The sequence below is a fragment of the Nocardia yamanashiensis genome, assembly GCF_021183565.1.
Classification (GTDB): domain Bacteria; phylum Actinomycetota; class Actinomycetes; order Mycobacteriales; family Mycobacteriaceae; genus Nocardia; species Nocardia yamanashiensis.
The window spans coordinates 4,278,952-4,509,637 of sequence record NZ_CP089226.1; the positions used below are offsets into that span (position 1 = coordinate 4,278,952).

Consider the following 230,686-nt stretch of genomic DNA (forward strand, 5'->3'; position numbering starts at 1 on the left):
AGCGGCAGCAGGAGGCGCGGCTGCGGATCGAATTGCTGGTGGCGCAGCTGGAGCGGTTCTTCACGCGCTGGGCCATGCAGGGGACGATCGACGTGTCCGCGGACGAGGCGGCGGCGGTGCTGACCGACATCTGGTTCCCGGCCCTGCAAACCCCCGGCTCCACATAAAACTAAAACATCCCCTTTCACATTCTCCGGAATGCTGAAAGGGGATGCGGAGTGCGGGCTTTCGAATCTACGGTGCGCTCACGCGGGCGCGTTCCAGTTCCCAGAACGCGCGCAATGCGGTCACCTCGCCCTGCTCGTTCACCCGATAGGTGGCGACCAGATCGACCTCGACCACGCGGCCGGGCTGGGCGCTGACAATGGTGCCGACGAATGCGACTTCGCTGCCGCAGGCGAAGGAATCGGTCCAGCGGAATTCGATATCACTGGGCGCGATGGCCCGATCCCAGAATGCCGCGATGGCCTCCCGGCCCGAATGACCTTCGCCCACCGGATCGTACGGGGACTTGCCGATGGGATCCTCGACCCGGGCATCCGGGGCGAAAAGCGCCAGCCAGTCGGCTTTGCGTTTGGCGCGGACGGCGGCCTGCGAGGCGAATCCGGCTCGTCGCGCGGGATGTTCGGCGGACATGGGCAAATCCTGCCGCTTCGGCGCGCGGCGGCCGCGCGCCGGTTCCGGCCAGCGGGAACACGATTCGGCTCACCGATATCGGACCTTGATCGGGCCGTGAATGGCATATGATCCAGAGCCGGAACGTTGCATTGCGATAGCAAATCGCTAGTAATCGTGATGGAGATCACGGGCAACGAAACAGGCCGGCGCCCGACGGCACCGGCCCGCATCGAATTGTGAAATTCACACGTTTCAGCGAATGACCCCGGTGTAACCGGTCCACGCCTGCCCCTGGAAGGAGGCGCCGACGCCCGGGTGGGTCATGACCTCGGTGCACTGCTCGGGGGTCAGCCCGTAGAACGCGCAAGCGTTCGCCGGGTCGGCTCCGATGATGCCGTCCTCGGCCGAAGCCGTGCCGAAGGTACCGGCGGCGACGGCCGCGAACAGGCCCGCGGTGACAGCGAATTTCTTCAAGATGGGATCCTCCCGATCAATATGGAAATGTCTCTTCCGAGAGTCGCACGTATTCGCGCGACGGCCAAGTCATCGAAGTTTGCGGCGATTCGTTTCATCTTGGGCCCGGGGCTCGAATCCGGGTGCGCCGCAGAGGCATAGCGACCTGCCAGCAAACTTGCGTATCCCGGGGCGGACACGAGACAGGACGGTCTGCACCACCCACCCGAGACACCGGTGCACATGACAGTGGCCCGCCCTTGTCGGGCGGGCCACTGGGAGAGCGGAATTCGCGGGCGCGTCAGGCCACCCGCGCTGTGGCCAGGGTGCCGGCCGCGGCATGGTAGCGGTCGGCGAGGAGCCGGACCACGGCCGGGTGGACGCCGATCGGGTCGGCCACCCCGTCCGCGCCGGCGGTGTGCAGGCGTGCGTGGAAGAGGCCGTGCGCCAGCAGGTATGAAGCCACGAAGACGCGTTGCGCGCCGGCGGCGCGGAGATCGGCCACCACTTCGGGGACTCGGGGTTCACCGGTGGCGATGTAGGCGACCCGGACCGGGGCGCCGATCTGTTCGGCGAGCAGGCCCGCGGCGCGGCGGACGTCGTGGCGGGCGCGGGCGTCCGAGGAACCGGCCGCCGCGAAGACGACGGCATCGCCCGGACGCCAGCCCGCGGCGCGCAGGCGCATCCGCATGACGGCGGCCAGGGCCGGGTCCGGACCCATCGCCCGGGTGACCGCGACCGCCTCGTGGGCACTCGCGGCCACCTCACGGGGCACGTCCTGATACACGTGGTAGCCGGAGGCCAGGAAAGCCGGAACCAGTACGGCCGGAACGTCTCCCAGATCCCGCAGCACCTCGGCGGGCGAGGGCCCCAGTACGTCCACGAACGCGGTGCGCACGCGCGGGCCCTCGATCCCGTTGTCACGCAACGGTGTCGATGCGGCCCCGAACGCCGCACCGGCACCTGTCTCGGGGAATTCCGCGCCGGGACCGAACGCGGGAACCGGCGCACCCAGCTCCCGAGCCACGGCCTCCGCCAGCGCGGCGATCATCTGCACGCCCTTGGCGCTCCTGGTCCCGTGCGCGACCAGCACCAGGGCGGGGGCGCTCACCACGTCCCCGTTCGGGGCGCGGGGCGCGGGAAAGGCTGGGCCGGAATCGGTCCCGTGCGCGGGGCGAGTTCCGGGGTGGCGGGCAGGCCGGTGTTCGCCGACCGGCCCGGCAGGCCCTCCGAGGAGGGGCGGCGGACGGGCGCGGCGGTGGCGGGAGCCGGGCGGGCCATGCCGTTCAGCGGACGTTCGGGGCGCTGCACGGGTTGCGGCCGGGAGTAGTCGGGGCGATTGCCCGAACCGGCGCCGCGGGCCGGGAAGGGATTGCGGCCGTTGAGATTCGGGGCGGGAGTGTGCGACCCGGCCGGATGGGGTGCGGCCGGGTTCGGGAAGGCGGGGCGGATGTCATCGGCGCATTCGGCGGGATCCAGGGCCAGGCGGTAGCCGCGTTTGACGACGGTCTGGATGGCCTTGGGGGTGCCGAGGCCGGCGCGCAGGCGGGCGATGGCGGTTTCGACCGCGTGGGTGTCGTCACCGCCGCCGGGCAGGGCGGACAGCAGGTCCTCGCGGGAGACGACGCGGCCGGGCTGGCGCGCCAGGGAGCGCATCAGAGCCATGGGGGCGGGCGCGAGCTGGCGCACCTCCCCGTCCACGACGACGCAGCCGCCGCGCACGCTGAGGACGTGACCGGCGGCCTGGATTCGATTGGCGCGCCGGGGCAGTTCCTCGGCGACGTGGCGGGCCAGCGCGCCCAGGCGGGCGCGGCCGGGCATGGAGCAGGGGACGCCGAGTTCTTCCAGCGGGGCGGCGGTGATCGGGCCGACGCAGGCGGGCAGCACGCGGGTGCGCAGGGCGTGCAGCACGGCATCCAGCAGGCCGGTTTCCTTGGCGCGCATGAGAAGTGAGGCGACGGCGGGCGCGCTGGTGAAGGTCACGCAGTCCAGCCCGGCGGTGACGATGCCCTCGATCAGGCGGTCCATCGGGGTGCGGTCCGCGGGCGGCACCCAGCGGTAGACCGGAACCGGCACGACATCCGCACCGGCACAACGCAATACCTCACAGAAGTCCGGGACGGGCTCCCATTCGGTGGTGGCCCCGTGCAGCTGCACGGCGATCCGCACGCCCTCGACACCCTGCGCCAGCAGGTGATCCAGGACTTCGGCGGACGATTCGGAGGCGGGCGACCATTCCTCGCGCAGTTCGGCGGCGCGGATGGCGCCCTTGGCCTTCGGGCCGCGCGCCAGCATGCGGTTCTCGCCGAGCGTGGCCCGCAGGTCCTCGGCCAGCCCCCAGCCCTCGGCGGCCTCCATCCAGCCGCGGAAGCCGATTCCGGTGGTGGCCACGGTGATCTGCGCGGGCTCCGCCACCAGCTGGCGCGTCACCCGCTCCAGCTCGTCGTCGTCGGCCAGCGGAATGATCCGGATGGCCGGCGCGGTCACGATGTGCGCGCCGCGCCGGGTGAGCAGCGTGCCGAGTTCGTCGGCGCGGCGGGCGGCGGTGATGCCGACGGTGAAGCCGGCCAGTGGGTTGCCCGAGTCGAGTTCCGTCATGCTCCACCGTCCAGCGCCACGGGCTCGTTGGACACGCCGACCACACCGTCCACCACGCGCACCGCGAACACCGGCACGGCGACCGAATCGTCGTCCAGGCACCGCCCGTCGATCAGCGAGAAGGCCTGCTTGAGCAGCGGCGACGCCACCACCGGAAGGCCCGAGCGATCACCGACCAGACCGCGCGACATGACCGCCGCCCGGCCGAAGGGGTCGATATTGCCGATCGCGTACAGGGTGCCGTCGGGGGTCAGGAACAGGGCGGCCTGCCGGCCACCTTTGAGCAACACCGCCACGCCGCGGCCGGGAATCAGGTAATCCAGCTTGCAGGCCTGGGTCCAACCGGCAGCGGTTGCGGTGGCAGTGCTGGGTGTGTCGATCACGGTCATCGGTAACTCTCCTCCGAACGCCTTAACTATTGGTACCGACGTCCTGTTTCCAGGCGGTTAAGCGGTCATTTCCCCTGAGTGGCGGCGGCCGCCGATTCCGCCACACCGACCGGAATGTCCGGAATTCCGAGCAGTACCGGCACCTTGCGCTCGCCGCTGTCGTCGAACGAGATGGTCGGGTCCGCTGCCTCGGGGGCGTTCACGAAGGACACGAAGCGCGACAGCTTGCCCTCGTCCTCGAGCACGGCGGCCCATTCGTCCTTGTACCCGTCGACGTGCTTGGCCATGGCCGCCTCCAGCTCGTCGGCGATGCCCAGGCTGTCCTCGCAGACCACGGCCTTGAGGTAGTCCAAGCCGCCTTCGAGGGCCTCCTGCCACGGCGCGGTGCGCTGCAGCCGGTCGGCGGTGCGGATGTAGAACATCAGGTAGCGGTCGATGTACTTGATCAGCGTCTCGTCGTCCAGATCACCGGCCAGCAGCACCGCGTGCTTCGGGGTCAGACCGCCGTTGCCGCCCACGTACAGGTTCCAGCCGTGCTCGGTGGCGATGACGCCGACGTCCTTGCCGCGCGCCTCGGCGCATTCCCGGGCGCAACCCGAGACGGCCAGCTTCAGCTTGTGCGGGGAACGCAGACCGCGGTAACGCTTTTCGAGCAGCACGGCCATGCCGACCGAGTCCTGCTGCCCGTACCGGCACCAGGTGGAGCCGACGCAGGACTTCACGGTGCGCAGCGATTTGCCGTACGCGTGCCCGGATTCCATGCCCACGTCGACCAGGCGCTTCCAGATCAGCGGCAGCTGTTCCACGCGCGCGCCGAACAGGTCGATGCGCTGACCGCCAGTGACCTTCACGTACAGGCCGAATTCCTTGGCCACCTCGCCGATGGTGATGAGCTGCTCGGCGGTCACCTCGCCGCCCGGCATGCGCGGCACCACCGAGTAGGTGCCGTTCTTCTGCAGGTTGGCCAGGAAGTGGTCGTTGGTGTCCTGCAGCGACGCCTGCTCGCCCTCGAGAATGTGATCGCTGGAGGTGGAGGCCAGGATGGAGGCGACGGTCGGCTTGCAGATATCGCAGCCGGATCCCTTGCCGTACTTGGCGATCAGCTCCGAGAACTTGCGGATGCCGGTCGACTGCACGATGTGGAACAACTCGGCGCGCGACTGCGCGAAGTGCTCGCAGAGCGACTTGGAGACCGCCACGCCCGACTGCTCCAGCAGCTTCTTGAGCATGGGAACGCAACCGCCGCAAGAGGTTCCGGCATTGGTGCAGCTCTTGATGGCCGGCACGTCGCAGGCCCCGTCCGCGATGGCCCCGCAGATGGAGCCCTTGGAGACGTTGTTGCAGGAGCAGATCTGGGCGTCGTCGGGCAGCGCGTCCGCGCCGAGTTCGGCGCCGGCCGGGGAGATCAGCGCGGCCGGGTCGGCGGGCAGCGGGCGGCCGACCAGCGGGCGCAGCGCCGAGTACTGCGAGGCGTCGCCGACCAGGATGCCGCCGAGCAGCGTCTTGGCGTCGTCGGAGACCACGAGCTTGGCGTAGGTGCCCTTGGCGGCGTCGTGCAGCACCACCGACAGCGCGCCCTCGGTACGGCCGTGCGCGTCACCGAAGCTGGCCACGTCCACGCCGAGCAGCTTCAGCTTGGTGGACATGTCGGCGCCCGGGAACTCGCCCGCGCCGCCGAGCAGCCGGTCCGCCACCACTTCGGCGGTGCTGTAACCCGGGGCCACCAGGCCGTAGCAGACGCCTTCGACCGCGGCGACCTCGCCGATCGCGTAGATGTTCGGGTCCGAGGTGCGCAGGCCCAGGTCGGTGATGACGCCGCCGCGCGGGCCGACGTCCAGGCCGGCGGCCTTGGCGATCTCGTCGCGCGGCCGCACGCCGGCCGCGAAAACGACCAGGGCGGCCCGCAATTCGGTCTCGTCGGAGAAGGTCACTTTCAGCCGCTCGGCGATACCGGCCTCGGCATCGGCCTCGATGGCGGAGGTGCCCACCCCGGTGTGCACCTGCAGCCCGAGATCGCCGACCAGGCTCTGCAGGATCGCGCCGCCGCCCTCGTCGACCTGGGCGGGCATCAGCCAGTTGTTGAACTCGACCACGTGCGGGGTCATGCCCAGCAGGCGCAGCGCGTTGGCCGCTTCCAGGCCGAGCAGACCACCGCCGACCACCAGGCCGACCGCGCCCGGTCCGGCCGCCTCGGCCGCCGCGCGAATGCCGTCCAGGTCTTCCAGGGTGCGGTAGACGAAGCAGCCTTCGGCGTCGTGGCCCGGCACCGGCGGCACCCAGGCGTAGGAGCCGGTGGCCAGAACCAGTGCGTCGTAACCGATCACGTCGCCGGTGGAGGTGGTGACCTTGCGGGCCGCCTTGTCGATGCTGTCGGCCTTCACGCCGAGCCGCACCTCGACCAGGTCGTCGCCCTGGTAGTCGTTGCCGGGCAGCGCGAGCGCCGCGGCCTCCCAGGCGCCGACGTAGGACGAGAGCCCGACGCGGTCGTAGGCGGCCAGCTTCTCCTCGCTGAGCACGATGACCTGCCAGGCGTTCGCCTCGTCCCGGGAGCGCAGCGCCTCCACGAAGCGGTGCCCGACCATGCCGTGGCCGACGACGATCGCGGTCTTGCGTTCGATGCTGTGAGTCATGACAGTCCCTTTCGAGGCTGGGCGAGTCAGGCGCGAGCCGACGAGCTGGACGTGGATTCGGTGGATGCTTCGGCCGCGATCACCAGGGCCTCGGCCTCGACGACGACATCGGAGTCGGTGGCGCGCGGGCTCGGGCGGCGCAGGAAGACCGCCCAGCAGACCACCGCGCAGACCACGTAGAAGGCCAGGAAGACCCAGAAGGCGGTGGTGGCCGACTTGGTGGAGGCGTAGGAGGAGCGCAGCATCAGGTTGATGCCGACGCCGCCCAGCGCGCCGATGGCGCCGACGAAACCGATGAGCGCGCCGGAGGTGTTCTGAGCCCAGGCCGCGCGGGTGGCCGAATCACCGTCCAGGCCACGGGATTTCGCCGCGAACACGGACGGGATGATCTTGGTGACCGCGCCGTTGCCGATACCCGAGATGACGAACAGCGCGGTGAACCCGATGATCAGCGCGACCAGCACGGCGCCGGTCGGACGCCCGGTCCGGTCGCCCAGGGTGGAAGCGCCGACCACCACGATCGAGGCCGCGGTCATGGCCAGGAAGGTGTACAGCGTGACCTTGCTGCCGCCGATGCGATCGGCCCACTTGCCGCCGTAGGGGCGGACCAGCGAACCCAGCAGCGGACCCACCCAGGCGATCTGCGCGGCGTGCAGGGCGGCCGCGGCGGCGGTGGCGCCACCGGCCTTGAAGCTGATCTGCAGCACCTGGCCGAAGGCGAAGCTGTAGCCGATGAAGGAACCGAACGTGCCGATGTACAGGAAGGCGATGGCCCAGGACTGCGGCACCTTCAGCGCCTTGACCATGTAGGACAGGTCGGCCTTCTGGTTCTTGACGTTGTCCATGTACAGCGCCGCGCCGAGCGCCGCCACCACGATCAGCGCCAGGTAGATCAGGCACACCACCGAGGCATTGCCGTAGGCGGCGCCCAGGGTCGCGATCACGCCGAGGCCGATCAGCTGGATGACCGGGACGCCGATATTGCCGCCGCCCGCGTTCAGGCCCAGCGCCCAGCCCTTGAGCCGCTGCGGGTAGAAGACGTTGATGTTCGACATCGACGAGGAGAAGTTGCCGCCGCCCAGGCCGGCGAAGGCCGCGATCACCAGGAAAGTGGTGAACGAGGTGCCGGGCTGATTGATGAAGTACAGGGCGAGCAGCACCGGCGCCAGCAGGGCCAGCGCACTGAAGATGGTCCAGTTCCGCCCGCCGAATCTCGCGGTCGCGACGGTGTAGGGAATCCGCATGAAACCGCCGACCAGGGTCGGCACCGCGCCCAGGAAGAACTTGCCCGCCGGATCGATCCCGAACTGATCGGCGGGCATGAACAGCACCATGACCGACCAGATCGACCACACCGAGAACCCGATGTGCTCGGCGAAGACCGACCAGATCAGATTGCGGCGCGCGATGTCTTTACCACCGGCTTCCCAAGCCTCGACATCTTCGGCATCCCAGTGCTCGATGTCGTGCTTGCGCTTGAGCGTCGTGAACAAGGGCCCTCCTGAAATCTGGATAGGCCCCAAGGTAGGGAACGGGTATTGCGCGAATGCTGCGCGAAATGACCGTCAAATCAACGGTTGCTCACCCGTACCGGGCAAACCCCGTGAGAACTTTCGCTATGTTTCGAGCATGTGACACAACGGTTTCCGTCGATCAAAAAGAGCCGAAAACGCGAAATGCCGAGCGTGAGGTGAGAGCGTTGCCACACAGCATGGGCGATACCTCACCCGTCCGCAACCCGAGCGGTGAAGAAAAACCCGCACCCCGCCACTGATGCGGCGGGGTGCGGGTTTCAGCGTCAGGGGTCAGTTCCAGGTGTCCTCGAGCATGCGCGGCTTGCACGCCAGCCACGCGCCGCCGATCAACACGAAGACCGCGAGAGTCAGGAACGCGAAAGGCAGCACCCAGCCACCGGTCATCGAATGCAACGCCCCGAACAGCACCGGGCCGATGCACGCCACGGCGTAGCCGACGCCCTGCGTGAAGCCCGACAGCGCGGCCGAACCGGCGGCGGTGCGGGTGCGCAGGTTGATCAAGGTGAGCGCCATCGGGAAGGTCGACGGACCCAGGCCCAGCGCCAGCACCCACACCAGCGGCGCGGCCATCGGCGCGATGAGCAGGCCCGCGAACCCGATGAAGAAGAACACCGCGCACCCGATCACCACCGGGAACGGATTGGCCATGCGCCCCACCACGATCGGCGCGGACAGCGCCGCCACCAGGCCGATGAGGGCGAAGATGCCGACCATGCTGCCGCCGAAGGAGGCATCGGCCCCGGCATCGGTGAAGATGGCGGGCATCCAGGTGAACATGGAGTAGGTGGTCAGCGAGGTCATGCCGAACATGAACGCCATCCCCCAGGCCAGCGGCGACTTCCACACCTTGCCGGTGGATTCGCCTGCGCCGGCGGGCATTTCGGTGCTGTCCTCGCGAGCGGCCGCGCGCCGGACCCGCAGCACGCCGATCCACGGCAGCGCGGCCAGCACGGCGAGCGCGGCCCACATGCCCAGCGACAACCGCCAGCCGTGCGCGTCCGCGACCGGGACCGTGATCAGCGCCGGGATCACCGTGCCCAGCTGCACCATGACGATATAGACGGCCGACAGCAGCGCCAGCCGATCCGAGAAGTAGCGCTTGACCAGCGGCGGGATCACCACATTGCCGATGCCCATGCCGGTCAGCGCGAGCGCGGAGAAGGCCAGCAGCTCCCAGGTCTCGGGCACCAGCGCGCGGATGGCGGAACCGGCGGCGGTCATGCCCATGGCGATGAGCGCGGTCTTCTCCAGCCCGAAGCGGCGGGTCAGGATGGGGGTCAGCAGGCCGGCGACCGCGAACATGGCGGTGGGCAGCATGCCGAAGATGCCGATGACGGCGGTGGAGTAACCGATGTCGTCGCCGATCCGGGCGGCGAGCGGGGTGAACGCGGTGACGGCGATGCGCAGGGTGAGCGCGGACATCAGGATGGCGGCCAGCACCAGCAGGCGACCTTCGACCAGACCTCGCTTGGTGACCTTGCGATGCGCTTCGGCCGGGTGGCGTTGGTCGAAGGGCAGATTCCGCCCGGTGGCGGTGGTCTCGGGGAAGGTCGCAGTCACCGACAAATCATAGGATGACCCGATGATGTGATGCAACGAATGTGAGGCACGGTACGCTGTCAGACGTGCAACCAGTCCGGCGCACGAGCCTCATCGCCCAGGTGACAGAGCAGCTTCGTGCCGAAATCCGTTCCGGCCGTTGGCCCGTCGGTTCCCGCATCCCCACCGAGCCGGAACTCACCGAGCTCACCGGCACCGGCCGCAATACCGTCCGCGAGGCCGTGCAGGCGCTCGTGCACGCGGGCATGGTGGAGCGCAGACAGGGCTCCGGGACCTACGTCATCTCCACCTCCACCCTCGGCGGGACGCTCACCGAGTACTTCGCCGACGCCGAGCAGCGCGACATCCTCGAGCTGCGGCGCGCACTCGACACCACCGCCGCCTCGCTCGCCGCGCAACGCCGCGACGATGCCGATGTGGCGGAACTGGAACGGCTGCTCGAGGAACGCCGGCAGTGCTGGGACACCGACTTCGAGGCCGCCATCGACGCGGATGTGCAGTTGCACCGCGCTATCGTGGTGGCCAGTCACAATGCGGTGTACCTCGAGTTCTACGACTCGCTGCTGCCGGTCATCGAGGCCGGGATCCGTTCCCGCAGTGAGAAAGAGGGCGAGGCCTACCACGCCGAGCACACCGAACTGGTGCGGGCGGTCGTGGACGGCGACGCCGAACGCGCGGCGCGCGCCGCGAATTGTTTCCTTGGTTCACTAATTGCCGAATACCCGGACACTCGATAAGAAGTCCAGGTAACCGAGAGGTCACCGCGCGCAACCCCGAGACGTGAGCTGGAATTAGTTCGGCCGTCACTGAAAGCGACGCCGCCGTAACCGTGCCTTCGTACGGTAGATCGCGACCGCAGGGACACATCCGGACCACCATTCAGGTTCCGGTGCTCACGATGAGGGGCGGTCGCCATCTCGAGAGGAACGCGCTCATGGCAACAACGGCCGCGCCGGAAATAAGCAGCTTCACCTACCAGAAACGGGGCCGCTGGCTCCAGACCTGGGAACCCGACGATGCTGAATTCTGGGAAAACGGGGGTAAACAAACAGCCCGCAAGAATCTGATCTTCTCGGTATTCGCCGAGAATCTCGGATTCAGCGTCTGGGTTATCTGGGGCAGCATTGTCACCGCCATGGGCGCGGCCGGATTCGATTTTCTCGCGGGCCTCGGCAAAGGCAATCCGACCGCGGTCAGCAATGCCCTGATCCTCACCTCCACCCCGACCCTGGTCGGTGCGGCCCTGCGCATTCCCTATACCTTCGCCATTCCCAAGTTCGGCGGGCGCGCGTTCACCGTATTCAGCGCCGGCATGCTGCTGGCGCCCACGCTCGGCATCGTGTACTTCATCAACCAGCCCGGCACGCCCATGTGGGTATTCGTGCTGCTGGCCGGTCTCGCGGGCGTCGGCGGCGGTAACTTCTCCTCGTCGATGGCCAATATCAACTTCTTCTTCCCCGAGGGGAAGAAGGGTGCGGCCCTGGGCATCAACGCGGCCGGCGGCAATCTCGGCGTGGCGCAGACCCAGCTGGTGGTGCCGTTGATCATCACCCTCGGCACCCACATCATGGCCAAGGATGCGGCCGGCTACCGCTTCGGCATCACCCTCGCGGTGCTGGTCTGGATCCCGTTCATCCTCGTCGCCATGTTCGGCGCGCTGCGCTTCATGGACTCCATCGAGGGCGCCAAGGCCGACGGCAAGTCCTACAAGCTGGCGCTGACCAACCGCCACACCTGGGTGATGTCGGTGCTCTACATCGGCACCTTCGGTTCCTTCATCGGCTTCTCCTTCGCCTTCCCGACGCTGCTCAAGGCCAACTTCCCGGAGCTCGCCAAGATCGGCTGGATGAGCACCATCGGCAACCTGGCCTTCCTCGGCGCGCTGGTGGGCTCCATGAGCCGGCCCTTCGGCGGCTGGATCTCGGACAGGCTGACCGGCGCCAAGATCACCGTCTACGTCTTCGGCGGCATGTCGGTCGCGACCCTGCTGATCATGGCCGGGCTGGCGGCCAAGAGCTTCCCGCTCTACCTCGCGGCCTTCCTGCTGCTGTTCGTCCTCACCGGTATCGGCAACGGCTCCACCTACCGGATGATCCCGTCCATCTTCGGCGCGGAGGCCAAGCGCTACGCCGCCGAGCACGGACAGGACCTGAGCGAGGCGGCGGCGTCGGCCAAGCGGCAGGCCGGTGCGGCCATCGGCGTCATCGGCGCGGTCGGCGCCTCCGGCGGCTGGGTGGTGCAGCAGGCGCTGCGCCTGTCCAATGTGCACTACCACAGCATGAACCCGGCGTTCTGGGCTTATGCCGCAACGTATCTCGCCATGGCGGGCCTCACCTGGTGGTTCTACCTGCGTTCCTCGTTCGCGATCGGGCGTGCTCCCTCCCTCGCGCACGCGAACGTCTAGAGTCCCACCGCCCCGGGCCCGGGGGTTCCTCCGAAACCCCTGTGCCCCTTCGAAAGGCTGTCGCGCCGAGCAAAAGCTCGGCGCGACAGTCGTTTTCGGGGGTGGATGGCTGACCGCGCCGAAGACCCGGAGTTACCCGCGAGGGTGGCGGCCACGCCGGGGTTCAGGGGTTTACCCCTGAGAGTCACGAGAGTTGTCCTACAGCATCAAGCGGATCATGTCCGTGGTGCGCTGGAGCCCGGGGAAGGCTTCGGGGGTCGAGCGCGGATGCAGGGCATGGACCGCGAGCCGGAACATGACCGCGCGCACCAGCATTTGCGGCCATTCGGGCAGGGATCCCCAGCGTTCGAGGAGCCCGTCGTCGGCCCCGCCCCAGGACAGGGCATCGACCACGATGACGGCCGCGGCCCACGGCACCGGCCGCCAGTACGGGGTGATGTCGGTGAGGCCCGGCGCGAAATTGCCCGAGAACAGGACGGTTCCGAAGAGATCGCCGTGCACCAGCTGCGCGGGCGAGGTCACCGGCTTACGCAGGGTGGACAACTGGGTGATCAAGGTCAGGCTGCGATCGCCGTCCGGCGAGGTGGACGGCAGCATGCCGCCGACCTTCAGGCTGCGCAGCGGCACCGCCTCCCAGGCCGCGCGATCGGCCGCGACGAACACATCCACATCCACCCACGGCGCCACCGGCTGCTGCATCAGGAAGCGTGGACGCTCCAGCCCGGCCGTCACCTGATGCAACCGCAGCGACACCGACACCACCTCGTCGTGCCGGGGTTCCGGCACGCCCTCGAGGTAAGTGTCCGCGCGCCAACCGGATACGACGTATCTACCGTCGGTCGCTCGCACCGGCCGCGCGAGGCGAATACCGTCCACGCGCAGCGTCTCGCGCACCTTGGCCGACCACGCCGCCCGGGCGTGATCGGTCACGGGGCTCAATACGACATCCCCGCATTTCCAGCCGCCGTCCCAGTTCCCCAGCGGAACCGGCGCGACCTCGCGCAACCCGAAGGTCGCACGCACGTGCTCGGGAGGTTCCACAGCAGTAAGGGTCACGCACCGAAACCTACCGCTGGGACCTTTTCCGAAAAGGATGCCGCGCCGGGCGGTCCGGTCAGTAGACCGGCAGGCTCGGGTCGACCTGGTTGGCCCAGGCCACGATTCCGCCTTGCAGGTGGGTGGCGTCGGAGAAGCCCGCGTTCTTCAGTGCCGCGAGGGCTTCGGCGGAACGGATGCCGGTCTTGCAGTACAGCACGATCGGCTTGTTCTGCGGCAGTTCGGAAAGCACCTCGCCGGACAGGATGCGGTCCTTGGGGATCAGGGTCGCGCCCTCGATCTTGACGATCTCCCATTCGACCGGTTCGCGCACATCGATGATGGCGAGATCCTTACCGGCCTCGACCATCTCGTTGAGTTCGCGGGCGGTCAGGGTGGAGCCGATCGCGGCCGCCTGGCCCTCCTCGGACACCACACCGCAGAACGCGTCGTAGTCGATGAGCCCCGTGATGGGCTGACGCTCCGGATCGCGGCGCAGCTTGATGGTGCGGTAGTTCATGTCCAGTGCGTCGTAGACCATGAGCCGGCCCAGCAGCGTCTCGCCGATGCCGGTGATCAGCTTGATCGCCTCGGTCACCATGATCGAGCCGATGGAGGCGCACAGCACGCCCAGCACGCCGCCTTCGGCGCAGGAGGGGACCATGCCCGGCGGCGGGGCCTCGGGGTACAGGTCGCGGTAGTTGATGCCGCGCCCGTCGGGGGCGTCTTCCCAGAAGACCGAGACCTGGCCCTCGAAGCGGTAGATGGAGCCCCACACGTACGGCTTGCCCGCGAGCACGGCGGCGTCGTTGACCAGGTAGCGGGTGGCGAAGTTGTCGGTGCCGTCGACGATCAAGTCGTATTGACGGAAGAGTTCGACCGCATTGTCGGGTTCGAGGCGAATCTTGTGCAGCTCCACCTTGATTCCGGAATTGATCTCCAGAATCGAGTCGCGGGCGCTGTCGGCCTTGGACCGGCCGATATCGGATTCGCCGTGAATGATCTGGCGCTGCAGGTTCGAGGCGTCGACCTCGTCGAACTCGACGATGCCGAGCGTGCCGACACCGGCGGCGGCCAGGTACAGCAGCGCGGGGGAACCGAGACCACCGGCGCCGATCACCAGCACGCGGGCGTTCTTCAAACGCTTCTGACCCGTCACCCCGAGATCCGGGATGATCAGGTGGCGGCTGTAGCGGGCGACCTCGTCCCGGGTCAGCTCCGCGGCCGGTTCGACCAGCGGCGGCAGGGGGGCATGCGATGACACGTCTGGGAACTCCTCAATCGAATTCGCCGATAACTCGCGGCCATAGCTGCAACACCGCGATCCCTAGCGTTCTTCCCAAGGGTAGGGCAGCAGCGGAGACTCCCGGTCTCAGGGGCAAGCCCCGGAAACCCCGGACAGGGGGTCGACCGCGAACCTATCCGCGCGGATACGGCCAGGGGTTGAAGCGGCACTTCTTGCCGTCCATCGGCACCACGCCGGTCGGATCCAGCTTCGCGATGTCGTCGTTCCGGGTCCCGAAGGTCTGCTGCATCATGATCGGCGCCAGCCCGCCGTCGGTATCGCACGGCTGATGCTCGTGATAGCCGATGGCATGCCCGACCTCGTGATTGATCTGGTACTGCCGATACGAACCCACATCGCCCTCGTAGGCCAGCGCCCCGCGCACCCAGCGCGCCTCCGACACCACCACGCGCCCCAGATCCGCGTTGTAACAGGAGGAGTCGATGGGAATCTCGAACCCGCACGCGGTCCGGGTGGTCTGGCGCGAAGTCAGCGAGATCCGGAAATCCGGGTCGCCGGCATCGATGCGCTGGAATCCGAATCGCGAATCATGGGTCCAGCTCTTGGGATTCGACAGCGTGGCGTCGATCATCTTGGCCACCGATTCGTCCCCGCCGATGCCGGCCGTATCGACCCCGTCCTCGATCTCGACGGTGTAGCGGAAGACGTGATCCGAACCGGTCCCGGCCTGCGCGGTACTCCCCCGCACCACATGCCAGGTGCCCGGCCCCGGCCTCGGTGAAGGGCCCGCCGCCGGGCACCGTGCCGGTGGGCAGATCGGCCGCGAACTTGCCGTCCCCCTTGGGCGGCGCACCGTAGATGCCCGTCTTGTCGGTGTGCTGGCTCAGCACCCCGAACCCCGGCACCCCCGCTACGCTGTCGGCCCCGCCGCGCAGCGCGTCCACCGCCACCAGCACGGTCACCACCAGCAGCACCGGTAGCGCGTAGGCGCGCCAGCCGTAGGTGGAGACGAATCGCCCCAGCGCGCTCTGCTTCTTGGTCTCCCGCTCCGGCCGCTGCCGGGACCGGGCGTCCTCCGGCGGCGCGGTCGGATCCCAGCGCGCCCGCAGCGGCTCGTAGGGCTGCGGCAACCGGTCATCGGAAAGGGCGGGCGGGCCCGCCGGGCCGGTCTGCGACGGAGTGTTCTCGGTGTACAGACCGAGCGGGTCGTAGATCGGCCCGCTGGGTCTTCCCCGTCGCTTCGCGCCGGCTCCCCGGGGCGCGACCGCCCCCATCGGGCGGCTCGCGTCGCGCCCGCCGGAGTTACTGCCCCCATGGTCGGTCACGCCCATCAGGTTCTCACAGTGCGGCGGGCGGCACTCGGGGGCGGGGTCGGGGCCCCTATTGCTGCGAGATATCTCACGCAATCGGGATGTAACTCACATACCGGGACACCACTTCCACTCTTGTGACCGGCCTCGCATAATCAACTCGGCGATCCCGTTCGAAACATCGACTCCGAGTACGCCGATTACACACATCGAAATTCAGAACCTGGATCGGCATCAGGCCATCGAGCGAGTATCGTTCGGGGGATACCCCCGGTGACATCCTCCGACCGGGCTGTGTCGCCGAACTGATCGACTGGGAGATTCGGAAAATGACTGACCTCGTGGACCGGATGACCGCACACCGCACGTCATCCGAGGCCATGGCGCCGAGCAAGCGCGGCACCCGTATGCCCCGCGAGGCGCGCCGCGCTCAGCTACTCGCAGCGGCAGGTGAGGTTTTCGTGCTACGCGGCTACCACGCCTCCGGCATGGACGAGATCTCACAGTGCGCGGGCGTCAGCAAACCCGTGCTGTACCAGCACTTCACGAGCAAGCTCGAGCTGTATCTGGCCGTGCTGCAGAACTATGTCGACGCCCTGGTGTCGAGCGTGCGCCAGGCGCTGCGCTCCACCACCGACAACAAGCAGCGCGTACGGGCCGCCGTACAGGCCTATTTCGACTTCGTCGATCACGAAACCCAGGGTTTCCGGCTGGTTTTCGAATCCGATCTGACCAATGAGCCGCAGGTGCAGCGCCGCGTCGAGCAGGCCACCGAGGCGTGCGTGGACGCGGTCTTCGACCTGGTCTCCCACGACTCCGGTTTCGACCCCTACCGGGCGCGCGTCCTGGCCGTGGGCCTGGTGGGCGCGAGCCAGCTCAGCGCCCGCTACTGGCTGGAAGCCGACCGGCCGATCCCCAAGGAAGACGCCGTGGACACCACGGTCATGCTCTGCTGGGGCGGGCTGTCGCACGTGCCGCTGCACCCCATCGACTGAATTTCCCGGTACTTACGAGCACTGCCCCGCCGAATCATTCGGCGGGGCAGTGCTTTTCGGTTCGTCGATCAGACGGCGGCGAAACCGACGCGGCCCGAGGTCGGGGTGCCGATCTCGACGTAGGCGACCTTGGCGGCCTGGATGAGGTACTTGCGGCCCTTCTCGTCGGTCAGCGCGACCACGCCGGCGTCGCCCTGCAGCGCACCGGTAACCAGCGCCTCGACCTCGGCCGGGGTCTGCGAGCTGTTGATGACCAGCTCACGCGGGCTATCCGAAATACCGATCTTGACCTCCACGGCCAACCTCCGAACCTAGAGTCCTGTGCTGTCTCGAATCAGGCTAGTGCAGGGAGCGGCGTACCCGGCAGGGTGCGGGTGCGCTTTCAGCGAAACCCCGGACAGGGAGTCAGCCCAGTCCGAGCACGCGCATGCGCTCGGCGTGACTGTCCTGCATGCGCTCGAAGAGGGTGGCGATGCCGTTGAGATCCCCGGTCGCGATGAGCACCAGTTCGGTCAGCTCGTCCCGCTGCGCCATCACGTACTGCGCCTGGGTGATGGCCTCGCCGAGCAGACGCCGTCCCCACAGCGTGAGGCGGTCACGCTCGGAGCGATTCGCCTCGACCGCACTGCGCACCTCCTCGATCACGAACTCGGAGTGACTGGTCTCGGCCAGCACATCCCGCACCACGTCGGCGACCTCGGGAGCCAGGGCGCCGGCGATCTCGGTGTAGAAGTCCGCGGCGATCCCGTCGCCGACATAGAACTTCACCATCGACTCCAGCCAGGTGGAGGGGTCGGTGGAAGCGTGATAGGCGTCCAGGGCGCGCACGAAAGGAGCCATGGCGTCGAAGACGTCCACGCCGCGCGCGTCCAGGGCGCTTTCCAAGGTTTCGAAATGGCCCATCTCATTGGCGGCCATCTTGGCGACGGCCACCCGGCCGCGCAGGCTCGGCGAGAGTTTCGCCTCTTCGGTCAGCCGGTAGAAGGCGGAAATCTCACCGTAGGCGAGCACGGCGAACAGGTCGGTGACTCCGGGGTGTGCGGCGGCGATGCGGTCGTCGGCAGATTCCGACGCCGCACCCAGCGCGGTAGACGAGTTTGCTCCCATGCGCCCACCCTAGCCCGTGCCGGTGAACCGCATTCGGCCATCGGCGGGCTTATGGGTGGACCATCCGCTAGCGGTTCGTATTCTATTGCGGCACAACGTCTTACCGGCGACGCGGAGCTAGTCCAGGTCGCGCAGGAACTTGTCCAGGTAGGTCCAGGTGGTATCGCGGGCGATGAGGATCCCGAGGTGAGAGCCGGGGGCGGTCTCGTATCGCACATCCGGCGAACCGGTCAGGGTCTCCAGGCCGTGTTCGACCGCCGGGGCCGGGGTGATCACGTCGGCGGGACCGCCGACCAGCAGCACCGGCACGGTCACGGCGGCGAGTTCGACGGTGCGCTCGCCGAAATGCACGACGCCCTTGCCGATGTCGTTGTTGAGCATGAAACGGCCCCACAACTGGTTGTAGAAACGGCCCGGATAACCGGGCAGCGAATTCTGGAATCGGTCGATGGTCTCCATTCGGGCCAGGGTCGCGGTGTCCGCGAGATTGCTCGCAATGAAGAAGGGGCGCTTGAGTTCCCGATCCCAGGCGGTGGCGCGGTAGGCGACGCGGGTCAGGCGCGCGGAAACGCCGCCGACGGCGCGAATCGCGGCGGTTGCGGTGCGGCCGCCGTCGACCCGGGCCAGCGCGCGCAGTTCGCGGACGCCCACCATGTGGTTGTAGCTGAGCGGCGCGCCGACGGCGGTCACCGAACGGATCGGCAGGGTGGGATCGGCCGCGGCGGTCAGCAGCGCCAGCACGCCGCCGATGGACCAGCCGATCAGATCGACCGGCGCGCCGCCGCGATCGGCGGAGACCTGGCGGATCGCCTCGGGCAGGATGTCGTCGATCCAGTCCTCGAAGCCCATGCGGCGGTCCTCGAAGGTGATGTCGCCGTAGTCGACCAGGTACGGGGCGCGGCCGGATTCGAGCAGGAAGCGCGCCATGCTCTGATCGGGGCGCAGATCGAAGCAGAAGGCGGGGGCGGCCAGCGGCGGCACCAGCAGCACGGCGGGGGCGTCGGCATCGGCCCCGTCGTAGCGGCGCAGTTCGCGGTGGGGTGCGTCGGACAGCACGGTCGAAGGGGTGGGTTCGGGGGCTTCGATGCCATCGCCGAATGTCAGTGCCCACGCATTACGGGCTGCGGTCGTCACGGTGTCTGCCAAGCTCACGCGCACAACATCCCACATATGAGCTACAACCTGTAACAGGTATGTGAGCAACCCAACTGGCGCGGGTAGGAAACAGACCGCTCTGTGCGGTCGAATTGTGCTGCGGCGCAATCCTTAACGAAGCTGCGAAGACCCCTATGCGGGTTCATGAAGATCGTCGCCACGGCCCTCACCAGCGTAATAGCGCCGGGCAATTGCGGTGGCGGAAAACGGGGCGAAGACCGTATCACGCTACAATCTCCCCGGACAGCGAAAATTTGCGCCCGATCGAGTTTGCCGGATACACCGCGAACCAGGGCCGCAGCGCTCGTAGTCCACGGAAAATGTGCGCGCACTCCGATCCGGAATAGCTGCGCCGCGCCAGGTAGACGCTCCCGGTCAGACACCGGATACGGCATCCCGCAGCGGCGAATGAGAAACGGATCAGTGGTCGTCGCGGGCCGGCCGGTCCGCCCCACACCTCGTGCGCGCGAGACGCGATAACGAGGAAAGGCAAGAACCTGAGCAAGATCACCGTAGAGCAGGAACCCGGCGTGGCCGACACGCTGTTGACCGCCGAGCTCGACGACACCCACACCGCCCCCACCTTCGCCGAACTCGGCGTGCGCGAGGAGATCGTGCGCGCGCTCGGGGAGAAGGGCATCGAACGCACCTTCGCCATCCAGGAACTCACCCTGCCGCTCGCGCTGGCCGGTGAGGATCTGATCGGGCAGGCCCGCACGGGCATGGGCAAGACCTTCGGCTTCGGCGTGCCGCTGCTGCACCGGGTCGCCACCGCCGCCTCCGGCACCATGCCGCTGGACGGCACCCCGCGCGCGCTGATCATCGTGCCGACCCGCGAACTCTGCGTGCAGGTCACCGAGGATCTGGAGACCGCCGCCAAATACCTGAAGCTCGACTCCGGCAAGGCGCTGAACGTCACCGCCATCTACGGCGGGCGGCCCTACGAATCGCAGATCGAGGCGCTGCGCCGCGGCGTCGACGTCGTCGTCGGAACGCCGGGGCGACTACTGGACCTCGCCAACCAGGGGCATCTGATCCTGGGCAAGGTGCAGGTGCTGGTGCTCGACGAGGCCGACGAAATGCTCGACCTGGGCTTCCTGCCCGATATCGAGCGCATTCTGACGATGGTGCCCGAAGCGCGGCAGACCATGCTGTTCTCGGCCACCATGCCCGGGCCGATCATCACGCTGGCGCGCACGTTCCTGAACCGCCCCACCCATATTCGCGCCGAGGAGCCGCACGACTCCGCGGTGCACGACCGCATCGCGCAGTTCGTCTACCGCGCGCACGCGCTGGACAAGAGCGAACTCGTCGCGCGCATCCTGCAGGCCGAGACCCGCGGCGCCACCATGATCTTCGCGCGCACCAAGCGGACCGCGCAGAAGGTCGCCGACGATCTCGCCGAGCGCGGGTTCGCCGTCGGCGCGGTGCACGGTGATCTGGGCCAGATCGCCCGCGAGAAGGCGCTCAAGAAGTTCCGCGAGGGCAAGATCGACGTCCTGGTCGCCACCGATGTGGCCGCCCGCGGCATCGATATCGACGATGTCACCCACGTGGTCAACTACCAGTGCCCCGAGGACGAGAAGACCTACGTCCACCGCATCGGCCGCACCGGTCGCGCGGGCCGCGCCGGCGTCGCGGTGACCCTGGTCGACTGGGACGAGCTCACCCGCTGGGCCTCCATCAATTCCGCCCTCGACCTCGGCATCCCCGAACCGGTCGAAACCTACTCCCGCTCCCCCCACCTCTACGAGGAACTCGGCATCCCCGAGGGCATCACCGGCACCGTCCGCAAGCGCCCCGCCGCCCGCGACGAAGACGCCGTAGTCGTGGAACGCGAATCCCGCACCCCCCGCAACCGCAACCGCCGCCGTACCCGCGGCGGCCGGGCGGCCGAGGGCGTCGAAACCAATTCGACTGTCACCGAAGACAATTCGGCGATCGAGGGCACCGCGTCCGAGAGCCCGGCAACCGAAGGCGACGCCGAGAAGACCGGCCGTCGCCGTCGCCGCCGCCGCGGCAAGGGCGGAGCCGAAGGCGCGAACACCACCCCCGAATCCACCCCGGAGGCTCCCGAGGCGACCGGCAACCCGGTCGAAACCGCCGACGGCACAACCGATTCCGAATCCCGCTCCCGCCGCCGTCGCCGCAACCGCCGCGGCAAGGGCAACGGCGACCGCCAGGAATCCAACAGCTCGGCCATCACTACCCCGGACTCCGAGATCGACACCGCGGACTCCGAGATCGCGCCTGCGGCAGCCGAAATCGCCACCGCGGCAGCCGAACCCGTGCTCTTCAGCCACTCCGGCCCGGCCGCCGCACCCGCGGCAGCCGAGCCCGCGACCGAAGCGGCCGATCCCGCGAAGGCCAACGGCCGCAAGCGGACTCGCCGCAGGTCCGGCGCGGAATCCACCACCGGACCCGACATCGCATCCGAAGCGACCGCCAAGGCCGCGCCGGAATCGGCGCAGGCCACGGCAGCGCCGGAACCCGCGCAGACCACGGCGGAGCCGACCACGGCAGCCACCACCGCACCGGTCTCCCCCGAGGCGACGGTGGCCGACACGGCCACCGGCACCGCACCGGAACCGGCGAAGTCCACCGCCCGCAAGCGGACCCGCCGCAGCGCCGACCGGACCGCCGACACCGTCGCGGCGACCTCGAAGGTCGACGAAGCGGCATCGGCGGACGATGCGGCCACCAAGCCTGCCCACAAGCGCACCGTCGGCGCCACGGCTGCAGCCGCCACCGACCCGGCAACCGAGAACGCCACGTCGACCACTACGGCGGGCACCTCGGCGACAGCCACTGCCGCCACGGCTACCGACGGCACATCGCCGGTAGCCACAACCTCCACGGGTGCCGCCAACGGCAAGGCGGCCTCGACGGACACCGTGGCTCCGGGGGCGACCAACCCCGCATCGGGTTCGGCGACGTCCAGCGCTGAGTCGGCGGCCGCCCCGGCAGCAACCTCCACCCGCCGCCAGCCGCGCCGCGCCACCCGCGCGGCCGGTGACCCGGCAGCGGTTGCCCCTGTGGCCGATACGCAGGCCGCCCCGGCCCCGGTCGCCGAAGCCCCCGCAGCTCCGGCACGCAGGCAGCCCCGCCGCGCGACCCGCGTCGCCGGTGGCGCAGCCCCGGCAGCGGCCACCGCTCCGGCTGCGGTTCCGTCCGCCGCCGCTTCGGAATCCGCTGCCCCCGCGGTAGCGGCCGAAGCTGCCACCCCGGTTTCGGCCGCCGCCAGCCCGGCCGCAGCCGAGCCCGCGAAGGCTCCCGCCCGCAAGCGCGCCACCAAGGCGGCCCCCAAGGCCGCCGAGGAATCCGCCGACGGCACCGCCGTAGTGGAGGAGGCAAAGGCCCCGGCCCGCAAGCGGACCCGCAAGACCGCCGAAGTCGAAGCGACCACCGAAGCCGCTCCGACCCCCAGCGAGACCGCGGAACCCGTCGCCCCCAAGCGAACCCGCAAGGCCACCAAGGCCACCGCCTCCCCCGCCCCCGAAGCCGATGCCCCCGCATCCGCCGAAGCGGCACCGGAAACGCCCAAGAAGCGGGTCCGCAAGACCAAGACCGAATCGGAACCGGTCATGACCGCCGAGGCCCCGAAAGCACCCGCCCGCAAGCGGACCGCCAAGGCCGCCGAGGCAGCCCCGAAGGTCGAGGAAGCGGCAGCTGCGGACGAGGCGGCCAAGCCCGCCCGCAAGCGCACCACCAAGAAGGCCACCCCGGCCGCCGAGGTGACCGCCACCGCGACGCCCGCCGACGAACCGGCCGCGAAGCCGGCCCGCAAGCGCGCTACCAAAAAGGCCGCCCCGGCCGCCGAGGCAGCAGCACCCGCTGACGAACCGGCCACCAAACCGGCCCGTAAGCGCGCCGCGAAGAAGGCCACCAAGGCAGCAGAACCCGCCGCCGAGGCCGATTCGGATACCGCCGCCAAGCCGGCCAAGTCGCGCCGCAAGAAGGCCGACGCCGCCACCGACATGGTGGTCATCGCCGAAACCGCAGTAGCGGCAATGGCATAACCGAAGCACGAGGGCGCCCGCACCCCGGGCGAGCCGGACCGGTCGATTCGACCGTGACGACTCGCCGGAAGGTGCGGGCGCTCTTGTATCTGCGGCCGCCTGGAAGCAGCTGCCGCAAACCGACGGCCGGCACGGCCATACCGGACGAAGCCACGACAGCTGTTTCATGTCCACTTGTTCACGTGGACGGAGCCTGATCGGCAGGACGGCGGCCGCACGCCGCGCAATACGGGCGGTCGGCCAGGTGGACCGGACTTGCCCGCGATGCGGGGCCGGTGGCCGGGGTGGGGGCGGATGCGGCTGCTGCGGGTTCGGGGTTCGGTGTGGCTGCTTCGCAGGTGGGGGTTGGGATCGTTGTTGCGGGGGTCGGTGGTGGGGTGGGGATCGGATAGTCTCGCTGTCGTGCTCGCACCTGAGCGGCGGACGCGCGCCGATATTCGTGTTGCTGTCGCGATCGCTGTTTTGGTGGCGGTCGTGGCGGGGGTTGTGTGGTGGAAGAGTGAGGCTCGCAAGACCGAGTCGGTGACTGCTGGGCAGACGTTGTCGGCGTTGCCCACGCCGGAGCGGGTGCCGGAGGGGGTGCACGAGTTGTGGTCGCAGGCCGATGGGGCGGCTGCGCGGGCGATCGTGGTGGGGGGTGTGATGGTCACCGGGGATGGGGGGACGGTGACGGGGCGGAATCCGCTGACGGGGGAGCAGGTTTGGAAGTATCAGCGGGATTTGCCGTTGTGCGGGCTGGAGTCGCAGTTCGGGACTGTCGTTGCGACTTACAAGGTCGAGCGAGGGTGTAGTGAGACGACGCTGCTGAATGCGGAGACGGGGCAGCGGCTGACGGCTCGGTCCAGTTATATGGACGATCGGGTGCGGTTGTCGGTGGACGGGACCTACGTGCTCGCCTACGGGGATGATCGGCTGGAGATGTGGCGGTCGGACCTGGTGCGCACCTTGGAGTACGGGTATGTGGACGCGCCGGTGAATCCGCATACGCAGCAGCGGTCGGGGTGCACGCTGGTGTCGGCGGGGTCGGCGCCGAGCCGGCTGGCGGTGCTGGAGCGGTGTCCCGGGGAGAGCACGGATCGGCTGACCGTGCTGAATCCGGCGCCCAAGGACGCGACGGTGCCGGAGGAATACAGTTCGCATCGGATCGAGCTACCGGGCGCGGGGGTGGACGGGGCTCGCGTGCTCGCGGTGTCGGACAGCAGGATTGCCGTCTACTTCAACGGAAGCGGTTCCACCGCACCGGAATTCGTGGTTTTCGATACCTCCGGGAATATCGTCGGCACCCATCCGCTGTCCGCGCCCATGTCCGATCAGGCGATGGTTTCGCGGCTCAGCACTTCGTATTTCGTGTTCACCGGCAACAGCCTGATCGCCTTGAACTCCACCACCTTCGACCCGCTGTGGGGCATTCCGAACGCCCTCGGCACCCCGGCGCTCATGTCGGGCAAGCTGCTGGTGCCGGTCGCCGACGGCCTGAACGTGCTGGACCCGGTCACCGGCGCGCAGACGGGCCGAATCGCGGTGCAGCGCAGCGACTATCACGGCGAGCCGATTTCCCTGGCGGTACTCGGCCCGATCATCGCCGAGCAGCGCGGCGGCAAACTGTACGCACTCGGCACCGGCGCGGCACCCACCGGTTCCTGACGATCCCGCCCGCATCCGGCATGATCGACTCATGGCTGACGAATTCCGGCTGGTACTGCTGCGACACGGCGAGACGGAGTGGTCGCAGGCCCGCCGCCACACCGGCCGCACCGACATCCCGCTGACCCCCACCGGCGAGGCGCAGGCCCGCGCGGCCGGGAAACTCCTGGCCGGCCTGCACCTGCGGAATCCGCTGGTGCTCACCAGCCCCCGGCAGCGCGCCACCCGCACCGCGGCCCTGGCCGGCTTCCCGGACGCCATCCTCGACGACGACCTGGCCGAATGGGATTACGGCGAATACGAGGGCCTCACCACCCCCGAGATCAGGAAGATGGATCCGGGCTGGACCATCTGGACCGGCGCGGTCCCCGAGGGCGAATCCGCCGAACAGGTCCGCAAGCGCGCCGACCACGTATTGGCCACCGTCACACCGGAATTGGCCACCCGCGACGTGCTGCTGGTCGGCCACGGCCATTTCTCCCGCGCGCTGATCGCCCGCTGGGCCGAATTCGACGTCGTCGAGGGGCGGCGATTCTTCATGCTGACCGCCGCGGTTACGTTACTGGGGCACGATCACGACGCCCGAACGGTGCTCGCGCACAATCTCGTTCCACCGCTCGACCAGTAACGAAGGAGCCGCCCCATGATCCGCCGCGCCACCCCCGCCGACGTCCCGGCGCTGGTCGAACTGATCCACGGCTTGGCCGAGTACGAGAAGCTCGCCGAGGAATGCCATGTCACCGCCGAGCAATTGCAGGCCTCGCTGTTCGGCCCGAATCCCGCGGTCTTCGCGCACGTCGCGGAGTCCGATCAGGGCGTGGTCGGCTGCGCCATCTGGTACCTGAGCTTCTCCACCTGGGAGGGCACCCACGGGATCTACCTGGAGGACCTCTACGTCAAGCCGGAAGCCCGCGGCCTGCACCTGGGCCGCGATCTGATGGCGGCGCTGGCCAAGGAGGCCGTCGACAACGGCTATGCCCGGTTCGACTGGGAGGTGCTGGACTGGAACACCCCGTCGATCGACTTCTACAAGGCGCTGGGCGCCCAGCACCGGGCCGAGTGGTTCAGCTATCGCCTCAGCGGCAATGCGCTGACCCGCCTGGCCGCGCACGCCGACGACTGAGGCGCCGATCGGCCCGCTGCGGCATGTACCGCGCGGAGCGGTGAAAGGTCATGGACACCCGACCAGCAAACGCTCTGCGCGGCATTCAGCCGGGTTTACGACCTATTCGGCGTCGCCGTACCCGGCCGCCATCCACCGGCTGGAGGCCGGCGCGAACAACAGCACCAGGCTCGCGATGGCGACCAGCCCGAGCGGCACCCCGAACAGCGGCTGACTCGAGGTGAGCATGTACCAGGCCACCGGCACCAGCAGCAGATTCGCCAGCACCCCGATGGCCCGCGGCCACCGCTTGCCCAGCCACAGCCCGATTCCCGCCGCCAGCACCGCGCCGGACAGGATCGCCAGATAGGCCGCGGTCCCGTACCCGTTCACCACATGCTGGTCGGCCCCGCCGATCGCCCGCACCAGCAGCACGATCGCGACGATCAGCCCGACCGTGCCCTCCAGGGCGACGAGCGCACCGGCTCCGCGCACGGTCCCGGGCACACCACTGTTCTGCTCAGCCACGCGCACAGCCTACGACCGAGCGTCGTTACCCGAATGCCGGGAGCCCGGCGTGACGCGGACCTCAGTACCCTGTTTCGAGTGCGGACGCTGCTGATCGTGAATCCCAATGCCACTTCGACCACCCCCGCCACGCGCGACCTGCTCGCGCACGCATTGGAGAGCCGCACGCAGCTGACCGTGGCGCATACCGAGCACCGCGGGCATGCCGCCGAATTGGCGAAGTGGGCGGCCGACACCCGGATGGATCTGATCGTGGTGCACGGCGGCGACGGCACCGTGAACGAGACCATCAATGGCTTTCTGCCTTTGCCCGGCGAGCCGGAGCGGGAATGGCTACCGCGGCTGGGAATCATTCCGGGTGGTTCGGCGAATGTGTTCGCGCGGTCGCTGGGTATCGAGCCGGATCCGGTGACCGCCACCAATCAGCTCATCGATTTGCTGGCCGACCATGCCGACCGCCGGATCGGGCTGGGATTGACCGAGGATCGCTGGTTCTGCTTCAGCGCGGGCGTCGGCTTGGACGCCGATGTGTGCGAGGCCATCGACGACAAGCGCGCGAACGGCAAAGCCGCCACGCCCGCGCGGTATCTGCGCACCACGGTCAAACAGTTCTTCAAGGCCAAGCGCCGGGATCCCCAGGTGCGCCTGATGATTCCGGGTCACGAACCGGTCACGGAGGTGCATTACGCATTCGTGACCAATGCCAGTCCCTGGACCTACCTCGACAACACGCCGGTGATCACCAACCCGGGGACCGCGTTCGAATCCGGTCTCGGGGTGTTTGCCATGCGCACCATGGCCGTCCTGCCCACCCTGATGATCGCTCGCCAGTTGCTGTCGCCCGAGGCAAACCCCAAGGGACACAATTTGTTTCGCGAGGACGATGTACCCTCGGTACGAATCGAGACCGACGAACCGATCGGGTTGCAAATCGACGGCGACTTCATCGGACGGCGCAACATGGTGAATTTCACAGCCGTCCCGGATATCCTCGATGTGGTCGCGCCGAAGCCTTAGAAGGCCCGACACACCTGAGAAACATCGGTGTTGCGCTGCGAAAACCCGCTCGACAGAGTAGAAAAGACACGGCAGACCCCCCATGTAGGGGTCTTACAGCGTGAGCTTCCCCACGGTGCACCAGGTATCTATTGACATCTACGGTGTTCGTGAAAGCATTCACAAGCAACCGTGCGGAAACATTCGAGTCGCACAAGTGAACGGACCACAAACCCGAGGGGCAGCGCCATGCGCGCCCTAGCAAAGGAGCAGAGGAATGGACTGGCGCCACAAGGCCATCTGTCGCGACGAGGATCCCGAACTGTTTTTCCCGGTGGGTAACAGTGGTCCTGCGCTCGCGCAGATTGCCGATGCCAAGCTGGTCTGCGCTCGCTGCCCTGTCACTGCCGATTGCCTGTCCTGGGCCCTGAAGTCGGGCCAGGATGCCGGCGTGTGGGGTGGTATGAGCGAAGACGAGCGTCGTGCGCTGAAGCGTCGCAACGCGCGCACCCGTACCCGTACCGTCGTCTGACTTTCGCTAGACGACACGGCGTTACGACCGAACCCCAGCCTCGCGGTCGCAACGCAATTCAGCCCGGCACCAATACAGGTGCCGGGCTTCAGTGTTTTATGACCGGAAACATGTCCCGCTGAACGAGATTCGATCTTTCGAACGAATTTTCGGACAGCGACTTCAGCGGGCGGAGCGGCGTCCGAGCGGGACGCGCAAAACGGCGTCGGTGCCGACGTCGGCGCCCGGATGCAATCCGATCGAACCGCCTAGCTCGGCGGTAACCAGAGTCCGGACAATTTGCAGGCCGAGCCGGTCCGACGCTTCCAGGCTGAATCCGTCGGGCAGACCGCGGCCGTCGTCGCTGATGATCACGTCGAGCCAGCGGGCCGACCGCTCGGAACGGATTGTTACCGTACCGTTTTCACCCGAGTCGAAAGCGTGCTCGATCGCGTTCTGCACCAGCTCGGTCAGCACCATGACCAGCGGGGTCGCGCGTTCGGCGGAGAACACGCCGAGCGAACCGGCGCGGCGGACCTTGATCCGCGCGGTGTGCACCGTCGCCACATCCGCCATGATCGGCAGCAGCCGGTCCACCACCTCGTCCAGATCGACTTCCTCGTCAACCGACATGGACAACATTTCGTGCACCGAGGCGATGGAGGTGACGCGCCGGACCGATTCGGTCAAAGCCAGTCGCGCTTCCTCGTTCTCGGTGCGCCGGGCCTGCAATCGCAACAAAGCCGCGACCGTCTGGAGATTGTTCTTCACCCGATGGTGGATCTCGCGAATGGTCGCGTCCTTGGACAAAAGCGCGCGGTCACGGCGCTTCACCTCGGTCACGTCGCGGACCAGCACCGCCGCGCCCTTGAGTTCCCCGTGCGGGCGCAGCACCAGGGTGCGCAGCAGCACGGTCGCGCCGCGCGCCTCGACTTCCATTCGGCGCCCGGCCTTTCCGGCCAGCGCGGCTTGGATATCGCCGACGACTTCCTGCGCGTCGAACGGGTCGGTGATCAGGGAGCGGGTGGTCAGCGCCAGATCCTGGGCGACCAGATCGTTCTGCAACCCCATCCGGTGATAGGCCGAGAGCGCGTTCGGGCTGGCATAGACCACGATGCCCTCGGTATCGAGCCGGATGAAACCGTCACCGGCGCGCGGGCTGGAATGCGATCCGGTGCGGTCCTCGAGCGCGGGCCAGGTGCCGTCGGCGACCATCTGGCACAGGTCGTCGGCGCAGGACATGTACGCGATCTCCAGGCCGGAGCGCATCTTGTGGCGCTGGCCGTCGGTGTCGCGGCCCAGAATGGCGATCACATCGTCGCCGACCCGCACCGGAATGGCCTCGCGAATGGCGTGCCCGGTGTGCGGGTGATAGACGGCGGTCTTCTCCGCGTCCGCGTCCACCCGCACGATCTCGCCGGTGAGCAGGGCTTCGAAGATGTGCGAGTTGGTTTCCTTGCCCGCCAGCGTGCTGACCAGGTCTTCGGGGTGCACGGTGGGCGCGGTGGTGGGCCGGCACTGCGAGACGCAGACGATATCCGCGCCCTCGGCCACCGGGCCGGTACCGACCCAGAGCGTCAGGTCGGCGAACGACAGGTCCGCCAGCAATTGCCAATCCCCGACCACCCGCTGCAGATGATCGACGGCCGCACCCGGTAGATCCGTATGCTCGGCCAGTAGATCGCTCAGTGTCGACACTTAACCCACACTCCTCTGTTCCCACGTCGAGGGTATGTTCCCACGCGTAGCAACCCTCGAGTGGTTCGCGCTGCGGCCGTGGCGGCCGAACCGCTAGGAGATGACGGCGATCAGGTCACCCTGCTGCAGGACGTCACCGGGCTTGACATTGATGGAGGCGACGGTGCCTTCGGCCTCGACGATGACGGGGATCTCCATCTTCATCGACTCCAGCATGATCACCGGCGCGTCGACCGCGACATGGTCGCCGACGGACACCAGGATCTCCAAGACGGTGGAAACCATCTCGGCGCGCACTTCCTCAGCCATGAACACCTCTCACTTCGTGTGACCTGTAGCCCCTGACGGTACAGCCAACCACACATGAAAGAATGTGTCGGACCGAAGGGAGATTTACCAATGGGTAAGCGTGGACGTAAGAAGCGTAGCCGTCGTAAGAACGGCGCCAACCACGGCAAGCGGCCGAACGCCTGAGCCGGAGCTTCAGCTCGAAAACTGCTGAGCGGCACCACTTCCCACCCGGGAAATGGTGCCGCTCAGCTGTTGCGGGGGTGTCTTATTCGACCGGTTCGATGCGGGTCTCGACCGCGGTGAAGGTCGTCCGGATCTCCATGGTCAGCCGCGCCCGGAGCGACTCCGGGGCCTTCTCGCCGCCGCATTTGCGGTTCAGCAGCGACTTCAGCTTCTCCTCCAGGCCGTACGCCTCGATGCACGGCGAGCACCGGTCGATGTGCTCCTTGAGCCGCGCCTTGGCGGTCTCGTCGCACTCGTTGTCCAGGAGCAGCCACACATCGGCGAGCACCGCCGAGCAGTCCAGGTCCATCTCGTCGCTCACTGGGTTACCTCCTGACGCGCATCGCTACCCGAACGGTTGAAGCCGCGTTCCCGCGCCACGTCCGCGAGCAGGCCCTTGAGCTGCTTGCGGCCACGGTGCAGCCGCGACATGACGGTACCGATGGGGGTTCCCATGATCTCGGCGATTTCCTTGTAAGGGAAGCCCTCGACATCGGCGTAGTACACCGCCATCCGGAATTCCTCGGGCAGCTCCTGCAGCGCGTGCTTGATGTCGTCGTCCGGCAGCGCCTCCAGGGCCTCCATCTCGGCCGAGCGCAGACCCGTGGAGGTGTGCTCGGCGGTGGCGGCCAGCTGCCAGTCGGTGATCTCGTCGGTCGGATACTGCGCGGGCTGGCGCTGCTTCTTCCGGTACGAGTTGATGTAGGTGTTGGTGAGGATGCGGTACAGCCAGGCCCGCAGGTTGGTGCCCTCGCGGAAGGACTTGAAGCCCTGGTACGCCTTGGCGAAGGTCTCCTGGACCAGATCCTCGGCGTCGGCCGGATTGCGGGTCATGCGCAGGGCCGCGCCGTAGAGCTGATCGAGCAGCGGCAGCGCGTCGCGCTCGAATCGCTGCGCGAGTTCGGCGGCGGACTCGGCGCTGCGCGCACCGGTTTCGTCGCTTTCGCCCACTTCGTCGGTATCGACCGCTGAATCGTCGCCGGCGTCGATGTCGTCGCTGGTATCCGCGTCGTCATCGCGCAGGCGATCGACCATGTCGTCGTCGCTCGTCACGCTTGTCCCTTCGATCGCCGTAGCAATTGAATCTACCGCGAAGGGGGACCCCGCCTCGAAACCGGCAGGGGGCGCGAACAGCCAGGCCCGGGCTACTGCCGGGGGATCTAGGACCGGAGCGGTCACCGAATTCTCCTTCGATCTTGCTGGACCATTGCGCGCATCGTCTGCAACAGACCGAACGCACACCGTGTTCCCGGACGGCGGAAAACGGGTTGCGGACGCTGCCTAAGGTGAGGTCCATGGCTGCTGCTTCCACACCCGCGATCAAGGCTCTGGTGCAGGCGAAGGTGGATCATCGGGTACACGCGTACGAGCATGATCCGCGCAGCGATTCCTATGGGGCGGAAGCGGTCTCGGCGCTGGCCGCCGAACTGGGCATCGAGGCCGATCAGATCTTCAAGACGCTGGTGATCGAGCTGGGGTCGGGGGCGCTTGCCGTGGCGGTGCTGCCCGTGCCGACCAAGCTGTCGCTGAAAGCCGCGGCCGCCGCACTGGGCGAGGGCAAAGCGGCCATGGCGGACAAGACCAAGGCCGAACGCACCACCGGGTACGTGGTGGGCGGGGTGTCGCCGCTCGGACAGAAGAAGGCATTGCCGACGGTGATCGACGAGACCGCGCTGCTGTGGGATCGGGTGCTGTGCAGTGCGGGTAAGCGCGGGCTGGAGATCGAACTGCGGCCCGAGGACCTGATCGGGCTGACGGGCGCGGTCACCGCGGACGTCGCGGTGAGCTGAACCACTCCCCCGGAAATCACTTGCCAAAGAGCAACTATCTCCACATACTTGCACGGTACAACTAGTTGATTAGTGCAAGCAGTTGCTAGAGGCAAGGAGGTGTACCCGGCCATGACCGAGGACCCGGCGACACCCGTATGCGTGATTCCGGACGACGTCATCGATGCCGTCGCCCTCCAGGTCATCCGCCTGGGCCGGCTGCGCGATCGCACCAATGCGCAGATCGCCGCCGCCACCCAGGGCGAGATCGAACCGGCCGCGTTCGCCATCCTGTTCCAGCTCATCCACAACGGGCCCATGCGCTCGGGAGCCCTGGCCGAGGCGTTGTACTCCGACGCTTCGACCATCAGCCGGCAGGTGGCCGCACTGGTCAAGAAGGGGCTGCTGGAGCGGCGCGCCGATCCGAACGACGGGCGGGTGAGCGTGCTGGCCATCACCGCGATGGGCCGCGAGGTCGCCACCGAGATCCGCGCCCGGCGCAACGAATCGCTGCGCCAGATCTTCGGCGACTGGCACGAGAACGAGCTCGACACCTTCGCGCGGCTGTTCGCGCGCTTCGTCGACGGCTACGAGATCTCGCGTCAGACCATGCTGGCCGAATTGGCCGCCAAAACCCCACTGTTTCCGAAAACCGCAACCGCAGAGAGCAATTCGTGACGACAACAACTCAGACCGAACCGGTCTCCTCGGCCGGGTTCACCCACAAACAGATCATGGCGGTGCTGTCCGGCCTGCTGCTCGGCATGCTGCTGGGCGCGCTGGACCAGACCATCGTCTCCACGTCCATCCGCACCATCGCCGATGACCTGCAGGGTTATTCGATGCAGGCGTGGGTGACCACCGCGTACCTGATCACCGCCACGCTGGCGACGCCGCTGTACGGCAAGCTCTCGGACATGTACGGCCGCAAGCCGTTCTATCTGCTGGCCATCACGCTGTTCGTCACCGGTTCGCTGCTCTGTACGCTCGCGCAGTCGATGTACGAACTCGCCGCGTTCCGGGCCTTCCAGGGTCTGGGCGCGGGCGGTCTGATGTCGCTGGCGCTGACCATCCTCGGCGATATGGTCAGCCCGCGCGAGCGCGCCAAGTACCAGGGCTACTTCCTGGCCGTCTTCGGCACCTCCAGCGTCGTCGGCCCCGTGCTGGGCGGCATCCTGGCCGGTCAGGACCAGATCCTCGGCATCTCCGGCTGGCGCTGGGTGTTCCTGGTGAACGTGCCGCTGGGCCTGATCGCGCTGGTCGTGGTCTCGCGCGTGCTGCGGCTGCCCAAGGTGGAGCGGCCCAAGGTCGCGGTCGACTGGCTGGGCGTGATGACCATGGCGGTCGGCATCGTGCCGCTGCTGGTGGTGGCCGAACAGGGCCGCGAATGGGGTTGGACCAGCGGCAATTCCCTCACCTGCTACATCGTGGGCGCGCTCGGCCTGCTCGGGTTCGTGGCCGTGGAGGCGAAACAGGGTGACGCGGCGCTGATTCCACTGCGCATGTTCAAGAACACCACGTTCGCGCTCGGCGTGCTCATCTCGATCGTGGTGGGCGCGGCCATGTTCGGCGGCATCACGCTGATCCCGCAGTACCTGCAGGTGGTGAAGGGCTCCAGCCCGACCATGGCGGGTCTGCAGATGCTGCCCATGGTGGTGGGCATGATGGTCGCCTCGATCATCTCCGGCCAGACCATCTCGCGGACCGGGCGCTACAAGTGGTTCCCGCCGATCGGCGCGACGCTGATCGTGGTGGGGTTGTTCCTGCTGCACTTCGTCACCGCCGACACCCAGCTGTGGGTGGCCATGGTGTTCATGCTGATCCTCGGCCTAGGGCTGGGCAACCTCATGCAGCCGCTGACGCTGGCGCTGCAGAATGCCTTGCCACCCAAGGACATGGGCGTGTCGACGGCGGCGGCGACCTTCTTCCGGCAGATCGGCGGCACGCTCGGCGTGGCGGTGTTCCTGTCCATCCTGTTCGCGCAGGTCGGGCCGAATATCGGCAACGAACTGCAGGCTTCGGCCTCGCAGCCGGCGTTCCAGCAGGCGGTCGCACAGGGCGTGCACTCGGACAATGCCGCCGAGGCGGCGCTGTCCAAGGGCTTGGTCGCGCACGACACCGCCGCCGCGGGTGAGGTGCTGAAGGACAGCTCGATCATCCAGCAGCTGAATCCGACGCTGGCGCATCCGTTCAAGGTCGGCTTCGCCGATGCCATGGACACGGTGTTCCTGGCGGCGGGCGGCGTGGCGGTGATCGCGTTGCTGCTGGTGCTGTTCTGGAAGGAAGTGCCGCTGCGCACGGCGGGTGGCATTCAGGCCCGCACCGAGAAAGAGGTCGAGGCCGCGGTCGAGGCTATCTAGCCCGGTCCACAGGTCTCGGGTTTGAATAGAGTGATTTCCTGAAATGCGCTCCGGCCGCGATTCCATGGATCGCGGCCGGATCTGTGCGTTACTTGATCACGCCAGGTTCGCTCGACCCGAGGATGTGATCAGGCAATGTCTTCCCATAGGCGTATTCGCTCCATCGTGGTTATCGGTGCCGTCATCGCGGCGCTGGGTGCAGGACCCTTGACGCTCGCCACCGCGACCGCCGCTCCCGGCATCGAGATTCCGGTGAAAGCGCCGGAGTATCCGCTCGGTCCGGAATCGAGCGCGCCGGGAGAGCAGAAGCAGGACAAGAACGCGGAGAAGGCGGAGAAGGTCGGCAGCGGGGTGGCGACCAAGGCCATCGATACGACGGCCGGGCTCATCAAGTGCGGGCTGAATTTCGTACTGCCCTCGGTGAAGTGCAGTATCTGACCGCTTTTCGCAAGTCACCCCTACGGGCCGGGCTCAGATCAGGCTGATCTGCCCGGCCTGTTCGGTGACCTGGCCCAACAGGTCCGGGCCGTTGTTCTTGACGCTGTTCACCAGGGACGGCACCTCGCGGATCACGATGTCGGAAACCGATTGCGGGCTCGGGGTTTCCAACAGCTCCGCCGGGGCGGGGTGATCCGGGTCCAGCCAGGCGTCCCAGTGCGAGCGCGGCATCACCAGGGGCATGCGGTCGTGCACCTTGACCAGGTCGCCGACGGCATCGGTGGTCAGGATGGTGCAGGACAGGATCGGCTGGGCGTTCTCCAGTTCGCGATCGCGCCAGACCGACCAGAGGCCCGCCATGTACAGGCGCTCGCCATCCCCGCGCGACATGAAATACGGGCGCTTGAACGCCTTTCCATTGCCGTCGGTATCGGTGATCCACTCGTACCAGCCGTCCATGGGGACCAGGCAGCGGCGCTTCTTCACGGCATCGCGGAAGGACGCGGTGGTCGCGGCCTTGTCGGCGCGGGCATTGAACAGCGGTTTGCCCTTCACCGGCACGCCGGGCTCGGCGGCCTTGGTCCAGGGCGGGATCAGGCCCCAGCGCATGGCGCGAATGCGGAGCGCCGCCGGGTCCTGCGGATGGTCACGGTCGTGCCGTTCGACCACCGTGAGCACCCGGTTGGTGGGGGCCACGTTGTAGTTCGGGTCGAACCCCTTGTCATCCGTCTCGTCGATGGCGTCGAGTTCGACGGCCAGCTTCGCGGGATTCGTCGTCGTCGCATACCGTCCGCACATAATCCCCATGCTGCCACTGTGTTCAATTTGCCGCTCCTTCGTCGCGGCGTGTTCGCGGCCCCTTTGCCTCGTTCTTCCCTCCCTCCGCTCCTCCGCTGCGCTCCCCCGCTCCGCTCAGTCCAGAACGAGACGGGCCGCGAACGGGTGTGACCCATACATCTGATGGCGATTGACATCAGTTGCGGGGTGTGAGACGTTCGTCCCATCACACTCTCATCAAGGGACTGCCGCCAATCATGACTGCAACCGACGCCGCCGCGCTCGATCAGGCCGACACGCTGACTTCCGTCAACCCTGCCACCGGCGAGGCGATCGCCACCTACCGGATCGACGACGAGGACGCGGTGCGCGCCGCCGTCGCCAAGGCCCGCACCGCCGCCGCCACCTGGGGTGCGCTGACCTACGCCGAACGCAAGAAGCATCTGCTGCGCTGGGGCGCCAAGCTGGTCGAGAAGTCCGACGAGCTGAGCGCGCTCATCCACGCCGAGAACGGCAAGCCGCTCGACGACGCCTTCCTGGAGTTGATGCTGGCGCTCGAGCACATCAAGTGGGCGGCCTCCAATGCCGAGAAGGTGCTCAAGCCCAAGAAGGTCTCCCCCGGTGCGCTGATGGCGAACTTCGCCGCGCATCTGGAGCAGCGGCCGCTGGGCGTGGTCGGGGTGATCGGGCCGTGGAACTACCCGGTGTACACGCCCAACGGGTCCATCGCCTACGCGCTCGCGGCCGGCAATGCGGTGGTGTTCAAGCCCAGTGAATTCTCCACGGGCATCGGCAATTTCGTGGCCAAGGCGTTCGCCGAGGCGAATCCCGAACTCCCCGACGGGGTTTTCGTCACCGTCAACGGATTCGGCGCCACCGGTGCGGCTCTGGTGAAGGCGGGCGTGGACAAGCTGGCGTTCACCGGCTCCACCGCGACCGGTAAGAAGATCATGGCCAGCGCCGCCGACACGCTCACCCCGGTGCTGCTGGAATGCGGCGGCAAGGACGCGGTGATCGTGGCCGCCGACGCCGATATCAAGGCCGCCGCGGATGCCGTGGCGTGGGGCGCGACCGCCAATTCGGGGCAGACCTGCGCGGGCGTGGAGCGCGTGTACGTGGACAAGTCGGTCGCGGAACCGTTCATCGCCGAGGTGAAGCGGATTCTGAGCGAGGTGAAGCCGGGTTCGGATGCCAAGGCGTCCTACGGGCCGATGACCATGCCGAGCCAGATCGACATCGTGCGGCGGCATATCGAGGACGCGCTCAAGAACGGCGGCAAGGCCGTGCTGGGCGGGCCGGAGTCGATCAAGGGTCCGTACATCGAGCCGGTCGTCATCGTGGACGCCGACGAATCCTCGGATGCGGTGTGCGAGGAGACCTTCGGGCCGACCGTCACCATTCGCACGGTGAGCGGCGTGGACGAGGCCGTGGAGCTGGCCAACAAGAGCAAGTACGGGCTCGGATCCGCCGTGTACTCCAAGAAGCAGGGTCTCGAGATCGCTCGCCGCCTGGATGTCGGCTGCACCTCGGTGAACTCGGTGCTGGCCTACGCGGCCATCTCCGGCCTGCCGTTCGGCGGCACCGGCGACTCCGGCATCGGGCGCATCCACGGCGCACAGGGCCTGCTCGAATTCTCGCGCCCGCACTCGATCGCGGTGCAGCGCTTCACGATTCCCGGCATGGCGCTGCTGTCCTACACCCGCACCGAGCGCACCATGAAGCTGCTGCACAAGGTCGTCGGCCTGGTGCACGGGCGCGCGAAGTAGGAGACAACTCTCGTAGCTCTCAGGGGTTCCCCCTGAAACCCCTTGGGGTGGTGAGGTTCCCGGCCCGTGGTTACGGGGGAATCCCGCGCAGCCGCGCAGGCCCGCAGGGTTCCCCCGCCTCACACGGGCGCAGGATTCTCCCGCCTCACAGGGGCGCAGGGTTCTCCCGCCTCACAGGGGCGCAGAGTTCCCCCGCCTCACAAGGGCGCAGGGTTCTCCCGCCTCACAGGGGCGCAGGGTTCTCCCGACACTCACGGGGCCGCAGCGGGTTCTCACGAATCCCGGCGGACAGTTCCTGAAATGCCGGCCGAGTCGAATCGGACCGGCATTTCGCGTTTCAGTCGGTCGGCGGCAGCGGGGTGGGGGCGAAGAATTCTTCGAGGGGGGTCGGGCCGGTGTATCGGCGGCAGTTGCAGGGGACCCAGGCTTTGAGGCCGGCGCCGGTCTTGCGGAAGATCTCCGCGTGGCAGGCGCCGGCCTCGCGGTCGTGCAGGGAGAGGTCGTGGCCGCAGCCGCACAGTGCGGTGGGTTGCGGGGCGGATTTGCGGGACGGGGTGCGGCCGTATCTGCCGAGAATCCAGCCGCTACCCAGGAGCGCGGCACCGGTAACCAAGCTGAGGGGATCGAACACCCATAAAGTATACGTACGCCTATACGCATATTCGAGACGGAACGGACCGACTGATTTCGTAAGCGCGGGGGTAACTCGCCGGGGACGAGCGGCCGCGACCACCCGCAAACGCGAGTCCGCAACGCGGGTGCCTGCGGACTTGCCTATCGGCAATAGGCGCGGAGAGGCGGATTTGCGAGAATGGTGCGGTGACTTTCTGGCCCGCGCCCCATGTCCGAGTTCCCGTGCACGCGACCGTGACCCTTCCGGGGTCCAAATCCATCACCAATCGAGCGTTGATCCTTGCCGCGCTGGCGGATCGGCCGTCGACCCTGACAGGCGCGCTGCGCAGCCGCGACACCAATCTGATGATCGACGCGCTTCGGGCCATGGGCGCACGGATCGAAGGTGACGGCGAGACCCTCGAAGTCACTCCGCCGGGCGAATTCACCAGCGCCATGGTCGATTGCGGGCTCGCGGGCACCGTCATGCGCTTCCTGCCGCCGGTCGCGGCGCTCGCCAACGGCGATGTGGCGTTCGACGGGGACGAACAGGCGCGGGTGCGGCCGCTGGGCACCATCCTGAACGCGCTGCGGGCGCTCGGGCTCGATATCGACGGCGACACACTGCCTTTCGTGGTGCACGGCACCGGAGCGCTGCGGGGCGGGCCGGTCACCATCGACGCCTCGGCGTCCTCGCAGTTCGTCTCCGGGCTGCTGCTCTCGGCGGCGCGCTTCGAACAGGGCGTCACCGTGCACCACAGCGGTTCGGCGCTGCCGTCCATGCCGCACATCGAGATGACCGTGCAGATGCTGCGCGAGGCCGATGTGAAGGTGGACGCGCCCAAGGATCCGCGCCGGGCCCAGACCTGGACCGTCGCGCCGGGACCGATCCGCGCCGTGGACTGGGAGATCGAGCCCGATCTGTCCAATGCCACGCCGTTCCTGGCGGCCGCGGCCGTCACCGGCGGCGAGGTCAGCATTCCGCACTGGCCGCGGCTCACCACCCAGCCGGGTGACGTCATCCGCGAGATCCTGGTGCGGATGGGCGCCGAGGCGCGCATCTTCGACGGTGTGCTGACCGTGCGCGGGCCGGAACGCCTGGCGGGCATCGATATCGATCTGCACGATGTGGGCGAGCTTACGCCGACCGTGGCCGCCCTTGCGGCGCTGGCGGATTCGCCGTCGCGGCTGCGCGGCATCGCGCACCTGCGCGGGCACGAGACCGACCGGCTGGCCGCGCTCGCGACCGAGATCAACCGGCTCGGCGGCAAGGTCGCCGAGACCACCGACGGACTGGAGATCGTGCCGAATCCGCTCACCGGCGGGCGCTGGCACTCCTACGCCGACCATCGGATGGCCACCGCGGGCGCCATCATCGGCCTGGCCGTGCCGGGCGTCGAGATCGAGGACATCGGCACCACCGCCAAGACCCTCCCGAACTTCGTCGCGCTCTGGGACGGGATGCTCGCCGACTCCGGGGTGGAACGCTCCGGCGGGGCGGGAGCGGGACACTGAGGCGGCGCGAGTACGACGAGTCCGATGTCCGGGTCCGCCCGGGCAAGGGCACCCGGCCGCGCACCAAGACCCGCCCGCAGCATCTGGACGCCGAGACGGCCATGGTCGTCTCGGTGGACCGGGGGCGGTGGGGGTGCGTGCTGGACGACGACCCGGAGCGCCGCATCGTCGCCATGCGCGCCCGGGAGCTAGGGCGCACGCCCATCGTGGTCGGGGATCAGGTCGATGTGGTCGGGGATCTGTCCGGGAAGCCGGACAGCCTGGCCCGCATCGTGCGGGTCACCGACCGGCGCACCGTGCTGCGCCGCACCGCCGATGACACCGATCCGTTCGAGCGGATCGTGGTGGCGAACGCGGAGCAGTTGTTCATCGTGGTGGCGCTGGCCGATCCGCCGCCGCGCACCGGGTTCGTGGAGCGGGCCATGGTGGCGGCGTATGTCGGTGGGCTGCAACCGATTCTGTGCCTGACCAAACACGATCTGGCCGCCGAATCCGAATTCGCCGCCGCCTTCGAGGATTTGGATCTCACCATCGTCTACGGCGGGATCGAGGATCCGCTGCAGCCGGTGGTCGATCAGCTGCACGACAAGCTCACCGCGTTCATCGGGCATTCCGGGGTCGGCAAGTCCACGCTGGTGAATCGTCTTGTGCCGGACGCGGAACGGGCCGTCGGCGTGGTCTCCGGCGTCGGCAAGGGCCGCCACACCTCCACCCAATCGGTCGCACTGCCGCTACCCGGCGGGGGCTGGGTCATCGACACCCCCGGCGTGCGCTCGTTCGGCCTGGCGCACATCACCCCCGACGATGTGATCAGCGCCTTCAGCGATCTCGCCGAAGCCATCGAGGACTGCCCGCGCGGCTGCACCCATCTCGGCCCGCCCGCCGACCCGGAATGCGCGCTCGACAATCTGCCCGGCAAGGAACGCCGGGTCGCCGCCATCCGCCTGCTCCTCAATGCCCTCAATTCCAACGACCCGTGGTTCCGTAGCGCGTCGTCGGACTGAAACCCCCTCTCCCGCAACCGCTTCCGCTTCGGGCGGCGATTCATCCTGCGAATAATGAGACTCCGGTCTAGTCTGGCGTACATGGACGCCGAAGTGCCGGACGTTCCGGCTCGCGATTTCTCGCCTCCCGATTACCCACTGCCACGGAAACGAATTCCGCTCCGTGAGCGGCTGCGTAAACGCAGGTCCCGGCGGCCGTCGGCCGCCCGCCCCGGTGAGCACGCGCGCTGGAACCCCCTCCCCAGCATCGGACGGGCGCTGGCCCGCCGCCCGATAGTCATGCGCACCGCCCCCGCCGTGGTCGCACTGGAAAAAGTGACCCGCCGGCTCACCAAGGGCCGCAAGGGAGTTCTGGACCTGGCCGGCCTGCCCGCCCTCCAGCTGACGGTCAACGGCCGCCGCACCGGCCTTCCCCGCACGGTCACCCTCCTCTACGTCCCCGACCTGGAAGACAACAAGGTCTTCCTGCTCATCGGCTCCAACTGGGGCCAGCACCGCCACCCCTCCTGGTCGGCCAACCTCACCACCGCCGACCACGCCGAACTCCACGTGAACGGCGAACACTTCACGGTCAACGTCCGCCAGCTCACCGGCATAGACCGCGAACGCGCCTGGCAACGCGCCCTCACCTTCTGGCCCGGCTACGCCATGGAACAACGCCTCGCCGGCGACCGCCGCTTCCGCCTGTTCGAACTCACCCGAGCCTGATCCGGCTCGCCCAGGGGCGCCCGGCGCCGTGTCCCCCTGCGGCGATCGGCAAGCGGTTCAACCGATTTGTCCGATCGCAATTTTTCTGTGTAACGCTTCCTCGTAGCAGAGCCATACATCGTTCGTACACAGCCGCACCGGCCGGAAATCGCCGGACGCTTACTCGACGCATTGCCTGTCGAACGATGTCGAATATGCCGCACGAATTGATGAATCGGCGGTAATCACTCCGGCTACGCAAGGGAATTTCCACGTCATGAGCAATCCGCAGATGCCGCAATCCTGGCCCAACGGTCAACCTCCGGTCCCGAATTATCCACCGCCGCAGCAGAAACGGGCCGTGTGGCCGTGGGTGCTGGGTGGGTTTCTCGCCTGCGTGGTGCTGCTGTTCGGCGGGTGTGCCGCGCTGATCAGCGGGATCGCCGGTGAGGCCGGCAAACAGGAGGAGAAGCGGACCACCGCGGCGGCGGCCGGGACGGAGGTGCGGGACGGGAAGTTCGGGTTCCTGGTCACGCGCGTCGATCCGCCGGTGAATACGTTGGGGGACAACGAGTTTTTACGTAAGGACGCGCAAGGGGAGTTCGTGCTGGTTTACGTCGATGTCCGGAATACCGGGAATTCGGCGCAGACCTACTTCGGTGACAATCAGAAGCTGGTCGATGATCAGGGGCGGTTGTTCACCAACGACACGGCGGCGGAGATGAACGTCAACAAAGATCTGGTCGCCGCGATAAATCCGGGGAACAAGCTGTCGGTGGTACTGGTTTTCGATGTGCCCAAGGGGACTTCGCCGGCGGCGATCGAATTCCATGACTCGATGTTCTCCGGTGGAGCGCGGGTAGCGGTCAAATAGGCCGGCAGCCGGCGGATATACCCGGGGAAGCGGTGCGGCAGCGTGAATACGCCTGCCGCGCCGTGGGTTTCAGCGGGGGCGGATGATTCGGAGGCCGTTGTCGAAGTCGACTCGGGCCAGTTCGCCGCGGCCGCTGAGGCCTAGTTTTTCGAAGATGCGGGACAGGTGGTGGCCTACGGTGCGGGGGCTGAGGATGAGTTCGGCGCCGATTTCGCGGTTGGTCATGCCTTGGGCGGCCAGCTGGGCGACCTTGAGTTCTTGCATGGTGAGGGGGCTGTCGCCCAGGGCGGCAGGGGTTTTGGGGCGGGGGACGGTGAGTTCCAGTTCGCGGCGGGCGTTGTCGGACCAGGGGGCGGCGTCCATCAGGTCGAAGGCTTCGGCGGCGGTGCGGAGTTGTTCGGCGGCGTCGCGGCGGCGGCGGGCGCGGCGGAGCCATTTGCCGTAGAGGAGCTGGATGCGGGCGCGGGCGAAGGTGTGGTGGCCGGTGGCGTCGACGGCCAGGGCGCGGCGGTAGCAATGGTCGGCGCGGTCGTCCTCGCTGAGCAGGGCGCTGCAGGTGTAGGCGGCGGCGATGGCCCAGGGGGTGCGGGTGCGCAGGGCCCAGGCGCGGATCAGGTCGGTGTAGTCGGCGGCCTCGTCGAAACGGCCGGCGCGGGTGGCGGCTTCGACCAGGTCGACGGCGGCCAGCCGGGCCAGGGTGGGGTGGCGGGCCTCGTGGCCGGCGGTGACCAGGGCCCGCAGGCGCAGATGGGCGGTCTCGGGGTCGCCGACGGTGAGGGCGTGGAAGCCCTGGTGCCAGTAGGAGGCGGCGATCAGGAAGGTAGCATTGCGCGGGCGAGCCAGCAGCTGGGCGTTCTCCGCGCTCTCGGCGACATCGGCGGCATTGCCGCGCAGGGCGGCCAGGCGGGCGCGGATCGTCCAGCATTGAGCCAGGACATTGTCGGTGTCACCGGCGCGGGCCAGGTCGAAAGCCTCGGCGAGCGTGGACTTTCCGGCCTCCCAGCGGCCGGTGGCGAGTTGCAGGATGGCGAGTTGCGGGAGCAGTCCGATCGCACCGGTGTGCGCGCCCGTCACCTGCAATTGCGCCGCCACCCGGGTGTAGGACTCCACCGCCCGATCCGCCAGCCCCCAGGCCATGACCTGCGCGGCGGGCGGCAGCAGTCGAGCCGCCACGGCGGGATGCATTGCCGTATACGCGATTTCGAGCTGACCGGTGATCGGTTCCAGGTCGTCCGCACCGGTCGCCCAGCGCGATCGCGCTGCCAGCAAACGCAATTGGGCCGCCGTCTCCGCATCCACCACCGCGGTATCGCGCAGCAGCATGGTGCCCGCCCGCGCCATATCGCCCGTGATCAACTCCAGCATGCCGGCCAGCCCGCCCCCGGCCGCCGCCACCCGCGCCGCCGAGGTCCGCGTCGCCGCCAGCGCCAGCAACCGCCGCGCCGATTCGATATCCCCACTGTCCCAAGCGAACCGCGCCGCCAGCGACAACCGCACCCCGGCCGCATCGGAATCCGGGGTGATGGCCGCCGCCCGCCGCAGCACCGCCGCCGCGGCCGCCGGACCGTACCGCGCCCGCACCCGCTCGGCCCCGGCCGCGAGTGCGTCCGCCAGCTCTCCATCCGGCCCGTCCGTGGCCATGGAGCTGTGCCAATTCCGCAGATCCACAACGCTTTCGAGCCCGCCGTGCGAAGCGCTCTTCGGCACCTCACTCGAATCGCCCCGACCGGCGGGCGAAATGGTGAACCCCGCCGCGCCACCCGAATCACTTCGACCGCCGGGCACAGTGGTGAACCCCGGCGCGCCACCCGAATCGCCTCGACCGCCGGGCACAGCGGTCAACCCCGCCGCGCCACCCGAATCACCTCGACCGCCGGACACAGCGGTGAACCCCACTGCGCCACCCGGCCCACCGAGGCCGCCCGGAACGACAGCGGAAACGCCCGGCCGGTCGCCGGAATCGGCGCGACCTTCGGAAACTGTGGCGGTGTCCTCCGGGCTGCCGTTCGGGGAGCCACTGCCCGACGGTGCGGCGGGAATGGTCAGGGCGGCGGCGAGGGCCTGGTGGATGGCACGGCGCCGGGCACGCGGGAGGGCGTCATAGGCGGCATTGCAGAGCAGGCGGTGACGTTGTTCGACGCGGCCGTCCCCGAGCGCGAGCAGGCCGGTGGTGAGCGCCTGCTCCCAGTCGGCGGCGGTGACGCCGAGCGCGGTGGCGGCGGTGGTGACGGTGGCGATGATGCCGCGGTCCTCGGCGGCGGCCAGGGCCAGCAGGGTGCGCAGGGTGGCGGGGAGAGCCGCCAGGCGGGGCGCGAAGGCCGAGCGCAGGCGCGGGCCGAGCGGGACCGGACCCCAGGCGATGCCGGCGAATTCCTCGGCGTCCACTGGAAGTTCGCGGAGCGCCAGCGGGTTGCCGGCGGCAACAGCCAGGGCGCGGGCGGTACGAGCGGCTCCGCGAGCGCCGCCGCGACGAGCCAGCAACAAGCGAGCGTCCGGGGCGGACAGGGTGCGCAGCCGATGCGCGGGCAGGGCTTCCCAGGCGGTGCCCGCCGGGTCGTCGGGGAGGGTGACGAACAGGACGACCGGGCTGGCGGCGAGGCGGCGGACGGCGAAGACGAGGGCTTGTGCGGTGGCGCGGTCGATGAAATGCGCGTCGTCGACGATCAGCAGCAGCGGGCGCGCGGCGGCGGTCGCGGGCAGCAGGGTGACCAGTGCGGCGCCGACCAGGAAGCCGTCCGCCGCACCGGGATCTCGGCGCGGGGAAAGGTCCGGCGGCGCATCGGAATCGCGGTCCGGAGCGGCCGCCGACCCGTCGTGACCGTGCAGTCCCAGCGCGGCGCCGAGCGCGGCGGCCTGCGGTTCGGGGAGGGTGTGGAGGCGGTTTTCGAGGGGTAGCAGGAGTTCGTGCAGGGCCGCGTAGGGCAGCCCGGCTTCGGCCGCGGCGCCATTGCAGGTGAGGGTGCGGAAGCCGGTGGCACGGTGTGCGATATCGCGCAGCAACGCGGTGCGGCCGATACCGGGGTCGCCCCACAGCACCTGGGCGCCGCCGCGACCGGCGTGCGCCGCGGTCAGCAGCTGTTCCGTGTCGGTCTGCTCGGCTCCCCGTCCGAGCAGGCCGTGTTCATGCCCTGCCCCGATCACCTCGGCAATCGGCTGGCAATCAATTCCCTCGCCCCAGTTCATCCTGGTCAAATAGATATCACGTGAATATCACATGTCGGTCACATCAGACCGACCGATACAGTGACCGATATAGCCGTCGGCGAGGGTGATGTACGGGCTGATCAGGCTTTCCTCTACATCGTTACCCACCATGTCACGGCGCAAACCTATTGGTGGACAAACCTGTCTCCACCTGGGCAGATTCTCGGCCCACGGCAAGTCGGCGAGCCGTCGACCACAGTGGGATACGCCGCCGTATCCGAGCCTGGTCCGCGAACCCTTCACCACGAAGTCTTCTATTTCGATCCCAAATGCCGGACCGGAAAGTCCGCTGATCGCAATTAAGTCCGCGGCGACTCCGAAAGAAGCACACAAAGACCATTCCGGCCCGGGAATTCGAGCCGCCGAGTCACCCGGAACACCGGGGAGTTATCGGTGCGCATGACCCGCGCGGCCCCGGCGGCCCCGACCGCGACGGCACCCTCCGGCCGTCCCCGCCACCGCCGGCGCCGGTGAAGTTCGCCCGGGATGCGCTCGCCGCCGGAAATCGCTAGCCTTCCGGCGTGGAAGACCATGAGCGCAATGATTTTTCGCCGCTCCTAGACGACGATCTCGGCCCCGGCGCCCCGGTGACGCCCGAAGTGCGCGTCGGCCGCAACGACGACGGGCAGCCACTGCCCGAATGCGTGCGCTGCGGACGGGACGCGGTGCTTTATCTGCGCGCCGTCTGGCTTTCCACCCGCGCCATGCTCGACGGCGACACCGATGTGGACAGCCACATCCACGTGAATTCCTGCGGTCCGTGCGCGGGCAGTGTGGCGGGCATGATTCTGATCAATTGGGATCCGCGCTATTGGGGCGAATCCGTGCAACTCGACTGACGCCGGAAACCCTTGCCACTCAACGCGGGCGGACGATCCGCAGCCCGTTGTCGAAGTCGATGTCGGCGAGTTCGGCGCGCCCGGCCAGACCCAGCTTGCCGAAGATCCGGGACAGGTGATGGCCCACGGTGCGCGGGCTCAGCACCAGTTCCGCGCCGATGGCCCGGTTGGTCAGCCCCTGCGCGGCCAGCCGGGCCACCCGCAATTCCTGGGCGGTGAGCACCGAATCGGTGCTGTGGCCGGTGGTGGGGGCGGGGCGGCGGCCGGTCAGGTCGAGTTCCTGCTGGGCGCGTTCCACCCACGGCGTCGCGCCCATGTACCCGAACGCTTCCCGCGCGGCCACCAGCTGCTCGGCGGCGTCACCGCGCCGGCGGGCCCGGCGCAGCCACTTGCCGTAGAGCAGCCGGATGCGGGCGTGCGAGAGATCGTGGCGGGTGCGCCGCTGCGCCAGCGCCCGGCGGAAGTGATACTCCGCCTGCTGATCCGGGCTCAGCAGCGCGCGGCAGGCGTGCGCGGTGGCGACGGCCCAGTCGGCGCGGGAGCGGATCGCCCAGTCGCGGATGGTCTCGTAGTACTCGGTGGCGTCGGTGAGCCGGCCGACCCGGAAGGCGGCCTCCACCATGTCGAGGGCGGCCAGCCGCGCGTAGGTGGTGTGGCGGGCGTCGTGCCCGGGCTGCGCGAGCGTGCGCAGGCGCAGGTACGCGGTCTCGGGATCGCCGGCCGAGAGGGCGTGGAAGCCGAGATGCCAATGCGAGGACGCGATCAGCGCGTGCGAGCGCACCGGACGCGCCAGCGCCAGCGCCCGATCGAGATTGTCCAGCGCGGTCTCCGAATCTCCGCGCAGCGAAGCGATTTTCGCCTGCATGTTCAAGCATTGCGCCAGCACATTGCCGGCATCACTGGGCCGCGCCAGTTCCAGGCCCTCCGCCACGGTCGCCGTCGCGGAATCCCAGCGCCCGGTAGCGAATTGCACGATCGCCAACTGCGGCAACATGAGCAGCGCCGCGGACCGCGACACTCCGCGCAGATGCGCGGCCGCCGCGGTGTACGGTTCCAGCGCCGCATCCGCCAGCCCCCACAGCAAAACCAAAGGCGCGGGCGGCAATTGATGCACCGCGGTATTCAGGTGCGGCGCCGTCCGGAACACGTCGGCCCCCGCGGGCGCCGGATGCGCGTCCTCGAGCCCTGCCGCCCAGCGCGCCCGCTCCGCCATCTCCCGCAGACTCTCCCCCAAGCCCCCGCCGATCACCGCCGCATCCCGCAACAACAGCGCCCCCGCCCGTTCCGGTTCCCCCGCAACGAATTCCAGCAATCCCGCCATGCCCCCACTCGCGGCCGCCACCCGATCCGCCCCGATCCGCTCCCCCGCCCGCTCCAGCAACCGCCGCGCCGACTCGATATCCCCACCGCCCCAAGCGAACCGAGCCGCCGTAGCCAACCGCTCCCCCGCATCCCCCGCATCCGGCGTAATAGCCGCCGCCCGCCGCAACAACGCCGCCGCCCCCAACGACCCCACCGACAACCGCCCTTCAACCTCCCCGAACCCCCCACACAACATCGACGCAGCCGCACCCCCCGCCCCACCGGCATCCAGGTCCGCCCCGGTATCCAACCGAGCCGAACCGCCGTCCACCTGGGAGTATCCGCCCTCCGACTCAGTGCGGCCGTCATCCGGCTGCGAGTGACAGCCGCCCAACAGTGAATGGCCACCATCCGCCCGCGAGTGTCCGCCATCCAACAGCGAGTAGCTGCCATCCGGCTGCGACTGGCCACTATTCGACAGCAGGTAGCCGCCATCCGACCGCGAGTGACTGCCGTCCGGCAGCGGGTTGCTCCGCGAGCCGACAGCTGGGCCTGGCCGCGATCGAGTCTCCGAATGCGGCAATTCATCTGCCGTGTTCGGCTCGGGCCAGGAGGCCGCGTTGTGGCCGTCGCGCGCCGATTCCATCCGCGAGCCGGCGGCTGCGCCGGGTAGGGATCGAGTCTCCGGGTGCGGCGATTCATCTTCCGGCTCGGGCCTGGTGGACGCGTTGGGGGTGTCGCGGAATGGTCCCAGGAGGGCGGCCGGGGTGCCGCCGAGTTGGTGGGCGGTGTGGGTGAGGGCGGCGGCGGTGGGTTCGTGGGGGGCGTCGAGGGCGGCGGCCTCGTGCCAGTGGCGATGCTCGGGGTGGGTGGCGGCGGCGGCCAGGGCGCGGTGGATGGTGCGGCGCTGGTCGGGGGTGGCGGCGTCGTAGGCGGCGGCGCAGAGGAGGCGGTCGCGCATGTCTACGCGGCCGTCGCCGACGGTGAGCAGGGCGGCGGATTCGGCTTGTTCCCAGGCGGTTTCGGGGAGGCCGAGGGCGGTGGCGGCACGGCTGACCGTGCAGAGGGCGCCGGTGTCCTCGGCGGCCACGGCGACGAGGAGGGTGCGGACGGGATCGGGGAGCGCGGCCAGACGGTCGGCGAAGGCGCGGCGCAGGCGGGGGCCGACGGGCACCGGACCGCGGGCGGTGCCGGCGAATTCCTCCGCGCTGATCGGCAATTCGTGCAGGGCCAGCGGATTGCCCGCGGCGGCGGCCAGGATGCGAGCCGCGCGCAACGCGCCGACCGCGCCGCAGCGCTCGGCCAGCAGGCGGCGGGCTTCCGGTTCGGCGAGACCGGTCAGCTCGAGCGCGGGCAGCCGATGCCACGCCGTGCCGGCGGGGTCCTCGCGCAGGGCGCACAGCAGTGCGACCGGTGCGGCCGCGAGCCGGCGCAGGGCGAACAACAGCGCGTGCACGCTGGCGGCGTCCAGCAGGTGGGCATCGTCGACGATCAGCAGCACCGGAGCGGTGGCCGCCATTTCCGAGAGCAGGGTGACCAGCGCCGCGCCGACCAGAAAGCCGTCGGCGGGACCGGATTCCCGGCCGAACGCGCGCGCCAGGGCGTGCGCCTGCGGCTCGGGCAGACCGGCCGTCGCCCCGGTCAAGGGCAGCAGGAGTTCATGGAGGGCGGCGTAGGGGAAGGGCGATTCGGCGGCGCGACCATGGCATTCGAGAAGCTGGAACCCCGCGGCCCGGGTGACGGCGTCGCGCAGCAGGGCGGATTTTCCGATCCCGGATTCGCCGTACAGGGCGAGGGTGGCGCAGCGGCCGGTGCGGGCCGTTTCCAGCGCCCGCTCGATATGTCGTTGTTCAAGTTCCCGGCCGTACATCCCCAACCCCTCGTTTAGCACGCCCGAAGTATTGCCGGTTAATTACCGGCAATCAAATTCGTCAACACCAACCCCTATGCAGGAAATCACATGTAACGAACCGCGTTCCAGGACGAACACATTCCGCCGACCAGCCGATTCGATGACCGATTTCCGCAAGCCAGCCATCCCCTAGCATCCCTCGCGGCGCAAACCCGGTCCGCCCGAACGCCGGGAAATTCCCCGCGGATCGAGATGCCACAGCGGGGGTGGCATCTCGATATCCCGCCCTTCGCAGACCATTTCGCGAATTCGCGCCGAAAACGCAAGCGCCCCGGGTGTTCCCACCCGGGGCGCTGCGTTCACATCATGTGGTCACCGAATTCAGCGCCGCCGCTTGGACTTCGGCGCCCGGTCCTGCTTGCCCTGCGCGCGCGCCGCTTCCCGGCGCTCCCGCCGGGTGCCGCCGTCACCGTCGCCGTATTCCTCGGCGTCGCTGTGCACGGCCGCGCGCCCGCCTTCGTCCGGTCCGGCCGGACCGGAGTAGGACAGCCCGCGCGGACCCGAGTCGTCGATGCCCTTGGCCCGCAGCGCGGCCGGCGCGCCATTGCCCTGCGGCGCGGCCTGCTGGGTGGGCAGCGGGCGGTTCCCGACCGGCGACTGCAGCCCGGGCGCGACCTGCACCCCGGCGGGCTGCGGCGCCTGCACCTCGACCTGGAGGTTGAACAGGAACCCGACCGACTCTTCCTTCAGGCCCTCGAGCATGGCGGAGAACATGTCGAAGCCCTCGCGCTGGTATTCGACCAGCGGGTCGCGCTGCGCCATGGCCCGCAGGCCGATGCCTTCCTTGAGGTAGTCCATCTCGTAGAGGTGCTCGCGCCACTTGCGGTCCAGCACCGACAGCAGGATCTGGCGTTCCAGATTGCGCATGCTGCCCTCGCCGGCCAGCCCGTCGATCTCGGCTTCGCGGGCCTCGTAGGCGCCGTGCGCGTCGTCGAGAACGGCTTCCAGGAGTTCCTCGCGGGACAGGTCGCCCACCTCGCCGTCGACGTTCTCGCCGGTGAGGTCCTTGTAGTCGATGCCGATGGGGTACAGCGTCTTCAGCGCGCCCCACAGCTTGGCCAGATCCCAGTCCTCGACATAGCCCTCGGCGGTGGCGCCATTGACGTAGGCGGTGATCACGTCGGTGATCATCTCCTGCACCTGGCCCTCCATATCCTCGCCTTCGAGGATGCGGGCGCGCTCGGCGTAGATCACCTTGCGCTGCTGGTTCATGACCTCGTCGTACTTCAGAACGTTCTTGCGGATCTCGAAGTTCTGCTGCTCGACCTGGGTCTGCGCGGACTTGATGGCGCGCGAGACCATCTTGGCCTCGATCGGCACATCGTCGGGCAGGTTCAGCCGCGTCATGATCGATTCCAGCGCCGCGCCGTTGAAGCGCCGCATCAGCTCGTCACCCAGCGACAGGTAGAACCGGGATTCGCCCGGGTCGCCCTGCCGGCCGGAACGACCGCGCAGCTGGTTGTCGATGCGCCGCGATTCGTGGCGTTCGGTGCCCAGCACGTAGAGGCCGCCGGCCTCACGCACCGCCTCGGCGTCCGCCTCGGTCTGCTCCTTCACCCGTTCCAGCGCGGTGTGCCACTGGGCCTCGTACTCGACCGGCGTCTCCACCGGATCCAGGCCCTGCCGGCGCAGCAGCAGGTCGGCGATGATGTCCGGGTTGCCGCCCAGCACGATATCGGTACCGCGACCGGCCATATTGGTGGCGACGGTGACCGCGCCCGGCCGGCCGGCCTCGGCGACGATCTGCGCTTCCTGCTCGTGGAACTTGGCGTTCAGCACCGAGTGCGCGATGCCGCGCTTGGTCAGCAGCTTGGACAGGTACTCCGAGCGCTCGACCGAGGTGGTGCCGACCAGCACCGGCTGGCCCTTCTCGTGCCGTTCGGCGATATCGTCGGCGACGGCGGAGTACTTGGCCTCTTCGGTCTTGTAGATGAGGTCGGACTGGTCGACGCGGACCATCGGCTTGTTGGTCGGGATCGGGACCACGCCGAGGTCGTAGGTCTGATGCAGCTCGGCCGCCTCGGTCTCGGCGGTACCGGTCATACCGGACAGCTTGTCGTAGAGGCGGAAGTAGTTCTGCAGCGTGATGGTCGCCAGGGTCTGGTTCTCCGGCTGGATCTCCACGCCCTCTTTGGCCTCGATGGCCTGGTGCATGCCCTCGTTGTAGCGGCGGCCCACGAGAATACGACCGGTGAACTCGTCGACGATGATCACTTCGCCGTCGCGGACGATGTAATCCTTGTCGCGGGTGTAGAGCTCCTTGGCCTTCACCGCGTTGTTCAGGTAGCTGACCAGCGGCGAGTTCGCGGCCTCGTACAGGTTGTCGATGCCCAGCTGGTCCTCGACGAATTCCACGCCGGCCTCGTGCACGCCGATGGTGCGCTTCTTGATGTCGACCTCGTAGTGCAGGTCCTTCTTCAGCAGCGGCGCGATGCGCGCGAATTCGGCGTACCACTTCGAGGAGGCGTCGGCCGGACCCGAGATGATCAGCGGGGTACGAGCCTCGTCGATGAGGATGGAGTCGACCTCGTCCACGATGGCGAAGTTGTGCCCGCGCTGCACCAGATCGTCCAGCGAGTGCGTCATATTGTCGCGCAGGTAGTCGAAGCCGAACTCGTTGTTGGTGCCGTAGGTGATGTCGGCGGCGTAGGCCACGCGGCGCTCGGCCGGGGTCATGCCGCCCAGGATCACGCCGACCTCGAGCCCGAGGAAGCGGTGCACGCGGCCCATCCACTCGGCGTCGCGCTTGGCCAGGTAGTCGTTGACCGTGACGACGTGCACGCCTTCGCCGGAGATGGCGTTCAGGTAGGCCGGGAGCACACAGGTCAGGGTCTTGCCCTCACCGGTCTTCATCTCCGACACATTGCCGATGTGCAGCGCCGCGCCGCCCATGATCTGCACCTTGTAGTGCTTCTGGTTGAGCACGCGCCAGGACGCCTCGCGGGCGGTGGCGAAGGCCTCGAGCAGCAGTTCGTCGAGGGACTCCCCATCCGCGTAACGCTGCTTGAACTCGTCGGTCTTGGCCTGCAGTTCGGCGTCGGTGAGGGCGGTGAACTCCTCATCCAGGGCGATGACCTCGTCGGCCAGGTTCGCAAGCCGCTTGACGGTGCGACCCTCACCAATCCGTAGCAACCTCGAAAACGTCAGCGCAGGCACGGGTCTTGTAGTCCTCTGGTCGGTGTGTCATTGGCCCCCGCCATGGCGGGAAGGTTCAGCGCGCAGGCACGCAACCACTGCCATGGTAATGCGAGCCCCATCGTAGGCGTTGAAGTGCGAGTGCGGCGGCCGGGGCGCGGGCGGGGTCCCCGGCCGGGCGGGGCGCGGCGGCGAGCGTCGTTCCTTCCGGATGGTATCGATGAGCTGCGGTAATCCGTCAGTGAATCGTTTTGCTGCCGAGGCTGATTCGAGACCCCTGACGTAGGATGTAGACGGCCCGTCGTGTGGAAGCTTGCGCCCGCACACCTGGACGGGGGCGTCGATGCCTGGCAGGGGACGAATGCGGGCTCGATGCGGAGAATCAAGGGAGTAGCGGGCAGCGTGATCACCAGACTGACGCCGCAGGACGCGTCGTTCTATCGACTGGAATCGAGCAGTAATCCGATGCACATCGGTTCGCTCGCCATTCTGCGCAATCCCGCCCCGGGCGGGAATTCCGGACACGCGCCCCTGGACTACGAACGGTTGCTCGCGCTCGTCGAGGCGCGGCTGCCACTGGTGCCGCGGTATCGGAACAAGGTGCGCGAGATCCCGTTCGATCTGGGCCGCCCGGTCTGGGTGGACGACGCGAACTTCGACATCACCTATCACATCCGGCGTTCGGCGCTGCCCGCTCCGGGCACCGACGATCAATTGCTGGACCTGGTCGCGCGGCTGGCGTCGCGGCCGCTGGACAACACCCGCCCGCTCTGGGAGATGTACTTCGTCGAGGGGCTCTCCGGCGGGCGCTGCGCCATCTTCACCAAGACGCATTCGGCGCTGGTGGACGGCGATTCCGCGCTGGAGATCGGGCACGTGATCCTGGACACCTCGGCCGCGCCCCGCGAGGTGGCCGACGACGCCTGGATGCCGCATCGGGAACCGGCCGACGTGGAACTGCTGATCGGCGCGATCCTGCACCTGGCCACCCAGCCGCGTGAGGCCCTGGACGTGGCGCGGCATCACAGCGCGGAGGCGTTCGCGCTGATCGACGCCACCGGCAAGGCGGTCCGCAAGATGGTGTCGATGCTGCGGGCCGCCGCGCTCGGCGCACCGGACAGCCCGCTGAACATCCGCACCTCGCGCAATCGCCGCTTCGAGGTGGTGCGCACGGATCTGGAGGACTACCGCAAGATCCGCAAACGCTTCGACTGCTCCATCAACGACGTCATCCTGGCGGTGGTCACCGGCGCGCTGCGGAACTGGTTGCTCTCGCGTGGCCAGGTCCTCACCGAGGCCGACGCGCTGCGGGCCATCGTGCCCATGTCGGTGTACGCGGACGGGCCCAACGGGGAGCTGAAACCGGCCGGCGAGGTGACCTCGCTGGTGGTGGATCTGCCTGTGGGCGAGCCGAATCCGGTGATCCGCATGTCGCACATCAAGCACGCCACCGAGGCGCACGTGCGGCATCAGCGCGGGGTGCGGGCGCGCACCCTGGTGCACATGGCCGGATTCGCTCCGGCGAGCCTGCATGCCATGAGCGTGCGGTCTGCGAGTACTTTTGCAGAGCACACGTTCAATCTGGTGATCACCAACGCGCCGGGTCCGCAGCAGCCCATGTACATCGGCGGCGCGCGGATGCTGGAGATGTACCCGGTGTCGCCATTGCTGCGCTTTCAAGCTCTGAGCATCGGGCTCACGTCCTATGACGGGCGAGTCTTCTACGGGCTCAACGCCGATCGCGACGCCATGGCCGATATCGCGGTGCTGACCGCTTCGGTGCACGAGTCGATGGAGGAGATGCTCGGTGCCTGCGTCCAGTGAGTCGTCCGCCAAGCTGCGGGTCTATGTCCCGGCCACCGTCCCGATGCTGCGGGAGCTGGTCGCGGACCGGGAGATCCAGGCGATCGGGAACACCGCGTTCGCGGTGACGCCGGCGCTGCGCGAGGCGTACGCCTCCGGGGACGACGAGGAACTCGCCGAGGTCGCGATGGCCGAGGCCGCGCGGGCCTCGCTGCGGCTGCTGGCCGAGGAGCAGGCCTCGGCGGATCTGGGCGGCGAGGACGCCGGGGACGCGGCGGCACCCGCACAGGGGCCGATCTTCCGGCGCGCGGTCATCGCCGCCGATGTCACCGGCGCGACCCTGCGCCCGGATCTCGACGACGCGGTGGTGAAGCTGGCCGGGCCGATCGCCTACGACCGCATCGCCTCGGTGCACGTGGATCTGGCCGAGGCCGAATCCGAGGTGTCCAAGGCGGTCGAGATCATCGACGCCGCCGATCTGGGCGATCCGGACGCCGAGTTCGTGCTCGGCGACGCCGAGGACCACCAGCTGGCCTGGTACGCCACCCAGGAACTCCCGTTCCTGCTGGACCTGCTCTGAAGGTCTTTCCTGTCCGGTCGCAGCGCCGTAACCTACGGTAGCGTAACCTTGCTGTGACCACCGGCGGCGACGACGCCCACGGATGGTTCAGGTCGCGCTCACCAGCGCACACGACGACAGGAAAGCATTCCAGAACATGGCATCGAAAAGTGGGGGCTTCTCCGTGCGAGGGCTGCGGGAATGGCTCGAGGCCCCGGTGGCCGACGGCGGTTCGACCGCGGGCCGCACACCGCTGGACACGCTGCGCGGCGCCGCGGCGCGGATCACCACTCCGCTGTTGCCGGACGACTATCTGCATCTGGTGAACCCGCTGTGGTCGGCGCGCGAGTTGCGCGGCCGGATCGTGGAGGTGCGCAAGGAGACCACCGACTCGGCCACCCTGGTGATCAAGCCGGGCTGGGGCTTCGACTTCAAGTTCGCGCCCGGCCAGTACATCGGCATCGGCGTGCTGGTGGACGGCCGCTGGCACTGGCGCTCGTATTCGCTGACCTGCCCGCCGGATTGGACCGATCCCGGGCACAAGGGCAAGCGGCTCATCTCCATCGCGGTGAAGGCGATGCCGGAGGGTTTCCTGTCCAGCCACCTGGTCAGCGGGGTTCCGGTGGGCGCCATCGTGCGCCTGGCCGCGCCGGCCGGCGGGTTCGTACTGCCGGAGCCGCCCCCGGCCAAGGTGCTGTTCCTGACCGCGGGTTCGGGCATCACGCCGGTGATGGCCATGCTGCGCACCATGGATCGCCGCGACGGCGTCCCGGATGTCATGCACGTGCACTCCGCGCGCACCCCGGACGATGTCATGTTCGGCGACGAACTGCGCGAAATGCACGACAAGCACCCGAGTTTCACCGCCCACCTGCATCTCACCGGCGAGAACGGCAAGTTCGCGCTGGGCGATCTGGACGAGGTGGTACCGGATTGGCGCGAGCGCGAGACCTGGGCCTGCGGTCCGCTGGGCATGCTCGACGAGATCGAGAAGCATTGGGCGGCTGCGGGTATCGAGAACAAGCTGCATGTGGAGCGGTTCGAGATCGAACGCAACGCCAGCGGCGAGGGCGGCAAGGTCACCTTCGCCAAGACCGGCCGCACCGTCGAGGTGGACGGCGCGACCACGCTGCTACAGGCCGGTGAAGGCGCCGGCGTGCAGATGCCGTTCGGCTGCCGGATGGGCATCTGCCAGACCTGTGTGGTGACCATCACCGACGGTCATGTGCGCGATCTGCGCAACGGTAACGAGAAGCGGGCGGGCGAAAAAGTGCAGACCTGCATTTCGGCCGCGGCGGGCGACTGCACCCTCGAGGTGTGACGCGCGGACCGACTGCGGACGAAGGGCCCGGGAACAGCTACCCTCGATAGCAGTCGAGCCTGACGCGGCTCCGTTCGTGCCTCCACGGGAGGCGCCGGAGCCGCGGACCCGCGCAGCGGTGTGAGGCGGATAAACCCACGGAAGGATTTGCCGGTGGCCATCACCGACATCAAAGCGTTCAGCCATCTCTCGGCGTCGGACATCGAGGCCCTCGGCCATGAACTCGATGCCATCCGCCGCGACGTGGAACTGTCGCTCGGTGCGCGCGATGCCAAGTACATCCGCCGCACCATTGCCGCGCAACGGATTATCGAAGCGGCGGGCCGCGCGACCCTCTTCGCGTCCAGGAAGCGCTGGGCCTGGCTCACCGGCACCGCGCTGCTCTCGGTCGCCAAGATCATCGAGAACATGGAGCTCGGGCACAACATCAGCCACGGGCAATGGGATTGGATGAACGATCCCGAAATCCACTCCACCACCTGGGAATGGGATCAGACCGGCACTTCCGAGCAGTGGAAGGCCGCCCACAACTACTCGCATCACATGTACACCAACATCCTCGACATGGACGAGGATCTGGGTTTCGGCATTCTGCGCATGACCCGCGACGAGGAATGGCGGCCCATCAATCTGGCGCAGCCGTTCGCGAATCTGATCCTGGCGGCGCTGTTCGAGTGGGGCATCGCGCTGCATGACCTGTCGGCGCAGAAGCAGCAGCTGGGCATCGACCCCAAGCAGATCTTCTCCGAGCCGAACAAGGCGTTCTGGCGTAAAGCGGGCAAGCAGGTCGCCAAGGATTTCGTCATCTATCCGGCGCTCACCGGTCCGGCCTGGAAGTCCACGCTCAAGGCCAATGCCACCGCGAACCTGGTCCGCAATCTGTGGGCCTACGCGGTCATCTTCTGCGGGCATTTCCCGGACGGCGCGGAGAAGTTCACGGTCGATCAGTTCGAGAACGAGACGCAGGGCGAGTGGTACCTGCGCCAGATGCTGGGCAGCGCGAATTTCGATTCCGGACCGGCCATGGCGTTCATGAGCGGCAATCTCAGCTACCAGATCGAACACCACATGTTCCCGGACCTGCCGTCGAACCGGTATGCCGAGGTCTCGGTGAAGGTGCGTGAACTGTGCGAGAAGTACGACCTGCCGTACACCACCGGTTCGCTGCTCAAGCAATACCTGTTGGCGTTCCGCACCATTCACAAGCTCGCGCTGCCGGACAGCTGGCTCAAGGCGACTTCGGACAATGCGCCGGAAACATCCTCCGAACGCAAGTTCGCGGGCGTCACTTTGCCTTCGCTGCCCTCGCTGAACAGTGAATGGCTGGCCGAACATCAGCCGCAGTGGAGCGTGGATCCGGTGACCGGGCAGCGCCGCGGGCTGCGCTCGGCCATGCAGGAAGCCAAGATCGTGCTCAAGGAGAAGGCCCTGCACGAGCAGCAGGTATTGCGCGAAGCCAAGATCTCGTTGCAGGAAAAGGCAAGGGCGGAAAAGGAACTGCTGCGTTCGAAGGCGGAGCCGCTGCGCACCGAAGCCAAGCGGCGCTGGTCGCTCTCGGGTAAGCTGCGCCGCAAGCGCTAGCAGATACAGATTTCGAACGCAATGCGGCGTTCGACACGCTAGGGATTCAATCGTCCGTAACCTACGGAGCCGTAACCTACGGTACTGTAAGTTGCATGGCGATCTCGGATGTCAAGGAATACGCACACCTCACCCCGGAAGATGTCGAAGCTATCGGCGCGGAACTCGATTCGATTCGCCGTGAGGTGGAATCCATTCGGGGTGAAAAGGATGCGGCCTACATCCGCAAGGTGATCCGCATCCAGCGCGGCCTCGAAATCGGCGGCCGCGCGGTGCTTTTCGCGAGCCTGTTCCCGCCGGCCTGGCTGGCCGGCACCGCTATGCTCGGCGCGGCCAAGATCATCGAGAATATGGAGATCGGCCACAACGTCATGCACGGCCAGTGGGACTGGATGAACGATCCGGAAATCCACTCCACCAAATGGGAATGGGACAACGCCGGTCCCTCCGAGCACTGGAAGATCACCCACAACTTCCTGCACCACAAGTACACCAATGTGCTGGGCATGGACGACGATATCGGCTACGGCCTGCTGCGCGTCACCCGCGATCAGCGCTGGAGCCCGTTCTACCTGGGCCAGCCGGTGTACAACCTGCTGCTGCAGATGTTCTTCGAATACGGCGTCGCCATTCAGCATCTGGAGCTCGGCAAGGTCGCCAAGAAGAAGTGGGCGCCGGGCACCCCCGAACGCATCCAGTTCGAGGAGGACCGCAATCTGGTGCTCAAGAAGATCGGCAAGCAGGCCGCCAAGGACTACCTGATCTTCCCGCTGCTCACCGGCCCCGCCTTCTTCGGCACCCTGACCGCCAACCTGACCGCCAATGTCATCCGCAATGTGTGGACCAACGCGGTCATCTTCTGCGGCCATTTCCCCGACGGCGCCGAGAAATTCACCAAGGCCGATATCGACGGCGAGACCCAGGGCGAGTGGTATCTGCGCCAGATGCTGGGCTCGGCCAATATCTCCGGCGGCCCGCTGCTGCACTTCATGACCGGCAACCTCTCGCACCAGATCGAGCACCACCTGTTCCCCGATCTGCCGTCGAATCATCTGGCGTCCATCGCCGTTCGGGTGCGCGCGCTGTGCGACAAGTACGACCTGCCGTACACGACCGGTTCGCTGCCGGTGCAGTACGCCAAGTCGTGGCGCACCATCATGAAGCTGTCGCTGCCGAACAAGTACCTTTCGCGCAGCACCGACGATGCCCCGGAAACCAAGTCCGAGAAGGTGTTCGGCGGCGCCCCGACCATCGACGCCATGACCGGCCGCCGCCGCGGGCTGCGCACCGCGCTGAAGGAAGGCCGTCGTCGGCTGTCCCGCCGTCAGGACCACGCGCTGGCGGGCTGAATATCCGCCCGCGATCGTGCTGATCGCCGCTGGCACCGAGCGCGCCCCCGCCGATATGGCGGGGGCGCGCTCTGGTTCACTGGGGGCGTGCTTTCCGAAGGTCCTATTGCCGAATCCGAATGTCTGAGCGTCTACGACGCGATCCGATTGCGGCGCGATGTGCGCGCCGAATTCACCGGTGAAGTCGTGGACGATCACACGCTGATGCGGATTCTGGAAGCGGCGCACCGGGCCCCGAGCGTCGGCAATTCCATGCCGTGGGATTTCGTCATGGTGCGTAATCCGGACACGCTGGGCAAGTTCGCCCAACACGTCGCGGACAAGCGGCGCGAATTCCAGGAATCACTCCCGGACGATCGCGCCGAGACCTTCAACCCGATCAAGATCGAAGGAATTGTCGAGTCCGGCACCGGCATCGTGGTGACCCACAGCCAATCGCGCGGCGGCACCCACGTACTCGGCCGCGCCACCATCCCAGAAACCGGCATCTACTCGACCATTCTGGCGATCCAGAACCTGTGGCTGGCCGCCACCGCCGAGGGCGTCGGCGTCGGCTGGGTCAGCTTCTACGACACCCCGTTCCTCACCGAACTCCTCGACCTCCCCGCCGACGTGCGACCGGTGGCCTGGCTCTGCGTCGGCCCGGTCCGCGAATTCCAGACCGTTCCCGACCTGGAACGCTTCGGCTGGCGCAACCGCCGCCCCCTCGAGGCCGCGATCCACTGGGAACGATTCGGCTCCGCGGAACTCGCCCCCGAATAGCCGAAACCCCGACCCGCACCAGCGGATCGGGGTCGGATCACTAACGAATTCAGTGCTGTGGAGCAGTGGCGTAACCGACGCCCGCCCCGATGGCAGCGCCCGCACCGGCTCCGATCAGCGCCCCGCCAGCCGCGCCGACCGCGACCGGAATGGCCTCGCCCGCAGCGAATCCCAGTGCACCGCCGACGACGGTGCCGACGCCGAGGCCCGCTGCCTCACCGGCGGCCGCGCCACCGACCGCACCGGGCACCGCTCCGACCCCGGCTCCGGCCGCAGCGCCCGCGGCGGCTCCCGCCGCGCCGCCGGTCGCGGGACCGACCACGCTGCCGATCCCGTCGCCGATGGCCGCGCCGACCACCGCGCCGGTAATGCCCAGCGGCAGGCCGACGACGCCACCCGCGACACCGCCGGCCACGCCGCCCGCGACCGCGCCGACACCGGCGCCGACGGCAGCGCCCTGGCCCATGCGGTCGAGAGTGTCGACCGGGATTCCGGTGGCGGGATCGCGCGGCACGTCGGCAGCCGGGTCGGCGACCACGGCGGGGGCCGGGTCGGAAGTGACTGCGGCGGAGGCGGATCCGGCTCCGGTGAGCGCGACCGCAGCCGCGACGGGCAGAGCGATGATGGCCGAGTAGGCGACCTTACGAACAAACATGGCTTGACCAGCTTCTTTGTCGACTTCCAGGTTCGACTTCCACGCTATGCCCAACTGGTCAAGCGCCCAAGTGTGGCGGATTCGGTAAACGCCGTGATCCGCGAGACAAAATGAGCGCGCTCCACGACCGGATCGCCCGGTCGAGCCGATGCCGGCGACCCCGAAATGCTCCGTCGGTCACATGTGACGCAGGAGTCGTGACATCCCGATCATGGCGGGTAAGCCACCCACGGGTCGCCCCACGTCTAGGAAGTCGACCCTGACCTCTCCGGGCCGGCCCGACGCGTTCATCTCGGGTAGCGGCACCGCACCAAGCCGCGGGATCTCCTGTGTCGCACCGGCGTCCGGGGACCCGCACGTCCGGCGGCGCGCAGAAGCTGCGCGATGCGAAGTAATCCCGTGCGGGGTGAACGTCAGTAGCGGTGTCCGACTACCCGCACATCTTCGAGGGTGACCTCCGGGTCGCCCGATCCGGCGCGGCCGGTGATCATGATGGTGCCCGCGAATTCGTCGCCCGTGCTGACCTCGCGCATCTTCGGGCCGACCAGTTCGGCGCGTGCGCCGTTCAAGGTGTAGAACTCCGTGGGGCCGCCGGTGATGAACGCCAGAGTCCAGGTGGCGGCGTCGGAATAGACCAGGCCGTGTACCTGGTAGCGCTCACCGGCGTGTGCGCGGTAGTCCTGCAGTACCACCTTCATCTGGTCCTGCGGCGCCGAATCCGCTGCCGCCACACCGGCTCCGGCGAATCCGCATATGGTCGTGGCCACGGCGATCGCCGCGGCGACGGCGCTCCTGCCCGCCATCTCGCACCAACTCCCTCATCGGTTGATGCTCTTGGAATAACTCCGGCCCACCCGATCGAAACCGAATGGGCCGAAATTTTCCCGATCGAGACAGCGGCGTACCGGCCGCCGCGGCGCAATTCGGCCGACGGTCAGACCCGTTCCAGCACCGCCGACGCGCCGATGCCACCGGCCGCGCAGATGCCGAGCAGCGCGGTGGATTTGCCGGTGCGGGCGAGTTCGTTGGCCATGGTGGTGACCATGCGCGCACCGGTCGCGCCGAAAGGATGGCCGAGCGAGACCGAACCGCCGTGCACGTTCAGGATTTCCGGGTCGATCTCGCCGACGGCGGTATCGCGGTCGAGGCGGGTCTTGGCCCAGTCGGCGCTGGCCAGGGCCGACACGACCGAGAGCGTCTGCGCCGCGAAGGCCTCGTGGATATCGACGAAATCGATGTCGGCCAAGGACATTCCGGCCTTGTCGAGCGCGCGCGGCATGGAGATGGCGGGGCCGATGAGCACCTGATCGCGCGGGTCGACGCTGACGAAACTCCAGGAGCGGAAGGCCGCGAGGGGTTCGTAACCGAGCGCGCGCGCCTTCTCCTCGCTCATCAGCAGCACGGCCGACGCGCCGTCGGTGAGCGGGCTGGCATTGCCGGCGGTGACGGTGCCCGGTTCGGCGAAAACCGGTGGCAGCTTGGCCAATTTCGCCATGCTGGTGTCCTTGCGGACCAGGCCGTCGCGGGTGACGCGGGTGCCGTCGGGGGTGGTGACGGTCAGGACTTCGGAGTCGAAGCGCCCGGATTCGATGGCCGCCGCGGCGCGGTGATGCGAGATGACCGCGAACCGGTCCTGCGCGGCGCGGCCGATATTGTGAATGCGCGCCATCTTCTCGGCGGACTCCCCCATCACCTCGCCGGTGGTGCGCTCGGCGATCTTCGGCCGCTTGGGCAGCAGATCGAAGAACGGCGCGAGCTGGGTCGCGGCCGTGAGGTAATCCTTCGGCTTGGGCTTGCCCAGAGCCAGCGGCGCGGCGGCGTGAATGATCTTCTGCGGCAGCTTCACCTCCGCGTTGGAGACCGAATCACTGCCGCCGGCGATCATCACGTCGTATTCGCCGCGCTCGATGGCGGCCGCCGCCGACACCACCGCCTGCAATCCGGACGCGCAGGCGCGGGTCACGGTGTACCCCTCGCAGCCGGGATCCAGGCCGAGGTCGAGCGCGATCTCGCGGGCGATGTTCGGCGCGGCGGCCGGCAGGATCACCCCGCCCCACACGATGGATTGCACGGCCGCACCGGGCAGTCCGGTGCGTTCGAGCAGCCCCCGCACGGCCGCATCGGCCAGGTCGATGGAGTCCATCCGGGTGTAGTCGGTGAAGGCGCGCACGAAGGGGGTACGCGCTCCGGCGACGATGACGGCACGATTCTTACTCACCAGTCATGTGTAACTGATACAGGATGTAACAGCAAGTGTGACGGGCGACAGAGTCAGACGACCGGGGCTCTGAAAAAGCCCCGGTCGGAAATGGGTTCAGCGCGTTCTGACTACGCGAGCCGGATGAGGCCGTAGTCGAAGGCGTGGCGACGATAGACGACCGACGGTCGGTCGGTCTCCTTGTCCATGAACATGAAGAAATCGTGACCGACCAGCTCCATTTGGTAGAGAGCGTCGTCGATCGTCATGGGGATCGCCGGGTGCGTCTTGGTGCGCACCACATGGCCGGGACCGGCTTCGTCCTGTTCATCGGCCCCGTGATCGTGGGCCGAGGCCCCGTTCGAGGCGGCGAACAGGGAGTCGTCGATGAGTCCGGCCGTCGCTTCGGCGACCGAGATCGGCGTCTTGTCGCCGTGATGCACGCGGCGGCGGTCCTTGAGGCGACGCAACCGGCCTTCCAGGCGTTCCACCGCGAGTTCGAGCGCGGCGTAGAAACTGTCCGCACAGGCTTCGGCACGGACAACGGGGCCCTTGCCGCGTGCGGTGATCTCTATCCGCTGGCAGTTCTTGCGCTGACGACGGTTGCGTTCGTGGGTGAGTTCCACGTCGAAGAGATAGATGGTGGGGTCGAAGCGCTCCAAACGAGAGAGCTTGTCCGCCACATGGATTCGGAAATGATCGGGCACTCCACCCTCACCGAGGGTTCGTCCCTTGACCACGACATCGGCACTGGTTGCCCGACCGGATTGCTCGTCGGGAATGAATTCGTCATCCAGCAGCGCGGTGTCTGCGTTCTTCGCTGAAGGTCGTGAAGTAGTCGTCACGCGTACCTCCCGGATCTGGCCGCACAAGCCACTCGTGCGGCGGGATTGAAACGTGTGCCGATCGACTGACTCGCTCGGCACATATGGTCCGAGGCGCCACCTCCAAACTTGCGGTTCGGGTGTCTGATCGCGACGGTAGTACGTCAGCGACCTGTCCGCCAGTGTTCACGCAAATATCGAATAATCAAGCGGAACACGTAACCAGCACGGCACGCACCGGAACTCCGGCGGTAACCAGCGCGCGGGTGGATTCGGACACCGTCGTACCGGTGGTCAGCACGTCATCGACCAGGACTACCTCGGCATTTGCCGGAAAACCGGCGGAATCCGGCCGGGTGGGAGCTACGATGATCCGCCCGCGCAGATTGTGCTGGCGATCGCTCTCCCCGAGCCCCGCCGAGTCCCGCACACCGGCCCCGGAACCCAACATGCGTACCAATCGGCAATCCGGCAGCCAACTCGCGGCGACGGCCGCCGCGCGCACCACCGGGTCACCGCCGCGCCGGCGCGCGGCCGCCGCCCGGCTGGGCGCGGGGACCAGTATCAGCGGCCGCGTGGCGTCCCGCAAATAATCCAGCCCCCTGGCCAGCGCCGCCCCCAAAGGGGCCGCCAGGTCCGTGCGGCGATGCTCCTTGGCGGCCAGCACGGCGCGCCGCGGCGCACCCCGGTAGGGCGCCAGCGCCCAGCATGGCACCCCGGGATCGGCGCGCGGGCGGACGCGCACGGGCGGGCCGGACAGGGCGGCGGAACACCCTGCGCACCACGCGGTTCCGGACCGCCCGCAACCCCCGCAGGCGCGCGGCAGGATCAGCTCCAGCAGCTCCCCCATGCCCTCCAGTGTGCGCCTAGCCGGGCAGCACCGGAATGGCATTGGCGCCCAGACCCGGAACTTCGCGCCAGAAGTATTCGCCGCCTTCGGGATTGCGGGTCAGTTCCAGCACCGCGCGCGAGTCGGCCACGTATTCGTGATCGGGCGCGGCGCTGACCACCCGCACCGGCGGGGTCAGGTTCTGGGTGCTCTGCGGCTGGAATCCGGAGCCGTCGACCAGCACGGTGGCGACCGGATCCACATTGCCCTCGCGGCCGACGATCACCTTCTCGTCGTTCTGCCAGTCCAGCGTGACCGCCGACGTGCTCAACCCGACCGCCAGCGGCAGCGGCGAGGTGAGCGCGTACTTGCCGCCGCCCTGCGGGGTCACCACGGCCACGTACACCTTGCCGTTGGCGATGAGCGCGGCGCGCGCCCCGGACGGCGAGATGCGCAGTTCGGTGATCGGCCCGCGCGGGGCGCTGGCGGCGCTGGCGCCGGAAGCGGCCGGGGGCGTGGTCAATTCGCCGATGGTCACCTCCTGCACCGACACATTGCCGGTGGCCCGGTCGTGCACGGCCCGGATCACCTTGTCGCCGTCCTGCACGGTCCAGGCCGAGCCGCCGTCGGCGGGCCAGGACGGGCGGGTGAAGGTGCCGGCGGTGGCCACCGGGAAGCCCTGGCCGTCATAGGTGCCGATGACCAGGGTGCGCTCGGGTTCGGGTGCGGGACGGCCGGATCCGGCGACGGCGGCCACCAACTGCCCGTCCGGTGACAGTGCCACCGATTGCAGGCCGTGCGTGCTGCCGAAGAAGCCGGGCGCGGCGGTGATGCCGTTCTCGGTGACCGCGACCAGCGAGCCGTCGCGCACCGCGTGCAGTCCGACACGATTGCGCGCCACCGCGTCCGGGCTCATGGCCTCCACGTCGGCGGGATTCCAGCCGATGGTGGCGTAGCGCTCGTCCAGGGGTTTGCCGTCGGCAAGCAGGAAGTACGGTCCGATCACCTCGGCGCCGGCCAGGGTCAGCACGGTCTGGGTGGCCAAGAGCTCCTTGGCTTTCGGATCCAGATTGGACGCCCCGGCGAAATCGATCTGCACGCCGCCCGCGCCGACGCCGACATTGTCGGTCTCGCCATTGGGTTTGCTGACCGGGCCGCGCAGGGTGACGCCGCCGGAGAGCGGATTGCGCACCGCGGCGGTGAGCGCGTTCTGCGGGCCGTCGGCCAGCATGCCCATCAGTTTCTGGGCGAGCTGGTCCTTGCGCGCGGAGATCCAGCGCAGGTCCGGAACCATGGCCGCGCCCGCGACATTCGGGAAGAACAGCGAATAGCGTTTGTAGGACTTGGCGAACGCGGTCTGCTCGACGATGACGCCCGGCGGCAGTTCGTCGACCCGCCACTCGCCGTCCACTTTGACCAGTTCGACCTTTTGCTCGAGGGTGCCTTCCGAGGCCCTGTACGAGCTGTCAGCGGCCAATTCGCCTATCTTGCGGGCTCGGATCACATAGGTGGCGGTATCGGCCGTACGGGACTCACGGAGCGTGTCCGGGCGATCGACGATGGTGGTCCCGGCCGCGTCGTCCCAGCGGATATTGGCCGAGGGCGAGAGGAATTGCCGGGCCGCCTGATGCCGATTGGTGGGATCGGCGGTCGCCTGCAGGAAGTCCCGCAGCAGCTGATCGGGTTCCCGTCCGGAGATGGGCGGGGTGGGACCGGCGCTGGTGGGTTGCCGGTCCAGCGTGCCCAGCGCCTGCGGGGCGGACGAATCCGGCAGGCTGGCACAGGCGGTGAGCCCCACCAGGCAGGCGAGGGCCACGAGCGCCCGGGCCAGGCGCGGGGAGCGTGCGCTCATGGTTTGCCGTCCGTGGCGTCGGCGGCCGCGCCGTCCGGAGCGCCGGCGGTGTCGCCCGCAGCGGGATCGTCGGCGGCGCCGTCGGTGACGGCGCGAGCCGAATCGTGCTGCGGATCAGCGCCGGCCGCGTCGGCGACGGGTCGCGGGGCGGTTCCGGCACCGGCCGGGTCCGCGAGCACGGCGCCGGGCGCGGGGAATTCCGCGTCGATCACGACGGGTTCGGCGGCGGGGTTCTGCGGATCGGCCGGACCTGGTTCGGTGATCACGCCGCCCGCGGGGAGGGTGGCGAATCCCGTGGTGGCGGGGGCGGAATCGGCTTCGGCGGTGTCCGGCTGGGCCGGCACGGCCTCGAGGGCGAGGGTCTCCTCCAGGGGCCGCTTCTTCGGCGGTTCCAGCGAGAGCGGGCTGGGCCCGAGCTTCTTGCCGCGCACCAGCGGCAGGGTGAGCCGGAAGCAGGCGCCGACGCCGAGTTCACCCCAGGCCTCGAGTTTGCCCTCGTGCAGGTTGGCGTCCTCGACGCTGATGGACAGGCCGAGCCCGGTGCCGCCGGAGCGCCGCATGCGCGACGGGTCGGAGCGCCAGAACCGGTTGAACACCAGCTTCTCTTCGCCGGGCCGCAGGCCCACGCCTTGATCGCGCACCACGATCGCGACGGCATTGGCGTCGCCGTCACCGCGCATGCGCATCAGCACCGGTTTGCCCTCGCTGTGGTCGATGGCATTGGCGAGCAGGTTGCGCAGCACGCGTTCCACGCGGAGCGGATCCACTTCCGCCACCAGCGGTTCCTCGGGCATGTCGACCACCAGCTCGACGCCGGATTCCTTGGCCAGATGCCGGACGGTGGACACGGCGGCCCGCGCGCACATGCGCACATCCAGCGATTCCACCTGCAGCTCGGCCACACCCGCGTCGTGGCGGCTGATTTCGAGCAGGTCGTTGAGCAGGCCCTCGAACCGGTCGAGTTCGTTGACGAGCAGTTCGGCGGAGCGCGCCAGCGCCGGATCCAGGTCGTCGCTGGAGCCGTGGATGAGGTCGGCCGCCATACGCACCGTGGTCAACGGCGTGCGCAGCTCGTGGCTGACGTCGGAGGTGAAGCGGCGCTGCAGATTTCCGAACTCCTCGAGTTGGGTGATCTGGTTGGACAGACTCTCGGCCATCTCGTTGAACGACATGGCCAGCCTGGCCATGTCGTCCTCGCCGCGCACCAGCATGCGCTCTTTGAGGCGTCCGTCGGCGAAACGACTCGCGATGCGCGCGGCGGATCGGATGGGCAGCACGACCTGTCGCGTGACGAGCGCGGTGATGGCGGCCAGCAGCACCAGCAGCACGATGCCGCCGATGAGCATGGTGCCGCGCATGAGGCTGAGGCTGTTCTGCTCGTTGGTGAGCGGGAAGATCAGGTAGATCTCCAGCGTGGGGATGTCGGCGGCGGGCGATCCGATGATCAGCGCCGAACCGCGGTACCCATCCGGATCGGAGACCGTGGCGAATTGATAGCTGACCTGTCGTTCCTGCACGAAATGGCGCAGTTCCGCGGGGATTTCCTGGATCGGGCCGGCGTTCAGCTCGGACTGCGAATCGCCGATCATGGCCAGCGCCGAGTCGTAACTGCCTGCCGCGCCGCCGGATTGGGAGCCGCCGCCCCCGGCCAGGGCGCGGCGGGCATCCTCCAAGCGGGCGAGCTGGGTGCTCGAGTCGTGCACGCCGGTCAGCGTGGCCTGCACCGTGTTTCGCGCACGGCCCATCTCCTCGACGGCCGCGTTGATCTTCGCGTCCAACAACCGGTCGGTGATCTGACTCGTGAGCACGACTCCGAGAATCGTGATCACGATCAGCGACAGGGTGAGCGTGGACACGACGACGCGCAATTGCAGCGAACGCCGCCAGACGTGGCCCAGTTGTTCTCCGACATTGCGGAACCAGGCCACCACTACCGCCAGCCACCGCTGAACGCGGTTTCTGGAACCAGCGATCACGGCGGTCCGGCCTTGTAGCCCACACCTCGCACGGTCAGCACGATCTCAGGGTTCTCCGGATCCTTCTCCACCTTGGCGCGCAACCGCTGTACGTGCACATTGACCAGGCGGGTGTCGGCGGCATGCCGGTAACCCCAGACCTGTTCCAGGAGCACTTCGCGGGTGAACACCTGGCGCGGCTTGCGGGCAAGCGCGACCAGCAGATCGAATTCCAAAGGAGTCAGCGAGATCTGCTGACCGCCGCGAGTCACCTTGTGCGCGGGCACATCGATGACGATGTCGGCGATGGAGAGCAGTTCCTGCGGCTCCTCCTCGGTGCGGCGCAGGCGGGCCCGCACGCGAGCAACGAGTTCCTTCGGCTTGAACGGCTTGACGATGTAATCGTCTGCGCCCGACTCCAACCCCAGGACGACGTCGACCGTATCGGTCTTCGCCGTCAGCATCACGATCGGCACTCCCGAGTCGGCTCGCAGCACCCGGCACACGTCGATGCCGTTCATGCCGGGCAGCATGAGATCCAGCAACACGAGATCCGGACGCAGCTCCCGGACCGCGGTCAGCGCCTGCGTGCCGTCACCGACGACGTGAGGGTCGAAACCCTCACCGCGCAAGACGATCGTGAGCATCTCCGCGAGAGCCATATCGTCGTCGACGACCAGAATCTTCGGCTTCATAACTACTATGTTGTCACCTTCCGCGCTCCGATCGGGCCGCCACGCCAACACTCGTGACCTGTCGGCGCACATCCAACCCTATCCAGCAACATTTTCCGCGAGCCGCGCCGCCAGTGTTGCCGGATCGTCACCGCTCCGATGCACCCACCACGGTCCAAACCAGTTGATTTCGGCCAGCTCACGATAGACGTTTCCGGTCCGCCGTTGCAGCCCTCCGTCTTTCTCGTAGGCGTCGAGTGCGCGAGTCGCGTCGGCTTCACCCCGCAGCCGGGCGCGTTCCTCCGCCACATCGACCGGGACATCCAGGAGAATCTGGACATCCGGGACGGGCAGGGCGAACCTTTCGAACTCCAATTGGCCGATCCAGGCGACGGTTTCGCCGCGCGCGTCCTGCTCGGTGCGGGCGGCGGAGTAGGCGGCATTGGATGCCACGTACCGGTCCAGCAGCACAATGTCATTGTCCGCCAGCAGTTTCGCCAATTCGTCGCGGGCGCCGGCGCGGTCGAGCGCGAACAGCAGCGCCATGGCGTTGACCGACTGGGCGGTATCTCCATGGCCACCGCGCAGCGCCTCGGCCGCGAGGTCGGCGTGCACCGACGCGCCGTAGCGCGGGAAGGCGAGCGTCGCGACCCGCAGCCCGCGTGCGGTGAGCGTGGCCACCACGGCATCGGTCAGCGTGCGCTTGCCCGCGCCGTCCAGACCCTCGATGACCACCAACGCACCCATGTCCGCGAGGGTACCTAACGATCGTGGTCGAGCGGCGCTGGGAGGCGGTTTGCGCCGAACATCCGGATTTTAAGTGGCTGAATGATTGCTATAGTCCCGCCCATGACTTCCCTAGGCGTCAAGTCAGTGCAGCTCAAGCGCGCTTTTGCCATCTTCGGAGCAGCGATAGCGGCAGTCGGTTTGGCCGCCTGCGGCAGCTCGGACGACAAGGGTTCGGCCACCACCAGCGCCACCGCCGCCGCGGACGCGACCCGCAAGTTCGATCTGCAAGCCCATCGCGGCGGGCGCGGCATGACCATCGAGGAGTCGCTGCCCGGTTTCGCCAAGGCCATCGAACTGGGGGTCACCACCCTCGAACTCGATATCGTCCTCACCAAGGACAAGGTGCCGCTCATCTGGCACGACCCGGCCATCAAGGCCGAGAAGTGCACGGATACCGCCCCCGCCTTCCCCGACGATCCGCAGTACCCCTATGTCGGCAAACTGGTCCACGATCTGAACTTCGATCAGATCCACACCCTCGACTGCGGCAGGAAGCTGGCCGATTTCCCCGAAGCGCAGGAACTCCCGGGCAACAAGATCGCCAAGCTGCCGGAGCTCTTCGATCTGGTGAAGACCTACCCCGGCGCTTTCGAAGCTCTCCGCTACAACATCGAAACGAAGATCGAAGGCGAGAAGCCCGAACAATCCGCCACCCCCGAGGAATTCGTGGACGTCATCCTCGGCGCGGTCCACGACGCCGGCGCCACCGACAAGGTCGAAATCCAATCCTTCGACTGGCGCAGCCTGCCCTTGGTGAAGGCCCGCGATGCTTCCATCCCCACCGTCGCCCTCTACGACGACTCCACCTTCAAACCGAACAGCCCCTGGCTCCAGCCCATTCGCTACGAGAACCACGTGAACGACCCCCTGGGCGCGATCAAGGCCCTGGGCGCGGACATCTCCTCCCCCAGCTACGTGAACCCGTGGAACAGCGAAGCCAAGTCCGGCGACCCCGGCTTCAAACTCACCACCACCGCCGAATACGTCACCAAGGCACACGATCTCGGCATCAAGGTGATTCCATGGACCGTCAACGACAAGGCGACGATCGGCCTGGTCCTGGATCAGGGCGTGGACGGCATCATCACCGACTACCCGAACCGAGCCCGAGAAGTAATGCAGGAGAAGGGCTATCCCCTCCCACCCGCATTCCACAAGTGACGCACCGGAATTCCCGGTAGCACGACAACCTTCACAATCCTCGAAAACGGGCCGGTCGCAATGAGCGACCGGCCCGTCCCCTTACCCGGGGGCCTATTTTACGCAAATGTCGATGACAGGCAGCCAAGTCCCACCCGTCAAAGTGCAAATAGCGGCATTGATCAACTGACTGGCACTAGACCCCGTCCCCGCGGACCCGGACGGCCCATTCCCCGACAACGAGTCCAGCGACCCCGTACTACCACCCGCAACCGGCGCAGCGGGCTCGAGCGCAACCGGAGCCGCCGAAGCGGTACCCGCAGTGGCGATAGCAGCGGAAACAGCGAACGCGGCCAGGGTCGCCCGCGAGAACTTGCGGGTCACAGCACTTTTCGACATGCACGGCACCCTACAAGAGTTGAACACGTAGCGTTTCAGAATCGCCGATCACTTTTCTCGCCGGGAGCCGCGCCGCGTTCGCTGCGAAATGTGCGGCGATAAGCGTCCGGGGGTACGCCGAGCGTGCGATTGAAATGCCGGCGCAGAGTCGTGGCGGTGCCCATACCGGTCGCCAGTGCGATCGCATCGACGCTGCGATCGGTGGTCTCCAGCATTTCCTGAGCGCGCTGAATGCGCTGGGTCAGCAGCCATCGCAACGGTGTCGTACCGGTGGTGGCGTGGAAATGCCGGGCGAGCGTGCGGGTGCTCATATTGGCGTGCCGCGCCATGTCTTCAACGGTGATCGGTTGATCGAGCCGGCGCATCACCCACGGGAACACCTCGACGAGCGGATGCGCGGGGCGCGGGGCGGGCATCGGCGTTCTGATGAATTGCGCTTGCCCGCCCGCACGATGCGGCGGCACCACCAAGCCGCGCGCCACGGCATTGGCGACCGTGGTGCCGTGGTCGAGGCGCACCAGATGCAGGCACAGATCCATCGCGGCGGCCTTGCCCGCGGACGTCAGCACCCGGCCCTCGTCGATGTACAGGACGTTCGCGTCGATCTCCACCCGCGGAAACCGGGCGGCCAGCGCCGGGGCGTGCAGCCAATGCGTGGTGGCGCGCCGGCCGTCGAGCAGGCCCGCGCAGGCCAGCACGAACGCGCCCGTGCACAGTGACACGATCCGCGCGCCCGCGTCATAGGCCGCCCGCACGGCGTTCAGCAGTTCGGCGGGCGGATCCGATTCCACATCGGCCCAGCCCGGGAGGATCACGGTATCGGCGTGGACGAGGTGGTCGTAGCCGTGATCGGGTTCGATCCGGAACCGATTCTCGACGCGGGCGCCGGTCGGACCGCACACGCTGAACTCGTACCAGGGGTCCACCAGTTCGGACCGATCGACTCCGAAAACCTCGCAAGCCGCAGCGAGTTCGAAATGCAGAACGCCTTCGGTCACGACCAGAGCCACACTCTTCATGTCCGAAACTGTACGTACCGCGGCATTTACGACACTCACACTGGTCGGTCGCCTTTCGGCAGCATCGCTTCCATGGAACAGCCAACCACCAGCCCGGATCGCCGCGGCATCCTCATCTCGGGCGGCAGCATTGCCGGACTGACACTCGCCTACTGGCTGCGCCGCTACGGATTCGACGTGACCGTGGTCGAACGCGCCCCCGCCCCGCGTCCCGGCGGCCAGGCCGTGGATCTGCGTGGCGTCGCCAAGCAGGTAGCCGAGCGCATGGGCGTACTGCCCGCCATCGAACGCGCACGGGTGCGCGAACGCGGCCTGGCCTACGTCGACGCGTCCGGGAAACGCTCGGCGGCCATGCCCGCGGAGCTGTTCGACGGCGAGGGCGCGGTCGCCGAGATCGAGATCCTGCGCGGCGATCTGACCGACATCCTCTACGCGGCAGCACGCTCCGGCGTCGAGTACCTGTTCGGCGACACCGTCACCGCACTACGTGAAACCAGGGACGGCATCGCGGTCTCCTTCCAGCACAACCCATCCCGCGTCTTCGACCTGGTCATCGGAGCCGATGGCCTGCACTCGAACGTGCGCAGGCTGGCCTTCGGACCCGAATCCGAGTTCGTCCACCATCTCGGCGCCTACCTGGCCTACTTCACCGTCCCGGTGGACGGGCTGGAACTCGACGACTGGTTCCTGATGCACAACGCTCCGGGCGGCCTGCTCGCCGCCATCCGCCCGGAGAGCCCGTCGGCCGCCAAGGCGATGTTCGGTTTCAAAGCGGCGGAACTGGTCTACGACCGCCACGACATCGCCGGGCAGCAGCGGATTCTCTCCGAGCGGTTCGCCGAAACAGGCTGGCACACACCGCGACTGCTCGCAGCCATGCACCAGGCCCCGGACTTCTTCTTCGACACCATCAGCCAGACCAGGATGGATCGATGGTCACACGGGCGAGTGGCCCTGGTCGGTGACGCCGGCTACTGCGGTTCGCCGCTTTCCGGCAACGGCACCGCGATGGCCATGGTCGGCGCATACGTCTTGGCAGGCGAGCTCGCGCACGCCCGCAACGACCACGCCACGGCGTTCACCCGATACCAGGAAGTGCTGCGCCCCTACGTAACCGAATGCCAGCAGCTCCCACCCGGCGGCGTCAACGGCTTCCTCCCCGCCGGCCGGGCCGCCATCACCGTGCGCAACCTGTCGGTCCGCCTCATGACCTCCAAGCCCTTCCGCGGCCTGATGGCCAAATCCCTCCAGAAGGCCGACGCCATCACCCTCCCGAACTACCGCGAATCATCCGCCCACACCAACTCGAGGAACTGAAATGACCGTCCTGGTACTGGGTGCCACCGGCAAAACCGGCAGGCCCGTAGTCGACGCCCTGCGCGCCCGCGGCGTGAAAGTACGTGCCGCAAGCCGCAATCCAGCCCCCACGGCAGACGGCGTGGAAGCGATCCACTTCGACTGGGCCGACCGAACCACCTGGCCCTCCGTCCTCACCGGCGTCCACGCCATGTACGTGATCGGCCCCTACGCCGAGCCGAACCCCACCGCCCTCTTCGACGAATTCCTATCCGCCGCAACCCAGGTCAACCGAATAGTCCTCCTCTCGGTCCTGGGCGCCGACCGCCTCCCCGCCGTAGTCCCCATGGCCGACTGGGAATCAAGCCTCCGCGCTACCGGCAAACAGTGGACCATCCTGCGGCCCAACTGGTTTCAGCAAAACTTCGGCGAAGGCGCCTTCACCGAAACCCTCCGCGCCGGGTCCCCCCTTCAACTCCCCGCCGCCGACGCCGCCCTGGCATTCATCGACACCCGCGACATCGCCGAAGTAGCCGCCATCGCCCTCACCGAAGAACCCCACACCGACGAACTCCACACCCTCACCGGCCCAACAGCCCTCACCCACACCCAAGCCCTCGAAATCCTCGGCAAAGCCGCCAACCGCCCCCTGACCTACCTCCCCCTGACCCCCCACGACTTCGCCCAGCAACTACGCACAGCCGGCCTCCCCGAAACCCCCATCATCTGGCAACTAGGCCTGTTCACCCTCATCCGCAACGGCGAAAACGCCCTCGTTACCGACACCGTCGAACGCATCACCGGCCACCCACCCCGCCCCCTCGAAAGCTATGCCCGCGAGCATGCCGACGCGTGGCAGGCGCCACATCCCACTCCGCCGCGGTGACTCCGATAAGCGGTTGTACCGCAGGATGATTCGCGAGATCCCGTAGCCACCCGCGATCTTGGTGACCATAGACCAGACGGGCCGGTCGCATGAGCGACCGGCCCGTTCAGCTTGGGTTACAAGCGGATTCGCTCAGTAGCGGTAGTGCTCCGGCTTGTAGGGGCCCTCCACGTCCACGCCGATGTATTCGGCCTGGTCCTTGGTGAGCTTGGTGAGGGTGCCGCCGAGGGCTTCCACGTGGATGCGGGCGACCTTTTCGTCGAGGTGCTTGGGGAGGCGGTAGACCTCGTTGTCGTATTCCTGGGGCTTGGTCCAGAGTTCGATCTGGGCGATCACCTGGTTGGAGAAGGAGTTCGACATGACGAAGGAGGGGTGGCCGGTCGCGTTGCCGAGGTTGAGGAGGCGGCCCTCGGACAGGACGATGATGGAGCGGCCGGAGTCCGGGAACGTCCAGAGGTCGACCTGGGGCTTGATGTTCAGGCGCGTTGCGCCGGAGCGCTCCAGGGCCGCCATGTCGATCTCGTTGTCGAAGTGGCCGATATTGCCGAGGATGGCCTGGCCCTTCATCGCCTTCATGTGATCGAGGGTGATGATGTCCTTGTTGCCGGTCGAGGTGACGACGATGTCGGCGTCGGCGATGGCCTGCTCGACCGTCACGACGTCGAAGCCGTCCATCAGGGCCTGGAGGGCGTTGATGGGGTCGATCTCGGTGACCTGGACGCGGGCGCCCTGGCCCTTCAGGGATTCGGCGCAGCCCTTGCCGACGTCGCCGTAGCCGCAGATCAGCACCTTCTTGCCGCCGATCAGGACGTCGGTGCCGCGGTTGATGCCGTCGACCAGGGAGTGGCGGGTGCCGTACTTGTTGTCGAACTTGGACTTGGTGACCGAGTCGTTGACATTGATTGCGGGGAAGGACAATTCGCCGGCGGCGGCGAACTGGTACAGGCGCAGGACGCCGGTGGTGGTCTCCTCCGTGACGCCCTTGACGCTCTCGGCGATCTTGCCCCACTTGCCCTTGTCGGCTTCGAGGCTGGCGCGCAACAGGTTCAGGAAGACCTTGTACTCGGCGGAGTGGGTCTCGTCCTCGGGCGGAACGACGCCGGCCTTCTCGAACTGGGCGCCGCGCAGGACGAGCATGGTGGCGTCGCCGCCGTCGTCCAGGATCATGTTGGCGGGTTCGCCCGGCCAGGTGAGCATCTGCTCGGCGGCCCACCAGTACTCCTCCAGGGTCTCGCCCTTCCAGGCGAAGACGGGAGTGCCCTTGGGCTCGTCGACGGTGCCGTGCGGGCCGACGACGACCGCGGCGGCGGCGTGGTCCTGGGTGGAGAAGATATTGCAGGAGGCCCAGCGGACTTCCGCGCCGAGCGCGGTGAGGGTCTCGATGAGGACGGCGGTCTGCACGGTCATGTGCAGGGAGCCGGAAATGCGCGCGCCCTTGAGGGGCTGTACCTCGTGGTATTCGCGGCGGAGCGCCATCAAGCCGGGCATCTCGTGCTCGGCGAGGCGAATCTCCTTGCGGCCGAACTCGGCCTCGGACAGGTCCGCCACCTTGAAGTCGATCCCATTGCGGACGTCAGCGGTCATCATGCTGGACACTGCGGTCGTCATCTGCCTCTCCTGGTCGGCTTGCTTGCCCTAAAGGCTAGACGGTCCGGCCTGGAGGCGGACATGCGGGAAGGCAAGCGTGCGTACACTGTACGCACGCTTGCCCCGGTTTGTCGATTACGCCGCCGTGGCCAGTCCGTGCCGCACCAGGATGCGCTCCCGTTTGCGCGGCTGGATATTGGCCTGGCTGATGTCGCCGCCGTAGTGGGCGAGCACCCGCTGGTCCATGACGAAACGCCAGAGCGGCGGGACGGCGGCCAGCAGGAGCATCGTGGCATATCCCGCGGGGAGTTGCGGCGCCTCCTCGGAAGTCCGGAGAGTCTGGTACCGGCGTCCCGGATTGGCGTGATGGTCGCTGTGCCGCTGCAGGTGGAACAGGAAGATATTGGTGACCAGGCGATCGCTGTTCCAGCTGTCGCGGGGCGAGGTACGGGCCCAGCGGCCGTTGGGGCGGCGACGGCGCAGCAGGCCGTAATGCTCCACGTAGTTGACGGTTTCCAGCAGGCCGACGCCGATGACGGCCTGTAGCAGCAGCCAGGGCAGCAGCGCCCAGCCGAAGATCGCGATCAGGGTGCCGAAGAGCACCAGCGTCATCGACCAGGCTTGCAGGATGTGATTGTGGATGGAGAACCAGCGGTGCCCCTTGCGGCGCAGCCGGTCGCGTTCGATGCCGATGCCGGACCGGAAACCGCCGATCACGCTGCGCGGCAGGAACTCCCACAGCGATTCACCCAGGCGGGCGCTGGCCGGATCGGTCGGGGTGGCCACCCGGGCGTGGTGACCCCGGTTGTGCTCGACGAAGAAATGACCGTAACCCGACTGTGCCAGAGCGATTTTCGACAGCCAGCGCTCCAACTGCTCGGAGCGATGCCCGAGTTCGTGGGCCGCGTTGATGCCGATCCCGCTGACGAAGCCGAGGGTGGCGGCCAGGCCGAGCTTGTCGACCACGGACAGATCCGATCCGGCCCACATCGCGGACGCGATGACCAGGCCGACGAGTTGCACCGGCAGGAACATATAGGTGCACCACCGGTAGTACCGGTCGTTGCTGAGTAGCTCGTAGTCCTCGTCCTTGGGATTGCTGCCGTCTTCGCCGACGACCCAATCCAGGACGGGGATGACTATGAGGACGATGATGGGTCCGATCCACCAGAAGACCTCGAGGTCGGTTCGCAGTACCAACTGTGAAGGCAGCAACGCACTCGCAGGGGCGATGAGCCCCAGGAACCACAAGTGGCGTTTGGAATCCGGCGAACTCGACCGTTTGCCGACGTTTTGCACGTTTGCCCCGCTAATCAGATACCTCTATAACTTCGCAGCTAGATATGTACAGACACTAACGCTGTTACAGAACATTTTGAGTGGCGAAGGTGGCAACCGTTACAACCAGGACGGTCTGTTCCAGAGCACCCGCCCCTGTGGTGTCGGTCACCGCACATCACCTGCAAACCTGCGGTGAGCAACCGCTCAGTGCGACCAGACGTATCGAACCTGTGGCCGCCCGGTCCGACCGTAGTCGGTCCGGCGTTCCAGCACACCGTCTTCGGCCATACGTTCCAGGTATCGCCAAGCGGTAACCCGCGAAACGCCGACGGCACGCCCGACTTCCCCGGCGGACAACCCGCCGGAGTTTGCTCGCACCGCCCGCGCCACCTCGTCCATGGTCTGCGGCGCAATGCCTTTCGGCGAGGTCGCACGATGATCCGACGTTCGCAGCGCCCCGAAGGCGCGGTCGATGTCCTGCTGCGAGACCGCCGCTTCCCCCGCCGGCAGCGCGGCCCGGTAGCGCAGATAGCGATCGAGCTTCTCCCGGAAAGCCGCGAAGGTGAACGGCTTCAACAGATACAGCACCACGCCGTGCGCGACCGCGGCCCGCACCATGGCCAAATCGCGCGCGGAGGTCACCGCGATCACATCGGGCCGCGGTCGCAGCCCGGCCAACGCGGCGGCCACGGCGAGACCGCTCATATCCGGTAAACCGATATCCATCAAGACCAAATCCACCGGATCGCAATCGGTTTGTGACTTCCCGGCGGCTGCGATCGCGTCCTTTCCGGTGTGCACCACCCCCACGACCGTGAAGCCCGGCAACCGCTCCACGTAGGACCGGTGCGCCGCCGCGATTTTCGGATCGTCCTCCACGATCAGCACCCGGATCATCGCTTGCCGTCCCGCGAAAACGTCACCAGCACCGCCGATTCCGGCTCCGACTGCGCCCGCAGCTCCCCGCCCCGCCGCGCCACCAGCCGCCGCACCAGCGCCAGCCCCAATCCCTGATGGTCGGTCTTGGTGGAATAGCCGCGTTCGGTGGCGCGCGTGAACACCTCCTCGGACATGCCCGGACCGCTGTCGGCCACCCGCACATACAGTTCCGCGGCATCGCTGCGCACCGTCACCTCCACCCAGGCGTCCTCGTCGTGGTGCACCGCGTCCACCGCGTTGTCGATGAGATTGCCCAGCAGCGTGACCATCTCGTGCGCGGTGAGCGGTTCCACCGAATCCACCACGGTGTCCCCGGTGACCGTCAATTCCACGCCCTGCTCGGCGGCCTTCTCCACCTTGCCCAGCAGCAGCGCCACCACCGCCGGTTCGGCGACCGCGCTGGTGAGCCGGTCGATGAGGGCTTGGGAGAGTTCGAGTTCGGCGGTCGCGAAGTCCACCGCGTCCTCGGGCCGGCCCAGCTCCACCATGCTGATCACGGTGTGCAGCCGATTGGCCGCCTCGTGCGCCTGTGCGCGCAGCGATTCGGCGAAATCGCGCACCGAATCCAATTCGCCCAGCACGTCCCGCAATTCGGTGTGATCGCGCAGGGTGAGCACGGTGCCGATGCGGCGGCCGTCGTGCTCCACCTCGTCCTGATTCACCACCAGCACCCGGTCCGCGGTCACGTGCATCTCGTCGCGCACCTCCTCGGTTCCCATGCGCTGCAACGAGACCGGCAGATCGGCGCGGGTGATCGGGCCGTCGGGCAGGTCGAGCAGGCGGCGAGCCTCGTCGTTGACCACCTCGGCGTGTTCGCCGTCGCGGCCGAACACCAGCAGGCCCTCGTGCACCGAATGCAGCACCGCGTCGTGATGCTCGTACATGGCGCGCAACTCGGCCGTGCCGAGCCCGTGCGTCTGCCGCAACAGCCTGCGCCGCAACAACAGTGAGCCGAGCGTGACCACCGCCAGCCCGGCCAGCGCCACCGCCAGGATGGTGGGCAGCTGCGCCCGCACCTGATCGCCGATGTGCGCGCGGGTGACGCCCGCCGACACCAGCGCGACGATGCGGCCGTCGGCATCGCGCACCGGCGTCACCGCGCGGATCGAGGGACCCAGTGTGCCGGTGTAGGTTTCGGTGAAGGTCTCCCCCGCCAGCGCGCGATCGATATTGCCGCTGAAGGGCTGGCCGATGCGGGTGGTGTCGGTGTGGGTGTAGCGGGTGCGGTCGGGAGCCATCACCACGATGAAGTCGACTCCGGTCGCCTGGCGAATGCTCTCGGTGACCGGTTGCAGCAGCGTGGTGGGATTCGGGGCGCGCACCCCGGACACCGTGGACGGCGCATGGGCGACGCTGACGGCGATATCGGTGACCTGCACCCGGATGGCGTCGTCCTGGGCGCTGCGTAAGCGCAGCACCGCCAGCGCGGTACCGGTGGCGATCACCACCGCGAGCACCACCAGCTGCACCACGAACACCTGCCCGGCCAGGGTGCGCCCACGCCGGGGCCGCCTGCTCAGACCTGTCACCACGCCTCCGTGAAACCTTCCGCGCGCGGCGGTCCTGCCAATCGCCGCGTGAACATAACTTACGAAACAGTGACCCGCGTCACTGCCCAGGACATCATTCTCTATGCAAGTACGTGAGCGGGCTCACACCATCCGGTACCCGAAGGCTTTCCGAAATTGACTGAATCGACAACTGCGCTATCCCCCGCGGCGGCGCCGAAGAAGCGGGATCGCACGCACTGGCTGTATCTGGCCGTCATCCTGGCGGTGCTCGCGGGCATTCTCGTCGGCTGGCTGGCGCCCGGATTCGGCAAATCGGTGGGCGAACTGGGCACCCTGTTCGTGAACCTGATCAAGATGATGATCTCACCGGTCATCTTCTGCACCATCGTGCTCGGCATCGGCTCGGTGCGGGCCGCGGCCAAGGTCGGCAAGGTCGGCGGGCTGGCCATCGGCTACTTCCTGATCATGTCCACGGCGGCGCTGGCCATCGGCCTGGTGGTCGGCAACCTGCTGCATCCGGGCGACGGGCTGAATGTGGCCGCGCACGCCAAGGAGGTCGCCAAGTACGCCAAGGACGCGCAAAGCGCGGGCGGCACTTGGGATTTCATCAAGGAGATCGTGCCGACCACGCTGGTCTCCGCGCTGACCGCGGGCAAGGTGCTGCAGACGCTGTTCGTGGCGCTGCTGGTGGGCTTCGGCATCCAGGCCATGGGCGCCAAGGGCGAACCGCTGCTGCGCGGCATCGCCCTGGTGCAGCAGCTGGTGTTCCGGATCCTGACCATGATCCTGTGGCTGGCCCCGATCGGCGCGTTCGGCGCCATCGCGAATGTGGTGGCGCGCACCGGACTCGACGCGGTCAAACAGCTGGCGCTGCTGATGGTGGCCTTCTACCTGACCTGCGTGGTGTTCGTCTTCGGCGTGCTGGGCGCGCTGCTGCGGGCGGTGGCCGGGGTGTCGATCTTCAAGCTGTGCCGCTACCTGGCGCGGGAGTACCTGCTCATCGTGGCCACCTCGTCCTCGGAGTCGGCGCTGCCGCGGCTCATCGCCAAGATGGAGCATCTGGGCGTGGAGCGCACCACCGTGGGTGTCGTGGTGCCGACCGGATATTCGTTCAATCTGGACGGCACCGCCATCTACCTGACCATGGCGACCCTCTTCGTCGCCGATGCCATGGGCAAGCCGCTGTCCTGGACCGAGCAGCTGGGCCTGCTGGTGTTTATGATCGTGGCGTCCAAGGGCGCGGCCGGTGTGACAGGTGCCGGCCTGGCCACACTGGCCGGCGGCCTGCAGAGTCACCGCCCGGAACTGCTGGACGGGGTCGGGCTGATCGTGGGCATCGACCGGTTCATGTCCGAAGCCCGTGCGCTGACCAACTTCTCGGGCAATGCCGTCGCCACCGTGCTGGTCGGCACCTGGACCAAGAGCATCGACGCCGAGCGGGTCCGCGCGGTGCTGGACAAGAAGCTGCCCTTCGACGAGACCACCATGGTCGACGAACACCCGGCCGATGCTCCGGCCGACAAGAACCTGGTCCCGGCCTGAACCCAACAACCCACCCTGGGTCTGGACCAGTGAACCGCCCGGCGCGCATTTCCCCCCGTTACGCGCCGGGCGGTTTTCCACTGTCTTACACCTTCAGGTCGATGGCCAGCGTCGCGACGATCGCCTTGGCCAGCTCCGCGCCCTTCACCTCGAAGTGCCGGGCGAAGTACTCCAGATGTTCGGCGTGCTCATGGAAGTGGTGCGGGGTCAGGACGGCCGAGAACACCGGCACATCGGTTTCCAGCTGCACCCGCATGAGCGCGTCCACCACCGTCGAGGCCACGAAATCGTGCCGGTAGATGCCGCCGTCCACCACCAGCGCGCAGCCCGCGACGGCGGCGTACGCGCCGCTGGTCGCCAAACGCTTGGCCTGCAAGGGGATTTCGAAGGCCCCGGGAACCTCGATGACGTCGACCTCGGGAAAACCGCGCTCGGCCAATCCGGTCCGGCAGGCTTCGACCGCCTTGCCGACGATCTCGGAGTGCCAGCCCGCGGCGACGAGTGCGATTCGATTCGTAGTGGGTGACATGGAATTTCCTCCTGTTCGCGATGTCACCCAGGGCAGAAATACGCGAACAGGCCGACCGCGCGGAGCGGACGGGCCGGTGCCGCGTTCTCTTTCATCCGGACTGTGACCGTCGGCTCCGGGATCACACCGGAATCTGCTGACCCACCCTCGCGGGTGGCGCTCGCGGGCTCGTGCAGACGGATCGGTCCGTCTGTCATTACCGCCGGTGGGGAATTTCACCCCGCCCTGAGAACGTGTACGGCTTCGAGATTACGGGAACAACAGGACGTCCGCGTCGGCGGGGAGGGCGTCCACCGGCCACCAGCGGAGGTCGGTAGATTCCGAGCTGCGTACCGGGACGGCGCCGGCCGGGGCCTTGATCTTGAAGAGCAGATCGAGGTGCCGGGTCGGGACGCCCAGCGAGCAGGTGATGGGGTGTGCCTGCGCGCTGTAGAGGCCGGGCTCGAGGATCAGGTCCGGGATGCCCGATTCTTCGGTGGCTTCACGGAACGCCGCCGCACTGACCGAATCGTCGGATTCCTCGCAGTGGCCGCCCAATTGGATCCAGCGGCCGACCCGGGGATGCAGCGTCAGCAGGACTTCCCGCTCGTCGTGCGAGAACACCACCGCCGAGGCCGTGATGTGGCCGGCGGCGTGCTCGCGCAGGCAGCCGCGCGGGGCCGAGCCCAGGAAGGCGAGCATGGATTCGCGGATGGACTGCTCCGGACCCGTTGCCGGGTACCAGGTTTCGAGCAGCTCGACCGCCGACTTGTGCAGCGATTCGGCGCTCACGCCCGCACCTCCGCCGCCGCACCGCGCCGCATCTCCGGACCGCCGCGCATCACAGCTCCACCAGTCCGATGCCCGATTCGCGGGCCTCACGCGGGGCTGATGCCTCGAGGGGGTAGCCGATCGCGATCGCGCCCAAGGGGTTCCAGTCGGCTTCGAGGCCGAGGACGTCGCGGGTGACCTCCGGGGCGAAGATGGTCGAGCCGATCCAGCAGCTGCCTACGCCCTTGACGGCGAGGGAGACCAGCAGGCCCTGCACGGCGGCGCCGACCGCGACGGTGAACATGGTCTTCTCGGCGGCGCGGCGGGTTTCGTCGGGGTAGTCGTGCGCGCCGTCGGGAACGCAGAACGGGATGATCACCTCGGGGGCGTCGAAGAGGATGCGGCCGCGGGCTACTCGGCGTTCCACCGAGTCGGGGTCGCGGCCGTCGCCGGTGAGGTCGGCGCGCCACTTCTCGGCCATGGCCTCCAGGAGCTGATCGCGCAGGCCGCGTTTGCGCAGCCACACGAATCGCACGGGGCGGGTGTGGTGCGGGGCCGGGGCGGTCAGCGCCGCGTTCACGGCCGCCCGGATCACCTCCGGTTCGACGGGGGTGTCGGCGAACTGGCGGACCGAACGGCGCAGCGGCACAGCCTGATTGCGCCCCAGTTCGATGGCCTCCGCACTGCCCAGCCAGAAGAGGTCTTCCTCGCCGCGGCGCAGCAGGTCGGCGGCGGTGGAACCGTCGTCGGTGTATTCGAAGCCGCGCACCACCGCGACCGGGACGCCGCCCAGCTTGCCCTTCACCAGGTCGGCGGCGGCGGCCAGTTCGTCGGCGACGGCGACCAGGGTGACCTGGAGTTCGTGACCCTGGCGGTCGATCGCGCCCTCGTAGTCGTGCAGGACGCGCAGACCGGAGGAACCGATGGCGGCGTCGGTCTGGCCGTTGCGCCAGGCCCGGCCCATGGTGTCGGTGATGACGACGGCGACCTGGACGCCGAGGCGTTCGGCGAGCGCGGTGCGCAGGGCCTTGGCGCTGGCGTCGGGATCGACCGGGAGCAGCACCAGTTCGCCCTGCTCCACATTGGAGCCGTCGATGCCGGAGGCGGCCTGCACGATGCCGAGCTTGTTCTCGGTGATGAGGGTGCGGTTCTTGCGCGCGAGCACGCGCACCGCTTCCCGCGTCACGAGTTCGCGGCGGAAGGCGTCGCGCGCCTCCGGATCGGCGGGGGCCTCGACGATGCGGCCCTCGACCTTCGACACGATCTTGCTGGTCACCACCAGCACATCGCCGTCGCGCAGCCAGGGCGCCTGCGCCGCAAGGGCTTCCGCGAGGTCGTCGCCCGGCCGGAATTCGGGCAGACCGCGCACGGGCAGGATGGTCAGCTCGCCGCCCGCGGCGTGATCGCCCAGCGGGGCGGAGGCGGTGTCGTCCAGTGCGCTCACGGCTTCACTCCCGCGATGTCGAGGGCCTCGCGGACCATATCGGCGGTCGCGGCCGGGTCGCTCATGATCAGGGGGACGCTGCGGACCTCGACGCCGGGGACGTCGGCGGTGTCCGTGCTGTGGATCAGCCAGCCGTCCAATATGCCTGTGGCGGAACGGGATCCGTAGTGATTGCCGACGGCTTCGGCGGTGGTCTCCACGCCGATCACCGAGAGGCATTCGTCGGCCATACCGCGCAGCGGCTTGCCGCCGATCACCGGGGAGAGGCCGACGATCTTGGCCGCGGTGGTGCGCAGCGCGCCCCGAATGCCCGGTACGGCGAGGATCGCGCCGACGCTCACGACGGGGTTGGAAGGGGCCAGCAACACCACGTCAGCGGCCTCTATGATTTCCGTCACACCTGGGCCGGGTTTTGCTTGTTCTGCCCCAATAGTCACGAATCCATGGGTCTCGACGTTCGCTCGATAGCGCACCCACCACTCTTGGAAATGGATCGCGCGACGTTCGCCAGGGTTCTCCGGGTCCCCGATAACTACATGCGTTTCACAGCGGTCGTCGGTTGCCGGAAGCAGTTTCACACCGGGTTGCCACCGATTGCAGAGGGCCTCGGTGACCTGCGAGAGCGGGTAACCCTGACGCAGCATTTCGGAGCGAATGAGATGGGTCGCGATATCGCGGTCGCCCAGTCCGAACCAATCGGGCTGCGCGTTGTATTTCGCCAGCTCCTCCTTGGCGTGCCAGGTCTCGTCGGCATGCCCCCAACCGCGTTCCTGATCGATGCCGCCACCCAGGGTGTACATGCAGGTGTCCAGGTCAGGGCAGATACGCAGGCCGTGCATCCAGACGTCGTCGCCGACATTGACGATGGCCGTGATGTCCGCGCCGGGGAGCAGTTCGCGCACGCCCATCAGGAACCGCGCGCCGCCGACTCCGCCGACCAGTACCGCGATCCGGAGGCCGGTGCCGGGTGCGGTGTCCGCTTGTTCTCGAGTCACATCCGCACAGCCTATGCGTTCTACGCCCGAAGATGCCCCGCTACCCATTTGCTGCGAATTTGCTGTTTGAACTGCGGGAACAGTGGGAAAGGGGGTCGAGGATGGTAACGGAATCGCTTCGGCAGCTTGACCATCGACGCTCCCGGCGTGTCTAATCACAGGCATGTCATTCCGGGTCCGCGTGAGAGTGCAAGGCGCGGACGGGTTTTCGAACAGCTGTTCGCACCGGGGTGGCGAGCTCGGGGATGGCCGCGGGACTACGTCGCGGTGTTGGGCCGTCGGTGGGATCGGCTCCGACGGATTAATCATTCTGCGCTAACACACAGTGAGGAGGCGGAGCGATGGCCGATGAGCTGGCCCCGTCAGGCATTCCGGGCGGTGTATCGCAAACCGATTCCACAGCTGGCGCAGCATCTGACTTCTGCGCCGACGAACGAATCGGGTACGAGGGGGGTGAACCGTTGACGACTGCACGACCGGGGGGTGGGCAGTGGGCGCGAGCCCAGTACCAGCCCGAACCCCCGCGTTTGAGCTTGATCGTCACCGGTGCTGACGAAATGTTCGACAATTTCTCCAGAGGAAGCCGGCTCACCGAAGCCGAACAGTGGCAGGAACGGGCGCTCTGCGCTCAGACCGACCCGGAGGCGTTCTTCCCCGAGAAGGGCGGTTCCACCCGGGAGGCCAAGCGGATCTGCCTCGGTTGCGAGGTCCGCGACGAATGCCTCGAATACGCGCTGCAGAACGACGAACGCTTCGGCATCTGGGGCGGGCTGTCCGAGCGCGAACGCCGTCGCCTCAAGCGCGGCATCATCTAGGGAAAGATGCTGCGCGGGCAGGCGCAGCATCTTGAAAGCTCGGCTGTAGCAACAGCTTTCATGGACCCACTCCCGGGACCCTCAGGGGCTTCGCCCCCGAACCCCCGGATGGGAGGAAGCCCGGATCCCAGGGGCTTCACCCCCGAACGGCAGTGGGCCGAGTCGCCCGGGATTTCCCCCGAACGGGAGGGGTCCTATTCCGGTTCCGGATCGATGACGTCCGGGTCCACACCGAGGTAGGTGGCGATCTGCTGCACCAGGACTTCGCGCAGCAGGTCCACCAGGTCGTCGGGGTCTCCGGCGCGTAGCTCTAATGGCTTGCGGAACAACACGACCCGGGCTCGGGTAGCCATGCCGTAGCGATCCACGCCGGCCGGGATGAGGCGGGAGAGCGGCACCGGGCCGTCGGCTACCACCTCGTCCGGCCATTGCACCGAATCCGGATGCAACGGGCGGATTTTCGGCACATCGTCCACCGCGATATCGAGCTTGGTGAGCTGTTCGTGCCAGCGGCTCTCCAGCGGCGCGAACGCCTCCAGCACCAGGCGGTCGAACTGCTGGCCGCGGGTCCGCCGGGCCGGCACCGTCGGCGGCAGCATCGGCCCGCGCACACCGCGCCCGCGGCGGATCACGGACCGCGCGGTGGGCGGTCGCCGACGACGGGAACGAGTCATACCCCCGAATCTACTGGGTTGCTCACCACTGTGGGTTGCCCCACCTCCCGCGCCGACTCGGACGGTTCACCCAGCGGCTCGGAGGCGACGACTGATCTCGTGCGGCGCGGGTAACTCGCCGGGTACGACCGAAATCGGCGACGCTCCCCCGACCGCCGGCACGGGTTGCCGATGGTCCACGGCAACCGGCCGCCCGCTGAAGACGCGGAGAGGCGGAACAGCGTGTCTGTCCCCGGAGCGGCGCGTTGAGGGTTACCCTGCTTGGCGTGATCCCCATGCGTCGTTGCTGCCGGCCCGGCTGCAAGAACCCGGCCGTCGCGACGCTGACCTATGTGTACTCGGACTCCATGGCCGTGGTCGGTCCGCTCGTGACGGTCGCCGAACCGCACTCCTGGGACCTGTGCGAAACGCACGCTTCCCGGATTACCGCCCCGAAGGGCTGGGAGCTGGTCAAGCACGAGGGCGGGTTCTCCTCCTCGACGCCCGACGACGACGATCTCACCGCGCTGGCCGAAGCCGTCCGCGAAGCCGGATTGCGCCGCCGGACACCGGATCCCGACCCGCGCGGTTACACCGACTACGCACCGGCTCCGCAGCGCCCGACCCGCACGGGGCGCACCGGCCGGAGGGGCCATCTACGTGTCCTACCGGATCCGCCGAACTAGCTCGACGCCTTACGAGCGAATACGGGACATGCAGCGCACCGCCGAATACGACTCGTCGCCGAGAGCTACTAGGGTGTTCCCTATGACAGTCGCCCGGTCCGCCGAGTCCGTTCAAGCAGTCATCAAGGCCTATGACGTTCGAGGAGTAGTCGGCGAACAGATCGACGCGGACTTCGTCCGGGACGTGGCCGGGGCCTTCGCCCGGCTGATGCGCTCCGAGGGCGCGCAGCGCGTGGTCATCGGGCACGATATGCGCGATTCCTCCCCCGCCCTGGCCGAAGCCTTCGCCGACGGCGTGCAGTCGCAGGGCCTGGACGTGGTGCACATCGGGCTGGCCTCCACCGACGAGCTGTACTTCGCCTCCGGCCATTTGGATTGCCCCGGAGCCATGTTCACCGCCTCGCACAATCCGGCCAAGTACAACGGCATCAAGCTGTGCCGCGCCAAGGCGCTGCCGGTCGGTCAGGACACCGGCCTGGCCACCATCTCCGACGAGGTCGTCACGGGCGTCCCGGCCTACGACGGCCCGCGCGGCGCCGCCACCGAGCAGGACCTGCTCGCCGCCTACGCGGCCTTCCTGCACAAGCTGGTCGACCTGAGCGATTCCCGCCCGCTGCGCATCGCGGTGGACGCCGGCAACGGCATGGGCGGGTTCACCGTCCCGGCCGTGCTGGGCACGCTGCCGCAGTACACCATCGAGCCGATGTTCTTCGAACTCGACGGCACCTTCCCCAATCACGAAGCCAATCCACTGGATCCGAAGAACCTGGTGGATCTGCAGGCCTACGTCCGCAAGACCGGCGCCGATATCGGCCTGGCCTTCGACGGCGACGCCGACCGCTGCTTCGTGGTGGACGAGAAGGGCGATCCGGTCTCCCCGTCGGCCGTCACCGCGCTGGTTGCCGAGCGCGAGCTGACCAAGGAGCCGGGCGCGACCATCATCCACAATCTGATCACCTCCAAGGCGGTGCCGGAGCTGGTGACCGAACTCGGCGGCACCCCGGTGCGCACCCGCGTCGGCCACTCGTTCATCAAGCAGCAGATGGCCGCCACCGGCGCCATCTTCGGCGGCGAGCATTCCGCGCACTACTACTTCCGCGACTTCTGGGGCGCCGACTCCGGCATGCTCGCGGCCCTGCACGTGCTGGCGGCGCTCGGCGAGAAGGAGCGCCCGATGTCGGAACTGGCATCGGCCTATTCGACCTACGCCGCGTCCGGGGAGATCAACTCCACGGTCGCCGACGCGCAGGACCGGACCACCGCCGTGCTGGAGGCGTTCGGCAAGCGCGCCAAGTCGGTGGACCGCTTGGACGGAGTCACGGTGCAGTTGCCCGACGGCGCCTGGTTCAACCTGCGCGCCTCCAATACCGAACCGCTGCTTCGGCTCAATGTCGAAGCACGATCGCAGGAGGAAGTAGACGCACTCGTAACCGAGATCCTGAGCATCGTCCGCGCCTGACTGGAATAGTGGAATCACAGAGCTTGGATTCACCAGCGCCTGGTGACCCGATGAGGGGAGGTGGCAACGCCCGATGATCGCTGGGACACCGGTACTCGACCTCGATGACGTCGCCTCGCTGGAGGCGGCCGACACCGGCGGTGGCCTGCGCTCCGCCGCGTCGGGCGGAGCCCTGGTCAGGGCTACCGCCGCGGCCATTTCCGAAGATGCTTTGGCTCGGTTGCAGGACCTGCGGCCGCGCAGTCTGGTACTCGTCTCCGGCGCCGGGCGGGCCGCCCGCGCCGCCGGTCTGCTGATCGCCGCGCTCGGTGATCGCACGAGTATGCCGCTGGTGCCCGCGACCTCGATCCCGCCCTGGGTGGGACCGCTGGACGTGGTGCTGGTGGCCGGTGACGACGCGGGCGATCCGCGCCTCGCCGAAGCCGTGGACCGGGCGCTGCGCCGCGGTGCGGAGGTCATCGTGGCCGCACCCGACGAGGGACCGCTGCGCGCGGCCGCCGCCGGCCGGGCCACCATGTTGCCGCCGCGGCTGCCCGTGCTCGACCACAATCGGCTGCTGCGTTACTTCGCCGTCGGCATGGCGGTGCTGGCCGCCGTCGACCCCAATCGGGTCGGTCCGCTGGTGCCGGATCTGAACGAGCTCGCCGATCTGCTGGACGCCGAGGCGCTGCGCGACGGACCGCAGCACGAGGCCTTCCACAATCCCGCCAAGACCCTCGCCACCCGTATGCAGCAGCGGCCGCGCCTGGTGCTGACCGGCGACAGCGCCGCCACCACCGAGCTGGCCGTGCACGGCTGCGAGGTGCTGCTGGCCGGGGCCGGGAAGATCGCCACCGCCGCGACCCTGGCGGAAAGCATTGCGGCGCACGGCCGTCTGGTCGAGGCGGCCGGCGTATCCGCGCCGGACTTCGATCCGCTGTTCCACGACGAGCAGCTCGACGGGCCCGCGCCCGTTCAGCAGGTGCGGGTGTTCGTGCTGACCACCGGTCCCGACGAATTCGCGGTACGGCGGCGGCTCGGGGTGTTCTCCGCCGATGCCGGGCTGGTGGACGCCGATCTGGTGAACGTGGACGCGGAAGCGGCCGCCACCGCCGGTACGGCCACCACCGGCGCCGAAGGGCAGCCCCTGACGCCCCCGCCCGGCGGCGAACTGGCACAGTTGGCGGTGCTGGCCCTGCGGCTCGAAATGGCCGCCGCCTACCTACGACTACTCGGTTCCCGCCCGGCCGCCGGACCGGGACGCTATGACGGGGGACACTACTAGTGCACGAACTCGTTGGTGCGCTGCGCTCCTATGCCTGGGGATCACGCACCGCGCTCGCTCAGCTGTGCGGACGACCGGTTCCCTCCGCGCATCCGGAGGCCGAACTCTGGTTCGGCGCCCACCCCGCCGATCCGGCGCGGGTGCAGATCAACGGCCACAGCGAATCGCTGCTGGAGTTGGTCAGCGCCGACCCGCAACGCGAATTGGGTCCGGTCGCGGGCGAATTCGGCGGCCGGCTGCCGTTCCTGCTGAAGATCCTGGCCGCCGAGGAACCGCTCTCGCTGCAGGCGCATCCCAGCATCGAACAGGCGCGGGCCGGCTACGCCCGGGAGAACCACGCCGGGGTCGCCCTCGACGCGCCGATGCGGAACTACCGGGACGAGAACCACAAACCCGAACTGGTGGTGGCGCTGAACCGGTTCGAGGCCCTGGCCGGGTTCCGCGAACCGCGCCGGACCGTGCGGCTGCTGACCGCGCTGGACGTGCCGGAACTGACGCCGTACGCGGAACTGCTCGCGGCGCAGCCGGATTCGGCCGGGCTGCGCACGCTGTTCACCACCTGGATCGCGCTGCCGCAGCACGCCCTGGCGAATCTGCTGCCGAAGGTGCTGGACGGGTGCGTGCGGTACCTGTCGGAGCGGGACGCCGGATACGACGGCACGCCCAAGGAATTCACCGCCGAGGTGCGCACCGCGCTGGAACTGGCCGAGGCCTATCCGGGCGATGCCGGGGTGCTGGCGGCGCTGCTGCTCAATCGCATCACCCTGGAACCGGGCGAGGGACTGTTCCTCGCGGCCGGAAATCTGCACGCCTATCTCAGCGGCGTCGGCGTCGAGATCATGGCCAATTCCGACAATGTGCTGCGCGGCGGGCTCACGCCCAAGCACGTGGACGTGCCGGAACTGCTGCGCGTGCTGGACTTCGAACCGCTCGAGCTGCCGATCATCGAAGCCGAGCAGACGGGCGCGGGGACCTACCGGTACGACACGCCGGCGCCCGAATTCGCGCTCAGCCGAATCGAACTCGCGGCGGACGCCGATCCGGTGCCGCTGCACGCCGGACCCGGCATCGCGCTGTGCACGCACGGGAATGTGCGGCTGCTGCAGGGCAAGCACGAACTCATCGTCGAATGCGGCAGCGCGGCTTGGATTTCGGCCGCCGACGGACCGATCCGGGCCGCCGCCGCGGACGGACCGGCCCAATTGTTCTGCGCCACCGCCGGAGCGGACTAGTTCGCCGGCCGCGACCGGGCGACTGATCTCGTAAGATCCGGGTAACTCCTGGGGCACACCCAGAATCTGTTCAGCACCCGGCCGCACCACGCGTGCACGAATCGATACGGCCCCGGGCCGTGCGCTGAAGGCGCGGAGAGGCGGAAATGTCCGGCGGTAAGAAGGCGATCCTGGCGGCGTTGAGCGCCAATGCCGGTATCGCGGCGGCGAAGTTCATCGGCGCGGCGATCACCGGATCGGCGTCGATGCTGGCCGAGGCCGTGCACTCGGTGGCGGACACCTCGAATCAGGGCCTGCTGCTGCTCGGGCAGAAGCGTGCCGAACAGCAGGCCGATCAGCTGCATCCCTTCGGGTACGGGCGGAATCGGTACTTCTATTCGTTCGTGGTCGCCCTGGTGATCTTCGCGCTCGGCTCGCTGTACGCGATCTACGAGGGCATTCACAAGATCCAGCATCCGGAGGAGCTCTCGAACGCCATCGTGGCGATCGTCATCCTCGGTATCGCGATCGCGCTGGAGGGCTTCTCCTTCGTCACCGCCATGCGGGAATCCAAGCCGCTCAAGGGCAATGCCTCCTGGTGGCAGTTCATCCGCACCTCGCGCAATCCGGAACTGCCGGTGGTGCTGCTCGAGGACACCGGGGCGCTCATCGGCCTGCTCATCGCCTTCGTGGCGATCACCTTGACCGTGCTGACCGGGGAGCCGATCTGGGACGGTGTCGGCACGCTGGGCATCGGCGTGCTGCTGGGCATCATCGCGGTCATTCTGATCATCGAGATGCAGAGCCTGCTGATCGGTGAGGGCGCGCTGCCCGCGGACGAGGCGAAGATTCGCGATCGGCTGGTCGACGGGGAGCACATCGACCGGGTCATCCACCTGCGGACCCAGTATCTGGGGCCGGAGGAACTGCTGGTGGCCGCCAAGATCTCGATCGTGCCGGGGCTGGAGATCGACCAGATCGCCGACGCCATCGACGCGGCCGAAGCGCGTGTGCGCGAGGCGGTTCCGGCGGCGCGGGTCATCTACCTGGAGCCCGACCTGTACCGGACCAAGACCGTCGACGCGTAGGGCGTGTAGCGCCGGTTCGGCCGGAAATCGCCGTAGCGTGAACGATATGGCATCCGGTAGTCGCAAAGCGGTGCTGGCGGCATTCTCCGCCGACGCCGGCATCACCCTCGCCAAATTCATCGGTGCGGCGATCACCGGATCGGCGTCCATGCTCGCCGAATCGGTGCACTCGCTGGCCGACACCGCCAATCAGGGCCTGCTGCTGGTGGGCCGGCGGCGGGCCGAGCAGGAAGCCGATCAGCTGCACCAGTTCGGGTACGGGCGGAACCGGTACTTCTATTCGTTCGTGGTCGCACTCGTCATCTTCACCGTGGGGTCGCTGTACGCGATCGACGAGGGCATCCACAAGATCCGGCATCCGGAGCATCTGAGCGATACCTGGGTGGCCATCGCCATCCTGGTCATCGCGATGGCATTGGAGTCCTACAGTCTGCTCACCGCCAAGAAAGCCTCGGCGCCGCTGAAGGGGCGCAAGAGCTGGTGGGCGTTCATCCGGAGCACGCGCAGCGCGGAACTGCCGGTGGTGCTGCTGGAGGATTCCGGGGCGCTGATCGGGCTGGGGCTGGCCTTTCTCGGCGTCGGATTGACCGCGCTCACCGGCGATCCGGTGTGGGACGGGGTCGGGACGGTGGCCATCGGCGTCCTGCTCGGATTCATCGCGGTGGTGCTGATCGTGGAGATGAAGAGCCTGCTCATCGGGGAAGGCGCGCCGGCGGAGGAGGATCGGCGGATTCGGGAGCGGCTGGTCGGCGGGCCCGGGATCGATCGGGTGCTGGATCTCAAGACCCAATACCTCGCGCCCGACGATCTGCTGGTGGCGGCCAAGGTGGCGATGACGCCGGGACTGGACATCGAGGCGGCGGCCATCGCCATCGACGCGGCGGAAGTGCGGGTGCGGCAGGCGGTTCCGGCCGTCCGGCACCTCTATATCGAACCGGATCTCTACCGGTCCGAATCAGCGCGCCAGTAGTTCCAGCGGATCGGTGCGCACGCCGAACTCGCGGCGCAGCGCGTGCCGGGCGGCGTAGTAGCCGTTCATGCCGTGCACGCCCGGGCCCGGCGGGGTCGCCGAGGAGCACAGGTACACGCCCGGCAGCGGCGTCGAATACGGATTCCAGCGCGGGGCGGGGCGTAAGACGGTCTGCCGCAAGGTCATCGCGCCCGCCGAGATATCGCCGCCGATGTAGTTGGGATTGTGCGCGGGCATCTTGGCGGCGGTGCGCACGTGGGTGGCCAGGATCAGATCGCGGAAGCCGGGGGCGAAGCGTTCCACCTGCGCGGTAATGGTTTCGGTGAGATCGCGCGTCGAACCGTTGGGGACGTGGGCGTAGGTGTACAGCGTGTGCTTGCCCGCCGGGGCGCGGGAATCGTCGACCACGCCCGGCTGGATGGCCAGCACGAACGGACGCTCGGCGTGTTGCCCGGCGGCGACGGCCTTTTCGGCCGCGACGGCTTCCGCGCGGGTGCCGACCAGATGCAGGGTGCCCGCGCGGTCGCAGCCCAGCGCCCGCCACGGCACCGGGCCGGACAGTGCGAAGTCGACCTTGCAGGCCGCGCCGCCGTAGTGGAAGTGCCGGAGCGAGAAGTCGTAGCGGGCGGGCAGCGTGGCGATGCGCTGGAATTCGGCCGGGGCGATATCCAGCAGGACCGTCTTCACCTCGGCGAACTCGTCGATGGAATCCACCCGGTGTCCCGTGATGATCCGTCCCCCATGGGCTTTCAGGTCCTCGGCCAGCGCGGCCATGATGGCCTGCGAACCGCCGCGCGGCACCGGCCAGCCGCCCACATGGGCGAGGGCGCCGAGCAGGGCGGCCACGCCCGCCGACGGAATCGAGCGCGGCGGGCGAATGGCATGGGCGGCAATGCCGGTCAGCAGCGCGGGCGCGATCTCTTCGCGGAAACGCAGATTCCACAGCGGTGTGGACTGTTCCAGCAGGCGGCGCGCGAATCGCACCCCGGTGGTCACGTGCAGGGGCGGATGCCGCAGATCCGACATGCCGAGGTCCACCAGTTGTTCCCAGTCGCGCACCAGCGGCCCGAACAACCGCCGCCACGCGCCGCCGTCGCGGCCCAGTCCGTCCACCGTGTGGTCGAGATCGCGCCAGGCCAGCCCGGCGTGCCCGTCGTCCAGTGGATGCGCGTAGGAGACCTGCGGCGCAAGCATTTCCACGCCGTGCTTCGCCAGATCGAAGGCCCGGAAGAACGGGGACGCCACCGCCATGGGGTGCGCGCCCGCGCACAGATCGTGCTCGAACCCCGGCAGCGTCACCTGCGCGGTGCGGCAGCCGCCGCCGAAATCCTCGGCCGCTTCGAATACTTCGACCTCGAGTCCGGCGCGGGCCAGGATCACCGCCGCCGCCAGGCCGTTGGGTCCCGATCCGACCACCACCGCGTCCGCCATGATCTCAGCGTAGGCGCGCCCCGGGCGTTACGGCCGCGACCGTGACGAACCACGCGCTCCGGGCTGGTCAGCGCGGTCCAGGGCGGGGAGCGTCAGGCGGGGCCGATCCATTGGGACACCAGGATTTCCAGTCGTGCAGTGCGAAAGTCGGGCCGCAGCCGACCTCCCCGGTCGAGGGTGGCGAGCCCGTGCAATGCGCTCCAGGCCACCTCGGTGAAGGTCTCGGCGTCGTGCGGGGTGGCGAACGGCGCGAAGGTCTGCAGCAGTTCCACGAAGGCGTCCTGGAGCGGCTGCGGCGCGCCGGGGCCGAATTTCAGTTCGGTGCGCAGCGAGAACATGGCGTCGTAGAGGGCGGGCTTGTCACGAGAGAAATCGAGGTAGCCCTGGGCGACGGCGGTGACCGCGGCCGCCGGGTCGGACGCGGTCTCGCGGGCGCGGCGGGTGGCGGCGGCCAGTTCGGCGAAACCCTCCAGCGCGACCGCGGAGACGATGGCGTCCTTGCCGGCGAAGTGCGAATACAGCACCGGCTGGCTGTATTCGATGCGATCGGCGAGCTTGCGCACGGTCACGGCGTCCCAGCCATCGGTCTCGGCGATCTGCCGCGCGGTATCGATGATGAGCTGGTGCCGGCCGGCGCGCTCACGCTCTTTTCGAGTCTGGATTGCGCTCATGGGAAAACTCTAGCACCGCTAGACAAGCTACCCACGCACGGTATCGATCCCGGGTGTGACGCGCGACACCGTGCGGTGAATTTCCGGAGCACGCGTCGTCCACACTGACGACGACGCAACCACGAAGGAGCGACACCATGGCGACCACCAAGCCGCACGGCCCGGCCTCGTACTTCCCGGCCATCGAGACCAAATACGGTCGCTCGGTGGACGATTGGTTCGCCACGCTGGCCGGCACCGGCATCACCTCGCACAAGGAGCTGGTGAATTGGCTCAAGAGCGAGCACGAGATGGGGCACGGCCATGCCACCGCCCTGGTGCAGTTCCACCTCAACCCCGGCAAGTGGGAACGCTGAACCCCTTCCGGCGCAAACGAAATCGGCCGCTCACCTGGTGAACGGCCGATTCGCTGAATAATCGATCAGACGTCGGTGGAGAAGCGGATGCCGCCGTCCGGGATGTCCACGCCCGGCCAGACGCGCGCGCCCCGTAGTAGTTCGCAACGCGCGCCGACGATCGCGCCGTCGCCGATCACGGCATCGCGGACCAGGGCCCGGGGGCCGATCTTGGCGCCGAAGCCGATGATCGAACGTTCCACGGTGGCACCGGCTTCCACGCACGCGCCGTCGAACAGGACCGCGCCGTCGAGCCGAGCACCGGCGCCGACTTCCGCGCCGCGGCCGACGACCGTGCCGCCGATGAGCAGCGCGCCGGGCGCGACGCCCGCACCGGGATGCACGAGCGATTCGCCGCGCTGCCCCGGCAGGGCCGGGGAGGGCGCGATGCCGCGGACCAGATCGGCCGAGCCGCGCACGAAGTCCTCGGGGGTGCCCATGTCCCGCCAGTACGAGGTGTCCACGTGACCCTGGATGTGCGCGCCCTCGGCGAGCAGGGACGGGAAGGTCTCGCGCTCGACGGAGACCGGACGCCCGGCCGGAATCTTCTCGATGTACTCGCGGCGGAAGACGTAGCAGCCGGCATTGATCTGATCGGTCGGCGGATCCTGGGTCTTCTCCAGGAACGCGGTGACCCGCCCGTTCGCGTCGGTCGGGACGCAGCCGAAGGCGCGCGGATCGCTGACCCGGACCAGGTGCAGCGTCACATCGGCGTTCGAGGAGTGGTGGGTGTCCAGGATCGCGCCCAGATCGGTGCCGCCCAGCACGTCGCCGTTGAACACCATCACCGTGTCGTTGCGCAGCTTGGGCACCACGTTGCGGATGCCGCCGCCGGTCCCCAGCGGCTCGGTCTCGGTGACGTACTCGAGTTCCAGGCCGAGCTCAGAGCCGTCACCGAAGTGCTCCTCGAAAACCTCCGCCTTGTAGGAGGTGCCGAGGACCACGTGGGTGATGCCGGCGTCGGCGATGCGGGCCAGCAGGTGCTGCAGGAAGGGCAGACCCGCGGTGGGCAGCATCGGCTTGGGGGCGGAGAGGGTCAACGGGCGCAGACGGGTGCCCTGTCCCCCGACCAGGATCACCGCATCGGTGGTCCCGGCGCCATTGCCGCTGTTGGCCATCATCTCCCCTGGGTTCGAGTGGTCTGTTCAGGATTGCGCGGCGCGGTCGCGTTCACGCAGTGCGGATCGAACCGCAAGCTTGCAGCGGATCGCAAGTCCGGCCTTCAGAGCGACCCGCAGTGGAGCCTGCCACCAGTGTGGATGCCGGTCCGCCTGGAAGCGGTAGGCGCTGGCGTGGTGCGCCGGGAGCATGGTCTCCGGGTGCTTGCCCGCCGCGTGTCCCTTGGCATGGGTGACCTCGGCGGAGGGCACGAACACATTGTGCCAGCCCGCCTTGCCCATGCGGTCACCGAAGTCCACGTCCTCCATGTACATGAAGTAGCGCGAGTCGAAGCCGTCGATGGAGTCGAAGGCGGCGCGGCGCACCAGCAGGCAGGAGCCGGAGAGCCAGCCGACGGTGCGTTCGGAGATCTGTTCGTTGTCCTGGCGGTACTTCAGCGTCCAGGGATTGCCCGGCCAGATGCTGCCCAGGATGGCGTGGCCGGCGCCGTCGGCGATGCCGGGCACGGCGCGCGCGGACGGGTAGATGGAGCCGTCCGGTTCGAGCACCATCGGGCCCAGCGCGCCGGCGCGCGGCCAGCGGCGGGCGGCTTCCAGGAGCTTGTCGATGGCGTCGGTGCCCCACCGGATGTCCGGGTTGGAGATGACGATGAATTCGATGTCCGGGTCGATTTCGGCGACCGCGCGGTTGATGGCCCCGCCGTAGCCGATATTGCCGCCGGTGCGCAGTAGGCGGACGTGCTCGTTGGCTTCGGCCGCGAGTTCCGGGGAACCGTCGGTGGAACCGTTGTCGGCGAGGATGACCTGGGGCTTCTCACTCGTGGCGGTAGCCAGCGTGCTGATGAAGTGTTCCAGGTGCTCGCCGGGCGAGTAGGTCACCGTGACGACGGCCAGGGTCGGGCGGCCGGCAGAATCCGAGGGGCTCACGAACGCTCAGCCTAGTCGGAGATGGCGCGCAGTGCGTCGCCCAGCGCCGCGTTCCAGTCCCGCAGTGGGGCGAGTCCGGCCGCGGCCCACGATTTGCCCGAAAGGACCGAATACGCCGGGCGCGGAGCGGGTCTGGGGAAATCCGCGGTGCCGCAGGGCCGTACGCGTTCGGGATCGGCGCCGAGACCCGCGAAAACCGCCCGGGCAAGTTCATACCAACTGGCCTGTCCGGCGTTGGTGGCGTGCAGGATTCGCGGTGCGCCGGGCCGCGCGGCGAGCTCCAGCAAACCCGCAGCGAGGTCGGGTGCGTAGGTGGGCGAACCGATCTGGTCGGCCACCACGTTCACCGTGTCGCGCTCGGCTTCCAGGCGGCGCATGGTGGCCACGAAATCGGCGCCGCGGCCGGTGTAGACCCACGCGGTGCGGACGATGGTCGCGTCCGGCGCGAATTCCAGAACCGCTTGTTCCCCAGCCAATTTCGATCGCCCGTAGACGGTGGCCGGTCCGGTCGGATCATCGGTTTCGTAGGGGTGATCGGACTTGCCGGTGAACACGTAATCGGTGGAGAGGTGAATCAGCCGCGCACCCGCCGCGGCGCAGGCCCGGGCCAGCACTTCCGGCCCCGTGGCATTGATTTCGAAGGCCGCGTCCACCTCGGATTCGGCCTGATCCACCGCGGTATACGCGGCACAGTTGAGCACCACGTCACCCGCTTTCAGCACCGCCCGCACCGCCGCCGCGTCGGTGATGTCGAGCTCCGCGCGCCCGAATCCCCGCGCCCCCGGGGCCAGTTCGAGCAGCGCCCGCCCCAGCTGACCCCCGGCGCCGGTGACGACGAGCGGGGCGGCGGTGGTCTTGGTCACGGCGGCGGCAGTCACGGCGGCCAGTCTGACACGGCGGCCGGGTGTTTCGCACATATGCCATCACCTGCGCAAATGCCCGCGCATCCGGCGGCCGGGTGGGCGATCTCGCACGACTCACGGAGCGCCGGCTACGCGGTCCGGCACCCCCGCGCGTCTAGCCTGCATACCGGGGGCATTCCAGCGGTATCACCTCGATCGGCGGGGATGCAGGCCGACCATCGGAAAGGACATGAGGGTTGCCGGAGAGCACTAGGGCATCCGCACCGCTACCGTCGCGCCCGGTCCGGGCGACGGGGCCGCGGCGCTCGAATCCGATGCGGGCGCTGGCCATGGTCGCGGCGGCGCTGGTGCTGGTGGTGACCGGGCTCGGCTGGTATCAGGTGGACCGGTTGGTGTCGTCCATCGAGCGGATCGGCAATCTGGGATTGGGCGGGGGCCGCGACGGCGCGGTGGACATTCTCATGGTGGGCATCGACTCGCGCACCGACGCGCACGGCAATCCGCTGTCCGAGGACGAGCGCGCCATGCTGCACGCGGGCGACGAGGTCGGGCTCAATACCGACACCATCGTGCTGATCCGGGTGCCCAACGACGGCAGTTCGGCCACCGCCATCTCGATTCCGCGCGATGCCTACGTGGACATTCCGGGACTCGGCAAAGGCAAGATCAATTCCGCGTACGGCGTGACCAAGCTGAACGAGCAGCAGAAGCTCCTGGACAAGGGCGTCTCCGAATCCGAGGCCGACAAGCGCTCCACCACGGCAGGACGGCAGGCGCTGATCAAGACGGTCGGCAATCTGACCGGCATCACCGTCGACCACTACGCCGAAGTCGGATTGCTCGGATTCGTGCTGCTCACCGATGCCGTCGGCGGCGTCGAGGTGTGCCTGAACAATGCCGTCTACGAACCGCTCTCGGGCGCGGACTTCCCCGCCGGGCGGCAGAAGCTCAATGGCGCACAGGCTTTGAGTTTCGTGCGCCAGCGCCACGAACTGCCGCGCGGGGATCTGGACCGGATCGTGCGCCAGCAGGTGTACATGGCGCAGCTGGTGCACCAGGTGCTCAGCGCCAAGACGCTCACCAGTCCGGGCCGATTGCAGGAACTCAGCACTGCCGTCGGCCGCACCGTGGTCCTCGACGACGACTGGGACGTCCTGAAATTCCTCGGGCAGTTGCAGGATCTGTCCGGCGGCCAGGTCAAGTTCGAGACCATTCCGGTCAAGGATCTCAACGGCTGGACCGACGACGGCGAATCGGTGGTCAAGGTCGATCCCGAGGCGGTGCGCAAGTACGTCGCCAAGATGGTCGGCGAGGACGGGTCCACCCATGACGAGACGGGCGGCGTCGATCCGGCCACGGTGACCGCCGATGTCTTCAACGCCAGCGGCACCGGCGGCCTGGCCGCGCAGGCCGCGCAGGCGCTGACCGGCAAGGGTTTCCGCACCGGCACGGTGGACAACTGGATCGGCGGCCCGGTGCAGTCGAGCCGGGTGCTCGCGGCCAGTGCGGGCGACCCCAAGGCGCGCGCGGTGGCCAAGGCGCTCGGCGGCCTGCCGGTGCTGTCGGAGGCGGGTCTTCCCGAGGGTTCGGTGCGCGTGGTGCTGGCGAGTGACTACGCTGGTCCCGGTTCGGCGGCGAGCACCAGCACCTCCGTCATGGATTTCTCCGGCAGTTCGACCACGGCGACGCCGGTGCCGCCGGCGCCACCCATCGATGCCGGGCAGAACGGACCGAAATGCGTGAATTAACCGAAACCCTCACCGACGCCGTACTCGAACCCATCCTGGCCCGTGATGCCGCGGGCCCGCGCATCACCTTCTACGACGACGCCACCGGGGCGCGGATCGAATTGTCCGCGCTCACGCTGGCCAATTGGGCGGCCAAGACCGCCAATATGATTCGCGACGAGTTCGGGCTGTCCGCGGGGGCGCGGGTGGCGGTGCTGCTGCCCGCGCACTGGCAGACCGCGGCGGTGCTGCTGGGCTGCTGGTGGGCCGGGGCGGAAGTGGTGTTGCACGCCGATCCGGACGCCGAGCTGGCGCTGGTGACCGCGGACCGGATCGACGAGGCGGGCGATATTCCGGAGATCGCGGCGCTGTCGCTGGATCCGATGGGAATGCCGGTCAAGGATCTGCCGGTCGGGATCACCGATTACGCGACTTCGGTGCGGGTGCACGGGGATCAGTTCCGGCCGGGCGGCGTGGGTTGCGCGCTGGACGGGATGTCGGTGTCGGCGGTGCTTGCCGAGGCGCGGAAATCGGCTGCGCGGCAGGGTTTCACGGCCGAGGACCGGGTGCTGTCCACGACACCCTGGGAGACCCCGACCGAACTGATCGACGGCCTGCTGGCGGTGTTCGCGGCGGGCGCGTCGCTGGTGCAGGTGGCGCATCCGGATCCGGCCGCGCTGGCGCGGCGAGTGGCCGGCGAGCGGGTGACCGCCCAGCGGGGCTGACAGCTCCTACCCGGGTAGGAGCCGCCGTTCCCGCCGTGGGATGTTCCCCCGCCCAGTCGGTTTCCGTACCGTGGAATCATCCGACGACGAGGGAGTCCCGTGATGATGAACCCGCGGTATATGGCGCGCTGGCTGGTGGAACACGGTTCAGCCCGGATGCTCATGCGGGTGCAGGCGCGGCGCGGCAATCCCTTCGCGAAACTGATGGGCACGGCCGCCGGGCTGGCCGATCCGTACCCCTACATCGAGCAGCTGCGCGAGCAGGGGCGGCTGGCGCACAGTCCGATCAGCTGGTCCACCGTGGATTACGAACTCGCCCGGAACCTGCTGCGTGACAATCGGTTCGGGGTGTTCGGCATCGACGGCTTCGAGATCCCGGAGTGGCTGCACCGCACGGTCAAGTCGGCGCAGATCCCGCCCAATCCGGTGGAGCCGCCGTCCATGCTGATCACCGATCCGCCCGAGCACACCCGGCTGCGCAAGTCGGTGTCGGCGGCCTTCACGCCGCGGGCCATCGGGCGGCTGCGGGATCGGGTGGAATCGGTGACCACCGAACTTCTCGACGCGCTGCCCGCCGGCGGATCCGCGGATCTGGTCGGGGATTTCGCGGCGCAGGTGCCGATCGCCATCATCTCCGAGATGCTGGGCTTCCCGGATTCGCGCCGGGAACAATTCCTGGCCTGGGGCGATGTCATGAGCCCGCTGCTGGACTTCGGCATTCCGTGGCGGACCTGGCGCACCGCGATCAGCTCCATGCTGGAGATGGACGCCTACCTCGACGATCACATCGCGCGGCTGCGGGTGGAGCCGGGCGAGGACATTCTGAGCAGCCTGGTCGCCGCCGGGGACCTGGACGACCGGGAATTGAAGGCCACCGCCAGCCTGCTCATGGGCGCGGGGTTCGAGACCACCGTCAACCTGATCGGCAACGGCATCGTGCAATTGCTCTCGCACCGTGAGCAATTGGCGCTGCTGCGCGAGGACGAGGACCTGTGGCCGAACGCGGTGGAGGAGATCCTGCGCTTCGACGCCCCGGTGCAGACCACCGCCCGCGCCGCGCTGTGCGATGTGGAGATCGCGGGCACGGCACTGCGACAGGGCAGCGTGGTGGTGATGTCGCTGGCGGGCGCGAACCGGGATCCGGGCAAGTTCGAATTCCCGGATCGATTCGATATCACCCGCGCGAACGCCCGTGAGCACCTGACCTTCTCCAGCGGCATCCACACCTGCCTGGGCGCGAGCCTGGCGCGCATGGAGGGCGTGTACGCGCTGCGGTCGCTGTTCGAGCGGTTCCCCGATCTCAGCCTGGCCGGTGCGCCGCAACGCCGTCCGCTGCACAACCTGCACGGTTTCGCGCGCATCCCCGCCCAGCTGGGCGAGCGCGCCACGTCCAGGGTTCAGTAGAAGCCGACGACCTCGTCGCCCCAGACCGAATTGCGATCGCCGTCCGGGTCGTCCACGATCCGGTCGACGGCGTCGATGAGCAGTGTGGTGCGGGTGGTTTCGTTGTAGGGCGGCCAATGCTTGGAGCCGTCCAGGGCGGCGGGCACGCCGAATTCGGCGAAGGCCAGCCAGCGGCGCATCATGCGGCCCGAAACCTCCTGTGCCGCTTTGCGTCCGCCCAGCCAGAAGGTGGGGTCGCGGTCGAAGGAACCGAAATTGCCGAAGACATACGGCAATTCGGTGGCGTGGCCCGCGCCGACCCGGGCGGCCTTGAGCATCGGGGTGGCGTGGTCGAAGCGGTACATCCAGGTCGGGGAATGCCGGGAGTGCGCGTCGGCGACCCAGTGCGCGGGCATCCGGAAGGCGGCATCGCCGGACATGGTGAGCGCGCCGCGCGGGGTGCTCAGATCCTCGTAGGCGGAGGCGATTTCGGCGATGCGCTCGGCCGACAGACCCGGATGTTCGGCGGCCACCCCGCGCAGCATCTCGTTCACCGCGTCCGGGGTGACCGGCATGATGGGCGAACGGAAGAGCCGGAACAGCGACGCCTCGTCCTTGTTGGTGCCGATGAGCAGCGGCACCCGATGCGAACGGCCTTCCTGGAAGCGTTCGCTCGGATAGGCGGGCAGCAGATCGCCGTCCACCACCGGGGCGGCGGCCAGGCGGCCGGGTTCGCGCACCGGCACCTCGTCGAGCAGGACGACGGCCGCGGCCATGAAGCGGTCCAGCGGCATATCGAACAGTTCGGCCGCGCGATCCGGCGGCAGTTCCAGCAGGTGCAGGAAGCGTTTGGCCACCACGGCCGCCCGGTCCGCACCGAAAACCGTGGTGGCGGGCGGGGATTGGGCGATGGCGCGATGGAACAGGCCCGCGGCGCGCGGGGAGGTGAGCAGGGCGGTGACGCAGCCCGCGCCGGAGGATTCGCCGAAGAGGGTGACATTGCCGGGGTCGCCGCCGAAGCTCGCGATATTGTCGCGCACCCATTCCAGGGCGGCGATCTGGTCGTGCAGGCCGAGATTGGGGGTGAAGTCGCCGCCCAGCGAGGACAGGTCCAGGAAGCCGAGCGCGCCCAGCCGGTAGTTCACGGTCACCACGAGCACGCCGCCGGTCTCGGCCAGCCGCCGCCCGTCGTAGATGGCCTGCGCGGCGGTGCCCAGGCAGTACGCGCCGCCGTGCAGCCACACCATGACCGGGCGGGGTTCGTCGGTCGGGGCGGTGGGGGCCCACACATTGAGCCAGAGGCAGTCCTCGCCGACGCGCAGCGAACCGTCGACCGGGACGAAGCCGGGAGCCTGCGGGGACATCTCGCCCACCGTGTCGCAATCGCGCACTCCGGCCCAGGGCTGCGGCGGCTGCGGGAGGCGGAAGCGCCGGGGACCGGTCGGGGCGCCGTAGGGGATGCCGCGCCAGACCGCGGTCTGCCCCTCGCGTCGCCCGCGCACCTCGCCGTACGCGGTCCGGGCGACCGGGTCGGTGTCCTCGTTTGTCAGCGTGTCGAAGAGCTGCGTGCCCACACCAACCTCCTCTGTACTCCGTAAATTCGAGGGTACTGGGTGATCGGGAGCGCGGATGGCGATGGCGAGCGGCGCGGCGTGGTCTACCCTCGGGCGCGTGCCGAGTTATGCCTATCGCTGCCGCAGCTGCGGCGACACCTTCGAAATGAACCGCCCGATGGCCGAATCCTCGGATCCGGCGAGCTGCCCGCAGGGGCATGACGACACCGTCAAACTGCTGACCACCTTCGGGACCGTGACGCGCGGCAGTGCGCCGAGCGCGGCGCCGGTCCCGCCCATGGCGTCCGGCGGCGGATGCTGTGGCGGCGGGGGCTGCTGCTAGTCCGCGCGCTTGTCGGCGTGACCGAGCGAGCGATCGGGGGCGACCCGGTCGCGGACGCGCTGTTTGAGGACGGCGATATCGGGAAAACCGCCGTCCGCCTTGCGTTCCCAGATCTGCTCGCCGTCCACCGTGATGCGGAAGACGCCGCCCTCGCCGGGCACCAGCGCCACCTCGGACAGGTCGGTGGCGAAGGTGGTCAGCAATTCCTGGGCCATCCAGCCGGCCCGGAGCAGCCAGCGGCACTGGGTGCAGTATTCGATCGCGACACGCGGCATATCGGGCACCCTACCGGGCGGCGGTCAGCGGTTCGCGGGAGCGCGCGGCGGGCGCAGCGTCGAAGTCGCTGCGAGTTAGCCGAATCGGGCTTCCGCGCATGCCTTTTCACCATGTCCGCCCGCCGCCGATACTTGTCGGTGCCCTCCGATAGAACTTGAGTCGACACGGAAGGGGGAGGCCCGATGGCGATTGCCGGCACACCCGAATCGACCCCGCCACCGGCCGCCGCGGCGTCGCCGCGCGCCGCCACCAGCGCCGAGAAACGCCACGCCCGCGTCACCGCCGGGCTCGCCGACCTGGACATCTGGCTCACCGACCAGGTGCGCACCGGCCTCGCCCAGACCGACCGCTCCTATCTGGCTTTCGACGCCGTGGCCCGCCGCATGGTCGACGCCCAAGCCCCCGGCGTGGCCGGCGCCCTGCGCCGTCTCCCCCTCCTCACCGCAGGCCCCGACTGGCCGCAGCAACTCCTGCGCGAATACGCCCGCCTGCATTTGCTGGCCGTCGCCCACCGCCGCCTCGACGCCCTCTCCCCCGCCCTGCGCGCCAGCATCCGCAGCCACATCGGCTACTCCACGCCCGTCGACTCGGTCCGCGCCCAGCCGCCCGTCCGCGACCAATGGATGGTGCTCTCCACCCGCATCACCTCCGACGAGGCCCTCTACACCCGCCGCACCCTCCTGCTGGGCCGCACCACCACCCGCTGGGCCCTGCTCATCGACCACCACCACGGCTCCCCCACCTTCCCGCCGGACACCCCACCCCCCGGCCACCTGATCGAAGCCGACCTGCATTTCTACCCCGCCGCCGCACCCCTGCGCGCCCTCTGGGGCGCCCGCCACACCCTCCCCGACCCCTTCACCTCCCTCCCCCGCACCGCGCTTCCCGGTGAGCACGATGCGGGCACCATCGAGGCAGCCCTCGGCACCTACGCTCGGGCAGTGGGCGCGGACCCCTTCCTGCGCGCCTGGCCGGTCGTTCTCACCGACGTGGTGCCCGTCTGCCACGAAAACGACTGGCACGTGGTCGAATCCGACGGCACCGCGCTCCCGGTCGCGATCGGCGACGGCGAGCCGTGGCGGCTGCTCGGACTCTCCGGCGGCCACCCGGTCACGGTCATCGGCGAATGGACGGCAGCTGGCTTCGTGCCCCTGTCCGCCTTCACCGCCGGCGAAATCGTGGACGCCGGTGCCGGCGAAGGAAACCCGACCGGCCTGCCGATGAGCCCACCCGCCCCGGACACGACACTCGCGGAACTGGTCTCGACCGCACTGGTCGGAACCGCGCGGCGCGCTACGCACCACACCGAATTGCCCACCCCGGTAGCGACATTGGCGGCGAATCTCGCGTCCCGGCCCACCGCGAACAGCCCAGTCACAGCGGAGCAGCCGGATTCCAGGCCAGCGACCGAGTTGCCCCCTGGTGTGGAGGTAGGCGTCCCTACGAGCGGTCCGGCGACGAAATCACCCCTTCGACCGAGCGCTGACGAAGACTCCGCCGAGACGGCAGCACCCGATTTCACGCGTGCCAGGCCGCCACATTCCACAGTGGCACCGACCGACCGCACGGGAGCAGCGCAGCCGGATTCGGCCGGGGGCGTGTCGGCCGTCGTGCGGGGCATGAGCGAGCCGGTGGGTGACCCGGCCGTGGTCTTACTCGAAACCGTCGGGCTGCAGGACTGTTTCGCGCGCGGGGGCGTGCTGGGTGGCACGGCCGAGTTGGTCGCGGTGGCCGGGGAAGACGGGCGGCGGGTGCTGCCGCGGGCGGCGGCGGGGCGGCTGGCGAAGCTGCTGGCAGCCAATTCGCCGTTTCTGGCGGAGTGGTTCGCCGCGGCGGGGCCGTATGACTATCGGGTGCCGGACGGGCTGGTCAGTGTGGTGCTGGAGCGAGCGAAAGGGATTGCGGCGCATCGGGAACCGCTGTTGCGGATGGCGGGGGCGCGGGGGCGGTGGCTGGCCGGGCTGCATCCGGGGTGGCGGACGCTGGTGCGGGCCGATTTCGACGATCCGGCGGTGTGGTCGCACGGGCGGCCGGCCGAGCGGCGGCAGTGGCTGGCGCAGGTGCGGCGGGAGGATGCGGGGGCGGCACGGGAGGCGCTGGCGGCATCGTGGGATACGGAGTCGGGGGCCGGGAAGGCCGAGCTGCTGGCCATACTCGGGCCCGGGCTTTCGCTCGCGGACGAGGACTTGCTGGAACGCGCGCTCGATGATCGGCGGGCGGAGGTGCGGCGGCTGGCGGCGGATCTGCTTGCGCGGCTGCCGGAATCGGGGTTCGCCGGGCGGATGAAGCAGCGGGCGGCGGCCTGGCTGAATTTCGGGGCGGGGCCGGTGCGGCCGCGGCTCACCACGACCGGGCCCGGCGTGCTGGATGATTCGGCGCGGCGGGACGGTGTCGGGGATTCGTACGGATACACCGGTTATCGGGCGGATGGCGCGCCGGATCTGTCGGGGGAATGGTTGCAGCGGGTGGTGGCGGGGACGCCGTTGCGGCATTGGGAGCGGGTGCTCGGATCGGCGGAGCAGGCGGTGGAGGTCGCGATCGCCGAGGAGATGCGCGGAGCCCTGTTCGCCGGCTGGGCGGATGCGGCGCTGGCGCAACGGAATCCGGAATGGGCGCGGGTGCTGTTCGCGAGCTACGCCGCCACTCCGGCCGGGGCCGCCGACAGTGACAAACTGCGCGAGTTGTTCGCGTTGCAGCCCCTACCGGATCAGATCCGGCATCTGCGCCGGCTGGACAGCAGCTGGCTGGCCGAGATCGAATCGCTGTTGCGGGCGGTGCCGCATCCGTGGCCGGACGCCATGGCCGAACACGTATTACGGCTGCTGCTGGAGCGCGCCCAGCTGTCCGCCGACCGGCCGGGCGGGCCGAGCCTGGTGCCCGGGTCCTATCGCACCCTGTTCCGCGCCGCGTCCGCGCACTTCCCGGTGACCGCGGCGAACCTGGTCACCGCCATCGCCCGCAAATGCGGAGATCCCTACTGGGAGCAGGCTTTCGACCAGCTCGCCCACGACCTCATTCAACGCCAGACGATGCTCGAGGAGCTGCAGTGACCATCATCGAGGAGCCCGGCGCGCTGCTGCGCCCGCACGCCGAACAGGCCTTCGCCGCCGAACTCGCCGCCCTGGCCGCCAATGATGATCGCCCGCGCCCGCCGTCGTGGCGGCTCTCGCCGTGGGCGGTGGTCACCTACCTGCTGGGCGGCACGCTCGCCGACGGCACCGTGATCAGCCCCAAGTACGTGGGCCCGCGCCGGCTCATGGAGGTCGCGGTCGCCACCCTCGCCACCGATCGGGCGCTGCTGCTCATCGGCGTGCCGGGCACCGCCAAAACCTGGGTGTCGGAACATCTCGCGGCGGCCGTGTCGGGACGCTCCACGCTGCTGGTGCAGGGCACTTCGGGCACGGCCGAGGAGTCCATCCGCTACGGCTGGAACTATGCCCGGCTGCTGGCCGAAGGGCCGAGCGACGCGGCGCTGGTGCCCTCGCCGATCATGACCGCCATGCGCGCCGGCGGCATCGCGCGGCTGGAGGAGCTGACCCGCATCCCCTCGGACGTGCAGGACGCGCTCATCACCGTGCTGTCGGAGAAGACGCTGCCGGTGCCCGAACTCGGCACGGAAGTGCAGGCGGCCAAGGGCTTCAACCTGATCGCCACCGCCAACGACCGCGACCGCGGCGTCAACGAACTGTCCTCCGCGCTGCGCCGCCGCTTCAATACCGTGGTGCTGCCGCTGCCCGCCGACGAGGACGAAGAGGTCGCCATCGTCACCCGGCGGGTCGAACAGCTCGGCGCCGCACTGGAATTGCCCGCCGTACCGGCCGCCGCCGAGGAGGTGCGCCGGGTGGTGCGGGTGTTCCGCGAACTGCGTTCGGGCAGTACGGCGGACGGCCGCACCAAACTGAAATCGCCGTCGGGCACGCTGTCCACGGCCGAGGCCATTTCGGTCATCAACAATGGCCTGGCGCTGGCCGCGCATTTCGGGGACGGGGTACTGCGGTCCGCCGATATCGCGGGCGCGGTGCTGGGCGCGGTGGTCAAGGATCCGGTGGCGGACGCGGTGGTGTGGACCGAATACCTGGAGGCCGTGGTGCGCCAGCGCGCCGACTGGGCCGACTTCTACCGGGCCTGCCGCGAGGTGAGCTGATGACGGCCGCGACAAGCGCCGTGGCGGCGGAGACCCGGATCTTCGGCATCCGCCATCACGGGCCGGGTTCGGCGCGTTCGCTGCGGCTGGCGCTCGAGAAGTTCGGTCCGGACGCGATTCTCATCGAAGGCCCGGCCGACGCCGACCCGCTCATCGGCTATGTCACCGCCGAGGGCATGGCACCGCCGGTGGCGCTGCTCGGCTATCACCCGGACGAACCGGCGCGGGCCGCCCTGTGGCCGTTCGCGGTGTTCTCCCCCGAATGGCAGGCGCTCTCGTACGCGGCCGAGAACTCGGTCACCACAGGGTTTTTCGACCTGCCGGCGGCCATGACGCTGGCCATGGCGAGCGAACCCGGCGACCGCACCGACCCGCTCGCCGAACTCGCCGCGGCGGGCGGCTACGACGATGCCGAGCGCTGGTGGGACGCCTTCGTCGAATCCGCTTCGGACGCCGATATTTTCGATGCCGTCAACGAGGCCATGACCGCCTTGCGGGAGACCGCCGACATCGACGAGCACACGCTGCGCCGCGAGGCGTACATGCGGCAGGTGATGCGGAAGACGTTGAAGGACGGCGCGCGACGGCTCGCCATCGTGTGCGGGGCCTGGCACGGTCCGGCGCTGACGGGCAAGCTCGGACCGGCCGCGCCCGACGCCCGGCTGTTGAAGGGCCTGCCCAAAGGCAAAGCCACTTTGACCTGGGTGCCGTGGACGCACGCCCGGCTGTCCAGCTCCTCCGGGTACGGGGCCGGCATCACCTCGCCCGGCTGGTATCACCACCTGTTCACGCAGACCGAGCAGCCGATCGTCCGCTGGCTCACCAAGGTCGCGGGAATGCTGCGCGCACACGATCTTCCGGTGTCGAGCGCGCACGTCATCGAAGCGGTCCGGCTCGCCGACACCCTCGCCACCCTGCGCGAACGGCCGCTGGCCGGGTTGTCGGAGGTCACCGAGGCCACCCGCGCGGTGCTCTGCGACGGGGACGAGACCATGCTGCGGCTGGTCAGCACCGAACTGGTGGTGGGCGAGGCGCTGGGTTCCGTGCCCGCCGACACGCCCACCGTGCCGCTGGAAGCCGACCTGCGCGCCCAGGCCCGGTCGCTGCGCCTCAAGCAGCAGCCGCAGGCGCGCACCGTGGATCTGGATCTGCGCACCGACAGCGGGCTGGCGAAATCCCGCCTGCTGCACCGGCTCCGGCTGCTCGGCATCGAATGGGGGCAGCTCACCGACAGTCAGGTGCGGGCCACCGGGACCTTCCGGGAGACCTGGACCCTGCAATGGCGGCCGGAGCTGGCCATCGCCATCGTGGAGGCGGCGCGCTGGGGTACGACCTTGCGCACCGCCGCCGAGGCGAAGGTGCTCGACAAAGTCGCCTACCCCGATGCCACCGTGGGCGTGGTGGCCACCGCGCTGGAAGCGGCGCTGACGGCGGACCTCACCGGCGCGACCGCACCCCTGGTCACGCGTCTGGAATCCGTTGCGGCACTGGATCACGACGTCACCCACCTGCTGGCGGCACTACCCGGAGTCCTCCGCACCCTGCGCTACGGCGATGTCCGCAAAACCGACACCGTCGCCCTGACCCGCGTCGCCGACAGCCTGCTGCTGCGCTCCTGCACCGGCCTGGCGCGCGCCGCCACCGGCCTGGACACCGATGCCGCGAACGCCCTGCGCGCCCTGATCGACGCGGTCCACCAGGCGCTTTCGACCCGAGCCGACCAATGGGCCGACGCCACCTGGTACACCGCCCTGCGCGATCTCGCCGACCGCGACGATATCCACGGCGGCCTGGCCGGACGCGCCGTCCGCCTGCTCAGCGACGCCGAGCTGATCGACGCCGGCGAATCCGCGCGCCGACTATCCGCCGCGCTGTCGGTGGGCCGCACCCCGATCGACAAAGCCGCCTGGGTCGACGGTTTCCTGGGCGGGCGGGGCCTGCTGCTCGTGCACGACCGAAACCTGCTGTCGCTCATCGACAATTGGCTCAGCGGCCTGGACGAACAGCAGTTCCTGGCCACACTTCCCTTGCTGCGCCGCACTTTCGGCGCGTTCGACACCGGGGAACGGCAGGCGATCGGGCAGGCGGTCCGGCACGGCTCGGCCACCGCGAGCGCGACGAACACCGAATACGACTCCGCCCGTGGCGAACTGGCCCTCCGGGCGGCCGCCGAGATCTTGGGGATCGCCGAGATGAGCACCCCCTCGTCATCCCGGCATGCTTTCGGCCGGGATCTCACCGGCAGCCGTGAGATTCCGGCCAAGGGCACGCCGGAATGACGGGAAAGCCGACCGGCGCGGAATCAAGCCATGCAACCGGGAGGGCGAGATGCGGCGGGGGACATATGAGTCGGAGGAACTGACATGAGCGAGATGGATGAGGGGCGGGAGCGGCGCTGGCGGATGGTGCTGGGAGCCGCCGGTGAATCCGAGTCCGGGGTGGGCGGATTGGGGAATGCCGACGACGCCGCCATGGATCGCGCGTTGGGGGCGCTGTACGACTCGGAGGCGCGCGGCGGGAACGCGGGGAAGAAAGCGGGTGGGCTGGGTGGGTCCGCGCCGCAGGTTTCGCGGTGGCTCGGGGATATCCGGCGGTACTTTCCGTCGAGCGTGGTGGAGGTGATGCAGCGGGACGCGGTGGAGCGGTTGAACTTGACCGAGCTGCTGCTGGAGCCGGAACTATTGGAGGCCGTCGAACCGGATGTGCATCTGGTGGGCACGCTGCTGAGCTTGAACCGGGTGATGCCCGAGACCACCAAGGCGACGGCGCGCACCGTGGTGGAGCAGGTGGTGCGGGAGATCGAGCGGCGGATCGCGGCGCAGACGGTGGCGGCGGTCGGCGGGGCGTTGAACCGGGCGGCCCGGGTGACGCGGCCCAAGCTGCGGGATATCGACTGGGATCGGACTATTCGGAAGAACCTCGCGAATTACCTGCCGGAGCATCGCACCGTGGTGCCGGAGCGGCTGGTGGGGTACGGGCGCAAGGCGCAGGCCGTCAAACGGGACGTGGTGCTGGCCATCGACCAATCCGGGTCGATGGCCCCGAGCGTGGTGTTCGCGTCGGTGTTCGGCGCGGTGCTGGCGTCCATGCGCTCGCTGAAGACCTCCCTGGTCGTGTTCGACACCGCCGTCGTCGATCTCACCGACAAGCTCTCGGATCCGGTGGAGGTGCTGTTCGGCACCCAACTGGGCGGCGGCACGGATATCAATCGCGCCCTCGCGTATTCGCAATCGCTGATCACCCGGCCCGCCGACACCCTCTTCGTGCTCATCTCCGACCTGTACGAGGGCGGCGTGCGCGCGGAGATGCTGAAACGGATGCGCGCCATGAAGGAATCGGGCGTACAGGTGATCGTCCTGCTGGCCCTGTCCGACGAGGGCGCCCCCGCCTACGACCACGACAATGCCGCCGCGCTCGCGGCCCTCGGCATTCCCGCTTTCGCCTGCACCCCGGATCGATTTCCGGAGTTGCTGGCGGTCGCCCTGGATCGCGGAGATGTACCGGCATGGGCACACGCGAACGCAGGTCAGAGCGGCTGATCCGGATACCTGTCGGTTCAGGCGGCACAGGCGGCCGCCCCCGACGCGGTACGCTGCCAGCGGATCTGTCTCGTGGAAACGGGGGCTCGGCTTTGCAGCGTGGTGATGTGTTCGCCGGTTACGTCATCGAACGCGAGCTCGGTCGCGGCGGTATGGGGTCGGTGTATCTGGCCAAGCATCCGCGGTTGCCGCGCATGACGGCGCTCAAGCTCCTGAATCAGGAGATGTTCTCCGATAACGAGATTCGGGCGCGTTTCGTGCGCGAGGCCGATCTGGTCGCGCAGCTCGATCACCCGAATATCGTCACGGTGTACGACCGCGGCACCGAGGGCGAACAGCTGTGGATCTCCATGCAGTACATCGACGGGGTGAACGCCTCGGCCGTCAACCCGGGTTCACTGCCGCCCCTGCGCGCCGCGCAGATCATCACCGAGACCGCCAAGGCCCTGGATTACGCGCACGGCCGCGGCGTCCTGCACCGGGACGTGAAGCCCGCGAACATCCTGCTGGCCCGCTCCTCCAATCGCGCGGGCGCCGGCGGTGAACGGGTCTACCTCACCGATTTCGGCATCGCCCGCCTGCGCGACGACACCGGCCATCTCACCCAGACCGGCACCGTGACCGCGACCCTGGCCTACGCCTCCCCCGAACAGCTGACCGGCGCCACCATGGACGGCCGCTCCGACCAGTACGCACTGGCCTGCACGCTGTTCCAATTGCTCACCGGCGCGGTCCCGTTCGAAGGCACCAGTCCCGCCGCCGTGATTCGCGGCCACCTGCAGCAGCCGCCGCCCCCGGCCTCCCCGCTGCGCCCCGAACTACCCCGGCCCATCGACGGCGTGCTGGGCCGCGCCCTCGCCAAACGCCCGCAGGACCGCTTCCGCTCCTGCGTCGAATTCGCCGCCGCGGTGGAACGCGCTCTGGCCGCCCCGCGCCCGCCGACCCCCGCGCACCCGCAGCCGATCGTCCCCCGCCCGCCTACGCCGATCCGCCCGCAGCCGATCGTGCAGCAGCCCCGCCCGCCGGTCGGGCCGGTCGGGCAGTCGGGTCCGGCCCAGCAGCCTCGCCCGATCCCGCAGCCCGGCCCGAATGTCCCGGTGGGGCAGGGCCAGCCGCTCGGCCCGAGTTCCCCGGTCGGGCAAGGCCAGCCGCTCGGCCCGAATACCCCCATCGGCCCGGGACCGCAGCTGGGCCCCAATCCCCAAGTGAGCCAGGGCTTGCCGCTGAACCCTAATCCGGCCATGGGTGCCGCCCAGGGCGTTTCCTCGGGCCGCGCCCCGCAGGTCGGTCAGGGTCAGCGGGTGAATCCCGGCCCGGTGTATCAGCCGCCGCAGAACTTCCAGCAGCGTCCTCCGGTCGCGAACTATCGTGCCCCGCAACGTAGTTCGAGCCCGGTCGGCTGGATCATCTTCGGCATCGTCGCGGTGATCGTGACCGCCATCATCGTGATCGCGATCATCGTGAACAGCAACAAGTCGTCCTCGCTGGGTCCCGCGACGCCCACGATCACGACACTGTCCCTCCCGGCCGCGGGACCGTACCCGGCCTGAAACGAAAGCAGGGCCCCGCCGGAATGGCGGGGCCCCTGTGTTTCCGAGCGCCTATACCTCGGCGATGGCGGCGAGCGGCGGCGTACGGGCCGCCCGGATCCCCGGCCACAGCGCCGCGAGCACGCCGACCACCGCGGAAGCCAGCACCATGAACACGATCTGCACCCACGGCACCGCGATCTGCGTCAGCCCCAGATCCCGTAGCGTGCGCAGGAATCCGGTTCCCAGGAACAGGCCCAGCACCACGCCGATCAGCGCGCCGAACACCGCGATCAGCATGGATTCCAGATAGATGGTGCGCCGCACCTGCGGCCGCTGCATGCCGACCGCGCGCAGCATGCCGATCTCGCGGCGGCGTTCCACCACCGACAGCGCCAGGGTGTTCACGATGCCGAGGATGGCGATCACCACCGCCAGCGCCAGCAACGCGTACAGGATCACCAGCATGGTGTTGATCTGCTTGCCCTGCGCGCCCTTGAAGTCCTCGCGGTCCATCACCTGGACGATGGCGTAGGAGTCCACCGCCTGCTCCAGCCCCGCGCGCACGGCCGTCTGATCGGCGCCCTGCTCGGTGGTGAGCAGCACCAGCGTATTGGTCTCGAAGGCAACCGATTTCACCTGGTCGTAGAGCGCCATGGGCGCGACCAGCGGCCCGAACAGCTGGGTGTCCTTGTAGATGCCGTCCACCACGACCGGGATCTTCTTCGCCTTGTCGACGCTGGTCAGCTCGACGGTGTCGCCGACCTTCCAGTTCCGGTCGGCGGCTTCGGTTTCCGACACCATGATGCCGTTGTCACCGAGCTGATCGGTGCCCTGCGCCATGTCGTACTTGAGCACCTTGCGGACGTCGCCTTCGGGCACGGTGCCGATGAGCTGGTCGCTGCCGACCTTCACCACGACCGCGTGGAAGGGCACCACATCCTCGACGCCCGGCACCTTGGCCACCGCCGGGCCCGCGCCGAGCGGCACCCCGATGAAGCTGTTCTGCGGGCCGGCCAGGATGTAGTCGGCCTTCACGCCCTTGTCGACCAGCTCGGTGATGCTGGCCTTGGCGGAAGACCCGAGCATGCCGATGGCCGAGACCAGCATGACGCCCAGCGTCAGCGCGAACGCGGTCGCGGCGGTGCGGGTGGGGTTGCGCTTGGCATTGTTGAGCGCCATCCGGCCGACCGGCCCGAACGGTTTGGTCAGCACGCCGAGCGCGCCGACCATCGGCCCGGACAGCGCGGGCCCGACCAGCAGCACCGCGAAAATCAGTGCCAGCGCGCCGATTCCGACGGTGGCCGCGGCATCGCCGCCGGTGGAGCGGGCGCCGGTCACCACCAGCACCAGACCGGCCACGGCCAGCAGTGCGCCGAATCCGGGACGCAGGTACTTCGAGGTGAGCACCGCCCGCAACGCCCGCGCCACACCCGGCAGCCGCAGCTTCTCGAACAGCGTCACCAGCCCGCCGGTGACCGACCCCAGCCGCTTGACCTCGTTGGATGCGCCGAACACCTCGCGCATGGCCTCGATGGGCGGAATGGTGGCCGCCCGCAACGCCGGAACGTAGGCGCTCACCACCGTGACCGTGACGCCGAGCAGCAGCGCCACCAGGACGGTTCGCGGCTCCACCGACATCGATCCCATGGGCAGCCCCGCGCCCTGCGCGTTCATCACCGCCGAAATGCCGTACGCCAGGCCGACGCCGACGAACAATCCGAGCACACTGCCGGCCAGGCCGATGAGCAGCGCCTCCCCCACCACCGAGCGCCCGATCTGACCGCGGCTGGCGCCGACCGCGCGCAGCAGCGCCAGTTCCCGCAGGCGCTGGGCTATCAGCATCGAGAAGGTGTTGTAGATGATGGACGAGCCGACGATGACCGCGATGCCGCCGAAGGCGAGCAGGAAGTAATTGAGGAACTTCAGCTGATCGGCGAGCTGCTTCTTCAGGTCCTCGCGAACCTGGTCACCGTTCTGCACCTTGTAGTCCGGGTACGCCTTCGCGAGCGTGTCGCGCAGATCGTTCGCCGCCACACCGGGTTTGACGGCGATGTCCACGAACGCCACGTGCGTCTTGTCGGTGAACAGCTCGCGCGCCTGGGCGTCGGTGAACTGGATATTGATGAATCCGCCGGAGTTGGCGGCGAAGTCGTAGATGCCGGTGACGGTGACGTCCTTGTTGCCCACCCGCGGGATCAGCACCTTGGTCTTGTCGCCCACGTGCAGTCCGGCCCGGTTCGCGCCGCCCTCGTTGATGGAGATCTCGTCGGTCGCCGTCGGCGGCCCGCCCGCCAGATAGACATCCGGTTTTGCGACCGCCTTGTCCGGCGGCAGATACGAGGTGCCGATGGTCGGCGCGCCGCCGGTCTGCACGGCCTTGCCGTCCGGCTTGAGCAGCACCACGGCCCCGCTCACCGACGGCGCGACGGTGCGCACCTGATCCATGGCGGCGATCTTGTCGACGACCTCGTTCGGAATGCCCAGGGACTGGCGCTCTTTGGGCTCCACCCGCACATCCACGCCGACGGCCTGGTTGGCGAAGATATCGTCGAAGCTGCGCTGCAGGGTATCGGTGAACACGAAAGACCCTGCGATGAAAGCGGTTCCGAGCACCACCGAGAGCAGGGTGAGCGCCAATCGGACCTTGTGCGCGGCGAGATTGCGCAAAGCCACCTTGCGCATCGGGCTGGCCATCAGACGGTCTCCAGCGACTTCATCTTGTCGAGCACGGAATCAGCTGTCGGGGAACGCAATTCGTCCACGATCTGCCCGTCGGCCAGGAATACCACCCGGTCGGCGTAGGACGCGGCGCGCGGATCGTGCGTCACGATCACCACGGTCTGATGGAATTCGTCCACGGCCGCGCGCAGGATCGACAGCACCTCGCCCGAGGACCGGGAATCGAGATTGCCGGTCGGCTCGTCCCCGAAGATGATCTCCGGCTTACCGGCCAGCGCGCGAGCACACGCCACGCGCTGCTGCTGCCCACCCGACAGCTCGCTGGGCCGGTGGCTGAGCCGATCGGTCAGCCCGAGCCGCTTGAGCACGGTGGACAACCATTCCTCGTCGGCCTTGCGCCCCGCGATATCCAGCGGCAGCGTGATGTTCTCCAGCGCGGTCAGCGTGGGCACCAGATTGAAGGCCTGGAAGACGAAGCCGATGCGATCGCGCCGCAGCGCGGTCATCTGCTTGTCGGAGAGCTTGGTCAGATCGGTGTCGCCGATGTGCACCGCCCCCGCGGTGGCCGAGTCGAGACCGGCGAGGCAGTGCATGAGGGTCGATTTGCCGGACCCCGACGGGCCCATGATCGCGGTGAACTCCCCCCTCGCGAAGTCGGCCGACACCCCGGCCAACGCGCGGACCTGCGTATCGCCGGACCCGTAGAGCTTGACGAGGTCGGTGGCCCGGGCGGCTACCCCGGCTGCCCCCTTGTCGAGAGTGACGGATTCCGAGACGTTCGAAGTCATGCTGTCCAGTGTGTAGATGTTCCGGGAGCGACGCCATCCGGGATGACCCGGATACATGCACCCTCATAGACTTCACAAAGAACCACCTGGTCCCGGACGTATCTGCCCCCAGAAGATGGGGGTCAGCCCAGGGGAGCCGAATTCCACCAGGTGAGCAGGTCCTGTTCGTTCGCGATGAACCCGACGCTGTACATCAGCACCTGGCCGCGGCCGGACGCGCCGTCGCCGAAGGCCGTGACCATGCGCGGGCGGTAAGGGTCGCTGCCCTTCAGCACGTAGTTGGTGTAGCTGTGCCCGTTCATGGTGGTGCTGGACTTGGTGTTGGCGGGCAGCCCGGCCAGGACGGCCTGTGCGTCGGTGGAGGCCGGGTACAGGATGAACCGGTAGGTGGCCCGGCTATTGCCGCCGAAGCAGTTCCAGACCGGGAGGGTGTTGCCGAAGGCGGGCTCGTCGGCGGCCAGCGACGGCACCGCGGCATTGGAGGCGTAGGTCATACAGGCCGCGCCCTGGTAGCCGGTGCCGGCATTGAACGACAGCGACGGATTGGCCTCCGGCAGCATGCTCGGGAACAGCTTGCTCAGCAGCTGGGCGTTCGCGCCGATCTCCCCCGAGGGGACGAGATCCGCCGGAGTCTCGGTGGTGGTGGGCGCCTCGGTGGTCGGCTCCGGCTCTTCCTCGGTGGTGGTGATCGGAGCCGGGGCGGGCGTGGTCGGCGTGGTGGAACCGGAATTCGCGACCCGGTCGATCCACACCAGCAGGGCGCCGATGGCCACCAGCGGCACCACGATCAACGCCAGCAGGGTGAGCAGGCAGCCGCGCATCCGCTTCTTCGGCTTCGGCTTGCGCTTCTCCGGCCGCCAGCCCGGGGAATTGGCCGGCCGGTTGCCGGTGGACCGGTAGCCGGTCCGGGTCGGGCTCGGCTGCGAAGCGGTGAAGGCCGGCTGCGGTGCGGTGTAGGCCGGCTGCGGCCGGGGCGGCGTGTGCGCCGGTTGCGGGCGCGGCGGGGTGAAGGCCTGCGCCGGGCTGTAACTCGCCTGCGGCACGCTGTGCCGCGTACTCGGTCCGGTGGCGTACAGCGCCTGCTGGGCGGCGGTGGCGAAGGCGGTGCAGGAGTCGAATCGATCGCGCGGATGCTTGGCCAGCGCCCGCGCCATCACCGCGTCCAGGGCGGGCGGCAGACCCGCGCGCAACCCGCTCACCGGGGGCGGCGGCTGGTTCAGATGCCCCTGCATGACCGCCACCGGATGCTCCGCGGTGAACGGCACGGTGCCGGTGAGCAGCCGGAACAGCGAGCAGGCCAGCGAGTACTGATCGCAGCGACCGTCCAGCGGATGTCCCGAAAGTTGTTCGGGCGCAGCGTAAGCCAGTGTGGCGGTGAAGGATCCGGTCTGGGTGAGCTTGGTCGATTCGTCGCGTAGTCGCGCGATCCCGAAGTCCGCCAGGAAGATTCGCTCTTCCCCGTCGGCCTGCTCCAGCAGGATGTTGGCGGGCTTCACGTCCCGGTGCAGCACGCCCTTGCGGTGCGCGTAGTCGAGGGCCTTGGCCGTCTCGGCGATGATCCGGATCGCCTGCGCCGGAGACAGATCCCCCGCCTGCAGCGAGGCCGCGTCCACCCCGTCGATGAACCGCATGGCGATCCACGACCGCTCGTCGTCGAACCCCCGGTCGAACACCGGCACGATATTCGGATGATCCAAGCGCGCTACGAGATCACCCTCACGTTCGAAGCGCGCTCGAACCTCGCCGTCCCCGAACAATTCCCGATTCAGCAGCTTGAGCGCCACCAGCCGCGGCAAACGCGGATGCCGGGCCAGATACACCGACCCCATCCCGCCGCGGCCGAGTTCGCGTTCGATCTCGTAACCCGCGAACGTCTCACCGCTACGCAGCACTGTGTCTAATCTGCCCTTCGCTTCGCTCCGGGCGTGTTCGCGGCCCGCATGTCTCGTTCTTCCCTCCCTCCGCTCCTCCGCTTCGCTCCCCCGCTCCACTCAGTCCAGAACGAGACGGCCGCGAACCTTGGAGTCGGCGGGCTGCACGAGGCCGGAGTCTAGTTCAGCGGAGCCGAACGCCACCAGCGCAGTACGTCGTCCATGGAGTCGTAGACGCCGTCGGTGTACATGAGGTACTGGCTGCGGTTGGCGTCGCCGGTGAAGGCGGTCACCAGGCGCGGCTGGTTGTTGTCGGTGAACTGGTAGTTGGTGTAGGTCTTGCCGCCATTGGTGTCCTGCGACTTCTTGTCGGCGACCAAGCCGTCGACCACCGCCTGCGCCTTGGCCGAGGACGGGTAGGCGATGAGCCGGTAGAACGGGTCCTTGTAGTCGCCGCCGCCCGAGCAGATCCACTGCACCGACCAGTCGCCGAAATCGGGTTCGCCGTCGGACTTCTCCGGCGGGCTCGACGATTCGTAGAGATAGCAGTTGGCGCTGTTGTAGCCGAGTTCACCGGTCTTGGTGGTCGGCACCATGCGCGGGAATTCCTTGCTCAGCGAGGACCAGTCGACATTCTTGGCGGTGCCCGAGCCGCTGGGCGCGGACGAGCCGGAGCTGCCCGAACCGCTGTCGCTGCCGATGGCGGCCAGGCCGATGAGCGCGACCACGGCCAGCACCAGCACGCCCACCACGATCGCGATGATCAGCCCGGCATTGGACTTCTTGGGCGGCATGGGCGGACGGCCGCCGGCCATCGGGTTGATGCCGGGCGGGCGGGTGCCGGGCGGCACCGGACCGGACGGGCGGGTGTAGGCATTGCCGGGCGGCGTGAACTGCGGGTTGGTGGCGCGGCCGGTGTAGGTGCCGGCCACCGGCTGCGGGGGCGGCGTGGCCGTATTGACCTGCGGGCCGGACTGATACGGCATGGCATTGGCGGTCGGGTTCGGCGGCGCGGTGTGCATGGAACCGGCGGTCGGCATGGGCTGTCCGCCCGTGTGCAGGTGCCCGCCGGTCGGCATGGGCATACCGGTCGGCAGCTGGCCCGCCGTCATCGGACCGGCGGTCGGCCCCTGCCCCATGATCGGCATGGGCGGCGCGGTCCGGCCCACCAGCGGCATGGCGGGGGCGCTCGGAGAGGCCAGCGCGCGGCGGGCGGCGGCCGCGAATTCGCTACAGCTGGGGAAACGTTCGTCGGGCCGCTTGGCCATGGCCTTGGCCAGCACCAGATCCAGCGACGGCGGCAGGCCGGGCCGGGCCGAGCTGAGCGGCGGCGGCGGATTCTGCAGATGCCCCTGGATGACCGCGGCCGGATTGGTGGCCGAGAACGGGCCCGCGCCGGTGAGCAACCAGAACAGCGTGCAGGCCAGGGAGTACTGATCCGAACGCCCGTCCAGCGCCGAACCGGTCAGCTGCTCCGGCGAGGCGTAGGCCAGGGTCGCGGTGAAAGTGCCGGTCTGCGTGAGGTTCTGGCCCTGATCGTCGCGCAGGCGCGCGATGCCGAAGTCGGTGAGGTAGACGCGCTCGCCCTTACCGCCGGTGGACCGCGCGAGCAGGATATTGGCGGGCTTCACATCGCGGTGCAGCACCTCGTTGCGGTGCGCGTAGTCCAGCGCGTCGCCGACCTCGGCGATGATCTGCACGGCCCGCTCCGGCGGCAGCACCAGCGGATTCACGCTCGCGGCATCGACACCGTCGATGTACTGCATGGAGATCCACATCTGGCCGTCTTCGAGCCCGCGGTCGTAGACGGTGACGATATTGTGGTGGTCCAGGCCCGAGACCAGGTCCGCCTCGCGCTCGAAGCGCGCGCGAACCTCCTTGTCGAACACCATTTCCCGGTTCAGCAGCTTGAGCGCCGTCAGCCGGGGCAGCCGCGGATGCTTGGCCAGATACACCGAGCCCATGCCACCGCGCCCGAGCTGCCGCTCGATGACATACTCGGCGAAAACGTCACCGTTGGACAGCATGACTACTTCCCACTTCCCACGTCACGCGCCAGGACCCACCGGCACGCGCCATACCGCAAATGATCGGCGTGATCGAGCTCGGACCGACCCGAGAAAACACGCAAACCATAGCAGGCGTGCAGGTCGGCCGTAGTTTCGTCGATACTTCGGCCGGTGCCATTGGCTGACAAGCGCATTCACCCCCCTGGATCGGGTCGAAAGGACAGATTCCTACCGATCTATCTCCCCACATCGCGCTTACGCAACACTGAAGATTCGCTTGTACCGCCGCGTGATCCCGCGTCCCTGTCGGTGCTCGGCGATACGCTGGCATCCATGCGCCTTGGAGCTCACGTTCGTATGGACAGCGACCCCGTCGGCTTCGGTGAGAAGCTGGGGGCCGACGTCATCCAGATGTTCGTGGTGGACCCGCAGAGCTGGGAGAAGCCGAAGCCGCACCCGCTGACCGAGGAGATCAAGGCCAGCCCCATCGAGGTGGTGGTGCACTCCTCGTATCAGATCAATGTGGCCAGCCTGAACAACCGGCTGCGCATGCCCTCGCGCAATGCGGTGGCATTGCAGGCGCAGGCCGCCGCCGATCTCGGGGCGTTCGGGCTGGTGGTGCACGGCGGGCATGTGCGCAAGGACGACGAGATCGTGGAGGGGATCCTCAACTGGCGCAAGCTGTTCCAGCGCCAGGAGGACAAGGGCGGGTTCGCGGTGCCGATCCTGATCGAGAACACCGCGGGCGGCAATCACGCCATGGCGCGGCACTTCGACGATATCGCCCGGCTGTGGGAGGCCGTCGGCGACTTCGGGGCCGGGTTCTGCCTGGACACCTGTCACGCCTGGGCGGGCGGTGAGGAGCTGCTCGGGGTGGTGGACCGGATCAAGGCCATCACCGGGCGCATCGACCTGGTGCACCTGAACTCCTCGCGCGACGAGTTCGACTCCGGGGCGGACCGGCACGCCAACCTCGCCGACGGGACCATCGATCCGCAGCTGCTGGTCGAGGTGTGCAAGGCGGTGGGGGACGCGCCCATCGTGCTGGAGACGCCGGGCGACGGCGTGGCCGACGACCTGGCCTACCTACGCGAACACGTCGGGTAACGCCTTTCGATCCCGCTGATCCTGAACCTGTTTCAGCGGTGCGCCCGGTGGTGTTCTGGGTACGGCTCAACCGAGCCGGACTCCTCCGGGCGAAAGGCATTGCATGTCCGTCGATTACGCATCCGACACCTCCACCGTCACCGTCGTGAAGCTGGGCAGCAAGATCGGCGCGCGCATCGACGGCGTGAAGCTGGGCGGGGATCTGGACTCGGTGACCGTCCAGGCCATCCAGGACGCGCTGCACCGGCACAAGGTGATCTTCTTCCGCGGCCAGGAGCATCTGACCGAGGACGGGCAGCACGAATTCGCGCAGCTGCTCGGCGCCCCCACCACCCCGCATCCGACCGTCACCTCCAAGGGCGTCAAGTCGCTGCCCATCGATTCGGAGTACGGCCGCGCCAACAGCTGGCACACCGACGTCACCTTCGTGGACCGGATTCCGAAGGCGTCCATCCTGCGCGCGGTGCACCTGCCGCCCTACGGCGGTTCCACCACCTGGGCCTCCACCGTTGCCGCCTACGAAGCGCTGCCGGCTCCGCTCAAGGCGCTGGTGGAGAACCTGCGCGCGCGGCACACCAACGCCTACGACTACGCCGCCGACCGCACCGAGATCGAGCGCGGCGAGAACGATCAGGTGACCGCCAATATCAAGGCGTACCGCGAGGAATTCCAGTCCACCTACTACGAGACCGAGCACCCGGTGGTGCGCGTGCACCCCGTCACCGGCGAACGCGCCCTGCTGCTCGGCCATTTCGTGAAGAACTTCGTGGGCCTGTCCGCCGCCGAATCGCAGGCGCTGTTCCAGCTGCTGCAGCACCGGGTCACCCGCCTGGAGAACACCACCCGCTGGAACTGGCAGCTCGGCGACGTGGCGATCTGGGACAACCGCGCCACCCAGCACTACGCCATCGACGACTACGACGGCCAGCCGCGCCGCCTGACCCGCATCACCCTGGCCGGCGATGTGCCGGTCGGCGTGCACGGCGACGAATCCACCATCATCACCGGCAATGCCGAGCACTACTCGATCATCGAGGAAGTGACCCCGAAGGCGGCCTGACGCCGCGGCCGGACAACGGCATTCACCTCACACGGCCCGGTTCGCGGTTTCTTGCGTGCACCACGAACCGGGCTCCAGGCCGGTGCGACGGGCATCCTCATCGATCTCCCCCGTCGCACCGGCCTGTTAGTGTTCGCGCGCTTTCTCTAAGGTTTGTGACCATGGAGATTCGGCCGCTCGATGGCGTGCGTGTGCTGGAGTTGGGTAACTACGTCGCCGCACCCACGGCGGGCCGGATGCTCGGGGACTTCGGGGCCGAGGTGATCAAGGTCGAGCGGCCGAAAACCGGTGACGAGCTGCGGAATTGGCGGCTGTACGGTGGTGACACCTCTATGCTGTACCGGACCGTTAACCGGAACAAGAAGTCGATCACGCTGGATCTGCGCACCGAGGCGGGGCGGGCGATCGTGCTCGATCTGATCAAGCAGTGCGATGTGCTGCTGGAGAACTTCCGGCCGGGGATGCTGGAGAAGTGGGGGCTGGGGCCGGAGGTCTTGAACGCGGCCAATCCCGATCTGGTGATCACCCGGATTTCGGCGTACGGGCAGACCGGGCCACTGGCGCAGCGGCCGGGGTTCGCGGCGGTGGCCGAGGCCGTGGGCGGCTTGCGGGAGCTGGTCGGGGATCCGGATCGGCCGCCGGTGCGGGTGGGGGTGTCCATCGGGGATTCGATCGCGGGGATCTACGCGGCGTTCGGCACCGTGATGGCGTTGTTCCAGCGCGAGCGCACCGACGGGCGAGTTCCCTTGGACCGGCGCGTCATCGATGTGGCGCTCAATGAATCGATCCTGTCGGTGATGGAGTCGCTGGTGCCCGACTATCTCGCGTACGGGATCGTGCGCGAGCGGGTGGGCGGGCGCATGGAGGGCATCGCGCCCAGCAACGCCTATCCGACCAGCGACGGCTACTCGATCATCATCGGCGGCAACGGCGATGCCATCTTCCAGCGGTACATGCAGGTCATCGAGCGGCCGGACCTGGCAGCCGATCCGGAACTGCAGGACAATGCCGGGCGCTGGCGTAATCGCGACCGGCTCGACGCCGCCATTGCCGACTGGTCGCGGCTGCGCACCCGCGCGGAGGCGCTGAAGGTCCTGGAGGACGCCGCCATTCCGTGCGGGCCCATCTACACCGCCGCCGATATCGTGGCCGACGAGCAATACCGGGCGCGCAATATGATTCAGCCCTTCCGGGTGGACGTGGGCGAACCCGAACCCAAGGAGGTCGGGTTCCCGGGCATCGTGCCGGTGATCGGCGGGCAGTCGCTGCCCATCCGCAATGTCGGGCCCGACCTGGGCGAGCACACCAGCGAGGTACTGTCCGGGCTGCTCGGCCTGTCCGATGCAGAAATCGAAGCGCTGGAGGCGAAATGACCGCGATCCTGCGAGACGTGACGCTGCGCGACGGCTTGCAGCTCACCGGCAAGGTGCTGCCGACCGAGCGCAAGGTGGAGATGGTGCGCGCGCTGCTGGGCGCGGGCGTGCCGGAACTGGAGATCGGATCCATGGCACGGCCGGATCTGGTGCCGCCCATGGCCAATACCCTCGAACTGGTCGCCGCGCTGACCCCGCGGGAGCTGGAACGCTGCTGGCTGTGGGTGGCGACGCCGCGGCACGTGGAGAAGGCCGCGGCGGCCGGGGTGCGGAACTTCCAGTACTGCTTCTCGGTATCGGATTCGCACAACAAGGCCAATATCGGGCGCACCACCGAGGACAGCGTGGCGGCCATGCCGGATGCCGTCCGGATCGCCGAGGCGGCGGGCGGGCGGCTGCAGCTGTGCCTGGCAACGGCTTTCACCTGCCCGTTCGAAGGGCCGGTGGATCCGGCGCGGGTGCTGGGGATCGCGCGTGATCCGCGCACCGCGGGCGCGGCGGACATCGTGCTCGCCGATACGCTCGGGCAGGCGTATCCGGGTCAGGTGTCGGCGCTGGTGGCGGCCGTCGCCGGACAGGGACGATTCGGGCCGGAGGCCGGGCGGCGCATCGTCTTCCACGGGCACGACACCTGGGGCATGGGCGTGGCCAATTCGCTGGCCGCCATCGCCGCCGGCGCGGGCGTGGTGGACGGATCGCTGGGCGGGCTCGGCGGCTGCCCGTTCGCGCCGGGCGCATCCGGCAATACCTCCAGCGAGGATCTGCTCTTCGCCACCCGGCCGCAATGGTTCACGCCGCCGGTATTGGCGACTTTGGTCGATTTGTCGGAAAAGTTGCTGAGCGAACTCGGCGAACCGAATCGTTCCCGCACCGCGGAGGGAAGTCGTTCGAAAGCCGCTGCTTTCGAATGGGTCATTTCCCGATAGGAGATATTTGCGAAAAATTAGCCAGTGGCGTCGGCGCGGAGTTTCAAGAGCACCAATCCGGCGGTGCAGGCGAGAATCAAACCCGCCACGGTAATTTCCACGTGTAGTCCGGCAATGCCGAGAACGGCGCCCGTGATTCCCCCGAGGAAGATCAACCACGCGACGGTGCGGGCCAGGATTGCCGACAACCGCGCCGGCCCGGTGGCCGCGGGTTCCCCGGTCTGCGCGGCGGCGCGCATCGGAGATGTCGAGAATGCACCCATCATCTACTCCTCGATGACGCTCACCCGCGGGTCGCGATTCATCGGCGCGCCTCTCGGCAAATTTCGAGCGTCTCACGTGTAACTTTGGACACACATTACGGCTCCGCAACGAAAAGTCCATGCGACACGTGCGCACAACACGCGGACTTTACTGATTCGATATCTGAATCATCGCTGTTTGAGATGCTGCCGTATCCGGTTAATTCGGGCGCGCCCGTCGAATATTCGTACCGACCACCCGCCTGGCACCGTACTAGCACCTCCGTTAGGGTGAGCCCACTCGACACGAATCAGGAGTGCCCACAATGGACGGCAGCAACGCCGGCGCGGACGCGCGCGACGCCCTACCGTCGCGCCCCCTGCCCAAGCCCGTGGCCTATGCCGCCATCGGCGTGGGCGCGGTCTCCGCGGGCCTCGTTCTCATCGGCGCGTGCGGCCTCGGCGGCCAGGACGTCTATGTGGCGCCGCCGCCCATGAACGCTAATCTCCAAGTGGCGGAGACCGTCTCGTCCGGCACCACCACCCCCGCCGTGATCATCCCGCCGTCCCCCTCCTGGCGCGTCGCCGCCGACCAGCCCCCGCGCCGACCCCGCACCACCGTCTCCGAAACGGACTCCCCCGACGCCGACCCCAGCGGCGACACCACCACCCGCACCACCCCCTCGCGGCCCACCACTTCCCGCACCACCCGGCCGCGTCCCACCACCACCGAACCCGCCCCGCCCACAACGGATCCGGTGCGCCCGACCACCACCGAGGCACCGCCCACGGAACCGGCCGCGAGCACTTCCTCCGCCGCCCGCCCCGCCACCACCGCAGCAGACGACGAGTAAGCCGACACCTCGGTCTGCCCGGCGCTACCCGGGAGGACGGGCCGCCCCCGAATGCGATCGCCGGATTGTGGGAGCGGGGGTGGGCGTGTGAGCATCGGCCGGGTGAAGTACACGCAGGTTCCGCCGCTCGACGTCGTGGCGCTCGGTTCTGCCGTGACGGACGGCGAGGTGGAGTCGTTGCCGGATGCGCGGATCGCGATCCGGACGCCGGGACTGCTGCGGGTATTCGATCGGGAGGAATTCTTCGAAGGCGATGCCGCGGAGCCGATGTCGGAGTTGCGGCTGGGCGAAGGCGAGCGGGGAGCGCCGTTGCCGGATGGCGGATTCGTTGTCGCCGACGGGAATTCGGTGCGGGCGGTGACGCGGGGCGGGAGTACGCGGTGGCGGTTGGCGCATGATCCGTGGCATGGATCCGGTGAGGCGCTGGGGAATCCGGCGGTGAGTGCGGACGGGGCGCTGGTGAGCGTGTTCGTGCCCAATCTGGCCAAGGATTACACCGGAGGCCGGGCTTGGCTGGCCGATGACATCGCGGTGCTGGATGCCGCCACCTGTGCGGTGGTCGAACGGGCTGCGGCGCAGGGGACTTCGCAGCGGGAGGTGCAGCGGTGGCATCCGGAGCGGGCGCGGCTCGCCATATCGATGTGGGTGCCCTGGGGTGGGTGGATGACCTGGTGGGGGCTGGCGCGGGAGGGCGGGTTCCGGTTCGTCGGCGGGGCGCAGTCGCTGGTGCCGGTGGGGTTCTTACCTGGCACCGACCGATTGGTTACTCGGCGCTGGCCGGACTTCCCCGGTGACGAGGAAGACGATTTCGAAGAACTGGCGATCTACGACATCGCCACGGGTGCGCCGATCGCGCAGTTGGACACCACGGAATTGAACGAGAACGCCTGCGCGGACGACTTTCCCGAGGATGCGGTGCTGGACGCCGATCGGGTGCTCACCGTGCTGCGTCCCTCGGAGCCGCACGCCTCCGGCCCGGCTCGGCGCACCCATGTGCACTGGGTGCTGGACAGCGCCGAACTGCGGCCGCTCGGGCAGGTCCACTACCCGGTGCCGGCGGGCGAATCGGTGATCGCGCTCGGCGACGGCACCTGGCTCACCCGCCACGGTGACGAGCTGCACCGCTGGCGACTGACGGCGTGATCGGCCCGGACGTGCTACCGCGAGCGGAAACGACCGTGCCCGTTCCGAATCCGGAACGGGCACGGCAGCAGTCACGAGAGCCGATCAGAACTCGACCAGGCTGTAATCGCCGATCTTGTCGCTGAGCACGCGCAGGTGCTCGAGATCGCTGCCCAGGGTGCGGGCGATGGCGGTGAGGCGCGCGACGTAATGGCTCACCGGATACTCGGTGGTGATGCCGATGCCGCCGTGCATCTGAACCGCCTCCTGCCCGATGTGCCGGGCCGCGCGGCCGACCTGCAGCCGGGCTCGCGAACCCACCACCGGATCGGTGATCCCGTCCGCCAGCGCGGCGGTCGCGTAGTAGCTCATGCTGCGCGCCAGTTCCAGCGACACGTACATGTTCGCCGCCCGCTGGGTGAGGGTCTGGAACTTCGACAGCGTGACCCCGAACTGCTTGCGGGTCTTCAGGTATTCGGTGGTGAGCCGGAGCGACTCCTCCATCGCGCCCAGCGATTCGGCGCACAGGCTCGCCTGAGCCTGTGCGGTGACCGCGTCCAGCGCCGCCGTGGCATCGGCCAGTCCGCCGAGCAGTTCGCCTGCCGCGCCGTCGAATTCGAGTTGCGCGCCGCGGCGCTCGTCGAAGGTGCGGTACGGCGTGCGGGTCACGCCGGCGGCATCGGCGGCGACCAGGAACAGGCCCAGTCCGCCGTCGGGGAGGGTGGCGCTGACCACCAGTTCGTCGGCGCAGTCACCGTGCGGGACCGGGTTCTTGACGCCGGTGAGCGCGTAACCGTCGCCCTGCGCCACCGCCTTGGTGCCGAGTTCGGCCGCGGGCCAGCGGGTTCCGGGCTCGGAGTGGGCGAAGGCCAGCAGTTTCGTGCCCGCCACCAGTTCCGGCAGCACCCGCTGCTTCTGCGCGTCGGTGCCGGCCTGGGCGATCAAGCCGCCCGGCACCAGCACGGCGTCCAGCACCGGTTCGGGCGCATTGCGCCGCCCGATCTCCTCCAGCACGACCATGACCTCGACCGGTCCCGCGCCGACGCCGCCGTCCTCCTCGCTGAAAGCCAGTCCCAGCACGCCGAGTTCGGCGAGCTGGTTCCAGACCTCGCGGCTCCAGCCCAGTTCGGTGTCGGTGACCTTCAGCCGGGTCTCCGGGTCGTAGGCCCGCGCGAGCAGATCGCGGACGGTGTCGCGGAGCATGACCTGTTCATCGGTGAGTTCGAAATCCATGGCGGCGGCTCACAATCCGAGGATGGTGGAGGCGATGATGGTGCGCTGCACCTCGCTGGAGCCTCCGTAGATGGTGGTCTTGCGGTAGTTCAGGTACGCCGGGCCGGTGCGCTGCGCCCAATCGGGCGAGGCGGTGCCGGCGGCCTGGACGGGCAGGGCGTCCGGGCCCGCGATATCCAGCAGCAGTTCGGTGGCCGCCTGCTGCAGTTCCGAACCGCGCAGCTTCAGCACCGAGGACGCCGGATTCGGTTTGCCGTCACTGGAATTGGAGACCACGCGCATGAGGGTGAGCTCCAGCGCCAGCAGTTCGTTCTCCAGTTCCGCGACGCGCGCCGCGAACACCGGATCTTCCAGCAGCGTGCCGGAACCCGACTTGGTCTGTGCCGCGTACTCCTTCGCCACCCCCAGTTTGACCTTGGTGCGGCCGACGCCGGTGATGCCGGTGCGTTCGTTGCCGAGCAGGAACTTGGCGTAGGTCCAGCCCATGTTCTCCTCGCCGACCAGCTGATCGGCGGGGACCCGCACGTTCTCGAAGAAGACCTCGTTGACCTCGTGATGCCCGTCGATCAGCTTGATCGGCCGGATGGTCACGCCCGGGGTCTTCACATCGAAGAGCAGCATCGAGATGCCGGCCTGCTTCTTGGCGTTCGGATCGGTGCGCACCAGGCAGAAGATCCAGTCGGCGTACTGCGCCAGCGTGGTCCAGATCTTCTGGCCGTTCACGATGTAGGAGTCGCCGTCGCGCACCGCGGTGGTGCGCAGCGAGGCCAGGTCGGAGCCGGCGTCGGGCTCGGAAAAGCCCTGGCACCACCAGATGTCGAGATTGGCGGTCGGCGGGAGGAAGCGCTGCTTGAGCTCCTCGGAACCGAACTGCGCGATGACGGGACCGATCATCTGGGCATTGAAGGTGAGCGGTTCCGGGACCGAGGCGAGCTGCATCTCGTCCTCCCAGAGGTGCCGCTGCATGGGGGTCCAGTCCTTGCCGCCCCACGCCACCGGCCACTTCGGGACCGCCAGGCCGTGCTCGTTGAGGATTCGGTGGGTGGTGACGATGTCGTCCTTGGACAGTTCCAAGCCGTACTTCACGCGGTCGCGGATCTCCGCCGGAATCTCGGTCCGGTAGAACTCACGCAGCTCATCCCGGAATTTCACCTCTTCTGGTGAAAGCGAAAGCCTCATTGCCTCTCCCAGTGTCGCCGTGGTTACGCCAACAAACTTACCCCCCGGTAATGGCTGGAATGTCGCTCGGATCACACCGACCGGACGGCTCGACCGCTCGAGCGGCCAAGCCTCCTGGTAGGTTGCCCGAAAACCGGTATCCGAGTTCGCAGGAGCAGTACGAGTGAACCGTAGGACCTTGACCCAGCGCGCCGCGACCACCGTCGCCCTGGCCGCCAGCGCGATCGTCCTCGGCGCGCACACCGCCGCCGCCGAACCGCAGCCCACCCCCGTCGAGCGGGCCATCGCCGATCTCACCACCGCGGCGGGCGACAATGCCGACGCCAAGACGGCGCTCGAAGCCACCGCCAAGACCGCCAAGCTGCTGTCCGCGGTCAAGCTCACCAATGTCGCGGGGGCGGTTCCGGTTTCGTTCGCGCCGTTCAGTTACCAGGCGCCGACCATCGGCTGCGGCAGCAATCTCCCGTTCACCATGACCGCGGCGTCCGCCATCTCCGGCACCGACGGTCCCGACAACGGGTTGAACACCCCGCCCGGCACCCTCCGCTTCCAGGCGGCCCCGGTGCATTCGGGTATGCCCCTGGCCTCCGGCCTGAGCGTGATGTGGCTCAATGTGGCCAACGGGCGCAGTGGGATCAACGCGCTCGACGATATGACCGAATACAACCTGCCGGCGCTGACCAAGACGGTCGATTCCGGGGCGGGCACCATCGTGGCCTCGCTGTGGGGGTCCATCGACTACCCGGCCGCCCGCTGCCTGGTGCTGCCCACCGTCGGCCTGTTCACCGTCGCGGAACTCCCCAAGGATCCGGCGCAGGGCCAGACCTCTTCCGGCTCGGCCGATTCCGGCTCGGGCGGCGCGAGCACCGGTTCGGCCAACTGACCGATCCCGGGACACGAAAAAGGGGTGTGGGGACTCGGTCCCCACACCCCTTCTCGTTGCTAGAAGCGCGGCTTGCGGCGCGGCTCCGGGCGCTTGCCCTCGCGGCGCGGGGCACGGCTCATGGAGCGCATTCCCGGCGGGCCCTGGTCCAGCTGCAGCTGGATCAGCTGACCGCTGATCCGGGTGCGGCTCAATGCGTTGAGCGTCTCCGACGACAGATCGGCGGGCAGCTCGACCAGCGAGTGATCGGGCCGGATGCTGATGTGGCCGAAGTCGCTGCGGCGCAGGCCGCCCTCGTTGGCGATCGCGCCGACGATGGCGCCGGGCGCCACCTTGTGCCGCTTGCCCACCGAGATGCGGTAGGTGACCAGCTCCGCGCCGGACTGGCGGTGCCGCGCCGGACCCGGCTCGCGGCGCTCACGCGGGCCACGCTCGTCGAACGCACGCGGGGTGCGCTCGCGACGCTCGCGCGGGGCGGGCTCCGGATCGGGCTCCATGAAGAAGTTCGCGCCGTCGTAGGACCCGACCGCGAGCGCGGCCGCGATATCCACGAGCGGGATGTTGTGCTCCTGCTCGTAGTCCTCGATCAGCTTGCGGAACAGGGCCAGATTGTCATTGGCCAGGTTCTCGGTGATGGTGTCGCCGAACTTCTGCACGCGCTGCGCGTTCACGTCCTCGACCGACGGCAGCTGCATCTCGGTCAGCGGCTGACGGGTCGCGCGCTCGATGGCATCGAGCAGGCGGCGCTCGCGCGGGGCCACGAACAGCAGCGCGTCGCCATTGCGGCCCGCGCGGCCGGTGCGGCCGATGCGGTGCACGTAGGACTCGGTGTCGTGCGGGATGTCGTAGTTCACGACGTGCGAGATGCGCTCCACGTCCAGACCGCGCGCCGCGACATCGGTGGCGACCAGGATGTCGAGCACGCCCGACTTCAGCTGCCCGATGGTGCGCTCACGCTGCGCCTGCGCGATATCGCCGTTGATGGCGGCCGCGGAATACCCACGCGCGCGCAGCTTTTCGGCCAGCTCCTCGGTGGCCTGCTTGGTGCGCACGAAGATGATCATCGCCTCGAAGGGCTCGACCTCGAGGATGCGGGTCAGCGCGTCCAGCTTGCGCTGATACGACACCGGCACCCAGCGCTGCGTGATGTTGGTGTTGGTGGTGGTCTTGGTCTTGACCGTGATCTCGACCGGATCCTTCAGGTACTGCTTGGAGATCTTGCGGATCGCCGGCGGCATGGTGGCCGAGAACAGCGCCACCTGCTTCTCGTCCGGGGTGTCGCGCAGAATGCGTTCGACGTCGTCCTGGAAGCCCATCTTGAGCATCTCGTCGGCCTCGTCGAGCACCAGGAACTGGAGCTGGGTGAGGTCGAGGGTGCCGCGCTCGAGGTGATCGATGACGCGGCCCGGGGTGCCGACCACCACCTGGGCGCCACGCCGCAGACCGTTGAGCTGGACCGCGTAGTTCTGGCCGCCGTAGATGGGCAGCACGTGCAGGCCGGGCATGTGCACGGCGTACCGGCCGAACGCCTCCGCGACCTGGATGGCGAGCTCGCGGGTGGGGGCCAGCACCAGCGCCTTGGGCGCCTTCCCGGAGGTGTCCAGGTGCTGCAGGATCGGAATCGCGAACGCGGCGGTCTTACCGGTGCCGGTCTGCGCGAGGCCCACCACGTCCGCGCCCTCGAGCAGCGGCGGAATCGTCGCGGCCTGGATAGGCGACGGCGATTCGTAGCCGACATCGGCGATGGCCCGCAGAATGCGGTCATCGATCCCGAGATCGGCGAAGGACGGGCCGGTCGCGTCCCTCTCGTCGTGGCTGGGTTCGCTGTCGGCCGGTGAGGTACTCATTGACCAGGAGTTTACTGCCTGCTAGTAGTCGGCCCGACCATCGGGCCAATACGCTGGATGTCGTGCATCCGGACAACCCGCCCGCGCCCCCGTCCACACCGGCCGTTCGGTCTGCTTCTGGGGAGGTGCACAGCGAACCCGTTCCCGTCCGAAACTACGTGACAGGCGCCGTCGCGGCCACCGAAGCGGGCAGCTCGGGAGCGATGGCGACGCTGGTCCCCGAGCCCGCCGAGACCCCCGCCGGACCCACCGCCGAGACCCCCGCCGGCGCGGTCGACATCGCCGTCCTGCAATTCGCGCCCGGCGACGACACCGTGGCCAATCTCACCGCATTGCGCCAGGAGGTGAAGGCGGCGAGCGAACTCGGAGCGAAGGTGGTGGTGGCCCCCGAGTACGCCATGTTCGCCACCAAACGCCTGGACCCGCGGGTGGTGGAGATCGCCGAACCGCTCACCGGGCCGTTCGTCAGCGGATTGCGCGGCATCGCAGCCGAATTCGGGGTGCACGTGGTGGCGGGCGTCGCCGAAGCGCCCGGCGGCGACGCGCCGGTGGGGCGCATCTACAACACGCTGGTCGCCGCCTCGCCCGATGCCGAGTTCGCCGCGATCTATCGAAAAGTGCATCTCTACGACGCTTTCGGTGCCCGGGAGTCGGAGTTCCTGCTGCCCGGGCCGCTGGACGCGCCGCAGCTGTTCACCGTGGACGGCGTGGTGTTCGGCATGCAGACCTGTTTCGATCTGCGCTTCCCGGAAGGCATTCGCCGGGTCGCGGCGGCGGGCGCGCATGTGCTGCTGCTGCCCGCGCAGTGGATTCCCGGGCCCGGCAAGGTCGATCAGTGGACGACGCTGCTGCGGGCGCGGGCCATCGAGAACACGATTTATGTCGCGGCGGCCAACCAGGCGTCGCCGCTCGGGTCGGGCGCTTCCCTGATCATCTCCCCCACCGGGACCGTGCTGGCCGAACTGGGCGAAGCCCCGGGCATCGCCACCGCGCACCTGGATCTGGGCCACCTCGGCGAGGTCCGCACCACCAATCCCAGCCTGTCGCTGCGGCGTTTCAGCATTCGCGGGGAGTAGCGGCCGCCGCAGAGTTCCGCCCGGGAGTCCCGGGCGGAACTAAAATCGGGGGTGATGATCTATCCGGATCGGGGGGCTGCCGGGCGCGCGCTGGGTGCGGTACTCCTGGACCTGCGGGCGGCGGACCCGCTGGTGCTCGGACTGCCCCGGGGCGGGGTGCCGGTGGCGGTCGCGGTGCGGGAGGTCATCGGCGGGGAGGTCGACGTGCTGCTGGTGCGCAAGCTCGGGGTGCCATGGCAGCCGGAACTCGCGATGGGGGCGATCGGCGAGGACGGGGTGCGGGTGCTCAACGACGACGTGGTGCGGCACACCGGGGTCACCGAGCAGCAGATCGCGGCCGTCGAGCAGCAGGAGCGGGCCGAGCTCGAGCGGCGGCGGCGGATCCTGCGGGCCGAACCGCCGATTCCCTTGAAGGACCGGAATGTGCTGATCGTGGACGACGGGATGGCGACCGGGGCCACCGTGGCGGTCGCCTGCGAGATCGCGCGGCTGCACGAGCCGCGGCTGGTGATCGTTGGGGTGCCGGTGTCGTCCGCCGAAGCGCTGCAACGGATTCGGGCGCTCGCCGACACGGTGGTGTGCCCGCTGGTGCCGCGCTTCCTCGGCGGAGTGGGCGCGGCGTATCGGGATTTCCATCAGCTCGGCGATGCCGAAGTGGTGGCGCTGCTGCATCCGGCCTGACGCGCGGTCAGCGAATCTCGGTGATGCCCTTCAGATGTCGTTGCGCCAGCTCGGCGTAGAAATTCGGGTTGATTTTCACCCACATCTCCGCGGGCGTCCCCGCGAGCGGCTTCTTCACCTGCGCCGGCGACCCCGCGGCCAGCACCCCGTCCGGGATCTCCGCGCCCGGCGGCACCAGCGAATGCGCGGCGATCATGGTGCCGCTGCCGATCTTCGCCATGTCCAGCACGGTGGACCCGTTCCCGACGATCGACTCGGCGCCCAGGGTGGCGCCGTGGAACACCACCGAATGCGCGATCGTCGACCCCGCCCCGATCTCCACGGTCACATCCTGCGGCACATGAATAACCGCGTTGTCCTGCACATTCGCCCGCTCGCGAATGATGATCGGCGCGAGGTCGGCGCGTAGCACCGCCCCGTACCAGACCGAGGCCCCCGCCTCCACCCGCACATCACCGATCAGGGTCGCGGTGGGCGCGATGAACGCCGTCGGATCCACGGTCGGCCGCTTGCCTTCGAACTCGTAAAGTGGCACGCCCCACCGTAACCCCTTGCCACCCCTAACGGTTCGAGATCATCCGCCCGATCCACCCCGCGATATCCGCCGTGACCTCCGCCTGCACCGGCTCGTGCAACAGATCGTGCCCCGCATCCGCATACTCCCGGAACTCCGCCCCGGCCGTCCGCGCCCACTCCCGCACCGGATCGATCGGCGTCCGCCGATCATCCACCCCGTGGACCACCAGCACCGGCAACCCCTCCGGCAGCCGCGGCGCCGCCCCCGTCCACCCCGCGCCCGCTCCCGCCCCGCGCGCCGACTTCGGCGGCTCGCCCCGCAAGATCGTCTGCGGCGTCCCGCAAACCACCAGCCCCGCGGGTACCCCGACCAGCCCCGAATCCAATGCTCCCAACGCCGTAGCCGCCCCCAGCGAATGCCCCATCAAAACCACCGGCACCCTCGCGCCCTCCCGCACCTCGGCCACGAACCCCGCTGCATCACCACACAATTCACGCAACGTCCCCGGCCGTTCCCCCTCCCCCTCACTCAACCCCTGCCCAGCCGTATCCAAAGCCCACAACTCCACCCCCGCCTCCCCCAACCCCTTCGCGAACCGGTGGTAGTGCCCACTGTGCTGCCCGCTCCCCGGCAACAAAGCCACCACCGCCCCCGCCTCCGCGACCGGCCACCGGCGGTAATGCAGCCGCCCACGGCCACTCTCGAAATAAGGCATCCCGCGATTGTGACAAAACCACCCGACCTGGCGCCCCGCTGCCCCTCGCCGGAGACCGGGACCGCTTCGGTACCGGCGGCGGGCGCACGGAGGTGTTCCGGGTGACGAGGTCGGCGGGTGCGGGAACCTCGGGTTCGGCAAGGTTGACGCGGCGATGAGTGGGGCGACACGCCGAATTGGGTGGCGGGGTTTGGTGGTTCGCGGGGGCGGGGAGCGGGTGGGGGTGCGGGAGGTGGGGCGTGAGTCGCGTTGTCCCGCAACATCGCCCGGAAAAGTGGTGTTGACGTGCGGCTGTGCGGGGGGCGGCGGGGCATGGGGTTGGGGCTACCTGGGGGCGCGGGGTGGGGGTGGCAGTCATTACGCTGTTCGCGACTCGGTACGCAGTGACGCGGCGGGCCGGGGCGGGGTGTCGGCGCAGTAGACACAGGAGGGGCGCGATTGATTCTGTTCGGTGATCGTGTCGTGTGCAGCACCGGAGACCTGGTGTCGGCGGCGCGTTGTGAGTTCGCGCTGTTGCGCGCGCTCGACGCCGAACTGGGCCTGGTGCCACCGGTCGAGCGGAGCTCGAGCGGCGCTGACGCGCACCCGGAGTCGAACGCCATCGCACTGTCACCGCTCAGCGACCCGGCCGCCGGGACGCGGTCGTCACTCGCCGACCCGGCTCCCGTGACGCAGTCCGTGCTCGACGCCCCGGCGGTCGGGGTCGCGGCGCCGCTCGGCTTCCCGGCCGGCGGTGACGGGGTGGGGCGCTTCGGTAATGCGGACGCGGGGGTGGCGGTTCGGTGGTCCGGTGGTGGGGCCGGCACGTGGGAGCGGGTGGGCGGGGCGGAACTATCTGCGGCGGAACAGCTTTTGGCGGAGTTGCGGGATCGGCATGGGGACGGTGTGGTGCGGGTGGGGGTGCGCGCCGTCGGTGATGCTTCGAAAATGCTTGCGGCGCTGCGGGATGCGCATGCGGCGACGTTGGGCGCGCTGGCGGCGGGGGTGGAGGCGGTGGCGGGGGCCGTGGTGCTCGATGGGGCGTTCGCGGCGCACAGCGACTTTCTGCTGCGGGACAGTGCGCCGGAGGCGTACGACTATGTGGCGGGGGGCGTGACGCGGCGGCGGGGGGAGATCGCGGCGCTGCTGGCAGCGGCCGGATGTGTGGATGCGTTACAGCGGAACGGGTTACGGGCCGCTTCGCATGCGCGGATCTGGGTCGACGGGGTGGCGGGGGTGCACTCGCTGGCGGATATCTCGGTGGTGTACCGGGCGCGGCGGCAGCGGCTGGAATCGATCGTGGAGGCCAAGCTCGGGGAACTGCTGCCGGTGCAGTGGGGGGATCGGAGATTCCTGGCCTGCGGGCGATGCGACGCCTGTACCGCGGAGCTGGAGGCGCGGCGGGATCTGCTGCTGGTCGCGGGAATGCGGCCGGCGACGCGGGCGCAATTGCGGGACGCGGGGATCACCACGGTGGAGCGGCTGGCGGCGGCGGATGCCACGGTCACCGGTATCCCCGGGCCGGCGTTCACGCCATTGCGGCGGCAGGCCGAATTGCAGATCCTGCGCGAGGAGACCGGGCAACCGGCGCATACGTTGATCGACGCGGCGGCCCTGGCGGCGCTGCCCCGGCCGAACGCGGGGGATCTGTTCGCCAGCTCGGCCACACCCGACGTGATCACGCTGCTGACCAATGCGGCGGCGCCGGGCGCGGACACGGCGGAGGAGCACGACCCCGACGACGCCATGCACCTGCGCTTCACCTTCGCACTGCCGGGCGGACCGGGGCGGGAATCGACGGAATCCACAGGGGCGCAAGGGGTTTACCTGCGGGACGGGACTGGCATCCCGCTGCTGGATTTCCTGGCGGGCTGGCAGCGGGAATTCCCGCACATGCGGATCCACCACTACCGCGGCGGATTGCGCCCGGTACTGAGCACACAGGGCGAGCAGGATCCGGACGGCGAGGACACCGTCGCCGAACTGCTGCCCGCACTGGTGGATCTGTATCCGATCGTGCGCTCGGCCCTGATCGTGGGTGAACGCTCCTACGCCCTGATGGCGCTGCCGCCGAACCGGGAAGCCGGCGGCGACGAACCGGAAGCCGTACTGCGCCTGCGCGATTGGCTGCTGCAGCTGGCGCGCGAGCACGAGGTGACCCCGGCGCGGCGCTGGCTGTACGACTACGCCCAGACCGGCCCGGACGAACTCGAAGCCGCGCTGCGCGAATTCGCCGACTCGGCCCGCGATCACGATGCCGCGCAGGTGGCGGCCGCGTTCACGGCGGCGGCGCTGGGCTATCACCGGCGCGAGCGGCAGCCACTGCGCTGGGCGCACGAGGACCGGCTGGACCATCCCATCGAGGAATGGGCGGACACCCCGGGCGTGCTCATCGCCGACTGGGGCACCGTCGACACCAAATGGCACAGCACCGGAACCCGGCTCATGCGCAGATATCTGACGCTGACCGGCCGGCTCGGGACCGGAAACGCACCACCGCCCGGAACGCCGGTGCTCACCCTCTACGACCGTCCCGTACCGGGCATGACCGCCGAGCCGGGCCGGCGCGCCACCGCCTACGCCACCGTCCTCGGCTGCTCCCTCGACACCAACTTCGAAGACGTGGTGCGCGTGGTGGAGCTGCTGCCGGACGGCTGCGAACCGTACGACGAACTACCCACCGCCATCGCCCCCTGCCCGCCCGGCCGCGACGAACAGCTGGAGGCCGCGCTCGAGGACACCGCGCACCAGCTGCTGGTGACCCTGCCGAACGTCCCGGAGACCGCCGTCTTCGATCTGCTGAGCCGGCGTCCGCCCCGCCTGCGCACCGGCGCCGCGCTCCCGGAGGTGTTCGGCGATCACGCCGCCGCCGTCACCGCCGCCGTGCTCGATCTCGCGAATTCCTATGTGGCCGTGCAGGGTCCGCCCGGCACCGGCAAGACCGACACCACCGCGCGCGTGGTGGAACGCCTCGTCACCCGCTACAAATGGCGGGTCGGCGTGGTGGCCCGCTCACACCAGGTGGTCGAGCACGTCCTCGATGCCGTGGTGCAGGTGGGCGTGCTGCCCGAACTGGTCGCCAAGGCCGACGCGCAGGCGGTCGCGCCGGAATGGCTGCCCATCGAAGCCGATCGCTACGAACGATTCCTCGACAATGCCGTGAACGGCTGCGTGGTCGGCGGCCTGCCGGGCGATTTCACCGACGCCAGCCATATCCCGCGCGACAACCTGGATCTGCTGGTGATCGCGGACGCCGGCAAGTTCCCGCTGGCCGATGCGGTCGCGGTGGGGATCAGCGCCCGGAACCTGCTGCTGGTGGGCGATCCCGCACCGGCGGCGAGCCTGGGCGCGCACGCCGAGCCGATCGCCGAATCCGTGCTGGGCCGGATCGTCGGCGCGCATCGCACACTGCCCGCCGCGTACGGCTACTTCCTGGACCGCACCTGGCGCATGCATCCACGCATGAGCGGACCGGTGTCGCGGCTGCGCTACGACAATCGGTTGCGTTCGAACGAAACCGTCACCCTGGCAAGGGAACTCGAAGGCATCACCCCGGGCGTGCGGACGGTGCCGGTCGAGCATCACGGCAACAGCACCGAATCCGCCGAGGAGGCACGGGAAATCGTGCGGCAGGTGCGCACGCTGCTGGGGCTGTCCTGGCACACCGGCGCGGTGACGCGGCGGCTGCATCCGCACGACATTCTGGTGGTCGCGCCGTATCACGCGCAGGTGGCGCGGATCCGAACCCTGTTGTCGCGGGCCCGGATCGAGGATGTGCTGGTGGGCACGGCCGATCATTTCCAGGGGCGGGAGGCCGCGGTGGTGCTGGTCTCCATGACCACCTCCGCGCCCAAAGACGCCCCGCACGGGGTCGGGAAGCTACTGTCCCGGCACTGGCTGACCAGCGCCATCTCACGCGCCATGTGGGCGGCGATCATCGTGCGATCGCCGCTGCTCACCGAGTATCTGCCCGCGACCGCCACCGAGTTGTCGGATCTCGCGGCGGTATTGCAGCTCGACCGGGTCTAGCCGAAGCACTGCCCTTCGCCGCGGTAGGTGGGCACGGTGGTGCGGGAGCCGTCGCCGTCGACCAGGTGGACCTGGGTGAAACGCTCGCACAGCTCACCGGCTTTGGCATGCCGGAACCACACGCGGTCGCCGATGTGCAGGCCGTCGGCATGGGTGAGCGGGGTCTGCACCTCGCCCGCCCCTTCGGTGCCGATGAGCCGCAAACCCTTGGGCCACACCGGCTTCGGCACCCGCGAGGCGCCCGCCGGACCGGAGGCGATGTAACCGCCGGAGAAGACCGTGGCGATGCCGGGCGCGGGACGGCGCAGCACCGGCATGGCGAAATACATTGCCGGACGCGGGGTTACGGTGCGATACCCGTCGAACAGAGTGGGCAGGTAAAGCCCGGACCCGGCGGTCACCTCGGTGACGTCCGGATCGGAGATACTGAACTCGATGGATCCGGTCCCGCCGGAATTGACGATCTCCAGCTCCCCGGCCTCGCTGCGCACCGCGTCCAGCACCGCGCGCCGCCGCCGCAGGATCTCCGCCCCGGACGCCTTCTTCACCAGGCGCACAGCGAGATTGGTGTCCGGCAGCCCGGCGATCTGCGCCTCGTAGGTCATCACGCCGACCACGTCGAACCCGCGCCGGCGCGCCTCGGCGGCCAGCCGCGCGGCCTGCTCCGGCGTCCGGATCGGCGAGCGCCGCACCCCCAGGTGCAGCGGCCCGATGCGCAGCGACGCGTCCACGTCGATGCACACCCGGGGCGACACCTTGTCGGTGCCTAGGGCGGCGCGGATGAGTTCCAGCTGGTCGACATCGTCGATCATGAGGGTGATGGCGTCCCGCAGCACCGGATCGGCGGCGAGCCGCGCCAGCGACGCCCGGTCGGCGGTGGGATAGCCCAGCAGAATGTCGCGAGCCCCCTCCCCCGCCAGCCAGATCGCTTCGGCGAGTGAGTAACCCATGATGCCCGCGAACCCGCCGTCGGCGGTGAGCTTGGGGCCCAGCACTTCTTCGAGCACCGCGCGGCAGCGCACGGATTTACTGGCCACCCGCACCGGCACTCCGCGCGCACGGCGCACCAGATCGGTGGCATTGGCGCGCAGGGCGGTCAGGTCGACGGCCGCGAGCGGCGGGTCGAGCTCGGCGGTGGCCGCGTGCAGTCCGGCGATCGGCGACGATTCGGTCACCAGTTCATTCGATCACGAACTTGGTCACTCGTCCAGCATTAGTTGCGGGGGAACCCCGAAGGTCCGGGCAGGCTCGGGTGCGCCGGCGGAAATCAGGCGTCGATCGCTTTGGTGGACAGGTAGGACACCAGATCGTCCAGCACGACCAGCGAGGTCTCGTCGTCGCAGTCGGCCAGCCAGCGCAGCACCATGCCCTGGATCACCGCCACCAGATAGGCGGCCAGCGCGTCGGCCGGCTCCAGCCACTGGGTCCCGGACCGCTGGGCGCACAACCCGAGCAGCGAGGACACCTCGGCATCGAGTTCCTTGAAGGCCGCGGTGGCGACCGGATCGGGCACACAGACCGACTGATCCTGGTTCTCCCAGCGCCGCCGCAGCATGGCCAGGGTGTGCTCGTAGGCGCGGATCTGCTTGTCCGGGGTGGACTTCAGGATCGGCCACAGCGTGCTCAGTCCGGCATGCAGCAGTATTCGCAAGGCACGGTTACCGGTGAAGTCGAGAGACGCGGCGGTCTTCTCGATTGCCTCGATCATGGCCGGACGAAGTCCGACCTGGATCATTTCTCCACTAGCGTTCAACGACGACTCCCTTTGAAAGAACTCGCGCACCTCTGCTGCGCGGCTCGCTCAACGGGTTGCAGATCGGCACTGATCCCCTGGGGCAGGACCCGGCGTACCCGTTCACGAGTATCGATGCTACGTCGTTTTCTGGCATCGCGACCAGCTTTGATAGCTGTTTTCGTACCTGAGGATTGTTTCGTTACCTAATCGGAACAGGCTCGCGATCGAATGGGAATCGCCCGAATTCTCGAATCGCCCGGTAAACCCAACATTGGGACCAAGCGGTATTTTACGGATGTGGGTAAGCACATAGATAGCGACTGTGCCGGAACCCACAGGATTCACCCCGCGCCGAGCCCAATTCGATCCTCGCGAACCGCACAATTCACCCCATCTACCGGGCTTGGTTCACCCTGGACCACACGCTCACGGTTAGCCTGAGCCGGTGACTTCTGCGCGCCCCGACCAATTCCTCATCTCCGGCACCTTCAACTTCCGCGATGTGGGCGGAGCCCGCACCACCGGCGGGAACACGGTCCGGGAGGGAGTGCTCCTGCGTTCCGCCCAGCTCAGCCGGCTCGACGCACCCGGTCAGGCCACCCTGCTCGGCCTCGGCGTCACCGACGTGCACGATCTGCGTGGGTACAAGGAGATCGACTTCATCGGCCACGACGCCCTGCCCGAGGGCGTGAACCTGCACGTCACGCCGTTCGATTCGCGGATGGGCGAGACCCCGCCGCACGAGGCCCGGCGCAACGTCACCGCGTCCGCGCACATGCTCGAGGTGTACCGCGAGTTCCCGGCCATGCCCGAAGCACACCTGGCCATCAAGAAGCTGGCCGATTCGGTGCTGACCGGCACCGCGCTGGTGCACTGCGCGGCGGGCAAGGACCGTACCGGCTGGTCCATCGCCACCCTGCTGCGCGCGGTCGACGTCACCGAGGAGGACGTCTACGCCGACTACCTGCTCAGCAATGACGCGGTGCCGACCCTGCGCTCGTTCATGACCTCCGCGCTGGACGAGGAGCTGTCCGACGATCTGCTCGGCGTGAAGCCGGAGTACCTGGAGACGGCCACCAAGTCGATGCTGGACATGTACGGGGACGTGGGCGGCTACCTGAACGAGGTCGGGATCACGCCGGAGCTGCGGGACGCGCTGCGCGCCCGGCTGGTCGGCTGACACCTCACTCCGCTGCGGCGCGACGGACCAGACCGTCCGCATCGATGCTCACCTGATTGCCGGTGTGGAACCACGAGCCGGTGAAACGCGACTCGGTGGTCTGCGGGTCGTTCCAGTAGCGCGGGGCCACATTCGGGCCGCGACAGAGCAATTCACCCTGCCCGGTCGCGGCCTGCGGGCCCCACAACGCCAATTCGGTACCGCCGAAAGCGAATCCGAGCCCGTCCCGCGGACACGCCCCGTCGTCACGGGCCAGGCCGATCCCGCTGGTCTCGGTCGCGCCCCAGACCGACCACTGACGAGCCTCGGGGAAGACCTCGCGCAGCGTGGTGGACACCGACTCGGACACGGCCGGGTCGGCGGCGGCGAGTTCGGCGCGATGGCCCGCGCTGCACACCTGCCGCACCCCTTCCAGCCGCAGCCCGGCCAGGCCCGGCAGCAGGCCGGCGAAGATGCGCGGCGTCGCCGACACCATGTCGATGCGTTCGGCCACAAGGGTTTCCGGCACGGCCGCCGGATCCGGGCTGAGCACCACGGTGCCGCCCACCGCGAAGGTCGGCAGCAGCTGGTCCACGCAACCGCTCGCGTGCGCCAGCGGGGCCAGCACCAGATTGCGCAGGCCCTCGGTGGGCAGATCCAGCGCGCCCACCACCGAGCGAATGGCGGAGAGCAGGTTCTCGTTGGTCAGTTCCACCCCGCGCGGACCCGGTTCCAGCCCGGGGCTGGTGTAGCAGAGCAGCGCCAGCTCACCCAGCGACGCGCCGTCGTCGATGAACGCCGCGCCGTCGGGCAGCGCCGCCGTGTACCCGGCCGCGCGCCCGCCGCCGTCCAGCACGAAGTCGGCGCAGGAATCGCGAATCACCTGCCGCGCCACCGAGTCCGGCAGCCCGTCGGGCACCAGCACCGGCACCGCGCCCGAGAGCAGTGCGCCCAGGAACGCCTGCACCCAGCGCGCGCCGACCGGCATGCGCACGGCCACCCGGTCGCCGTAGCCGATGCCGTGCTCCTGCAGACCGCCCGCGATGCGCGAGGCCGAGTACCAGAGTTCGCGGTAGGTGAGCCGGGGTCCGCCGATCTCCACCACGGCTTCGCGCGCGGCGAAGGTGTGCACCTGGATATCCAATAGCTCGGTGAGCGCGGGGGTCAGATTGCCGTAGCGCAGGACACCGTCCGCGCCGCGCGCAAGCGGGTTGTCGCACCAGGCATTTCGCGTGTGCGGATACTCCACCAGTAACTGCGACATCCTCGTCCCTCCGAGTGCCTCGAGCCCTGCCAGGCATCTGTGACTATATGATGCACATCACACTCGTGGGCGGATTGTCGGCAAACCGATGTCACGCTTTCACACCCCGGAAACACACCTCCGCCCGGTGAAACCGGACTTCCCCGCACCGTTCGCCGGGAAACCCGATGCTCAGCGTGTCGCGAAAGGTTCGCGCGGCGGCATGTTTCCGAATGCTCCGCAAGGGTCGCTCCCCGGCTGCCCGGTGGTTGCGCCGCCGCGGAGCGGAAGCGCAATTGCGGGTGGAGAGCCGCTATTTTCCTGTGTACGTGGCCTTTCCGGGACCGACGTCCAGGAAGCTGCGCACGGCCCCCTTCAAGTCTTCGGTGCCGAACAGTTGCCCGGATACCTCCGGGGTCACCGAATCCGCGTGCGCCACACCGCCGGAACGCCAGGCGCCGATGATCTCCTTGGTCGCGGCGTGCGCCTTGGTCGGGCCGTTGGCGAGCTTGTCCAGCAGCGCGCGGGCCGCGGCGTCGACATCCTCGTGCACCGCGTTCACCACGCCCCATTCGGCCATGGTCGCGGCGTCGTAGAGATCGGCGGTCATGACGAATTCGCGGGCGCGCCCGGAACCCGCGCGCTCGGCCAGCCGCTGCGGGCCGCCCATGGACGGGGTCAGGCCGACCACGGTCTCCACCAGACCGAACTTGGCCTTGGGCGCGGCCAGGATGATGTCGCAGGCCAGCGCGATCTCGAAGGCGGCGGTCAGGGTCAGCGCGTGCGCGGCGAAGATGACCGGGCAGGGCAGCGCCTCGAGGGGATGGATGATGCGCGCGAACAGGTCCTGCCACAGCTGCGCGCCCTCGTCCGGGGTGAGACCGTCGAAGACGTGCACGTCGACGCCGCCGGAGACCAGCTTGCCCTCGGTGCGGTAGAGCAGCGCGCGGGGCGGATTCGCGGCCAGCTCGGCGAGATCGGAGGCGATCGATTCCAGCAGCGCCTTGTCGTAGAGGTTCAGCGGCTGATGGTCGACGGTCAGCACGGCGGCCTCCGCCCCACCGGCGGTGACGATGCGTTCCAGGCGAGTGGGCTTCGAATCAGTCATGAGACACAATGTAGGCGGTGTCCCAAATTAGGGGAAGGGTGGCCTCGCGGACCGCGCGCACCACCGGACCCCGCGGCGGCCGTCTGCAAGACTGGGCGAGTGACCACGTCAAAGTCGGAGCCGGGCACCTACGTCGAGCCGGGCGAGTTCAAGCGGGACACGAACTACATCACCACGCGGATCACCGCGGACGGGCGCGAAGGGTATCCGGTCGAACCCGGACGCTACCGCCTGGTCGCGGCGCGCGCCTGCCCGTGGGCCAACCGGACGCTGATCGTGCGGCGGCTGCTGGGGCTGGAATCGGTGCTGTCGCTGGGCTTGTGCGGGCCGACGCACGACAAGCGCAGCTGGACTTTCGATCTGGATCCGGGCGAGGTGGACCCGGTGCTGGGGATTCATTTCCTGGCCGACGCGTATTTCAAGCGGTATCCGGACTACCCGCGCGGGATCACCGTGCCCGCCATTGTCGACGTGCCGACCGGTCAGGTCGTCACCAATGACTACGCGCAGATGACCCTGGACTTCTCCACCGAGTGGACCGAGTTCCATCGCGAGGGCGCGCCCCAGCTGTACCCGGAAGATCTACGGGCCGAGATCGATTCGGTGAACCGGCGGGTGTACACCGAGGTCAACAATGGCGTGTACCGGTGCGGGTTCGCCGGCGACCAGGCGGCCTACGACGCCGCTTACGACCGGCTGTTCACGGCACTGGACTGGTTGAGCGAGCGGCTGGCGGGTCAGCGCTACCTGGTGGGCGACACCATCACCGAGGCCGATGTGCGGCTGTTCACCACGCTGGTGCGGTTCGATCCGGTGTACCACGGGCATTTCAAGACCAATCGGCAGAAGCTGACCGAGATGCCGGTGCTGTGGGATTACGTGCGCGACCTGTACCAGACCCCCGGGTTCGGCGACACTATCGACTTCCAGCAGATCAAAGAGCACTACTACATCGTGCACACCGACATAAACCCGACGCGGATCGTGCCGAAGGGCCCCGATCTGGGCAACTGGCTCACCCCGCACGGGCGGGAAGCGCTGGGCGGCAACCCGTTCGGCACGGGCACGCCGCCCCCGCCGCCGGTACCCGCCGAACGGGTACCGGCGGGGCATCAGCCCTGATCAGCGCCCCTCGCCGCGATAAGTGCCGAAACTCCAGTAGACGCCCTCGGGGTCGCGGCAGGTGAAACCGCGTGATTCGTAATCGGTTTCGTCGCGCAGTTCGCGGGTGACGGTCGCGCCGGCGGCAAGCGCGCGTTCGTAGAGGGCATCCACCTCGTCGGTGACGATGTAGGCCGAGCCCGCCCCGGGGACCGCGCAGGCCAGCGCGCCCTCGGGGTTGGCGGTGCCGAGCATGATGCCGCCGCCGCCCGGCCAGGCCAGTTCGGCGTGGTGGACATTGCCGGCGTCGTCGCCGTGCCGAGCGGTGGTGACGAAGCCGAAAGCCTGCTCCAGGAAGGCGATCGCTGCGACGGCGTCGCGATAGACGAAAGTCGGCCAGACGATGGCCGCGGTCCGTACCGAAGTTGTCTCTGTCATGGGATCTACGGTGCCGGGGCGGGGGCCGGTTGGTCTTGGACGAATGGGAACTCCTCGCGTTCCCGCCAGACCGAGGGCGGCATACCGGCCAGTTCGCGCCATTCCCGGGCCATATGGGCCTGGTCGTAATACCCGGTCTCGATGGCGACCTCGGCGAGGCTCGGGGCCTGCGGCAGGCGCAGCAGGCCGTGCGAGCGCTCGAAGCGGGTGATCCGGGCGGCGTCCTTGGGGGTGATGCCGAACTCGGCGGCGAATCGATTGCCGAGATGCCTTCGGCTCCAGCCGATCTCGTCGGCGACGGCGGCCACCCGCACCGCCGGGTCCGGAGCGGTCAGCAGTTCCCAGGCGCGGGCCAGTTCCGGGTCCCACGGCACCGGGCGCACCTGCCGCAGCAGGATCTCGTCGAAGACGGCGAAGCGTTCCGGCCAATCGGCGGCGGTGGCCAGGCGCTCCCACAGCTCGCCCGCCCGCGCGCCGAGCACCTCGCGCAGATCCACGATCCAGGAACCCAGGGCCGCGGCCGGGATGCCGAACAGCGCACGGCAGCCCTTCGGGGTCAGCGCCAGCTGAATGCCGTGCTGGAAACCGTGGTGCGCGATCACGGCCGGGCGGACGGTCAGCCCGCTGGCCAGCATGTCCCACTTGGCCCCCGCCTGCTCCGGATGCGAGGACACCGGCACGTCCACCGGCTCGTCGATGGTCACGATCACCGTCAGCGCGGTGCCCGGCATGCCCACGTGCGTGCCCGGTTCGAACCCGCGCAGCAGATAGCCCTCGTACCCGAGGACATACTCGCGCAGCCGCGGATCCGGTGACCCGCTCGCGCCTTCGGACACACCCGCCACCCGTCCACGGTATGCCGATTCCGATCTCCGCGCCGCCGGACCACCCGCCGGCGGCCATGCTTACCCGTGCGCCCTCCGGTTACTCGGGGAGGGAGCACCGGCTCTGCGCGCGGCGGACGGGACACGCGGAGGGCTCGGGGTGCGCAGGAACCGGCATCCGTCGCGAATCGTTGTGCCGGTGCCATAGAGTTTCGGTCGGAGGACCGCACGAAGAATGGGGTGTTGTCGATGTTCAAGACCGGGCTCGAGAAGACTGTCGTTTCGCTGCTCGAGAACGGGTCGCAGATGCAGGCGCCCGCGGTCGCGAAATACGTGAAGAAGCTGCGGGACTCGCATCCGGGCGAGTCGCCCGCGCAGATCATCGCGCGCATCGAGAAGCTCTACCTCACCGCCGTCACCGGCAGCGGGACCGCGGTCGGCGCCACCGCCGCGGTGCCGGGCGTGGGAACCATCGCGTCGGTGGCCGCCATGAGCGCCGAGACCGCGTTCTTCCTGGAAGCGTCCGCCGTGTTCACCCTCGCCGTGGCGGCCGTGCACGGGGTCGCGCCCGAGGACAAGGAGCGCCGCCGGGCCCTGGTGCTGGCGGTGGTCATGGGCGAGAGCGGCATGGAGATCGTGCAGAAGAGCGTCGGCGCTTCGGCCAAGAACTGGGGCACGCTGCTGGCCGGCAAGATTCCGGGCATCAACTCCATGAACGACAACCTCATGAAGAAGTTCCTCATGCAGTTCATCGCCAAGCGCAGCGCGCTCATGTTCGGCAAGGTGCTGCCCGCCGGGATCGGCGCCGCCATCGGCGGTTTCGGCAACCGCGCGCTGGGCCATCGGACGATCGACAACGCCCGCCAGGCTTTCGGCGCGCCGCCCAAGTTCTGGCCGCAGCCCCTGGTCATCGACGCCGACCCGCTGACCGCCGTGGAAGCGCCCAAGCCGCAGGCCACCCAGCAGTGAGCCAGGCCCGGCCGCTCGCCTTCGCCGCCGCGGGACTGAGCAAGAGTTTCGAAACCGTCACCGCGGTGGCGAATGTGAGTTTCGTGGTGCCCGCGGGCAAGGTCGCCGCCCTGGTGGGGCCGATGGGCGCGGGCAAGACCACGGTGCTGCGCATGCTGCTCGGCCAGCTGCGGCCGACCTCCGGGTCGGCCAGCGTGGGCGGGCCCGGGTCCGGGGTGCGGGCGGGGCGGCAGGCGATCGGGGCGGTGCTGTCCCCGCGCGGCCTGCACCCGGCGCGCACGGTGCGCGGTCAGCTTCGCGTATACGCCGCTGCCGCAGGGGTTTCCGACGCCCGGGTCGACGAATTGCTGACGCTGGTGCGCCTGGATCAGGCGGCCGGTGAGCGCATCGCCACCCAATCCCCCGGCGCGCAAACCCGTTTGGCGTTGGCGGCCGCCCTGCTCGGCAATCCGCCGCTGCTCCTGCTCGATGATCCGGCGGCCGGACTGGATGCCGCCGAAACCGCCTGGCTCAACGAGTACCTGCACGGCCACGCCCGGCGCGGCGGCACCGTCCTGCTCACCTCGCGCACCCTCAGCGCGGCCATCCCGGTCGCCGACGAGCTGATCGTCATGGACCACGGCAAGATCGTCTACCAGGGCAGCCCCGCGCGTCTGCGCCGCAGCCATCCCGATCGCATCCTGGTGAAGTCCTCCAGCCAGATCGCCCTCGCCACCGCCCTGGCCGCACGCGGTCACACCGATGCCGTCATGCGCCCCGACGGCCGCCTCGCCGTCGCGGAAACCACCCTGGCGCAACTGGAATCGGCCGCGGCTTCGGCGCGCGTGCAGCTCACCGAGATCGCCTCCGAACACATCCACCCGGACCAGGTGCTGGCCGCCCTCACCCGTCCCGCCACCCCGGCGCACCCTGCCCCGGTCTACCCCACCATGGCGCCCGCGCACGGGATGCCGCGTTGACCACCGGCCTGCGCATGTTCAGACGAAAGGATGCGAGATGAATCTCGTCGCCGTGCCGGAGCCGGTGCTGCGGGTCGCCAATTCCGAAGTGCGGAAGGTGGTTTCGCTGCGGACCAATCGGCTGCTGGGTGGCGGGGTGGCGCTGCTCGGGGTGGTGGCGTTCGCGGCGCTGGGGATTCGGTTCACGCCCGCCGTCGCCACCGACAAGCATCCGGTGCTGGGCGCGGTGGGCACGCCCGCTACCGCGGTGGCGGGGGCGCTGGCGCTGGCCGTGCTCGCGTCGGCGATCTTCGGGGCGCTGGCGGCCGGCGACGAGTACCGGTTCGGGTCGCTGCCGGTGAGCGCGGTGTTCACGCCGGACCGGAATCTGCTGCTGGGGTCGAAACTCGCGGTGGCGGCATGGTTTTCGCTGGTCGTCGTCTTGGCGATGGAAGTGGTCGGGGCCGCTGCGCTGCTGGTGTTCGGGCGCGGCAAGGCGGAGTTCACCGTCGAGCTGCTCGCCGTGCTGGGCGGGGTGGCGCTGGCAGCGGTGTGCTGGGCGGTGATCGGGGCGTCGCTGGGATTCCTTTTGCGCTCGCCGGTACAGGCGATAGCGGTGATCATCGGGGTGCTGGTGCTGGAGCCGCTGGTGTGGATCACCGCGCGCGGCATCGGTTTTCCCGGATTCGCGACCATCCTGCCGGTGGCGGCGACGGTCGGGACGATGAGCGACGGCAGTTACGCCGACAGCGCGTTCATCGCGCCGACGCCCGCGGCGATCGTGGTGCTGCTGCTGTGGACCGCCGGGGCCGGCGCGGCCGCGTGGTGGTACGTGCAGCAGCGCGATCTCTGAACCTGAGCTATTCGCCGCGGCGCGCCGCGAACAGCCGCTGCCAGACGGCGTGATCGGTGCGCGGTCCACCGGGGGTGTCCGCGCCGTAGGCGGCGATCTCGGCATCGATGTCCAGGGGCCGGGTCGGCGCGGTCATGGCCGCCATCTCCGCTTCGACGGCCGCGTCCGGCACCAGCCAGCAGACCTCGAATTCGATGCCGTCGGGATCCGAGGCGTACAGCGCCTTGGTGGACGCGTGATCGGACGCACCGCCCAGCGCCCCCGCCGCCTGCAGCGCATCCTTGATCCGCTGCAACTCGCGCAGCGTATCCACCTCCCACGCCAGGTGATACAGCCCGATCCGCCCCGTCCGATGCGCGATCAACGGATCCGGCGACTGGAACAACCCCAGGTCGTGATCGTTCGCCGACCCCTCGGCCTGTAGGAACACCGCCCCCGGGAACCCACCCGGCAAGCGCCGGAACCCCAGCACCGTGCTGTAGAACTCCGCCGAACGCTCCACATCGGAAACGAACAGCACGGCATGGTTGAGACGCTGGACAGGCATGTGCGCGGCCCCATTTCGACTAGTCGTGAACAACATCCACCCGACCACGGGTACCCGCCCCGCACAACCCGCAGTCCCAGCGACCGCCGACCGAGCCGTCGCTCCCCATAGTGTCACCCAGCCGTCTCGACCCGCAGCAGCCCCGTCTCGCCGTCACGTCCTGGAATATCCCGGTCTCCCAGCATTCTTTCGGCCGGGATCGCGTCCAGCGGCGTGAGATCTCTGCCGAAGCGCGCCGGAACGACGAGTGGAAGCGCAGTTCGCGCGGACACGGCGGAACGCCGAATTGCAGGTGCGCCGAACTGGGGCGGGTCGGAATGTCCGTCTGGGGAAGAAGGCGGGACTGTGCGACATGCCGTTGGGGTCGCGCGAAGGTGGGGTGCGGGAACAAAGGAGGGGTGGGGTTGTCGTTGTCGTACTGGATGATGCGAATGGGCGGACGAGACGACGCGGTGCGGGTCGAGGTGTGCGGCTGCCGGACGGCGGGGGGAGTCGATAGTGAGTGAGGTGCTCGGGGTGCGTGGTGCGGATTCGGAACAAGGTGCGGCGATCGGGGCGGCGATGAACGACAGCCGGACCCGGGGCTGGTTGCGGCGGTTGTGGGAGCGCGCCCGCAAGCATCCGCGGCTGGTGGCGGGCGTGGCCCTGGCCGTGCTGGCGGGTGCGGCGGTCGAGGCGGTCGGGCCACTGCTGGCCAAGCGGGCGCTCGATGGGGCGGTGGTCGGGAACACCGAGATCATCGCGGCCATGGCCGGGTTGATGGCGGCGCTGGCCGGGGCACGGTTCCTGGCGGCGCTGGGGCGGCGGTGGCTGGCGGGGCAGCTTGCGCTGGATGTGCAGCACGAGATCCGGGTGGATCTGCTCGGGGCCTTGCAGCGGCTGGACGGGCGCGGGCAGGACGAGCTGCGGACCGGGCAGGTGGTGTCGCGGTCGATCAGTGATCTGACGCTGGTGCAGGGGCTGCTGGCCATGGGGCCTTGGGCTTTGACGGCCGCGCTGCAGTTCGTGCTGGCGGCGTTGATCATGCTGTGGCTGTCGCCGCCGCTGGCTTTCGCCGCATTGCTGGTGGTGCCGGCACTGGCGTTCGTGGTGTACCGGGTGCGGCCGCGGTTGTACGCCGCGACCTGGTCGGCGCAGCAGCGCGGCGCGGATCTGGCGCAGCACGTGGAGGAGACCATCACCGGGGTGCGGGTGGTGAAGGGTTTCGGCCAGGAAGCCCGGATGGTGGAAATCCTGGAGCGGCAAGGCAAACGGCTGTACGCGGAACGACTGCGGGCCGCGCGCATCGACGCCCGGTTCGCCCCGACCCTGGCCGCGATTCCGCAGGCGGGGCTGGTCGCGGTGATCGCCGTGGGCGGCATCCTCGCGCTGCACGGGACCATCGGCGTGGGAACGTTCCTGGCGTTCACCGCCTATGTCGGCACCATGACCGCCGCCACCCGCACCGTGTCCATGGTGGTCGTGATGGCGCAGCTGACGCGCGCCGCCGCCGAACGCGTGGACGAGGTCATCGACAGCGCGCCCGAACGCACCGATCCCGAACATCCGGTGCCGCTGCCGCCGGGGCCGCTCGGCATCGAAATCGACGGGCTCACCTTCGGTTTCGATCCCGATCGGCCGATCCTGCGCGACTTCGACCTGACCGTCGCGCCCGGCGAGACCGTGGCGATCATCGGCCCGGCCGGCTCCGGCAAGTCCACCCTGGCACTGCTGCTGCCGCGCTTCTACACGCCCACTTCGGGCCGGATCAGCCTGTACGGCAAGGGTTCCCACGCCGATATCGCCGAATTGCGCGCTGCCGACCTGCGTGCGGCGGTGGGCGTGGTGTTCGACGAGGCCTTCCTGCTGTCGGACACCATCACCGCCAATATCGCCCTCGGTCGCCCCGACGCCACCGAAGCCGAGATCCGCGCCGCCGCCGAACAGGCCGCCGCCGACGAGTTCGTCCGGGCCCTCCCCCAGGGCTACGACACGGTGGTCGGCGAACGCGGCCTCACCCTGTCCGGCGGTCAGCGCCAGCGCATCGCCCTGGCCCGCGCCCTGCTCGCCGACCCGCGCATCCTCATCCTCGACGACGCCACCTCCGCCGTCGACGCGGTCACCGAGGCCGCCATCTTCGACGCCCTCCCCACCACCTCCGGCCGCACCACCCTGATCCTCGCCCACCGCGAATCCACCCTCGCCCGCGCCGACCGCGTCATCCGCCTCCCCGGCGCGGCCGCGCTCCTGGGCGACCCCGCCGCGGAAATCGATCCCTTTACCCCGCAACCACTTCCGAATTCCGTCGCACCGCTCGCGCCCGCCGATTCGATCCTCGGCGCGCCGCCGCTGACCGCCCGCGCCGACTCCGTTCCGGCCGGAGCGGGTTTCACCGGCGCGGCCGATGCCACTTCAGGCGCTCCCGGGTTCACCGGCACATCCGATTCCCCAACCGCCGCTGACGAGTTGTCGGGTTCCGATGTGCCGGAGGAAGTTCGGCGCGTGCTGCCGTCCTTGCCTGCCGCGACCGAGCTGCCCGGACTGGATGATCGGGAGCTTTCCGCGCCGGATCCCGGGTTCCGGCTGGCGCGGTTGTTGCGGCCGGTGCGGTGGCTGGTGGCGGGGACCGTGCTGCTGCTGGCGCTGGATGCGCTTGTGGGCGTGGGGTTCCCGTCGATCGTGCAGTACGCGATCGACTCGGGGGTGAGCGAGGACGACGGCGGGGCATTGGTTCGCGCCACCGTGGCGGGCGCGTTGCTGGTCGGGATCGGCTGGGTGGTCGCGGCCACGGCGCTGGTGTGGGGCGTGCGGGCCGGGGAGCGGCTGCTGTACGGGTTGCGGGTGCGCAGTTACGCGCATCTGCAGCGGCTGGGGCTCGACTATTACGAGCGGGAGCTGTCGGGTCGCATCCTCACCCGGATGACCACCGATATCGACGCCATGTCGACCTTCCTGCAGACCGGCGTGCCGGACACCCTGGTGAGCCTGCTGACGGTGGTGGGAATCGCGGTGGCGCTGTTGGTGATCGACGTGAAGCTGGCGCTGGTGGTGCTGGTGACCATCACGCCGCTGGCGCTGGCGACCTGGTGGTTCCGCAAGGTCTCCGATCGCGCGTACAGCGAATCGCGGGAGGACGCCGCCACCGTGAACGCCGACTTCGCCGAGAACGTGGCGGGGCTGCGGGTGGTGCAGGCGCACCGGCACGAGCGGCGCGCCGCGGAACGGTTCACCGAGTACTCGCATCGGTACCGGGTGAGCCGGATGCGGGCGCAGAAGGCCATCTCGGTGTACTTCGCGTTCGTGAGCGCCTGGGCCGATGTGGCTTTGGCGGCCGTGGTGTTCCTCGGCGCGCGGCAGGTCGCCGACGGCAGCACCTCGGCCGGCACCCTGGTCGCCTTCGTGCTGTACCTGCGGTTGCTGACCGGGCCGATCTTCCAGCTGTCACAGCTCTTCGACGGCTATCAGCAGGCGCGAGTCGGGCTGCGGCGCGTCGGCGAACTACTGCGCACCCCGTCCTCGATCACCCCCGACCCCGAACATCCGGTGGCCATCGAGGGAAAACTGAACGGCGAGGTCGTGTTCGACGATGTGCGCTTCCACTACCCCGGCGTCGATACCCCCGCACTGGACGGCGTCACGCTCCGGATTCCGGCGGGCAGCAGCCTGGCACTGGTCGGCGCGACCGGCGCCGGCAAGTCCACCATCGTGAAACTCCTGGCCCGCCTGTATGACATGCCGCGCACCGAAACTGCAGATCACGGGGCTATCAACACGGGCGTGATCCGCGTGGACGGCACCGATATCCGCGACTACGCGCTCACCGACTTCCGAGCGCGCTTGGGAGTTGTTCCACAGGAAGCTCACTTATTCACCGGAGACATCGCCAGCAACATTGCATTTGGCAAACCTTTTGCGAATCCTGCGGAGATCGAGGCCGCGGCCGCCGCGGTGGGCGCGCTGGACACCATCAATGCTTTACCGCACGGAATGCGGCAACCGGTCGGCGAGCGCGGCCGCGGGCTGTCCGCGGGCCAGCGCCAGCTGATCGCGCTGGCCCGCGCCGAACTGGTGCGCCCGGACCTGTTGCTGCTGGATGAGGCCACCGCGGTGCTGGATCCGGCGGCCGAGGCATCGGTGCTGGTGGCGAACGAATCGGTGACGCGCGGACGCACCGCGGTGATCGTCGCGCACCGGCTGGCGACCGCCGCGCAAGCCGACCGGATCGCGGTGGTCGAGCAGGGCAAGATCGCCGAAATCGGCACTCATGAACAACTGCTATCGCAACGCGGCGCTTACTCCCGCTTGTGGGCTGCGGCAGCCGCCGAGGAAGGAATATTCTCGTTCGAGGACGAGTCGTCATTGAGAGACGTGTCCACTCGCTGGTAGTCCAGGGACAGGGACGAACAGGGGTGGGCATATCCTCAGTGGGGGCGCATCGGCGCGCATCCGCCGATTACCCGTGCCGGGCACGTCACAAACGTCGCAGCGCGAAGAACGAAATGAGGCGAACACCTGCTGTGAGCAGCTCAACAGACCAGTTCGGACAGAACCAGTGGCTTGTCGACGAGATGTACCAGAAGTACAAGCAAGACCCCTCGTCCGTCGATGAGAGCTGGCACGAGTTTCTGGCCGACTACACGCCGGAGAACACCGGCGACACCGGTAACAGCAAGCCGGTAGCCGCTGCAGCTCCCCCCGCCCCCGCGCCGGCCGTGGCGCCCGCTCCCGCCCCCGCTCCGCAGCCCGCCCCCGCTGCCGCCGCGCCCGCCCCGGCCCCGGCTCCGGCTCAGGTGCGCGCCCCGCAGACCACTCCGGCCAAGACCTCGAACGCCGCCCCCACCACGGGTGGCCCGAAGCCCGCCGCCGAGGACGAGGCCCAGGTACTACGCGGACCGGCAGCGGCCATCGTGAAGAACATGTCGGCGTCGCTGACCATCCCCACCGCCACCTCGGTGCGTGCGATCCCGGCCAAGCTGATGATCGACAACCGGCTCGTCATCAACAACCATCTGGCCCGCACCCGCGGTGGCAAGATCAGCTTCACCCATCTGCTGGGTTACGCCATCGTGCAGGCCATCAAGTCCTACCCGAACATGAACCGGCACTACGCCGAGATCGACGGCAAGCCGAACGCGGTCACCCCCGCGCACACCAACCTCGGCCTGGCCATCGACCTCAAGGGCAAGGACGGCAAGCGTTCGCTGGCGGTCGCGGCCATCAAGAACACCGAGGACATGAGCTTCGCGCAGTTCCACAATGCGTACGAAGACGTGGTCCGCCGGGCCCGCGACGGCAAGCTCACCAACGACGATTTCGCCGGCGTCACCATCTCGCTGACCAACCCGGGCACCATCGGCACCAACCATTCGGTGCCGCGCTTGATGCAGGGTCAGGGCGCGATCATCGGCGCGGGCGCCATGGAGTACCCGGCCGAGTTCCAGGGCATGGGCGACGAGCAGCTGGCCGAGATCGGCATCGGCAAGCTCATGACGCTGACCTCCACCTACGACCACCGCATCATCCAGGGCGCGGAGTCCGGTGACTTCCTGCGCACCATCCACAACCTGCTGATCTCGGACCAGTTCTACGACGAGATCTTCCACGGCATGGGTGTCCCCTACGAGCCGGTGCGCTGGCGCAAGGACATCAAGGAACGCGGCATCGACAAGTCGACCCGCGTCCAGGAAATGATCAACGCGTACCGCAGCCGCGGCCACCTGATGGCCGACACCGACCCGCTGCGCCTGGTCAAGGACAAGTTCCGCTCGCACCCGGACCTGGATGTCACCCAGCACGGCCTGACCCTGTGGGATCTGGATCGCGAATTCAATGTCGCGGGCTTCCACGGCCAGGAGCGCATGAAGCTGCGCGACGTGCTGTCCATCCTGCGCGACGCCTACTCGCGGCACGTGGGCGTGGAATACACCCACATCCTGGATCCCGAACAGCTGCAATGGATTCAGGAACGCGTCGAGCAGAAGCACGCCAAGCCGACCGTGGCCGAGCAGAAGTACATTCTGTCCCGCCTGAACGCGGCCGAGGCCTTCGAGACCTTCCTGCAGACCAAGTACGTCGGCCAGAAGCGCTTCTCCCTCGAAGGCGCCGAATCGGTCATCCCGATGATGGACGCCGTCATCGACCAGTGCGCCGAGCACGCCCTCGACGAGGTCGTCATCGGTATGCCGCACCGCGGCCGCCTGAACGTGCTCGCCAATATCGTCGGCAAGCCCTACTCGAAGATCTTCACCGAGTTCGAGGGCAATATGAACCCGGCCGCCACCCACGGCTCCGGCGACGTGAAGTACCACCTGGGCGCGCAGGGCACCTACATCCAGATGTTCGGCGACAACGACATTCAGGTGTCGCTGACCGCCAACCCCTCGCACCTCGAGGCCGTCGACCCGGTGCTGGAGGGTCTGGTTCGGGCCAAGCAGGATCTGCTCACCAAGGAAGACATCGTCACCAAGGGCGAGGAGGATCGCTCCTTCTCCGTCGTGCCGCTCATGCTGCACGGTGACGCGGCCTTCGCCGGACAGGGTGTCGTCGCCGAGACGCTGAACCTGTCGGGCCTGCGCGGCTACCGCACCGGCGGCACCGTGCACATCGTGGTGAACAACCAGATCGGCTTCACCACCGCGCCCGAGTACTCGCGGTCCACCGAATACTCCACGGACATCGCGAAGTTCATCGGCGCGCCGATCTTCCACGTGAACGGCGACGACCCGGAAGCCTGCGTGTGGGTGGCCAAGCTGGCCGTCGACTACCGGCAGAAGTTCCGCAAGGACGTCGTCATCGACATGATCTGCTACCGCCGTCGCGGCCACAACGAGGGCGACGACCCGTCGATGACGCAGCCGAACATGTACGACGTGATCGACACCAAGCGTTCGGTGCGTAAGGCGTACACCGAGAGCCTGATCGGCCGTGGCGATATCTCCATGACCGAGGCCGAGGCCGCGCTGCGCGACTACCAGGGTCAGCTGGAGCGGGTCTTCAACGAGGTCCGCGAGCTGGAGAAGTACACCCCGGAGCCGTCCGAATCGGTCGAGGACGAGCAGGTCATGCCGACCGCACTGGTCACCGCCGTGGACAAGACGGTGCTGCAGCGCATCGGCGACGCGTTCGTGAACGTACCCGAGGGCTTCACCGTGCACCCGCGCGTCAAGCCGGTGCTGGAGAAGCGCCGCGAGATGGCCTACGAGGGCAAGATCGACTGGGCCATGGCCGAACTGCTGGCCTTCGGTTCGCTCATCGACGAGGGCAAGGCGGTCCGCCTCACCGGTCAGGACTCCCGCCGCGGCACCTTCTCGCAGCGGCACTCGGTCATCATCGACCGCAAGACCGGCGGCGAGTACACCCCGCTGCACAACATCGGGTCCAAGGCGCCGGGCTGGTTCGCGGTGCACGACTCGGCGCTGTCGGAGTACGCGGCCGTCGGCTTCGAATACGGCTACTCGCTCGGCAACCCCGACGCACTCGTGTTGTGGGAGGCCCAGTTCGGTGACTTCGTCAATGGCGCGCAGACCGTCATCGACGAGTTCATCTCCTCCGGCGAGGCCAAGTGGGGTCAGCTCTCCGAGGTCGTGCTCATGCTGCCGCACGGTCACGAAGGCCAGGGCCCGGACCACACCTCCGGTCGTATCGAGCGCTTCCTGCAGCTGTGCGCCGAGGGTTCGATGACGGTGGCGGTTCCCTCCACGCCCTCGAACTACTTCCACCTGCTGCGCCGGCACGCCCTGGACGGCATCCGCCGCCCGCTGGTGGTCTTCACCCCGAAGTCCATGCTGCGCAACAAGGCTGTGGTGTCCGAGGTCGAGGACTTCACCGACAACAAGTTCCGCACCGTGCTCGAGGAGCCCACCTACGAGTCGGGCAACGGCGACCGCTCGAAGGTCAAGCGCGTGCTGCTGACCTCCGGCAAGATCTACTACGAGCTGGTCGCGGAGAAGCAGAAGCACAACCGCGACGATGTCGCCATCGTCCGCACCGAGCAGCTGTACCCCATCCCGAAGTTCCGCCTCAACGAGGCGCTCGAGGGATACGCGAACGCCACCGACCTGGTGTGGGTCCAGGAAGAACCCGCCAACCAGGGCGCCTGGCCGTTCTTCGGCCTGAACCTCCCGGAAATCCTCCCGGCCCGGTTCGGCAAGCTGCGCCGCATCTCCCGCCGCGCCATGTCGGCCCCGTCCTCGGGTTCGTCCAAGGTGCACGCCGTGGAGCAGCAGGAGATCATCACCGAGGCCTTCGCGCCGACCGTGTAACCCCCTCCGAAACCCCGCGCGGGGCCGGATCTCACACCGAGATCCGGCCCCGCGCCGTTTCCCGGGGCCGGCCAACGCCGAACTCCCGTGTAGGCGCGGGCGCCGGCCTTACTGTTGACCGATGCCGGACGCCCACGAACGTGCAGTCGAACAGATCAACCGCCAGCAGGCGGCGCTTCGTGACCTGTCATCACGCGCTCACAACCCCTTCCTGACCATGGCCGAACTGACGGCCGAGGCCGACGAGCGAACCGAACCGGCCGAACCCGTGCCGGATTGACGACGGCGGACCGTCCACCACAGCGGTGACAGCCGGGGCACGGCGGGTATCGTCTGCGATCGGCGCGCGGGCGAAGGTGCCGGCACGGATGCCAGGGCCGGATCGGGCGGCGGGACAAGGATTTTCACGTGGGTTTCAAGGCGGGCGGGGCGGCGCGGTGGGTGCCGACCGCAGTGGTGGCGGTTTTGTTGATCGCGGTCGTCGTGGTGTCGGGCATGCTGGTTTCGGTGCGCGGGGAGCGGGCTGATATCGCGGCGGATCGGGATCGGATCGCGGCGGAGTTGAGGAAGGCCGAGACCGCGTTGGCGGAGCACGCTACCGCTACGCCGGATGAGCGGCAGGCCGAGGAGATCGCGACCAAGTACGCAATGGGGGCGGCGACGGTCGACTATCGGGACTTGGACGGCTGGGAGGGGCGGATGAAAGCCGGTACCACGCCGCAGCTTTCGGCCGAACTGGATTCGACCAGCTCGAAGCTGCGGGGGATTCTCACTCCGTTGCAATGGGTTTCGACTCCGACGTTGGTGACCTCGAAGGTCGTGAAGGCAGCCGATGGGGTGTTCACGGTGGATGTGTTTCTGGATATCAACACCAGCAATGCGCAGAGTTCGCAGCCGAATCGGAGCACGGTCTACTACATCGTGACCGTCGATCGGGGTGCGCAGTGGCTCATCACCGATGTCAGCGGGACCGGTACGAACCCCTGAGCTACCGGCCCGCGAATAGTTAGCGGGGCTTACGTGTTTATATGAGGTATGACCTCGGGATCGGAGCTGGACGGGGCGCTGCCGGAGGTGGCGCGGGTGCGGTCGTTGCTGTTCGCGGTGCCGTCGGTGCGTAGCAGGGTGGGGGCGGGGGTTCGGTCGGGGGTGGCGTTCGGGGTGCCGGCGGCGGTTGTGGTGGGGATGGGGCATTCGCAGGAGGCGTTGTTCGTCACACTTGGTGCGTTCGCGATCATGTATGGGGATGGGCGGCCCATTCGGACTCGGGGGACGTTCGTGTTCGTGGCGGGTGCGGCATTGCTGGCTGCGGCCTTGGTGGGTGCGGGGGTGGGGCGGGCGGTCATCGGGTTCGGTGGGGCGGCGGTGGTCACCGCCGTATTCATTACCGTGGTCGCCACGATGGCGGTCGCGTTGCTCACTGGATTGCGGGCCGGGCCGCCCGGGGGATTGTTCTTCGCATTGACCGGGTCGGCGGCGATGGTGGCGGCCGAGAGCGGGGTGCCGGTCGCGGTCATCGCGGGATACGCCGCGCTGGGGTGGGTTTCGGCCTTGCTGGTGACGGGCGTGAGCATTGCCGTGGATCGATGGCGTGGGGCCGGTTGGGCGAAGCCGGCGGTGCCGAGTGTGGGATATCGGTTGCGGCGGGCGGCTTCTCCGCATTCGCATACCTGGACGACGACCGCGCGGGTGCTGGTGGCCTGTGGGGTCGCGGGTGGGATCGGGGTGGCGGCGGGGTCGTTGCGGCCGCATTGGGCGGTGATCTCGGCGCTGGTCATTCTGGGCGCGGGTCCCGACCGGGTGCGCGGGCACGCCAAGGCGATTCACCGTATCGCGGGGACGATCGCGGGGTTGGTGCTGTTCGCCGGGTTGTGGCAGTTGCGTCCGTCGGGCTATGTGCTGGTGGTCATGCTGACGGTGCTGATGTTCGCCATCGACTTGTTCATCGCGGGGAATTACGCGCTCGCGGTGACCTTCCTGACGCCGACCGCTATGTTCGCGGGCGGGGCGGGAACTTTGAGCGGCTCGGCGGGACCCATCATGCGGGATCGCTTCCTGGAGACTCTGATCGGTGTGGCGGTGGCCGCCGTGGCGCTGAATGTCGTCGACCGGCACGCACATCGGCGCGGCCTGCGCTGGACCGAGCAGCGAGTACGCACGGCGGCAGCGGAATTGGCCGCGGCGCCCGCCGGCGATCCGGACACGCACCGGCTGCGAGTCCAGCTGGACTTCGAACTGAGCGGCTATCAGAGCGCCGGAATCGACAGTGCCCACAATGATTCCGCGTGGATCGAAGAGCGCTGGGACTCACACACCGAACTGGTGGCTCACGGGCGGAAACTACTGGAGCACGCCCGCTGACCGCGCCGCCCGCAGCCAGTCGGGAAATTCGCCGAGCAGGCGCGAGTAGAGATCGGCATCGGTGAGCCGGTCGATATCGTCGACCGCGAAGAACCCGGCATTGTCGACCACACGACCGTCCATTTCATCCATGCTGCGCAACAGCCCGTAGTTGGCTTCGCCGAGCCCGACGAACTGCCAGAAGGCGGGCAGCGCGGCCGCTTCCCGCATGAGCGCGGCGATTTCGCGTTTCTTGCGGAAGCCGCCGTCGGTGAAGAACAGCACCAGGGTGGGCGGGCCACCCGGCCGCAGCGTCGAGATGATCTCCTGCATGATCGGCTCTTCCCGATTGCTGTTGCCCAGCGGGGTGTAATCGATGCCGCCGTGCGTGCCGGACAGGTGCAGGTAGGTTTCCGCCCATTCGTCCACCGTCGCCACCGTGACATCGGGCAGCCGGGTGTACCCGATGGCGTACAGATAGGGCTCGAGCTTCCCGTCGTCGTCGAGCTGGATGGCCACCGGAATCATGCGCTGCACCACGCGGTGCACCACCTTCTCGTGATAGAGCCTGGACATGCTGCCGGTCTTGTCGATGACCAGCACGACGCGGGCGCGCACCTCGCCCGCACCCTTGGTGAGCAGCACTTTCACGACTTCCCGCTTGCGCAGATCGAGCCGTTCGCGCTTGTCGAGCGACAGCTTCTCCTCGCCCGGGACGGTCCGCACTCCGGGTTCGGCCGCCGGTTCGTCGTCCACGCTCACGCCGTGATCGGTGACGAGCGCGGCGAATCCGCCGGCATAACCCTGCCCGACCGCGCGCAACTTCCAATCCGCCCCGCGCCGATACAGTTCCAGCCCGATCACCACGGATTCACTGGACAGCCCATCGATCACGTACTCGCACAAGGGATTCTCCGAAGCATCCCGCACCAGCAACCGAGGCGGCGCGAACGCTCCGAACGTGGCGGCGGGATCGGACAACGTCAGCACCACCCGCACCTGAGCGATCTCCGCGGGCACGCCCGCGAACGAAACCCGCAGCGCTCCAGGCGTTCCCGGCTCCAACCGCACCCCCGGCCCGCTCGCCTGATTGAAGAAGATGAAGTCGGCGTCGGAGCGCACCTTCCCGTCCGCGGTGACCAGGAGCGCCGAAACATCCACCTCCGCCGCCGAACGCACGGTCACCAGCACCTCCCCCGCGCTGATCGCCGTGTTCTGTCCTTTGACCAGTTCCGTCACGGCCCACTCCCGTTCATCCAGCGAATCCGTGAGCAGCCTACAAACAAGGAGGGTTGTGCGCGCATGTTCCGCGTCGTATATTCCACGTGGAATATTTGGCACGGAAGAGTGGAGGATGCCGTGAGCGGGAAGCAGGCGGGGCCGGTATTGACGCCTTTGGCGATCTCGGTGCTCGCGCTGCTGGAGGAGAACCCGATGCATCCCTACGAGATGTATCAACTGCTGATGAACCGGCACGAGGACGAGCTGGTGAAGATCAAACCCGGCTCGCTCTACCACACCGTGGCGCGCCTGGCCGAGCAGGAACTGGTGGTCGCGGAGGGCACCGATCGGGCCGGTAACCGGCCGGAACGCACCACCTACCGGATCACCGGCACGGGCACGGCGGCACTGCGCGACCGGATCGCCGACATCCTGCGCCGGCCGGTGCAGGAGTACCCGATCTTCCCGGTCGCTCTGGCCGAAGCGCACAATTTGCCGGTGGGCGAGGTGACCACGCTGCTGCGTGAACGCATCACCTGGATCGAAGGCCGGCTCGCGGAGTACGACGCGCTGCGGGAATGGGCCCGGTCCCGGGCCGTGCCGCGCCGCTTCTGGGCGGTCATCGACTACGTGGCCGCGCTCACCGCCACCGAGGCCGAATGGCTGCGCGCCTTCATCGCCGATCTGGACAGCGGCGCGCTGGAGTGGGAGGACTTCGATCCCGCCACCGGCGAACGCACCACCGGCCCCGTCACCCCGCTGGGCCACGACTGGGCCGCCTGCCTCACCCCGGAGGACCTGGAGTCCGTCCGGAGAGGCGGTGCCCGATAAACCCTTCCGCCCCATGCCATTCCGACTACTTCATGCCATCGGCGGCCCCGCGCCTCGCGACCGCCCATTCGGGACAGGAACGTAATCCATGACCACACAACGCAATCCGTGGCTGGCGCTATACGCGCTGGTCGTCGGGTTCTTCATGATCCTGCTGGATATGACCATCGTCGCGGTGGCCAATCCGGCGATCATGGAAGCCTTCGACGCCGATTTCAACAAGGTCATCTGGGTGACCAGCGCCTACCTGCTCACCTACGCGGTGCCGCTGCTGGTGACCGGCCGGCTCGGAGATCGCTACGGCCCCAAGAACATCTACCTGCTCGGCCTGACCGTGTTCACCGCCGCCTCGCTGTGGTGCGCGCTGTCCGGCTCCATCGAGATGCTGATCGCGGCCCGCGCGGTGCAGGGTCTGGGCGCGGCCCTGATGACCCCGCAGACCATGGCCGTCATCACCCGCACCTTCCCGCCGGACAAGCGCGGCGCGGCCATGGGCCTGTGGGGCGGCGTGGCCGGCCTGGCCACCCTGGTCGGCCCGATTCTCGGTGGCGCACTGGTGGATTGGAAGGGCTGGGAGTGGATCTTCTACATCAACGTGCCCGTCGGCATCATCGCCTTCGGTCTCGCGGTGTGGCTGGTGCCGTCGCTGGAAACCCATGAGCACAAGTTCGATCTGGTCGGCGTCGCGCTCTCCGCGGTCGGCATGTTCCTGCTGGTCTTCGGCATTCAGGAAGGCAATACCCGGGATTGGGACGGCGTCATCTGGGGCATGATCGCCGCCGGCCTGGTGGTGCTGGCGCTGTTCGTCTACAACCAGTCCCGCAATACCGGTGAGCCGCTGGTCCCGCTGGGGCTGTTCAAGGATCGCAATTTCGCGCTGTCCAGCCTGGCCATCGCGGCCATGGGCGCGGCGGTGACGGCGACCTTCGTGCCGTTCTACTTCTACCTGCAGCAGGTGCGGGACATGTCGCCGACCAAGTCGGCGCTGGTACTGGCCCCGATGGCCATTCTGACCGGCGTGTTCGCGCCGATCATCGGCAAACTGTCGGACAAGATGCCGCCGCGGGTGCTGCCGACCGCGGGCTTCCTGACCTTCGCGGCCACCATCTTCGGGTTCGCGGTGCTCATGGAGCCGGATTCCTCGATTCCGGTGTACCTGGTGCTGGGCGGTATCGCCGGTATCGCCAACGCCTGCATCTGGGCGCCGCTGGCCTCCATCGCCACCCACAACCTGCCGATTCAGCAGGCGGGCGCGGGTGCGGGCGTGTACAACACCACCCGCCAGGTGGGTTCGGTGCTGGGTTCGGCCGCGGTCGCCGCGCTGCTGTCGGCGCGGATCGCCGCGCAGCAACTGCCCAGCGGTCCGGTCGGCGAGGGCGCCGCGGGCAGTGGCGGGTTGAGCCACCTGCCGCCGGAAGTCAAGGCCAAGGTGCTGGAGAAGCTCAGCACCGCGCTGAGCCAGACCATGTACCTGCCGGCCGCGATCCTGTTGATCGGCGTGGTGGCGTCCGCGCTGTTCATCGGCTTCGACAAGTCCGACAAGGGCGCGCCGGCGCTGCAGAAGGCCGACGCCGGGCACTGACCTTGCGCCGCGGCGTGATGCACAGGCCCCCGTCTCGGCGGGGGCCTGTGCCGTGTCAGTAGACGAGCCCGATCAGCCGGGTCCAGTCCAGGCGGATCTCGATGGGCATATCGATGGTGGTCTCGCCGCTGATCGGGGTCAGGCGCTTGTGCGGGCGATAGTGCCCGAGCACCAGCACGTGAGTCTGGATGGCGCTCACCCGATCTCGATCCATATAGACCAGCCAGTACCAGGGAATCCCGGCGAGGGCGTACTCCGCCTGCTTGTCCGCGGTGTCGACCCGCTCGGTCACCGGCGACACCACCTCGATCGCCACCTTCACCCGGGACGCGGGCAGCGGCCCGACATCCGAGGGCGAACAGGTGAACAGGGCGATATCGGGCCGCCGCAACGTGACTCGCGGCCATTCCCACAGCATGATGTCGGGATCCAGCCCCACCCACAGCCAGCCGTCGTTGTACCGGCTCATATGGGTTTCGGCGGCGGCCTCGAGCATGGAGGCGATGCGTCTGGCCGCATTGCGATGCGGCTGCGGCGGCGCTTCCGCACGCACCACGTCACCGTTCACCACTTCGACCAATCGGCAGAAGTCGCGCGGCAATTTCTTCCAGACGTCGAGGGTCACCGGTTCGGGCTGTAGATTCTCCGCCCGCGCCCAATCCAGCACTCCGGCCATGCACGCTCCCTATCAGTGGGACGACTGCCGCGCCGATCGTAGACCGCGCATCCATACGAAACGGCCGTTCGGCATTTTCGCCACTCCGGAAACCGCGCGGTCGGCGTGTCAGGCGATGCGGACGGTGATGGACGGATACCCCGTCGCACCGTCGGGCACCACGTCCTGGCGCTTGTCGGTCTGGGTTTCGCCGTTGCCGTCGGTGGACCGTGCCCAGACGGTGTGCAGGCCCGGCGTGGCGTCCCAGTCGAAGGCCCACTGCCGCCAGGTGTCCACCGACGGTTCGGTGGCCAGGCGCGCGGGCTGCCATTGGCCCTGATCGATGCGCACCTCGACGCCCTTGATGCCGCGATGCTGCGCCCAGGCCACGCCCGCCAAGGTGACCATGCCGGCGCTCAGGGTGCCGTGACCCGCGGGTGTGTCGATGCGCGTCCCGGTCTTGATCGGGCCGTACTCCGACCAGCCGCGTTTGGTCCAATACGCTTGGGCGCGATCGAATCTGGTGATCTCGATTTCGGTGACCCACTTGGTCGCCGATACATATCCGTACAGGCCCGGGACCACCAGGCGCGCCGGATAGCCGTGCGCGGTGGGGAGCGGTTCGCCGTTCATGCCCACGGCCAGGATGGCGTCGCGGCCGTCGATGAGCACCGACAGCGGGCTGCCCGCGGTGAAGCCGTCGATGCTGCGGGACAGCGCCATATCGGCGTCGGGATGCGGACCAGCTTCGGCGAGCAGGTCTTTCAGCGGATAGCCGAGCCACATGGCGTTGCCGATCAGATCGCCGCCGACCGGATTCGAGACGCAGGTCAGGGTGACGAGGCGCTCCACCGGGGTGCGGGAGGCGAGATCGGCGTAGCTCAAACGGATTTCGCGATCCACCATGCCGTGAATGCGCAGCGACCAATCGGCCTTGCTGACCTGCGGGACGGTCAGCGCGGTGTCGATGCGGTAGAAGTCAGAGTTCGGCGTGACATAGGACGCGAGGCCCGGAATCTTCAGGTCCGCGCCCGGATCCACCGCCACGGCCGGGCCGCTCGGCTCCGGCAATTGCACATCGGCCCGCTCCCCCGACACATCCCGTGACCGCACCCCGATCACCCGGCCGAGCACGCCCGCACCGACGCCCAGCGCGGCGGCGGTGGCGAGCCCGCGCAGCACCTGTCGCCGCTCGATCGCCACATCGTCGGATTCGGTGACGGTCTCGAACTCCCCTATCCGCCGAATCAGGCTGCGCAGCACCGTGATTCCCACGACTACGCCGAGAATCGACGGCAGCGCCCAGGTCCACGCGGCATGCGGCCGGGCCACCGCGGCCACGGCGGCGCACACGCCGAAGACCGCGAAGATCGCCGACCCGACCGGCCGCGACACCCGTTCCGCCAGCCCCGCGACGCCCGCCACGACCAGCGCGACCAAGCCCATGAGCACGAACAGCACCAGCTTGTCGTTGGTGCCGAAGCGGTCGATCACCCACTCGCGCAAGCCATCCGGCGTGTGGTCGACGATCGTCGCCCCGACCGCCTGCAACGGCGTGCTGTCGGCGCTGATCCACACCGCGGCCACTTCGGCCACGCCGAGGATCACCACCCCGGCGGCCACACCACTCGCAATACGAAGTTCGCGCCCGGTCACGAATCCGACCCTACTGCTGGAACGGACCCGTGAGCGGGCGCGAATGATGACGTTACGGTGACGCCGACCCCGGCACTGAATGGGGTTTCAGGGGCTTGCCCCTGAGAGTCACGAGAGTCGTCTAACCCTTCGAGCCGGTGAAGTTGATCATCCACGGCACCGAGTACTTGTCGTTGACCATGGCGAAAGCCTCGGCCCACTCGGTCGGTCCATACGGCATCGTCACCTCACCGCCGGCAGCGAACTCATTGAACAGCCGCTCGGCCTCTTCGGCGGATTCGACCTCCAGCGAAACGGTGAACCCGGCACGCGTGTTGTCGATGTCCTGTCCGGGCGGGCAATCAGAGCCATAGAGAAGATTCGTCTCGCTCAACGGCAAAGCCACGTTCGCGACCCGCGAACCGAACTCCGGCGGCATCTCCCCCGCGCCCTCCATATCGCTGAACCGGGTGATCCGCAGATCCCCGCCCAGCACGGACGCATAGAAGACGAACGCCTCCTCGCAATTGCCATTGAAGATCAGGTACGGGTTGGCAGTCGGCATGGTGTTGCTCCTCGAGTCGTCGGCCTCTGGAGCGGGCCCGCGGCCCACTCACCAGCTACGACGGTACGCCCACCGCAAATTCATCGGCCCCCGGGAAATCCCCGCCGAACGCACGAAAAAGGCGCTGCCGGTGCACAACCGGCAGCGCCTCTTCCAGTTCCCGGGGGCCCGGGGGCTTGCCCCGAAACCCTCCCCCTACAACTAGGAGTTGTTGTAGATCGCGTCCACGTCAGCGGCGTACTGCTTCATCACCACATTGCGCTTCAGCGACATCTTCGGGGTGAGCTCCCCACCCTCCTGCGTCCAATCCACCGGCAGAATGCGAATCTTCTTGATCGCCTCGGCATGCGACACCAGCTTGTTGGTGTTCGCCACCGCCTCGTTGATCTCCGCGACCAGCGCCGGGTTCTCGATCAGATGCTCGATGCTGGTCTCGGCCGGAATATTGTTGCGTTCCTTCCAGCCCGGCAGCGCCTCCGGATCGAGGGTGATGAGCGCGCCGATGAACGGCTGCCCGTCGCCGACCACCATGACCTGGCTGATCAGCGGGTGCTGCCGCAGCGAATCCTCGAGCATGGCCGGCGAGACGTTCTTGCCGCCCGCGGTCACCAGGATTTCCTTCTTGCGCCCGGTGATCGAAATGAAACCCTGCTCGTCGATGGCGCCCAGGTCACCGGTCTTGAACCAGCCGTCGCCGTCGAACGCGTCGGCGGTGGCCTCCGGGTTCTTCCAGTAACCGGCGAACACCACCGGGCCCTTGATCAGCAGTTCGCCGTCTTCGGCGACCTTGGCGCCGTGCCCCGGCAGCGGGCGGCCGACCGAGCCGACCTTGATGTGCTTGGGGGTGTTGACGCTGACCGCCGCGGTGGACTCGGTCAGGCCGTAACCCTCGTAGATGGTGACGCCCGCGCCGCGGAAGTAGTGGCCCAGGCGCGCGCCCAGGGGTCCGCCGCCGGAGACGGCCGACTCGCACTGCCCGCCCATGGCCTCGCGCAGCTTGCTGAACACCAGCTTGTCGAAGACGGTGTGCTTGAGCTTGAGCACCAGGCCGACATTGCCGGTCTGCAACGCCTGGCTGTATTCGATGGCCACCTCGGTGGCGTAGTCGAAGATCTTGCCCTTGCCGCCGTCGTGCGCCTTCTGCTTCGCGCCGTTGAACACCTTCTCGAACACGCGCGGCACCGACAGGATGAAGTTCGGCTTGTACTGCCCGAACTGCTCGACCAGCGTGGACCAGTCGGCGGTGTGCGCGACGGTGACGCCGGCGTCGAAGGCGGCCAGCGCGACGGCGCGCGCGAACACGTGCGCCAGCGGCAGGAACAGCAGCGACTTGCGGCCGGGCCGCAGGAATTCGCTCATGGCGCTGCGGTCGGCGGCCGATTCGGCGTACAGGTTGGCGTGCGAGAGCATGACGCCCTTGGGCCGCCCGGTGGTGCCGGAGGTGTAGATCAGGGTGGCCGGGGAGGCGGCCTTCACCTGGCCGCGGCGCTCGTGCACGACCGAATCATCAAGGCCCGCACCGCGTTCGGTCAGGGTCGCGATGGCGCCCTGGTCGATCTGCAGCACCTCGGCCAGCTCGCCCAGCCCGCCCTCGATCTCGGCGATGGTGGCCCGGTGCTTGTCGTTCTGCACCACGGTGAGCTTGGTGGCGGAGTCCTCGAGGATCCAGCGCGCCTGCTCTGCCGAGGAGGAGTCGTAGATGGCGACGGTGCAACCGCCGGCCGCCCAGATGGCGAAGTCCAGCACGACCCACTCGTAGGAGGTGGCGGCCATGATGGCGACGCGGTCACCGAGCTCGATCCCGGAGGCGACGAGGCCCTTGGCCACACCGGTCACGGTCTTCGCGAACTCGGTCGCCGTGACGTCGTTCCAGCCGCCCTTGCCATTCGGAGTATTGAAAACGACCAGGTCGGGCGTCTTCTCCGCATGCCGGTAGGCGCCATCGGACATATTGGCGTTTTCCGGGATGGTGTAGGTAGCCGGGACTTCGAACTCTCGCATCGCTGCCCTTCCACAAAGTTGATACTGGCGGGTAATTTACGCCACGGTTACCGGCAACGCCCCACGGACCGCCGGATCAGGTGGTACAACACCCGATCCGACGGCCGTCACCTGTGTTTCGTCACTATCCTACGGACCGGGTTTGCGCAGGTCGCAAGGCTTGCCGTAGGAACTCCCCCAGTTCACGCGTGACCGCGGCGGCGGGGGCCACCAGGAACGCCTGCAACTGGGCCACATGCCAGAGGCCGCGGGTCTCGGTGAACTGCACCGGAACACCCGCCGCTTCCAGCTTGGCGGCCAGGCGGACGGCCTGACCGTGCAGCAGCTCGTCGACATCGGCCTGCACGTAGGTGGCGGGCAGTCCGGCCAGGTCGGCGAGCAGCGGCGCGTAACCGGTGTCGTTGCCGTCGCCGTCGCCCAGGTAGGCGGCTGCGCAGGCGCGCGACCACGGCTTGTTGATGACCAGATCGCGCTGGCGGTCCGGGATTTCGTTCGGATCGGTCCACGGGGCGATCAGGCCCAGCGCGGCCGGGACGAAACCGTGCCGGTCGCGCAGCCGCTCGGCCAGCGCCAGCGACAGCCCGCCGCCGGCCGAATCACCGGCCACCGCAATGCGTTCCGGCTTGAAACCGAAGGAGACCAGTTCCAGGAACGCCGCCTCGGCATCGTCGAGAGCCGCCGGGTACGGATGCTCCGGGGCCAGGCGATAGTCCAGAACCTGCACCGCACAACCGGTTTCGCGCGCCAGCAGCCCCGCCAGCCCGCGATGGGTGGCCGGCGAGCCGACCGCGTAACCGCCGCCGTGCAGGTACAGCACGGTGGCCGCGTCCGAGACCGGGCCCACCGTCACCTTCTCGGCGGGACGGCCGCCCAGGCGGACCTTCTCCACATGGATGCCCCGGGGCGCGCCCTGCAGCGGTGCGCCCGCGTTCATCAGCGCCCGCTGCACCGGGAACGGCAGCCGATGGTGCAGCATCACCCGGAAGACCGGGTTCAGCAACGTACGAGCAAGGGGCAGTGGCAGATTCAGTTCTGGCATATCCAAATTCCTACGGCAGGAAGCGCTTCTGCACCACAGCCGAAATCCGCTGATAGTACGAGGCGGTGGTGCGCACGAAGAGGTCGAGAGCCTTGGCCTCCCAGCCGATCAGCACCCGGCCGTGTCCCTTGCGGACGCCTTCGGTGATGACCTGGGCGGCCATTTCGGGGGTGTGCAGGGCCAGCTGCTTGTCGAACAGCGCGGCCAGGTTCTTCTGATCCAGGCCCTCGGCGACGGTGGCATTGCGCGCCACCGCGGTCTTGATGCCGCCCGGGTGCACGCAGGTGACCTGGACCGGACTGCCGTTCATCAGCATTTCCTGGCGCAGCGCCTCGGTGAAGCCGCGCACCGCGAACTTGGCGGCGTTGTAGGCGCTCTGGCCGGGGACCGCGATCAGGCCGAAGAGGCTGGACACGTTCACCACGTGGCCCGAACCGGATTCGATCAGGTACGGCAGGAAAGCCTTGGTGCCGTTGACAACTCCGTAGAAGTCGACGTCCATGATCCGGTCGATGTCCTTGAACGAGGTGTTCAGCACGTCGCCGTGGTGGGCGATACCGGCATTGTTGTAGATCTGGTTGACCTTGCCAAAATGCTTCTTGACCTCGTCGGCGTAGACCAGCACGGCCTCGCGCTCGGCCACGTTCAGGCGATCGGACTTGATCCGCACGCCGTACTTCTCGCAGCGGCGCACGGTCTCGGCGAGACCCTCGGTGTCGATATCGGAGAGCGCGAGATCCGCGCCGCGCTTGGCCAGGTTCTCCGCCAGCGCCCGGCCGATGCCGGAACCCGCGCCGGTGATGACACAGACCTTGCCCTGGAAGTAAGCATCGTTGCTCACGGTTACCACTTTCGGTTGTCGAGGATGGCTTAGACGGCTTGCGCGACGGGCGCGGCGGAGGTGGTCTCGTACGCCGCCACGTCGAACTTCTCCAGCAGGCTACGGAATCGGAAGGTGAAGTCCGGCCACAGCGTGGTGTTGTTGCCGTGCTTGTCGAGGTACCAGGAGGCGCAGCCGCCGGTGCTCCACACCGCGCCCTCGAGCTTGCGCTGGAGTTCGGCGTTGTACTCGTCCTGCACGTCCTTGCGGACCTCGACGGTGCGCAGCTTCAGCTTGTCGAACTGCGCGACGGCGTCGGCGATGTAGTTGATCTGCGATTCGATCATGTACACCATCGAGGTGTGGCCCAGGCCGACGTTCGGGCCGAGCATGAAGAACAGGTTCGGGTAGTTGTGGATGGCCGAGCCCTTGTAGCCCTGCTGGCCGATGGCGTCGAAGACCTCGGCGAGGGTGCGGCCGTCCTTGCCCGAAACCGTCTCGTAGGCAGGCGAATCCGTGACGTGGAAGCCGGTCGCGACGATGATGGCGTCGATCTCGCGCTCGGTGCCGTCCTTGGTGACGATGGAGCCGGCCTTGATCTCCTGGATGCCGTCGGTCACCAGCTCGACATTGTCGCGGCCCAGCGCCGGGTAGTACTCGTTGGAGATCAGCATGCGCTTGCAGCCGATCCGGAAGTCCGGGGTGACCTTCTTGCGCAGTTCCGGATCCCGCACCTCGGCGAAAATCTTTGCCCGGGCGATGGTTTCGAAGATGCGCATGGCGGGCGGGAACTTGGCCAGGCCCACCACCTGGGTCTCGCGGGCGGCGTAGATGGCGGCGCGCGACAGCGCCTGCACGCCCGGGATGTGCTTGAACGCGAAGCGTTCCGGGGCCAGGTAGGGGCGGTCCATGCGCGGCAGCAGCCACGGCGCGGTGCGCTGGTAGACGTCCAGGTGCGCGACCTTGCCCGCGATGGCCGGGACGATCTGGATGGCGGAGGCGCCGGTGCCGATGACGGCCACGCGCTTGCCGTCCAGCCGCGAGTCGTGGTTCCAGCGGGCGGAGTGGAAGATCTCGCCCTGGAAGTCGTTGATGCCCTTGATATCCGGCAGGTTCGGCTCACACAGCGCGCCGATGGCCGAGACCACGATATCGGCGGTGAACGGGCCCTGCGAGGTCTGGATCTCCCAGCGCGCCGCGGCGTCGTTCCACTGCGCGCCGGTCATCTCGCAGTCGAAGATGTGCTTGTCGCGCACGCCGTACTTGTCGGCGACGCCCTGGATGTAGCGCTGGATCTCCGGCTGCTTGGAGAACGAGCGCGACCACTCCGGATTGAGCGCGAAGGAATACGAGTACAGCTGCGACGGCACATCGCAGGCCGCGCCCGGGTAGGTGTTGTCCCGCCAGGTGCCGCCGACATCGTTGCCGCGCTCGAGCACCAGGAAGTCATCACGCCCCTGCTGACTCAGCCGGATGGCGAGCCCCAGCCCGGAGAATCCGCTGCCGACGATGATCACGTGCGCATGCCGGGCTTCCCGGTTGCCGACAGCTTTGTCTGTAACCTTGCGACTCATGTACCTAACCCTAGGTGCTTATTGAGTAGGAGTCAACAGTATTGACTCGCGTTCAGTAGGATAGGCCACGTGAGCAAGGAACGCAGCACCACCAGCGCCGACACCGGGACCAAACGCACCCGCTTGAGCCCCGAGGAACGCCGCCGCCAGCTCATCGCCCTGGGCGTGGAAATGCTCCGGGGCCGTTCCCTGGAAGACGTGTCCATCACCGAGATAGCGGATCAGGCCGGCATCTCCCGCGGCCTGCTCTTCCACTACTTCCCCACCAAACAGGACTTCCACCTGGCGATCATCCAGCACGCCAACGCCGAACTCCTGGAACGCACCGCCCCCGACCCCGACCTGGACCTCTACGCCAAACTCCGCGACTCCATCGAACGCTACGTCGACTACGTAACCGAGAACCGCACCTCCTACCTGGCCCTCCTGCGCGGCCCCGCCAGCGCCAGCCCCGAACTCACCGCCATGGTCGACGCCCACCGCAACGCCCAGGTCGACCGCATCCTCACCGAATCCCCCATCCCCGCCGACGACACCGACCTCCCCCGCCTCACCCTCGCCGTCCGAGGCTGGATCGCCTTCGTAGAAGAAACCACCCTCACCTGGCTCCGCGAAGCCCCCATCACCCGGGAAACCCTCATCGACATGCTCGTAGACTCCCTAACCGCCCTGACCCTGAACCCCCTCCTGGCCACCGCCCTGCGCCCCTGATCGCGGGTGCCGCGCGGTCGCGCCCGACTAGGATGGATGCGTGACGATGCGCGCGAAGATCTGTGGAATCCGCTCCGAGTCCGATCTGCGCATCGCGGTGGCGGCGGGCGCCGATGCGGTCGGATTCATCTGCGGGGTAACGCATTTCAGTGAGGACGCGCTGGACGAGTCGGTCGCGCAGCAGCTTTCGGCGCTGGTGCCGCCATTCGTCAACCGGGTGCTCGTGACGCATCTGGAAGACGCCGAGGCCATTACGAGCCTGGCCGCCCGGATCAATGCCGACACCATTCAGGTGCACGGCCTCGTCACCCCCGAAACCGTGCGCCGCGTCCGGGAGTCGGCCGGGGGGCGGACGATCGTCAAGGCGGTACACGTCACCGGATCGGATGCGATCGAATCCGCGCGGGCGGCCGCCGCGGATTGCCATGCGGTACTGCTGGATTCCCGGACCGCCAGCCGGCTCGGCGGCACCGGCAAGACGCACGACTGGTCCATCAGTGCCGCCATCGTGCGGGCGCTCGCCGAACTCGGCCGACCGGTGATCCTGGCGGGCGGCCTGAACGCCGGCAATGTCGCCGATGCCATCGCCGCGGTGCGGCCGTTCGCCGTCGATGCGAACAGCGGGGTCGAGACCGTCAACGGCGATAAGGATCCGAAGTCGTGTGCGCGGTTCGTCGCGGCGGCTCATCAGAGTTCGGAGTCGATCGAACTTCCAGCCCGATAGCCAGCAGCACCAGCGCCCCCGCCCCGAGTACGGCCGGGGTGAGCTGACTTCCGGTCACCGCCGCGCCCACGATCGACGCGCTGACCGCCTCGTTCAATCCGACGATGCCCGCGGTCGGCGCGTCGACGGTACGCAGCGCCCACCAGTAGCAGACGAAACCGGGGCCCAGAAAGCCTGCGCCGACGGCGATCAGCGCCAGGCTCGCGGGCCCTTCGGGTGGTGCGATGAGCAGCAACGGCAGACCGAGAACCGCAGCGGTCGCCAATTGCAGTCCGGCCGAGGCCACCGAAGCGCGACCCCGCGACGCGCCCGCCACCACGGTGATCAAAGCCGCGACACACGCTGCGCTGCACAGGGACAGCGCGCAGCCCAGCAGCACGCCGGTGCTCGACAGCGTGCCCGGATGCCGGCCCGACACCAGCAGAATCGCCAGCGCCACCAGCGAAAGCTCCACTGCGACAGCAAGACCGAAGGACCGTCGCCGGGTCACCAGCCGGGCGACGATGAGCAGCACCGGCGCGGACAGATGCAGGGCCACCATCATCGGCAATGGGCCGATGCGCAACGCGGCCGTGTAGAGCGCGAGATTGACCGCTTCCAGCACGCCCAAGCGCAGGTACAGCGACCAGTCGTCACGGAAGATCCGCCAGGGCCGGTCACCCCGCAGCACCGCCACACCGAGTACGGCTGTCGCACCCCCCACCGCCACCAGCGCCGCCGAGGTGAACCCGGTGCGCGCCACCGCGGCGATGAGGGCGCTCGATATCCCCCACAGGCTGGTGCCCGCCAGCAGCAACCCGATGGACCGGTAGCCGGTCACGCCAGCAGGAACGACACGATCGGCAGCGCCAGCGCGGTGTAGCCCGCGAAGACGGCCGCGGCGATGCCCCGCTTCGACGCGGCCGGGAATCTCGTCGTCACCGCGGCCAGCGTGCCCAGGGCGAGAAACAGCATGCCCCAGACCACCAGGGCCCGGCTGCCGATCTTGCCCAGCTCGTCGCCGAAACCGACGGCCAGCATGGCGATGGTCAATCCGGCCGCCCCGCCCAGCCCGAACGATGCCGCGCCGGCCAGGCTGTTCATCACGACCGCGCGCCCGCGCAGGGAAACCACCCGCTGCGCGTCGGCGTGATGCCTGCCCTGTTCCTGGCAGATCATGTCGAAAATCCGTGCCGGATTGACGTTCTCGTTCACCACCTGACGGGCGCCGAGCATCGCCTCCAGCGCCTGGGTGGTGGCGAAGGAGGTGACGAAGCCTTCGGGCGAGGTCCGGAATCCACCCCGGTGCGTCCGCAGCGGACCGGTTTCCTGCAGGTCCAGCAGCTGTGTCAGGGCGTTCCGCACCACCGGATCGAAGATCGTCTTCGGTTCCGCCGTCAGCAGCGCCCCGACGGTCAGATGCAGCGCCAGGTGCCGCCAGGTATCGGCGAAATCGCCACGGCGGAAGGGTTCCTCCTCGATCTGCGGATCCCCGTTGCCGAGACCCGCGAGCAGCCGTTGCACCGCCAGATCCCGCGCCCGCTCGACCCGGCGGCCGCCCACCGCCGCGATCTCCGGCCGGGCGAGAGCGGTCGCGACATGCGCACTCGCGTACAGCGGCTGCACTCGCGGATCCTGATCGAGCATCGACTCGACCAGGAATCCGGTGCCGCGCAGCACCGTTCGCGCCACGTTCTCGTCGGACGCCGCGAGCGGCGCCAGGGCCTGAATCGCATTGGCGGTCGAGGTGATCGATACCGGTCCCACGCGATCCGACAGCCGCCACCCGCCGGTGCCGGCATCGGCCTCGGCGATCAGTGCGTCCCGGCCCGCGACGACATCCGCATCCGTCTCCGGCGCGCCTAGACAGTGCAGCGCGCGCAGCCGCCAGGACAGGTCGATCGGGGTCCGGAAAGCCCACTCGCCGCGTTCGTCCCGTTGAATGACCGGCTGCCGCACCAGCGCGGAAACCTCGTCCACCCGCGGGATAGCGCGCCCCGCCCGGGCCAGCGCGCACACCACCTCGGCCGTATTCTGTGGATTGGGCGGCACATCCGAGACCCAGCCCCACCCGGCTCCGCCCCGGCCGTCCGGCAGCTGGCTGCGCTGGAACCATTCGACGGCATCGCCGATTCGTTCGTCCAGATTGGACACGTTCCCTCCCCTGCACGCCGCCCCGCAGCGATCGGCGCCCCCGGAGCGTTATCGACACCATACCCGCAGCGCCCCCGCCGATTCATCGAAAAGCACTGCGATACAACAACTTGACGCGAGCCGGGAGCGATCAGAGGGCGTGGGCGTCGAGCCAGGTGCGGGCTACCGAGGAGGGGAGGGCGTGGTTGTCTCGGATTTGGTGGATCATGTCGGCGAGTTCGGTGGTGGTGAGTTCGCCGGAGACGTAGTTCAACTTGCGGAGTTGATCGGTGGAGAGGGTGTTTTTGCGGAGTAGGGCGAGGGTGTTCGCGGTGCGGAAGGCGTAGTCGGGGTCGGTGAGGGGGGTCAGGTCGGTGGGGCCTTCGGGGAGGAAGGCGGGTGGGCCGGAGAAGACTGCGAGTTGAATTTCGTGGGTGAGGAGGGCTTTTCGGAGGTCGGCGTCGGTGGGGTAGGTGATGGGCTGGGGGAGGTCGCAGTGGTAGGTGGTGCGCAGGGGGGTGAGGACGTCGGGTTGGGGGGCGAGGGGGGCGCGCATGGGGTCGAGGGCGGGGCCGGTGGCTATGCCGACGGTGAGGTCGGGGCAGTGGGGGGCCAGATCCTTCAGGGTGGTGGGGAATTCGGGGGCGCGGGTGGCGGCTATGGCGAGGGTGGGGCGCAGGTCGGTGCCGTCGGCGGGGTCGGAGACGGTGAGGCCTTCGGGGAGGGCTGCGGACAGGGCGGAGGTGACGGCGTCGGGTTTGCGGGCCTGGGCGGAGGAGTCCAGGGCGGTCAGCAGGTCGCCGTTGACGTCGGCGGTCACCGCGATGGTGTTCGAATCGAGTGCGGCGAGTAGGGCTTTGCGGTCGCCCAGGCCGGAGTCGACGGCGGTGCGGGCGCCGGTGCGGGACAGGGCCTGGGCGTAGATCTCGGCGAGCAGGCCGGATTGCACGGAATCACCCGCACCGATGGTGAGTACCGGGCGGGTGTCGGAGCTGCCGCAGGCCGCGGAGGACAGGGCCACGGTCAGGAGCAGGACGGCGGTACGCAACGAGGGCACGGGCAATAGTTTGCCCTCCCGAAGCCGCGGAAACCGGAGCGGGGCACGCACGAAATCCGCGAAACGGACACGGGGAAGGCAGCGGGGCGGAGCCGGACCAGGCAAGATGGACACCCTGGACGGCCCCGGTTCGATCAAGTCACCGGCCGGCGACCGCCACCCGAACTGCCCGGGACGTCGGAAGGACAGCAGTGAAGTCCCTGCTCAGCAAGCGTGGCCGCGGTAGCGGACTACGCCCAGCCCTCAAAGTCGCACAGGTACTCGCCGCCGCGGTCGCCCTCGCCGCCGCCATGGCCTTGTCGGCCTGCGGTGATTCCGATCCGCTCTCCGGCGGGAAAGGCAGCTGCGACACCGACACCAACCAGCTCACGGTCGGGTCGGCCAACTTCCCGGAATCCGAGACCGTGGCCAACGTGTACGCGGAAGCGTTGCGCGCCAACGGCTTCAAAATCGATACCAAGCTGAACATCGGCAGCCGGGAAGCCTACGTGCCCGCGCTACGGCAGTGCTCCATCGCGCTGGTCCCCGATTACACCGGCAACCTGCTGCAATACCTGGACAAGAACGCCACCGCCGCCTCGGCCGCGGACGTGAACGCCGCACTCACCGCCGCCCTCGGCGATCAGCTCGCCATCGGGAAGCCCGCCCCGGGTGAGGATTCCGACGCCGTCGTCGTCACCCGCGCCACCGCGGACCGCTGGAACCTGAAGACCATCGCCGATCTGGCCGCGCATTCGGCCGAGGTGAAGTTCGCCGCGCCCGCCGAATTCCAGGAACGCCCGGGCGGCCTGCCGGGCCTGAAGAAGAACTACAACCTGGACATCTCCAGCGGCAATTTCGTGCCGATCGCCGACGGCGGCGGCCCCGCCACCGTGCGCGCGCTGGTCGAAGGCCAGGTGACCGCGGCCGATATCTTCACCACCTCCCCCGCCATCGCCGCCAACAACCTGGTGGTGCTGGAGGATCCGAAGCACAACTTCCCGGCGCAGAACGTGGTGCCGCTGTTCAACACCGCCAAGAAGAGCGACAAACTGCTCACCGTGCTGAACGCCGTCTCGGCGAAACTCACCACCGCGCAGCTCATCTCGCTCAATACCGCGGTCTCGGGCAGCAGCAAGACCGAACCGGCCGCCGCCGCCAAGAACTGGGTCGCCGCGCAGGGGCTCGACAAGCCGATCGGATAGGAGAAACCCGGTGTCCGATATCGAGTTCAGCGGCGTCACCAAGACCTATCCGGACGGCACCACCGCGGTGGAGCACCTGGATCTGCGCATCGAATCCGGTTCCTTCACCGTGTTCGTCGGCCCGTCCGGCTGCGGTAAGACCACCTCGATGCGCATGATCAACCGGATGATCACCCCGACCTCCGGGACGATCACCGTTGCCGGACAGGATATTTCGAAGGTCGATCCGGTCAAGCTGCGACTCGGTATCGGATACGTGATCCAGAACGCGGGCCTGCTGCCGCATCGCACCGTAGTCGACAATGTGGCGACGGTGCCGATGCTGAAGGGCGCGCGCCGCAAGGAAGCCCGTAGGGCGGCGCTGGAGGTGCTGGACAGGGTCGGCCTGGATCGCGGTCTGGCGGAACGGTATCCGGCGCAATTGTCCGGCGGGCAGCAGCAGCGCGTGGGCGTGGCGCGAGCGCTGGCCGCCGACCCGCCCGTACTGCTGATGGACGAGCCGTTCAGCGCCGTCGACCCGGTGGTGCGGGCCGAATTGCAAACCGAAATGCTCAGGCTGCAAGCGGAATTGCGCAAGACCATCGTCTTCGTCACCCACGATATCGACGAGGCGGTGGCGCTCGGGGAACGCATCGCGGTGTTCGGGCCGGGCGGGCGGTTGCAGCAGTACGACACCCCGCAGCACGTACTGGCCCAGCCCGCCAGCGATTTCGTCGCCGGATTCGTCGGCCGCGATCGCGGTTACCGGGCGCTGTCGTTCCGGACCGCCGATCAGGTGCCCCTGCACCAGATCGCCACCGCCACCGCCGGCGAAATCGATTCGCTGCGACTGGAACTCGGGCAATGGGTGCTGATCGTGGACGAGTCCCGGCATCCGTTCGGATGGATCGACGTCACCGGCGTCGAAGGCCATCGCGCCGGAAAACCCCTGCACGACAGCATGGCCGCCGGCGGTTCACTCTTCCCGCCCGGCGGCGATCTGCGCCTGGCCCTGGACGCCGCCGTCTCCTCGCCCTCGGGAATCGGGGTGGCCGTGGATGATTCGGGCGCGGTGCGCGGCGGCGTGCTCGCCGGTGACGTGCTGGAAGTGCTGGCCCGCCAGCGCGCCGGCGAGGACAACCAGCGCAACCTGCACTTCTTCGAGGAAGAAGCCCGCGAGTGAGGTACCTCCTCGACAATTTCGGTGAGATAGCGGGTTTCACCCGCACCCACCTGGTGCTCGCGCTACTGCCGCTGCTCATCGGCCTGGCCATCGCGATTCCGGTGGGCGCGCTCACCCACCGGCTGCCCTGGCTGCGGCGGGCCACGGTCACGATTTCCGGTATCGCGTACACGATTCCGTCGCTGGCGCTGTTCGTCATCATCCCACCGCTGGTCGGCATCTCCACCATCGATCCGCTGAATGTGGTGATCGCGCTGACCATCTACTCGGTGGCGCTGCTGGTGGTGGCGGTCCCGGCCGCCCTGGACGCGGTGCCCGCCACCGTGCTGGACGCCGCGGACGCCATCGGATACACCCGGTTGCGCCGGGCCCTCACCGTCGAATTCCCGCTCGCCCTACCGGTTTTCATCGCGAACCTGCGCGTGGTGGCGGTCACCAATATCTCCGCGGTCACCGTCGGCGCGCTGATCGGCGTCGGCGGGCTCGGCAAACTGTTCACCCAGGGCTATCAGCGCGACTATCCCGACGAGATCATCGCGGGCATCATCGTGGTGCTGGTGCTCGCGCTCGTCATCGACCGGCTGCTGTACCTGCTGGGCCGGCTGGCCACGCCGTGGCTGCGCACCGCCGAGGCGAAAGGCCCTGCGGCATGAACCTTTTCCTGGATGCCTGGGACTACCTGACCACCGGCTCGAACTGGTCCGGCGACACCGGGATCGGCATGCGCATCGCGCAGCATCTCTGGTACAGCTTCCTGACCGTGGCGCTGTCGGTGGTGATCGCGGTGCCGATCGGCATGATCATCGGGCACACCCGCAAGGGTTCGGCGCTGGTGGTCGGCTTCGCCAATGCCATGCGCGCGCTGCCCACCCTGGGCCTGCTCACCTTCTTCGTGCTGCTCATGGGACTCGGGCTGATCCCGCCGCTGCTGGCGCTGCTCACCGTCGGGATTCCGCCGCTGCTGGCGGGCGCGTACGCCGGCGTGGCGAATGTGGATCCGACCGTGGTGGACGCGTCGCGGGCGATGGGCATGACCGAAACCCAGATCCTGCTGCGCGTCGAACTGCCCAACTCGCTGCCGATCCTGTTGAGCGGCCTGCGCGCCGCGACCCTGCAGGTGGTCGCGACCGCCACCATCGCGGCCTACGTGAATCTGGGCGGGCTGGGACGCTACATCTTCGACGGCATCGGGCTCTACAAATACGACCGGGTATTGGTCGGCGCGATCCTGGTGGCGGCGCTGGCGCTGCTGCTCGACGGCCTGCTCGCGTTCGTGGTGTGGGCCAGCGCGCCCGGCGTGCGGCGCTGGCGCCGTCCCGGCGAACTCACCGCCCGCCCGGTGGTCACCGCGGACTGACGCGGCACGGTCCCGGCCGGTGGGCGTCACATTTGAAACACCCGCATTGACCACCGCCTGTGATCGGGGTCACGATGTTGCGTGGCAAACCCATCCGAATCAGGAGGTTGCAAGTGAAGGCTCGCGACATCATGCACCGGAGTGCGGAATGTATCCCGGCGGACGAAACCCTGGACCGCGCGGCCCAGATGATGCGCAATATGGATGTCGGCGCACTCCCCATCTGCAATGGTGACCAGCTCATCGGCATGCTCACCGATCGCGACATCGTCATTCGATGCGTCGCCGAAGGACACGATCCGAGCCGGGTGCGGGCCGGTGATCTCGCCCAGGGCCGGGTCTGGTCGGTCGATATGGACACCGACGTCAGCGAGGTGCTCGACGTCATGGAGAAGAACCAGATCAAGCGGATGCCGGTGCTGGATATGCGCAAGGGCAATCAGCTCATGGGCATGATCTGCGAATCCGATCTGGCCAAGAACATCAGCGACGCGCAGCTGGCCGAATTCGTCTCGGCCGTGGCGACACCGCACTGAGCCGGGCCGGAGGCGAATCACGCCAGAGAAAAGGCCCCGTCCAGTAGGACGGGGCCCCTCGTTGTTCGCTTGTCGCGCAGCGACGGTCAGCTCACGCCACGCCCTCGGCGCGCGCGGCCGCACCCACGGCCTCGGCCACGGCCGGGGCGACGCGCGGGTCCAGCGGGCTGGGGATGATCTTGTCCACGGCCAGCTCGTTCGCCACCACCCCGAAGATGGCGTCGGCGGCGGCGACCTTCATGCCCTCGGTGATGCGGCGCGCGCCCACGTCCAGCGCACCCTTGAACACGCCGGGGAAGGCGAGCACGTTGTTGATCTGGTTCGGGAAGTCCGAGCGACCGGTCGCCACGATGGCCGCGTACTTGGCCGCCACCTCCGGGTGGATCTCCGGGTTCGGGTTGGACATGGCGAACACGATCGACTCCGGCGCCATCGAGGCGATGAGCTCCTCGGGGATGGTGCCCGCCGACAGGCCCAGGAACACGTCCGCGCCCGCGAGCGCCTCGGCCGGGCCGCCGGTGATATTGCGCGGGTTGCTGCGCTTGGCCAGATCCGCCTTGACGTCGTTCAGGTCGGTGCGGTCCTGCGACACGATGCCCTTGGAGTCGAGCACGATGATGTCCGGCACGCCCGCGGCGAGCAGGATCTCGGTGCACGCCACGCCGGCCGCGCCCGCACCCGACACCACGACCTTGAGGGCCGACATATCCCGATTCTGCAGGGCCGCAGCGCCCTTCAGCGCCGCCAGCACCACGATGGCGGTGCCGTGCTGGTCGTCGTGCATGACCGGGCAGTCCAGGGCCTCGATGACGCGCTTCTCGATCTCGAAGCAGCGCGGCGCGGAGATGTCCTCCAGGTTGACCGCGCCGAAGCTCGGGCGCAGGCGGATCAGGGTCTCGACGATCGCGTCCGGATCCTTGGTGTCGAGCACCAGCGGGATGGAGTCGAGTCCGGCGAACTTCTTGAACAGGGCCGCCTTGCCCTCCATCACCGGCAGCGAGGCGCGCGGGCCGATATCGCCCAGGCCCAGCACGGCGGTGCCGTCGGAGACGACCACGACGAGGCGCTCGGCCCAGGTGTAGGTCTTGGCGAGGGATTCGTCCTCGGCGATGCCGAGGCACACCTTCGCCACGCCCGGGGTGTAGGCGATGGAAAGGTCGCGCTGGGTTTCCAGCGGCGCGGTGAGTTCGACCGAGAGCTTGCCGCCCAAATGACCGGCGAAAATTTCTTCCGTGGTGATGTCGGCCAAATTCCCGGCGGCGGGCGCGGGGGTGGCCTGGGTGGCATTCACTGCTTCAGTCACGGGTGACACGATTTCACTCCTGCTCGATGCGGACTCAACCGTTTGACGGTTACCGTTCGGTAATAGGTAATTGGGTTCTTGTGCTCAAAAGGGAAGTGCGCGGATCACTTCCCGGCAAGCCGTTGCGGACGGAACCTTGCCACTGGATCGGGGCAAGCACCGGTAAGTATTACGGCTTAACGGAAGCGTGTCGCGGCACAATCGTCGAGCGAACCGGACGGGTGGGTCCGGGCGATGCCGGGGTGATCCCGGAAGAACCCGCGAGTTTGCGGATCGTGATCACCGAGTCTCCCGGGCCGGGCGGTGGCTGCGGCCGGGGGTCGACACATTCTGCCAGGAGCCGCGACGACGTGCCAAATCGGCCTCACGGCCCATCGCGGTAGTTCGTCATCACCGAAGAGTAGGAGACCCGGATCACCCCCGGGTTAAGGGAAACTCCCACGTCGGAACCCGATCGCGGAGAAGTGTCACAACGGCGTCGCATACCGTGCGGTGAGGAGTCACGAACCGGTCGCGGACCCGGATGTCAAGCGGGAGTTGCTTGCGGGACGGCATGGTCGAAACCGGTGGCGTCGAGGCGTTCGGGGCGGACCCAGACGTCGCCGACGCCGCCGGAGAGCAGGCGGACACGCCAGTCGTTGGCCGCGCCGGGATGGTCGGTGCGGCGGTGCATGCCGCGGGTTTCGGTGCGGGCCAGGGCGGAGTACTTGGTCCAGCGGGCCACGGCCAGCAGGGCGGCGGCCTGGCGGGCGCGCAGCCGGGCCGCGCCCGCGCCGCCGAGGTCGAACTCCGCTCCGGGCCACATACCGTCGAGTTCGGCGATGCTGTCGCGCAGGCTGCCGTCGCTGCGCCAGTAGGAGCGGCGCAGCGGCAGGGTGTGCTCCTGCACCAGCCCGACGATGGCGCGGGGGTCGATGCGGGCCTTGTCGCCGAGGCCAGCGCCCCGCACCGGGCGGGTCTTGCCGAGGCGGCGGCGGGTGGCGGCGAAACGGGCCGCGGCGGCGCCGGACCAGACTCCGGACGAGATCGCCCAGGCGCCGTTCTGGCCGCCGAAACCGCTGACCGCGCCGGTGATCGGCTCGCGGGTGGTGACGTCCCCGGCGCCGTAGAGGCCCGGGATCGTGGTCGCGCAATCGGGTCCGGCCAGGCGCAGGCCGCCGGTGCCGCGCACGGTGCCTTCCAGCACGGCGCGCAGCGGCACCCGCCCGGACCAGTTGGCGCCGCCCTGCTGCACGAGTTCGGCGCGCAACGGCGCGGGCAGATCGTCGAACGCCGCGTACACCCGGCGGCCGTCGGCGATAGCGGTGAAAACCTGTGCGCGCGAGCCGCATCCGTGACCGAACAGCACTTCCCGCGATTCGTCGTAGAGCGTCGCGAAATGCATCAACTGCCCGGGGGCGAACGGCGCCGAGCCGCCGGCCCAGGCATCGCGGCCGTGCTCGGCCATCACCCCGTCGGCATCGCGGCCGCGCGGGCCCCCGCCGCCGTGGGTCCAGCCGGCCAGCCCCTGCTCGGCCATCGACCCGTCGGAACCCGCACGCGCGGCCGCGGTATCGCAGCGCCGGTCGGTCCGGGCCGGGGCCGCGGCGAAGGCCGGGACCAGGGAATACGCATTGGAGAATTCCATGCCGGACAGGTCTGCTCCGGCCTCCGCCCCCATGAGCAGGCCCTCGCCGGTGTTCACATCGGTGCCCGCGCCGCCGGACAGGAAGGCGCAGCCGCCGGTGGCGAGGACCACGGCCTTGGCGCGCGCGGTCCAGGTGTGGCATTCGCGCAGACCGCCGGAATGGGGCGGATAGGCGATGCCGGCCGCCCCGGAGACGGTGCCGTCGGAGTCGGCGAGCAATTGCAGGACGGGGTGGTGGTCGAGGATCCGCACCCCGGCGATGACCAGGCTGCGCCGCATCCGGCCCAGATAGCGGGCCCCGTCCAGGTAGATCCGCGCGGGCCGGGCGGCATGCTCGCCCTGGAAGCGGAAGCCGCCCTGCACCAGTTGCGCGACCCGCCGGTGGGTCTCGTCCAGCACCCGGTACATCCATTCCGGATCGCCCAGGCCGCCGCCGTGCGCGTAGTTCTGTGCGACGGCCGCGTCGCGGGAGCGGCCGGGCGGGATGTTCCAGAGCGTGACCCCGCCGCGCGCGGTGGGCCCGCTGGCGCCGCAGCGGGCCTTGTCGACCACGATCACCCGAGCTCCGGCGGCAGCGGCCGCCAGGGCGGCCCAAGTCCCCGCGGGACCACCACCCAGCACCAGCACATCGGCGTCGAATTCGGTCATATCGACAAATGTTCGTGGACAGTTCAACTGCCCGCAACCGTTATGCGTATTTCAATTCCACCACTGTGTCCACAGCAGATATCCGGCTACAACGAAAACAACCATAGAACCGGAAAAAGCGGCGAAACCCTGACGCCGATCAGTGAAAATCTGTGCCGCCAAAGCCAATAGCGCGCCCGCCACATGCCAGGCCACCGAGGAGGCTCCGGGGCCCGGAAAACCACGCCGAGCACCGATGATCGCGGCGCCGACGACCACCGCCGCCAGCACCACCACCCCACCCGTCACGACTCCGCTCAGACCCCGGAGCACCTTCATGCGGTGATCACCGGCACCCCGGTGGCTTTGCCCACGATTTCCTCGAATTGCGTTGGGTCGGTGGTGAATTCACCGAGACGAATGGTTTTGTTCGCACCGTGATAGTCGGAGGAACCGGTCGTTACCAGACCGAGTTCGGCGGCCAGGCCGCGAAGAATCTCGCGATCCTCGGCGCTGTGATCGACGTGGTCGATCTCCAGCCCGCCCAGACCCAGCGACGCCAGCTCCCGGATGTGATCGAGCGCGAGCAGCCGCCCGCGCTTGCGCGCCCGCGGATGCGCGACCACCGACACGCCGCCGGCCGCCGCGACCATCTCCACCGCGCGCTGCAACGGCGTGTCGGCCTTCTCGACGTAGTACCGGCCGTGCGGGGCGAGCAGATCCTCGAAGGCCGCGTCCACCGTCGGGACCACCCCGGCGTTCACCAGCGCCCGCGCGAGGTGCGGACGGCCCGCCGACGGACCGGCGGAGGCCATCACCTCGTCCGGATCGACCGGGAGCCCGTCGGCGGCCATGTGCTCGGCGATGGCGCGCAAGCGCACGATGCGCTCGGCGCGCAGGCGTTCGCGCTCCTGCGCGAAGCATTCGTCGGCAGGATCGAACAGGTAGGCCAGCAGGTGCACCGGCACCGGCCAGCCGTCCTCGCCATTGCCCACACACGACATCTCCATGCCGCGCACCAGGGTCAGCCCCGGCGGTAGCGCCTCGACCGCCTCGGCCCACCCGGAGGTGGTGTCGTGGTCGGTGAGCGCCACCACGTCGAGTCCGGCGGCGGCCGCCTTGCCGATCAGCTGCGCCGGGGTGTCGGTGCCGTCGGAGGCGTTGGAATGGGTGTGGAGATCGATACGCACAGGGTCTATCTTGCCTGCGCGATCGCGGAGGTCCCGGGCGGCCGGTCGGTGCGCGGCTAGCATCGTCAGACGTGTCTTCGATTCCGCCGCTGCCGTCCTTCCACTGGCCCGGGCGCTCCGGCGAGCCGCCGGGCAAGCACCCGAAGCCGAAAGTGCCCGCCGACAAGATCATCGACTGCGCGCTCTACCTCGACGGGCACCGGCAGCAGGAGCACTGCACCTATCGGGAGGCGCTGACCGAGGTGCGGGCGCAGGGCAACGGCTTCGTCTGGCTCGGCCTGCTGGAACCCGGCGATGCCCTGATGGCCGATGTGGCAAAGACTTTCGGCCTGCACCAGCTGGCGGTGGAGGACGCCGTCACCGCGCATCAGCGGCCGAAACTGGAGCGCTACGACGATGTGCTGTTCCTGGTGCTGCGCACGGTGCAGTATCACGAGCACGAGCTCAATACGCTCAGCGAGATCGTGGACACCGGCGAGATCATGGTGTTCCTCGGACCGGATTTCGTGATCACGGTGCGGCACGGCGATCACACCGGATTGGCCGGGGTGCGTGGCCGATTGGAGGCCGATTCGGCGCAGTTGAAGCTGGGTCCGGGCGCGGTGCTGCACGCGGTGGCCGACCATGTCGTCGACTCGTATATCGAGGTCACCCAGGCCATGGAGGACGATGTCGCGGCGATGGAGGAGGAAGTCTTCACGCCCGGTAGCAAGATCGTCATCGAGGCGGTTTATCAGCTCAAGCGCGAAGTCGTGGAATTGCGCCGGGCGGTCAAGCCGTTGGCGCTGCCGCTGCAACTGCTCGCCCACGATTCGGCCATGCCGATTCCCAAGGAGATCCGGCGCTACATGCGCGATGTGGCCGATCACCACATGCAGGTGACCGAGCAGATCACCGATTTCGACGAATCACTGAGCGCGTTGATCAATGCCGCGCTGGCCAAGGTGAGCGTCCAGCAGAACACCGATATGCGCAAGATCTCCGCCTACGCGGCCATGGCGGCGGTGCCGACCATGATCGCGGGCGTGTACGGCATGAATTTCGACCACATGCCGGAATTGCGATGGACTTTCGGCTATCCGGTCGTGATCGCGCTCATGGTGCTGCTGTGCGCCGGGCTGTACGCGAACTTCCACCGCAACAACTGGTTGTGAACCCGTTCAGAGGGTCGCGGCGCCGCGATCCGGGTCGCGCACATCGATTTTCGCTTCCGCCCAGGCATCCCGCAGGGCCGAGGCGCCGCGAATTCGCACCCACGCCGCCTCGGTCGCGGTGATGGGCGTGACCGTCAGAAACCGCACGGGCTCAGCGGGTTCCGGCAGCTCCACCGCCGGAATGCCGCTCTCCCCCAGCAGGGCAGCGGTGAAGGAAGCGTTGGCCCACAACGGTTCCCCGAGATCGAGCAGCGCATCGGGTTGCAGCACAACGCCTTCCACCGATGGCGCGGCGACCAGCACGCCGAGCGACCGGGTCAGCCCCGCGCCCGCGCCCACTCCCCCGCGCAGGCTCAGCACCAGTTCCGCGCGCGGCCCGCGCACCGGATCCGCCAGCGCCGCCGCCGGATCCGTCATGGGGTGGCGTGAACCGCCCACCGTCACGTAGTGCACCACCTCGTCGCCCGGGATCCGCAGGATCTCGATGGGCTCCAGGCCCAGGAAGGTCACCGAGGCCGAATCGGCCGAGTCCACCCCGAAATAGCCGAGCGTCGCGGCCCGGACCTTGTCCAGCACATCCATCGAACTAGATCGCCAGCCGGGCGATCAGGTCACGCGCCTGCTCGGCGACCTTCGGGTCGCACAGCACGTCGTAACGGCCGGCCACCAGCTGCATGGTGGAAGCGAAGTCGCGCTGCCCGCGGGTGGCGGCGTACGGGATGGTGGTGGAGATGACGCCGAACACGATGCCGCCGACCAGGCCCACCACCAGCGGGCCGAACACGTGCCCGCCGGTGCCGAACAGGCTCAGCAGCAGGCCGATGAACAGACCCAGCCAGGCGCCCGAAACAATGCCCCCGCCAATGACTTTCCCCCAGGTCAGCCGGTAGAGCACGCGCTCCACCTGCATGAGGTCGACACCGACGATGGTCACGTTCTCGACCGGGAAGGCATTGTCGGCCAGATAGTCGACGGCCCGTTGCGCCTCGGCGTAGGTCGGGTACGAGCCGACCGGCCACCCCGACGGCGGCGTGGGCAGGCCCGGACGGTTCCGGCTCGAGTTCCCCAAGGGATTCGTCATGACTCCATCATGCTATTTCGCATCGTCGGACGGGGGCACGAAACGCGTGGTTCGCGTCATTCCCGCCGCCCGTCCTTTATCGGCTATGACCTGCGCCATTTTCGCGCTGGCCTCATCGATCATCTCATCTCCGAGCATGACCGCGCCGCGCGCGCCGCCGTCGACCGAGGTGTGGAAGGCATAGGCGGCAAGGATCTCCTCCGCGCGGTCGTAGTCGGCCTGGCGCGGGCTGAAGATCTCGTTGCAGGCGGCGACCTGGTCCGGATGCAGCACCCATTTGCCGTCGAAGCCGAGCGCGGCGGTGCGAGATGCGTTGCGGCGGAAGCCATCCACGTCGCGCACCGCCAGGTACGGGCCGTCGATGGCCTGCAACCCGTGCGCCCGCGCGGCGAGCAGAATCGTCATGTAGATGTGGTGGTAGGCGTCGCCGGGCTCGTAGCCCTCGGGCTGTTCGCCGACCACCAGCGTGCGCATATTGATGCTCGCCATGAAGTCCGCGGGCCCGAACACGAGGGTCTGCACGCGCGGCGAAGCGGTGGCGATGGCGTCGATATTGCGCAGGCCGAGCGCGTTTTCGATCTGCGGCTCGATCCCGATCCGCCCGACCTGCAGGCCGTGCGTCTTCTCCAGCTGCGTCAGCAGCAGGTCCAGCGCCTGCACCTGCCCGGCGTCGGTCACCTTGGGCAGCAGGATGGCGTCGATATTCGCGCCCGCGCCCTCCACCACCGAGATCACATCGCTATAGGTCCAGGCCGTGGTCCAGTCGTTGACCCGGACCACCCGGATCTTGCCTTCCCAGCCCGGCTGGTTCAGCGCGGCCACGATATTGGCGCGCGCCGCTTCCTTCGCCGCCGGCGCGACCGCGTCCTCCAGATCCAGGAACACCTCGTCGGCCGCCAGGCCCTTGGCCTTCTCGATCATGCGCGGATTGCTGCCGGGGACGGCGAGCACCGATCGGCGGGATGTCATGGATCACTCCTTCGCTCTGCCAACAGGGCAAAGAACAGTTCGCGCTCGTGGCGCGGACAATTCGGGCAGTCGGTTACCACTAGCCTTGACAACCATGGCAGCGACGAAGGTTTTCGCCGCCCGGCTGGCGGGCCTGGTGGTGCTGGGACCGGACGGGGAGTCTATAGGCCGCATTCGCGACCTGGTGATCTCCATCCGCTATGACCGGCAGCAACCGAGGGTGCTCGGGCTGCTCGTCGAACTGCCCACGCGGAAGCGGATTTTCATGCCGATGCTGCGGGTGACCTCGGTCGAGCCGGGTTCGGTGACCCTGACCACCGGCACCATCAGCGTGCGGCGGTTCCAGCAACGACCGGGTGAAATGCTGGGCATCGCACAGCTGCTCGATTCCACCGTGCGCGTCGACGATCCGGAACTGCCGCAGCTGCAGGGCGTGGACGTGGTGGTGGTCGATCTCGGCATCGAGCAGACCCGCACCCGCGACTGGGTGGTGTCCCGGGTGGCGGTGCGCGAACGGCGGCGCCTCGGCGTGGGTTTCGGACGGCGCGGCGCGGTGCACGTGGTGGACTGGGCGCAGATCCGCGGGCTCACCCAGACCGAGCTGAACCTGCCCGGGCAGGACGTCACCCAGCTGCTCACCCAGTTCGAGGGCATGCGCCCGGCCGACGTCGCGCACCTGCTGCGCGATCTGCCGCGCAAGCGCCGCATCGAGGTGGCGGCGGCCTTCGACGACGAGCGCCTGGCCGACGTGGTGCAGGAGCTGCCGGAGAACGATCAGGTGGAGCTGCTCGAACAGCTCGGCGTGGAACGCGCCGCCGACCTGCTGGAGGCGATGGATCCCGACGACGCGGCCGACCTGCTGGGCGAGCTGCCCGCGGGCGAGGCGGAATCGCTGCTGGCGCTGATGGATCCGGAGGATTCCGAACCGGTGCGCCGGCTGCTCGAGCACGCGCCCTACACCGCCGGTGGTCTGATGACGCCGCGCGCGGTGGTGCTCACCCCGGCCACCACGGTCGCCGAAGCGCTCGCCCGGATCCGGAATCCGGAGCTGACGCCCGCGCTGGCCTCGATGGCGTTCGTGGTGCGCCCGCCGACCGCGACACCGACCGGTCGCTATCTCGGGTGCGTGCACTTCCAGCAACTACTGCGCGAACCCCCGGCGAACCTGGTGGGCGGCATCGTCGACGCCGATCTGGTGCAGCTGCGCCCGGACGCCCCGCTGACCGCCGTCACCCGCTATTTCGCCACCTACAACCTGGTCTGCGGACCCGTGGTGGACGACGAGAACCACCTGCTCGGCGCCGTCACCGTCGACGATGTGCTCGATCACCTGCTCCCCGAGGACTGGCGCGAGCAAGATGAAGACAATCACGACGTACACGGGCTGCCCGTGATCGACGGGACCGGAGGCCGCCCATGACCGACCGCATGGACAAACTGACCGCCCGGCAGCGCCTGGAAACACCCGTGGAGAGCCGATTCCGCGGATTCGACTGGGACGCCGAGGCGCTGGCCCGTTCCAGCGAGAACGTGGCGCGTTTCCTGGGCACCGGGCGCTATCTCGCCATCCAGACCATCGTGGTGATCGTCTGGATTCTGCTGAACGTCTTCGCGGTCTCGCTGCGCTGGGATCCGTACCCGTTCATCCTGCTCAACCTGGCTTTCTCCACCCAGGCCGCCTATGCCGCGCCGCTCATCCTGCTGGCCCAGAACCGGCAGGACAATCGCGACCGGGTGGCCCTGGAGGAGGACCGCACCCGGGCCGCGCAGACCAAGGCCGACACCGAATTCCTGGCGCGCGAGCTCGCCGCGCTGCGACTCGCCGTAGGTGAGGTCGCGACACGCGACTATCTGCGGCGAGAACTGGAAGATGTAAAGGAAACACTGGTCAGGCTGGAAAAATTGGCCTCTGACGACGAGGTCACGCGGGTGAAAAAGGCCAAGAAGAGTACCGATCGAAAGAGGTCCGAGGTACCGATTTCGCCGCGAAAAGATGGCGAGTAACCGCACAAGTTGTACACAACAAGCTGACTGATGGGTAACCTGGATCACGTTGTTCCGAGCGACCGACCCAGACAGCTCCTCCGGGAGACCGTCCTCACTTAGGGCCCGGCCGCACGACTGAGGGGATTGTGTGGTGGCGAAGAGAATATCTGCACCGGTGACAGCGTCGGCGCTCCTGATCGCGGGTCTGGTCACCGCCGGTTCGGCCACCAATACCGCCGTCCACACCCCGGCCCCGCAGGCCGCCCCCGACGCGCTGCTCGCGGCCGCCGCCAGCGACACCGGGGCGGTCGCCGAAGTCCCCGCCGACCAGACCGTCGGCCTGGTCCCGGCCGCCGCCGAGGCGCCCCGCAAACTCAGCGCGCTCACCCCGCCCGCGGACGGCAGCCCGCTCTTCGGCGGCACCGTGCCGCTGCAGAACATCGCCCTGCCCGGCGGCGCCGGCGCGCTCGGCATCCCCGAGATCGTGCTCGCCGCCTACCGCAACGCCGAACTGGCGCTGCAATCCCAGATGCCCGGCTGCGGGCTGCCCTGGAACCTCCTCGCGGGCATCGGGCGCATCGAGTCCGCGCACGCGAGCAATGGCCGCACCGATGCCGCGGGCACCTCCATCACGCCCATCTTCGGCCCGGCGCTGGACGGCACGCTGCCCGGCAACGAGATCATCAAGGCCGCCGACGGCGGCTACGTGCGCGCCGTCGGGCCCATGCAGTTCCTGCCGAGCACCTGGGCCAACTACGCCTCCGACGGCAATGGCGACGGAGTCTCCGACCCGCACAACGTCTTCGACGCCGCGCTGGCCGCGGGCAAGTACCTGTGCTCCGGCGGGCTGGACCTGCGCGACGCCGCGCAGCAGCTGAAAGCCGTACTGCGCTACAACAATTCGATGACCTACGCGGCCCAGGTGCTGAGCTGGTCGAACGCCTACAAGACCGGCGGCGCGCCCGCCCCGGTGGCCATCTCGGCCGAAATGGTGCAGCCGGGCACGCTGGGCAACGGGGTGGACTACAGCGCCGCCAGCGCCACCCTGCCGACCACCACCGAGGCGCCGGTCGCCACCACCACGGTGGCCCCGCAGACGCAGACCCAGGTGATGATCACCATCCCCGGCCTGCCGCCCATCCCGTGCGGCATCTTCTGCCCCGCGCCCGTGCAGCCCGCCAATCCCTGTGAGCAGGCGGCGGTTTCGCAGGACAAGCCGGAGCAGGCGGCCAAGGAGAACGAGGCCGGCCAGACCGAGGGCGCCGCGCAGAACGGCGAGACGCAGGTCTTCGGACCCGACGGCAAGCCGGTCCAGGAACAGGCCAAGTGCACCCCGGCGACCCAGGAACAGCCGGCCCAGCAGCAGGCCCAGCAACCGCAGGAACAGGCCGCGCCCGCGCCGGAGACCACCCAGGAGGCGCAGGCCGCTCCGGCGCCCGAGGCGGCTCCGGTGACGACCACCGAGAACCCCGGCATCACGCTCCCGTTCGGCATCACCATCCCGATGCCCGCCCCGGCGCAGTAACCGCGCGAAACTCTCCGATCCGAAGGCGTGAGGGCTTGTCCCTCACGCCTTTTCGGGCAATTCGGGCAGTTCAGCAGGGCTTTCGAGACCAAACCTGAGAATTAATCACGGATCGGTAACAGGAAGGTCTCGAATGCGGTAACGTAGCTGTCATTGCGAAACCCCGGTCTCATCCGATGGCAATGGAGGGCAACCACACAGTGGGACGTCACCGTAAACCCCCGGTCCCGAAAGTTCGGCGCGGATCGGTCATCGCATTGACCGGACTCATCCCGACCGGGCTCGCCACGGTCACCGGCGCCGCCGACGGATCGCTCGCCGAACAGCTCTCAGCACATGTGGAGCAACGACTTTCGGCCGAATCCGACGACCACCTACCCAGACCGGAGGCGGCCGGCCAGGTCGCCGCCCAGGAGCCGGTACTGCGCGAGGCCAAACAGCTCGCGCCGCCGCCCCCGCCGGTCGTGAAAACCGTCGCCCAGCCCGACGGCCGGGTGCCCGCCGCACTGCCCGCCGGACCGCTCGGCATGCCGGGCATCTCCGAGCAGGCCTACCGGAACGCGGAACGCCTGCTGGCAGCGGACAATCCGACCTGCAATATGCCGTGGACCATGCTGGCCGGCATCGGGCGGGTGGAATCCACGCACGCGTTCGGCGGCAAGGCCGATACCGAGGGCAATCCGCTGGATCCGATCTACGGGCCGGTGCTGGACGGAAGCCTCTACGGCAACAACGTGATTCACGATACCGACGGCGGCGAGCTGGACGGTCTGGCCGGATACGACCGGGCCATCGGGCCGATGCAGTTCCTGCCCGAGACCTGGCGGCACTACGCGGCCGACGGCAACGGCGACGGCATCGCGGATCCGCAGAACCTGTACGACGCGGCCCTCACCGCGGGCAAGTACCTGTGCTCCGGCAATCTCGATATGCGGGACGCGGCCCAGCAGACCCGGGCCATCCTGCGCTACAACAACTCCATGGCCTACGTGGCGAACGTGATGGCCTGGGAGACCGCCTACGGCTCCGGCCTGGCGCCCTCGGCGGCCGCGCTGCCGCGCATCTGACACCCGCCGAGGGGTTGCTCGCGCTCACTCCTAGACTTTCGGTATGCCAGTGGTAACGGAATCGGATGTGCGGGGCGCGCTCGCGAAGGTGGACGACCCGGAGATCCGGAAACCGATCACCGAACTGGGCATGGTGAAAAGCGTCGAGATCGGCGCCGACAGCAGTGTCCATGTCGTGATCTACCTGACGACTTCGGCCTGCCCGATGAAATCGGCCATCCAGGAACGCGTCAGCAAGGCCGTCGCGGACGTGGCGGGGGTCGGGTCCATCACGGTCGGCCTCGATGTCATGAACGACGAGCAGCGCACCGAACTGCGCAAGAAGCTGCGCGGCGATGCGGCCGAACCGGTCATCCCGTTCGCCCAGCCCGGCTCGCTCACCCGCGTCTACGCGGTCGCCTCCGGTAAGGGCGGCGTCGGAAAGTCTTCCGTCACCGTGAATCTCGCCGCCGCCATGGCCGCCAAGGGGCTGTCGGTCGGCGTGCTCGACGCCGATATCTACGGCCATTCGGTGCCCCGCATGCTCGGCACCGATCAGCGCCCGACCCAGGTCGAGCGGATGATCATGCCGCCCATCGCGCACGACGTGAAGGTCATCTCGATCTCCATGTTCACCCAGGGCAACACGCCCGTCGTCTGGCGCGGCCCGATGCTGCACCGCGCGCTGCAGCAGTTCCTGGCCGACGTCTTCTGGGGCGATCTCGACATCCTGCTGCTGGACCTGCCGCCCGGCACCGGCGACGTGGCCATCTCCCTCGCGCAGCTGATCCCGAACGCCGAGATCCTGGTCGTCACCACCCCGCAGCTGGCCGCCGCCGAGGTGGCCGAGCGAGCCGGGTCGATCGCGCTGCAGACCCGCCAGCGCATCGCCGGCGTGGTGGAGAACATGTCCTGGCTGGACCTGCCCGACGGCTCCCGCATGGAGCTCTACGGCTCCGGCGGCGGACAGACCGTGGCGGACAACCTGACCCGCGCCGTCGGCGCCAACGTGCCGCTGCTGGGCCAGATCCCGATCGAGCAGTCGCTGCGCGAGGCCGGCGACGAAGGCACCCCGATCGTCCTGCGCGACCCCGAATCCGCCTCCGGCCAGGCCCTGCTCGGCATCGCCGACAAACTGGCGGTCCGCCGCCGCGGGCTCGCGGGCATGTCCCTGAACATCGACACCACCCGCCACCTGTAGCAAGCACAGGATCGAAGGCCCGCGCCCGTTGCCGAGCAACGGGCGCGGGCCTTCGCCGTTCGCCCGACCGGAACGATCCGAAAGGTGACGACTGATCTCGCGGCGGTCCGGGCAATTCGTCGGGTACCTCCGGAATCGGGTTGGTTCCGTCCGCTGAATACACGGGGAGGCGGTGGGACACACTCGGGGAGGCAGTGGGGCGCTGTGGAATTCGACGGCCGGATTCCGCCAGGGGTGACGGCGGCTTCGCGTGCGGACTCCACCTAAGCTCGGGGGCATGCTCACGCTGTTGCTGTACGTGCTGATCGTCGGGTTGGTCGCCGCGCTGCTGTTCCTGCTGGCGAGCGCGCTGTTCGGCCGGTCGGAGGAGCTGGGCCCGCTGCCCGAGGGGACCACTGCCACCGTGCTGCCGGTGGCGGGGATCAGCGGCAGCGATGTGCGGGCGCTGCGCTTCCAGCAGGTGTTCCGGGGGTACAAGGCGGGCGAGGTCGATTGGGCGCTGGCCCGACTGGCGGGCCGGATCGACGAACTGGAGAACGAGCTGGCCGAGACGCGCGCCTACGTGGCCGCCACCGCGCCGGAGCGGCCGCTCGCGGCCTCGAACCTCACCGCGCCGAATCCCGATGGCAGCGGGGCGGCTCCGAGCCCGGCCGAACCGTCCCCGCCGGACGGCGCCGGGAACGGCGCGACGGGCGCCACGACGCCGCCGCCGCGCCGGGTGCCCGGAGCCACGCCGTTGCCCCGGGTGCTGCCCGGCGATCCGGCTGCCGCCGACACGCCCGGCGCTGGTTCCGGATCGGCCACACCGGTTGCCGGAACCGTCGCCACCGAGGACGCGGGGTCCGCGCCGGGCGGGACGGGCGAAGGCCCGGCGGGCGAACGGAACGGCGAGGCCGAGGCCCGGTGACCGCCGGGGAGATCGCCGCGGACGGCCTGATCCGCTGCGGATGGGCGAAGGGCTCACAGCTCTATCTGGACTACCACGACGGGGAATGGGGCCGGGCGGTGCACGGCGACGACGCCCTGTTCGAGCGGATCTGCCTGGAGGCGTTCCAGTCGGGTCTGGCGTGGATCACCATCCTGCGCAAGCGGGAAGCCTTCCGCGCGGCCTTCGCCGGGTTCGTGATAGAGAAGGTGGCGGCCTTCGGCCCGGCCGATGTGGAACGGCTCATGACGGATCCGGGCATAGTTCGCAATCGCGCCAAGATCGAGGCGAGCGTCCATAATGCGCGTGTCGCCCGGGATCTCGGCGAGAGCCTCGACCGGCTGCTCTGGTCCTTCGCCCCGAGCCCCCGCAAACGCCCCCGCACCCTGTCCGATGTGCCCGCCGTCACAGCCGAATCCACCGCTCTCGCAAAAGAACTCAAGCGGCGCGGATTCAAATTCGTGGGACCCACGACTGCGTACGCACTCATGCAAGCGACGGGCATGGTAGACGACCACATCGCCGATTGCTGGGTGAATGTGGAGACACGCTGAACGCCACAACGGTCGGTTTTTGGAACTCAGGTACCCGCCCCGATCCGCGATAGGGAAGAATGGTCAGGGTGTAGCCCGCCACATGCCGGCGGGCTGCCTGGTTGGTGACAACTGGAGTTCCATGAAAGTGCGCAGTAGACCGCGCAGATCTGGAGGGAGCAGAGGATGGCGGCCATGAAGCCCCGCACCGGGGACGGTCCCCTCGAGGCAACCAAGGAAGGGCGTGGAATCGTCATGCGGGTTCCACTCGAGGGTGGCGGGCGTCTGGTCGTCGAGCTGACTCCGGACGAGGCCGCAGCGCTCGGTGACGAACTCAAGAATGTCACCGGTTAGTACGGACAATCCAACTCTCGGGACTCGCCGTGGAGTCGCAGCCTCCACGCCGTCGGACGCCCGAGGCCACGGTGAATGCCCCCGGATGCCCGGGGGCTTCGCCGTGACACCGGGGAGTTTCGCTCCGACCGTCCGCGTCCGGTGAACACCGGCCCCTTCTCGATCGGCACGGCCGAGGCATCCCCCGCGGATCGCCTCAGCGCCTGCGCCGATCTGCTGGCCTGCCCGGAGTGCGGCGGGCCGCTCGCGGCCGAAGCGCACACCCTGCGCTGCCCGCACGGTCACACCTTCGATATCGCCCGGCAGGGCTATGTCAGCCTGCTCACCGGTGCGTCCACCAAGATGACCGGCGATACCCCGGACATGCTGGACGCGCGGGGCCGATTCCAGGCGGCGGGCCATTTCGAACCGATCGCGACGGCGCTCGCGCGGGCGGCTCGGCGCGGCCATCGGCCCGGTGGTCCGGGCGCCACGGCCACCGCCTTCTCCGCCGGCCGCCTGGCCGGTCTGCTGCTCGCCGCGGACGAGCCTCGATCGCACGGCACGGGGGTGCTGGAGATCGGGGCCGGGACCGGTTACTACCTGGCCGCGGTGCTCGACGCGCTGCCAGGAGCGCGCGGCATCGCCTTGGATGTGTCCAAGCCCGCGGTGAAACGGAGCGCGCGAGCGCACGGCCGCGCGGGCGCGGTGCTCGCCGACGCGTGGCGCGGACTGCCGGTGCGGGACGGGGCGATGGGCGTGGTGCTGTCGGTGTTCGCACCGCGCAATGCGGACGAGGTGGCCCGGGTGCTCACCGGCGACGGCCGATTCATTGTCGTGACCCCGACGGCGCGGCATCTGAGCGAACTCGTGGGCCCGCTGGAAATGGTCCGGGTGGATTCGGCGAAACAGGAGCGGCTCACCGAATCATTGGGCGGCCGTTTCGAATTGCTGGACCGCACCGAGGTCGAATATTCGATGCTGCTCACGCACGCCGATATCGCGGCGGTGGCCGGGATGGGTCCCTCGGCTTTTCACGCCGCAGCGGACCGCTCCGCGCGCATTGCGGCACTGCCGGATCCGCTCCCCGTCACCGCCTCGGTCACGGTGTCGAGCTATCGGCGGCGCTGACCCCGCGATTGGGCAGCAGCGCGAGGAGATTCCGCACCAGCGCGCGATTCTCGTCGGTCCGGTGCGCCGTATAGATGGTGGTGACCGCCGAGGTGCCGGCGAGCGGAATGATCCGCACCGAAGCCGGGGCCGTGAAGGTGGCGCTGCGCGGCGCGATGGTGATGCCCAGCCCCGCCGCCACCAGGTACAGGATGATCGTCCAGTTGGTGGCCTCCTGCACGATGTGCGGCCGGCGGCCGGATTCCAGCATCGGCGACAGGTTCTTGTCGTGGGCCAGTGAGCCCGCCGCGCGCGGAAAGAACACCATCGGGCTGTCGGCGAGCTCCGCCCCGGTGATGGTGTCCCGCCCGGCGAGCGCATGATCGCTGGGCACGATGGCCACGAACGGTTCGGTCATGAGCGGTTCGGTGCTGATGCCAGGCAGCGGATCCGGATCGCGGACGATGGCGGTGTCGAGCGCTCCGGTGGCCAGTTTCTCCATCAGATGGCTCGTATAACCCTCCACCAGATCGACTTCCACCAGCGGGAACCGTTCCCGGAATGCGCGCACCCCGCGCAACGGTTCGAGCGGCAGCACCGAGGGCACGAACCCCAGGTAGAGCGTGCCCTGACTGCCCTGCCCGATGCGCGCGACCTCCGCCAGGTCGCGCGCGGCGTGCCCGAGCAGCGGCCGGGCGCGTTCGCACAGCACCTGCCCGGCCGGGGTGAGCACGACGGTCCTCGAGGTGCGGTCGAAGAGCTTGGCCCCGAGCAGGGTTTCCAGGCGCTGGATCTGCTGGGTGAGCGCGGGCTGGGCGATGTGCAGGCGCGCGGCGGCGCGCCCGAAGTGCAGTTCGTCGGCGACGGCCAGGAAATACCGCAGGTGGCGCAGCTCGACTCCATCAACCATAAGCTGAGCGTATCAATCGCAGCTATCAAGTATTGGACGTTATGGTTCGAGGCTGGGCATGCTGTGCTGGTGACTCAGCAGACCGACGCCCTCGTGATCGAGCCGATGGCCACCCTCGCCGACGCCGCGGCCTTCAAGGAACTCAATCTGGAGTGGATCACCAAGATCTTCGAGGTCGAACCGGCCGATCTGGTGACGCTCGACGACCCGCAGCGCATCGTGACCGACGGCGGGCAGGTGCTGGTGGCCCGCGACGGCGCGGATATCGTCGGCTGCGTGGCGCTGGTCGCGGACCGGCCGGGCGTGTTCGAACTGTCGAAAATGGCGGTGACGCCGCGGGTTCAGGGCCGGGGCGTGGGCCGCCGGCTGCTGGAGACCGCGCTCGGCCTGGCCCGGCGGATGGGCGCCACCGAGGTCTTCCTGGCCAGCAACAGCGCGCTGCAGGACGCGGTGCACCTCTACGAATCGTTCGGCTTCGTGCACGTCCCGCCCGCCGAACTGCCGCCGTTCCACTACGACCGCGCGGATGTGTTCATGCGGTATGTGTTCGCGGACTAGCTCTTTCGCACCAGGTCGTAGATGGCCGCCGTGCGCGCCGCGACTTGTGCCCAGTCGAACTCGCCGATCGCCCGCGCCCGGCCCGCGACGCCCATGGCCGCGGCCGCGACCGGATCGCCGGCGACCTGATTGACCGCGTGCGCCAGCCCGCGCTCGAAAGCCCCGGGCGCGGACTCGTCGTAGTGCACCAGCCGCCCGGTCACGCCTTCGAGCACGACCTCCGGAATACCGCCCACATCCGAGGCCACCACCGCGGTCCCGCAGGCCATCGCCTCCAGGTTCACGATGCCCAGCGGTTCGTACACCGACGGGCAGATGAACACGGTGGCCGCCGCCAGCACCTGCCGCACCAGTTCGGTGGGCAGCATCTGCTTCACCCAGTACACGCCGTCGCGGGTGGCGCTCAGTTCGCGAACCGCCGCCGCCACTTCGGCTTCCATGGCCGGGGTGTCGGCGGCTCCGGCGCACAGCACCAGCTGAATGTCCGGATCCAGGTGCCGGGCCGCCGCCAGCAGATGCCCGACGCCCTTCTGCCGGGTGATGCGCCCGACGAAGGCCGCGATGGGCCGCTCCTGATGCACGCCGAGTTCGGTGAGGATGTCCCGGCTTTCGAGCGCGGGCCCGCCCGGATGCCAGACCCGCGCGTCGATTCCGTTGTGCACCACGTGCACTCGCGCCGGATCGATATCGGGGTAGGCGGCCAGCACATCGGCCCGCATGCCCGCGCTGACCGCGATCACCGCGTCGGCGGAGACCATGGCATTGTGCTCGGACCAGGAGGAGAGCCGGTAGCCGCCGCCGAGCTGCTCGGCCTTCCAGGGCCGGCGCGGTTCCAGCGAATGCGCGGTGAGCACGTGCGGAATCCCGTACAGGGTGGCGGCCAGGTGCCCGGCCAGGCCGGTGTACCAGGTGTGCGAGTGCACCACGTCCATCCCGGCGGCGGCATCGGCCATGCGCAATTGCGCGGACATCATCTGCAGCACCGAATTGGCGGCGTAGAGCATCGGATCTGGTTGGTGCACCACGGCATCGGCGCGCTCGACGCCCATGCAGTGCACGGTCACGTCGCACAGTTCGCGTAGTCGCGGCACCAGTTCGGTGACGTGCACGCCCGCCCCGCCGTACACCTCGGGCGGGTATTCACGAGTCATCATGGCGACGCGCAGATCGCGGCCGCCGTCCGAGCCGGAACTCACCGGTCCAAACTAATCGCTCCCACCCATGGTCACCAATCGCCGGCGCTATCGACACGGAACGTGCTGGCCATTCCAGGTTCGATTAGTACCGGTAGTTTGGCGGGTGTGAGGAGCCAGCCGCACGTACTCGGGATCGTGCTCGCCGGTGGCGAGGGGAAGCGACTGTTTCCCCTCACCAAGGATCGCGCCAAGCCGGCCGTTCCGTTCGGGGGCGCCTACCGGCTCATCGACTTCGTGCTGTCCAACCTCGTCAATGCCGGCTATCTGCGGATCTGCGTTCTCACCCAGTACAAATCGCATTCGCTGGACCGGCACATCTCGCAGACCTGGCGGCTGTCGGGTTTCGGCGGCGAGTACATCACTCCGGTGCCGGCGCAGCAGCGGCTGGGCCCGCGCTGGTACACCGGCAGCGCGGACGCCATCATGCAGTCGCTGAACCTGATCTACGACGAGGATCCCGAATACATCGTGGTGTTCGGCGCGGATCACGTGTACCGGATGGATCCGGAGCAGATGGTGCGGGCGCACATCGAATCCGGGGCGGGGGTGACGGTGGCGGGCATCCGGGTGCCGCGCAGCACCGCGAGCGCGTTCGGCTGCATCGATTCCGACGAGTCCGGCCGGATCGTGAATTTCCTGGAGAAGCCCGCGCATCCGCCCGGCACCCCGGACGATCCGAACTCCACCTTCGCCTCCATGGGCAATTACGTCTTCACCACCAAGGTGCTGGTGGACGCCATTCGCGCGGACGCCGACGACAACGATTCCGATCACGATATGGGCGGCGACATCATTCCGGGCCTGGTTCGTTCGGGCGCAGCCTCGGTCTACGACTTCGCCGAGAACGAGGTGCCGGGCGCGACCGATCGCAGCCGCGGCTACTGGCGCGATGTCGGCACCCTGGACGCCTTCTACGAGGCGCATATGGATCTGGTCTCGGTGGATCCGGTGTTCGATCTGTACAACAAGCACTGGCCGATTCGCGGTGCGGCCGAGAACCTGCCGCCCGCCAAGTTCGGGCGCGGCGGGCTGGCGCAGGAATCGATCGTGGGCGCGGGTTCGATCCTGTCGGCGGCCACCGTCCGCAATTCGGTGCTCTTCTCCAATGTGATGGTCGAGGACGGCGCGACCGTGGAGGGCAGCGTGCTCATGCCCGGGGTGCGGATCGGGCGCGGCGCGGTGGTGCGGCACGCGATTCTGGACAAGAACGTGGTGGTGTCGGAGGGCGAGATCATCGGCGTCGATCTGGACCGGGACCGGGATCGTTTCGCGGTGAGCAATGGCGGCGTGGTGACCGTCGGCAAGGGCATCTGGGTGTGACCCGCCGATAACGGTGGACACCCACCGCTTCCGGGTCCGAAAATCTAGGGGCCGGAGCGCTACCGGCAGGGTGGCGCGGGAGGGAGCATCATGGGCCGCCGCAAGCGCCGGTTCTCGACAGCAACCCGGATCGTCACCGCCGTCACGTGCGTGGCCCTGACCGCCCTGGTGGCGGGGTGCGGCAAACAGGGGCACGCGGTGGCGGGCGAACTCGATGTCCGCACGCTCGACGCCGGGAGCTACCCGGTGAACCGCCACACCTATGTGCAATCGGCCGACGGCAAAGGCGCGGTGCTGGAAGGCATTCGGATGGCCGATGCCGTGGTGCCGGGCGTGCAGGTGGACGAGAGCGTGGGCATCGGCCGCGGCGGCGTGGTGCTGGCCTCGGCCAAGGACGTGATCAGCGTCAGCCATCTGTCCAATACCGCCAAGCCGATCCTGGAGGGCCGCGGTTTCCTGACCGGATTCGCCACCAGCAGTACGGATCTGCGCGAGCAGGCCAATACCGACGAGGCCAATCCGAAGGCCACCACGGTCACCATCCGGGTGCTGCGCATGTCCACCGCCGACAATGCCAAGCTGGCCGCGCGCGAGATCGAGGACGCGGATTTCAATGTGGCGCTGGACCAGAACAAGAAGCTGACCCTGACCGAGTACCCGGACGCGTACATGCACTGGCGGCCGGGCGTGGCGAATATCGGCGCGATCATGGCGCACAAGGATTTCGTGATCTCGCTGTTCATCACCCGGCCCAAGTCCGAACAGGCCGATCTGCTGTCCTGGGTGCGCAAGGCGCTGGACGCGCAGGTGCCGGCGCTGGATTCGTTCCAGGCCACCGCCGCCGATCAGCTGGAAAAGCTGCCGGTGGATCCGGGGCGGATGCTGGCCCGGGTGCTGACCGACAATCGCGACAATCACACGCCCGACCCGGACAATTTCGCGGTGTACGGCCCGAGCATGATGGTGCATCCGGCGGGCGAGCAGGCGCTGCGGCAGCGGCTTGTGAACGACACCGGCATGGACGCGATGGCGATCGTCGGCGACAACTACACCTTCCGGGTGCGCGACGCCAAGGCCGGGGCCGATCTGGTGAGCGGGCTGATCAGCGGGCTGGACGAGACCAATGGCGCTGCGCCGGACAAGGTTCCGGACACCAAGTGCGTGACGCACAAGACCAGCAGCAAGACGATCTACCGCTGTTATGTGGCGTACAAGCGCTATGTCGGCGTGGTGAACGCCGATAACGAAGCCGCATCACACCAGGCTGCGGCGGCGCAATACGCTTTGCTCGCGAACAGCTTGTAGCACAACGTCTTCCGCTGAGGCGCCGCCGGAACGAGCGGTGGCGCGCAACGGGCGGCGGGTATCAGTACCGGACGATATCCGCGTCCAGCGCACGCCAGGCGGCGGGCCGGGAGCCGTGCGCGTGGCGTCGCGGCTCCCGGTCGTCGGCGCACCCGGCGCAGTCGGAAATGCCTGTGGCGGTGTCGCTCTCGCGATGCACCGGCGGATGGGTCCGGCGATCGTGCCCGCGCGGCGGCCGGGCCGGTCCCGGACGGCTGCCCGGCGAACTGTCGTCGCGGAAGCGGTAGTCCCGGAAACCGAACGGCTGCAACAGCGCTCGCAGGAAAGCGGGCCCATCGGCGGGCAGCACGGTGCGGTCCTCGCCGAGCAGGTCGACGCCCTGGTGGTACCAGACGCGCGCGACCAGTCCCTCCACCGGATCCACCGCCCGGAAGGTGGCGTGCCCGTCGGTATTCAGCCGGAACTCGGCGATCCGCCGCCATTCCCCGGACTCGCGCAGATACAAACCGACCACGGACGGAACCCGCTGACTCATGGAAACCTCGATCGTCGAACTCTCCGATGGAGTATCCGCGATGAACCTCCGGTAATCCTCCGATCGCCGGATGATCACCTCATTGCTGGTACACGGGCGACGGCGTCATGCAGAACGGTTCGCACGGTCCGGGCGTGGACGGTACGACATGCGATTGGTCGTCGAAGCGCGCCCCGCTGACCAGCAGCAGGACCAGCAGTCCGGCCGCGAGTATCAGGCCGAAGAAGACCATTGCGGGCCATAGCCAGCCCGTGGGCAAATGCACGCCGAGGACGAGTCCTTCGAGCATCTCCCCCACCTCCTAGCGAAAATCGTTCCCCTATCGGTGGTACCACCCGAAGCGGGCTCGAATCCACCCCTGTGCCCTGCCCGTGCGCTGCCTCGAAGGGCATGGGCAAGGGCGGCAAACGCGCGATGCCACCGGCGGAACCGGTGGCATCACGGGCGAATCCGATGGTCAGCGCAGGTCGCGCCGCCGGAAGGCGATGAGCCCCAAGCCGATCAGCGCCGCGTCGACAACCAGCAGCACCACCAGCGGTGTGGCGGTGAACTCACCCCCGGGCAGCTTGGGCGCGTGCTCGAACGGTTCGAGATCGCGCAACCACTGCGGGGCACCGGAAATCGCGCCGAGCAGGAATACCGCGATGGCGGCGGTCAGCACGCCCCAGGCGACGGGCGTCCAGCGCGGCGCCAGCCCGAACAGCAGCACCGTAACCCCGGTGAACACCCACACCGCCGGCAACTGCACCAGCGCCGCCGCGAGGGTGTCGCCGACCTTGCCGCCGACGTCACCGGCGGCGCGCCCGTAGACGATTCCGCCGAGCAGCGCCGAAACCGTCAGCGCCACCGCCGGTCCGCCGATCGCGTACATCAGATGCGATGCCGCCCAACGGGTTCGCGATACCGCGCCGGTGAGCACGATCTCGGCCCGCTGCGCGCTCTCCTCGGCGTGCAGCCGCAGCGCCGCCGACACCGAGTACGCCGCGGCCGCCACCGCGATCATGGTGAACGCGTAGGTGAGCATGGAGTTCTCCAGCGACTCCGACCCGCCCATGCGCGTGATCAGATCCTTGATGGCCTGACTGCTGCCGAGCTCGTCCCCGATCCCGTGCACCACGCTGCCGATCAGCAATCCGTAGAGCCCGAGCCCGGCGGTCCAGGCCACCAGCGTGCCGCGCTGCAACCGCCAGGCCAGTCCGAACGGACCGCTCAGCGCCGGGCTCGCGGCCGGCGCGCCCAGCCGTTCGGCGATCAGCCCCGCACCCATGTCCCGGTGCCGCAGCAGCGAATACGCGATGACGGTCAGCACCAGCACGGCCGCCAGGTGCAGCAGCAGCACCGCGAAATGATCGCCCGCGTACGGCCGCACCTGCAGCGACCAGCCCTGCGGCGACAACCAGGTGAGCGGACTGGTCGGTCCGTCTCCGGCCCGCGCGTCCCCGATGGCGCGCAGGGTATAGGTGGTCCCCAGCACCGCGAACGCGATACCGCGGGCCAGCCGCGCCCCGGCGCACAGCTGCGCCGCCACCGCCGCGACGGAGGCGAACACCGCGCCGGATCCGGCCAGCGCCAGCCCGAAGGCCAGCGATCCGTCGCGCGGCACGTCGGTGCCGGACAGACTCAGGAAGGCCAGCAGCCCGGTGGCCAGCGCCGCGCCGTAGCCGAGGATCAGCGCCGCGGTGAGGCTCGCGTACCGCCCCACCCGGGTGGCGGCGACGAGTTCCTCACGCCCCGTTTCCTCTTCGGCCCGGGTGTGCCGGATGACGGTGAGAATGGTGGCGATGGCGATCAGGGTGTAGAACATCCCCGCTTTCCAGATGCCGACCGCGCCCAGGCTGGTGTTGTACACCGGCCCGTACATGGCCAGCTGCGCCGGGCTGGCCAGAATCGTGGCCGCGAAACCGGCCCGGTCCGCCTCGCTCGGATACACCGAGGCGATGCTGTCGATGTACACGCTGCCCACCGGCAGTGACAGCAGCAGCACCCACAGCGGCAGCACGATGCGATCGCGTCGCAGGTACAGCCGCAGCAGCTGCCCGGTCCCGGTGAAATCGGCTGTGCGTAAAGATGTTCCGATGGTTCGCGGTGCGGTGATGGCGGTCATTTCGCCACCTTCTCCCGGGTCTCGGTGACCGCCTCGCCCTCGCCGTTCAGCGAATAGTGCCGCAGGAAGAGCTCTTCCAGTGTCGGCGGCTGGCTGACCAGACTGCGCACCCCGGCGTCGCCGAGCACCCGGATGAGCTCCCCCAGATGCTCGCTGTCCACCTGGCAGCGCAGCGTCCGCCCGTCGACGGCGATATCCGACACCCCGGCGATCCGGCTCAGATCCCCTGGGTCCCCGGCCAATTCGGCGGTGATGGAGGTCCGGCTCAGATGCCGCATCTCGGCCAGGGTCCCGGTCTCCACGGTCCGCCCGGCCCGGATGATGGTCACCCGCTCGCACAGCTTCTCCACCTCGGACAGAATGTGGCTGGACAGCAGCACGGTGACCCCGCGCGCGCTCGCCTCGGCCACACATTCCCCGAATACCTGCTCCATCAACGGATCCAGCCCGGAGGTGGGTTCGTCGAGCAGCAGCAGTCGCGCATTGGAGGAGAAGGCCGAAACCAGTGCGACCTTCTGCCGGTTGCCCTTCGAGTAGGTGCGCGCCTTCTTGCGCGGATCCAGTTCGAACCGCTGGATCAGCTCGGCGCGCCGCTCCTGGTCGATGCCGCCGCGCATACGCGCCAGCAGGTCGATGGTCTCCCCGCCCGAGAGCGAGGGCCAGAGCGTGACATCGCCTGGCACATAGGCGATATCGCGATGCAGCGCGACCGCGTCGGTCCACGGATCGCGGCCCAGCAGCCGCGCCTCCCCGGAGGTCTTGGACAGAATGCCGAGCAGGACGCGAATGGTGGTGGATTTCCCGGCGCCGTTGGGCCCCAGGAAGCCGTGCACTTCGCCGTCGCGGACCTCGAGGTCCAGGCCGTCGAGTGCGCGCACCTGCCCGAAGTGCTTGTGCAAGCCCCGGATCTCGATCGCGGGGGTGGCAGGAACGTTCATCGAATCTCCTAGGTAGGAAGACGATTTCGGATTCAGGCCGGTTCTTTGCCGGTCAGTGCGTCCAGGGCGGACGAGTCGGTGAGCAGCCCGTGCGTGTACAGCTCCAGCGCGGGCAGCATCATGCGATCGGCGTAGTCGCGCAGCGCTTTCCGGAAGTCCATGGGTCCCGGGTGCTCGGCCGCGTAGAGCTGCAGGAACATCATCATGCCGCCGCCGTTGGTGATCGCCACGTAGCGGGCGAACGCCTTGACGTCGGGCAGGGGCCGGATGGTGCCGGCGGCGATGCCGGTGGTGAGGTAGACCTCGACGTCTTCCACCATGTGTTCGAAGAACACCTTCATCAACGGCCCGCCGGACTGGAAGCTCCGCAGCATGTAGGCCATGTACGGCGCGAAATCCTCGATCTCGGCGAGTTGCTGCATGAGACTGCCGGGCGACGGATGCTCGATGTACTCGGTCTTGGCCGTGCGCACGACTTCTCGCACCCGGTCGTCGCACGCCTCGCGCAGCCCGTCCTTCGACCCGAAGTGATGGATCACCAGCCCCGGCGAGACGCCCGCCGCGGTCGCGATGGCCCGCACCCCGACCCCGAACCCCTCCGCGCCGAAAGCGGCGATGGCCGCATCGCGAATCCGGGCCCGGGTCGTCAGATCCTCTGCTGAACGCACGTTTAATATGCTAAACAGTCGTTCAACAAGAGCGCAAGAGGTACCTGGATCGCTAGCCCCGCGAAGCGCAGAGCAGCCCGTCACCCACCGGAATCAGCACGCTGGTCAGCTGCGGATCCTCGGCGATGGCCCGGGTCGCGGCCCGCACCGCCATGGTCTGCGGATCCCGCTGCGCCGGATCCGGCACCCGCCCGCCGAGCAGCGCGTTGTGCAGCACGATGGCCCCGCCCTCGCGCAGTAATCGCACCGCCTGCTCCACGTACTGCGGATGCTCCAGCGGCGCGGCATCGATGAACACCAGGTCGTAGGCACCATCGGCCAAGCGCGGCAACACATCCAGGGCCCGGCCGTTGATCAGCCGGGTGCGCGCCGGGGTGATCTCCGCCGACCGGAACGCCTCCCGCGCCGCGCGCTGATGCTCGGGTTCGGAATCGATGGTGGTCAGCGTGCCGTCCTCACGCATGCCGTCGAGCAGCCACAGCCCGCTCACCCCGGCCCCGGTGCCCACCTCGACCACCGCGCGGGCACTCAGCAATTGGGCGTACATGCTCAGCAACGCGCCCACCGCCGGAGGCACCGGGCCCGCCCCCAGTTCCAGGGCGCGCTCGCGCGCGGCGACGAGAATCTCGTCCTCGGCGACCGATTCCTCCACGTAGGCGAGGTTTCGCTGCAGGTTCGTTGCGGCGGCAGGCTGGCTCACGATTCAAAGGCTAATGGCGAACAGGTGCTCAGGCGTGGCGGTGACCGGCCGGTGTGGCGATTTTTTCTCAGGTGTCCCTCAGCCTCCACATACGGCGACCACATGCGGACCGACGAAAGTATTGCCTACGCCAGGCCAGCGACCGGCGGATCCCGGCACCGGGAACAACTCGACCAACCAGGTCGGTTGTACCGGACACCGAGGTTCACGGTCCCGAGTAGGAGGTAACCCCATCCACATGGTCGACGCGGCGCGTGAACACGCCAACACTCTGCACCCGCAGATTCAGCCGCTGGACAGCGACACCACGCTGAACGGCGAGTTCCTATTGTCTTCCGATGGCCTCACCCCCGAGGATACCGACGAACTCCTCAGCGGGACGGCCGCTTTCGACGCCACCGGCGACCGCACCATGATGCCGTCCTGGGACGAGTTGGTCCGCGAGCACGCCGATCGCGTGTACCGCCTGGCCTATCGCCTGACCGGTGATCAGCAGGATGCCGAGGACCTGACCCAGGAAACCTTCATCCGGGTCTTCCGCTCGCTGTCGAACTATCAGCCCGGCACCTTCGAGGGCTGGCTGCACCGCATCACCACCAACCTGTTCCTGGACATGGTCCGCCGGCGCAATCGCATCCGGATGGAGGCGCTGCCCGAGGACTACGACCGGGTGCCGTCCGAGGGTCCCGGCCCGGAGCAGGCCTATCACGACGCCAATCTGGACCCGGACCTGCAGACCGCGCTGGACGCGCTGGCCCCGGAGTTCCGCGCCGCGGTCGTGCTCTGTGACATCGAAGGACTGTCGTACGAGGAGATCGGCGCGACGCTGGGCGTCAAGCTGGGGACCGTGCGCAGCCGCATCCACCGTGGACGTCAGGCACTGCGCGAGCACCTCGAGCATAATGGGATTGAGCGGCGGGTCGCCGCTGCCGAAAACGTCGGGTGACAGTGCGGGCCGCAGTGGTCCGCGCGTCGTTTTCCCCGGTTCCGCCGAGGTCGTCCGGAAGGGTGTGCAGCGCATGAGTGGCGAGGCCAGCGTATGAATGGTCAGGAGAATGCGCCCCGTCGTCCTCGATTCGCTCCGACCGAGCATCTGGCCAGCGAGGCCATCGCCGCCTACGTGGACGGCGAATTGCGGATGAACGCGTATCTGCGCGCCGCCCATCATCTTTCGCTGTGCCACGAGTGCGCGGCCGAGGTGGACGCGCAGCAGCAGGCGCGCATCGCCCTGCAGCAGTCCAAGGACCAGATTTCCGCCCCGCTGCGTTTGCACGACACGCTCAGCCGCATTCCGCTCTCGGAATTGCCGGGCGCCGAGCACAACAATCACCAGCTGCCGAATGCGGCGGAGCAGCATTCCGATCGGAATATGCTCGCGCGCGGCGTGAGTTCCTTCGGCCTGCGCCAAGATTCGTTCGACAGCAGACGGTGGACCTCGTGGTGGCGCAAGTAGAGTTCATCGCGTGACCACCGAATCGAAGAACACGGGCCCGGTTCCGGGTGAGGGGCCCGCGGACAAGATCGCGCCGGCGGCTGCCGCGGCGACTTCGGATTCGGCGGCTGATCGGGGGAACCTGAGGCCGTCGGACGCACCCGTCTTGGGGCCGCGGCCGGTATATCGGCCGCATGTCGACAATCACACCGCCCGCGCTTTCCGCCGCCCCAATGGCCAGCACGGTTCCTTCGCGCCGCATACCGCGGCCGCCGCGGCGGCTGCCGCCAAGGGCTCGCCGGAGCTGGTGAACCGGCCGCCGGACGCGGTGCTGGCCGAGGCGTTCGGCCGTCCGCGGGGTTCCGACGAACTGCTGCAACGGGATCCGGACGCGCCGGGCGAGAAGGCCGCCCCCGCCGCCCCGGCCGATCCGTGGCGCGACCCCTCCACCGGCGCCCGGCTGGGCGCGCCCGCGGTGGAGGCGCCCGCTCCAGCGCCGTCCGCGCCGGGCCGCAAGCTGACCGCGCGCGAGGTGCTCTTCGGCGGCCGGGTGTCGCCGACGGCGCTGGCGGTGCTGGCCTCGGTCGCGCTGGTGATCGGCCTGGCCGGCGGACTGGTGGGGCGGTTGACCGGGGATTCGGTGTCCTCGTTGACCTCGCGCAAGGTGGCGCTGCAATCGGCCGAGGGTTCCGATCAGCCGCACACCCAGATCACCAAGGTGGTCGACGCGGTCATGCCCGCGGTGGTGACCGTGCGCGCCTGGGTCGGCGACAGCGGGTCCTCCGGTTCGGGCGTGGTCATCGACGGCGGCGGCTACATCGTCACCAACAATCACGTGATCTCGCTGGCCGCCAATGACAAGACCGGCAAGGCGCAGCTGCAGGTGGTCTTCTCCGACGGCACCCGGGTACCGACCAAGATCGTCGGCCGGGACACCAAATCCGATCTGGCCGTGCTCAAGGTCGATGTGAAGAACCTGTCGGTGATCCAGCTCGGCAATTCCGACGACGTCCAGGTGGGCGACGAGGTGCTGGCGCTGGGTTCGCCGCTGGGCCTGGAGAAGACCGTCACCTCCGGCATCGTCTCGGCGCTGCACCGGCCGGTGAAGGTCGGCGGCGAGGGCACCGACACCAATGCCACGCTCGACGCCGTGCAGACCGACGCGGCCATCAACCACGGCAACTCCGGTGGCGCGCTGGTGGATATGCAGGGCCGGCTGATCGGCATCAACTCCGCCATCAAGTCCGAGTCGGGCGGTTCGGTGGGCCTGGGTTTCGCCATTCCGATCGATCAGGTCAAGCGGATCTCGCAGGCGCTGATCCGGGACGGCAAGGTGTTCCACGCCTGGCTCGGGGTGAGCGCCAAGACCAAGATCGTCGCCAATGACGTGATGAGCGGCGCCGCCGTGGCCGATGTGCGGGCCGACAGCCCGGCCGCCAAGGCCGGCATCGTCGAGGGCGACGTGATCGTGAAGGTCGGCGACCGGGATGTCACCGGGCCGGAGGAACTGACCGTGGCGGTGCAGTCGCACGAAATCGGCCAGACGGTGAACTTCCGCCTGATTCGCGATGGCCGTGAGGTGGACGTACCGGTCACTCTGGAATCGGACGACAACAAGTAGGCGATGTGTTTTCCCTGCGGGTGCGGCGGCGAAAAAGCCGAAATCGGACACGGGTAACCTAGTCCCGTGTTCAGCAATATCGGCTGGGGCGAGATGTTGATTCTGCTCGTCGCCGCACTCGTCATTCTCGGCCCCGAGCGACTGCCCGGTGCCATTCGCTGGACCGCCACGTCGCTGAAGCAGGCGCGCGACTATGCGACCGGGGCCACGCAGCAGTTGAAGCAGGAGCTGGGTCCGGAGTTCGACGAACTTCGCAAGCCCTTGGAACAGCTGAACGAACTGCGCAGTATGAATCCCAAATCGCTCGTCACCAAACACCTCTTCGACGGCGACGATTCCCTCCTCACGGGTAATTTCGACAAGCCCACTAACGCCTCGAACAGCGGATACGGCAATTTTTCGATGCCCGAGCAACAGAAACCGCTGGAGCGCAACGAACGTCCGCCGGTCGATCCGGACGCCACCTGAGATCAATTACGTTCAGCGGACTTGACACCCAAGGCTGTCCAGCTATCTAGACTGCGGGAATGTCGGCCGACGAGGTGGCGAAGGTGTTCGCGATCGAAGACAAGGTCGAGCGCCTCAAAGCCGCCACCGACGGCGTGGCGGCGGCGCAGCAGACCATCAATGAACTGACCCGGATCCGCCGCGCGGTCATTCGCGAACTACACGCCGAAGGGTGGACCTTCGCGAGAATCGGTGCGGCGGCCGGACTTTCCCGGGCGCGCATCCATCAGGTGAGTACGCAGGGACCGGTGCCGGAGGGGTTGTTCTTCGGGCACGGGCCGCTCACCATCCTGACGCCGGACGTGCGCAGCACCACGCGCGCGCTCGCGCTGGTGGGCGCGCCGGATGCCGCAGCCCCGCACCGGCTGGTGGAATTACTGCGGGAATTGGGTTTCCAGGCGGCTGTACAGCGATTCCTGCCGGGACGGCCGCTCGATCTCGACCGGGACGGGCTGATCGTGCTCGGCGGGCCCGAATTGTCGCCCAGTCTGCGGTATCTCGTGGCGGCGGACCCGCGGCTGCGGCGGACCGTGGCGCGGGCCGGGCGGGTGCGCCGGGGCATCGAGGATCGGGCCGCGCGGCGGGTGTACCGGCCCGGCGGGACCGAGCCCTACGACATCGCCTACCTGGCAAGGCTTCCCCGGCCCGACGGCAAGGGCACGGTGCTCGTCATCGACGGCCTGCACCCGCCCGCCTCGCTCGGTGCCATCCGGCTGCTGGCGACCCGCCTGGCCACCCTGCACGAGCGTGCCGGCACGCATCCGTTCTCCGCCGTCGTCGGCGTGCGCTACGACCGGAACACCGGCGAGCCGATCGAAGCCGACCTGCTCACACCCATTTACCGGCACGACCGTTGAGCCGATAGCACCGAAAAATCAACGCCCCCGCACCTTTACAGATGCGGGGGCGAATTTCGTAATGAGACGGGGCACCGCCTCCGCACCCATAACTGGAGTCCGCCCCGCACCCTTCAAGGGTGCGGGGCGGACTTCCAGGTACCAGCGCCGCCGAAACTCAGGCGGCGGCCCATTCGGGGCGCAGGGTGTTCATCGGAGGGCGGTCCGCCAGGGACACCTCGGTGGCGTGGGCGGTGAATTCGCCGCCCACCAGCGGGAATTGCGTGAGCGCCGCGCCGGAGTCGTTGACCCCGCTGCGGCCCAGCACGGTGCCGAGGATCTGCCTGCTCATCACGCCCAGATCCGACAGCGGCCGGTTGCGGTGCTGGCGCACACCGAGATTCACCTGGCCGATGGCGTTCAGCCCGAGCAGGTCGTAGGTGTCCAGCAGCAGGCCGATCTCCACGCCGTAGCCGGGCGCGAACGGCACCGAGGCGAGCAGTTCGCGGGTGCCCGCGTACTCACCGCCCAAGGGCTGCAGCACATTCGACAGTTCCGGCCGCAGCGCGGACAGCAGCGGCCGGGCCACCAGCTCGGTCACCCGCCCGCCGCCGTGGTGGTCGATGTTCTCGCCCTGCCGCAGCGGCCGGCGGTAATACGCCTTCACCAGGTGCATGCCGTCGACGGTCAGCAGTGGACCCAGCAACTTGGGCACGAACAGCGGATCCGGATCGATCAGATCCGAATCCACGAATGCCACGAGATCGCCGGAGGTGACGGCGAGGGACCGCCACAGGCACTCCCCCTTGCCCGGCACCGGCTCGAGTTCCGGCACCGCCTGTTCCCGGCTCACCACGCGCGCTCCCGCGGCCTGTGCGCGTTCGGCGGTGGCGTCGGTGGACCCGGAGTCCAGAACCACCAGTTCGTCCACCAGCGTGCCCAGCAGCGGCCGGATACTGCCCACCACGGTGGCGACGGTGTCTTCCTCGTTGAGCGCGGGCAGGACGACCGAGACGGTCCGGTCCCCCTTGGCTTCGATGAGTTCCTCGACGGTCCAGTCGGGAGCGTCGAACGTGTTGCGGCGTACCCAATCGATCATGCGAGACCTCGCAGGGTTCGTGCGGGTGGTCGGATCCCCTGAATCGCGGCGATCATGTCCACCACCCGGCGCGTGTGGCCGACCTCGTGCACCCGAAAGACCCGGGCACCCGCGGCGGCCGACCAAGCAGTCGCTGCCAATGTGCCCTCCAATCGTTCGGTCAGGCCGACACCAAGAGTCTCTCCGATGAAATCCTTATTGCTCAGCGCCATCAAGACAGGCCATCCGGTTTTCACAAGAACGTCTATTCCCCGCAACAATTCCAGCCCGTGGTACGTGTTTTTGCCGAAATCGTGGGTGGGATCGATCAGGATCGAATCTTTTGCCACTCCGGCCGCCGCGGCGCGCTCGGCGGCGGCCACCACGGTTTCGGTGACTTCGGCCACCACATCGGCGTAGCGCACCCGGAACGGGCGCGTGCGCGGGATGGCGCCGCCGGTGTGCGAGCACACGATGCCCACGCCCGTTTCGGCCGCCACGCCCACCAAATCCGGGTCGGCCCCGGCCCAGGTGTCGTTGATCAGGTTCGCGCCCTCGGCCACCGCCGCGCGGGCGACATCGGCCCGCCAGGTGTCGATGCTGATCAGCAGATCCGGATAGCGCTCCCGGATGGCGGCCACGAACGGCACCACCCGGCGGGCTTCCTCGACGGCGTCGACCTCCGCGCCCGGCCCGGCCTTCACCCCGCCGATATCGACCAGATCCGCGCCCTCGGCGACCGCCCTGTCGACCGCCGCCATTGCCGCATCGTCGCTGAACGTCGCGCCCCGGTCATAGAACGAGTCCGGCGTCCGGTTCACGATCGCCATGACAAGCGCCCGATCCGTCGCCACCGGCTTCCCGCACAACGTCGGCAACGGCGCACACATGACCTCGACTGTACCGAGTGCAGTATCACGCTTGCTGGGCAGCCGACCGGAATCGGCCGCCCGTCACCGGGCGGTCAGTTGGCCGGTGCGCGGCCCGCCGCGACCTCGGCGGGGTACTCGTCGTAGGCCGGGACGTAACCGTCGGTACGACCTGCCAGCACGTAGAGATCACTGTCGGCGTCGGGGACGAAGCCCTGTTTGCGGAGTTCGACCTTGCGGCTCTTGAAGGTGGAGGTCTGCTCGAGTTCGGGGACGACGCGAATGAACAGGGGCACAGCGTAATTGGGGAGCTGTTCGTAGAGCGCTTTGGCCGCCACCTTGCCGTCGAAGGCCGCGCCCTCGTGCAGCGTCACCGCCGCCATGCCGGCCTTGCCGTCCGCGCCGGGGACGTCGACGCCGTAGACGACCGCCTGGGTGACCGCGTCGATGCCGCCGAACGCGCCCTCGACCTCGGTGGTGGCCACGTTCTCACCCTTCCAGCGGAAGGTGTCGCCGAGCCGGTCCACGAAGGCGATATGCCCCCAGCGCTGGTCGCGGACCAGGTCACCGGTGTCGAACCAGCAGTCCCCGGCCTTGAACCCGTCGCGGACCAGTTTGGCTTCGGTGGCGGACTTGTCGGTGTAGCCGTCGAAGGGCGAGCTGTTCGTCACCTTGGCCAGCAGCAGCCCGACGCCGCCCGCGGGCACCCGGCGCAGCTTGCCGTCCGGACCGCGCAGCGCCTTGCCGGTGGCCTCGTCGTACTCGACGATGGCGAACGGCAGCGGGGTGAAACCGGCGGTCTTGTCGACGCTGAAGGCATTGATGAAAGCGACGTTTCCCTCACTCGCGCCGTAGAACTCGACGATCCGCTTGATGCCGAACCGCTGCCGGAACTCGTCCCACAGCTCCGGGCGCAGGCCGTTGCCGACCGCCAGCCGGACCCGATGGGCGCGGTCGGCGCGCCGGACCGGCTGGTTGAGCAGATACCGGCACAATTCGCCGATGTAGACGAAGGCGGTGGCGTCGTGGGCGATGGCCTCGTCCCAGAACCGCGAAGCCGAGAACTTCTGCCCCAGCGCGAAACTCGCACCCCCGGCGATCACCGAGGACAGCGCCACCGTGAGCGCGTTGTTGTGATAGAGCGGCAGGCAGCAATACAGGGTGTCGTTCGGCCGCAGCCGCACGCCGAGCCCGCCGATCCCGGCCATGGACTTGGTCCAGCGCAGATGGGTCATGACGCTGGCCTTGGGCAGGCCGGTGGTGCCGGAGGTGAAGATCAGGTACGCCCGTTCGCGGGCCGTGATCTCCTCGCACACAGCGGGATTGCCGGAATCGGCGGTCGCGGCGGCGGCCTCCAGTTCGCGGGTCCAGAGCAGGTTCGGCCGCGTCTCGCCGAGTGTCTCCAGCGCCTCGGCGCATTCCTCGCCGATCACATCGACCTTGGAGTTCAGCAGCCCGAAACTGTGCCGCAGCACCACATCTCGCTGATGATGGTTGAGCAGCCCGGCGGTCGCGCCCAGCTTCACGGTGGCCAGCACCGTGAACAGCGCCTCCGGCCGATTGGTGAGCAGGATGCCGACCACGTCCCCGCGCTCGACGCCCCGTCCGGCCAGCACGTGCGCGTACCGGTTCACCAGTTCGTTGGCCTCGCCCCAGCTGTACACGCGCCCTTCGTATTTCAGGAAGGGCCGGTCCGGGTGGATGGCCGCGGCGCGCTGGAAGAACAATCCGATGGATGCCTTGTCCCCGGATTTCACCAGCATGCGCACGGCGTTGCGCAGCATCGAGGGGGCGTCCACGGCCATTCCGGGCAGGCTGCGGGCCAGATCCAGCAGGCCGACGGTCGAACGGGCATCCATATTCACTTCGTTGTGCTCCTCACCAGGTCGTGCTCGGTGGCGCGGTGACGCGACGTTCCCCCTGTACCGGGTATGCCCCATTGCGCCCGATTCCTACCCTGGCGGATGAATGCCGCCTTGTCGAGTGAAACCGACTGGTTTCGCAAAGGCGATTCAGAACCCGGGACGCAGGGCGGCGAAGGCGGACTCCAGATCCGCGGCGCGCACCACCTTCTCCAGCGATTCCCGGCCCACGAACCCGCGCTCGCGCAGCTGACCGATCCAGTCGAACAGGCCGTCGTAGAAGCCGTTCGGGTCCAGCACCACCACCGGCTTGTCGTGCACGCCCAGGTAGGAACCGGTCCAGGTCTCGAAGAACTCTTCGAGCGTCCCGACCCCGCCGGGCAGGGTCAGGAAGGCGTCGGCGCGATCCTCCATGATCTGCTTTCGCTCGCGCATGGAGTCGGTGACGATCAGTTCGTCGGAATCGGTGTCGGCCATCTCGCGGTGCACCAGCTTCTTGGGGATCACGCCGACCGTGTGCGCGCCCGCCGCCCGCGCCGCCGTCGCCACCGCGCCCATCATGGACACGTGCCCGCCGCCGGACACCAATTGCCAACCGCGGCGGCCGATTTCGGCGCCCACCCGGGTCGCCAGTTCCAGCGCCGCCGGATCGGTGGCGCTGGCCGAGCAGTAGACGCAGATCGAATAACCGTCGCCGGACAGGTCGCTCACCACTGATCCTCCACCACGTCCTCGGTCTCGGCGCGCGCTTCGGCGGCCCGCATGACGATCTCCACCACTTCTTCCACGCTGTCGGTGACGTGCACCAGGCTCAGGTCGCCGGGCGCGATCTTGGCCGAGCCGAGCAGCGAATCGCGCATCCAATCCACCAGTCCTGACCAGTATCTGGTGCCGAACAGGATGATCGGGAAGCGGGTGATCTTGCGGGTCTGCACCAGGGTGAGCGCCTCGAACAACTCGTCCAGGGTGCCGAAACCGCCCGGCAGGCAGACGAAGGCCTGCGAATACTTCACGAACATGGTCTTGCGCGCGAAGAAGTACCGGAAGTTGATGCCGAGATCGACCCATTCGTTGAGGTGCTGTTCGAACGGCAGCTCGATGCCCAGGCCGATGGAGTAGCCGCCCGCCTCGGACGCGCCCCGATTGGCCGCCTCCATGGCCCCGGGCCCGCCGCCGGTGATGACCGCGAACCCGGCCCGCGCCAGCGCCCCGCCGATCGCCATGCCCGCCTGATACTCCGGATGCTCCGGGGCGGTCCGCGCCGACCCGAACACCGCCACCGCGGCCGGCACCTCCGCCAAAGCGCCGAAGCCCTCGACGAATTCGGCCTGGATGCGCAGCACCCGCCACGGGTCGGTGTGCACCCAGTCCGCGGGCCCGCGCTCGTCCAGCAGATGCTGATCCGTCGTCCCGATGCCCTTCTTACGATCCCGCCGCAGCATTATCGGCCCACGGAACCTGGGGGTCTTCGACGAACGCGCACCGGAGATTTCACCGTCAGCAGACATGCAGCCAACTGTATTTCATTCAGGCTTTGTCGCCGGTGAGGTAGCTGCGCAGCATGGAGGTGACCTGGGTGATCTGGTCCACCGGCAGGTGTTCGTCGCGCTTGTGCGCCAGGTTCGGGTCGCCGGGGCCGAAGTTCACCGCCGGGATGCCGCGGGCGGCGAAGCGGGAGACGTCGGTCCAGCCGTACTTGGCGCGCACGCCGCCGCTGCCGTGCGCGTGCACGATCTCGATCAGGTCTTTCGCGGCCGGGGCGGACAGGCCGGGCAGCGCGCCGGGGGCGCCGTCGGTGCGTTCGAAACCGAGCTCCAGGCCCGAGAAGACCTCGCGCACATGCTCGGTGGCCTCGTCCAGGGTGCGGTCGGGCGCGAAGCGGAAGTTCACGTCCACCTCGGCGACGTCCGGCACCACATTGCCGGCGACGCCGCCGGACACGCGCACCGCCGACAGGCCCTCGCGGTAGACGCAGCCGTCGATGTCGACCTCGCGGGCCTGGTAGGCAGCGAGGCGTTCCAGGATCGGAGCCAGGCGGTGAATGGCGTTGTCGCCCAGCCAGGCTCGCGCGGTGTGGGCGCGCACGCCGGAGGTGGTGAGCCGGACGCGCAGGGTGCCCTGGCAGCCGGCCTCGATCCAGCCGCCGGAGGGTTCGCCGAGAATGGCGAGGTCGCCTTCCAGCCATTCGGGCAGTTCGCGTTCGATCCGGCCCAGGCCGTTGAATTCGGCGGCGATCTCCTCGGCGTCGTAGAAGATCATGGTCAGGTCGTGCACCGGCTCGGCCACTGTGGCCGCCAGGTGCAGGAAGACCGCGTCACCGGATTTCATGTCGACGCTGCCGCAACCCCACAGCTGGCGTTCGCCGTTCACGCCGACCTCGAAGCGGCTCGGCACATTGTCGGCGATCGGCACGGTGTCCAGGTGCCCGGCCAGAATGACGCGGGTCGGCAGGCCGCGATTGGTGCGGGCCAGCACGGTGTTGCCGTGCCGCACGATCTCGAACCCCGTGGTCTGCTCCTGCAATGCCTTCATCACCAGGTCGGCGATGGCGGCCTCGTCCCGGGAAACGCTCGGGATGTCGACGAGGGCGGCGGCAAGACTGATGGGGTCAGCATGGAGATCGAGGGTCATCTTCTCCACCCTAGGGGAGGATCCGCCTCCGTTCCCTGCATCCCACCTGCGTCGGCACAAACAGACACTATTCGCAACCAACCTCACAGAATCTGCGCGCGCACGGCCCCGGTAACCTGTGCGAACGTGAGCACTCAGGGAGCAGTAGCAGTCGGCCTCGCCACCATCACCGCGAACGGGACGGTGCTGGACACCTGGTACCCGTACCCGCAGCTGGGTGAGTTCGGCGAGACCGGGACGCAGCGGCTGGATGCCTCCGATGTCGAGTACGCCAAGTTCGCGCAGCTGGCGGGCGAGGACGAGGCGCGCCGGGTCGAGGTCGTCGTGGTGCGCACCACCATCGCCGATCTGGCGGCCGCGCCGGTCGACACCCATGACGTCTACCTGCGGCTGCACCTGCTGTCGCATCGCCTGGTGCGCCCACACGGCGCCAACCTGGACGGCATCTTCGGGCTGCTGGCGAACGTGGTGTGGACCAACTTCGGACCCTGCTCCAACGAGGAGTTCGAGCTGACCCGCCTGAAGCTGCGGGCGCGCGGCCCGGTCACCGTGTACGGCGTGGACAAGTTCCCGCGCATGGTCGACTACGTGACCCCCTCGGGCGTGCGCATCGCCGACGCCGACCGCGTGCGCCTGGGCGCGCACCTGGCCGCGGGCACCACCGTCATGCACGAGGGCTTCGTGAACTTCAATGCCGGCACCCTCGGCAACTCCATGGTCGAAGGCCGCATCTCCGCCGGTGTGCTGGTGGGCGACGGCTCCGACGTCGGCGGCGGCGCGTCTATCATGGGCACCCTGTCCGGCGGCGGCAAGCAGGTCATCTCGCTCGGCGAGCGCTGCCTGCTGGGCGCCAACTCGGGGCTGGGCATCTCGCTCGGCGACGATTCGGTGGTCGAGGCGGGCCTGTACGTCACCGCCGGCACCAAGGTGCAGCTGCCGGACGGCGCCATCGTGAAGGCGGCCGAGCTGAGCGGTCAGTCCAACCTGCTGTTCCGCCGCAATTCGCTGACCGGCGCGGTGGAGGTGGTGTCCCGCAAGGGCACCGGCATCGAGCTGAACGCCGCCCTGCACGCCAACTGAGTTGCCGCCGCGGGCTATTCGATCCCGAAGGCGATAACCCGTTCGGGGGTGATCCGGATCAGTTCCGGCGACATCCCCGGACCCCAGGGTTCGACATCCCGCAAAGCCTGTGCGGTGCCCCGGATTTCGAGGCACCGCACAGCCCACGGCTGGATCGACTTCACATCGTCGATCACCAGTGAGACCCGGTCCTCCTTCGCCAGATTCCGGAACTTCTGACTGGCCCCCATCTGATACCCGCCGATATCGATGGTCCCCAGCGCCGCGTTCCAGCGATAGCCGACGGGATTGTTCTGCGGCGAACCGTCCGGCCGCACCGTGGCGAGGCGGCCCAGGCGCTGGCTTTCCAGGTATTCGACCTGCGCGGGCGAGAGCGTTGCGATCATGGCCGTCACGGTAGAACCTCGAGCACGGTCGAGGTCAACCCCACGCCGGGCGGGGCGGCGCCCAGGTCCGGGTCAGTGACTGACGACGCCGCTCAGTTCATTCGGCGATTCCGCGAGAGTGACTGTGGCGGAGATGGTTCCGGCGCCGAGGTCGATACGGTGCACCTGCTTGCGCGCCGGATCCGACACGTAGACGTCACCACCGCGCACGAACAGCGCGGGCCGTGCCTGCTGCCACTTGACCGGTTCCTCCCACGCGCTCAGCACCGGGATCTTGCGGGTGACCGTGCCCGCTTCCGGATCGATCACGTGGATCGCGCCGTCGGTGCCCAGTACCAGCGCCTCGCCCGCCGGCCCGCGTCCCAGCGACCGGAAGGTGTAGCTGGTCCCCAGATCCACGAAGCGCAGTCCTCCGGTGCGGGTGTCGATCAGTGAAACCTGCTGGGGGCGTTCCAGTTCGGCGTCCTTGTCCCGCTTGTAGTCCCCGAGCACGATGGGCGACCGATCCGAGCCGGACTGATTTCCGATGCGCCCGTACGCATCCGGGCTCTCGACCTTGGTGATGACGCCGTCGCGGTAGACGAGCGCGCCGGTCTGGCAGCCCACCACGACGGCTTCCCCGGCGGCCACGGCCTCACCGTGCACGCCCGGGCAGTCCTCGTTGCGCGCGATCTCCTTCCGGTCCCGGTCCAGCACCGCTATGCCGGTGCGCTTCTCCTCGGTCCCGACGGTGACGAGCAACTTCCCGTCGGCCAACTCGACCGCGACGCCGTGATGCGCGGCCGGGGTGCGATAGGTCTGCGTCGGCGGCTTCCCGTCCTCCAACTTCGCCGGATCGAACACGGTCACCTCCCCGGTGCCGTCGGCGAACAGCACCGTCTTCCCCGCATGCCGCACCACGTGACCGGGTTTGACGGCGGGGAACGAGATATCGGTGAGCTCGCCGTGCACGGCGTCCAGCACCCGGAACCCGTCCTGCGTGGACACCATCACATGGTGGTCGTCACCGGCGGGATTGATCCGGTTGAACCCGTCCAGCCGGATCTCCCCGCGCTGCTCCAGGGTCTTGCCGTCCAGGATCCGCATTCCGCCGTCGTAGGTGACCACGATCGGATCGGCGATCGCGGGCTTCGCCGTCTCGCCACCGCCGCATCCGGCGAGAGCGACGGCGACCGCGGTGAGGCCCGCCAATACCGTGGCGCGCGAACGTAACTGCATGTATTGCTCCATTTCTCGTGACAACAGGTGCCGAAGTTCAGGCCGCGCCGAGCCCGCGCACCATGGCGTCGGTATTGGCGCGCATCATTTCCAGGTAGCTCCCCGCGCCCTGCCCCGGCTCGGTGAGCGATTCCGAATACAGCGCGATGACCTGGACCCGCAGCCCGGCCTGCTCCGCCAGCACCCGCGCCAGCCGATCCGGCTGCGAGGAATCGGCGAAGATCGCGCTCACCCCGGCGGCACGCACCGCGCCCGCCAGGTCCGCGAGATCGGCGCTGCTGGGCGAGGCGAGCGTGCTGCCGCCGGGAATCACCGCACCGACCACCTCGAACCCGAAACGCTGTGCGAGATAACCGAAGACGTGATGATTGGTGACCAGCTTCCGCCGCCCCGGATCGATGGTCGCGAAGCGCTCGGTCATCCAGCTCTCGAGCCGCTCGAGTTCGGCGGCATAGCTCGCCGCATTGGCGCGCACGGCGGTGGCGTCGATCCCGTCGACCCGCGCGATCACCGCATCGGCGATCAGCCCGACCGCCCGCCGGACGCGCGCGGGATCGGTCCAGAAATGCGGATCGAGTTTGCCGACCACACCGGACCCGTTGTCCCCGAATCGAATCGGATCGATCCGCTCCCCCACCGCCAGCCCCGGAACCCCCGACTGCTCGGCCGCCGTCACATTGCGCAGCACACCCTCTTCCAGGCCCAGCCCGTTGTGCACGATCAGCCGCGCACGCTCCAGCTGGGCAGCCTGCTTGGCCGACAGGGCGAATTGGTGCGGGTCGGCATTCGCGCTCATCAACACGGTCACGCGTGCGGTGTCGCCGACGACCGCGCGGGTGATGTCGCCGAGAATGTTTGTGGTGACGATGATGTCGGCCCGCTCGTCCCCGGGCTGCGCACAGGCGGCCAGCCCGCAGAGCACGAGCGCGACCACGAACAAGCGACGGGTGGCGCTCATCGGCCGACCTCCACCAGGTAGGTGGGTGCGATGCCCGGCGTGAAAGTCCTTGCCTTGCGCAGATTGTCGCGATAGTCGATCTCGTGGATCACACCGGCTTCGGCGTCGTTCACGTAGGCGCGATCGATGTCGATCTCGATCACCGGCGGCACGGCCCCGTCCGCGACAGGTTTCGCCAGCACGGTGGTGCGCGCCGTCTCCACGCCGGTGGCGGGATCCAGCGCCCGAAGAACGCCATCCCGGCCGAGTACCAGCACGGGCGCCCGCTCCCCCGCCGTATTCACCGCAACCACCGGTCCGGTATCCAGGAAAGTCCAAGTGCGAGCCCGCATATCGAGCAGCCACGCCCCACGGTCCCCCGCCGTGGCGACCAGCCGATCACTACCGGGTCGATAGCGGAATTCCACAGCGCGTTCGTTTTCCGGAACCGGATGCGGATGGTCGATCCGCGAAGCCACGAATCCCGACTCGCCACGCGTGACAACCACCGCGCCGTCGGCGCAAGCGAACACCACCCCGCGCCGCGTCGGCGCGGCCCGCGGTGACCGCGCCCCAGCCCCTGCCGAACAACTCTCGGCAAGCTCCGCGATCACCGGTCCATCCCGGCTGCGCACGGTCATCCGGCCGGAATTCTCCACCACGACAAGGCTTTCGGCGTAGGGAACCGCAGTACCGTCGATGACGCCCCGCTCGGTCACGGTGCCGGCAGCCAAGTCGGCTCGATCCAGCACCGTGGTGCGATCATCCGAAATCACCGCCACCACAGCGGGATCGCTGTGCACTTCGCGCACATCCCGCCCGATACTCCCGACCTCCCGGACCTCGGCCCGGTAGTAGTGCACGTGATCACCATGATCGACGGTCCACGCCCCGCCATCCACGACCCGTGTGGACCCGCCCGTAACCGCATACGCGAACCGATCGTCCCCCTGCAATCGCGCCACCCCCGGCGCCCCACCGATCTCGCTGATCTCCCCGCTCACCAGATCGACCATCCGCATCGCCCCGGACGCCCCATCCGCGACCACCAATCGCCGCTGCTCTTCCGAAACCTCCTGCGCACCTGCGATATACCCATGCGGCACGGGCTCTGATTCATCATTCTGCCCACCGGTCGAGCAAGCCGTCATGGACAGCGCGGCCGTGACGGCCAACAGCAGTGCGCGCGGCTTCAGCCCAGCGGGGCCATCGCCTCGACGTGCGATCCGATCACGCAATCCCGACAGTCCGGCCGAGACGAAGAACAAGCCGACCGCGACGGCCGCGATGGTGGCGCCGGCGGCGGTGCCCGCGTGCCAGGACACCAGCAGTCCGCTCACGGTGGCGAACATGCCGAACAGCGCGGCGAGTGCCATGACGAGGGGAATTCGGTTGGCCCAGTACAGGGCTGCCGCCGGAGGTGCGATGAGCAGGCCGAAGACGAGCAGGGTGCCGACAATGTGGAAGGAGGCGACGATCGCCAGGGTCACCAGGGCGAGCAGGGCGGCTTGGGCGAGGCGGGGTCGCAATCCCAAGGTGGCGGCCTTGCGCGGGTCGAAGGCGAGCGCCACGAAAGCGCGGTGTCCGAGAACCACGATGACCCCGGCGATTCCGAGTGCCACCGCCAGGTAGGCGAGGTCTCGTCCCCTGATGCCGAGGACATCGCCGAACAGGAATCCGGTGACATCGACCGCGAAGGATTGCGACCGCGACACGATGATCACGCCGAGCGCGAGCATCCCCACGAACAGCAATCCGATGCCGGTATCCGCCGAGAAGCGGCGACTGCGCCCCAGGGCCGACACCCCCACCGCCATCGCACCCGCGCTGAATGCCGCGCCCAGCAACAGGTTTCCGCCCAGCAGGGACGCCACGGCGACTCCGGGCAACATCCCGTGTGCCATCGCATCACCCAGAAAAGCCATGCCGCGCACCACAACCCAGGTTCCGGCGAGCGCGCACAAACAGGAAACGAGCAGCCCACCCCACAGGGCCCGCTGTACGAACACGACCTGCAAGGGGTCGAGCAACCACTCCATGGCGAGGCAATCTATAGTGGAAATGATTTTCAATACAAGTAAGGTGAGCTGTTGCACACAAGCGGACTTTCAACGATCGAATTGACCGGCGTCAGCGCCGGATATGCCCGGCATCCCGTCCTGCACGACGTCACGACCGTGATTCCGGGCGGACGCGTCACCGCGATCATCGGGCCGAACGGCTCCGGAAAGTCAACGCTGCTGGGCGTTCTCGCGGGCATCGTGCCCGCCCGTGCGGGAACCGTGAAGTACGTACGGCCCGGCTCGGCGGACACCGTCGAACGCGAGCGGATCAACGACACGACCACACCGATTCGACGCCCCGCACTGGTCGTTCAGCAGAGCGCGATCCCCGAAACGCTCCCGATCACCGTGCGCGAGACCGTCACCATGGGCCGATGGGCCGACCGCGGCCCCTGGCGTCGCCTCACCCGCGCCGACCGCACCCTGATCGACACCTGCATGGAACGCATGGGCGTGGCCGCACTTTCGAACCGCCGCATGACAGCCCTGTCCGGCGGCCAACGCCAGCGCACCCTACTCGCTCAAGCCCTAGCCCAGCAGTCCGACCTGCTCCTCCTGGACGAACCCGCCACCGGCCTGGACCCCGAAGCCCAGCAGGACATCTCGCAACTCCTGCACACCCTGGCAGCCGAAGGCGCAACCATCATCCAAACCACCCACGACCCCCAGGAAGCAAACCGCGCCCACCACCGCCTCCACCTACAATCCGGCCGCCTAACCCCAGAATCCGAAACACCATCCCGGGAAATCACCCCCTCGAAGATCAACGGCACATAACCGAGGCGACACGCCGACGAACCCCCACCACCATGTGCCACTCAACCTCTCCGCGGCCCCACCACCAGGCCCGTAAGACCTAGGCGAGCAGCTTCTTCTGCACCTTGCCCATGGCATTTCGCGGCAGGGAGTCGACGAGCCGCACCTCACGGGGCCGCTTGTGGACCGAAAGCTCCCCCGCCACATGGTCGATGAGCTCCTGGGCGATGGAATCCGTTGCGCCGTCGCGCAGTACGACGTAGGCGACGATGCGCTGACCGAGGTCGGGATCCGGTGCGCCGACCACCGCCACCTCGGCGACGGCGGCGTGGCCGAGGAGAGAGGTTTCGATCTCGCCCGCACCGATGCGGTAGCCACCGGACTTGATGAGATCCACGGATTCCCGGCCGACGATGCGGTGGAAGCCGTCCGGGTCGATGACGGCCACATCGCCGGTCTTGAACCAGCCGTCCTCGGTGAAGTTCTCGGCGGTGACCTCGGGACGGTTGAGGTAGCCGTCGAGGAGCATCGGGCCGCGGACTTGGAGCCCGCCCACGGATTCGCCGTCGTGCGGGACCGGTGCGCCGGATTCGTCGCGCAGACGGGTTTCGACGCCCTGGACCGGGGTGCCGACCCAGCCCGGCCGGCGTTCGCCGTCCGGGCGGGTGGACAGGGTGATCATGGTTTCGCTCATGCCGTACCGCTCGAGCGGAGCGTGGCCGGTGAGGTCGCGGAGGCGTTCGAAGACCGGCACGGGAAGCGGGGCGCTGCCGGAGATGAGGATGCGAGCCTTCGCCAATTCCTTTGCGGCGTCCGGGTCTTCGGCAACGCGGGACCACACTGTCGGCACACCGAAGTACATGGTGCCGTGCGCGTCGGCGTAGGCGCGCGGGGTCGGCTTGCCCGTGTGGATCAACGGACTGCCGACGCGCAGCGGACCGAGCACGCCGAGGATCAGGCCGTGCACATGAAACAGCGGAAGCCCGTGCACCAGTGTGTCTTTCCAGGTCCACTGCCAGGCGTCGGCGAGCGCGTCGAGCCCCGCGGCGATCGCATTGCGGCTGAGCATCACGCCCTTGGGCGCGCCGGTGGTCCCCGAGGTGTAGAGAATGAAAGCCGTTGCACTACCCGCAGGTTCGGAATACACGTGCCAGGACCGGGCATGCTTGCGCACCGGAATGACCGGCAGCTCACTCCCTTCGGGAGCCTTCCCCAGCCACGCCTGCGCCCCCGAATCGTTCAGAATGTGCGCCAGCTCGGCACTCCCCGCATCCGGCGGCACCGGCACCACGGTGACGCCCGCGATCAAACACCCCACCACCGCCAGCACCGTCGTCACCGTAGGCTCGGCCAGCACCGCCAGCCGCTCCGCCCGCGCCACCCGCTCCGCCACCGAGGTGGCGGCTCCGAGCAGATCACTACTGGAGAGCGTCACGCCCTCGATGGTGACGGCGTTCGGGACATCGGCACCGGCGGCCACAGCGGCCGGATTCAGCGAGCGCAACAACACGCGCCCACCGTACTTCGCACCCCGCAGCTGATGCGCGCCCCACCCTGCACCCGGCGGGCCTTCACGATTCAGCCGCGAAGCGGTGGTGGTGGTTGACACGGGGATGAGTGGGTAAGAGAGTAAGTGCACAACCTTCTCATCGAGGATGGGGTCAACGATGACCAGCCCATTGCGAGCGACGACGCCCGAGGTAGAGCCGCCGATCGATATCCGTCGATTCATCGACGGCGCGGCCGGATTCCTGGGCGGCGCGGCGAATGTGATCATGCAGCTCTCGAATCGACCGGTCGGTTATGGCGTGGTCGAGAGTCCCGTTCCGAGCGGGAGCGTGGTGGTCCATCCGATCAAGCGATTGCGCACCACCCTCACGTATCTCTCGGTCGCCATGCTGGGCAACGAAGAGGATCAGATCGCCTACCGCGCAGCCGTGAACGAACAGCACCGCCAGGTTCGCTCCAAGCCCGGCGCGGAGGTGAAGTACAACGCCTTCGACCCGAAACTCCAGCTCTGGGTGGCCGCCTGCCTCTATTGGGGCGCCCGCGATCTCTACGAACGCATGCACGGCCCGATGAACGAGCAGGACGCCGACGCCTTCTACTTCCATTCCGCCCGCTTCGGCACCACCTTGCAGATGCGCCCGGAGATGTGGCCCGCGAATCGCGCGGCGTTCGACCGCTATTGGGACGAGAACCTCGCGAAAACCACCATCGACCCCAAGGTGCACGCCTACTTCGACGATCTCATCGACCTGAAGATGCTGCCCACACCGTTCCAGCTGGCGTTCGGCCGCACCCACCGCTTCTTCGTCACCGGCCTGCTCCCGCAACATCTCCGCGACGAGATGGGCATGACCTGGTCGCCCCGCCAGGATCGCCTGCTGGCCCGCACCATGCGCACGCTCGGCACCGCCGGCGACCTCGCCCCGGCTCCCTTGCGCGCCTTCCCCTTCAACGCCTACCTGCTGGATATGCGCCTGCGCCGCCGCCTGGGCCTGCGCCTGGTGTGATCAGAGAATCCGGAAGCCCGGCACCACGTGCTCGCGCGCGAACTTGCGCAGCGCCGCCTCGTCGTCGAGCGGAATCACCGTCTGCGGCGTCAAGGCCATGGACAGCGAATTGCGGGCGAGCATTTCCGCGAACGGCAGCGGATCGTATTGCGCCAGTTTGCCTTCGGCCTGCAGGCGGGCGATGAATTCGGCCAGATAGTCGCGCCCGAGTTCGATGACCGGCCCGCCCTGCACGGTCAGGTACGGCAGCACCATCTCGGGTTCGGTGCGCAGCAGCCGGTCCAGCAGCTGGTTGCCGCGCAGTCCCGCCAGGAACGCCACGAACAGTTCGACGATCTGATCCTCGGCGGAGGCGTCGGATTCGATCTGCCGCGCCACCACGGCGTCGACGTCTTCGATGAACTGCCGCGCCTGCCGCAGCCCGACGGCCTGGATGAGATCGTTCTTGCCGGCGAAGCGCCGATACAGGGTGGCGAGCGAGAGCCCGCCGCGCCGGGCGACCTCGACCATGCTGGTGCGTTTGATTCCGAAATCCAGGAAGGCCACCAGCGCGGCGTCGAGTACCTTGGCCTGATTGCGGTCCTCGGGCCCGGATTCACGCACGAGCGGGAGGAGTTTGGCCAGCTTGGCCATGGTCCGGACCCTTTCCTCAGACGCCGATACGATGAGGCACTCATCATCGCACATTGACACTCCCGCATTGCGATGAGAAGGTGAGAAGCGAACATTCTCACACTCTCCTCACCGTGGAGGAGTGACTGACGAGGAGTCGTGTCAACGATGACCGCCCCGCTGCGCAAGTTCGATGAGTACCCATCGGTCGACTTCGAGGAGTTGACCCCGGAAACCGTGCGCGAGCACATCGACGGCGTCGCCGCCTTCCTGGGCGGCGCGGCCAATGTGATCATGCAGCTCTCGCTGAAGCCGGTCGGCTACGGCGTCATGGAGAGCGATGTGCACAGCGGCAACATCATGCGGCACCCCATCAAACGCCTGCGCACCACGCTCACCTACATCGCCGTCGCCCTGATGGGTGACGACGCGGACCGGGTGGCCTACCGCGAGGCGGTCAACACCTCGCACCGCACCGTCCGCACCAAGCCCGACAGCCCGGTGAAGTACAACGCCTTCGATCCGAAGCTGCAACTGTGGGTGGCGGCCTGCATCTACTGGGGCATCGACGACATCATCCACCGCATGCGCGGCCCGATGGATCCCGCGACCGCGGAAGCCCTCTACCGCTACAGCGCCCGCCTCGGCACCACCCTGCAGATGCGCGAGGAGATGTGGCCGCCGACCCGGGACGCCTTCTACGCGTACTGGGAGGAGAACCTCGCCGAACGCACCATCGACGACCCGACGCGCACGTACTTCAACGCGCTGGCCGACCTGAAGATGCTGCCCTGGCCCATGCAGGTGCTGTTCGGCGGGCTGCACCGCTTCATCGTGACCGCGCTGCTCCCGCCGCATCTGCGGGCGGAGATGAACATGAGCTGGTCGGCGCGGGACGAGCGCGTCTTCGGCCGCCTGCTGCGTGCACTCTCGACCCTCTGGCGGGTGCTGCCCGGCCCGCTCCGCCTGTTCCCCTACAACTTCTATCTCGCGGATATGCGGCTGCGTCGCCGCCTGGGACGGCCGCTGGTCTAGGGGTGGACCGTGCAGCGGCCGGTGCGGGCGGGCAGGAGAACCGGACTCCTGCCCGCCCGCACTGCATTTCAGCCGCGATCGGCCAGGGCGCGCAGGAAGAAGCCGAGGTTGGCGGGGCGTTCGGCCAAGCGGCGCATGAGATATCCGTACCACTGGTTGCCGTACGGGACGTAGACGCGCAGCGCGTGCCCCTCCGCCACCAGGCGTCGTTGTTCGGCATCGCGAATCCCGTAGAGCATCTGGAATTCGAAATCGCCTGGGCCGCGCTTGTTCTCGGCCGCGAGCCGCAGCGCCGCCTCGATCATGGCCGGATCGTGCGAGGCCACCATGGGGTACCAGCCGCCGCGTAGCAGCACGGCCAGGCAGCGCAGGTAGGAACCGTCCACGTCGGAGCTCTTCTGATACGCGACCGACTCCGGTTCCTGATACGCCCCCTTGCACAACCGGATTCGGGTACCGGACGCCGACAGTTCCCGGGCCCGCACCTCGGC

At 68.5% G+C, this 230,686-nt stretch carries 202 protein-coding genes, 3 pseudogenes and 1 riboswitch (2 of these 206 running past the window's edge); of the genes and pseudogenes, 99 read left to right on the top strand and 106 right to left on the bottom strand.

What is annotated here, in order from left to right:
• Nucleotides 1-167, top strand: the end of a protein-coding gene (locus tag LTV02_RS20300; RefSeq protein WP_233041629.1) for a TetR/AcrR family transcriptional regulator. 478 nt of this gene lie to the left of the window's left edge; the window shows 167 of its 645 coding nt (coding positions 479-645); its start codon lies beyond the left edge, outside the window; the stop codon is at nt 165-167.
• A 67-nt stretch (nt 168-234) separates the two neighbouring features.
• Here the strand turns inward: LTV02_RS20300 and LTV02_RS20305 are convergent, their stop codons facing one another.
• The 8 genes and pseudogenes from LTV02_RS20305 to LTV02_RS20340 form a co-directional block, all read right to left on the bottom strand.
• Complete coding sequence (locus tag LTV02_RS20305; RefSeq protein ID WP_233032943.1) at nt 235-636, bottom strand: nuclear transport factor 2 family protein; 402 nt, start codon at nt 634-636, stop codon at nt 235-237.
• Between the two features lie 234 nt (nt 637-870).
• The gene (locus tag LTV02_RS20310) at nt 871-1,092 is read right to left on the bottom strand and encodes a hypothetical protein (protein WP_067723368.1); all 222 of its coding nucleotides are present in this window, start codon (nt 1,090-1,092) and stop codon (nt 871-873) included.
• Between the two features lie 280 nt (nt 1,093-1,372).
• The gene (locus tag LTV02_RS20315; RefSeq protein WP_233032945.1) at nt 1,373-2,182 is read right to left on the bottom strand and encodes a sirohydrochlorin chelatase; all 810 of its coding nucleotides are present in this window, start codon (nt 2,180-2,182) and stop codon (nt 1,373-1,375) included.
• Between the two features lie 344 nt (nt 2,183-2,526).
• Nucleotides 2,527-3,669, bottom strand: a pseudogene (locus tag LTV02_RS20320) (uroporphyrinogen-III synthase); the annotation flags it as partial.
• Nucleotides 3,666-4,058, bottom strand: a complete 393-nt coding sequence (gene nirD / locus LTV02_RS20325) for a nitrite reductase small subunit NirD (RefSeq protein ID WP_233032947.1) — start codon at nt 4,056-4,058, stop codon at nt 3,666-3,668. The pseudogene LTV02_RS20320 and the gene nirD, both read right to left, overlap by 4 nt.
• A gap of 65 nt (nt 4,059-4,123) precedes the next feature.
• Nucleotides 4,124-6,688 (bottom strand): nitrite reductase large subunit NirB, encoded by a 2,565-nt coding sequence (gene nirB / locus LTV02_RS20330; protein WP_408639227.1) that lies wholly within the window; start codon nt 6,686-6,688, stop codon nt 4,124-4,126.
• Between the two features lie 26 nt (nt 6,689-6,714).
• Nucleotides 6,715-8,181, bottom strand: coding sequence for a nitrate/nitrite transporter (locus LTV02_RS20335; RefSeq protein ID WP_233032949.1), 1,467 nt, complete (start codon nt 8,179-8,181; stop codon nt 6,715-6,717).
• A 312-nt stretch (nt 8,182-8,493) separates the two neighbouring features.
• Nucleotides 8,494-9,783, bottom strand: a complete 1,290-nt coding sequence (locus LTV02_RS20340; RefSeq protein WP_408639228.1) for a CynX/NimT family MFS transporter — start codon at nt 9,781-9,783, stop codon at nt 8,494-8,496.
• Between the two features lie 65 nt (nt 9,784-9,848).
• Here LTV02_RS20340 and LTV02_RS20345 point away from each other — a divergent pair, with 65 nt between their 5' ends.
• Nucleotides 9,849-10,520 (top strand): FadR/GntR family transcriptional regulator, encoded by a 672-nt coding sequence (locus LTV02_RS20345; RefSeq protein ID WP_067723360.1) that lies wholly within the window; start codon nt 9,849-9,851, stop codon nt 10,518-10,520.
• A 197-nt stretch (nt 10,521-10,717) separates the two neighbouring features.
• Nucleotides 10,718-12,187 (top strand): MFS transporter, encoded by a 1,470-nt coding sequence (locus LTV02_RS20350; RefSeq protein WP_233032951.1) that lies wholly within the window; start codon nt 10,718-10,720, stop codon nt 12,185-12,187.
• A 198-nt stretch (nt 12,188-12,385) separates the two neighbouring features.
• Here LTV02_RS20350 and LTV02_RS20355 read toward each other — a convergent pair whose 3' ends face one another.
• The 3 genes and pseudogenes from LTV02_RS20355 to LTV02_RS20365 all read right to left on the bottom strand — a co-directional run bounded on the left by LTV02_RS20355 (nt 12,386) and on the right by LTV02_RS20365 (nt 15,799).
• Complete coding sequence (locus tag LTV02_RS20355; RefSeq protein ID WP_408639411.1) at nt 12,386-13,228, bottom strand: TIGR02569 family protein; 843 nt, start codon at nt 13,226-13,228, stop codon at nt 12,386-12,388.
• A 73-nt stretch (nt 13,229-13,301) separates the two neighbouring features.
• On the bottom strand, nt 13,302-14,486 hold the full coding sequence (gene moeZ, locus LTV02_RS20360; RefSeq protein ID WP_067723354.1) for an adenylyltransferase/sulfurtransferase MoeZ: 1,185 nt from the start codon (nt 14,484-14,486) through the stop codon (nt 13,302-13,304).
• Between the two features lie 154 nt (nt 14,487-14,640).
• Nucleotides 14,641-15,799: pseudogene (locus LTV02_RS20365) on the bottom strand (DUF3152 domain-containing protein).
• 308 nt (nt 15,800-16,107) lie between these two features.
• Between LTV02_RS20365 and LTV02_RS20370 the strand changes: the two are divergent.
• Nucleotides 16,108-16,773, top strand: coding sequence for a TetR/AcrR family transcriptional regulator (locus LTV02_RS20370; protein WP_067723352.1), 666 nt, complete (start codon nt 16,108-16,110; stop codon nt 16,771-16,773).
• A gap of 68 nt (nt 16,774-16,841) precedes the next feature.
• On the opposite strand, the gene LTV02_RS20375 is transcribed toward LTV02_RS20370, so the two are convergent.
• The 3 genes from LTV02_RS20375 to LTV02_RS20385 all read right to left on the bottom strand — a co-directional run bounded on the left by LTV02_RS20375 (nt 16,842) and on the right by LTV02_RS20385 (nt 19,032).
• Nucleotides 16,842-17,069, bottom strand: a complete 228-nt coding sequence (locus LTV02_RS20375; RefSeq protein WP_067723350.1) for a DUF3107 domain-containing protein — start codon at nt 17,067-17,069, stop codon at nt 16,842-16,844.
• A 109-nt stretch (nt 17,070-17,178) separates the two neighbouring features.
• On the bottom strand, nt 17,179-17,880 hold the full coding sequence (locus LTV02_RS20380) for a ferritin-like fold-containing protein (RefSeq protein ID WP_233032955.1): 702 nt from the start codon (nt 17,878-17,880) through the stop codon (nt 17,179-17,181).
• 117 nt (nt 17,881-17,997) lie between these two features.
• Nucleotides 17,998-19,032, bottom strand: a complete 1,035-nt coding sequence (locus LTV02_RS20385; protein WP_174567264.1) for an alpha/beta hydrolase — start codon at nt 19,030-19,032, stop codon at nt 17,998-18,000.
• A gap of 479 nt (nt 19,033-19,511) precedes the next feature.
• Between LTV02_RS20385 and LTV02_RS20390 the strand changes: the two are divergent.
• From LTV02_RS20390 to LTV02_RS20405, 4 genes and pseudogenes are all read left to right on the top strand, one after another.
• A pseudogene (locus tag LTV02_RS20390) lies at nt 19,512-20,931 on the top strand (DEAD/DEAH box helicase); the annotation flags it as partial.
• Between the two features lie 2,525 nt (nt 20,932-23,456).
• Nucleotides 23,457-24,698, top strand: coding sequence for an Rv3212 family protein (locus LTV02_RS20395; RefSeq protein ID WP_233032957.1), 1,242 nt, complete (start codon nt 23,457-23,459; stop codon nt 24,696-24,698).
• Nucleotides 24,699-24,729: 31 nt separating this feature from the next.
• A complete protein-coding gene (locus LTV02_RS20400; RefSeq protein ID WP_233032959.1) occupies nt 24,730-25,326 on the top strand; it encodes an acid phosphatase in 597 nt (198 codons plus the stop codon).
• Nucleotides 25,327-25,341: 15 nt separating this feature from the next.
• Entirely contained in the window at nt 25,342-25,821 is a 480-nt protein-coding gene (locus tag LTV02_RS20405; protein ID WP_067720358.1) for a GNAT family N-acetyltransferase, read from the top strand.
• 102 nt (nt 25,822-25,923) lie between these two features.
• Here the strand turns inward: LTV02_RS20405 and LTV02_RS20410 are convergent, their stop codons facing one another.
• Nucleotides 25,924-26,328: a hypothetical protein gene (locus LTV02_RS20410; protein ID WP_067720424.1), complete on the bottom strand. Its 405-nt coding sequence runs from the start codon at nt 26,326-26,328 to the stop codon at nt 25,924-25,926.
• Nucleotides 26,329-26,406: 78 nt separating this feature from the next.
• On the opposite strand from LTV02_RS20410, the gene LTV02_RS20415 reads away from it, so the two are divergent.
• Entirely contained in the window at nt 26,407-27,345 is a 939-nt protein-coding gene (locus tag LTV02_RS20415) for a diacylglycerol/lipid kinase family protein (protein WP_233032961.1), read from the top strand.
• 256 nt (nt 27,346-27,601) lie between these two features.
• On the top strand, nt 27,602-27,856 hold the full coding sequence (locus LTV02_RS20420; RefSeq protein ID WP_011211115.1) for a WhiB family transcriptional regulator: 255 nt from the start codon (nt 27,602-27,604) through the stop codon (nt 27,854-27,856).
• A 162-nt stretch (nt 27,857-28,018) separates the two neighbouring features.
• On the opposite strand, the gene LTV02_RS20425 is transcribed toward LTV02_RS20420, so the two are convergent.
• Together LTV02_RS20425 and LTV02_RS20430 are read right to left on the bottom strand one after the other, a co-directional pair.
• A complete protein-coding gene (locus LTV02_RS20425; RefSeq protein ID WP_067720354.1) occupies nt 28,019-29,533 on the bottom strand; it encodes a sensor histidine kinase in 1,515 nt (504 codons plus the stop codon).
• 93 nt (nt 29,534-29,626) lie between these two features.
• The gene (locus LTV02_RS20430; protein WP_233032963.1) at nt 29,627-29,842 is read right to left on the bottom strand and encodes a biotin/lipoyl-binding carrier protein; all 216 of its coding nucleotides are present in this window, start codon (nt 29,840-29,842) and stop codon (nt 29,627-29,629) included.
• Between the two features lie 90 nt (nt 29,843-29,932).
• On the opposite strand from LTV02_RS20430, the gene LTV02_RS39685 reads away from it, so the two are divergent.
• Nucleotides 29,933-30,007: a 50S ribosomal protein bL37 gene (locus tag LTV02_RS39685; protein WP_115061593.1), complete on the top strand. Its 75-nt coding sequence runs from the start codon at nt 29,933-29,935 to the stop codon at nt 30,005-30,007.
• Nucleotides 30,008-30,089: 82 nt separating this feature from the next.
• On the opposite strand, the gene rsrA is transcribed toward LTV02_RS39685, so the two are convergent.
• Nucleotides 30,090-30,356: a mycothiol system anti-sigma-R factor gene (gene rsrA / locus LTV02_RS20435; RefSeq protein WP_067720421.1), complete on the bottom strand. Its 267-nt coding sequence runs from the start codon at nt 30,354-30,356 to the stop codon at nt 30,090-30,092.
• An 8-nt stretch (nt 30,357-30,364) separates the two neighbouring features.
• A complete protein-coding gene (locus LTV02_RS20440) occupies nt 30,365-31,099 on the bottom strand; it encodes a sigma-70 family RNA polymerase sigma factor (RefSeq protein WP_233032965.1) in 735 nt (244 codons plus the stop codon).
• Nucleotides 31,100-31,341: 242 nt separating this feature from the next.
• Between LTV02_RS20440 and ybaK the strand changes: the two genes are divergently transcribed.
• The 4 genes from ybaK to LTV02_RS20460 all read left to right on the top strand — a co-directional run bounded on the left by ybaK (nt 31,342) and on the right by LTV02_RS20460 (nt 34,613).
• Nucleotides 31,342-31,836, top strand: a complete 495-nt coding sequence (gene ybaK, locus LTV02_RS20445) for a Cys-tRNA(Pro) deacylase (protein WP_233032967.1) — start codon at nt 31,342-31,344, stop codon at nt 31,834-31,836.
• A 111-nt stretch (nt 31,837-31,947) separates the two neighbouring features.
• Nucleotides 31,948-32,493 carry a MarR family winged helix-turn-helix transcriptional regulator gene (locus tag LTV02_RS20450; RefSeq protein ID WP_233032969.1) on the top strand — a complete coding sequence of 182 codons (546 nt, stop codon included), beginning with the start codon at nt 31,948-31,950 and terminating at the stop codon, nt 32,491-32,493.
• Between the two features lie 56 nt (nt 32,494-32,549).
• Nucleotides 32,550-34,175, top strand: a complete 1,626-nt coding sequence (locus LTV02_RS20455) for an MDR family MFS transporter (RefSeq protein ID WP_408639412.1) — start codon at nt 32,550-32,552, stop codon at nt 34,173-34,175.
• A 135-nt stretch (nt 34,176-34,310) separates the two neighbouring features.
• Nucleotides 34,311-34,613 carry a hypothetical protein gene (locus LTV02_RS20460; RefSeq protein ID WP_233032974.1) on the top strand — a complete coding sequence of 101 codons (303 nt, stop codon included), beginning with the start codon at nt 34,311-34,313 and terminating at the stop codon, nt 34,611-34,613.
• Nucleotides 34,614-34,646: 33 nt separating this feature from the next.
• Here the strand turns inward: LTV02_RS20460 and LTV02_RS20465 are convergent, their stop codons facing one another.
• Nucleotides 34,647-35,411: an SOS response-associated peptidase gene (locus LTV02_RS20465; RefSeq protein ID WP_233041632.1), complete on the bottom strand. Its 765-nt coding sequence runs from the start codon at nt 35,409-35,411 to the stop codon at nt 34,647-34,649.
• Between the two features lie 236 nt (nt 35,412-35,647).
• Here LTV02_RS20465 and LTV02_RS20470 point away from each other — a divergent pair, with 236 nt between their 5' ends.
• On the top strand, nt 35,648-37,156 hold the full coding sequence (locus LTV02_RS20470) for an aldehyde dehydrogenase family protein (protein WP_233032976.1): 1,509 nt from the start codon (nt 35,648-35,650) through the stop codon (nt 37,154-37,156).
• 337 nt (nt 37,157-37,493) lie between these two features.
• Here LTV02_RS20470 and LTV02_RS20475 read toward each other — a convergent pair whose 3' ends face one another.
• Nucleotides 37,494-37,787 carry a hypothetical protein gene (locus LTV02_RS20475; protein ID WP_233032978.1) on the bottom strand — a complete coding sequence of 98 codons (294 nt, stop codon included), beginning with the start codon at nt 37,785-37,787 and terminating at the stop codon, nt 37,494-37,496.
• 188 nt (nt 37,788-37,975) lie between these two features.
• On the opposite strand from LTV02_RS20475, the gene aroA reads away from it, so the two are divergent.
• From aroA to LTV02_RS20495, 4 genes are all read left to right on the top strand, one after another.
• The gene (aroA, locus tag LTV02_RS20480) at nt 37,976-39,283 is read left to right on the top strand and encodes a 3-phosphoshikimate 1-carboxyvinyltransferase (RefSeq protein ID WP_233032980.1); all 1,308 of its coding nucleotides are present in this window, start codon (nt 37,976-37,978) and stop codon (nt 39,281-39,283) included.
• Complete coding sequence (gene rsgA, locus LTV02_RS20485) at nt 39,220-40,287, top strand: ribosome small subunit-dependent GTPase A (RefSeq protein ID WP_084535551.1); 1,068 nt, start codon at nt 39,220-39,222, stop codon at nt 40,285-40,287. The genes aroA and rsgA overlap by 64 nt, the downstream gene beginning before the upstream one ends.
• An 81-nt stretch (nt 40,288-40,368) precedes the next feature.
• Nucleotides 40,369-40,995, top strand: a complete 627-nt coding sequence (locus LTV02_RS20490; protein ID WP_233032982.1) for a nitroreductase family deazaflavin-dependent oxidoreductase — start codon at nt 40,369-40,371, stop codon at nt 40,993-40,995.
• Nucleotides 40,996-41,251: 256 nt separating this feature from the next.
• Nucleotides 41,252-41,848, top strand: a complete 597-nt coding sequence (locus LTV02_RS20495) for a DUF4352 domain-containing protein (RefSeq protein WP_233032984.1) — start codon at nt 41,252-41,254, stop codon at nt 41,846-41,848.
• Nucleotides 41,849-41,917: 69 nt separating this feature from the next.
• Here LTV02_RS20495 and LTV02_RS39280 read toward each other — a convergent pair whose 3' ends face one another.
• Nucleotides 41,918-44,989 carry a helix-turn-helix transcriptional regulator gene (locus LTV02_RS39280; RefSeq protein ID WP_269821540.1) on the bottom strand — a complete coding sequence of 1,024 codons (3,072 nt, stop codon included), beginning with the start codon at nt 44,987-44,989 and terminating at the stop codon, nt 41,918-41,920.
• A 584-nt stretch (nt 44,990-45,573) separates the two neighbouring features.
• Between LTV02_RS39280 and LTV02_RS20515 the strand changes: the two genes are divergently transcribed.
• On the top strand, nt 45,574-45,891 hold the full coding sequence (locus tag LTV02_RS20515) for a hypothetical protein (protein ID WP_067720334.1): 318 nt from the start codon (nt 45,574-45,576) through the stop codon (nt 45,889-45,891).
• Nucleotides 45,892-45,910: 19 nt separating this feature from the next.
• Here the strand turns inward: LTV02_RS20515 and LTV02_RS39285 are convergent, their stop codons facing one another.
• Both LTV02_RS39285 and secA read right to left on the bottom strand, forming a co-directional pair.
• Complete coding sequence (locus LTV02_RS39285) at nt 45,911-49,084, bottom strand: helix-turn-helix transcriptional regulator (RefSeq protein WP_269821541.1); 3,174 nt, start codon at nt 49,082-49,084, stop codon at nt 45,911-45,913.
• A gap of 342 nt (nt 49,085-49,426) precedes the next feature.
• Nucleotides 49,427-52,261: a preprotein translocase subunit SecA gene (gene secA, locus LTV02_RS20530; RefSeq protein WP_233032986.1), complete on the bottom strand. Its 2,835-nt coding sequence runs from the start codon at nt 52,259-52,261 to the stop codon at nt 49,427-49,429.
• 381 nt (nt 52,262-52,642) lie between these two features.
• On the opposite strand from secA, the gene LTV02_RS20535 reads away from it, so the two are divergent.
• From LTV02_RS20535 to bluB, 6 genes are all read left to right on the top strand, one after another.
• Nucleotides 52,643-54,064, top strand: a complete 1,422-nt coding sequence (locus LTV02_RS20535) for a WS/DGAT/MGAT family O-acyltransferase (protein ID WP_233032988.1) — start codon at nt 52,643-52,645, stop codon at nt 54,062-54,064.
• Nucleotides 54,065-54,107: 43 nt separating this feature from the next.
• Entirely contained in the window at nt 54,108-54,623 is a 516-nt protein-coding gene (locus LTV02_RS20540; RefSeq protein ID WP_174567234.1) for a DUF6912 family protein, read from the top strand.
• A 136-nt stretch (nt 54,624-54,759) separates the two neighbouring features.
• Entirely contained in the window at nt 54,760-55,923 is a 1,164-nt protein-coding gene (locus LTV02_RS20545; protein ID WP_233032990.1) for a ferredoxin reductase, read from the top strand.
• Between the two features lie 153 nt (nt 55,924-56,076).
• A complete protein-coding gene (locus LTV02_RS20550; protein ID WP_233032992.1) occupies nt 56,077-57,504 on the top strand; it encodes a fatty acid desaturase family protein in 1,428 nt (475 codons plus the stop codon).
• 95 nt (nt 57,505-57,599) lie between these two features.
• Nucleotides 57,600-58,853: a fatty acid desaturase family protein gene (locus tag LTV02_RS20555; RefSeq protein WP_067720326.1), complete on the top strand. Its 1,254-nt coding sequence runs from the start codon at nt 57,600-57,602 to the stop codon at nt 58,851-58,853.
• A gap of 123 nt (nt 58,854-58,976) precedes the next feature.
• On the top strand, nt 58,977-59,615 hold the full coding sequence (gene bluB / locus LTV02_RS20560) for a 5,6-dimethylbenzimidazole synthase (RefSeq protein ID WP_233041635.1): 639 nt from the start codon (nt 58,977-58,979) through the stop codon (nt 59,613-59,615).
• 49 nt (nt 59,616-59,664) lie between these two features.
• On the opposite strand, the gene LTV02_RS20565 is transcribed toward bluB, so the two are convergent.
• From LTV02_RS20565 to LTV02_RS20605, 9 genes are all read right to left on the bottom strand, one after another.
• The gene (locus LTV02_RS20565) at nt 59,665-60,270 is read right to left on the bottom strand and encodes a hypothetical protein (protein ID WP_233032994.1); all 606 of its coding nucleotides are present in this window, start codon (nt 60,268-60,270) and stop codon (nt 59,665-59,667) included.
• Between the two features lie 413 nt (nt 60,271-60,683).
• Entirely contained in the window at nt 60,684-61,073 is a 390-nt protein-coding gene (locus LTV02_RS20570; protein WP_233032996.1) for a hypothetical protein, read from the bottom strand.
• Between the two features lie 131 nt (nt 61,074-61,204).
• Nucleotides 61,205-62,440 (bottom strand): acetyl-CoA C-acyltransferase, encoded by a 1,236-nt coding sequence (locus LTV02_RS20575; RefSeq protein WP_233041636.1) that lies wholly within the window; start codon nt 62,438-62,440, stop codon nt 61,205-61,207.
• A gap of 158 nt (nt 62,441-62,598) precedes the next feature.
• Complete coding sequence (gene hpf / locus LTV02_RS20580) at nt 62,599-63,267, bottom strand: ribosome hibernation-promoting factor, HPF/YfiA family (protein ID WP_233041637.1); 669 nt, start codon at nt 63,265-63,267, stop codon at nt 62,599-62,601.
• 229 nt (nt 63,268-63,496) lie between these two features.
• Entirely contained in the window at nt 63,497-64,141 is a 645-nt protein-coding gene (locus LTV02_RS20585) for a ComF family protein (protein ID WP_233032998.1), read from the bottom strand.
• A gap of 16 nt (nt 64,142-64,157) precedes the next feature.
• Nucleotides 64,158-65,972: an MtrAB system accessory lipoprotein LpqB gene (gene lpqB / locus LTV02_RS20590; RefSeq protein WP_233033000.1), complete on the bottom strand. Its 1,815-nt coding sequence runs from the start codon at nt 65,970-65,972 to the stop codon at nt 64,158-64,160.
• Nucleotides 65,969-67,948 carry an MtrAB system histidine kinase MtrB gene (gene mtrB / locus LTV02_RS20595; RefSeq protein WP_269821542.1) on the bottom strand — a complete coding sequence of 660 codons (1,980 nt, stop codon included), beginning with the start codon at nt 67,946-67,948 and terminating at the stop codon, nt 65,969-65,971. Before mtrB ends, lpqB begins: the two co-directional genes overlap by 4 nt.
• Nucleotides 67,945-68,622: an MtrAB system response regulator MtrA gene (mtrA, locus tag LTV02_RS20600; RefSeq protein WP_029931579.1), complete on the bottom strand. Its 678-nt coding sequence runs from the start codon at nt 68,620-68,622 to the stop codon at nt 67,945-67,947. Before mtrA ends, mtrB begins: the two co-directional genes overlap by 4 nt.
• Before the next feature lie 78 nt (nt 68,623-68,700).
• A complete protein-coding gene (locus LTV02_RS20605; protein WP_067720312.1) occupies nt 68,701-69,348 on the bottom strand; it encodes a dTMP kinase in 648 nt (215 codons plus the stop codon).
• A 102-nt stretch (nt 69,349-69,450) separates the two neighbouring features.
• Between LTV02_RS20605 and LTV02_RS20610 the strand changes: the two genes are divergently transcribed.
• Complete coding sequence (locus tag LTV02_RS20610; protein WP_233033003.1) at nt 69,451-70,551, top strand: glycerophosphodiester phosphodiesterase; 1,101 nt, start codon at nt 69,451-69,453, stop codon at nt 70,549-70,551.
• Between the two features lie 413 nt (nt 70,552-70,964).
• Here LTV02_RS20610 and LTV02_RS20615 read toward each other — a convergent pair whose 3' ends face one another.
• On the bottom strand, nt 70,965-71,948 hold the full coding sequence (locus LTV02_RS20615) for a GlxA family transcriptional regulator (protein WP_233033005.1): 984 nt from the start codon (nt 71,946-71,948) through the stop codon (nt 70,965-70,967).
• Nucleotides 71,949-72,020: 72 nt separating this feature from the next.
• Here LTV02_RS20615 and LTV02_RS20620 point away from each other — a divergent pair, with 72 nt between their 5' ends.
• Nucleotides 72,021-73,265, top strand: coding sequence for an FAD-dependent monooxygenase (locus LTV02_RS20620; protein ID WP_233033007.1), 1,245 nt, complete (start codon nt 72,021-72,023; stop codon nt 73,263-73,265).
• Between the two features lies 1 nt (nt 73,266).
• On the top strand, nt 73,267-74,130 hold the full coding sequence (locus tag LTV02_RS20625; protein WP_233033009.1) for an NmrA family NAD(P)-binding protein: 864 nt from the start codon (nt 73,267-73,269) through the stop codon (nt 74,128-74,130).
• A gap of 132 nt (nt 74,131-74,262) precedes the next feature.
• On the opposite strand, the gene ahcY is transcribed toward LTV02_RS20625, so the two are convergent.
• The 4 genes from ahcY to LTV02_RS20645 all read right to left on the bottom strand — a co-directional run bounded on the left by ahcY (nt 74,263) and on the right by LTV02_RS20645 (nt 79,457).
• Nucleotides 74,263-75,738 carry an adenosylhomocysteinase gene (gene ahcY, locus LTV02_RS20630; protein ID WP_233033010.1) on the bottom strand — a complete coding sequence of 492 codons (1,476 nt, stop codon included), beginning with the start codon at nt 75,736-75,738 and terminating at the stop codon, nt 74,263-74,265.
• A gap of 114 nt (nt 75,739-75,852) precedes the next feature.
• Nucleotides 75,853-77,016: an alkane 1-monooxygenase gene (locus tag LTV02_RS20635; RefSeq protein ID WP_233033011.1), complete on the bottom strand. Its 1,164-nt coding sequence runs from the start codon at nt 77,014-77,016 to the stop codon at nt 75,853-75,855.
• A 186-nt stretch (nt 77,017-77,202) separates the two neighbouring features.
• On the bottom strand, nt 77,203-77,895 hold the full coding sequence (locus LTV02_RS20640; RefSeq protein ID WP_233033013.1) for a response regulator: 693 nt from the start codon (nt 77,893-77,895) through the stop codon (nt 77,203-77,205).
• Entirely contained in the window at nt 77,892-79,457 is a 1,566-nt protein-coding gene (locus LTV02_RS20645) for a sensor histidine kinase (RefSeq protein WP_408639413.1), read from the bottom strand. The genes LTV02_RS20640 and LTV02_RS20645 overlap by 4 nt, the downstream gene beginning before the upstream one ends.
• 165 nt (nt 79,458-79,622) lie before the next feature.
• On the opposite strand from LTV02_RS20645, the gene LTV02_RS20650 reads away from it, so the two are divergent.
• Complete coding sequence (locus LTV02_RS20650) at nt 79,623-80,990, top strand: cation:dicarboxylate symporter family transporter (RefSeq protein ID WP_233033015.1); 1,368 nt, start codon at nt 79,623-79,625, stop codon at nt 80,988-80,990.
• 85 nt (nt 80,991-81,075) lie between these two features.
• Here the strand turns inward: LTV02_RS20650 and LTV02_RS20655 are convergent, their stop codons facing one another.
• From LTV02_RS20655 to cofD, 4 genes are all read right to left on the bottom strand, one after another.
• Nucleotides 81,076-81,519 carry a 6,7-dimethyl-8-ribityllumazine synthase gene (locus LTV02_RS20655; protein WP_233033016.1) on the bottom strand — a complete coding sequence of 148 codons (444 nt, stop codon included), beginning with the start codon at nt 81,517-81,519 and terminating at the stop codon, nt 81,076-81,078.
• A 79-nt stretch (nt 81,520-81,598) separates the two neighbouring features.
• Nucleotides 81,599-81,756, bottom strand: a riboswitch (FMN riboswitch).
• A gap of 12 nt (nt 81,757-81,768) precedes the next feature.
• Nucleotides 81,769-82,290 (bottom strand): NUDIX hydrolase, encoded by a 522-nt coding sequence (locus LTV02_RS20660; RefSeq protein WP_233033017.1) that lies wholly within the window; start codon nt 82,288-82,290, stop codon nt 81,769-81,771.
• 49 nt (nt 82,291-82,339) lie between these two features.
• Nucleotides 82,340-83,704: a coenzyme F420-0:L-glutamate ligase gene (locus LTV02_RS20665; protein WP_332909600.1), complete on the bottom strand. Its 1,365-nt coding sequence runs from the start codon at nt 83,702-83,704 to the stop codon at nt 82,340-82,342.
• A 5-nt stretch (nt 83,705-83,709) separates the two neighbouring features.
• The gene (gene cofD, locus LTV02_RS20670; protein WP_233033027.1) at nt 83,710-84,621 is read right to left on the bottom strand and encodes a 2-phospho-L-lactate transferase; all 912 of its coding nucleotides are present in this window, start codon (nt 84,619-84,621) and stop codon (nt 83,710-83,712) included.
• 644 nt (nt 84,622-85,265) lie between these two features.
• On the opposite strand from cofD, the gene LTV02_RS20675 reads away from it, so the two are divergent.
• Nucleotides 85,266-85,523, top strand: a complete 258-nt coding sequence (locus tag LTV02_RS20675; RefSeq protein ID WP_169815418.1) for a WhiB family transcriptional regulator — start codon at nt 85,266-85,268, stop codon at nt 85,521-85,523.
• A 194-nt stretch (nt 85,524-85,717) separates the two neighbouring features.
• Here LTV02_RS20675 and LTV02_RS20680 read toward each other — a convergent pair whose 3' ends face one another.
• Nucleotides 85,718-86,197, bottom strand: a complete 480-nt coding sequence (locus LTV02_RS20680; RefSeq protein ID WP_067817419.1) for a metallopeptidase family protein — start codon at nt 86,195-86,197, stop codon at nt 85,718-85,720.
• Between the two features lie 275 nt (nt 86,198-86,472).
• Here LTV02_RS20680 and LTV02_RS20685 point away from each other — a divergent pair, with 275 nt between their 5' ends.
• The 6 genes from LTV02_RS20685 to LTV02_RS20710 all read left to right on the top strand — a co-directional run bounded on the left by LTV02_RS20685 (nt 86,473) and on the right by LTV02_RS20710 (nt 92,854).
• Nucleotides 86,473-86,862 carry a DUF3499 domain-containing protein gene (locus LTV02_RS20685; RefSeq protein ID WP_067720283.1) on the top strand — a complete coding sequence of 130 codons (390 nt, stop codon included), beginning with the start codon at nt 86,473-86,475 and terminating at the stop codon, nt 86,860-86,862.
• 82 nt (nt 86,863-86,944) lie between these two features.
• Nucleotides 86,945-88,321 carry a phosphomannomutase/phosphoglucomutase gene (locus LTV02_RS20690; protein ID WP_233033029.1) on the top strand — a complete coding sequence of 459 codons (1,377 nt, stop codon included), beginning with the start codon at nt 86,945-86,947 and terminating at the stop codon, nt 88,319-88,321.
• Between the two features lie 73 nt (nt 88,322-88,394).
• Entirely contained in the window at nt 88,395-89,585 is a 1,191-nt protein-coding gene (locus LTV02_RS20695; RefSeq protein WP_233033031.1) for a tobH protein, read from the top strand.
• On the top strand, nt 89,585-90,817 hold the full coding sequence (gene manA / locus LTV02_RS20700) for a mannose-6-phosphate isomerase, class I (protein WP_233033033.1): 1,233 nt from the start codon (nt 89,585-89,587) through the stop codon (nt 90,815-90,817). Before LTV02_RS20695 ends, manA begins: the two co-directional genes overlap by 1 nt.
• A gap of 146 nt (nt 90,818-90,963) precedes the next feature.
• Nucleotides 90,964-91,884 carry a cation diffusion facilitator family transporter gene (locus LTV02_RS20705; RefSeq protein WP_233033035.1) on the top strand — a complete coding sequence of 307 codons (921 nt, stop codon included), beginning with the start codon at nt 90,964-90,966 and terminating at the stop codon, nt 91,882-91,884.
• A 46-nt stretch (nt 91,885-91,930) separates the two neighbouring features.
• Complete coding sequence (locus LTV02_RS20710) at nt 91,931-92,854, top strand: cation diffusion facilitator family transporter (RefSeq protein ID WP_233033037.1); 924 nt, start codon at nt 91,931-91,933, stop codon at nt 92,852-92,854.
• Here LTV02_RS20710 and LTV02_RS20715 read toward each other — a convergent pair.
• Nucleotides 92,840-94,285 carry a phytoene desaturase family protein gene (locus tag LTV02_RS20715; protein WP_233033039.1) on the bottom strand — a complete coding sequence of 482 codons (1,446 nt, stop codon included), beginning with the start codon at nt 94,283-94,285 and terminating at the stop codon, nt 92,840-92,842. The two genes, LTV02_RS20710 and LTV02_RS20715, sit on opposite strands and share 15 nt — an antisense overlap.
• Before the next feature lie 92 nt (nt 94,286-94,377).
• On the bottom strand, nt 94,378-94,956 hold the full coding sequence (locus LTV02_RS20720; RefSeq protein ID WP_067720272.1) for a TetR/AcrR family transcriptional regulator: 579 nt from the start codon (nt 94,954-94,956) through the stop codon (nt 94,378-94,380).
• A 137-nt stretch (nt 94,957-95,093) separates the two neighbouring features.
• Between LTV02_RS20720 and LTV02_RS20725 the strand changes: the two genes are divergently transcribed.
• Nucleotides 95,094-95,312 carry a DUF4287 domain-containing protein gene (locus LTV02_RS20725; RefSeq protein WP_067720271.1) on the top strand — a complete coding sequence of 73 codons (219 nt, stop codon included), beginning with the start codon at nt 95,094-95,096 and terminating at the stop codon, nt 95,310-95,312.
• A gap of 65 nt (nt 95,313-95,377) precedes the next feature.
• On the opposite strand, the gene manB is transcribed toward LTV02_RS20725, so the two are convergent.
• The 3 genes from manB to rfbD are packed head-to-tail and all read right to left on the bottom strand — an operon-like array spanning nt 95,378 to nt 98,274.
• On the bottom strand, nt 95,378-96,469 hold the full coding sequence (manB, locus tag LTV02_RS20730; RefSeq protein ID WP_408639414.1) for a mannose-1-phosphate guanylyltransferase: 1,092 nt from the start codon (nt 96,467-96,469) through the stop codon (nt 95,378-95,380).
• Nucleotides 96,470-96,496: 27 nt separating this feature from the next.
• On the bottom strand, nt 96,497-97,396 hold the full coding sequence (locus LTV02_RS20735) for a glycosyltransferase family 2 protein (protein WP_233033043.1): 900 nt from the start codon (nt 97,394-97,396) through the stop codon (nt 96,497-96,499).
• Nucleotides 97,397-97,407: 11 nt separating this feature from the next.
• A complete protein-coding gene (gene rfbD / locus LTV02_RS20740) occupies nt 97,408-98,274 on the bottom strand; it encodes a dTDP-4-dehydrorhamnose reductase (RefSeq protein ID WP_233033045.1) in 867 nt (288 codons plus the stop codon).
• Nucleotides 98,275-98,573: 299 nt separating this feature from the next.
• On the opposite strand from rfbD, the gene LTV02_RS20745 reads away from it, so the two are divergent.
• The 3 genes from LTV02_RS20745 to LTV02_RS20755 all read left to right on the top strand — a co-directional run bounded on the left by LTV02_RS20745 (nt 98,574) and on the right by LTV02_RS20755 (nt 102,115).
• A complete protein-coding gene (locus LTV02_RS20745; protein ID WP_233041638.1) occupies nt 98,574-100,007 on the top strand; it encodes an LCP family protein in 1,434 nt (477 codons plus the stop codon).
• Nucleotides 99,995-100,711: a TIGR03089 family protein gene (locus tag LTV02_RS20750; protein ID WP_233033047.1), complete on the top strand. Its 717-nt coding sequence runs from the start codon at nt 99,995-99,997 to the stop codon at nt 100,709-100,711. The genes LTV02_RS20745 and LTV02_RS20750 overlap by 13 nt, the downstream gene beginning before the upstream one ends.
• Before the next feature lie 105 nt (nt 100,712-100,816).
• A complete protein-coding gene (locus LTV02_RS20755) occupies nt 100,817-102,115 on the top strand; it encodes a cytochrome P450 (RefSeq protein WP_233041639.1) in 1,299 nt (432 codons plus the stop codon).
• On the opposite strand, the gene LTV02_RS20760 is transcribed toward LTV02_RS20755, so the two are convergent.
• Entirely contained in the window at nt 102,109-103,668 is a 1,560-nt protein-coding gene (locus LTV02_RS20760) for a carboxylesterase/lipase family protein (RefSeq protein ID WP_408639234.1), read from the bottom strand. The genes LTV02_RS20755 and LTV02_RS20760 overlap by 7 nt on opposite strands.
• 55 nt (nt 103,669-103,723) lie before the next feature.
• Here LTV02_RS20760 and LTV02_RS20765 point away from each other — a divergent pair, with 55 nt between their 5' ends.
• The gene (locus tag LTV02_RS20765; protein ID WP_233033049.1) at nt 103,724-103,990 is read left to right on the top strand and encodes an FmdB family zinc ribbon protein; all 267 of its coding nucleotides are present in this window, start codon (nt 103,724-103,726) and stop codon (nt 103,988-103,990) included.
• Here the strand turns inward: LTV02_RS20765 and LTV02_RS20770 are convergent.
• Nucleotides 103,987-104,265 (bottom strand): SelT/SelW/SelH family protein, encoded by a 279-nt coding sequence (locus LTV02_RS20770; RefSeq protein ID WP_067720255.1) that lies wholly within the window; start codon nt 104,263-104,265, stop codon nt 103,987-103,989. The two genes, LTV02_RS20765 and LTV02_RS20770, sit on opposite strands and share 4 nt — an antisense overlap.
• 183 nt (nt 104,266-104,448) lie before the next feature.
• Here LTV02_RS20770 and LTV02_RS20775 point away from each other — a divergent pair, with 183 nt between their 5' ends.
• The 5 genes from LTV02_RS20775 to LTV02_RS20795 all read left to right on the top strand — a co-directional run bounded on the left by LTV02_RS20775 (nt 104,449) and on the right by LTV02_RS20795 (nt 113,499).
• On the top strand, nt 104,449-107,316 hold the full coding sequence (locus LTV02_RS20775; RefSeq protein ID WP_233033051.1) for a DUF5691 domain-containing protein: 2,868 nt from the start codon (nt 104,449-104,451) through the stop codon (nt 107,314-107,316).
• Nucleotides 107,313-108,410, top strand: a complete 1,098-nt coding sequence (locus LTV02_RS20780) for an ATP-binding protein (RefSeq protein ID WP_233033053.1) — start codon at nt 107,313-107,315, stop codon at nt 108,408-108,410. The genes LTV02_RS20775 and LTV02_RS20780 overlap by 4 nt, the downstream gene beginning before the upstream one ends.
• Nucleotides 108,410-110,689 (top strand): DUF5682 family protein, encoded by a 2,280-nt coding sequence (locus tag LTV02_RS20785; protein ID WP_233033055.1) that lies wholly within the window; start codon nt 108,410-108,412, stop codon nt 110,687-110,689. Before LTV02_RS20780 ends, LTV02_RS20785 begins: the two co-directional genes overlap by 1 nt.
• A gap of 84 nt (nt 110,690-110,773) precedes the next feature.
• Nucleotides 110,774-111,949 carry a VWA domain-containing protein gene (locus tag LTV02_RS20790; protein ID WP_233033057.1) on the top strand — a complete coding sequence of 392 codons (1,176 nt, stop codon included), beginning with the start codon at nt 110,774-110,776 and terminating at the stop codon, nt 111,947-111,949.
• A 107-nt stretch (nt 111,950-112,056) separates the two neighbouring features.
• Entirely contained in the window at nt 112,057-113,499 is a 1,443-nt protein-coding gene (locus tag LTV02_RS20795; protein ID WP_233033059.1) for a serine/threonine-protein kinase, read from the top strand.
• A gap of 51 nt (nt 113,500-113,550) precedes the next feature.
• Here the strand turns inward: LTV02_RS20795 and LTV02_RS20800 are convergent, their stop codons facing one another.
• The 4 genes from LTV02_RS20800 to LTV02_RS20815 form a co-directional block, all read right to left on the bottom strand.
• Entirely contained in the window at nt 113,551-116,175 is a 2,625-nt protein-coding gene (locus LTV02_RS20800) for an ABC transporter permease (protein ID WP_233033061.1), read from the bottom strand.
• Entirely contained in the window at nt 116,175-116,948 is a 774-nt protein-coding gene (locus LTV02_RS20805) for an ABC transporter ATP-binding protein (RefSeq protein ID WP_067720395.1), read from the bottom strand. Before LTV02_RS20805 ends, LTV02_RS20800 begins: the two co-directional genes overlap by 1 nt.
• Before the next feature lie 122 nt (nt 116,949-117,070).
• A complete protein-coding gene (locus LTV02_RS20810; RefSeq protein ID WP_233033063.1) occupies nt 117,071-118,840 on the bottom strand; it encodes a serine/threonine-protein kinase in 1,770 nt (589 codons plus the stop codon).
• A 158-nt stretch (nt 118,841-118,998) separates the two neighbouring features.
• Nucleotides 118,999-120,846, bottom strand: coding sequence for a serine/threonine protein kinase (locus tag LTV02_RS20815; protein WP_233033065.1), 1,848 nt, complete (start codon nt 120,844-120,846; stop codon nt 118,999-119,001).
• Between the two features lie 315 nt (nt 120,847-121,161).
• Between LTV02_RS20815 and LTV02_RS20820 the strand changes: the two genes are divergently transcribed.
• From LTV02_RS20820 to LTV02_RS20835, 4 genes are all read left to right on the top strand, one after another.
• Nucleotides 121,162-121,935: a deoxyribonuclease IV gene (locus LTV02_RS20820; RefSeq protein WP_233033067.1), complete on the top strand. Its 774-nt coding sequence runs from the start codon at nt 121,162-121,164 to the stop codon at nt 121,933-121,935.
• A gap of 103 nt (nt 121,936-122,038) precedes the next feature.
• Nucleotides 122,039-122,995, top strand: a complete 957-nt coding sequence (locus LTV02_RS20825; protein ID WP_233033069.1) for a TauD/TfdA dioxygenase family protein — start codon at nt 122,039-122,041, stop codon at nt 122,993-122,995.
• Nucleotides 122,996-123,156: 161 nt separating this feature from the next.
• Nucleotides 123,157-124,368 (top strand): CaiB/BaiF CoA transferase family protein, encoded by a 1,212-nt coding sequence (locus tag LTV02_RS20830; protein ID WP_233033072.1) that lies wholly within the window; start codon nt 123,157-123,159, stop codon nt 124,366-124,368.
• Nucleotides 124,365-125,294: a beta/alpha barrel domain-containing protein gene (locus tag LTV02_RS20835; protein WP_233033073.1), complete on the top strand. Its 930-nt coding sequence runs from the start codon at nt 124,365-124,367 to the stop codon at nt 125,292-125,294. Before LTV02_RS20830 ends, LTV02_RS20835 begins: the two co-directional genes overlap by 4 nt.
• A gap of 17 nt (nt 125,295-125,311) precedes the next feature.
• On the opposite strand, the gene LTV02_RS20840 is transcribed toward LTV02_RS20835, so the two are convergent.
• On the bottom strand, nt 125,312-125,557 hold the full coding sequence (locus LTV02_RS20840; protein WP_157762535.1) for a hypothetical protein: 246 nt from the start codon (nt 125,555-125,557) through the stop codon (nt 125,312-125,314).
• A gap of 305 nt (nt 125,558-125,862) precedes the next feature.
• Here LTV02_RS20840 and LTV02_RS39290 point away from each other — a divergent pair, with 305 nt between their 5' ends.
• Nucleotides 125,863-126,390, top strand: a complete 528-nt coding sequence (locus tag LTV02_RS39290) for a hypothetical protein (protein WP_269821543.1) — start codon at nt 125,863-125,865, stop codon at nt 126,388-126,390.
• Between the two features lie 87 nt (nt 126,391-126,477).
• Nucleotides 126,478-127,533: a hypothetical protein gene (locus LTV02_RS20850; RefSeq protein WP_233033075.1), complete on the top strand. Its 1,056-nt coding sequence runs from the start codon at nt 126,478-126,480 to the stop codon at nt 127,531-127,533.
• Nucleotides 127,534-127,617: 84 nt separating this feature from the next.
• Here LTV02_RS20850 and LTV02_RS20855 read toward each other — a convergent pair whose 3' ends face one another.
• Complete coding sequence (locus LTV02_RS20855; protein ID WP_233033077.1) at nt 127,618-128,745, bottom strand: acyl-CoA dehydrogenase family protein; 1,128 nt, start codon at nt 128,743-128,745, stop codon at nt 127,618-127,620.
• Nucleotides 128,746-128,754: 9 nt separating this feature from the next.
• Nucleotides 128,755-129,924, bottom strand: coding sequence for an acyl-CoA dehydrogenase family protein (locus tag LTV02_RS20860; RefSeq protein ID WP_233033081.1), 1,170 nt, complete (start codon nt 129,922-129,924; stop codon nt 128,755-128,757).
• Between the two features lie 163 nt (nt 129,925-130,087).
• On the opposite strand from LTV02_RS20860, the gene LTV02_RS20865 reads away from it, so the two are divergent.
• Nucleotides 130,088-130,807, top strand: a complete 720-nt coding sequence (locus tag LTV02_RS20865) for a hypothetical protein (RefSeq protein ID WP_233033083.1) — start codon at nt 130,088-130,090, stop codon at nt 130,805-130,807.
• Between the two features lie 59 nt (nt 130,808-130,866).
• Here LTV02_RS20865 and LTV02_RS20870 read toward each other — a convergent pair whose 3' ends face one another.
• Nucleotides 130,867-132,654: a DEAD/DEAH box helicase gene (locus tag LTV02_RS20870; protein ID WP_233033085.1), complete on the bottom strand. Its 1,788-nt coding sequence runs from the start codon at nt 132,652-132,654 to the stop codon at nt 130,867-130,869.
• A gap of 158 nt (nt 132,655-132,812) precedes the next feature.
• Here LTV02_RS20870 and LTV02_RS20875 point away from each other — a divergent pair, with 158 nt between their 5' ends.
• Entirely contained in the window at nt 132,813-133,730 is a 918-nt protein-coding gene (locus LTV02_RS20875) for a carbon-nitrogen hydrolase family protein (protein WP_233033087.1), read from the top strand.
• A gap of 54 nt (nt 133,731-133,784) precedes the next feature.
• The gene (locus LTV02_RS20880) at nt 133,785-134,411 is read left to right on the top strand and encodes a phosphoribosyltransferase (RefSeq protein WP_233033089.1); all 627 of its coding nucleotides are present in this window, start codon (nt 133,785-133,787) and stop codon (nt 134,409-134,411) included.
• A gap of 7 nt (nt 134,412-134,418) precedes the next feature.
• On the opposite strand, the gene LTV02_RS20885 is transcribed toward LTV02_RS20880, so the two are convergent.
• Together LTV02_RS20885 and LTV02_RS20890 are read right to left on the bottom strand one after the other, a co-directional pair.
• Nucleotides 134,419-134,946, bottom strand: a complete 528-nt coding sequence (locus LTV02_RS20885) for a gamma carbonic anhydrase family protein (RefSeq protein ID WP_233033092.1) — start codon at nt 134,944-134,946, stop codon at nt 134,419-134,421.
• Nucleotides 134,947-134,971: 25 nt separating this feature from the next.
• A complete protein-coding gene (locus LTV02_RS20890; protein WP_233033094.1) occupies nt 134,972-135,643 on the bottom strand; it encodes an alpha/beta hydrolase in 672 nt (223 codons plus the stop codon).
• A 438-nt stretch (nt 135,644-136,081) separates the two neighbouring features.
• Between LTV02_RS20890 and LTV02_RS20895 the strand changes: the two genes are divergently transcribed.
• Entirely contained in the window at nt 136,082-139,651 is a 3,570-nt protein-coding gene (locus tag LTV02_RS20895) for a bifunctional RecB family nuclease/DEAD/DEAH box helicase (RefSeq protein ID WP_408639239.1), read from the top strand.
• On the opposite strand, the gene LTV02_RS20900 is transcribed toward LTV02_RS20895, so the two are convergent.
• Nucleotides 139,648-140,826: an amino acid deaminase/aldolase gene (locus LTV02_RS20900; RefSeq protein ID WP_067720213.1), complete on the bottom strand. Its 1,179-nt coding sequence runs from the start codon at nt 140,824-140,826 to the stop codon at nt 139,648-139,650. The two genes, LTV02_RS20895 and LTV02_RS20900, sit on opposite strands and share 4 nt — an antisense overlap.
• A 92-nt stretch (nt 140,827-140,918) precedes the next feature.
• Nucleotides 140,919-141,404, bottom strand: coding sequence for a TetR family transcriptional regulator (locus LTV02_RS20905; protein ID WP_233033098.1), 486 nt, complete (start codon nt 141,402-141,404; stop codon nt 140,919-140,921).
• A 427-nt stretch (nt 141,405-141,831) separates the two neighbouring features.
• Between LTV02_RS20905 and LTV02_RS20910 the strand changes: the two genes are divergently transcribed.
• A complete protein-coding gene (locus tag LTV02_RS20910; RefSeq protein ID WP_233033101.1) occupies nt 141,832-142,566 on the top strand; it encodes a tyrosine-protein phosphatase in 735 nt (244 codons plus the stop codon).
• A 4-nt stretch (nt 142,567-142,570) separates the two neighbouring features.
• Here LTV02_RS20910 and LTV02_RS20915 read toward each other — a convergent pair whose 3' ends face one another.
• Both LTV02_RS20915 and LTV02_RS20920 read right to left on the bottom strand, forming a co-directional pair.
• The gene (locus LTV02_RS20915; RefSeq protein WP_233033103.1) at nt 142,571-143,809 is read right to left on the bottom strand and encodes a class I adenylate-forming enzyme family protein; all 1,239 of its coding nucleotides are present in this window, start codon (nt 143,807-143,809) and stop codon (nt 142,571-142,573) included.
• A gap of 292 nt (nt 143,810-144,101) precedes the next feature.
• Nucleotides 144,102-144,896, bottom strand: coding sequence for an enoyl-CoA hydratase/isomerase family protein (locus tag LTV02_RS20920; RefSeq protein ID WP_233033105.1), 795 nt, complete (start codon nt 144,894-144,896; stop codon nt 144,102-144,104).
• A gap of 99 nt (nt 144,897-144,995) precedes the next feature.
• Between LTV02_RS20920 and LTV02_RS20925 the strand changes: the two genes are divergently transcribed.
• Nucleotides 144,996-146,018, top strand: coding sequence for a glutathione S-transferase family protein (locus tag LTV02_RS20925; protein ID WP_233033107.1), 1,023 nt, complete (start codon nt 144,996-144,998; stop codon nt 146,016-146,018).
• Here LTV02_RS20925 and LTV02_RS20930 read toward each other — a convergent pair whose 3' ends face one another.
• Together LTV02_RS20930 and LTV02_RS20935 are read right to left on the bottom strand one after the other, a co-directional pair.
• Nucleotides 146,019-146,435, bottom strand: coding sequence for a VOC family protein (locus LTV02_RS20930; RefSeq protein ID WP_233033109.1), 417 nt, complete (start codon nt 146,433-146,435; stop codon nt 146,019-146,021).
• 5 nt (nt 146,436-146,440) lie between these two features.
• Entirely contained in the window at nt 146,441-147,280 is an 840-nt protein-coding gene (locus LTV02_RS20935; RefSeq protein ID WP_233033111.1) for a helix-turn-helix domain-containing protein, read from the bottom strand.
• Nucleotides 147,281-147,508: 228 nt separating this feature from the next.
• Between LTV02_RS20935 and LTV02_RS20940 the strand changes: the two genes are divergently transcribed.
• From LTV02_RS20940 to LTV02_RS20950, 3 genes are read left to right on the top strand one after another with little or no spacing between them, the layout of a single operon-like run.
• A complete protein-coding gene (locus tag LTV02_RS20940) occupies nt 147,509-148,228 on the top strand; it encodes a hypothetical protein (protein ID WP_067720196.1) in 720 nt (239 codons plus the stop codon).
• Complete coding sequence (locus LTV02_RS20945; RefSeq protein ID WP_233033113.1) at nt 148,225-149,187, top strand: ATP-binding cassette domain-containing protein; 963 nt, start codon at nt 148,225-148,227, stop codon at nt 149,185-149,187. Before LTV02_RS20940 ends, LTV02_RS20945 begins: the two co-directional genes overlap by 4 nt.
• Before the next feature lie 37 nt (nt 149,188-149,224).
• Nucleotides 149,225-150,019 carry an ABC transporter permease gene (locus tag LTV02_RS20950; RefSeq protein ID WP_233033115.1) on the top strand — a complete coding sequence of 265 codons (795 nt, stop codon included), beginning with the start codon at nt 149,225-149,227 and terminating at the stop codon, nt 150,017-150,019.
• A gap of 7 nt (nt 150,020-150,026) precedes the next feature.
• On the opposite strand, the gene LTV02_RS20955 is transcribed toward LTV02_RS20950, so the two are convergent.
• Nucleotides 150,027-150,566 carry a VOC family protein gene (locus LTV02_RS20955; protein ID WP_067720190.1) on the bottom strand — a complete coding sequence of 180 codons (540 nt, stop codon included), beginning with the start codon at nt 150,564-150,566 and terminating at the stop codon, nt 150,027-150,029.
• Between the two features lie 561 nt (nt 150,567-151,127).
• Between LTV02_RS20955 and LTV02_RS20960 the strand changes: the two genes are divergently transcribed.
• From LTV02_RS20960 to LTV02_RS20985, 5 genes are all read left to right on the top strand, one after another.
• On the top strand, nt 151,128-154,931 hold the full coding sequence (locus tag LTV02_RS20960; protein ID WP_233041641.1) for an ABC transporter transmembrane domain-containing protein: 3,804 nt from the start codon (nt 151,128-151,130) through the stop codon (nt 154,929-154,931).
• Nucleotides 154,932-155,044: 113 nt separating this feature from the next.
• Nucleotides 155,045-158,806 carry a multifunctional oxoglutarate decarboxylase/oxoglutarate dehydrogenase thiamine pyrophosphate-binding subunit/dihydrolipoyllysine-residue succinyltransferase subunit gene (locus LTV02_RS20965; RefSeq protein WP_233033117.1) on the top strand — a complete coding sequence of 1,254 codons (3,762 nt, stop codon included), beginning with the start codon at nt 155,045-155,047 and terminating at the stop codon, nt 158,804-158,806.
• Between the two features lie 121 nt (nt 158,807-158,927).
• On the top strand, nt 158,928-159,086 hold the full coding sequence (locus LTV02_RS20970; RefSeq protein ID WP_233033119.1) for a hypothetical protein: 159 nt from the start codon (nt 158,928-158,930) through the stop codon (nt 159,084-159,086).
• A 128-nt stretch (nt 159,087-159,214) separates the two neighbouring features.
• On the top strand, nt 159,215-159,793 hold the full coding sequence (locus LTV02_RS20975) for a hypothetical protein (protein WP_233033121.1): 579 nt from the start codon (nt 159,215-159,217) through the stop codon (nt 159,791-159,793).
• Nucleotides 159,794-159,841: 48 nt separating this feature from the next.
• The gene (locus LTV02_RS20985; RefSeq protein WP_269821544.1) at nt 159,842-161,167 is read left to right on the top strand and encodes an FUSC family protein; all 1,326 of its coding nucleotides are present in this window, start codon (nt 159,842-159,844) and stop codon (nt 161,165-161,167) included.
• Here LTV02_RS20985 and LTV02_RS20990 read toward each other — a convergent pair.
• Complete coding sequence (locus tag LTV02_RS20990; RefSeq protein WP_233033123.1) at nt 161,147-162,385, bottom strand: vWA domain-containing protein; 1,239 nt, start codon at nt 162,383-162,385, stop codon at nt 161,147-161,149. The genes LTV02_RS20985 and LTV02_RS20990 overlap by 21 nt on opposite strands.
• Nucleotides 162,386-162,505: 120 nt before the next feature.
• On the opposite strand from LTV02_RS20990, the gene LTV02_RS20995 reads away from it, so the two are divergent.
• Both LTV02_RS20995 and LTV02_RS21000 read left to right on the top strand, forming a co-directional pair.
• Nucleotides 162,506-163,198 carry a PadR family transcriptional regulator gene (locus LTV02_RS20995; RefSeq protein WP_233033125.1) on the top strand — a complete coding sequence of 231 codons (693 nt, stop codon included), beginning with the start codon at nt 162,506-162,508 and terminating at the stop codon, nt 163,196-163,198.
• A gap of 88 nt (nt 163,199-163,286) precedes the next feature.
• The gene (locus tag LTV02_RS21000; protein ID WP_233033127.1) at nt 163,287-164,780 is read left to right on the top strand and encodes a DHA2 family efflux MFS transporter permease subunit; all 1,494 of its coding nucleotides are present in this window, start codon (nt 163,287-163,289) and stop codon (nt 164,778-164,780) included.
• Between the two features lie 55 nt (nt 164,781-164,835).
• On the opposite strand, the gene LTV02_RS21005 is transcribed toward LTV02_RS21000, so the two are convergent.
• From LTV02_RS21005 to LTV02_RS21035, 7 genes are all read right to left on the bottom strand, one after another.
• On the bottom strand, nt 164,836-165,456 hold the full coding sequence (locus LTV02_RS21005; RefSeq protein ID WP_233033137.1) for a Uma2 family endonuclease: 621 nt from the start codon (nt 165,454-165,456) through the stop codon (nt 164,836-164,838).
• 108 nt (nt 165,457-165,564) lie between these two features.
• A complete protein-coding gene (locus LTV02_RS21010; RefSeq protein WP_233033139.1) occupies nt 165,565-167,091 on the bottom strand; it encodes a molybdopterin-dependent oxidoreductase in 1,527 nt (508 codons plus the stop codon).
• 121 nt (nt 167,092-167,212) lie between these two features.
• Nucleotides 167,213-167,635 (bottom strand): VOC family protein, encoded by a 423-nt coding sequence (locus LTV02_RS21015; RefSeq protein WP_233033141.1) that lies wholly within the window; start codon nt 167,633-167,635, stop codon nt 167,213-167,215.
• 201 nt (nt 167,636-167,836) lie between these two features.
• Entirely contained in the window at nt 167,837-169,636 is a 1,800-nt protein-coding gene (locus LTV02_RS21020) for an AMP-dependent synthetase/ligase (protein ID WP_233033143.1), read from the bottom strand.
• 124 nt (nt 169,637-169,760) lie between these two features.
• Nucleotides 169,761-170,675 carry an alpha/beta hydrolase gene (locus tag LTV02_RS21025; protein WP_067720171.1) on the bottom strand — a complete coding sequence of 305 codons (915 nt, stop codon included), beginning with the start codon at nt 170,673-170,675 and terminating at the stop codon, nt 169,761-169,763.
• Nucleotides 170,676-170,685: 10 nt separating this feature from the next.
• The gene (locus LTV02_RS21030) at nt 170,686-171,516 is read right to left on the bottom strand and encodes an SDR family NAD(P)-dependent oxidoreductase (RefSeq protein WP_067720169.1); all 831 of its coding nucleotides are present in this window, start codon (nt 171,514-171,516) and stop codon (nt 170,686-170,688) included.
• A 29-nt stretch (nt 171,517-171,545) separates the two neighbouring features.
• A complete protein-coding gene (locus LTV02_RS21035; RefSeq protein WP_233033145.1) occupies nt 171,546-173,069 on the bottom strand; it encodes a flavin-containing monooxygenase in 1,524 nt (507 codons plus the stop codon).
• 69 nt (nt 173,070-173,138) lie between these two features.
• Here LTV02_RS21035 and LTV02_RS21040 point away from each other — a divergent pair, with 69 nt between their 5' ends.
• Nucleotides 173,139-173,780: a TetR/AcrR family transcriptional regulator gene (locus LTV02_RS21040; protein ID WP_233033147.1), complete on the top strand. Its 642-nt coding sequence runs from the start codon at nt 173,139-173,141 to the stop codon at nt 173,778-173,780.
• Nucleotides 173,781-173,826: 46 nt separating this feature from the next.
• Entirely contained in the window at nt 173,827-174,504 is a 678-nt protein-coding gene (locus LTV02_RS21045; RefSeq protein WP_233041643.1) for a phosphoribosylanthranilate isomerase, read from the top strand.
• On the opposite strand, the gene LTV02_RS21050 is transcribed toward LTV02_RS21045, so the two are convergent.
• The 3 genes from LTV02_RS21050 to LTV02_RS21060 form a co-directional block, all read right to left on the bottom strand.
• Nucleotides 174,416-175,324 (bottom strand): DMT family transporter, encoded by a 909-nt coding sequence (locus LTV02_RS21050; protein ID WP_233033148.1) that lies wholly within the window; start codon nt 175,322-175,324, stop codon nt 174,416-174,418. The genes LTV02_RS21045 and LTV02_RS21050 overlap by 89 nt on opposite strands.
• The gene (locus tag LTV02_RS21055) at nt 175,321-176,637 is read right to left on the bottom strand and encodes a prenyltransferase/squalene oxidase repeat-containing protein (protein WP_233033149.1); all 1,317 of its coding nucleotides are present in this window, start codon (nt 176,635-176,637) and stop codon (nt 175,321-175,323) included. Before LTV02_RS21055 ends, LTV02_RS21050 begins: the two co-directional genes overlap by 4 nt.
• A 130-nt stretch (nt 176,638-176,767) precedes the next feature.
• Nucleotides 176,768-177,673 (bottom strand): glycine betaine ABC transporter substrate-binding protein, encoded by a 906-nt coding sequence (locus LTV02_RS21060; protein WP_233033150.1) that lies wholly within the window; start codon nt 177,671-177,673, stop codon nt 176,768-176,770.
• A gap of 290 nt (nt 177,674-177,963) precedes the next feature.
• On the opposite strand from LTV02_RS21060, the gene LTV02_RS21065 reads away from it, so the two are divergent.
• From LTV02_RS21065 to LTV02_RS21085, 5 genes are all read left to right on the top strand, one after another.
• The gene (locus LTV02_RS21065) at nt 177,964-178,857 is read left to right on the top strand and encodes an ABC transporter substrate-binding protein (RefSeq protein WP_233041644.1); all 894 of its coding nucleotides are present in this window, start codon (nt 177,964-177,966) and stop codon (nt 178,855-178,857) included.
• A gap of 10 nt (nt 178,858-178,867) precedes the next feature.
• Nucleotides 178,868-180,019, top strand: coding sequence for an ABC transporter ATP-binding protein (locus LTV02_RS21070; RefSeq protein WP_233033151.1), 1,152 nt, complete (start codon nt 178,868-178,870; stop codon nt 180,017-180,019).
• On the top strand, nt 180,016-180,672 hold the full coding sequence (locus tag LTV02_RS21075) for an ABC transporter permease (protein ID WP_233033152.1): 657 nt from the start codon (nt 180,016-180,018) through the stop codon (nt 180,670-180,672). Before LTV02_RS21070 ends, LTV02_RS21075 begins: the two co-directional genes overlap by 4 nt.
• Nucleotides 180,669-181,376, top strand: coding sequence for an ABC transporter permease (locus LTV02_RS21080; RefSeq protein ID WP_233033153.1), 708 nt, complete (start codon nt 180,669-180,671; stop codon nt 181,374-181,376). The genes LTV02_RS21075 and LTV02_RS21080 overlap by 4 nt, the downstream gene beginning before the upstream one ends.
• Nucleotides 181,377-181,489: 113 nt before the next feature.
• Nucleotides 181,490-181,912 carry a CBS domain-containing protein gene (locus LTV02_RS21085; RefSeq protein WP_233033154.1) on the top strand — a complete coding sequence of 141 codons (423 nt, stop codon included), beginning with the start codon at nt 181,490-181,492 and terminating at the stop codon, nt 181,910-181,912.
• A 91-nt stretch (nt 181,913-182,003) separates the two neighbouring features.
• On the opposite strand, the gene LTV02_RS21090 is transcribed toward LTV02_RS21085, so the two are convergent.
• From LTV02_RS21090 to LTV02_RS21105, 4 genes are all read right to left on the bottom strand, one after another.
• Nucleotides 182,004-183,224, bottom strand: coding sequence for an NAD(P)-dependent malic enzyme (locus LTV02_RS21090; protein ID WP_408639241.1), 1,221 nt, complete (start codon nt 183,222-183,224; stop codon nt 182,004-182,006).
• A 517-nt stretch (nt 183,225-183,741) separates the two neighbouring features.
• Nucleotides 183,742-185,490: an FAD-dependent oxidoreductase gene (locus LTV02_RS21095; RefSeq protein ID WP_233033156.1), complete on the bottom strand. Its 1,749-nt coding sequence runs from the start codon at nt 185,488-185,490 to the stop codon at nt 183,742-183,744.
• A 51-nt stretch (nt 185,491-185,541) separates the two neighbouring features.
• Nucleotides 185,542-185,808: a hypothetical protein gene (locus LTV02_RS21100; protein WP_233033159.1), complete on the bottom strand. Its 267-nt coding sequence runs from the start codon at nt 185,806-185,808 to the stop codon at nt 185,542-185,544.
• Nucleotides 185,805-186,659: a PHP domain-containing protein gene (locus LTV02_RS21105; RefSeq protein ID WP_233033161.1), complete on the bottom strand. Its 855-nt coding sequence runs from the start codon at nt 186,657-186,659 to the stop codon at nt 185,805-185,807. Before LTV02_RS21105 ends, LTV02_RS21100 begins: the two co-directional genes overlap by 4 nt.
• A 71-nt stretch (nt 186,660-186,730) precedes the next feature.
• Here LTV02_RS21105 and corA point away from each other — a divergent pair, with 71 nt between their 5' ends.
• Complete coding sequence (gene corA / locus LTV02_RS21110) at nt 186,731-187,813, top strand: magnesium/cobalt transporter CorA (protein WP_408639242.1); 1,083 nt, start codon at nt 186,731-186,733, stop codon at nt 187,811-187,813.
• A 6-nt stretch (nt 187,814-187,819) separates the two neighbouring features.
• On the opposite strand, the gene LTV02_RS21115 is transcribed toward corA, so the two are convergent.
• The 3 genes from LTV02_RS21115 to LTV02_RS21125 are packed head-to-tail and all read right to left on the bottom strand — an operon-like array spanning nt 187,820 to nt 189,863.
• The gene (locus LTV02_RS21115; protein WP_233033163.1) at nt 187,820-188,395 is read right to left on the bottom strand and encodes a suppressor of fused domain protein; all 576 of its coding nucleotides are present in this window, start codon (nt 188,393-188,395) and stop codon (nt 187,820-187,822) included.
• A 4-nt stretch (nt 188,396-188,399) separates the two neighbouring features.
• Nucleotides 188,400-188,894: a general stress protein gene (locus LTV02_RS21120; protein WP_067720146.1), complete on the bottom strand. Its 495-nt coding sequence runs from the start codon at nt 188,892-188,894 to the stop codon at nt 188,400-188,402.
• Nucleotides 188,895-188,906: 12 nt separating this feature from the next.
• Nucleotides 188,907-189,863, bottom strand: a complete 957-nt coding sequence (locus tag LTV02_RS21125) for an HpcH/HpaI aldolase/citrate lyase family protein (protein WP_233033165.1) — start codon at nt 189,861-189,863, stop codon at nt 188,907-188,909.
• A 94-nt stretch (nt 189,864-189,957) separates the two neighbouring features.
• Here LTV02_RS21125 and LTV02_RS21130 point away from each other — a divergent pair, with 94 nt between their 5' ends.
• The 9 genes from LTV02_RS21130 (at nt 189,958) to LTV02_RS21170 (ending at nt 198,543) form a co-directional block, all read left to right on the top strand.
• Nucleotides 189,958-191,283 carry a magnesium transporter MgtE N-terminal domain-containing protein gene (locus tag LTV02_RS21130; RefSeq protein WP_233033167.1) on the top strand — a complete coding sequence of 442 codons (1,326 nt, stop codon included), beginning with the start codon at nt 189,958-189,960 and terminating at the stop codon, nt 191,281-191,283.
• Complete coding sequence (locus tag LTV02_RS21135; RefSeq protein WP_067720141.1) at nt 191,280-191,867, top strand: DUF1003 domain-containing protein; 588 nt, start codon at nt 191,280-191,282, stop codon at nt 191,865-191,867. The genes LTV02_RS21130 and LTV02_RS21135 overlap by 4 nt, the downstream gene beginning before the upstream one ends.
• Before the next feature lie 157 nt (nt 191,868-192,024).
• Complete coding sequence (locus LTV02_RS21140) at nt 192,025-193,374, top strand: lytic transglycosylase domain-containing protein (protein WP_233033168.1); 1,350 nt, start codon at nt 192,025-192,027, stop codon at nt 193,372-193,374.
• A 200-nt stretch (nt 193,375-193,574) separates the two neighbouring features.
• Nucleotides 193,575-194,441: a lytic transglycosylase domain-containing protein gene (locus tag LTV02_RS21145; RefSeq protein ID WP_408639243.1), complete on the top strand. Its 867-nt coding sequence runs from the start codon at nt 193,575-193,577 to the stop codon at nt 194,439-194,441.
• 43 nt (nt 194,442-194,484) lie between these two features.
• Nucleotides 194,485-195,621, top strand: a complete 1,137-nt coding sequence (locus tag LTV02_RS21150) for an Mrp/NBP35 family ATP-binding protein (RefSeq protein WP_233033170.1) — start codon at nt 194,485-194,487, stop codon at nt 195,619-195,621.
• A gap of 277 nt (nt 195,622-195,898) precedes the next feature.
• Nucleotides 195,899-196,528, top strand: a complete 630-nt coding sequence (locus tag LTV02_RS39690; protein WP_408639244.1) for a DivIVA domain-containing protein — start codon at nt 195,899-195,901, stop codon at nt 196,526-196,528.
• Nucleotides 196,525-197,100, top strand: a complete 576-nt coding sequence (locus LTV02_RS21160) for a DNA-3-methyladenine glycosylase I (RefSeq protein WP_233033173.1) — start codon at nt 196,525-196,527, stop codon at nt 197,098-197,100. Before LTV02_RS39690 ends, LTV02_RS21160 begins: the two co-directional genes overlap by 4 nt.
• Nucleotides 197,101-197,265: 165 nt before the next feature.
• The gene (locus tag LTV02_RS21165) at nt 197,266-197,433 is read left to right on the top strand and encodes a DUF3117 domain-containing protein (protein WP_068918317.1); all 168 of its coding nucleotides are present in this window, start codon (nt 197,266-197,268) and stop codon (nt 197,431-197,433) included.
• 141 nt (nt 197,434-197,574) lie between these two features.
• On the top strand, nt 197,575-198,543 hold the full coding sequence (locus tag LTV02_RS21170; RefSeq protein WP_408639245.1) for a putative RNA methyltransferase: 969 nt from the start codon (nt 197,575-197,577) through the stop codon (nt 198,541-198,543).
• On the opposite strand, the gene LTV02_RS21175 is transcribed toward LTV02_RS21170, so the two are convergent.
• On the bottom strand, nt 198,515-199,432 hold the full coding sequence (locus tag LTV02_RS21175) for a LysR family transcriptional regulator (protein ID WP_233033174.1): 918 nt from the start codon (nt 199,430-199,432) through the stop codon (nt 198,515-198,517). The two genes, LTV02_RS21170 and LTV02_RS21175, sit on opposite strands and share 29 nt — an antisense overlap.
• A 69-nt stretch (nt 199,433-199,501) precedes the next feature.
• Here LTV02_RS21175 and LTV02_RS21180 point away from each other — a divergent pair, with 69 nt between their 5' ends.
• Entirely contained in the window at nt 199,502-199,990 is a 489-nt protein-coding gene (locus LTV02_RS21180) for a GNAT family N-acetyltransferase (protein WP_233033176.1), read from the top strand.
• On the opposite strand, the gene glgA is transcribed toward LTV02_RS21180, so the two are convergent.
• Nucleotides 199,987-201,156 carry a glycogen synthase gene (gene glgA / locus LTV02_RS21185; protein WP_233041647.1) on the bottom strand — a complete coding sequence of 390 codons (1,170 nt, stop codon included), beginning with the start codon at nt 201,154-201,156 and terminating at the stop codon, nt 199,987-199,989. The two genes, LTV02_RS21180 and glgA, sit on opposite strands and share 4 nt — an antisense overlap.
• 135 nt (nt 201,157-201,291) lie before the next feature.
• Here glgA and glgC point away from each other — a divergent pair, with 135 nt between their 5' ends.
• Together glgC and LTV02_RS21195 are read left to right on the top strand one after the other, a co-directional pair.
• Nucleotides 201,292-202,506 (top strand): glucose-1-phosphate adenylyltransferase, encoded by a 1,215-nt coding sequence (gene glgC, locus LTV02_RS21190; RefSeq protein WP_067720132.1) that lies wholly within the window; start codon nt 201,292-201,294, stop codon nt 202,504-202,506.
• A gap of 90 nt (nt 202,507-202,596) precedes the next feature.
• Nucleotides 202,597-203,811 carry a DUF7373 family lipoprotein gene (locus LTV02_RS21195; RefSeq protein WP_233033178.1) on the top strand — a complete coding sequence of 405 codons (1,215 nt, stop codon included), beginning with the start codon at nt 202,597-202,599 and terminating at the stop codon, nt 203,809-203,811.
• 61 nt (nt 203,812-203,872) lie between these two features.
• Here LTV02_RS21195 and LTV02_RS21200 read toward each other — a convergent pair whose 3' ends face one another.
• The 6 genes from LTV02_RS21200 to LTV02_RS21225 form a co-directional block, all read right to left on the bottom strand.
• Nucleotides 203,873-204,346, bottom strand: a complete 474-nt coding sequence (locus tag LTV02_RS21200; RefSeq protein ID WP_233033180.1) for a hypothetical protein — start codon at nt 204,344-204,346, stop codon at nt 203,873-203,875.
• Between the two features lie 79 nt (nt 204,347-204,425).
• Nucleotides 204,426-204,635 (bottom strand): hypothetical protein, encoded by a 210-nt coding sequence (locus tag LTV02_RS21205; RefSeq protein ID WP_233033182.1) that lies wholly within the window; start codon nt 204,633-204,635, stop codon nt 204,426-204,428.
• Between the two features lie 168 nt (nt 204,636-204,803).
• Nucleotides 204,804-206,450 carry an ABC transporter permease gene (locus LTV02_RS21210; protein WP_233033184.1) on the bottom strand — a complete coding sequence of 549 codons (1,647 nt, stop codon included), beginning with the start codon at nt 206,448-206,450 and terminating at the stop codon, nt 204,804-204,806.
• Nucleotides 206,447-207,388 carry an ABC transporter ATP-binding protein gene (locus LTV02_RS21215; RefSeq protein WP_233033187.1) on the bottom strand — a complete coding sequence of 314 codons (942 nt, stop codon included), beginning with the start codon at nt 207,386-207,388 and terminating at the stop codon, nt 206,447-206,449. Before LTV02_RS21215 ends, LTV02_RS21210 begins: the two co-directional genes overlap by 4 nt.
• Nucleotides 207,389-207,420: 32 nt before the next feature.
• Nucleotides 207,421-208,056, bottom strand: a complete 636-nt coding sequence (locus LTV02_RS21220; protein ID WP_169815415.1) for a TetR/AcrR family transcriptional regulator — start codon at nt 208,054-208,056, stop codon at nt 207,421-207,423.
• Nucleotides 208,057-208,108: 52 nt separating this feature from the next.
• On the bottom strand, nt 208,109-208,756 hold the full coding sequence (locus LTV02_RS21225; RefSeq protein WP_233033189.1) for an O-methyltransferase: 648 nt from the start codon (nt 208,754-208,756) through the stop codon (nt 208,109-208,111).
• 238 nt (nt 208,757-208,994) lie between these two features.
• Here LTV02_RS21225 and sigE point away from each other — a divergent pair, with 238 nt between their 5' ends.
• From sigE to LTV02_RS21250, 5 genes are all read left to right on the top strand, one after another.
• Nucleotides 208,995-209,702 (top strand): RNA polymerase sigma factor SigE, encoded by a 708-nt coding sequence (gene sigE, locus LTV02_RS21230; protein ID WP_084535519.1) that lies wholly within the window; start codon nt 208,995-208,997, stop codon nt 209,700-209,702.
• A 93-nt stretch (nt 209,703-209,795) separates the two neighbouring features.
• Entirely contained in the window at nt 209,796-210,209 is a 414-nt protein-coding gene (locus LTV02_RS21235) for a hypothetical protein (RefSeq protein WP_067720116.1), read from the top strand.
• 10 nt (nt 210,210-210,219) lie between these two features.
• Nucleotides 210,220-211,809: a S1C family serine protease gene (locus LTV02_RS21240; protein ID WP_408639246.1), complete on the top strand. Its 1,590-nt coding sequence runs from the start codon at nt 210,220-210,222 to the stop codon at nt 211,807-211,809.
• A gap of 66 nt (nt 211,810-211,875) precedes the next feature.
• Nucleotides 211,876-212,277 carry a Sec-independent protein translocase protein TatB gene (gene tatB / locus LTV02_RS21245; RefSeq protein WP_233033191.1) on the top strand — a complete coding sequence of 134 codons (402 nt, stop codon included), beginning with the start codon at nt 211,876-211,878 and terminating at the stop codon, nt 212,275-212,277.
• Between the two features lie 59 nt (nt 212,278-212,336).
• Nucleotides 212,337-213,173, top strand: coding sequence for a hypothetical protein (locus tag LTV02_RS21250; protein WP_067721746.1), 837 nt, complete (start codon nt 212,337-212,339; stop codon nt 213,171-213,173).
• A 157-nt stretch (nt 213,174-213,330) separates the two neighbouring features.
• On the opposite strand, the gene LTV02_RS21255 is transcribed toward LTV02_RS21250, so the two are convergent.
• The 6 genes from LTV02_RS21255 to dapE form a co-directional block, all read right to left on the bottom strand.
• Complete coding sequence (locus LTV02_RS21255) at nt 213,331-214,251, bottom strand: glucosyl-3-phosphoglycerate synthase (RefSeq protein WP_067721747.1); 921 nt, start codon at nt 214,249-214,251, stop codon at nt 213,331-213,333.
• Nucleotides 214,248-215,120 carry a dihydropteroate synthase gene (folP, locus tag LTV02_RS21260; protein ID WP_233033193.1) on the bottom strand — a complete coding sequence of 291 codons (873 nt, stop codon included), beginning with the start codon at nt 215,118-215,120 and terminating at the stop codon, nt 214,248-214,250. The genes LTV02_RS21255 and folP overlap by 4 nt, the downstream gene beginning before the upstream one ends.
• 74 nt (nt 215,121-215,194) lie before the next feature.
• A complete protein-coding gene (locus LTV02_RS21265) occupies nt 215,195-216,958 on the bottom strand; it encodes a long-chain-acyl-CoA synthetase (RefSeq protein ID WP_233033195.1) in 1,764 nt (587 codons plus the stop codon).
• A gap of 153 nt (nt 216,959-217,111) precedes the next feature.
• Nucleotides 217,112-217,663, bottom strand: a complete 552-nt coding sequence (locus LTV02_RS21270; protein ID WP_233041649.1) for an LOG family protein — start codon at nt 217,661-217,663, stop codon at nt 217,112-217,114.
• A 5-nt stretch (nt 217,664-217,668) separates the two neighbouring features.
• A complete protein-coding gene (locus LTV02_RS21275) occupies nt 217,669-218,469 on the bottom strand; it encodes an LOG family protein (RefSeq protein ID WP_233033197.1) in 801 nt (266 codons plus the stop codon).
• A 19-nt stretch (nt 218,470-218,488) separates the two neighbouring features.
• Nucleotides 218,489-219,592, bottom strand: a complete 1,104-nt coding sequence (dapE, locus tag LTV02_RS21280) for a succinyl-diaminopimelate desuccinylase (RefSeq protein ID WP_233033198.1) — start codon at nt 219,590-219,592, stop codon at nt 218,489-218,491.
• Between the two features lie 126 nt (nt 219,593-219,718).
• Between dapE and dapD the strand changes: the two genes are divergently transcribed.
• A complete protein-coding gene (gene dapD / locus LTV02_RS21285; protein ID WP_233033199.1) occupies nt 219,719-220,672 on the top strand; it encodes a 2,3,4,5-tetrahydropyridine-2,6-dicarboxylate N-succinyltransferase in 954 nt (317 codons plus the stop codon).
• Nucleotides 220,673-220,686: 14 nt separating this feature from the next.
• Here the strand turns inward: dapD and LTV02_RS21290 are convergent, their stop codons facing one another.
• The 4 genes from LTV02_RS21290 to aztB form a co-directional block, all read right to left on the bottom strand.
• A complete protein-coding gene (locus LTV02_RS21290; protein ID WP_233033200.1) occupies nt 220,687-221,058 on the bottom strand; it encodes a PPOX class F420-dependent oxidoreductase in 372 nt (123 codons plus the stop codon).
• Between the two features lie 72 nt (nt 221,059-221,130).
• Entirely contained in the window at nt 221,131-222,276 is a 1,146-nt protein-coding gene (gene aztD, locus LTV02_RS21295; protein WP_233033201.1) for a zinc metallochaperone AztD, read from the bottom strand.
• 37 nt (nt 222,277-222,313) lie between these two features.
• Nucleotides 222,314-223,234: a zinc ABC transporter substrate-binding protein AztC gene (gene aztC / locus LTV02_RS21300; protein WP_233033202.1), complete on the bottom strand. Its 921-nt coding sequence runs from the start codon at nt 223,232-223,234 to the stop codon at nt 222,314-222,316.
• Nucleotides 223,231-225,309, bottom strand: a complete 2,079-nt coding sequence (gene aztB, locus LTV02_RS21305) for a zinc ABC transporter permease AztB (RefSeq protein WP_233033203.1) — start codon at nt 225,307-225,309, stop codon at nt 223,231-223,233. The genes aztC and aztB overlap by 4 nt, the downstream gene beginning before the upstream one ends.
• Here aztB and aztA point away from each other — a divergent pair.
• Nucleotides 225,304-226,053, top strand: coding sequence for a zinc ABC transporter ATP-binding protein AztA (aztA, locus tag LTV02_RS21310; protein ID WP_233033204.1), 750 nt, complete (start codon nt 225,304-225,306; stop codon nt 226,051-226,053). The two genes, aztB and aztA, sit on opposite strands and share 6 nt — an antisense overlap.
• A gap of 79 nt (nt 226,054-226,132) precedes the next feature.
• Here aztA and LTV02_RS21315 read toward each other — a convergent pair whose 3' ends face one another.
• Nucleotides 226,133-227,542, bottom strand: coding sequence for an acyl-CoA synthetase (locus LTV02_RS21315; protein ID WP_233033205.1), 1,410 nt, complete (start codon nt 227,540-227,542; stop codon nt 226,133-226,135).
• Between the two features lie 157 nt (nt 227,543-227,699).
• Here LTV02_RS21315 and LTV02_RS21320 point away from each other — a divergent pair, with 157 nt between their 5' ends.
• Entirely contained in the window at nt 227,700-228,548 is an 849-nt protein-coding gene (locus tag LTV02_RS21320) for an oxygenase MpaB family protein (RefSeq protein ID WP_233033207.1), read from the top strand.
• Here the strand turns inward: LTV02_RS21320 and LTV02_RS21325 are convergent, their stop codons facing one another.
• The gene (locus LTV02_RS21325; protein WP_067721758.1) at nt 228,549-229,181 is read right to left on the bottom strand and encodes a TetR/AcrR family transcriptional regulator; all 633 of its coding nucleotides are present in this window, start codon (nt 229,179-229,181) and stop codon (nt 228,549-228,551) included. It lies immediately after the preceding gene.
• A gap of 147 nt (nt 229,182-229,328) precedes the next feature.
• Between LTV02_RS21325 and LTV02_RS21330 the strand changes: the two genes are divergently transcribed.
• On the top strand, nt 229,329-230,195 hold the full coding sequence (locus LTV02_RS21330) for an oxygenase MpaB family protein (protein ID WP_233033208.1): 867 nt from the start codon (nt 229,329-229,331) through the stop codon (nt 230,193-230,195).
• Between the two features lie 68 nt (nt 230,196-230,263).
• On the opposite strand, the gene LTV02_RS21335 is transcribed toward LTV02_RS21330, so the two are convergent.
• A protein-coding gene (locus LTV02_RS21335; protein WP_233041650.1) for a proline dehydrogenase family protein crosses the window boundary here: on the bottom strand, nt 230,264-230,686 show its 3' end. The gene runs 477 nt beyond the window's last position; only the last 423 of its 900 coding nucleotides appear in the window; the start codon falls outside the window, past its right edge; it ends in the stop codon at nt 230,264-230,266.

Coding starts and splice junctions, on each gene's coding strand:
- LTV02_RS20305 (WP_233032943.1), bottom strand. CDS start 636: ATGTCCGCCGAACATCCCGCGCGACGAGCCGGATTCGCCTCGCAGGCC.
- nirD (WP_233032947.1), bottom strand. CDS start 4,058: ATGACCGTGATCGACACACCCAGCACTGCCACCGCAACCGCTGCCGGT.
- nirB (WP_408639227.1), bottom strand. CDS start 6,688: ATGACTCACAGCATCGAACGCAAGACCGCGATCGTCGTCGGCCACGGC.
- LTV02_RS20350 (WP_233032951.1), top strand. CDS start 10,718: ATGGCAACAACGGCCGCGCCGGAAATAAGCAGCTTCACCTACCAGAAA.
- LTV02_RS20370 (WP_067723352.1), top strand. CDS start 16,108: ATGACTGACCTCGTGGACCGGATGACCGCACACCGCACGTCATCCGAG.
- LTV02_RS20380 (WP_233032955.1), bottom strand. CDS start 17,880: ATGGGAGCAAACTCGTCTACCGCGCTGGGTGCGGCGTCGGAATCTGCC.
- LTV02_RS20400 (WP_233032959.1), top strand. CDS start 24,730: ATGGCTGACGAATTCCGGCTGGTACTGCTGCGACACGGCGAGACGGAG.
- LTV02_RS20405 (WP_067720358.1), top strand. CDS start 25,342: ATGATCCGCCGCGCCACCCCCGCCGACGTCCCGGCGCTGGTCGAACTG.
- LTV02_RS20420 (WP_011211115.1), top strand. CDS start 27,602: ATGGACTGGCGCCACAAGGCCATCTGTCGCGACGAGGATCCCGAACTG.
- LTV02_RS20430 (WP_233032963.1), bottom strand. CDS start 29,842: ATGGCTGAGGAAGTGCGCGCCGAGATGGTTTCCACCGTCTTGGAGATC.
- rsrA (WP_067720421.1), bottom strand. CDS start 30,356: ATGGACCTGGACTGCTCGGCGGTGCTCGCCGATGTGTGGCTGCTCCTG.
- ybaK (WP_233032967.1), top strand. CDS start 31,342: ATGGCTGCTGCTTCCACACCCGCGATCAAGGCTCTGGTGCAGGCGAAG.
- LTV02_RS20450 (WP_233032969.1), top strand. CDS start 31,948: ATGACCGAGGACCCGGCGACACCCGTATGCGTGATTCCGGACGACGTC.
- LTV02_RS20455 (WP_408639412.1), top strand. CDS start 32,550: ATGGCGGTGCTGTCCGGCCTGCTGCTCGGCATGCTGCTGGGCGCGCTG.
- LTV02_RS20460 (WP_233032974.1), top strand. CDS start 34,311: ATGTCTTCCCATAGGCGTATTCGCTCCATCGTGGTTATCGGTGCCGTC.
- LTV02_RS20465 (WP_233041632.1), bottom strand. CDS start 35,411: ATGTGCGGACGGTATGCGACGACGACGAATCCCGCGAAGCTGGCCGTC.
- LTV02_RS20470 (WP_233032976.1), top strand. CDS start 35,648: ATGACTGCAACCGACGCCGCCGCGCTCGATCAGGCCGACACGCTGACT.
- LTV02_RS20490 (WP_233032982.1), top strand. CDS start 40,369: ATGGACGCCGAAGTGCCGGACGTTCCGGCTCGCGATTTCTCGCCTCCC.
- LTV02_RS20495 (WP_233032984.1), top strand. CDS start 41,252: ATGAGCAATCCGCAGATGCCGCAATCCTGGCCCAACGGTCAACCTCCG.
- LTV02_RS20540 (WP_174567234.1), top strand. CDS start 54,108: ATGCTGCGGGAGCTGGTCGCGGACCGGGAGATCCAGGCGATCGGGAAC.
- LTV02_RS20545 (WP_233032990.1), top strand. CDS start 54,760: ATGGCATCGAAAAGTGGGGGCTTCTCCGTGCGAGGGCTGCGGGAATGG.
- LTV02_RS20555 (WP_067720326.1), top strand. CDS start 57,600: ATGGCGATCTCGGATGTCAAGGAATACGCACACCTCACCCCGGAAGAT.
- LTV02_RS20565 (WP_233032994.1), bottom strand. CDS start 60,270: ATGTTTGTTCGTAAGGTCGCCTACTCGGCCATCATCGCTCTGCCCGTC.
- LTV02_RS20570 (WP_233032996.1), bottom strand. CDS start 61,073: ATGGCGGGCAGGAGCGCCGTCGCCGCGGCGATCGCCGTGGCCACGACC.
- LTV02_RS20585 (WP_233032998.1), bottom strand. CDS start 64,141: ATGGGGGAGCTGCTGGAGCTGATCCTGCCGCGCGCCTGCGGGGGTTGC.
- lpqB (WP_233033000.1), bottom strand. CDS start 65,972: ATGAGCGCACGCTCCCCGCGCCTGGCCCGGGCGCTCGTGGCCCTCGCC.
- mtrA (WP_029931579.1), bottom strand. CDS start 68,622: ATGAAGCCGAAGATTCTGGTCGTCGACGACGATATGGCTCTCGCGGAG.
- LTV02_RS20605 (WP_067720312.1), bottom strand. CDS start 69,348: ATGGGTGCGTTGGTGGTCATCGAGGGTCTGGACGGCGCGGGCAAGCGC.
- LTV02_RS20610 (WP_233033003.1), top strand. CDS start 69,451: ATGACTTCCCTAGGCGTCAAGTCAGTGCAGCTCAAGCGCGCTTTTGCC.
- LTV02_RS20615 (WP_233033005.1), bottom strand. CDS start 71,948: ATGAAGAGTGTGGCTCTGGTCGTGACCGAAGGCGTTCTGCATTTCGAA.
- LTV02_RS20620 (WP_233033007.1), top strand. CDS start 72,021: ATGGAACAGCCAACCACCAGCCCGGATCGCCGCGGCATCCTCATCTCG.
- LTV02_RS20625 (WP_233033009.1), top strand. CDS start 73,267: ATGACCGTCCTGGTACTGGGTGCCACCGGCAAAACCGGCAGGCCCGTA.
- ahcY (WP_233033010.1), bottom strand. CDS start 75,738: ATGACGACCGCAGTGTCCAGCATGATGACCGCTGACGTCCGCAATGGG.
- LTV02_RS20640 (WP_233033013.1), bottom strand. CDS start 77,895: ATGATCCGGGTGCTGATCGTGGAGGACGATCCGAAAATCGCGGCGGCG.
- LTV02_RS20655 (WP_233033016.1), bottom strand. CDS start 81,519: ATGTCACCCACTACGAATCGAATCGCACTCGTCGCCGCGGGCTGGCAC.
- cofD (WP_233033027.1), bottom strand. CDS start 84,621: ATGGGCGTGCGCGAACTGCTCCCCGGCGCGGACATCACGGCCATCGTC.
- LTV02_RS20675 (WP_169815418.1), top strand. CDS start 85,266: ATGTTCGACAATTTCTCCAGAGGAAGCCGGCTCACCGAAGCCGAACAG.
- LTV02_RS20680 (WP_067817419.1), bottom strand. CDS start 86,197: ATGACTCGTTCCCGTCGTCGGCGACCGCCCACCGCGCGGTCCGTGATC.
- LTV02_RS20685 (WP_067720283.1), top strand. CDS start 86,473: ATGCGTCGTTGCTGCCGGCCCGGCTGCAAGAACCCGGCCGTCGCGACG.
- LTV02_RS20690 (WP_233033029.1), top strand. CDS start 86,945: ATGACAGTCGCCCGGTCCGCCGAGTCCGTTCAAGCAGTCATCAAGGCC.
- LTV02_RS20695 (WP_233033031.1), top strand. CDS start 88,395: ATGATCGCTGGGACACCGGTACTCGACCTCGATGACGTCGCCTCGCTG.
- LTV02_RS20705 (WP_233033035.1), top strand. CDS start 90,964: ATGTCCGGCGGTAAGAAGGCGATCCTGGCGGCGTTGAGCGCCAATGCC.
- LTV02_RS20710 (WP_233033037.1), top strand. CDS start 91,931: ATGGCATCCGGTAGTCGCAAAGCGGTGCTGGCGGCATTCTCCGCCGAC.
- LTV02_RS20715 (WP_233033039.1), bottom strand. CDS start 94,285: ATGGCGGACGCGGTGGTGGTCGGATCGGGACCCAACGGCCTGGCGGCG.
- LTV02_RS20720 (WP_067720272.1), bottom strand. CDS start 94,956: ATGAGCGCAATCCAGACTCGAAAAGAGCGTGAGCGCGCCGGCCGGCAC.
- LTV02_RS20725 (WP_067720271.1), top strand. CDS start 95,094: ATGGCGACCACCAAGCCGCACGGCCCGGCCTCGTACTTCCCGGCCATC.
- manB (WP_408639414.1), bottom strand. CDS start 96,469: ATGGCCAACAGCGGCAATGGCGCCGGGACCACCGATGCGGTGATCCTG.
- LTV02_RS20745 (WP_233041638.1), top strand. CDS start 98,574: ATGCGGGCGCTGGCCATGGTCGCGGCGGCGCTGGTGCTGGTGGTGACC.
- LTV02_RS20750 (WP_233033047.1), top strand. CDS start 99,995: ATGCGTGAATTAACCGAAACCCTCACCGACGCCGTACTCGAACCCATC.
- LTV02_RS20755 (WP_233041639.1), top strand. CDS start 100,817: ATGAACCCGCGGTATATGGCGCGCTGGCTGGTGGAACACGGTTCAGCC.
- LTV02_RS20765 (WP_233033049.1), top strand. CDS start 103,724: ATGGCGATGGCGAGCGGCGCGGCGTGGTCTACCCTCGGGCGCGTGCCG.
- LTV02_RS20770 (WP_067720255.1), bottom strand. CDS start 104,265: ATGCCGCGTGTCGCGATCGAATACTGCACCCAGTGCCGCTGGCTGCTC.
- LTV02_RS20775 (WP_233033051.1), top strand. CDS start 104,449: ATGGCGATTGCCGGCACACCCGAATCGACCCCGCCACCGGCCGCCGCG.
- LTV02_RS20785 (WP_233033055.1), top strand. CDS start 108,410: ATGACGGCCGCGACAAGCGCCGTGGCGGCGGAGACCCGGATCTTCGGC.
- LTV02_RS20790 (WP_233033057.1), top strand. CDS start 110,774: ATGAGCGAGATGGATGAGGGGCGGGAGCGGCGCTGGCGGATGGTGCTG.
- LTV02_RS20800 (WP_233033061.1), bottom strand. CDS start 116,175: ATGGCCAGCCCGATGCGCAAGGTGGCTTTGCGCAATCTCGCCGCGCAC.
- LTV02_RS20805 (WP_067720395.1), bottom strand. CDS start 116,948: ATGACTTCGAACGTCTCGGAATCCGTCACTCTCGACAAGGGGGCAGCC.
- LTV02_RS20815 (WP_233033065.1), bottom strand. CDS start 120,846: ATGCTGTCCAACGGTGACGTTTTCGCCGAGTATGTCATCGAGCGGCAG.
- LTV02_RS20820 (WP_233033067.1), top strand. CDS start 121,162: ATGCGCCTTGGAGCTCACGTTCGTATGGACAGCGACCCCGTCGGCTTC.
- LTV02_RS20825 (WP_233033069.1), top strand. CDS start 122,039: ATGTCCGTCGATTACGCATCCGACACCTCCACCGTCACCGTCGTGAAG.
- LTV02_RS20830 (WP_233033072.1), top strand. CDS start 123,157: ATGGAGATTCGGCCGCTCGATGGCGTGCGTGTGCTGGAGTTGGGTAAC.
- LTV02_RS20835 (WP_233033073.1), top strand. CDS start 124,365: ATGACCGCGATCCTGCGAGACGTGACGCTGCGCGACGGCTTGCAGCTC.
- LTV02_RS20840 (WP_157762535.1), bottom strand. CDS start 125,557: ATGGGTGCATTCTCGACATCTCCGATGCGCGCCGCCGCGCAGACCGGG.
- LTV02_RS39290 (WP_269821543.1), top strand. CDS start 125,863: ATGGACGGCAGCAACGCCGGCGCGGACGCGCGCGACGCCCTACCGTCG.
- LTV02_RS20855 (WP_233033077.1), bottom strand. CDS start 128,745: ATGGATTTCGAACTCACCGATGAACAGGTCATGCTCCGCGACACCGTC.
- LTV02_RS20860 (WP_233033081.1), bottom strand. CDS start 129,924: ATGAGGCTTTCGCTTTCACCAGAAGAGGTGAAATTCCGGGATGAGCTG.
- LTV02_RS20870 (WP_233033085.1), bottom strand. CDS start 132,654: ATGAGTACCTCACCGGCCGACAGCGAACCCAGCCACGACGAGAGGGAC.
- LTV02_RS20880 (WP_233033089.1), top strand. CDS start 133,785: ATGATCTATCCGGATCGGGGGGCTGCCGGGCGCGCGCTGGGTGCGGTA.
- LTV02_RS20890 (WP_233033094.1), bottom strand. CDS start 135,643: ATGCCTTATTTCGAGAGTGGCCGTGGGCGGCTGCATTACCGCCGGTGG.
- LTV02_RS20915 (WP_233033103.1), bottom strand. CDS start 143,809: ATGTCGCAGTTACTGGTGGAGTATCCGCACACGCGAAATGCCTGGTGC.
- LTV02_RS20920 (WP_233033105.1), bottom strand. CDS start 144,896: ATGACTGATTCGAAGCCCACTCGCCTGGAACGCATCGTCACCGCCGGT.
- LTV02_RS20930 (WP_233033109.1), bottom strand. CDS start 146,435: ATGACAGAGACAACTTCGGTACGGACCGCGGCCATCGTCTGGCCGACT.
- LTV02_RS20940 (WP_067720196.1), top strand. CDS start 147,509: ATGTTCAAGACCGGGCTCGAGAAGACTGTCGTTTCGCTGCTCGAGAAC.
- LTV02_RS20950 (WP_233033115.1), top strand. CDS start 149,225: ATGAATCTCGTCGCCGTGCCGGAGCCGGTGCTGCGGGTCGCCAATTCC.
- LTV02_RS20955 (WP_067720190.1), bottom strand. CDS start 150,566: ATGCCTGTCCAGCGTCTCAACCATGCCGTGCTGTTCGTTTCCGATGTG.
- LTV02_RS20960 (WP_233041641.1), top strand. CDS start 151,128: ATGAACGACAGCCGGACCCGGGGCTGGTTGCGGCGGTTGTGGGAGCGC.
- LTV02_RS20965 (WP_233033117.1), top strand. CDS start 155,045: ATGAGGCGAACACCTGCTGTGAGCAGCTCAACAGACCAGTTCGGACAG.
- LTV02_RS20970 (WP_233033119.1), top strand. CDS start 158,928: ATGCCGGACGCCCACGAACGTGCAGTCGAACAGATCAACCGCCAGCAG.
- LTV02_RS20985 (WP_269821544.1), top strand. CDS start 159,842: ATGACCTCGGGATCGGAGCTGGACGGGGCGCTGCCGGAGGTGGCGCGG.
- LTV02_RS21000 (WP_233033127.1), top strand. CDS start 163,287: ATGACCACACAACGCAATCCGTGGCTGGCGCTATACGCGCTGGTCGTC.
- LTV02_RS21005 (WP_233033137.1), bottom strand. CDS start 165,456: ATGGCCGGAGTGCTGGATTGGGCGCGGGCGGAGAATCTACAGCCCGAA.
- LTV02_RS21015 (WP_233033141.1), bottom strand. CDS start 167,635: ATGCCGACTGCCAACCCGTACCTGATCTTCAATGGCAATTGCGAGGAG.
- LTV02_RS21020 (WP_233033143.1), bottom strand. CDS start 169,636: ATGCGAGAGTTCGAAGTCCCGGCTACCTACACCATCCCGGAAAACGCC.
- LTV02_RS21025 (WP_067720171.1), bottom strand. CDS start 170,675: ATGCCAGAACTGAATCTGCCACTGCCCCTTGCTCGTACGTTGCTGAAC.
- LTV02_RS21035 (WP_233033145.1), bottom strand. CDS start 173,069: ATGAGTCGCAAGGTTACAGACAAAGCTGTCGGCAACCGGGAAGCCCGG.
- LTV02_RS21045 (WP_233041643.1), top strand. CDS start 173,827: ATGCGCGCGAAGATCTGTGGAATCCGCTCCGAGTCCGATCTGCGCATC.
- LTV02_RS21065 (WP_233041644.1), top strand. CDS start 177,964: ATGGCCTTGTCGGCCTGCGGTGATTCCGATCCGCTCTCCGGCGGGAAA.
- LTV02_RS21080 (WP_233033153.1), top strand. CDS start 180,669: ATGAACCTTTTCCTGGATGCCTGGGACTACCTGACCACCGGCTCGAAC.
- LTV02_RS21095 (WP_233033156.1), bottom strand. CDS start 185,490: ATGACCGAATTCGACGCCGATGTGCTGGTGCTGGGTGGTGGTCCCGCG.
- LTV02_RS21100 (WP_233033159.1), bottom strand. CDS start 185,808: ATGAAGGTGCTCCGGGGTCTGAGCGGAGTCGTGACGGGTGGGGTGGTG.
- LTV02_RS21115 (WP_233033163.1), bottom strand. CDS start 188,395: ATGGATGTGCTGGACAAGGTCCGGGCCGCGACGCTCGGCTATTTCGGG.
- LTV02_RS21120 (WP_067720146.1), bottom strand. CDS start 188,894: ATGACGAATCCCTTGGGGAACTCGAGCCGGAACCGTCCGGGCCTGCCC.
- LTV02_RS21125 (WP_233033165.1), bottom strand. CDS start 189,863: ATGACATCCCGCCGATCGGTGCTCGCCGTCCCCGGCAGCAATCCGCGC.
- LTV02_RS21130 (WP_233033167.1), top strand. CDS start 189,958: ATGGCAGCGACGAAGGTTTTCGCCGCCCGGCTGGCGGGCCTGGTGGTG.
- LTV02_RS21135 (WP_067720141.1), top strand. CDS start 191,280: ATGACCGACCGCATGGACAAACTGACCGCCCGGCAGCGCCTGGAAACA.
- LTV02_RS21150 (WP_233033170.1), top strand. CDS start 194,485: ATGCCAGTGGTAACGGAATCGGATGTGCGGGGCGCGCTCGCGAAGGTG.
- LTV02_RS39690 (WP_408639244.1), top strand. CDS start 195,899: ATGCTCACGCTGTTGCTGTACGTGCTGATCGTCGGGTTGGTCGCCGCG.
- LTV02_RS21165 (WP_068918317.1), top strand. CDS start 197,266: ATGGCGGCCATGAAGCCCCGCACCGGGGACGGTCCCCTCGAGGCAACC.
- LTV02_RS21175 (WP_233033174.1), bottom strand. CDS start 199,432: ATGGTTGATGGAGTCGAGCTGCGCCACCTGCGGTATTTCCTGGCCGTC.
- LTV02_RS21195 (WP_233033178.1), top strand. CDS start 202,597: ATGGGCCGCCGCAAGCGCCGGTTCTCGACAGCAACCCGGATCGTCACC.
- LTV02_RS21200 (WP_233033180.1), bottom strand. CDS start 204,346: ATGAGTCAGCGGGTTCCGTCCGTGGTCGGTTTGTATCTGCGCGAGTCC.
- LTV02_RS21205 (WP_233033182.1), bottom strand. CDS start 204,635: ATGCTCGAAGGACTCGTCCTCGGCGTGCATTTGCCCACGGGCTGGCTA.
- LTV02_RS21210 (WP_233033184.1), bottom strand. CDS start 206,450: ATGACCGCCATCACCGCACCGCGAACCATCGGAACATCTTTACGCACA.
- LTV02_RS21215 (WP_233033187.1), bottom strand. CDS start 207,388: ATGAACGTTCCTGCCACCCCCGCGATCGAGATCCGGGGCTTGCACAAG.
- sigE (WP_084535519.1), top strand. CDS start 208,995: ATGGTCGACGCGGCGCGTGAACACGCCAACACTCTGCACCCGCAGATT.
- LTV02_RS21235 (WP_067720116.1), top strand. CDS start 209,796: ATGAATGGTCAGGAGAATGCGCCCCGTCGTCCTCGATTCGCTCCGACC.
- LTV02_RS21250 (WP_067721746.1), top strand. CDS start 212,337: ATGTCGGCCGACGAGGTGGCGAAGGTGTTCGCGATCGAAGACAAGGTC.
- LTV02_RS21255 (WP_067721747.1), bottom strand. CDS start 214,251: ATGATCGATTGGGTACGCCGCAACACGTTCGACGCTCCCGACTGGACC.
- folP (WP_233033193.1), bottom strand. CDS start 215,120: ATGTGTGCGCCGTTGCCGACGTTGTGCGGGAAGCCGGTGGCGACGGAT.
- LTV02_RS21265 (WP_233033195.1), bottom strand. CDS start 216,958: ATGGATGCCCGTTCGACCGTCGGCCTGCTGGATCTGGCCCGCAGCCTG.
- LTV02_RS21275 (WP_233033197.1), bottom strand. CDS start 218,469: ATGTCTGCTGACGGTGAAATCTCCGGTGCGCGTTCGTCGAAGACCCCC.
- dapE (WP_233033198.1), bottom strand. CDS start 219,592: ATGACCCTCGATCTCCATGCTGACCCCATCAGTCTTGCCGCCGCCCTC.
- LTV02_RS21290 (WP_233033200.1), bottom strand. CDS start 221,058: ATGATCGCAACGCTCTCGCCCGCGCAGGTCGAATACCTGGAAAGCCAG.
- aztD (WP_233033201.1), bottom strand. CDS start 222,276: ATGCAGTTACGTTCGCGCGCCACGGTATTGGCGGGCCTCACCGCGGTC.
- aztC (WP_233033202.1), bottom strand. CDS start 223,234: ATGAGCGCCACCCGTCGCTTGTTCGTGGTCGCGCTCGTGCTCTGCGGG.
- LTV02_RS21320 (WP_233033207.1), top strand. CDS start 227,700: ATGACCAGCCCATTGCGAGCGACGACGCCCGAGGTAGAGCCGCCGATC.
- LTV02_RS21325 (WP_067721758.1), bottom strand. CDS start 229,181: ATGGCCAAGCTGGCCAAACTCCTCCCGCTCGTGCGTGAATCCGGGCCC.
- LTV02_RS21330 (WP_233033208.1), top strand. CDS start 229,329: ATGACCGCCCCGCTGCGCAAGTTCGATGAGTACCCATCGGTCGACTTC.